Source organism: Candidatus Photobacterium acropomis (assembly GCF_030685555.1).
In the GTDB taxonomy this organism is placed as follows: Bacteria; Pseudomonadota; Gammaproteobacteria; order Enterobacterales; family Vibrionaceae; genus Photobacterium; species Photobacterium lucens.
The window spans coordinates 115,344-346,029 of record NZ_CP131609.1; the positions used below are offsets into that span (position 1 = coordinate 115,344).

Below are 230,686 nucleotides of genomic sequence, written 5' to 3' on the forward strand. Positions count from 1 at the left end.
ACAAATAGCTCTCATAAAGAATTTATCCTAGTTGTCGATATATCATTATTGGCTAATAAACCAAATGAGATAACTCACTAATGCAGAGTAACCAACGACTAAAATAATATCGGTAATATATCGATTTACTTTCTTCATATCTCGCTCCATCTCATCATTACCATTACCTTAAAGTTAACATAAAGGTAACATTCGACCATTCAAATCCTAAATGATGAGATGAAGATAACAAAAACAAAGAAACATTTGTTAAGAGAATAACAAAAGAATGAGTAATAACAACGAAAGCATAAAAGCATCACGTGTAGCTGCTGTTTCAACAAAAGTACTCACTGACAGTAAAAATAAAATCAAAGCGATTGCTGAGAAGTTTTCTCTTTACGGAAAAATCACACCTAAAAGTGAAGCGACATTAGAAACGCGATTACAAGCAAGGCTCACTCAAAAACAATTACTCGAACAAGAAAATTTAGAGCAGATAATTAAACTTAGTTACGATCTTTGTCATGACGAACCGACCCGAGATCCAGATCCAGATTGGTTGATCCGCTTTTTTGATATGGCAAAACAGATCCATAATCCATCAATGCAAAAACTGTGGGCTAGGATTCTAAAGCAAGAACTCATTCAGCCAGGTGCCGTATCATTAAGAACATTACAAATTTTACTAACAATGACACATAGAGAAGCAGTGATTTTTCAAAGAACACTCGCTCTCACGTGCTGTATTGGAAATGATAAAAATAAAAAGCTCTTAACTGGTATAAAGCAAAGGAAAGGAAGCTTCAGCTTACAAAGACCCCATCAAAGTCACATTGATTATAGCCAGTATCAGCTACCTTACTCATCAATACTTATCCTAACTGAGCTAGGACTTATCTTAAGCACCGAGTTAGAAACAAATGCTATAAACCCCACAGAAAATCTTAAATTCAGCTACCACCAGTTAGTTTATGATTTATATCCAATCAGAAAAGGCTGCTCTTTAACTTATTATCGCCTGTCTCCAATTGGACAAGAGTTAGCTATTCTCATTGGTTCACATATTAATGACACTTATCAAGAAGAGCTGCATGAGATATTACTTAAGTATTTCACCATTAGCTCAAAAGAAAAATAATAAGGTAAAACGAAAACAATCCGTTGGAGTTGGTTACCATTTTAAAGTTAATGAACAAAGCTATCTATTGTATTGTAAAAAAGCCTCACTATTTCTAGTGAGGCTTCTTAAAAGTAACGAAAGTCTCTGCTCAACGAATATGTTTATTCTATATACCAAAGCCCCCCAGCATTTCTGCTGAGGTCTTAAATAAGTGGCGGAGCGACTGGGGTCACATTCGACCGGGACTCGAACCCACGCCCCCGGCGTGACAGGCCACTAAGCTATCCAATAAAAAGGCTAACCAACTGAACTACCCGCTCATTCGAATAGGTTTAACTTATTTAAAACGTAAAAAAGCCCCGCTATTTCTAGCGAGGCTTCTTAATAAGTGGCGGAGCGGACGGGACTCGAACCCGCGACCCCCGGCGTGACAGGCCGGTATTCTAACCAACTGAACTACCGCTCCACACGGCGATAAAACGTTCGTTTTATCCGACACCTGTCGTTCAGAACAAGTATCTTAAATTTGAGCCTGGCGATGTCCTACTCTCACATGGGGAGGCCCCACACTACCATCGGCGCTATTACGTTTCACTACTGAGTTCGGCATGGGATCAGGTGGGTCCATAATGCTATGGTCGCCAAGCAAATTCGTTACAATCTTGAAAAGCTGATTCTCAAACACACGTTCAAGTGTTCTTGGAGTCCGTATAAAACCCCTTGGGTGTTGTATGGTTAAGCCTCACGGGCAATTAGTATCGGTTAGCTCAATGCCTCACAGCACTTACACACCCGACCTATCAACGTTGTAGTCTTCAACAACCCTTTAGAGACCTTAAAGGTCTAGGGATGACTCATCTTGAGGCTCGCTTCCCGCTTAGATGCTTTCAGCGGTTATCGATTCCGAACTTAGCTACCGGGCAATGCGTCTGGCGACACAACCCGAACACCAGCGGTTCGTCCACTCCGGTCCTCTCGTACTAGGAGCAGCCCCTCTCAATCATCCAACGCCCACGGCAGATAGGGACCGAACTGTCTCACGACGTTCTAAACCCAGCTCGCGTACCACTTTAAATGGCGAACAGCCATACCCTTGGGACCGACTTCAGCCCCAGGATGTGATGAGCCGACATCGAGGTGCCAAACACCGCCGTCGATATGAACTCTTGGGCGGTATCAGCCTGTTATCCCCGGAGTACCTTTTATCCGTTGAGCGATGGCCCTTCCATTCAGAACCACCGGATCACTATGACCTGCTTTCGCACCTGCTCGACTTGTCAGTCTCGCAGTCAAGCGGGCTTATGCCATTGCACTAACCTCACGATGTCCGACCGTGATTAGCCCACCTTCGTGCTCCTCCGTTACTCTTTGGGAGGAGACCGCCCCAGTCAAACTACCCACCAGGCACTGTCCGTAACCCCGATAAGGGGCCAACGTTAGAACATCAAGCATACAAGGGTGGTATTTCAAGGACGACTCCATAACCGCTAGCGCGATTATTTCACAGTCTCCCACCTATCCTACACATGTAGGGTCAATGTTCAGTGCCAAGCTATAGTAAAGGTTCACGGGGTCTTTCCGTCTAGCCGCGGGGACGCAGCATCTTCACTGCGATTTCAATTTCACTGAGTCTCGGGTGGAGACAGCGTGGCCATCATTACGCCATTCGTGCAGGTCGGAACTTACCCGACAAGGAATTTCGCTACCTTAGGACCGTTATAGTTACGGCCGCCGTTTACCGGGGCTTCGATCAAGAGCTTCGACCGAAGTCTAACCCCATCAATTAACCTTCCGGCACCGGGCAGGCGTCACACCGTATACGTCATCTTTCGATTTTGCACAGTGCTGTGTTTTTAATAAACAGTTGCAGCCACCTGGTATCTGCGACTCCCGGCAGCTTAGAGAGCAAGTCTCATCACCGCTAGGAGCGTACCTTCTCCCGAAGTTACGGTACCATTTTGCCTAGTTCCTTCACCCGAGTTCTCTCAAGCGCCTTGGTATTCTCTACCTGATCACCTGTGTCGGTTTGGGGTACGATTCCTTATAATCTGAAGCTTAGAAGCTTTTCCCGGAAGCATGGCATCAATGACTTCATCACCGTAGTGACTCGACATCGTATCTCAGCCTTAAGATGGTCCGGATTTGCCTAAACCATCAGCCTACGTACTTGGACCTGGACAACCGTCGCCAGGCTCACCTAGCCTTCTCCGTCCCTCCATCGCAATTATAAGAAGTACGGGAATATTAACCCGTTTCCCATCGACTACGCCTTTCGGCCTCGCCTTAGGGTCGACTTACCCTGCCCCGATTAACGTTGGACAGGAACCCTTGATCTTCCGGCGAGGGAGTTTTTCACTCCCTTTATCGTTACTCATGTCAGCATTCGCACTTCTGATACCTCCAGCGAGCTTTACAACTCACCTTCAACGGCTTACAGAACGCTCCCCTACCCAATATGCGAAGTACATTGCCGCAGCTTCGGTGTATAGCTTAGCCCCGTTAAATCTTCCGCGCAGGCCGACTCGACCAGTGAGCTATTACGCTTTCTTTAAATGATGGCTGCTTCTAAGCCAACATCCTGGCTGTCTGAGCCTTCCCACATCGTTTCCCACTTAGCTATAACTTTGGGACCTTAGCTGGCGGTCTGGGTTGTTTCCCTCTTCACGACGGACGTTAGCACCCGCCGTGTGTCTCCCGGATAGTACTTACTGGTATTCGGAGTTTGCAAAGGGTTGGTAAGTCGGGATGACCCCCTAGCCTTAACAGTGCTCTACCCCCAGTAGTATTCGTCCGAGGCGCTACCTAAATAGCTTTCGGGGAGAACCAGCTATCTCCGAGTTTGATTGGCCTTTCACCCCTAGCCACAAGTCATCCGCTAATTTTTCAACATTAGTCGGTTCGGTCCTCCAGTAAGTGTTACCTCACCTTCAACCTGCCCATGGCTAGATCACTCGGTTTCGGGTCTAATCCTAGCAACTATGACGCCCAGTTAAGACTCGGTTTCCCTACGGCTCCCCTAAACGGTTAACCTTGCTACTAAAATTAAGTCGCTGACCCATTATACAAAGGTACGCAGTCACCCAACAAGTGGGCTCCTACTGCTTGTACGTACACGGTTTCAGGTTCTATTTCACTCCCCTCACAGGGGTTCTTTTCGCCTTTCCCTCACGGTACTGGTTCACTATCGGTCAGTCAGGAGTATTTAGCCTTGGAGGATGGTCCCCCATATTCAGACAAGATAACACGTGTCCCGTCCTACTCGTTTTCACTGATAAGATGTTGTCGGTTACGGGGCTATCACCCTGTATCGCGGAACTTTCCAGAACCTTCACCTAACATCAAACTAGCTTAGGGCTAATCCGGTTTCGCTCGCCGCTACTGCCGGAATCTCGGTTGATTTCTCTTCCTCGGGGTACTTAGATGTTTCAGTTCCCCGGTTCGCCTCGTGCTGCTATGTATTCACAACACGATACTTACTTATGTAAGTGGGTTTCCCCATTCGGAAATCCCAGAGTCACCGGTTTTACTACCTCATCTGGGCTTATCGCAAGTTAATACGTCCTTCATCGCCTCTGACTGCCAAGGCATCCACCGTGTACGCTTAGTCACTTAACCATACAACCCCAAGAGGTTTCGTATGTTCAAACAACCAAGGTTTGTGTCCTTGATAAGAGGACATTGGTTTTTCGCCGGACTCGATACAAGACACTTGAATGTGTATTGTTTTGAGAACTCGTTTTCATCTTTCGATGAAAACTATAAATCAATCTATCGATTGAATTTACTAGTCAGCTTTCCAGATTGTTAAAGAGCATTGTGTTTATCGTTAGATAACCACTTTTTAAAAACACTCAAGAGAATGCGTTTAAAGAGTGGTGGAGCTATGCGGGATCGAACCGCAGACCTCCTGCGTGCAAGGCAGGCGCTCTCCCAGCTGAGCTATAACCCCAACGATATAAAAGACTTATAAACCGCCACTTTCATTTGAGAGAAAGTGGTGGGTCTGAGTGGACTTGAACCACCGACCTCACCCTTATCAGGGGTGCGCTCTAACCACCTGAGCTACAGACCCAAGTCTTTTTGCGTTCTTTACTATTAACCAAGCAATCTGTGTGGACACTGCATTCAACAGTAAGTCTTTAGGTAAGGAGGTGATCCAGCCCCAGGTTCCCCTAGGGCTACCTTGTTACGACTTCACCCCAGTCATGAACCACACCGTGGTAAACGCCCTCCCGAAGGTTAAGCTATCTACTTCTGGTGCAGCCCACTCCCATGGTGTGACGGGCGGTGTGTACAAGGCCCGGGAACGTATTCACCGTGACATTCTGATTCACGATTACTAGCGATTCCGACTTCATGGAGTCGAGTTGCAGACTCCAATCCGGACTACGACGTACTTTATGGGATTCGCTCACTCTCGCGAGTTGGCAACCCTCTGTATACGCCATTGTAGCACGTGTGTAGCCCTACTCGTAAGGGCCATGATGACTTGACGTCGTCCCCACCTTCCTCCGGTTTATCACCGGCAGTCTCCTGGAGTTCCCACCCGAAGTGCTGGCAAACAAGGATAAGGGTTGCGCTCGTTGCGGGACTTAACCCAACATTTCACAACACGAGCTGACGACAGCCATGCAGCACCTGTCTCAGAGTTCCCGAAGGCACCAAAGCATCTCTGCTAAGTTCTCTGGATGTCAAGAGTAGGTAAGGTTCTTCGCGTTGCATCGAATTAAACCACATGCTCCACCGCTTGTGCGGGCCCCCGTCAATTCATTTGAGTTTTAATCTTGCGACCGTACTCCCCAGGCGGTCTACTTAACGCGTTAGCTCCGAAAGCCACGGCTCAAGGCCACAACCTCCAAGTAGACATCGTTTACGGCGTGGACTACCAGGGTATCTAATCCTGTTTGCTCCCCACGCTTTCGCATCTGAGCGTCAGTCTTTGTCCAGGGGCCGCCTTCGCCACCGGTATTCCTTCAGATCTCTACGCATTTCACCGCTACACCTGAAATTCTACCCCCTCTACAAGACTCTAGTCTGCCAGTTCAAAATGCTGTTCCGAGGTTGAGCCCCGGGCTTTCACATCTTGCTTAACAGACCGCCTGCATGCGCTTTACGCCCAGTAATTCCGATTAACGCTCGCACCCTCCGTATTACCGCGGCTGCTGGCACGGAGTTAGCCGGTGCTTCTTCTGTAGGTAACGTCAAACAATGCCGCTATTAACGACACTGCCTTCCTCCCTACTGAAAGTACTTTACAACCCGAAGGCCTTCTTCATACACGCGGCATGGCTGCATCAGGGTTTCCCCATTGTGCAATATTCCCCACTGCTGCCTCCCGTAGGAGTCTGGACCGTGTCTCAGTTCCAGTGTGGCTGATCATCCTCTCAGACCAGCTAGGGATCGTTGCCTTGGTGAGCCATTACCTCACCAACAAGCTAATCCCACCTGGGCTAATCCTGACGCGAGAGGCCCGAAGGTCCCCCTCTTTGCTCCGAAGAGATTATGCGGTATTAGCTATCGTTTCCAATAGTTATCCCCCACATCAGGGCATATTCCCAGGCATTACTCACCCGTCCGCCGCTCGCCGCCCTTAACGTTCCCCGAAGGTTCAGTTAAGTCGCTGCCGCTCGACTTGCATGTGTTAGGCCTGCCGCCAGCGTTCAATCTGAGCCATGATCAAACTCTTCAATTAAAGTTTTGGTGGTCTTGTAAAAAGGCGACCGGCTCAATGAATACTGTTAATTCATCATAAATGATGAATGAATTGACTGTGCTGATACCGAAGTATCAAATTGGTCACTAGTATTATTGATAAATCTTTTGACTAATCATTCAACGAGTGCCCACACAGATTGCATGGTCAAATTGTTAAAGAACGTTGACTTTCAATGCCTTAGCACTTTGTGCTTCAGTAAGTCAGGTGGCGTATAATACGCTTTTCTGATATCCAGTCAAGACAAAATTCTCATCTTTTTAATTGGTTGGTTAAAAAGTGAAAACCTTCTTTGACCTCGCTCACATTCCAATCAGTGAGAGCGAATAAAAGCCCGTTCTGATGAACGGGCTCTCAAAATTTGAGCCTGGCGATGTCCTACTCACATGGGGAGGCCCCACACTACCATCGGCGCTATTACGTTTCACTACTGAGTTCGGCATGGGATCAGGTGGGTCCATAACGCTATGGTCGCCAAGCAAATTCGTTACAATCTTAGAAAGCTGATTCTCAAACACACGTTCAAGTGTTCTTGGAGTCCGTATAAAACCCCTTGGGTGTTGTATGGTTAAGCCTCACGGGCAATTAGTATCGGTTAGCTCAATGCCTCACAGCACTTACACACCCGACCTATCAACGTTGTAGTCTTCAACAACCCTTTAGAGACCTTAAAGGTCTAGGGATGACTCATCTTGAGGCTCGCTTCCCGCTTAGATGCTTTCAGCGGTTATCGATTCCGAACTTAGCTACCGGGCAATGCGTCTGGCGACACAACCCAAACACCAGCGGTTCGTCCACTCCGGTCCTCTCGTACTAGGAGCAGCCCCTCTCAATCATCCAACGCCCACGGCAGATAGGGACCGAACTGTCTCACGACGTTCTAAACCCAGCTCGCGTACCACTTTAAATGGCGAACAGCCATACCCTTGGGACCGACTTCAGCCCCAGGATGTGATGAGCCGACATCGAGGTGCCAAACACCGCCGTCGATATGAACTCTTGGGCGGTATCAGCCTGTTATCCCCGGAGTACCTTTTATCCGTTGAGCGATGGCCCTTCCATTCAGAACCACCGGATCACTATGACCTGCTTTTCGCACCTGCTCGACTTGTCAGTCTCGCAGTCAAGCGGGCTTATGCCATTGCACTAACCTCACGATGTCCGACCGTGATTAGCCCACCTTCGTGCTCCTCCGTTACTCTTTGGGAGGAGACCGCCCCAGTCAAACTACCCACCAGGCACTGTCCGTAACCCCGATAAGGGGTCGACGTTAGAACATCAAGCATACAAGGGTGGTATTTCAAGGACGACTCCATAACCGCTAGCGCGATTATTTCACAGTCTCCCACCTATCCTACACATGTAGGGTCAATGTTCAGTGCCAAGCTATAGTAAAGGTTCACGGGGTCTTTCCGTCTAGCCGCGGGGACGCAGCATCTTCACTGCGATTTCAATTTCACTGAGTCTCGGGTGGAGACAGCGTGGCCATCATTACGCCATTCGTGCAGGTCGGAACTTACCCGACAAGGAATTTCGCTACCTTAGGACCGTTATAGTTACGGCCGCCGTTTACCGGGGCTTCGATCAAGAGCTTCGACCGAAGTCTAACCCCATCAATTAACCTTCCGGCACCGGGCAGGCGTCACACCGTATACGTCATCTTTCGATTTTGCACAGTGCTGTGTTTTTAATAAACAGTTGCAGCCACCTGGTATCTGCGACTCCCGGCAGCTTAGAGAGCAAGTCTCATCACCGCTAGGAGCGTACCTTCTCCCGAAGTTACGGTACCATTTTGCCTAGTTCCTTCACCCGAGTTCTCTCAAGCGCCTTGGTATTCTCTACCTGATCACCTGTGTCGGTTTGGGGTACGATTCCTTATAATCTGAAGCTTAGAAGCTTTTCCCGGAAGCATGGCATCAATGACTTCACTGCCGTAGCAGCTCGACATCGTATCTCAGCCTTAAGATGGTCCGGATTTGCCTAAACCATCAGCCTACATACTTGGACCTGGACAACCGTCGCCAGGCTCACCTAGCCTTCTCCGTCCCTCCATCGCAATTATAAGAAGTACGGGAATATTAACCCGTTTCCCATCGACTACGCCTTTCGGCCTCGCCTTAGGGGTCGACTTACCCTGCCCCGATTAACGTTGGACAGGAACCCTTGATCTTCCGGCGAGGGAGTTTTTCACTCCCTTTATCGTTACTCATGTCAGCATTCGCACTTCTGATACCTCCAGCGAGCTTTACAACTCACCTTCAACGGCTTACAGAACGCTCCCCTACCCAATATGCGAAGTACATTGCCGCAGCTTCGGTGTATAGCTTAGCCCCGTTAAATCTTCCGCGCAGGCCGACTCGACCAGTGAGCTATTACGCTTTCTTTAAATGATGGCTGCTTCTAAGCCAACATCCTGGCTGTCTGAGCCTTCCCACATCGTTTCCCACTTAGCTATAACTTTGGGACCTTAGCTGGCGGTCTGGGTTGTTTCTCTTCACGACGGACGTTAGCACCCGCCGTGTGTCTCCCGGATAGTACTTACTGGTATTCGGAGTTTGCAAAGGGTTGGTAAGTCGGGATGACCCCCTAGCCTTAACAGTGCTCTACCCCCAGTAGTATTCGTCCGAGGCGCTACCTAAATAGCTTTCGGGGAGAACCAGCTATCTCCGAGTTTGATTGGCCTTTCACCCCTAGCCACAAGTCATCCGCTAATTTTTCAACATTAGTCGGTTCGGTCCTCCAGTAAGTGTTACCTCACCTTCAACCTGCCCATGGCTAGATCACTCGGTTTCGGGTCTAATCCTAGCAACTATGACGCCCAGTTAAGACTCGGTTTCCTACGGCTCCCCTAAACGGTTAACCTTGCTACTAAAATTAAGTCGCTGACCCATTATACAAAGGTACGCAGTCACCCAACAAGTGGGCTCCTACTGCTTGTACGTACACGGTTTCAGGTTCTATTTCACTCCCCTCACAGGGGTTCTTTTCGCCTTTCCCTCACGGTACTGGTTCACTATCGGTCAGTCAGGAGTATTTAGCCTTGGAGGATGGTCCCCCCATATTCAGACAAGATAACACGTGTCCCGTCCTACTCGTTTTCACTGATAAGATGTTGTCGGTTACGGGGCTATCACCCTGTATCGCGGAACTTTCCAGAACCTTCACCTAACATCAAACTAGCTTAAGGGCTAATCCGGTTTCGCTCGCCGCTACTGCCGGAATCTCGGTTGATTTCTCTTCCTCGGGGTACTTAGATGTTTCAGTTCCCCGGTTCGCCTCGTGCTGCTATGTATTCACAACACGATACTTACTTATGTAAGTGGGTTTCCCCATTCGGAAATCCCAGAGTCACCGGTTTTTACTACCTCATCTGGGCTTATCGCAAGTTAATACGTCCTTCATCGCCTCTGACTGCCAAGGCATCCACCGTGTACGCTTAGTCACTTAACCATACAACCCCAAGAGGTTTCGTATGTTCAAACAACCAAGGTTTGTGTCCTTGATAAGAGGACATTGGTTTTTCGCCGGACTCGATACAAGACACTTGAATGTGTATTGTTTTGAGAACTCGTTTTCATCTTTCGATGAAAACTATAAATCAATCTATTCGATTGAATTTACTAGTCAGCTTTCCAGATTGTTAAAGAGCATTGTGTTTATCGTTAGATAACCACTTTTTAAAGACACTCAAGAGAATGCATTTAAAGAGTGGTGGAGCTATGCGGGATCGAACCGCAGACCTCCTGCGTGCAAGGCAGGCGCTCTCCCAGCTGAGCTATAACCCCAACGATATAAAAGACTAAAAACCGCCACTTTCATCTAAGAGAAAGTGGTGGGTCTGAGTGGACTTGAACCACCGACCTCACCCTTATCAGGGGTGCGCTCTAACCACCTGAGCTACAGACCCAAGTCTTTTTGCGTTCTTTACTATTAACCAAGCAATCTGTGTGGACACTGCATTCAACAGTTAAGTCTTTAGGTAAGGAGGTGATCCAGCCCCAGGTTCCCCTAGGGCTACCTTGTTACGACTTCACCCCAGTCATGAACCACACCGTGGTAAACGCCCTCCCGAAGGTTAAGCTATCTACTTCTGGTGCAGCCCACTCCCATGGTGTGACGGGCGGTGTGTACAAGGCCCGGGAACGTATTCACCGTGACATTCTGATTCACGATTACTAGCGATTCCGACTTCATGGAGTCGAGTTGCAGACTCCAATCCGGACTACGACGTACTTTATGGGATTCGCTCACTCTCGCGAGTTGGCAACCCTCTGTATACGCCATTGTAGCACGTGTGTAGCCCTACTCGTAAGGGCCATGATGACTTGACGTCGTCCCCACCTTCCTCCGGTTTATCACCGGCAGTCTCCTGGAGTTCCCACCCGAAGTGCTGGCAAACAAGGATAAGGGTTGCGCTCGTTGCGGGACTTAACCCAACATTTCACAACACGAGCTGACGACAGCCATGCAGCACCTGTCTCAGAGTTCCCGAAGGCACCAAAGCATCTCTGCTAAGTTCTCTGGATGTCAAGAGTAGGTAAGGTTCTTCGCGTTGCATCGAATTAAACCACATGCTCCACCGCTTGTGCGGGCCCCCGTCAATTCATTTGAGTTTTAATCTTGCGACCGTACTCCCCAGGCGGTCTACTTAACGCGTTAGCTCCGAAAGCCACGGCTCAAGGCCACAACCTCCAAGTAGACATCGTTTACGGCGTGGACTACCAGGGTATCTAATCCTGTTTGCTCCCCACGCTTTCGCATCTGAGCGTCAGTCTTTGTCCAGGGGCCGCCTTCGCCACCGGTATTCCTTCAGATCTCTACGCATTTCACCGCTACACCTGAAATTCTACCACCCTCTACAAGACTCTAGTCTGCCAGTTCAAAATGCTGTTCCGAGGTTGAGCCCCGGGCTTTCACATCTTGCTTAACAGACCGCCTGCATGCGCTTTACGCCCAGTAATTCCGATTAACGCTCGCACCCTCCGTATTACCGCGGCTGCTGGCACGGAGTTAGCCGGTGCTTCTTCTGTAGGTAACGTCAAACAATGCCGCTATTAACGACACTGCCTTCCTCCCTACTGAAAGTACTTTACAACCCGAAGGCCTTCTTCATACACGCGGCATGGCTGCATCAGGGTTTCCCCATTGTGCAATATTCCCCACTGCTGCCTCCCGTAGGAGTCTGGACCGTGTCTCAGTTCCAGTGTGGCTGATCATCCTCTCAGACCAGCTAGGGATCGTTGCCTTGGTGAGCCATTACCTCACCAACAAGCTAATCCCACCTGGGCTAATCCTGACGCGAGAGGCCCGAAGGTCCCCCTCTTTGCTCCGAAGAGATTATGCGGTATTAGCTATCGTTTCCAATAGTTATCCCCCACATCAGGGCATATTCCCAGGCATTACTCACCCGTCCGCCGCTCGCCGCCCTTAACGTTCCCCGAAGGTTCAGTTAAGTCGCTGCCGCTCGACTTGCATGTGTTAGGCCTGCCGCCAGCGTTCAATCTGAGCCATGATCAAACTCTTCAATTAAAGTTTTGGTGGCCGCTCTTGTAAAAAGGCGACCGGCTCAATGAATACTGTTAATTCATCATAAATGATGAATGAATTGACTGTGCTGATACCGAAGTATCAAATTGGTCACTAGTATCATTGATAAATCTTTTGACTAATCATTCAACGAGTGCCCACACAGATTGCATGGTCAAATTGTTAAAGAACGTTGACTTTCAATGCCTTAGTGCTTTGCGCTTCAGCAAGTCAGGTGGCGTATAATACGCTTATCTGATATTCAGTCAAGACAAAATTCTCATCTTTTTAATCAGTTGGTTAAAAAGTGAAAACCTTCTTTGACCTCGCTCACATTCCAATCAGTGAGAGCGAATAAAAGCCCGTTCATCAGAACGGGCTTTCTAATTTTAAGCCTGGCGATGTCCTACTCTCACATGGGGAGGCCCCACACTACCATCGGCGCTATTACGTTTCACTACTGAGTTCGGCATGGGATCAGGTGGGTCCATAATGCTATGGTCGCCAAGCAAATTCGGTACAATCTTGAAAAGCTGATTCTCAAACACACGTTCAAGTGTTCTTGGAGTCCGTATAAAACCCCTTGGGTGTTGTATGGTTAAGCCTCACGGGCAATTAGTATCGGTTAGCTCAATGCCTCACAGCACTTACACACCCGACCTATCAACGTTGTAGTCTTCAACAACCCTTTAGAGACCTTAAAGGTCTAGGGATGACTCATCTTGAGGCTCGCTTCCCGCTTAGATGCTTTCAGCGGTTATCGATTCCGAACTTAGCTACCGGGCAATGCGTCTGGCGACACAACCCGAACACCAGCGGTTCGTCCACTCCGGTCCTCTCGTACTAGGAGCAGCCCCTCTCAATCATCCAACGCCCACGGCAGATAGGGACCGAACTGTCTCACGACGTTCTAAACCCAGCTCGCGTACCACTTTAAATGGCGAACAGCCATACCCTTGGGACCGACTTCAGCCCCAGGATGTGATGAGCCGACATCGAGGTGCCAAACACCGCCGTCGATATGAACTCTTGGGCGGTATCAGCCTGTTATCCCCGGAGTACCTTTTATCCGTTGAGCGATGGCCCTTCCATTCAGAACCACCGGATCACTATGACCTGCTTTTCGCACCTGCTCGAATTGTCATTCTCGCAGTCAAGCGGGCTTATGCCATTGCACTAACCTCACGATGTCCGACCGTGATTAGCCCACCTTCGTGCTCCTCCGTTACTCTTTGGGAGGAGACCGCCCCAGTCAAACTACCCACCAGGCACTGTCCGTAACCCCGATAAGGGGTCGACGTTAGAACATCAAGCATACAAGGGTGGTATTTCAAGGACGACTCCATAACCGCTAGCGCGATTATTTCACAGTCTCCCACCTATCCTACACATGTAGGGTCAATGTTCAGTGCCAAGCTATAGTAAAGGTTCACGGGGTCTTTCCGTCTAGCCGCGGGGACGCAGCATCTTCACTGCGATTTCAATTTCACTGAGTCTCGGGTGGAGACAGCGTGGCCATCATTACGCCATTCGTGCAGGTCGGAACTTACCCGACAAGGAATTTCGCTACCTTAGGACCGTTATAGTTACGGCCGCCGTTTACCGGGGCTTCGATCAAGAGCTTCGACCGAAGTCTAACCCCATCAATTAACCTTCCGGCACCGGGCAGGCGTCACACCGTATACGTCATCTTTCGATTTTGCACAGTGCTGTGTTTTTAATAAACAGTTGCAGCCACCTGGTATCTGCGACTCCCGGCAGCTTAGAGAGCAAGTCTCATCACCGCTAGGAGCGTACCTTCTCCCGAAGTTACGGTACCATTTTGCCTAGTTCCTTCACCCGAGTTCTCTCAAGCGCCTTGGTATTCTCTACCTGATCACCTGTGTCGGTTTGGGGTACGATTCCTTATAATCTGAAGCTTAGAAGCTTTTCCCGGAAGCATGGCATCAATGACTTCATCACCGTAGTGACTCGACATCGTATCTCAGCCTTAAGATGGTCCGGATTTGCCTAAACCATCAGCCTACATACTTAGACCTGGACAACCGTCGCCAGGCTCACCTAGCCTTCTCCGTCCCTCCATCGCAATTATAAGAAGTACGGGAATATTAACCCGTTTCCCATCGACTACGCCTTTCGGCCTCGCCTTAGGGGTCGACTTACCCTGCCCCGATTAACGTTGGACAGGAACCCTTGATCTTCCGGCGAGGGAGTTTTTCACTCCCTTTATCGTTACTCATGTCAGCATTCGCACTTCTGATACCTCCAGCGAGCTTTACAACTCACCTTCAACGGCTTACAGAACGCTCCCCTACCCAATATGCGAAGTACATTGCCGCAGCTTCGGTGTATAGCTTAGCCCCGTTAAATCTTCCGCGCAGGCCGACTCGACCAGTGAGCTATTACGCTTTCTTTAAATGATGGCTGCTTCTAAGCCAACATCCTGGCTGTCTGAGCCTTCCCACATCGTTTCCCACTTAGCTATAACTTTGGGACCTTAGCTGGCGGTCTGGGTTGTTTCTCTTCACGACGGACGTTAGCACCCGCCGTGTGTCTCCCGGATAGTACTTACTGGTATTCGGAGTTTGCAAGGGTTGGTAAGTCGGGATGACCCCCTAGCCTTAACAGTGCTCTACCCCCAGTAGTATTCGTCCGAGGCGCTACCTAAATAGCTTTCGGGGAGAACCAGCTATCTCCGAGTTTGATTGGCCTTTCACCCCTAGCCACAAGTCATCCGCTAATTTTTCAACATTAGTCGGTTCGGTCCTCCAGTAAGTGTTACCTCACCTTCAACCTGCCCATGGCTAGATCACTCGGTTTCGGGTCTAATCCTAGCAACTATGACGCCCAGTTAAGACTCGGTTTCCCTACGGCTCCCCTAAACGGTTAACCTTGCTACTAAAATTAAGTCGCTGACCCATTATACAAAGGTACGCAGTCACCCAACAAGTGGGCTCCTACTGCTTGTACGTACACGGTTTCAGGTTCTATTTCACTCCCCTCACAGGGGTTCTTTTCGCCTTTCCCTCACGGTACTGGTTCACTATCGGTCAGTCAGGAGTATTTAGCCTTGGAGGATGGTCCCCCATATTCAGACAAGATAACACGTGTCCCGTCCTACTCGTTTTCACTGATAAGATGTTGTCGGTTACGGGGCTATCACCCTGTATCGCGGAACTTTCCAGAACCTTCACCTAACATCAAACTAGCTTAGGGCTAATCCGGTTTCGCTCGCCGCTACTGCCGGAATCTCGGTTGATTTCTCTTCCTCGGGGTACTTAGATGTTTCAGTTCCCCGGTTCGCCTCGTGCTGCTATGTATTCACAACACGATACTTACTTATGTAAGTGGGTTTCATTCGGAAATCCCAGAGTCACCGGTTTTTACTACCTCATCTGGGCTTATCGCAAGTTAATACGTCCTTCATCGCCTCTGACTGCCAAGGCATCCACCGTGTACGCTTAGTCACTTAACCATACAACCCCAAGAGGTTTCAGCATGTTCAAACAACCAAGGTTTGTGTCCTTGATAAGAGGACATTGGTTTTTCGCCGGACTCGATACAAGACACTTGAATGTGTATTGTTTTGAGAACTTGTTTTCATCTTTCGATGAAAACTATAAATCAATCTATTCGATTGAATTTACTAGTCAGCTTTCCAGATTGTTAAAGAGCATTGTGTTTATCGTTAGATAACCACTTTTTAAAGACACTCAAGAGAATGCATTTAAAGAGTGGTGGAGCTATGCGGGATCGAACCGCAGACCTCCTGCGTGCAAGGCAGGCGCTCTCCCAGCTGAGCTATAACCCCAACGATATAAAAGACTAAAAACCGCCACTTTCATCTAAGAGAAAGTGGTGGGTCTGAGTGGACTTGAACCACCGACCTCACCCTTATCAGGGGTGCGCTCTAACCACCTGAGCTACAGACCCAAGTCTTTTTGCGTTCTTTACTATTAACCAAGCAATCTGTGTGGACACTGCATTCAACAGTTAAGTCTTTAGGTAAGGAGGTGATCCAGCCCCAGGTTCCCCTAGGGCTACCTTGTTACGACTTCACCCCAGTCATGAACCACACCGTGGTAAACGCCCTCCCGAAGGTTAAGCTATCTACTTCTGGTGCAGCCCACTCCCATGGTGTGACGGGCGGTGTGTACAAGGCCCGGGAACGTATTCACCGTGACATTCTGATTCACGATTACTAGCGATTCCGACTTCATGGAGTCGAGTTGCAGACTCCAATCCGGACTACGACGTACTTTATGGGATTCGCTCACTCTCGCGAGTTGGCAACCCTCTGTATACGCCATTGTAGCACGTGTGTAGCCCTACTCGTAAGGGCCATGATGACTTGACGTCGTCCCCACCTTCCTCCGGTTTATCACCGGCAGTCTCCTGGAGTTCCCACCCGAAGTGCTGGCAAACAAGGATAAGGGTTGCGCTCGTTGCGGGACTTAACCCAACATTTCACAACACGAGCTGACGACAGCCATGCAGCACCTGTCTCAGAGTTCCCGAAGGCACCAAAGCATCTCTGCTAAGTTCTCTGGATGTCAAGAGTAGGTAAGGTTCTTCGCGTTGCATCGAATTAAACCACATGCTCCACCGCTTGTGCGGGCCCCCGTCAATTCATTTGAGTTTTAATCTTGCGACCGTACTCCCCAGGCGGTCTACTTAACGCGTTAGCTCCGAAAGCCACGGCTCAAGGCCACAACCTCCAAGTAGACATCGTTTACGGCGTGGACTACCAGGGTATCTAATCCTGTTTGCTCCCCACGCTTTCGCATCTGAGCGTCAGTCTTTGTCCAGGGGCCGCCTTCGCCACCGGTATTCCTTCAGATCTCTACGCATTTCACCGCTACACCTGAAATTCTACCCCCCTCTACAAGACTCTAGTCTGCCAGTTCAAAATGCTGTTCCGAGGTTGAGCCCCGGGCTTTCACATCTTGCTTAACAGACCGCCTGCATGCGCTTTACGCCCAGTAATTCCGATTAACGCTCGCACCCTCCGTATTACCGCGGCTGCTGGCACGGAGTTAGCCGGTGCTTCTTCTGTAGGTAACGTCAAACAATGCCGCTATTAACGACACTGCCTTCCTCCCTACTGAAAGTACTTTACAACCCGAAGGCCTTCTTCATACACGCGGCATGGCTGCATCAGGGTTTCCCCCATTGTGCAATATTCCCCACTGCTGCCTCCCGTAGGAGTCTGGACCGTGTCTCAGTTCCAGTGTGGCTGATCATCCTCTCAGACCAGCTAGGGATCGTTGCCTTGGTGAGCCATTACCTCACCAACAAGCTAATCCCACCTGGGCTAATCCTGACGCGAGAGGCCCGAAGGTCCCCTCTTTGCTCCGAAGAGATTATGCGGTATTAGCTATCGTTTCCAATAGTTATCCCCCACATCAGGGCATATTCCCAGGCATTACTCACCCGTCCGCCGCTCGCCGCCCTTAACGTTCCCCGAAGGTTCAGTTAAGTCGCTGCCGCTCGACTTGCATGTGTTAGGCCTGCCGCCAGCGTTCAATCTGAGCCATGATCAAACTCTTCAATTAAAGTTTTGTTGGCCGCTCTTGTAAAAAGGCGACCGGCTCAATGAATACTGTTAATTCATCATAAAATGATGAATGAATTGACTGTGCTGATACTTACGTATCAATTGGTCACTAGTATTATTGATAAATCTTTTTGACTAATCATTCAACGAGTGCCCACACAGATTGCATGGTCAAATTGTTAAAGAACGTTGACTTTCAATGCCTTAGCACTTTGTGCTTCAGTAAGTCAGGTGGCGTATAATACGCTTTTCTGATATTCAGTCAAGACAAAATTCTCATCTTTTTAATTGGTTGGTTAAAAAGTGAAAACCTTCTTTTGACCTCGCTCACATTCCAATCAGTGAGAGCGAATAAAAGCCCGTTCTGATGAACGGGCTCTCAAAATTTGAGCCTGGCGATGTCCTACTCTCACATGGGGAGGCCCCACACTACCATCGGCGCTATTACGTTTCACTACTGAGTTCGGCATGGGATCAGGTGGGTCCATAACGCTATGGTCGCCAAGCAAATTCGTTACAATCTTAGAAAGCTGATTCTCAAACACACGTTCAAGTGTTCTTGGAGTCCGTATTAAAACCCCTTGGGTGTTGTATGGTTAAGCCTCACGGGCAATTAGTATCGGTTAGCTCAATGCCTCACAGCACTTACACACCCGACCTATCAACGTTGTAGTCTTCAACAACCCTTTAGAGACCTTAAAGGTCTAGGGATGACTCATCTTGAGGCTCGCTTCCCGCTTAGATGCTTTCAGCGGTTATCGATTCCGAACTTAGCTACCGGGCAATGCGTCTGGCGACACAACCCGAACACCAGCGGTTCGTCCACTCCGGTCCTCTCGTACTAGGAGCAGCCCCTCTCAATCATCCAACGCCCACGGCAGATAGGGACCGAACTGTCTCACGACGTTCTAAACCCAGCTCGCGTACCACTTTAAATGGCGAACAGCCATACCCTTGGGACCGACTTCAGCCCCAGGATGTGATGAGCCGACATCGAGGTGCCAAACACCGCCGTCGATATGAACTCTTGGGCGGTATCAGCCTGTTATCCCCGGAGTACCTTTTATCCGTTGAGCGATGGCCCTTCCATTCAGAACCACCGGATCACTATGACCTGCTTTCGCACCTGCTCGACTTGTCAGTCTCGCAGTCAAGCGGGCTTATGCCATTGCACTAACCTCACGATGTCCGACCGTGATTAGCCCACCTTCGTGCTCCTCCGTTACTCTTTGGGAGGAGACCGCCCCAGTCAAACTACCCACCAGGCACTGTCCGTAACCCCGATAAGGGGTCGACGTTAGAACATCAAGCATACAAGGGTGGTATTTCAAGGACGACTCCATAACCGCTAGCGCGATTATTTCACAGTCTCCCACCTATCCTACACATGTAGGGTCAATGTTCAGTGCCAAGCTATAGTAAAGGTTCACGGGGTCTTTCCGTCTAGCCGCGGGGACGCAGCATCTTCACTGCGATTTCAATTTCACTGAGTCTCGGGTGGAGACAGCGTGGCCATCATTACGCCATTCGTGCAGGTCGGAACTTACCCGACAAGGAATTTCGCTACCTTAGGACCGTTATAGTTACGGCCGCCGTTTACCGGGGCTTCGATCAAGAGCTTCGCGTTACCGCTAACCCCATCAATTAACCTTCCGGCACCGGGCAGGCGTCACACCGTATACGTCATCTTTCGATTTTGCACAGTGCTGTGTTTTTAATAAACAGTTGCAGCCACCTGGTATCTGCGACTCCCGGCAGCTTAGAGAGCAAGTCTCATCACCGCTAGGAGCGTACCTTCTCCCGAAGTTACGGTACCATTTTGCCTAGTTCCTTCACCCGAGTTCTCTCAAGCGCCTTGGTATTCTCTACCTGATCACCTGTGTCGGTTTGGGGTACGATTCCTTATAATCTGAAGCTTAGAAGCTTTTCCCGGAAGCATGGCATCAATGACTTCACTGCCGTAGCAGCTCGACATCGTATCTCAGCCTTAAGATGGTCCGGATTTGCCTAAACCATCAGCCTACATACTTGGACCTGGACAACCGTCGCCAGGCTCACCTAGCCTTCTCCGTCCCTCCATCGCAATTATAAGAAGTACGGGAATATTAACCCGTTTCCCATCGACTACGCCTTTCGGCCTCGCCTTAGGGGTCGACTTACCCTGCCCCGATTAACGTTGGACAGGAACCCTTGATCTTCCGGCGAGGGAGTTTTTCACTCCCTTTATCGTTACTCATGTCAGCATTCGCACTTCTGATACCTCCAGCGAGCTTTACAACTCACCTTCAACGGCTTACAGAACGCTCCCCTACCCAATGAAGTAAACTTCATTGCCGCAGCTTCGGTGTATAGCTTAGCCCCGTTAAATCTTCCGCGCAGGCCGACTCGACCAGTGAGCTATTACGCTTTCTTTAAATGATGGCTGCTTCTAAGCCAACATCCTGGCTGTCTGAGCCTTCCCACATCGTTTCCCACTTAGCTATAACTTTGGGACCTTAGCTGGCGGTCTGGGTTGTTTCCCTCTTCACGACGGACGTTAGCACCCGCCGTGTGTCTCCCGGATAGTACTTACTGGTATTCGGAGTTTGCAAAGGGTTGGTAAGTCGGGATGACCCCCTAGCCTTAACAGTGCTCTACCCCCAGTAGTATTCGTCCGAGGCGCTACCTAAATAGCTTTCGGGGAGAACCAGCTATCTCCGAGTTTGATTGGCCTTTCACCCCTAGCCACAAGTCATCCGCTAATTTTTCAACATTAGTCGGTTCGGTCCTCCAGTAAGTGTTACCTCACCTTCAACCTGCCCATGGCTAGATCACTCGGTTTCGGGTCTAATCCTAGCAACTATGACGCCCAGTTAAGACTCGGTTTCCCTACGGCTCCCCTAAACGGTTAACCTTGCTACTAAAATTAAGTCGCTGACCCATTATACAAAAGGTACGCAGTCACCCAACAAGTGGGCTCCTACTGCTTGTACGTACACGGTTTCAGGTTCTATTTCACTCCCCTCACAGGGGTTCTTTTCGCCTTTCCCTCACGGTACTGGTTCACTATCGGTCAGTCAGGAGTATTTAGCCTTGGAGGATGGTCCCCCCATATTCAGACAAGATAACACGTGTCCCGTCCTACTCGTTTTCACTGATAAGATGTTGTCGGTTACGGGGCTATCACCCTGTATCGCGGAACTTTCCAGAACCTTCACCTAACATCAAACTAGCTTAAGGGCTAATCCGGTTTCGCTCGCCGCTACTGCCGGAATCTCGGTTGATTTCTCTTCCTCGGGGTACTTAGATGTTTCAGTTCCCCCGGTTCGCCTCGTGCTGCTATGTATTCACAACACGATACTTACTTATGTAAGTGGGTTTCCCCATTCGGAAATCCCAGAGTCACCGGTTTTTACTACCTCATCTGGGCTTATCGCAAGTTAATACGTCCTTCATCGCCTCTGACTGCCAAGGCATCCACCGTGTACGCTTAGTCACTTAACCATACAACCCCAAGAGGTTTCAGTATGTTCAAACAACCAAGGTTTGTGTCCTTGATAAGAGGACATTGGTTTTTCGCCGGACTCGATACAAGACACTTGAATGTGTATTGTTTTGAGAACTCGTTTTCATCTTTCGATGAAAACTATAAATCAATCTATTCGATTGAATTTACTAGTCAGCTTTCCAGATTGTTAAAGAGCATAACGCAAAAGCGTTAATCAATAACGGATGTTATTAATTAGCACTTTCGCTATTTTCTAAAACCATTTCACCAAGCAATCTGTGTGGACACTGCATTCAACAGTAAGTCTTTAGGTAAGGAGGTGATCCAGCCCCAGGTTCCCCTAGGGCTACCTTGTTACGACTTCACCCCAGTCATGAACCACACCGTGGTAAACGCCCTCCCGAAGGTTAAGCTATCTACTTCTGGTGCAGCCCACTCCCATGGTGTGACGGGCGGTGTGTACAAGGCCCGGGAACGTATTCACCGTGACATTCTGATTCACGATTACTAGCGATTCCGACTTCATGGAGTCGAGTTGCAGACTCCAATCCGGACTACGACGTACTTTATGGGATTCGCTCACTCTCGCGAGTTGGCAGCCCTCTGTATACGCCATTGTAGCACGTGTGTAGCCCTACTCGTAAGGGCCATGATGACTTGACGTCGTCCCCACCTTCCTCCGGTTTATCACCGGCAGTCTCCCTGGAGTTCCCACCCGAAGTGCTGGCAAACAAGGATAAGGGTTGCGCTCGTTGCGGGACTTAACCCAACATTTCACAACACGAGCTGACGACAGCCATGCAGCACCTGTCTCAGAGTTCCCGAAGGCACCAAAGCATCTCTGCTAAGTTCTCTGGATGTCAAGAGTAGGTAAGGTTCTTCGCGTTGCATCGAATTAAACCACATGCTCCACCGCTTGTGCGGGCCCCCGTCAATTCATTTGAGTTTTAATCTTGCGACCGTACTCCCCAGGCGGTCTACTTAACGCGTTAGCTCCGAAAGCCACGGCTCAAGGCCACAACCTCCAAGTAGACATCGTTTACGGCGTGGACTACCAGGGTATCTAATCCTGTTTGCTCCCCACGCTTTCGCATCTGAGCGTCAGTCTTTGTCCAGGGGGCCGCCTTCGCCACCGGTATTCCTTCAGATCTCTACGCATTTCACCGCTACACCTGAAATTCTACCCCCCTCTACAAGACTCTAGTCTGCCAGTTCAAAATGCTGTTCCGAGGTTGAGCCCCGGGCTTTCACATCTTGCTTAACAGACCGCCTGCATGCGCTTTACGCCCAGTAATTCCGATTAACGCTCGCACCCTCCGTATTACCGCGGCTGCTGGCACGGAGTTAGCCGGTGCTTCTTCTGTAGGTAACGTCAAACAATGCCGCTATTAACGACACTGCCTTCCTCCCTACTGAAAGTACTTTACAACCCGAAGGCCTTCTTCATACACGCGGCATGGCTGCATCAGGGTTTCCCCCATTGTGCAATATTCCCCACTGCTGCCTCCCGTAGGAGTCTGGACCGTGTCTCAGTTCCAGTGTGGCTGATCATCCTCTCAGACCAGCTAGGGATCGTTGCCTTGGTGAGCCATTACCTCACCAACAAGCTAATCCCACCTGGGCTAATCCTGACGCGAGAGGCCCGAAGGTCCCCCTCTTTGCTCCGAAGAGATTATGCGGTATTAGCTATCGTTTCCAATAGTTATCCCCCACATCAGGGCATATTCCCAGGCATTACTCACCCGTCCGCCGCTCGCCGCCCTTAACGTTCCCCGAAGGTTCAGTTAAGTCGCTGCCGCTCGACTTGCATGTGTTAGGCCTGCCGCCAGCGTTCAATCTGAGCCATGATCAAACTCTTCAATTAAAGTTTTGTTGGTCTTGTAAAAAGTCGACCGGCTCAATGAATACTGTTAATTCATCATAAATGATGAATGAATTGACTGTGCTGATACTTACGTATCAATTGGTCACTAGTATCATTGATAAATCTTTTTGACTAATCATTCAACGAGTGCCCACACAGATTGCATGGTCAAATTGTTAAAGAACATTTGGCACAACACATCGTGTTGGCTGAGGCTGCGTATAATACACCGCGCTCATTTCAAGTCAACAATAATTTTAAATTTATTTTTTAAAACTCTTATTGGACTTAGCTTAAAGCAACTTTTCTTATCTTTTTAAGATTAAGATGAATTTTTAGCTTTAAGACTGCAATTTATCAAACTCAAAAAACATCGTTCAGATATTTTCAAAGCCACTTTTCATTATAAACTGCTTAACTACAAGTTATACACAGGTTGTAAATAACTTACTAACCATCCGTATTCCCTGTCGATGGAGGCGCATTATAGGGAGGTCGTGAGATATAGCAATAGTATTTTAAGAAAAAAGTGTTGAATGCAAAAATTTCCAACGATAAGCCTTAAAACCATCACTTTTTGCACAGTTTAACGAGTTTCTTATATCAAAAAGAAAAGGCATATGAGTAAACTCATATGCCTTTTCGTAATTTTTTAAGTTTAGTCTTTAATTGAAACAATGAATGACGAATTCAATAATTCTTCTCTGTGGTAATTCAGAGGTTGTCCATCAAGATCAGTAACAATAGCCCCTGCACTTTCTGCAACACACTGACCAGCGGCGGTGTCCCACATCATTGTTGGTCCTAAACGTGGATAACGTTGGGCTCTACCTTCTGCGACTAAACAGAACTTTAAGGATGAACCGACTTCCGTCATTTTATGCTCCCCCATTTGTTCTAGATATTGCGCAAGCTCTGGTGATGGATGAGAGCGGCTGCCAACAATTGTTGGTACTGTGGCTACTCTGACTTTAATAGGCTCACGCCCCGCTTTGGTTTCTAGCCACGCTTTTTCGCTATTCCCCAACCATGCTTTTTCTAATGCTGGCGCATAAACTACCCCTAATACAGGTTTCCCTTCTTTTATAAGTGCGATATTAACGGTGAATTCGCCGTTTTTACGGATGAACTCTTTGGTTCCATCGAGAGGATCAACTAACCAAAAGCTGTCCCAGTGTTGCCTTTCTTGCCAGTCAGTATGGGCTGATTCTTCTGAAAGAATGGGAATATCGGGAGTTAACTGCTTTAACTTGGCTACAATAATTTCGTTTGCGGCAAGATCGGCATCGGTCACTGGACTACTATCTGATTTTTGTTCGATCTGAACCTGACCATGGTAACGATCCATAATGGCAGCACCGGCTTCTAATGCGATGCTATATATTTCGTCGAGTAACATTGCCAATCCCTTTCTCCTTATAGTGTTTTAGCTGATGATCTGTTGTGACTTAAGGTGTTCGATACACTGTGCCACCAGCTCTTCTATTGCGTGACTTCCTGCCGCTAAATGGATCTCAGGCGATAACGGCGACTGGTATTCAGAATCGATACCCGTGAATTGCTTGATTTCACCTGCTCGCGCTTTTTTATACAAGCCTTTTGGATCACGTTTTTCACACTCGACTAAAGGTGTATCAACAAAAACCTCAATAAACTCGCCATCAGGAAGAAGATCACGTACCAGCTGTCTTTCTTCTCGGTGAGGAGAAATAAACGCGCTCAGTACGATTAAACCCGCATCAGCCATTAGCGCTGCAACCTCACCGATGCGGCGAATATTCTCACGACGATCTTCACTAGAGAAACCTAAATCTCGGCATAAACCATGACGAACATTATCACCATCTAATAAATAAGTATGATGACCAAGCTCGGCCAGTTTATTTTCCAGTGCACCAGCGACAGTGGATTTACCCGCACCGCTTAACCCTGTAAACCACAACACACAAGGTTTCTGCTGCTTTTGCTCGGCACGTAATGCTTTTGTTACGGTATGACGATGCCAAACAATGTTTTCGTTATCATCATGGACTTGTGGTGTGATTGTCATAACACACTCCGTTGTTTAGTGATTAGAAAGGAAATAGCAGTGGGATCAAACTGAGAACAACCACTGAATAGACTATCGATATTGGCAATCCAATCCGTAGATAATCTTTTAATTTATAGTTACCAACACTGTAGACCAGTAAGTTGGTTTGATAACCGTAAGGTGAAATAAAGCTCGCACTCGCGCCAAATAACACCGCCATAATAAAAGGCATAGGATCTACGTTATAAGCCAGCGCTAAGCTGTAACCGATGGGGAATGATAAAGCGGCGGCTGCATTGTTAGTCACTAGCTCAGTCAATACTAATGTCATGAGGTACACAGCTATCAATGCGCCATATATTCCCCAACCATTGAAAGCCGTGATTAACGCTTCCCCCATACGTTCAGATAACCCAGTACTTATCATCAATTGAGCAAGGGTGAGCGCAGAGCCGACAATCACCACAATATCTACCGGAAATCGGCGGCGTAACTCAGTAAAAGAAATGATCCCAACAGCGACCATCACGAGTAAGTAGGCCGCTAGCCCCTTAATAATGGGCAACATATCCAATAAAGCGAGTCCAATAACAGTAAGAAATCCCATTAATACTGCTGCACTTTTACTGTTATCTAATCGGGCACTGGAATCTAAACCGTTAACTAATACGAACTCGCGATCTAACGTGGTTTTCTTCTGTTGAAAGGTTTTTCCCGGCACGATGACTAAGGTATCACCAGCATGAAGCTCAATGTTACCCAATCCACCAGCTAGGCGTTCGTGACCACGGCGAATAGCGACGACGACAGCATCAAAGTTTTCTCTAAAGCGTGTGCTCTTTAAGGTTTTGCCTCTGATCCCTGCTGAATGGCTCACGATCACTTCCATCATGGATTGACCATTAAGATGATGCTGTCCAAAAAGGTTTAGCCCTTGGATTTCTTGTAAGGTAGTGACGCTTTCTACATCACCACAAAATAATAAGGTATCCCCTGCTTTAAGTTTGGTATCGGGGCAAACAGGTGCGATAGTTTCGCCATCTCGGATCAATTCAGCTAAGAATAAACGGCGTAATGCACGCAGACCATTTTCAGCTACCGTTTTTCCGACCAAGGGGGAATCTGCTTTTACCCTTGCTTCGAGAAAATAAGGCAGTTGATCGTCAGCATGATCATCATAACTTGGTAATAAGTGACTAAGCGGAATAAGAATAGCTAGGCCGATAACCAACACAGCAAGACCAATAACACTTGGCGCAAAGAAACTTAAACTCGGCAGTCCCGCATCTTCAACAAAGCTATTAATGATTAAGTTAGTGGATGTACCTATTAGCGTTAAGGTGCCACCTAAAATCGCCGTATAGGATAAAGGTAACAATAATTTAGAAGGGGCATGGCGCTGATTACGTTTAATGGCACCAATCAGTGATACCACGACTGCCGTATTATTGGTAAATGATGATAATAACGCGGTTGATAAACCGAGCTTCGTTACCACTGAGCTTTGACCACCCTGTGAGATTTGACGCCCAACCCAACTTATCAAACGCGTTTTTTCTAATGCGATGGAAACAAGGATCAACAATACCAAAGTCAATAATGACGAATTAGTAAAGTTACCCGCCAGCGTAGGTAAATCGATCATGCCTGACTGAAAACCAATAAACGCAGCCCCAGCAAAGAGATAGGCAGGTTTTATCTTGGTTGCCAGTAAACAAAGAATGATCACCACCAACATAGCGAGAACGATCGCTTGCTCCCATCCCATGATGATTACCCTAGCAACTTGCTAAGATCTTTCGCATCCCAATGTGGGAAGTGCTTACGGATCAGGGCATTTAATTCAACTTCAAAGGCTGAGTATTGCGCGGTATTTTGTTTCGCATCTAACGCTTCACGTACCATACCCGCACCAACCGTTACGTTGGTTAAACGATCAATCACAATGAAGCCACCGGTGTCTTTACACGCTTGGTAACTATCAACCGCAATCGCTTCATTTAAGCTCACTTCACACAGACCAATACCATTTAAAGGCAATACCTCCGTTTCGAAGGTTTCCAGGTTGTTGATATCCACTTGGTGGCGAATTGCATCAACCGTACCGACGGTCTTCTTACCTGCTACTTTAATATCGTATTGGCGTCCTGTTTCTAATGGTGATTCACCCATCCAAACAATATCAGCTAATACATTATTACTTAGCGGCACCGTTTCCTCGCCTGCCACTAACGTATCGCCACGGCTAATATCAATTTCATCAGCCAAGGTCACAGTCACAGCTAAACCTGGGTGTGCCACTTCAAGATCACCATCAAAGGTAACGATACGCTCAACAGTGGATGTTTTACCTGATGGTAATGCACGTACTGTTTGACCAACACGTAATTCACCGGATGCCAATGTGCCGGCAAAGCCACGGAAATCAAGATTAGGACGGTTAACGTATTGCACAGGGAAACGCAGTGCATCAGAGGTTTGATCTTGGGCTAGGTCAACTTTCTCTAGTAACGTCAATAATGAGTCACCTTGATACCAAGGCGTTTTATCGCTCAAACCAACAACGTTGTCACCTTCTAGTGCTGACAATGGCACTAGACTGATATTGATATCGCTATTGAGTTTTTTCGAGAATGCTAAATATTCTTCACGGATAGATTCAAAACGTGCTTGATCGAAACCCACCAAGTCCATTTTATTAATCGCAACGATAAAGTGACGAATACCCAATAGGCTCGCAATGTAAGAGTGACGACGAGTTTGATCCAATACGCCTTTACGCGCATCAATCAAAATAACCGCGACATCACAAGTTGAAGCCCCTGTTGCCATATTACGGGTGTACTGCTCATGCCCCGGGGTATCAGCAATGATGAATTTACGCGCTTTGGTTGAGAAATAACGGTAAGCCACATCAATGGTGATCCCTTGCTCACGCTCAGCTTGTAAGCCATCAACCAGCAGTGCCAAGTCAGGCTTATCGCCTGTCGTACCGACTTTCTGGCTATCAGTATGAATGGCAGCTAACTGATCTTCATAAATTTGGTGAGAATCATGCAGTAGTCGACCGATAAGCGTACTTTTACCGTCATCCACTGAGCCACAGGTTAAAAATCGCAGCAGAGATTTATTATGGTGTTGGTCAAGGTAAGCTTCGATACCGAGCTCAGCGACCTGTTGTTCAATCACACTATTCATTATTCTCTCCTTAGAAGTAACCTTGGCGTTTTTTCAATTCCATAGAGCCGGACTGATCATGGTCAATCGCTCGGCCTTGTCGCTCACTCGATGTTGCCACCAGCATCTCTTCAATAATGCCAGGTAGCGTATCTGCGGTTGATTCAATGGCTCCCGTTAGTGGGTAACAGCCCAAGGTTCTAAAGCGCACACTCTTTTGTTCAATTTTTTCCCCAGGCTGTAACTCCATGCGATCATCATCGACCATGATCAACATGCCATCTCGCTCCACTACAGGGCGTACTTCCGATAGGTATAACGGTACGATTTCAATGCCTTCAAGGTAGATGTATTGCCAAATATCAAGCTCTGTCCAATTTGATAGCGGGAAGACACGAATGCTTTCGCCTTTATTAATCTGACCGTTGTAGGTTTTCCAGAGCTCAGGACGTTGGTTTTTCGGATCCCATGTGTGGTTCTTATCACGGAAAGAATACACACGCTCTTTTGCTCGAGATTTTTCTTCGTCACGACGAGCGCCACCAAAAGCGGCATCAAAACCGTACTTATCAAGCGCCTGCTTCAAGCCTTGAGTTTTCATGATATCGGTATGTTTTGATGAGCCGTGAACAAACGGACTACACCCCATCGCCAACCCTTCTGGGTTTTTATGTACCAATAGATCAAAACCGTATTTTTCTGCGGTGCGATCGCGAAATTCGATCATCTCGCGGAATTTCCAATCGGTATCTACATGCAACAATGGGAACGGAATTTTCCCCGGGTAGAATGCTTTACGAGCAAGGTGCAACATCACTGATGAATCTTTACCGATAGAGTACATCATCACTGGATTATCAAACTCAGCCGCTACTTCACGGATAATGTGGATACTTTCCGCTTCTAACTGCTTGAGGTGGGTTAAACGTTTCGGGTCCATCTCTCTCTCCATACTATGCCAGTTTAACTACCGCATCTTGCTGCTGTAGCGACTGTTCCTGTTTTGTGAACCAATCTAATTTCGTCGATAGGTTTACCACCTCTCCTACAACAATCAGCGAGGGAGAAGCAGCGTGTTGAGCTAATTGAGCCAGTTCGCTTAACTGACCTTTTAATACTTTTTGGGTTTTCTGCGTGCCACGTTCAATGATGGCTATCGGGGTATCAGCACCACGACCGTGCTCTAATAATTGCTGTTGAATGTGACTCGATTTCATCAAGCCCATATAAATCACTAAGGTCTGCTTACCTCGCGCCAGCGTTGACCAATCCAAGGTGTCACCATCGGGCTTCAAATGCCCAGTCACAAACATGGCAGTTTGGGCATAATCACGGTGAGTGAGAGGAATACCAGCATAAGCGGTAGCACCCGCAGCGGCTGTAATACCCGGTACAACTTGAAATGGAATATCAGCATCAAATAGCACTTCTAATTCTTCACCACCGCGACCAAATACAAACGGATCGCCACCTTTTAGACGTACAACACGCTTACCTTGTTTGGCGTAATGAACAATTAAACGATTGGTTTCTTCTTGCGGCACGCTGTGAAAACCGGCTTTTTTGCCAACACAGACTAACTCTGCATCACGGCGAACAAGATCCATGACTTCATCAGAGACTAAATAGTCATAAAGTACGACGTCAGCCTGTTGCATTAACTGCAATGCACGAAGAGTTAGTAAGCCTGCATCACCCGGACCTGCGCCAATTAATGCCACTTGACCTTGAGGGGGTGCTTGATGGGTTAATGCCACCAGCTCTTGCTCGGCTTCTTGCTCTCGACCTGCAGCAACTAAATCACCAAATCGTCCGTTAAAGGCTTGCTCCCAGAAATAACGACGAGCAGAAAAAGACGAAACAGTTTGTGATAAACGCTGACGGAAATTACCTGCGATAGTCGCCATACGTCCTAAATGTTGTGGTAGCAGCGCTTCTAGCTTTTCACGTAATAAGCGAGCCAGTACAGGGGCTTGGCCTGACGAAGAAATCGCGATAATGATTGGGGAACGATCAACAATAGAGGGAACGATGAAGCTGCAACGTTGGGTATCATCCACCACATTCACCAACACTTGACGTTGATTGGCTGATTGATATACCAGAGCATTAACAGATTTGCGATCCGTTGCCGCGATAGCTAAGAAAATGCCATCAAGATCGTCAGGTGAAAAAAACTCACCTACATGTTGAATTTGTCCTTGGGCTAATGCCGCAGTGAAATCCGCATTTAACGTTGGGGCAATGACACGCACATCAGCCCCTGCTTTTAATAGCATACGGGTTTTACGCCACGCGCTGTCATCACCACCGACAACCAAACACGGTCGACGCTTTAAATCTGCAAAAATTGGCAAGTAATCCATCATTAGCCCCTCTTTTTATCCCTAGATGCACTATAGAGGGGGCTAGATATTACTTGAAATTCTAAAATTTCATTTTTTATTCCAAAATGTTTAGCAAAACGCTGCCTTTTCGCCAAAATGAAACTAAGCAGAGGCTTTCGCTATATAAAGACGAATATATAGTGATAAATCTCACTTTTATTGCCAGCACTAGGGAAGCAAGCAAATCGTTTCCCTAAACGTTATGCCTTTTCTGTCTAGGTTATGACGAATAACTCACCTTTAAATGCGTTAAATCGAACCGCAATATTCGATCTCAGTAACACTCCATCAAAAAAAACGAGATCGATAGCACAATAGTGCGACACAGCTAACAGCGTTTATCAGCATATTTGATACCTTACGCCTGCTTTTTTGCCTACCCCGTTTGGAGATATTCATGACATTATCAGCTAAGCCTTTATCAATTGCGATCCTTGGCGGTTTACTTACGCTTGCAGGCCCTGCTACTGCAGACACCATCAAGCTACGTATCCTAGAAACAACCGATATCCATACCAATGTGATGGATTACGATTACTACAAAGATAAACCAACGGACAAAACAGGCTTAGTGCGAACAGCAACCTTAGTTGAGAAAGTACGCGGTGAAGTAACAAACAGCGTATTAGTTGATAATGGTGACTTGCTACAAGGTAGCCCTATGGGTGACTACATGGCAGCCAAAGGGATCAAACACGGTGAAGTACACCCTGTTTACAAGGTAATGAACCAACTTAATTACGATGTGGGTAACATTGGTAACCACGAGTTTAACTATGGTTTGGACTTCCTTGATACCAGCATTGAAGGTGCTGACTTCCCTTACATTAATGCTAACGTTTACGATCTAAAAACAGGCAAAAACCTATTTAAACCTTACCTTATTAAGGAATACACCTTCAAAGACATCGATGGTAACGATCAACAAGTGAAGATCGGTTACATCGGTTTTGTACCGCCACAAATCATGGTGTGGGATAAGAAGAACTTAGAAGGTAAGGTAGAAGCAAAAGACATTAAGCAAACTGCTGAGAAATTCATTCCACAGATGAAGGCAGAAGGCGCTGACATCATCGTGGCAATTCCACACTCAGGTGTTGCGGCAGACCCATACAAAGTGGGCGCAGAAAACTCGGTTTACTACTTAACACAAGTTAAGGGCATTGATGCGATTGCCTTTGGTCACTCACACGCAGTATTCCCGAGCAAAGATTTTGCAAACCTACCGGGCGCAGATGTCGAGAAAGGCACGATCAACGGTATTCCTGCTGTGATGCCGGGTCGCTGGGGCGATCACGTGGGTATCATGGACTTGGTGCTAGATAAAGACGGTAACAGCTGGAAAGTAACTTCAGCACAAACTGAAGCTCGCCCTATTTTCGACAAAGCGACGCAAAAGCCTATCGTTGATGCCGATCCTAAATTAGTCGCAGCCGTAAAAGTGGATCATAACGCGACTCGTGATTTTGTTAATCAGCCAATCGGTAAAGCAAGCGATGTAATGTACAGCTACCTTGCACTGGTACAAGATGATCCAACGGTACAAATCGTTAACCTTGCGCAGAAAGATTATGTTGAGCGCTTCATTCAAGGCGATCCTGATCTAGACGGTATCCCTGTTCTGTCTGCTGCCGCTCCATTTAAAGCTGGCGGTCGTGGTAACGATGCAACTAACTTTACTGAAGTAGAAGCAGGTCAACTGACTTTCCGTAACGCTGCTGACTTATACTTGTACCCAAATACCCTGGTTGCAATGAAAGTGACAGGTAAAGAAGTGAAAGAATGGCTGGAGTGTTCAGCAGGACAATTTAACCAAATCGATGTTAACAGTGATAAACCACAAGGTTTGATCAACTGGGATGGTTTCCGTACTTACAACTTCGATGTGATTGATGGCGTGACTTACAACATCGATATTTCACAACCAGCAAAATACGACGGTGAGTGTAAAGTCATTAACCCAACAGCAAACCGTATTAAAGATCTAACTTTCAACGGTAAGCCTGTTGCTGACAATCAAAAATTCATTATCGCAACCAACAACTACCGAGCTTACAGCGGTAAGTTTGCAGGTACAGGTGAGAAGTTTGTCGCGTTCGCATCACCAGATGAAAACCGCACTGTACTTTCAGACTACATCAGCCGTGTAAGTAAAGAGAAAGGCCAAGTAGTACCGAGTGCAGATAACAACTGGCACTTCACACCACTGAAAAGTGATAAGAAATTAGATATTCGCTTTGAAACTGCCAATAGTGAAAAAGCAGCCAAGTTCATTAAAGACAAAGGTCAGTACCCAATGACCCAAGTTGAAACAACACCAACTGGCTTTGCTATTTACCAATTGGATTTACAACACGCGAAATAATCGTCGTGATAAAGTAAGCTATCAATACCGCAGCATTGTCTGCGGTATTTTTTTACTGTTAAAGAGTGAGCTATCATGAAGCATTCCGCACAACTTTCTCAACTTGCCGAATTTCTTCAACAATTTGGTGCAGAGCAAACCACCATTGACGAAGCATTAGCACACGCTCAAATATTAGAGCTACCTACTCGTCATATCTTGCTCAATCAAGGTCAACAAGCTGAGCAGTTTTACTTTTTACTCGATGGACTGTGCCATGCCTGTTATCTCACCGAAAGCGGTAAACAATTTAGTAAAGAGTTTTATTGGGATCAAGATGCGTTAATTGGCTTTGAAGGGCTGATCACCCAATCCCCATCACCTTTTCTATTAGAAACCTTATCAGCAAGTCAGCTTATCGCACTACCGATTACATTAATTGAAACATGGCGTGCCCAAGGCTTAGCACTGTATATCAACTTATTGGAACGTCAGTTGGTGTTTAAAGAAAACAAAGAGCGCTTTATGTTGATGTACAGCCCTGAAGAACGATACCAATTGTTTACACAAAGCTTTGCGGAACTTAATTTTAAACTGACGGATTATCAGATTGCGTCATACCTAGGGATCACGCCTATTAGTTTAAGCCGCATTAAAAAAAGGCAAGCACAGCCACAATAATACAACGAAATTAACAATGGTTAATGAGGCATTGAACAACTCAGGTTACTATGAAGTTCACTTTTTTTATCATCGATAAGAGAACACCTGATGCTAACTTGGCAATGCCTTTCTTTTACACAACTCACGCCCCACCAGCTTTATGATGCACTAAAGCTACGATCTGATATTTTTGTCGTCGAGCAAACCTGTGTTTACCCTGATCTGGATGATAACGATCGTGCAGATGATGTTTACCATCTACTCGGTTATCAAGACGGCAAACTGATCGCCTACTTACGCTTATTACGCCCGGGGCTTACTTACGATAACGTCAGCATTGGTCGTGTCGTTACGGCACAAGAAGCACGTGGTAATGGCATCGGTCATGAACTCATAAAACAAGGACTCGCCAACGCTGCCCGTCTTTGGCCTAATGCAACGATTGAGATCGGAGCGCAAGAGCATCTCATTCATTTTTATCGTCAACATGGGTTCGAGCAAACCTCTGAGATGTATCTTGAAGATGGCATTCCACATGTCGATATGATTCTAACGCTAGGTCAGCCAAGATGAAATTAAGTGCCGTTTCACTGGGAATTATATTACTCGTATTCGGCAACTTATCTGCCTCGCTTTCTGATGTGGCAGTCAAGCTACTCAATGGCGAAGTTCACCCTTTTCAATACATGTTTCTTCGCCAAATATTGAGCTTAGTGATCATTCTGCCGCTATGGTTATCGCAAGCTAAGCCTAAACGAACTGTAGGGAGTTGGAAGATCAATACAATCCGAGCTTACTTAGTGTTAGCAGGAAGCTCAATGTTATTGGTTGCGCTGACTTACCTACCTTTAGCAACAGCGAATGCATTGTTTTATGCCGCGCCTCTGCTGATGATCCCATTATCTATGCTGTTATTAGGTGAGCATCCTAGCAAAAACAAAGTAATAGCCACTGCGATTGGCTTTATTGGTATTCTGATTGTATTACGTCCAACCCAATTTCACTGGGCAGCCATTGCAGCATTAGGTACAGCAACCACATTGGCACTTTACAATGTCTTGGTACGTAAACTGCCAGAATCTCAAAGTGTTGCGACCACGCTATTTTGGACTTGTGTATTATCGCTTCCGGTCGCTACACCGTTAGCATGGTATTTCTGGCAACCAATATCGATGGAAAACCTTGGCTTAATTGCAGCCAGCGCCCTATTTACGTTGGGCTATCAAGGCTGTGTGGTCATGGCTTATCGCCAAAGTGAAACCCATCAAATCGGGCTTGCGGAATATTCAGGACTGATATTTGTCGCCATCTTTGGCTGGGTTTGGTTTAACGAAAGTTTAGATGCACTCACCCTATTCGGTATTTTATTGATCATTCTGCCAATGATGCCGAAACCCAAACGTAAACAATTAGCGCCAATGAACTCTTAAGCTCCTATATCAATATAGAAAATAGAGCGTAAAAATAGAAAAAGCCCACTTCAGTTAACCGAAGTGGGCTTTTTTAATCTTGTCTTTAGGTATGGCTTATTGACGGTAATAACCACCATTACTACGACGGTAATAAGTCGCTGAAATTCCATTACCATCAATCTTCAAACCATCAATTTGACCATTACTGTTCACACGGTATGTCAGCATTTGACCTGCCTGTACGTTACTGATCGGCTTACCCGCACCTTCTACTTTCGCAATAGCGAACAAATCAGATAACGGCAATGAGCGATCTCTAAATACACTGGCTAATGTTTTACCCGCTGGTACTTTATAACTTACCCACTGACCTGCAGAAGCGGCTGCTTTAGGTTGGCTCGCTGTGGATGGGTTTGATTTCAATGAACTAGATGATGTCGGCTTTGCTGGTGTCGTTGCCACTGGCTTTTGCGTAGCCACATCAATCACATATGCTTTACCACCATTAAGAGGGTAAATTCTTTGCAGCTTAGGTTTTTTCTCAGGGGCTGGACCATTATCTTCCAAGCCACCCACCGCTTTCATACGCTTATCTTCTGTGACATCAGCCGTATCTAATACCACATCGGTAGGTTGGCTCACCACAGTATTAGCTACACCATTTGATGTCGTACCACCAGTCACATTCGTTGTTGTTTGAGTATCAGTGACGCCACCAAGATCAAGCTGAATATCACGACGAACTGAGGTTGCAGGACTATCATCCTGCTCTAGTTGTGCCGATGATGGCAACATCAATACCGCAACAAAAATCGGTACTAGGATCATCAGAGCCCAGCGATGGAAACGTGGAAAACGATGCCAAGTATGGCTCACACCTTCTTTAAGCTGGCGACATTTTCCGGTGATCCCTGAGATATTAAAATTCACACTGCGTCGTTGTGACGCTTGTTTTGTTTTCGAACGGCGTTTGGCCTGTCCCATATACAGCACTCCAGAGCTTCATATGTCACGCAATTTGCGAATAATGGTTACAAACGTTTACCCATGAGGGGCGAAACTGTTATCCTGCTTGCTTTAATTCATTCTACATTAAGAGATGACGATAATGTCTGACGTTAAACTAGATACAGTTGAGTCTAAAGCAAGCTACGGTATTGGTCTTCAAATGGGCCAACAACTAGCTCAAAGCGGTCTTGAAGGCCTAAACGTAGCAGCAATTGCTAAGGGTATCGCAGCTTCTCTTGCTGGCGAAATGCCAGAAATCGAAGTTGATGAAATCAACAATGCACTACGTGAACTTCACACAAAAGCAGACGAAGCACGTCAAGCTCAAGCTAAACTAGCAGCTGCTGAAGGCGAAGCATTCCTAGCAGAAAATGCACAGCGTGCAGAAGTTACTGTAACTGATTCTGGTCTTCAATACGAAGTTCTAGTTGAAGGTAACGGCGAAATCCCAACTTCTGACAAACAAGTACGCGTGCACTACCACGGTATGCTAACAGACGGTACTGTTTTTGACAGCTCTGTTTCTCGTGGTCAACCTGCAGAATTCCCAGTAACTGGCGTTATCGCTGGTTGGGTTGAAGCTCTACAAATGATGCCTGTAGGCTCTAAGTGGAAACTATACATCCCACAAAACCTAGCATACGGTGAGCGTGGCGCAGGTGCTGCAATTCCTCCATTCGCTGCACTAGTATTCGAAGTTGAGCTACTAGATATCCTATAAGATATTGCTTCTTCTTAAAAAACGACGCTTCGGCGTCGTTTTTTTATATCTATCGAACAGTGTTTATTAAGTGAAAACACAGTTTTCAGGCTAGATTCAGTCGCCATCATCGTTTTAAATAGGCAATCATTACTAAAATTATAACTACACTAGGATAGTGATAGCTCAATGAAGGAGTACCCCATGGAAAAACGTCGTATCTTAACAACTGTCATCGCTAGCGCTTTATTATCAACTAGCGCGATGAGCCACGCATTCAGCCTTACCGATCTATCGAATGCGCTAGGGGGAGAGAAATCCGATCAAGTCGCTACCCAAATTGCTGAAAACCCATTAACTCAAGCATTAGTAACGGGTCTTGGTGTTAAACCAGAGCAAGCTGCGGGCGGTGCAGGCGCACTATTAAGCATGGCAGCCAGTGAGCTAACTGGCCCACAAAGCCAAGAGCTAACCAAATTAATTCCTGGTGCAGAAAAGCTAACTGAATCATTACCGCTAGGTTTAGGTCAGTTACTTGGTACTAAAGAGAACATCGATAAAGTGTTCTCACTACTGGGTATGAATCCTGGCATGGTTAATCAATTCGCACCTATCGTGACTCAATTCTTAAGCGAGCGTGGTGCAAGCCATGAACTTGTTGGCGCATTGAATAATATTTGGGGTCCAGTAACATCATCAGCCCCTGTGACTGCGAAATAACAACTGGCTTTATTTAAAAAAGCAAAAGGGCGAGATATTCTCGCCCTTTTATTTTATCGCAATGAATAGGAGGGATCAGATACCAGAACCATCAGATTCAGTATCGTTGTCTTCATGCAAACCACATTCGCGCTTAAGACCAAAGAAACGTGTCTCTTCTTCTTTCATCCCCGGCTGCCATTTCTCGGTGGTATGCACATCACCAACCGATAAGTATCCCTGCGCTTTTAATGGGTGGTAAGGCAAAGCGTACTGTTTAAGGTACTGATCGATTTGCTCATTACTCCAATCAATTAATGGCAGGAACTTAAAACGACCATTTTGGATAGCAAGTACAGGCAGTGTGGCACGAGAGCTTGATTGTTCACGGCGCAGCCCTGAGAACCACGTTTTTACTTGAAGCTCATCTAACGCACGGTGCATCGGCTCAACTTTATTAAGTCGGTTATATTGCTTAATGCCATCCACACCTTGCAGCCATAATTGACCGTAACGTGCTTCCTGCCATGCCGCACTTTGTTTGGCGCTGTAAACATGCAGGTTGAGATCTAACTGCTTGGTTAAGCTATCAATGAACTGATAGGTTTCTGGGAATAAATAACCTGTATCGGTTAATACCACCGGAATATCTTGTTTTATATTGGTCACCAAATGCAGCATAACAGCCGATTGGATACCAAAGCTTGATGCTAACGCAAACTCACCTTCAAGGTTTTCTAGTGCCCAGCTCACTCGCTGCTCTGCCGTCATCTCCTCCAGCGCGGCATTAATTTCAGCCAGCTGAATAATTTGACTCACTTTAGGCAGCTCAAGTAACTCAGCCAGTTGAAATTTAGCCATAGAAATCCCTCTTCGATACTTTTACTTCTTCAATGATGCCAGCACGAATAGTGAAATCACCAAAATCTTCGCCTTCTTGACGCTCTGTCGACCAACGACTGACTAACCCGTCAATTTCATCCATGATTTGTGCTACGGTAATATTTTCACGGTACATCTTAGGTACACGAGTACCATTACGGTTACCGCCTAAGTGCAGGTTATAACGCCCTGGCGCTTTACCAACGAGACCAATTTCCGCCAACATCGCTCGACCACAACCATTCGGACAGCCAGTCACACGCAAAATGATGTTTTCATCTTTCTCTAAACCGTGTTTTTCCAAAATGCCTTCAACATCGGTTACAAACTCAGGTAAGAAACGCTCTGCTTCTGCCATTGCTAACGGACAAGTTGGAAGTGATACACACGCCATGGAGTTTTTACGCTGCTCACTGACACCGTCATCAATCAAACCATGATCACGTGCGATCTTTTCGATCTTCTTTTTGTCTTTCGCTAACACACCCGCAACAATTAAGTTTTGGTTAGCCGTCATACGAAAATCGCCTTTATGCACTTTAGCAATTTCAGCAACACCGGTTTTTAAAGGCTTATTTGGGTAATCAAGTAAACGACCGTTTTCAATAAATAGTGCTAGGTGATGCTTACCGTCGATACCTTCAACCCAACCAATGCGATCACCACGATCCGTGAACTCATATGGGCGACTGTCTTCAAACTTCACACCCGCACGTTTTTCAACTTCCGCTTTAAATACATCACTGCCAACACGATCTAAGGTGTACTTGGTTTTTGCATTCTTACGGTTTGAACGGTTACCCCAATCACGCTGAGTAGTGACAACAGCCGCTGCTACATCTAATGTTTTCTCTAATGGAATAAAACCAAAGTCATCGGCACGACGAGGATAGGTTGAGTGATCACCGTGAGTCATCGCCAAACCACCACCAACTAACACGTTAAAACCCACTAACTTGCCGTTATCGGCAATCGCCACAAAGTTAAGATCGTTAGCATGGACATCAACATCATTCTGCGGCGGGATCACTACCGTGGTTTTAAACTTACGCGGCAGGTAAGTGCTGCCTAAAATAGGCTCTTCATCGGTTGTTTCTAGCTTTTCACCATCTAACCAGATTTCTGCATAAGCTCGTGTTTTTGGCAGTAGATGTTCACTGATCTTTTTCGCCCACTCGTAAGCTTCTTGGTGCAGTTCAGATTCTACAGGGTTAGTCGTACATAGCACGTTGCGGTTAACATCACCCGCTGTAGCAATGGAATCAATCCCAATACTGTTTAGCGTTTGGTGCATCAATTTAATATTCGGCTTTAACACCCCATGAAACTGAAAAGTTTGACGAGTAGTTAAACGGATACTGCCGTAAGAAGTGTGCTCATCAGCAAACTTATCAATCGCTAACCACTGCTTAGGCGTGATAATACCGCCCGGCATACGTGCACGTAACATCACATTATGCAGTGGCTCTAATTTTTGTTTAGCACGCTCGGCACGGATATCACGGTCATCTTGCTGGTACATACCGTGGAAACGGATCAACTGGAAGTTATCAGCCGTAAAACCACCGGTCATACGATCGCCCAGATCCTGCTCAATAGTCCCGCGAAGAAAATTACTCTCGCGCTTTAGACGTTCGTTATCTGATAATTTTTGATCAGTCATTAGTACACATCCCTTTGATAGCGCTTATCCTTACGCAGATCATTTAGATACTGCTCAGCCTGCTCGCGCGTTTTATTGCCTTGTTGCTCAATCACTGTGATCAGCGCTTGATGAACATCTTTTGCCATTTGGTTAGCATCACCACACACATAGACATGTGCGCCATCTTGTAGCCACTGCCACACTTGTGCAGCTTGCTCTAAAATGCGGTGTTGAACATAGACTTTCTCAGCTTGATCACGGCTAAATGCCACATCAATTTGCGTCACCACGCCATCTTTTAAGTATTTCTGCCATTCAACTTGATATAAGAAATCTTCAGTGAAAGTGCGGTCGCCAAAGAATAACCAGTTCTTACCCTGTGCTTCACGATTATCACGCTCTTGAACAAAAGCACGGAATGGCGCAATACCGGTACCCGGACCAATCATGATCACTGGGGTATTATCATCAACCGGCAGCTTGAAGTTATTGTTGGTTTCAACAAAGACTTTTACTTCACCGCCTTCTTCTAAACGCTGGGCTAAGAAGCTTGATGCACCGCCTTGGCGTTGTTCTTCACCTTGCGCATATTCAACTACACCAACTGTTAGGTGTACTTCTTCACCCACTTCTTCTTGGCTTGAAGCGATAGAATATAAACGTGGAGTTAGACGACGGAGTAAGCCTGTTAGTTGCTCTACGGTTAAAGCTGTTTTCTTCTCACCTAAAACATCAATGATTTGTGTTTTCGCAGAGTACTCGCGCAGTTTTTCACGATCAGCCACCAACTTTTCTAGCTTTTTACTGCCTGAAAGCTCGGCGTATTTAGTCACAAACTGTGGGTTAGAAGCGGTAATTTCGTATTTGCTGATAAGTGCTTCACGCAGGCTGATAGATGCGCCATCAACCTCTAGCGTACTATCAGTATCTAAACCGAGCTTTGCGATAATTGCATCAACCAGTTGTGGATCATTGTCATACCACACGCCTAATGCATCACCCGGCTGATAAGTAAGACCTGATTCTTCTAAATCAATTTCAATGTGACGAACATCTTTACCTGAGTTACGTCCAGTGATCTTTTGGCTTACCGATAAGCTGGCAGTAAATGGATTTTGTTTATTATAAGAAGAGACTGCCGCTGGCTTTTGCCCCACAGGCAACTGAACCACTTCAGCTTCACCAGTTGATAAGGTTTCTTTGGTTTTTGCTAACGCTTTTTGACGCCACTCAGCAGCAGACGCTTCATAATCAACGTCACAATCGAGACGCTCAAGCATTGGCTGCGCGCCAAGTTTGCCAAGGTAGCTATCAAAGTCTTTTGCTGTTTGACAGAAGAACTCGTAGCTTGAGTCACCTAAACCAATGACCGCGTATTTCAGCTCTGGTAATTTAGGTGCTTTTTTCGATTGTAAAAACTCATGTAATTCAATCGCATCATCAGGTGCTTCACCTTCACCGTGGGTAGAGGCCACGATGATGACATGCGTTTCTTTCGCTAAGTTTTTACCTTTATAATCGCCCGCAGAGAAAAGTTGCACTGCGATATCAGCCGCTTCTGCTTCTTCTTTTAATGCTTCAGCTACGCCCTTAGCATTACCTGTTTGCGAGGCATAAATGATGGTGAGTTTACCGGCTGGTTTTGCTGCAGCCAGTACATTATTTTGTGCTGCAGGATCTGCAGCCGTTTGCGGTTGGGTTTGGCTTAATCCCCAAAAGTAGCCACTGATCCACGCAAGCTGTTGTGGCGACGATGCTGCCGCAGCTTGTTTCAGTTGATCCATTTGTTGATCATTGAGTGGACTGGCTAAAGCCGATAATTCCTTCACTAACATGACACGACGATCCCTATTCATTGCGTACTGTTAGATTAGCCATTTCATTAAATAACAAGAAAGAATAGATAAGAATGTTTTATAACCTTTTTAAAGGTTAATAAAAAAACAAAAGCGAGATAACAGCTATTATCTCGCTTTTATTGGGTAGGTATTTTTACTTATTTTAATACTCGTCAGCGATCCTAACTTGATGAAATCCAACCTCGAATGCTTGTTGTGTTGCACTATCAATATCACTGTAACAGCGTTCACTTCCTGCTCCGTCTGTTAATGGCACTAATCCCCCACGACGATGACGAAATTCAACAATGTAACCATCACCAATGGAGGGCTCTACCACGGCTTCAACTAACTCTTGGGTAGCATAAAGGTGCTTTAGCTCAGTTAGCGTCATAACCTTACTCCCTATCCTGCTGCCACTTATCTTGGCTCAGTCTAAAAGATCGATTGCTCACATTTAAAAATGGTACAAAATCCTAAAAACAGCCAATAAAAAAACCACGACAGTGTCGTGGTTTTTATTCATTCGTTAGCTTAAGAAAACTTAGAAGTCGACTTCAACACCTGCGAACCAGCCATCTAAATCAACGTCGCCAGTATTTTTCGCTTTATCAAAATCGTAATCCATCATGCGGTAACCACCACGGATGTTTAGATCTGCAGCCACTAAACCAATGGTGTATTTTACACCCGCTTGGCCGTCAAATAGGCGTGTGCCGTCAAAGTTACCTGCGTTTGCTTGAGCAAATACCGTTAGTGGCGTTGCTGGAATACCGATCTCTGCATTACCGTACAATGTTGGCTGCCAATCACTGAAACGATCATCATTGTTTAGCTTCACGCTACCAAATTTAGAAACTGTTACACCAAGATCTAACGCAACAAGATCGTTATCCAAAATTTCGTAGTACGCCGTTAAATCACTTTGTTCAAATGCAACATTACCCGTGTCGATATTGTTGTAACGAACCATAAAGTTAGGTACTAGTGGGATAAAATGTTCAATTGATGCGTAGTAAGAACCAGATGTGTCATCACTTTTGTTGCCATCAACTTTAGCGTTGGCAAACCATGCATCAGCACCCACTTTAACGCCTAGAAGGGTATCTGCTTGTGCTGGTACAGCTGACGCTAATGCTACTGCTGCTGCAACTGAAAGCATTACTTTTTTCATGCCGAGTCTCCGCTCTTCATCATTAATAATTTTTAAAACGGCGAAACTATACCAGAAACAGTAAAAAAACACTGCTCTTATCTATTTTGATCATCTTTTTGAGCTGAAGATATCAAAAACAACTATTTATTATTTTATCGGTAGTGTTTTCATCAAAATATCATATCGATAATAACATTAGTGCAATCAGTAACGACGACTACGAGACAAACGTTCTTTGTAATTTTGTACTTCTTTATTATCTCGTACTAACCAAATCACCACCGCAATCAGCAAAATCCAAGGTAATAATTTAATCACTAATCCCAACATGCCGACCACTGCCATAATGGCAAATCCGGCAGCCACTGCGATCATCATGCCTATAATGCTGACACCAGTAAAAACCAACACGAATGCGAAAGTTAGTAAAAATAGAAACTCAAACATCACTTACCCCTTATCCTTAATTTCACCCTCATTACTTTTACATGACTCATTTAGAGCGACAAAAACAAGTAACAGAGAACACGATTAACCTTTGTTACCAATGTATATTGCACAAACCACGCCAACCAAGAGCTAGAATTAATCCCTTTATTTTCATTAAGATATAAAAAAGGCTAACCCAAATGGATCAGCCTTCTACTTATAACTTAGTAAAACTCACTCATTAATAGTGATTTTCACCAACGAGTTACACATCTAAATGCGCTGGGATTTTATCAAGAGCTTGTTGTACCACTTCAATACCCGCTCCCGGTTTGTGTGCATTCTCACTGATGTGGCGACGCCATTGACGTGCACCCGGCATGTTTTGGAATAAACCCAGCATATGGCGCGTGATATGACCTAGATACGAGCCGTTCGCCAATTGCTTTTCAATGTATGGGTACATCGCTTCAACCACTTCACGACGTTTCATCACAGGGCGATCGCTACCGAATAAACGTTGATCTACTTCAGCCATTAAGTATGGGCTTTGGTACGCTTCACGACCTACCATCACACCATCCATATGTTTTAGATGCTCTTCCATTTCTTCAAAGGTTTTAATGCCACCATTGATAGCCATGGTTAAATGAGCAAAATCTTGCTTTAGTTGGTAAACACGAGGGTAATCCAGTGGCGGAATTTCACGGTTTTCTTTAGGGCTTAAACCACTTAACCATGCTTTACGCGCGTGGATAGTAAAGTTATCACAGCCACCTTTTTCTGACACAACATGGATAAAGTCTTTCAAGAACTCGTAAGAATCTTGATCATCAATACCAATACGGGTTTTCACAGTAACAGGAATATCAACCACATCACGCATTGCTGTGACACACTGCGCCACTAGTTCAGCTTCACCCATTAAACATGCACCAAACATACCGTTTTGAACACGATCTGACGGACAACCTACATTTAGGTTAATTTCATCATAGCCACGCTCTTGCGCTAGTTTTGCACAACGCGCCAAATCAATTGGGTTTGAACCACCTAGTTGCAGCGCGACTGGGTGCTCTTCCTCGTTATAAGCAAGAAAATCACCTTTACCATGAATAATTGCACCTGTTGTTACCATTTCGGTGTACAACAATGCTTCTTTACTCATAATACGGTGGAAGTAACGACAGTGGCGGTCGGTCCAATCCAGCATCGGTGCGACAGAAAAACGCTGCATTGGAAAATCGCCTGTAACACTTTGAGTTGACAAGTTATTTTTCATTGTCTCGTCTACAACATTTGTCATTTTTATACCCTGTTTGGATTGGTTTACGTATTAAGTTCAGAACCTTACCCCCTATTTACGTATCTACTTCACGATAAGATCGCTCAATAATATAGGACACAATGTAAGGCGTATTCTGAAGAAAGCGGATTCTACCCTAAAACGCCGTAGAGCCAAAGGGGAACCCATATACGAAACACTATCGAATAACGCCCCTAAAACGAAAAGGGCCTTGAACGTAGTCCAAAGCCCTTCACTTACAGTTTCTATTTAAAAGCATGTTGCTGTTATTTTGTCATATTCTCGCTTTTATACATGTCAGCAAATACTGGCTTATATAACGCAACGAACTTGTTCATAAAACATGTCATGTTAGATCTCCAATAAATAATGTATGCATTCACGAATATTGTTAGCTCATCTTATGACGTCGCTACCGTAAACGGGGATTTTAAAAGCTAGCTTCGCACAGCATCAGGTTATTTTTATTATTTTCTAATTGATGCTACGTCATTATTACAATGAGGATAACAGTATTTATTAAAAGAAAAATTTATTACATTTAGAGGATAAATTACTTATCCGCTGCTGATAGTAGCTTCTCAGCAAACGTCATTTTTGTATTCGCTGTTGTGATCACAATACCTGAGTGTGATTTATCTGCTGTACCATTTACAGCATAGTGGCATGCTGATGTCGCTGTATTTTGTGGTGCATCAAATTGTACGTTACCTGTAAATGCGCCATCTTTTGCAGAAGCTGTAAAAGAAGTAGCAATAATAGCGGCTGTCAGTGTTGCTTTGATCATGGTGTTCATCGGTAAACCTTCTAATTTATAATTATGAATAAACGCATCTCACGTTTCGATGGCGCTATATTAACAATTACCCAAAAACACACAATACAACCAAAACACAAAAGATTATTACCACGGAGTAATAGTTGATTTTTATCACTCAATGACTCACAGACAAAAAATGACGAACAGAAGTAAAACAAGTCTAAAAGGAATATTTCGAGTCATCGCAATCACTAATGTAATAACCTCCCCTTTAGTTATTCTTATTTCTCCCGTTCCGTGATCATCAACACGAAATCTTACTGCTTATTACAGCTTCATCACTAAGTTACGGTAAGTTTCAGGGTGGCTGTGATAAAATAAGAACGTTATTGTTGTTTTTTTGAGGTTCTATGGCGGATCAAGCCCAACTATTAGCCAAAGCACAACAGCTCTGTGAAGAACGAGGTGTTAGGCTGACGCCACAACGTTTAAAAGTGTTAGCGTTGATCATTGAGCACCACAGTTCTGTTAGTGCTTATGAATTACTCGATCTCCTTAAGATCTCTGAGCCACAGGCAAAACCACCAACAATTTATCGTGCTTTAGATTTTCTCTTAGCACAGGGCTTTATTCACAAAGTCGAGTCTACCAACAGCTATATTGCATGTTGTGTTCTCGGCCATGCCGATCACTGCTCACAACTGTTAATTTGTGATGAATGTGGTTGTGTAGAAGAATGTCATGACGATGAACTCGCAAAACTACTTCGTCAAAAATCAGAAAAATTTGGCTTTAAGATCAATCATCACGTTGTTGAGAGCCATGGTGTTTGTGAGAAGTGCCAAACCAAGTAAACCAGTCATTTAACCTTAACTAACAGTCTAAAGATTATTATGCGCGCAGAGTTTATTAACCCTTTTCTTGCTTCACTGATCAATGTGCTCAATACCATGGCATCAATGCCGATGACACCGCAAAAGCCAAGATTAAAGAAAGATGAAATTGCCCGTGGTGATGTCTCCGGATTAATTGGCATGATTGGTCCAAAAACCAAAGGCTCTATGTCGATCACCTTTGAACAGGAATTAGCCCTTGAGATCATGCAACGCATGCTTGGCGAGCGCCCTGCTGGTATCAATGAAGATGTCACCGATATGGTGGGTGAAATTACTAATATGGTGACAGGTGGCGCTAAACGTACACTCGCTGAAAGTGGCTATGATTTTGATATGGCAACGCCAGCGGTTGTATCTGGCAAAGGGCATACCATTACTCATAAGTGCGACAACGCAATTATTTTAATGCCGTTTGATTCTAAATATGGCAAAGCTTATATCGAAATTTGCTTCGACTGATTTTTCGCTCTCACTGCATTACTCTGCTGCACAATCCACTAACGACTGGTTGATTGTGCTTATCCTGCCTATGTCTTTATTTATTAAGCACTTTATTAATACCCTAATTCTTAAATAAAAGACTACTCATCACCTTTAATTCGGTCTAGACTAGATATCGTCATACGCACCTTGTCACCTATTGATAAGCGATGACTGCATATTATTTGTCTAAAAGGGAAAGACGTACATGAGTAAACTGACTGGAACCGTAAAATGGTTCAACGATGACAAAGGCTTTGGTTTCATTTCTGGCGCGGATGGTAAAGATGTGTTTGTACACTTCAGCGCGATCCAAGCTCAGGGACGCCGAACCTTACGCGAAGGCCAAAGTGTTGAGTTTATCGTGACTGATGGTCAGAAAGGTCCACAAGCTAGCGAAGTTGTTGCACTGTAATAGCCATTGCTAAGATGATAAAAAAACGCCGCTAATTAGCGGCGTTTTTATTTATCAGTTCATTAATTTAGGCTTATGAGCGCCATTGTTTGAATGCATTGATCAAACCATTTGTTGAGCTGTCGTGGCTTGCAATAGTTTCAGCGTTGTTTAGCTCAGGTAAGATTTGGTTTGCTAACTGCTTACCAAGTTCTACGCCCCACTGATCAAAGCTGAAGATGTTCCAAATTACACCTTGAGTGAAGATCTTGTGCTCGTATAGTGCAATCAACGCACCTAGTGTGTAAGGCGTGATTTCTTTCACCAAGATTGAGTTTGTTGGACGGTTACCTTCAAACACTTTAAATTCAACCAGATCTTTCACATCTTCTAGTGACTTACCTGCAGCAATAAACTCAGCTTCAACTTGCTCACGGCTCTTACCAAATGCTAATGCTTCTGTTTGTGCGAAGAAGTTAGCCATTAGTTTTGGATGGTGATCGCCCAGTGGGTTGTGGCTAATTGCAGGTGCAATGAAATCACATGGGATCAGTTTTGTACCTTGGTGAATTAGCTGGTAGAACGCGTGCTGACCGTTTGTACCAGGCTCACCCCAGATGATTGGGCCTGTTTGGTAATCTACAGGGTTACCACCACGGTCAACATATTTACCGTTTGATTCCATGTTACCTTGCTGGAAGTATGCAGCAAAACGGTGCATGTATTGGTCGTACGGTAGGATCGCTTCTGTTTCCGCACCGTGGAAGTTGTTGTACCAAATACCGATAAGCGCAAGGATCACAGGTAGTTTTTGCTCTAGTGGTGCTTCTGCGAAATGCTTATCCATCGCATGACCACCGTCTAGTAGCGCAACGAAGTTATCAAAACCTACAGCTAGACAAATTGATAGGCCGATTGCTGACCATAGAGAGTAACGACCACCAACCCAGTCCCAGAACTCGAACATGTTGTCAGTATCGATACCAAATTCAGCGACTGCTTCACCATTAGTTGAAAGCGCAGCAAAGTGCTTAGCAACGTGGGCTTTATCTTCAGCTTTTGCTAGGAACCAATCACGTGCAGATAGTGCATTAGTCATGGTCTCTTGCGTTGTGAAGGTTTTAGATGCGATTAGGAATAGCGTTGTTTCTGGATTAAGATCTTTTAGCGTTTCAGCAATGTGTGTGCCATCAACGTTAGATACAAAGTGCATGTTTAGGCGAGTTTTGTAAGCACCTAGTGCTTCAGACACCATGTAAGGGCCAAGATCTGAACCACCGATACCGATGTTAACGATATCTGTAATTTCTTTACCTGTGTAACCTTTCCACTCACCGCTAATGATGCGCTCTGAGAAAGACTTCATCTTCTCAAGTACCGCATTCACAGCTGGCATTACATCTTCACCATCAACCATGATTGGCGTGTTGCTGCGGTTACGCAATGCTACGTGAAGTACTGCGCGATCTTCTGTGCGGTTAATTTTCGCGCCACTGAACATATCAGCAATCGCAGCATCTAGCTCAGTCTCTTTAGCAAGCGCAAATAGCTTAGTTAGGGTTTCTTCAGTGATCAGGTTTTTCGAGTAATCGACTAGGATATCTGAGCCAAATTGCGCAGAAAACTTAGAGAAGCGCGCATTATCATTGGCGAATAAGTCGCTAAGTTGGAAATCTTGAGCTTGTTCAAAGTGTGCGGTTAGATCTTGCCACGCTTGGGTTTGCGTTGGGTTGATGTTCTTCAACATAAAAATATCCTAATTTTGTTATGTTCATCTTCCGCTCTCATAGTGTTCCTGCGAAAGATCCCCGATTTATGCTCGTTAGCCTATGATAAAGGCTTCTTTATAATTTTTTGATCACTCGTGATAATGCGACGAAAGGCATTGTTCGTCATTGCGTTCAATCACGAAAACTTGAATGCATCATACCTGTATTTCGCATCAATGTAATAATGCGAATAACTAATTAAACTAAAAGGTTAAACCTATAGGTAAATAGCCATGTGGTATCAAAAAACAATTAATCTTACTCCTCAAAAGCGTGGTTTTCACCTGATCACTAACGAAATAGAGCAACATTTAACTGAGATCCGACCTTTAACGGTAGGATTGGTGCATTGTTTCATTCAACACACCTCAGCTAGCCTGAGCATAAACGAAAATGCTGATCCGACGGTTCGTTACGATATGGAGCAACACTTTAACCGTTTTGTGCCAGAGCGCGCTCCCTATTACCAACATACTTATGAAGGTGATGATGACATGCCAGCGCATATCAAAAGCTCATTGCTTGGTAACAGTATTTCTATTCCTATTTCACAAGGACGCTTAGCTCTAGGAACATGGCAAGGTATTTACTTAGGTGAGCACCGTGATCATGGTGGTGCTCGCCGTGTCGTGATCACTATTCAAGGTGAATAAAAACACAAAAGCGCAGCTTATCTTCATCAATAAGCTGCGCTTTCTATTCATTAAAACGGTTGGTTAACCATTACTCTGAAGATACTTTCTTCATTACCCCACGCCATTTCAGTACGTACAACGACCCCTTCAACTTGGAATCGCACCGCACCACCTGCACTCCATTTCATGCTCGAGTGCAGCTCAGATAAGTTATAACTGTCAGCCACTCGCCCTACATCAGCAAATGCGACCCACTGCCACCAAGGCACGTCGTACCAATTAAACACAGGCCAATCACCTAGAGGTTGCCATTCAGGCATCACTCGATATTCTGCGCTGTAGCTAATGGCAGAGCGTCCAACAAAGCGTCCAGTTTGATAGCTACGCAAGCGATATAAACCGCCTAGCTTTACCCCTGCATATTCAGGTGGGCGGTGATAACCATGCTCAGCATCAGTGTTATTCCAACTAGGTGTATCTGCGGTATAAACGTTAAATGCAAATACTTGCTGATCAAATAGGTTGTCCCATTTACCTAAATCCCAATACCAGCTTTGGTTAAGCTCCCACTTCCACCAGCTTGTTTGATCGGAAGTATCAGGGGCATAAGTCAGCTTAATCTGAGTTTTACTCCCTTGTGTCGGATTAGCACTGCGATCTTGGTTATTCCACTCAAAACGGGTTTCTAAGCCCCAGACACTATCGTTAGCGGCAAAATCAGAAGGAGGAAGTTGAGTGTTATTTGCAAACTTACGTGCTTGATAAAAAGGACGAAAATCTATCGATGAAACGCCACTTTCCCAAGGTGTGTGACCAGTGAGTTTACGTGATGGGTACAGTGCTGCTTTGATTGGATCATGCCTAGCTTGTCCGATAGGCAATATATAACGGGCACTTAATTGATGCAGTGCTTCTTGCGCATCGGCAATGATCATTTCGTCTGCACGGGAGTTATTCTGTGCTGCTTTACCAACGTAGTAATTAAAATCTTTATAATCACCACTGTAGAACTCTGCGCCAAATAACCAACGGTTATCCGGTGATAGAGCATAATTGTAAGCACCTAAATAGGTCATCCAAGTGCCTTTATCTGTCACCAGTCCAGCCCCTAATAATGATGCTTGAGGTTGCCCTGCTTTTTTTACAACGCCAGCAACACCAGCAGAAAGCCCCATACTATCGGTGGAAAACATAAACGGCACTGCTGCAATGTCAGAATCCGATGTTTCTGACTTAGGCGATGCATGAATATCTACTTGTTCATTTTCAGCATGAATGTCCGCTGAAACCAACAAAGCCGCGGCAATTGCCACGGCTTTTATTTTTCTTTCTTCCATTAAAACAAATCGTCCAACGCTGAGTTGTTATGTGTATGCCATCGCAACTCGTGGGGTTAATTTTGTAATAAGCTCATAAGCAATGGTGCCAATGTGCTCTGCAACGATTTCAGCAGGTAACCCTTCACCCCATAAAATGGCAGTATCACCGACTTTATCTTGCGCATCAGGGCCTAAATCTACCGTTAGCATATCCATAGAAACACGACCTGCCATTGGTACAATACGCCCATTAACCAAAACGGGTGTGCCATTGGGTGCTGAACGTGGGTAACCATCACCGTAACCAATCGCAATCACACCCATTTTGGTGTCTCGCTCACTGGTCCAGATACCACCGTAACCGACTTTTTCCCCTTTCTTCACATCGCGAACCGCAATAATACTTGAGGTCAATGTCATTACTGGCTTTAAATCATAAGCCGATGCATAACGCTCAGGCTCATTAAAAGGTGACACACCGTACATGATGATCCCTGGGCGGATCCATTCAAGTTGGCTATCAGGCCATGCCAGAATACCCGCAGATGCCGCTAGCGATCGTTCACCTTGGTAATCTTTAGTTAAGTTTAAGAAGGTGTCTAACTGCTGCAATGTAATGTCTGAGCTTAAATCATCAGCATTGCCAAAGTGGCTAATAAAACGTAGCGGTTTTGCAACATTTTCACAGGCATTTAAGCGTGCCATAAAATCAGTTAGATCTTCAGGACGCACACCTAAACGGTGCATACCAGTATCAATTTTTACCCATACTTTCACTTGGCTATCGAGCTCGGCTTGCTCTAATGCTTCCAATTGCTCAATGGAGTGCACCACAGTATGAATATTATTGGTCACTAAGACTGGCAAATCACTTGGTGCGTAGAAACCTTCTAATAACAAGATAGGTTTTACCACACCACCTGCACGTAACATTAAGGCTTCCTCAATACGTGCAACACCATAGGCATCAACATTAGTCAGGCTTTGGGCTACTCGCAGTAGTCCATGTCCATAAGCGTTTGCTTTAACGACCGCTAAAATTTTACTGTTCGGTGCTTGTTGACGGATCTGGCTCAGGTTATGAGCCAAAGCGTCGGTATCTATATGCGCGGTTGCAGCTTTCATCCAAAATCCTAAATAATATTCTAACGCTTACTCTTCGTCGTAAGCTGGGCCAGCATAGTTATCAAAGCGAGAGAACTGGCCCTGGAAGGTCAAACGCACAGTACCGATAGGACCATTACGTTGCTTACCTAAAATAATTTCAGCGATCCCTTTTAGGGCACTGTCTTCGTGATAAACCTCATCACGATAAATAAACATGATTAAGTCGGCATCCTGCTCGATCGCACCGGATTCACGTAAGTCTGAGTTAACAGGGCGTTTATCGGCACGTTGCTCCAACGATCGGTTAAGCTGCGATAGCGCAACAACCGGGACGTTTAATTCTTTCGCAAGAGCTTTTAATGAGCGAGAGATCTCGGCAATCTCTAAAGTACGGTTATCTTGCAGACCCGGCACACGCATAAGCTGAAGGTAATCGATCATGATAAGGCTTAAACCACCATTATCACGGGCAATACGACGTGCACGAGAGCGAACTTCCGTCGGTGTCAGACCAGAACTATCATCAATGTACATATTCTTCTTCTCCATCAGAATACCCATTGTTGATGAAATACGTGCCCAGTCTTCATCATCTAATTGACCGGTACGAATTTTAGTTTGGTCGACGCGTGATAGTGACGCTAACATACGCATCATGATCTGCTCTGCGGGCATCTCTAATGAGAAGATAAGCACTGGCTTTTCTTGCTCCATCGCAGCGTTTTCACACAAGTTCATCGCAAAAGTGGTTTTACCCATTGATGGACGCGCTGCCACAATGATCAAATCTGAACCTTGCAAGCCTGCGGTTTTCTTATTCAGATCAGTAAAGCCTGTAGATACACCGGTGACACCATCTTGTGGGGATTGGTATAAGATCTCGATACGCTCTAACGTCTTTTCCAAGATCGTATCAACGTTTTGCGGACCTTCTTTATCGTTAGTACGTTGTTCCGCAATCGCAAAAACTTTACTCTCCGCCATATCCAGCAAATCTTCACTGGTGCGGCCTTGAGGATCATAACCAGCATCTGCAATTTCGTTCGCTACACCAATCATGTCACGAATAAGTGCACGCTCACGCACAATATCAGCATAGGCTAAGATATTTGCCGCAGACGGAGTATTTTTCGCAAGCTCTGCTAAATAAGCAAAGCCACCGACATCATCAAGCGTACTAGATTGCTCTAGGTGCTCAGATAAGGTAATTAAATCTAACGGTTGGCCGGCTTCTAATAGTGCAGCCGTAGCCTGAAAGATAATCCGGTGTGGACGACTGTAGAAATCATTAGCCACCACTTTTTCAGCGACCATGTCCCACTTTTCGTTATCCAACATCAAACCACCAAGAACAGATTGCTCAGCCTCTAGTGAATGAGGCGGCATCTTAATGGCGTCCATTTGGTTATCTTTAGGTTTTTTCGGTTTACTATTATCTGCCATAGAAATTGCGCATTAGCCAAGAACAAGAATGAAGCGTATTAGTATACCTCATCCATTCGGATCTGAGCAGTCATAAACGTATGACTCTTATCAAACCTCTCTGCTATTAATTATGCGCCTTTTTGAATTAACTGGTAGTTGAACACAACGATTCCTAACCAAAAGCTGACAAATTTGAGTTAGAATGCGGACGCACAATGCTTATCATCAATCATGCTTATTCGACGACCTGCCGTGGGAGGAACTTTGGCAAGATACCTACTGACTTTATTGCTGCTTGCCAATACGGCAGCTTATGCTGCTGACGATCAAGACACTGAAGATACCTCGCCCACGCATTTTAAAAGTGAAGTTGGCTTAGGCTTTACCTCACTAGCAGGCAACTCCGATTCACAAACCTTAAATGCTAATTACAATCTGGAATACATCAACGGACGTTACAAAACCGATGCCGATACCAGTCTGTTAATGGCGAAGAAAAACGGTGAAGAAGATAAGCGTAAAATCTCGACTAATCTAAAATCCCAAATGATGATCCGAGATGGTTACTACCTATATGCCAATGGTAGTTATATTGATGACCGTTATGGTCCTTACTATGTGGATTCTTTAGTCTCTGCCGGTATCGGTTACCGCTTATTTAGCTACGAGACTTTCCAAACCTTGATCGATATCGGTCCGGGCTTTCGTCACCAAGATCCGAATCTGGATGAAATTGATGGTGATATTGTCAAACCAGAAGTGGTGAATGAAGGGGTATTACAAAGCTCTGTCACCATGTCATGGAAGCCACTGAAAACCTTAACACTGGACAATAAAATCAATGTGGTCGCAGGTAAAAGTAACACCACAATCCAAAACGATTTGTCTGTCACCAATTCCATTACCGATAATCTAGGCTTAAGTGTTGGCTTTAACTATACCTATTACACTTGGGTACCAGCCAACATGAAGAATTTCGATTCCAGTACAATTGTCAGCTTGATCTATAGCATGTAATCAGTACGAGACAGCTGAAGGTTTGCCGAAATGCAGATACAAAAAAACCAGCCCGAAGGCTGGTTTTTTTCTATTAAAGCTAAAAGCTATTACTCTGCAGCAACAACGTTTAGTTTAACAGTTGCGAATACATCAGAGTTTAGCTGAACGCTAACTTCGAATTCGCCAGTAGTACGTAGTGCACCTTCAGGTAGACGTACTTCGCTCTTAACTAGTGAAACGCCAGCTGCAGTTACAGCGTCAGCGATGTCACGAGTACCGATAGAACCGAATAGTTTACCTTCGTCACCAGCTTTAGAAGCGATAACTACTGCTTCTAGAGCGTTTAATGCTTCAGCGCGAGCTTGAGCAGCAGCTTGTTGCTCAGCAACTTTAGCTTCTAGCTCTGCACGACGTGCTTCGAACATTTCAACGTTAGCTTTAGTTGCCATTACTGCCTTAGCTTGTGGGATAAGGAAGTTACGAGCGTAGCCAGCTTTAACGTTAACTTGGTCGCCAAGGCCACCTAGGTTAGCGATTTTATCAAGTAGAATAACTTGCATTATCTTGTCCTCTATAAAAGTCTAAAAACTACTACCGATTACTGATGCTTGTCAGTGTATGGTAGAAGTGCTAGGTAACGAGAACGCTTGATAGCGCGAGCTAGCTGACGTTGGTATTTAGCGCGAGTACCAGTGATACGGCTAGGTACGATTTTACCAGCTTCAGTGATGTAGTTTTTTAGAGTTGCTACGTCTTTGTAGTCAATCTCTTGTACGCCTTCTGCAGTGAAACGGCAGAATTTACGACGACGGAAGAAACGAGCCATGGGCTATCTCCTGATCTAAATTATGTCAATGTGATCGGCATGCAATACTAATTTACCAATGCCATTTCGGCCGGTTTGATAAGAGATAAAACCTCCTACCTTAACATTGCTTCCGATAGCTAAATCTTGAGTGAGTACTTGTTGACCGTTGCCGCTGACTACCACGTTAATATAACAATATACTTGACGTGGTAAGCCGGCTTCCTGTTGTATCGAGCGATGCTCAAGCACAAAGTGACAATGAGAAATGCCCGCAGGAGATTGGCTTCGTTTGGGTTCTTTAGCAATAGTGCCAACTAACTCCAGACGATTGGTCATTGATACAAATTACTCAGCAGCTGCTTCGCCTTCAGATTGTGCTTCTGCACGATCTTCACGCTTAGTGAAACGCTCTTCTTTAGCCTTCATCATTGGAGATGGCTCAGTGATAGCGCCTTTAGTACGCATGATCATGTTACGGATCACTGCGTCGTTGAAGCGGAAGTTTGACTCAAGCTCGTCAACTACAGACTGCTCAGCTTCAACGTTCATTAGAACGTAGTGTGCTTTGTGCAGTTTGTTGATTGGGTAAGCCATTTGACGACGACCCCAATCTTCTAGACGGTGAATTTGACCACCAGAATCTTTGATAGCAGCAGTGTAACGCTCGATCATGCCAGCAACTTGCTCGCTTTGATCAGGGTGCACCATGAATACGATTTCGTAATGACGCATTGGTTGCTCCTTACGGATTATTCAGCTTCCCTTAACGGCTCGGTTATCCTGGGGAAGCAAGGAACTAAAAAAAGAACCGAGAATTTGGACAACGGATAGTACAGAGAATGATCAACCGAAGCAAGACAATTCTACTCAACCTACCGAGGTTTTTACGCTCAGCTGGCAAGTTATCTTGACTGTTTGTACAGACCAACAAAAACACCCTTATCCAATCTCTTGAACAAGGGTGTTTATCACGCTATCTCACTCTATGTGAGCAACGATACTGTTAGCTACGCTGACGTACAGCTTCAAATAAGCAAATACCAGATGCCACAGAAACATTAAGGCTTGATACCGAACCCGCCATAGGGATTTTGATCAAGTCGTCACAGGTTTCACGGGTTAAACGGCGCATGCCTTCACCTTCCGCGCCCATTACGATAGCAAGAGGGCCTGTTAGTTTGCTGTGGTAAATATCATGTGTCGCTTCACCTGCTGTACCCACAATCCATACGCCTTTCTCTTGTAGTGCACGCATGGTACGCGCCAAATTCGTCACACGTACTAGCGGAACAATTTCAGCTGCGCCACATGCTACTTTACTTGCAGTCGCGTTAAGCTGCGCTGAGCGATCTTTTGGTACCACAACAGCAATTGCACCTGCAGCATCTGCATTACGTAAACACGCACCTAGGTTATGCGGATCGGTTACGCCATCTAGGATCAATAGCAGCGGGTTTTCTTTACCAGCAAGCAAGTCATCAAGATCGTTCTCGTTGTATTGTTTACCAGGACGAACACGGGCAACGATACCTTGGTGAGAAGCACCTTTCACTTTGTCATCAAGGGCTTTACGACCAGCTTCTTGAATCGTAATACCCAGCATTTGTAGCTCGTTGATCACTGGCATTAGGCGCTCATCTTGACGGCCTTTTAGCGCAAACACTTCAATAAAGCGCGCTGGATCAGAAGCTAATACGGCTTTAACGGCATGGATGCCGAAAATCATTTCATTACTCATGAGTTACTATTCTTCTTTGCTGCTCGTTCTGCTTTACCTGCACGCGATTTTTTCTTCTTACGTGCTTTCGTCGGTCTTCTTTTACGCTCTGTGGTCGGCTTTTCATCCGACTTACCGCGCTTTTTCTTCTTCGGCTTTTTCTTCTCGTCAGCCAAAGGAATAGCGCCTTCTTTTAACTTTTTGCGTACCGATGAACGTTCGCGTTTTGCTTCAATGCGCTCTTCAGGTTTCGCTTCACCGCCTTCAACTTTATACACTTTCATGCTTTGACGACGAAGACCGTCAGCTTTACGTAAACGCTGCTTTTTCTCACGACCTTTCGCCGTTTTACCTGCACCACGTTGTTTACGCTCTGAGCCAATAATATCAAAGTCAATTTGGCGATCATTTAAGTTAATTGATGCGACTTTCACTTTGACGGTATCGCCTAAGCGATAAACAACACCTGAGCTATCACCCACCAGACGCTGACCAATTGGATCATACTGGTAGTAATCGTTCGCAAGGTTTGAAATGTGTACCAAGCCATCAATGTTCAGCTCGTTTAAGCGCACAAAGAAACCAAAGCCCGTCACATTGGCAATCACGCCTTCAAATGCATCACCTAAGTGATCTTGCATGTATTCACATTTTAGCCAATCTGACACATCACGGGTTGCATCATCAGCACGACGCTCGGTCATCGAACATTGCTCACCTAATGCATCTATTTCATCAAATGAGTAATGGAAACCACCGGTTGCAGTACTGCGACCAGTATTACCTGCTTGCTTAGCAATTAAGTATTTAATCGCACGGTGCAAGGTTAAATCTGGGTAACGACGAATTGGCGAGGTAAAGTGCGCGTATTCAGTCAATGCCAAACCAAAGTGACCAATATTGTCACCTTGATAAACTGCCTGCTTCATTGAGCGTAACAGCATGGTTTGAATTAATTCACGATCAGTACGCTCTTGGATTGCATGCGCAAGCTCTGCGTAATCTTTAGGTGTTGGCTCTAAACCACCACCAAGTTGTAAGCTTAGCTCACCTAAGAAATCACGAAAGCCCTGTAGGCGCTCTTCTCCCGGTGTATCGTGAACACGGTACAATGCAGGTTCTTTGGCCTTTTCAACAAAACGTGCTGAAGCAATGTTTGCCAAAATCATACATTCTTCGATGATCTTGTGAGCATCGTTACGCACTGCCGGCACGATACGATCGATCTTACGATCCGCATTGAAGATGAACTGGGTTTCTACCGTTTCAAATTCAATCGCACCACGCTCTTCACGTGCTGATTTCAGCACTTTATACATGCTGTACAGCTCTTCAAGGTGCGGCACTAATGGCTCATAACGAGCACGTAGCTCTTCATCACCGTCCAACATTTTACTTACTTTGGTGTAAGTTAAACGGGCATGTGAATTCATTACCGCTTCGTAGTGCTTGTAGCCTGTTAGCTCACCGGTTTCTGAAATGTTCATTTCACACACCATACACAAGCGATCCACTTGTGGGTTTAATGAACATAAACCGTTAGATAGCACTTCAGGCAACATTGGGATCACTTGTGATGGGAAGTAAACCGAGTTACCACGCTTCACCGCTTCGTTATCCAATGCTGATTTTGGACGAACATAGTAGCTCACATCAGCAATCGCAACCCATAAACGCCAGCCACCATCGGTGTTGCGCTCACAGTAAACCGCATCATCAAAGTCACGTGCATCTTCACCATCAATGGTTACTAATGGTAATTGACGTAAATCCACACGACCTTGTTTCGCTTCCTCTGGCACTTCTTCAGTCAGATTTTTAATTTCTTTTTCAACTTCTGACGGCCATTCATGAGGAATATCATGAGTACGTAATGCGATATCAATCTCCATACCCGGTGCCATGTTTTCACCCAGTACTTCAACGATGCTACCTACTGCATTATGTTGACGTGTTGCACGCTGATTGATCTCAACTACCACAACATTACCCATACGTGCGCCTAAACGGCCATCTTTCGGGATAATGATATCTTGCGCAATACGAGAATCATCAGGCACAACATAGCCCATGCCGTCTTCTAAGAAGTAACGGCCAACAATTTGTGCTTTGGTTTCTTGCAGCACACGCACTACACGTGCTTCTTTACGACCGCGCTTATCTTCGCCTGCCGCTTGCGCCAAAATGTAATCGCCATGCAATACACTGCGCATTTGGTGATTAGGTAATAACAAATCGTCATCTTTACCTAATGAACCTTCTGGACGTAAAAAGCCAAAACCTTCACGGTGGCCAATCACGTAACCTTTGATCAAATCAAGACGCTCCGGCAATGCATAACATTGACGACGCGTATAAATTAATTGGCCATCACGCTCCATCGCACGTAAGCGACGACGTAAGCCTTCATAGTGGTCATCACCTTCTAGCTTAAGCTCAGCAAACAACTGGTCACGACTCACCGGGGTACTAAAACCACGAATCACTTCTAGTAAATGTTCACGGCTTGGGATCGGGTTTTCATAATTAGATGCTTCGCGATCGCGAAAAGGGTCGACCGGTAAATCGGTAGTACCTTTAGACATATATTTTTCCTGTAGGCCAAGCTATACCTGAAGTATATCTGGCTCTTAGGTGATCAGACGGGAACAGCCTTAATAACATTGCTGTTCCACTAAATTTTGGGAGGAATAAACAAACTGAATATATACCAAATGATCAACTATCACTGGTTAGAGCTATTTAACAAATCCAGCAAGGGGGCGTTATCTTCCACCAAACTTAACAAAGTATGGCGATCTAACTCGGCTAAAAATGCTTCTCGTGCATTTGCCAATATGCCCTTTAATCGACACGCAGGTGTTATATGACAAAAGTCAGCGCTGCAATTAACAATTTGTAATGGCTCGATAGCACGCACAACATCACCAATAATGATCGCTCTTGCAGGCATACCTAAACGAATACCGCCATTCTTTCCGCGTACCGTTTCAACATAGCCAAGTTGACCTAATTTATTGATAATTTTAACCATATGGTTACGTGACACATTATACGTTTCAGTCACTTTTGTAATACTTGCTAATTCGCCTTCAGGCAAAGATGCAAGATATATCAAGGCGCGTAGGCCATAATCGGTAAAACTGGTTAACTGCACAATCGTCCCTCCTGCTGTTATTTTAATCTTCTTATTGACTAAAAGATACAGATCAGATACAACTTATAACATATATTATAAATACACCTTTAAAGGAAGCGCTCATGCTTAGTCAAAAAACGATCGATATAGTGAAAGCAACAGCCCCTGTCATTACAGAAGCAGGCCCTGTTGTTACACAGCATTTTTATCAACGTATGTTTAGCCACAATCCCGAGCTAAAAGACATTTTTAACATGAGCAACCAACATACTAGCGATGGCAATATTGCCTCTCGTCAGCAAGAAGCGCTGTTTAATGCGGTATGTGCCTACGCTAATAACATCGACAACCTCGCTGTACTACTACCTGCCGTTGAAAAAATTGCTCATAAGCACACCAGTTTTTTGATCACTGCAGAGCAATACGACATTGTTGGGACTCACCTATTGGCGACCATTGATGAACTGTTATCACCAGGACAAGAAGTGCTTGATGCATGGGGTGAAGCTTATGGGGTGCTAGCAAATATCTTTATTAATCGTGAAGAAGAGATCTATCAAGAAAATAACAATAAAGAAGGTGGCTGGCGTGGTACTCGTGAGTTTATCGTGACCAACAAACAGCAAGACAGCGAACACATTACCAGCTTTACCTTTAAGCCAGCTGATGGCGGTAAAGTGGCGAACTACAAACCGGGGCAATACTTAGGGATTTATCTCAATGCCGATGAGCTAGAAAACCAAGAAATTCGCCAATACAGCTTATCTTCAGCACCACAAGACGATCAGTACCGTATTTCAGTGAAGCGTGAAGCTCAAGGTAAGGTCTCTAACTACCTACATGATCACATCAATATTGGCGATAAAATCATGCTCGCAGCACCTGCTGGCGATTTCTTCTTAGACGTCACACCAGAAACACCTGTGACCTTAATTTCAGCAGGTGTCGGCTTAACACCAACCCTTTCAATGCTTGAATCATTAACCGAACATCAAGCGCCTGTTAACTGGCTACATGCTACTGAAAATGGCGTGCAGCATGCTTACAAAAAACAGGTTAAAGCCCTAGCAGAAAACCATGCTCACATCCAATATCTGACTTGGTATAATGCACCACTTGATACTGATCTTCCTGCTGAAGATTATGATTACCACGGACTCATGGATCTTAGCAAAGTGGCAGCACAACTTGCTGATGATAAGATGCAATTCTACTTCTGTGGTCCTGTTGGCTTCATGCAAAGCATCGCCAAGCAACTACTAGCATTAGGCGTTAGTGAAGATCGTATTCACTACGAATGCTTTGGTCCTCATAAGATTTTGTAATTTATATTAAGAGCTTCTTAAGTCAAACAAAAAAGCACAGCTTATGCTGTGCTTTTTACTACCTTGAACAATTGAAACCATACTTACCATAGCGTCGAGCGCTGCTTTGCTCGGGCAATAATATTCTCTGGCATTCTTTGCTCTAATCGATGGCGTAAATTTTTAAGCTGACGATACAAAGATTGGTTATCCGTTGTAGTTTGATACAACCAGCGATAGGCATCTTCATAGTCCAATGGGCTACCATGATCTGAGACCAATAGCTCAGCTAATTGCAATCGAGCCTTAATATTACCCAGAGCTGCCGCCTCTCGAAGATAAGGGATAGCACGCTCTCTATCTTGCTGCAGTAAAATACCACGAGAGTAATAACGTCCTAACTGCTCCAAGGCAACTGGCGATCCTTGCTGCGCGGCTTCACGCATGTAATACAAGCCTTGTTCAATGTCTTTCGGGACACAAACGCCCCACGCTAACATATCACCATATAAAAACTGATAAGACGGTGATTCAACTCGCTCGGCGCGGGCTTTAATATCTTGTACTAATTGGCAATCATCTGCTTTTACCTTTTGCAGATGTTGATTGGTTGCAAATAACTTGATGAGTTCGTCATCGGTATAAACAGGTACAGCATCACCCACATCATTTAATGCATAAGCTGAAGGCAGCAATAAATGGCTGACCAAAAGCAATATTGGAAGCTTCGTCATTATCATGATCTCAGGTTAAGGAATAATTCTTTATCGACGTATCACCAAAAGACTTTAGCTAACTTCGTTCTCGCCGTGATGATCTTGCTCCCATAATTCCAGCATTATGCTTCATCTGTGCAACAGGCATAAAAAAACCAGCTCGAAAGCTGGTTTTTATCAAATTCACATCAGTGATTATTCACCGTATGGGTGAACCTTGATGATTGTCTCGTTACGGTCAGGACCTGTAGAGATAATATCAATTGGCACACCAGTTAGCTCTTCGATACGAGCGATGTAATCTAGTGCTGCTTGTGGAAGCTCTTCTAGTGATTTAACACCGAAAGTCTTCTCACTCCAGCCTGGCATTGTTTCATAAACAAGCTCTAGACCTTCGTACTCGTCAGCAGCCATTGGAGATACTTCTAGGATCTCGCCAGTCTTAGTCTTGTACGCAGTACAGATTTTTAGCTCTTCTAGACCATCTAGTACGTCTAGCTTAGTTAGACAGAAACCAGAGATAGAGTTGATTTGTACCGCACGACGCATAGCAACAGCATCGAACCAACCTGTACGACGTAGACGACCCGTTGTTGCACCAAACTCGTGGCCAACAGTACCTAGGTGCTTACCTACTGGATCTTGCTTGTCTAGACCATCGTATAGCTCAGTCGGGAAAGGACCTGCACCAACACGAGTACAGTAAGCTTTCGCAATACCTAGAATGTAACCTAGGTGACGAGGACCGAAACCAGAACCAGCAGCAACACCACCAGCAGTTGTGTTAGAAGAAGTTACGTACGGGTAAGTACCGTGGTCGATATCAAGCAGTGTACCTTGTGCACCTTCGAACATGATCTTGTCGCCACGTAGACGTGCGTCATCAAGTTCTTTAGTTACGTCGATAACCATTGAAGTTAGGATATCAGCTTGTGCCATCACACCTTCAAGTACAGCTTCGTAGCTTACAGGCTCAGCATTGTAGTAGTGCTCAAGTTGGAAGTTGTGGTAAGCCATCACTTCTTTAAGCTTCTCTGCAAACGCTTCTTTATTGAAAAGATCGCCAACGCGAAGACCGCGACGTGCAACTTTATCTTCGTATGCAGGACCGATACCACGACCAGTTGTACCGATAGCTTTTTTACCACGAGCTGCTTCACGTGCTTGGTCAAGAGCAATGTGGTAAGGAAGAATAAGTGGACAAGCTTCTGACAGGAATAGACGCTCACGAACAGGGATACCACGCTCTTCTAGTGGACCCATTTCTTTCATAAGTGCATCAGGAGAAAGCACAACACCGTTACCGATGATGCATTTAACATTGTCTCGTAGGATACCTGATGGGATCAGGTGAAGAACAGTTTTCTCACCGTCAATAACTAGGGTGTGACCAGCATTGTGACCGCCTTGGTAGCGAACCACATATTTTGCATCTTCGGTCAGTAGGTCAACGATTTTACCTTTACCTTCGTCACCCCATTGGGTGCCAAGAACGACTACATTATTTGCCATCTTTCTTCATCTATCAGTAGTTAAAAAGGGATTCTAGCACCTTAACATTCACCTTGCAGTCATTTTTTAGCCATATGGAACATTTCTGCAAGCTAACTGTCACGATTGTGTGCTTATGTATTTTACATCTGTCTATACATCATATACGCAATAACAGTTCCTGCAACGACTAAACAGCCGCCAATACGTCGCAAAGTATTATCATTTTGTTGGCTTAACTGGCTAACCATTTCTCGCCAGCCGCGAGGTGCCAATAATGGACCAAGCCCTTCAACCACCAACACAAGTCCTAATGCCATCCAAATTGTGTTCGACATGCTCTTTTTATCCCATAAAAAAAGACAAGGCCGAAACCTTGTCTTTACAATCACTTATATCAGTTCTGATACGTTAGTTTGCTTTAAGCTCTGAATGATTCATGTACTTAAAGAATTCATTGTTAGGATCAACAACTAATACATCGTTCTTCGAGTTGAAACTCTTCTCGTAAGCTTTTAGTGAACGCCAGAAGCTGTAGAACTCTGGGTTTTGACTATAAGCTTTAGAGTAAATCTCAGCCGCTTTCGCATCCGCGTCACCACGGATAACCTGTGCTTTACGCTTCGCTTCAGAAAGAATTGTTGCCACTTCTAACTCTGAACGTGCACGTAATTCTTCAGCACGTTGACGACCTTGAGAGCGGTAACTACGCGCAACCGATTCACGCTCTGCGCGCATACGGCGGTAGATAGACTCACTGATCTCATCCGGTAAGTTGATTTTCTTAATACGGAAATCAACCACTTCAATACCTAAATCTTTCGCGCTATCGCGGGTTTCATTAAGTACGTCTTCCATGATTTGATCACGTTGACCTTCAACTTCTTTAACTGGTACTACGCCTTCAATCACATCTAATGCAGCTTGAGCTGCTTTCGTTTGTGCAACATCAGACTTATCTTTCGCAGCATTCGCACCGCTATCTTTACCAGAAACGATCTGCTTAATTTCTTTCGCACCGATTTCAGCACGTAGGCTATCAACAACTTTACGCTTTAACAGTGTTTCAGCAGTCGATGTATTACCACCACCTGTTGCTAGATAGTATTTGCCAAAATCTTTGATACGCCATTTAACATAGGTATCAATGATTACGTCTTTTTTCTCAGCTGTTAAGAAACGGTCAGCTTGATCATCCATGGTTTGGATACGTGCATCAAGATCGTGTACACGGTCAAACACAGGCACCTTAAAGTGCAAACCAGGTTCGTAAATACGAGCTACTTCAGTATTGTTATCTTTTAAGATACGACCGAAACGCACCACGATACCACGCTCGCCTTCCTTCACCACAAACATTGACATCAATAATAGAGCAATAAAAATCACTACTACTGGGATCATTAACTTACGCATAATTAATATCTCCCTTGACGGCCAGTTTCAGCTCGTGGAGCTGGTGCGACTGGAGTTGGAGTTTCCACTTTTTCTAACTCAATACCATCTAATCGGTCTGAACTACCTTGCTGCTTCACCGCTTGGTTAGACTGACTCATCAGTTTATCCAATGGGATATACATCATGTTGTTGCTATCGCCAGATTTAGTATCGATCAATACTTTGCTTGTATTGCTGTAAACGCGTTCCATCGTATCTAGGTATAAACGCTCACGTGTTACGTCTTTAGCTGCTAGGTATTGAGGTAGCAACTTATCAAACTGTGCTACGTCACCCAGTGCGCCATTAACTACACGCTCAGAATAACCTTCTGCTTCATTCTTCAGACGCTCAGCACGACCCGTTGCTTTTGGCAAAATGTCGTTACTGTAGGCTTCTGCTTCACGAACGAAACGCTCTTCATCTTCTCGTGCTGCAATCGCATCATCGAATGCATCTTTCACCGCTTCTGGCGGACGAGCAGACTGGAAGTTCACATCAACAACACGGATACCCATGTCGTATTTTGCAATGATTTTATCAATCGCTGCTTGAGTATTCGCACGGATTGTTTGACGACCCGTCGTCAATGCCTGATCCATGGTTGAATCACCAATAACAGCACGTAATGCTGAATCTGTTGCTTGGCGCAAACTGTCATCGGCATTTGTCACGCTAAACAGGTATTTTTCTGCATTATCAACGCGGTACTGAACATCCATTTCAACTTTCAATACGTTTTCGTCTTTCGTTAACATCAAACCTGATGCACGAAGAGAACGAATTGCCTGAACGTTGACAGGAATAACTTCGTCGATAAAGGTTGGTTTCCAGTTCAGACCCGGTTGAACTTCTTTCTCTACTTTACCAAAACGTAGCACAACACCTTGTTCCGCTTCGCCGATAGTATAGAAACCAGAAAACCCCCAAACTGCCGCTGCTAACACAGCTACAGCTCCCAAGCCAACAGCACTACCACTGCCACTCGGTCCTTTTTTATTTCCAAACACACCACCGACTTTACGACTTAGTTTTGAAAAAACTTCATCGAGATCAGGTGGTCCTTGTTCACGTCCACCGCGATTGTTATTACCCCAAGGGTCTTTATCATCACGGCCGCCGTTGTTTCCAGGCTCATTCCACGCCATTATAGAACTCCATCAATATGATATGACGACAGTTTTTATTACTCTAGCAATCCATTAAGCAACGATAAAGTCATCTAACGAAGTACTTTCTCTTTTTTGTAACCGAGACCATTCCGCCAAAGGTAAACGAATATCAATCATCAGATAGCCATCTGATTCATATTCTTCTCGCAAAATACATCCAAGCTGATAAAACTTACTGCGAATACGACCAATCATCTCAGGTGGAATACGCAAAGTATGCGCTACCATCGTGCCTGATAGACGCTCGGTTAATGCTTGGAACAACAAGTCGATGCCTTGTCCTTCCATGGCTGAAACCCAAACTCGACGAGGAACACCTTCATCATCTCGTTCAATACGCGGTTCAGCGTGCTCTAAGTTATCAATCTTATTCATGACAACCAGCGCTGGTACTTCACCTGCGTCGATTTCTTCTAATACCGTTTCTACCGCTTCAATGTTTTCACGAAAGCGATCATCACTCGCATCAACCACATGAAGCAATAAATCTGCTTCTTGCGTTTCTTTTAGGGTAGCTTTAAATGCTGCCACTAGATCATGAGGAAGATGTCGAATAAAGCCCACAGTATCTGCCAAAATAGCAGTACCCACATCTGCGACTTCAATTTTACGTAGTGTTGGATCTAGGGTTGCAAACAGTTGATCGGCGGCGTAAACCCCCGCATCGGTGATCCGATTGAAGAGTGTTGATTTACCTGCGTTGGTATATCCCACTAATGAGATCGTTGGAATTTCTGCACGATTACGTGCTCGTCTTCCCTGATCACGCTGTTTAGCTACTTTCTCTAAACGACGTAGAATTGTTTTAATTCGTTCTCGCAATAAACGTCTATCTGTTTCCAGCTGCGTTTCACCAGGTCCACGCAGACCAATACCACCCTTTTGTCTCTCAAGGTGAGTCCAACCACGAATCAATCGGGTTGAGATATGACGTAACTGTGCTAACTCAACTTGCAACTTACCCTCATGGGTGCGTGCACGTTGGGCAAAAATATCTAAGATCAAACCTGTTCTATCAAGTACACGACATTGGCAGATTTGCTCCAAGTTACGCTCTTGAGCGGGAGACAAGGAGTGATTAAAGATAACGATGTCAGCTTCCGCTGTTCTTACCGCGTCGGCAATTTCCTGCGCTTTACCTTCACCCACATAATACTTAGGGTGCGGAGTCTTACGGCTACCTGTTACAACATGTAGTGTATTGACTCCAGCCGAGGAGACCAGCATTTCAAATTCGCTGAGATCTTCCCATTCCCCTTCTTGCGTGAAGTTAATATGGACAAGAATCGCCTGTTCACCAGCTTCATAACGGTCAAACAAGCAATTAACTCCTTATGGAAGAATATTATTCTTCAGTTTTTTCTGGTCGCTCAGCACCTGCTGGACGATCACCTGCATGGTGGTGATTCACTGGACGAGCAGGAACCACTGTTGAAATCGCATGCTTGTATACCATTTGGTTTACGGTGTTTTTAAGTAGGATCACAAACTGATCAAAAGACTCAATTTGGCCTTGTAGTTTGATACCGTTTACCAAGTAAATAGAGACCGGAATTCGTTCACGACGCAGCGCATTTAAAAACGGGTCTTGCAGAGATTGCCCCTTAGCCATTATTTCTTTTCCTTATTTGTTTGTAGTTGTATTAGCAACGAACAAAAACTAAAAATACGCAAAGCAGTTCAGAGTATACACGTTAATTAAACATCACATCTAACTGAGTTTGTGACTGTTTGTAACGCGGAATCCACATCACTACTATCCAACCAGGTCAAATCTTTCCAACCGCGAAGCCAGGTGATTTGACGCTTTGCCAATTGACGGGTAGCACAGATACCACGGAACACCGCTTCATCTAAGTCATAATTCCCGTCCAAATATTCCCACATCTGGCGATAACCAACACAGCGGATAGAAGGAAGTTCTAGGTGAAGATCACCACGCTCGTGCAACGCACGCACTTCCTGCTCAAAACCTGCCTCGATCATCTTATTAAACCTAAGTTCAATGCGCTGATGCAGTACAGCCCTGTCCATGGGAGCTATTGCAAATTGGTGAACCTTGTAAGGTAAGGATTCACCTTGAGTTTTTGTTAACTCAGTTAAAGTTTTACCCGAAATACGGAAAACTTCCAATGCACGAGACAATCGCTGAGGATCATTTGGATGAATTCTTGCGCCAGCAACAGGATCAATCCTTACTAATTCATCATGTAATGCTTGCCATCCAAACTCAGCCGCATCTCGTTCAATGCCTGCGCGAACCTCAAGATCTGCAGCAGGTAAAGGCGATAAACCTTCCAATAAAGCCTTGTAGTACAACATAGTACCACCAACTAATAAAGGAATTCGCCCTGCTGCAACTATATCAGCCATTTCTTTCAGTGCATCAGCACGGAAGTCTGCAGCCGAATAACTTTGCGCTGGATCACGAATATCGATCAAACGGTGTGGTGCTAATGCAAGTTCATGCGCATCAGGCTTTGCTGTACCGATATCCATCCCTTTGTAAATAAGGGCAGAATCAACACTTATCAACTCAACTGGCAGCGCTTCTCGTAAACGGATCGCAAGATCCGTTTTACCTGATGCTGTTGGTCCCATTAAAAAAATGGCTTGAGGTTGTGGCTTAGTCATAGTATTTAAATGCTTCTATTGCTACTTGCATATCTACCGGTCGAAGTAACTGGCTTTGATGTTCTGCCAATTGCTCCCCCCATAGTTGCTCTAATTCAGAGACTAGCTGGATCGCTTGCGACAAACTGTAATTTGCCACTGTGCTAATACATTGTTCAGCTAACCAATTTAATAACTTGCCCCACCCTTGGGCTTCTTGATCTTCACTGACCGCCAGCAGATAGGTTAACAAATTTGGGATCAACTGTTGAAGGTTTTGCTGCCTTAAAGGCATACAAACAGACATAATTATAATGCCATTTTTTCCTTTTGCTTTCAGTTGAATACCAAGTTGCTTAAGTAACGTAGCATGTTGCTCGGCACACGCAATTAAATCACGCTCTACCGGAACGGATAATGGGATCAGCAAAGGCTGTGGTTTTAACCCTTCCGTCTGCGCTAAACGAAACTGTCCGATGTAACGCAAATGTTCAGCTTTATCTAACGAAAGTAAAACGACTTGCGGATCTTGATGCATCAATAAATAACGCTCATTGACCAAACACAATGCTTTACCTAACCCTGTTGCTTTACCACCAATGGCATTTTGCTTCACCGATGCCACTGGCTGCGGGGCTGTGGCTTGCCACTCACGACGGGGCTCTGCAACATGAGATTCCGAAGGTCGAGTTTCAGGTATAGTCTGTTGTGTTTCCGCTGGCGCTTCAGTTTCTAATAACTGTTGATAAGCTTTAATCTCCGCAGGCGTCGGCCCTTCAGGTTGCACAGGGCGTGATGAAGATGCTGATTTAGCTTGGCTTGTAGCTGCATAGCTTCGACTTTCATAACTACTGCTACGAGATTCACCTGTATCACGATCATAACGACGAGACTCTCGTTGCGATGATTGGTAAGGCGTTGAATGAAAAGTGCTATCGGATTGAGAGCGCGCAACAATACTTGGAGACGATTCCCTACCAGTATCATATTCATCAACATAAGCAGCTTGTGATGATACTTCGCTTTGCCACTGTGCTGCTGGCAACTTATTAGGATAATCCGGCGTTGCGTCAATAGCTTGTGCTACACGCTGCGTGACTTGAGATAACGGCTCAATCACCACACCATCTTCATCCACTTCAATACTCTGTGCACTGGCACGAGTCGGCGATTGATAATAATGCTGCTCTTCTTCTAACGCGCCTTGTTGAAGCGCACTTTGCAAAGCTTGGTAGATAAAATCATGCACTAAGCGCGCTTGATGAAAACGCACTTCATGTTTAGCAGGATGCACATTGACATCCACTTGATGTGGATCGACATCAATATAAAGCACGTATGCGGCATATTGATCAGCTCGTAAGCTCGATTCATACGCCTGACGGATCGCATGATTGATCAGCTTATCTTTCATCATCCGCCCATTGACATAACAATACTGAATATCATTCTGTGCACGTGCACCTTGTGAGCTACACACCCAACCAGAGAGTTTTAAATCACCATGCGCTAATTCCACCACCAAAGCATGCTGTAAAAAGCCAGAGCCACAAGCTGTGGCTAAACGACGCTCTTTTTGAATATCCGTTTGTGCCGCGCGATATTGACGAATGATCTTGCCGTTATGACGCAATGTGATAGCAACATCAAAACGGCTTAATGCGATACGTTTGATTAATTCATCAATATGATTAAATTCGGTTTTTTCTGTTCTTAAAAACTTACGGCGAGCTGGCGTATTGAAGAAAAGATCGAGAACTTCTAGGGTTGTCCCTACCGGATGAGCGGCAGGTTTTAGCTGCACTTCCATATCTCGCCCTTCAGCATAAGCTGACCACGCTTCTTCTTGCGCTTCAGTGCGCGAAGTTAAGGTTAAACGAGAAACAGAGCTGATACTGGCAAGCGCTTCACCCCGAAAGCCTAAGCTTACGATCGCTTCTAGATCATCAAGGGTAGTAATTTTGGAGGTGGCATGACGGCTAAGGGCAAGACTGAGTTCGTCTTTAGGGATCCCTTTTCCATTATCACGAATACGAATAAGCCGGCTGCCTCCCTTTTCGATATCAATATCGATCCGAGTTGCACCGGCATCTAAACTGTTTTCAACAAGCTCTTTGACTACAGAAGCAGGGCGTTCAACAACTTCACCCGCTGCAATCTGGTTAGCCAGCCGAGCGGGTAAAATCTGAATCGGCATAATTAACTTCTTGGAATGATTAGCGTCTGTCCTACAGCTAGTTTATCAGAACGTAGCTTATTCGTTGCACGAATAGTTGCAACTGATACACCATATTTATCCGCAATCTTACTCAAAAACTCACCACGCTGAACCTTATGGTGCACGTATTTAGGTGCAGGTACTGCAATTTTCAGTTTCTGTCCAAGCATGACATTATCTGATTTAAGGTTATTGAGCTGACGGATGCTACTCATGGTAACACCATATTTCTGTGCAATCTTACCTAAATACTCACCACGCGCCACTTTATGCACAACAACTTTTGTCGAAGCCGATGACTTCACACTTGATGTCGATTTTGCAGCGGTCGACGGGGTAGCGGCCTTAACAGGCGCCGAAGTCGACGCCGTTTTAATGTTACTTGGAATAATCAACACTTGACCAATATTCACTGAATTTGATTTCAGGTTATTCGCCGCCTTGATTGATGCCATCGATACCCCGTATTTCTGCGCAATCCCACTCAGAGATTGACCTGAGGTCACCTTGTGTTTACTGCCTTTGCCTTTCAGGCGTGACGCAAACAATGTTCCTTCCGGTGGATTCGCTTCAAAATACTGTAGTACACCTTTGTACACGGCATTCGCTAATTGGTTTTGGTGAGACGCAGTATTTAGTAAGCGCTCTTCCGTTGGGTTCGTAATAAAGCCCGTTTCAACCAATAGCGATGGAATATCCGGAGACTTTAAGACAGCCAAACTTGCGTACTGCGGTGATGTTTTATGTAGACGTGCTACTTTTCGTAATTCACGAAGCACGCGACTAGCCACATCGTAACCTTCTTTTTGCGAGTAACTAAACTGCAAATCGAGTACTGCACGACCAAGGTACTTATCTTTGGTGTTGTTAGACAATACATCACCACCGCCAAGTAGCTCTGATTGTTTCTCGCTTTGCTCTAACCAACGACCAATTTCAGTGTTCGCACGACGGGTATTTAACACCCATACCGATGCGCCACGAGGTTGCGGTTTCGTAAAGCCATCAGCGTGAATAGAAACTAAAAGTAGGGCTTTATTCTTACGCGCAATTTCAGAACGCTTACCTAGCGGAACAAAGTAATCACCGCGACGCGTTAGTACCGCACGCATACCTGTTGTAGCATTGATTTTAGCTGCTAACTTTTTCGCGACCGCTAATGTCACGTTCTTTTCGTATTTACGTGTTGGACCAATCGAACCAGGATCGTCACCACCGTGGCCCGCATCGACAGCAACCACGATATCAGCAGTACCTGACGGCAACTTGGCTAAGTTATTGGCGGTCGCTTGCTCTTCTGCTTTCTCTTCTTTAGCGCCGACAGTTTTCGCACTACCATTTGGAATGTCTAAAACCAGACGGTATCCGTAGTTGCCTGTTGGCGACAAAGAAAAGATTTTCGGCGTTACACCACGCTTAATTTCAAAAACCAGTCGTGTAGCCCCTTTTTCAGGCGCAGTACTTTTACGAACTTTGGTTAAAATATCGCTTTTATTAACGGTAATAGGCAGTTTAGTTTTAATTGAGGTGTCTTTTAAATCCACCACTAAACGAGAAGGCCCCGCTAACGAGAAATGAGAATAATCCGCCTTACTTTGCAGATCTAACACAACACGTGTTTCATCTGGTGCAGGCCAAATTCTCACTCCCTTTAGTTCATTTGCAAAAACGGAGGTTGAACTAACTACCCCTGCTCCTACGACAAGGAGCTTTAAATACGTCCGTAACGCCATCCTAATTAACTCAACTTCAAATGATTGATCAATGTTGCGCCATATTCCGTCTTAGCGCGGATCAATACTTTCCTCTGCTCACCGTGATAACACATTTCTAATTCAAGATCAGGTTGAGGTAATAAACCTTCCCCTTTTTCAGGCCATTCCACTAAGCAAATAGCATCATGGGTGAAATAATCACGAATTCCCATAAATTCTAATTCTTCAGGATCTGCAAGACGATACAAATCAAAATGATACACTTGCCAAGGAGCAAGATCATAAGGTTCAACTAGAGTATAGGTTGGACTCTTAACATTACCTTGATGACCTAATGCACGAATAAAGCCACGACTAAATGTGGTTTTACCTGCGCCCAGATCGCCATGAAGATAAATCGTTGTTTGTTGCGTACAGGCTTTAGCCAGCTTAAGGCCAAAATCTACAGTTGCCTGCTCATCAGCAAGAAAAGTTTCAAATGTTTGCATGGTTTTTATCTTGGATTGATTAGTTGACGAATAAACGGAAATAAATCGGATGCCAGCATACCACGCTCTCCGCTTTGCGCACACAAATCTGCAGCTTGAGCATGGATCCATACACCAGCATAAGCCGCTTCAACCAAACTTAGACCTTGACCAAGCAAGGCTCCTATAATACCCGATAACACGTCACCCATCCCGCCAGTCGCCATTCCTGGATTTCCGCTCGTGCATACCCACAATGTTTCACCATCATAGATCAGTGTGCCAGCCCCTTTTAGAACCACCACACCACCGTAGTTTTGTTGCAACTGCTTGATCGCAGAAAAACGATCCGCTTCGATATCCGCAACAGACACATTCAATAACCGCGCCGCTTCGCCAGGATGAGGCGTAATAATGCGATTCACTCTAAAATCAGGCGCACTCGCCAGTAAGTTAATCCCATCCGCATCAACCACACAGGGCTTATCGGTATGATGACAACTTGCAAACAAGGCTTTGCTCCATGGCGACGTGCCAAGTCCAGGCCCCAACACTAAAACATCAGCCCAAGCTAATCTGTCATAGACTTCATTTGACTCTTCTTGCCAGCCTACCGCCATTATCTCAGGTCTGGCAGTGACAATTGACAATACATTGTCAGGTTCTGTAACGACAGAAGTAAGCCCAGCACCAGTACGGGCACAAGCCTCCGCACATAGCCTTATCGCCCCCGCCATACCATGAACTCCCCCCACACATAACACGCGCCCATAAGAGCCTTTATGTCCAACACGAGAGCGAATGGGTAATAACGGAAGTACCATAGCAGCGGTAACATGCAATGCTGATGGAGACGTTATTTGAGATAAATCTTCACCGACATCGAGAGATGAAAAATAACGCTCACCACAATATTGTGCGGCTTGCCCTGTTACCAATCCCTGTTTAAAGCCGATAAACGACAATGTTTGTGAAGCCTTAATGACCTCTCCTAACACCGCCCCAGTATCAGAACACAAACCTGAAGGTACATCGACGGCAATAATAGGTGTTTTTTGCTGGTTAATCCAAATGATACGCTCAGCAATATCTAAACGAGGCGCGCCATGAATACCAATGCCAAGTAAGGCATCGATGATTAAATCATACTGATCAAAGGGAGCCTCTTTAATAGTATTGCCGCAAGTCGCAAGCCAGCGCTGTCGAGCCTTTGTCGCATCAGACGATAAACGCTCGACCGTTTCCATCTCCCAAACAGTAACGTTTAGTCCTGCTTGCTGTGCTAATCGCGCAACGACATAGCCATCACCGCCATTATTTCCTTTACCACAGCACACCAATAGTGCTGAACACTGAGGATATAACGAACTAATAAGCTCAAAAACAGCTTGTCCTGCTGATTCCATTAATTGGTACAGAGTGATCGCATGTTGTGCAGCAAGTTTTTTTTCACCTTGCTTAACTTGATCGGAAAGAAACAGTGCTTGAGGAATAGCATGGATGATCTTCATGAATAATGACCTTTTCAACCTAGCAACAACTATACTTAACCCAAAATAAGAATAGTTAATTTTATTTGTCTAATTCCTTCACTTCTGAGGTAACTCTCCCATTCACCTGTCGTAGATCCCCCTATGATCCCAACAGGAATATGCTAGAATGCGCCCCCTTTCATTTAGCGCAATACAGAGCTCGGTTATGACTATCGATTATCAACAGCTTGCTGATCAAATCAAAACTTGGGGACAAGAGCTTGGCTTTCAGCAAGTCGGCATCAGCGATATTGATTTGTCACAACACGAAGCAGAGCTACAGCGCTGGATCGATGCTGGTTATCACGGTGAAATGGATTGGATGGCACGCCATGGCATGATGCGTGCGCGCCCTGCAGAACTGTTACCGGGAACCATTCGCGTGATCAGTGTGAGAATGAATTACCTTCCACCGGATGCTGGGTTTGCTCAAACCTTAAAGCAACCGCACAAAGCCTATATTAGTCGCTATTCATTAGGTCGTGATTACCACAAATTGATCCGCAGCCGCCTAAAACAACTAGGCCAACGTATCGAACAAGTGGTTGGTCAATTTGGCTGCCGACCTTTTGTTGATTCTGCGCCAATCTTAGAACGTCCTTTAGCGCAAAAAGCGGGACTAGGATGGACAGGGAAACACTCACTGATCTTGAACGAGCAAGCAGGTTCATGGTTCTTCTTAGGTGAGTTATTGGTAGATATTCCGCTACCTATTGATATTCCAGCCAAAGAGCAATGCGGTAAATGCGTGGCTTGTATCACCAGCTGCCCAACCGGAGCTATTGTCGAAGAAGGGATCATCGATTCACGTCGTTGTATCTCATACCTCACCATTGAGTTTGATGGCGTGATCCCAGAGCAATATCGCACAGCAATGGGCAATCGTATTTACGGTTGTGATGACTGCCAACTTGTATGCCCTGTAAATCGTCATGGCCAGCTAACCAATGAAGATGACTACCATTGTCGAGATAGCTTATATCAACAAGATCTGCTTACCTTATATGCGTGGGATGAACAAACCTTCTTAAAAAATACCGAAGGCTCAGCAATACGCCGTATTGGTCACCTTCAATGGTTAAGAAATATCACCATTGCACTTGGTAACGCCCCTTATCAATCAGAGATCATTGAAGCACTTTCAATAAGGCAAGGTTTAAGTGATTTACTCGATATCCATATCAAGTGGGCATTAGAGCAACAAGAGCTCAAAAAAGCGCAAAGTGAACTAGAAATATTACCGACTAAAACCAAACGCTTAGTACGGATCATCGAGAAAGGATTACCACGAGATGCATAAGTCATACGGGGGATATGTGGAAAACTTTTAAAGGGAGGTAAATACTATGGGGATAGATAAAGATTAAACACAGGGAGTGGATAACATAATTAAGATAGTTATCCCAAAGATGCATACCAAAGACCAACTGTTGAAAAGTCGGTATAAATACGCCAATTATTCATTTAAAACATACAGTTAAAACGTTAACAACTCACTGTGAATAATGTTAATTAAACACTATTCAAATAACATTTCAAAGTTACTCACATATCCTCAGCACATCTAATCAACCAACTTACCCACAGAAACAATAGTGTGGATAACTCTGTTAATTCTATTGTGATATAACGGTGAAATACTACGCTAAACTGAGATTAATGACCCAACTCAAAGCCATTTAAGCTAAAAGCTGTACAGCAATGCGGTATCAACATTACTGATTTATAACCATAACTAAGGAAAAGAGCGTACGCCTTTACAGCGTGATAAAACAACATGACATACGTTGTATTTTGCTGAGACAGCAAAACAACCTTATAAAAGGTTGCAATACAAAATAAAAGATGTTGTCGAAGCCGATCGCTTCTAAGTGGGCTTCGTAGTCGAAACTAGAAACACTTGAAGCAGTACACTGATGATATCGGTAATCGAATACCCCAGGAATACTACATTAGGACTATTACTTCACAGCAATAGTTCATCGAACAAGTCGATGATGAACTCAACCTGTTGGTTAAGTATAAAATTGGAGCGACACACGAGGTTCGAACTCGTGACCTCAACCTTGGCAAGGTTGCGCTCTACCAGCTGAGCTAGTGTCGCATAGCTAGGTCTTTCACCTAACGTTCACCGTTTTCACCGTGAACTATCAAATTGGAGCGACACACGAGGTTCGAACTCGTGACCTCAACCTTGGCAAGGTTGCGCTCTACCAGCTGAGCTAGTGTCGCATAAGCTAGGTCTTTCACCTAACGTTCACCGCTTTCACCGTGAACTATCAAATTGGAGCGACACACGAGGTTCGAACTCGTGACCTCAACCTTGGCAAGGTTGCGCTCTACCAGCTGAGCTAGTGTCGCATAACTAGGTCTTTCACCTAACGTTCACCGTTTTCACCGTGAACTATCAAATTGGAGCGACACACGAGGTTCGAACTCGTGACCTCAACCTTGGCAAGGTTGCGCTCTACCAGCTGAGCTAGTGTCGCATAACTAGGTCTTTCACCTAACGTTCACCGTTTTCACCGTGAACTATCAAATTGGAGCGACACACGAGGTTCGAACTCGTGACCTCAACCTTGGCAAGGTTGCGCTCTACCAGCTGAGCTAGTGTCGCATAGCTAGGTCTTTCACCTAACGTTCACCGTTTTCACCGTGAACTATCAAATTGGAGCGACACACGAGGTTCGAACTCGTGACCTCAACCTTGGCAAGGTTGCGCTCTACCAGCTGAGCTAGTGTCGCAAGTGGTTGCGGGGGCCGGATTTGAACCAACGACCTTCGGGTTATGAGCCCGACGAGCTACCAAGCTGCTCCACCCCGCGTCCGATTTTGCACCTGTTTTAAGTTGGGTGACAACTATTTTATTCACCGCCGTAGCCATGAATTTCAATTTGGAGCGACACACGAGGTTCGAACTCGTGACCTCAACCTTGGCAAGGTTGCGCTCTACCAGCTGAGCTAGTGTCGCAGTGGTTGCGGGGGCCGGATTTGAACCAACGACCTTCGGGTTATGAGCCCGACGAGCTACCAAGCTGCTCCACCCCGCGTCCGATTTTGCACCTGTTTTAAGTTGGGTGACAACTATTTTTATTCACCGCCGTAGCCATGAATTTCAATTTGGAGCGACACACGAGGTTCGAACTCGTGACCTCAACCTTGGCAAGGTTGCGCTCTACCAGCTGAGCTAGTGTCGCAGTGGTTGCGGGGGCCGGATTTGAACCAACGACCTTCGGGTTATGAGCCCGACGAGCTACCAAGCTGCTCCACCCCGCGTCCGATTTTGCACCTATTTTAAGTTGGGTGACAACTATTTTCATTCACCGCCGTAGCCATGAATTTCAATTTGGAGCGACACACGAGGTTCGAACTCGTGACCTCAACCTTGGCAAGGTTGCGCTCTACCAGCTGAGCTAGTGTCGCAAGTGGTTGCGGGGGCCGGATTTGAACCAACGACCTTCGGGTTATGAGCCCGACGAGCTACCAAGCTGCTCCACCCCGCGTCCGATTTTGCACCTATTTTAAGTTGGGTGACAACTATTTTTATTCACCGCCGTAGCCATGAATATCAATTTGGAGCGACACACGAGGTTCGAACTCGTGACCTCAACCTTGGCAAGGTTGCGCTCTACCAGCTGAGCTAGTGTCGCATTGGTTGCGGGGGCCGGATTTGAACCAACGACCTTCGGGTTATGAGCCCGACGAGCTACCAAGCTGCTCCACCCCGCGTCCGATTTTGCACCTGTTTTAAGTTGGGTGACAACTATTTTTATTCACCGCCATAGCCATGAATATCAATTTGGAGCGACACACGAGGTTCGAACTCGTGACCTCAACCTTGGCAAGGTTGCGCTCTACCAGCTGAGCTAGTGTCGCATTGGTTGCGGGGGCCGGATTTGAACCAACGACCTTCGGGTTATGAGCCCGACGAGCTACCAAGCTGCTCCACCCCGCGTCCGATTTTTATCGAAAGGAAACAAACACGTTATCTCCTTTCGAGGCTGCGCATTATACGACTAAAATTTACTGATGCAAGGGTTCTGAAGAAAAAAAAGAATTTTCTTTTTTAAGTGCTGATTTAAGCATCAAATTGTAAAAATATTCTCTCGATAGTAGCGTAATTCATCAATTGAGTCGCGAATATCATCTAGTGCTAAGTGGCTGCCCTTTTTACTAAAACCATCTAATAGCTCAGGTTTCCAGCGACGGGTTAATTCTTTTAGCGTACTCACATCTAAATAGCGGTAATGAAAGTATTGCTCAAGCTCTGGCATATGCTTATACAAGAAGCGACGATCTTGACCAATACTGTTACCACAAATAGGTGAAGCGCCTTTAGGCACCCATTGTTCTAAAAATGCAATCGTCTGTGCTACCGCTTGTTGCTCGGTTACGGTACTTTTACGAATGCGATCAACTAAACCACTATTCGTGTGTGTATTCGTACACCAGTCATCCATTTTTGCGAGCTCTTGTTCCGATTGATGAATCGCAAGTACTGGCCCTTCAGCTAAAATATTGAGTTGAGGATCAGTAACAATCGTCGCTATTTCAATGATTTTATGGGTTTCTGGATCTAAACCTGTCATCTCCAGATCGATCCAAATAAGATTCTTATCGCTGATTGTCATTCGATATTGCCTATTTTGTGACTAAACCATGTATGATAATACCGAAAGCTAACCAAACTGAACGATATTCTTGTGGCAAAAAAGAAAAAGCTAACTAAAGGTCAGAGCCGACGCGTTCGCTCAAACCAAAATAAACGCCTTAATCGCGATAAAGATGAAGTCCAATGGGATGAAGCCCTATTGGAAAGTGCGCGAGAAGGGCTTGTGATCACGCGCTTCGGCCAACATGCTGATGTAGAAGATCCTGAAACAGGCATTATTCACCGATGCAACCTTCGTCGTAGCATCCAAAGCCTCGTGTCTGGCGATCGCGTAGTATGGCGTCCTGGTGTAGAAACTTTGCAAGGTATTGCCGGAGTGGTTGAAGCCGTACATGAGCGTCAATCCATGCTAACTCGTCCTGATTACTATGACGGTGTAAAGGCCGTAGCAGCCAATGTCGATCGCATTGTGATTGTGTCAGCGATTTTACCTGAGTTATCGCTAAATATTATCGACCGTTACATTATTGCCGCAGAAACTATCGGTATTAAACCGCTTATTGTGGTTAATAAAGTCGATCTACTGAATCCTGAAGAGCGTAAAGCAGTCGAAGAAACCCTATCTCTTTACGAGAAAATTGGCTACCACGTTCGTTTAGTCAGCACCAATACAGGTGAAGGACTTGATGGCTTAAAACAAGATTTGAAAGATCATACGAGCATTTTCGCCGGTCAATCTGGCGTGGGTAAATCAAGTATGGTGAATGCGCTAATGCCAGAAGTCGACGCAGATGTCGGTGACATTTCTGAAAACTCGGGTTTAGGTCAACACACCACCACTGCAGCGCGCCTGTATCACTTTGCTGAAGGTGGCGATCTGATCGACTCACCTGGAGTACGTGAGTTTGGTTTATGGCACTTAGAGCCAGAGCAAGTAACCGAAGCCTTTATTGAGTTTGAAGATTATCTTGGTGGTTGTAAGTTCCGCGACTGTAAACACAAAGACGATCCTGGCTGTATTCTTCGTGAAGCCGTCGAGAAAGGCGAGATCAGTGAAGAGCGCTTTAACAGCTATCATAAGATCATTGATAGCATGTCGGAAAACATCGCTAACCGTCAGTTCTCTCGCAATAAACCCGATTAAATACTTACCCTAAGTGCGTATCTCTGCGCACTTAGGGGATCTCCTTATCCTTTGAATCTCCTCTCAAAACCTTCTCCACTGACGCAGATAAACTGACTTTCCCTAAAGAGTTAGGTATCATTGCCTGTTCGGGTTATTCTCACGAACATCAAAAGAATAACTAGACTATTGATTAAGTGATATTTTTCGGAAGATTAATTGTGCTAGATAAGATTAAGATTGGTCTGCAATATTGCACGCCAAAGCATGCGCTAACGCGTTTAGTGGGAAAACTGGCTTCATTAGAAGGCGGTAAAGTAACCACTGCGATCATTCGCTGGTTCATCAAACAATACAATGTTGATATGGCGGAAGCACGCAATCCCGATCCAGCCGCTTACCCAACCTTTAATGCTTTCTTTGTTCGTGAATTAAAAGATGGCGCTCGTCCTATTAATGGCGATGCTCGCATTATTAGCCACCCAGCTGATGCTTGTGTAAGCCAACTGGGGCCAATTAAAGAAGGTCGCCTCTTTCAAGCAAAAGGTCACTACTTCGATGCTTGTGAACTATTAGGTGGCGATAAAACCCTAGCAGACGAATTCATCGGTGGTGACTTCGCAACACTTTACCTATCACCAAGTGATTACCACCGCGTGCACATGCCATGCGACGGTACTCTGCGCCAGATGATTTATGTACCAGGTGATTTATTCTCGGTTAACCCGCTAACAGCGGAAAATGTACCAAACCTATTTGCACGTAATGAGCGTGTCGTCTGTATTTTTGATACTGAGTTTGGTCCATTGGCACAAATTCTTGTTGGTGCAACTATCGTTGGTAGTATCGAAACCACATGGGCTGGTACGGTAACACCACCAACAGGTCCAGAAGTACGTCGTTGGGACTACCCAGAAACAGGTACTGAAGCCATTGTGCTGAAAAAAGGCGAAGAAATGGGTCGCTTTAAGCTTGGTTCAACAGTGATCAACCTGTTCCCGAAAGACACTATCCGTTTTGTAGAAGAGATGAAACCACTACAAACGACACATATGGGTCAACCTTACGCTGAGCAGATCACTTCAGAGCAGTGATTTAACAAACAATAGAAAAAGGGCTGAACACAGCCCTTTTTTATTACCTTAAATACACGATACGTATCTCAATCGCAGATAGCTCCATTTTCTTACCGCTATTGCACTGAAGATTCAGCACTACTTCCTAGATTCTAAAATTTTGAACCCGCAAAAAAGATAATCTGATTTTCCTTTCTATCGCATTCGACTTACCATCATACCTAAATAGAATAAACATCGTTATTTCAGATAATAATCTGTCCATCTAAACGAGCAGCGCTTTCTCTCAATGACGCAATACGACAAAGGTACTCCCATGATAAAAAAAACATCTGCCCTTCTTTTGGCCCTGCTTGCAGGAACATCTCTATCTGCACAAGCGGCTGATTGGGGCTACGGTGACAGTAACGTACATTGGTCTGACAGTTATCCTCTCTGTGGTTTAGGTAAAAACCAAAGCCCAATAAACATTACTTCAGCACTCCAAGCTAACCTTGCGCCGCTGCGTATTGAGTACAACGGTAAAATCACCAGTATCACCAATAACGGTCATACTGTGGAAGCAAAGGTCAGCGGTGATAATAAGCTAATTGTCGATGGGGATACCTATACCTTAAAGCAGTTTCACTTCCATACACCGTCTGAAAACTATATCGATGGTAAACAATATCCATTAGAAGCACATTTTGTGAATATGGATGATAACGGCAATATTGCGGTTATTGCTGTGATGTTTGAAAACGGCCTACGTGAGAACAATGCTCTTAGCTCTTTACTCAAAAACATCCCAACTAAAGGTAATACCATCGACTTCAGCGATGATCTGAGCCCGAATAACCTTCTTCCTCGTGAACGTGAGTATTATCAATTCAATGGTTCACTAACGACACCACCATGTACTGAAGGTGTTCGCTGGTTTGTATTAGAAACACCCCAATACAGCTCAAAAGATCAAACCGAGAAACTAAATCAAATCATGGGTAACAACAACCGACCAGTACAGCCGATTAATGCTCGAATTATTGTTGAATAGACTGCCCAACAAACAATAGTGATAACCATTTGCATTTAAGTGCTAAATTATCTATATTTATGAGCTAAAGATAAGACGCCTTGAAATCCTACTTGCTGACTATCTCAATGAATATAAGCGGTTTTAGGTAAATCTGCGGTCGCCCTGATACCGTTCCCTCTGACTGTTCAACTAGACTCAGATGTATCAGCTTGATTTACCTTATATGAAAAAGCACGGTTAATACCGTGCTTTTTTGTGTCTTCAGAAACGTAGTGTTTCAAGCTGGCTGTAAGTTATGCGCGATCAATCGGAAAGGCAGTGACTTTCTCAATATGATCAAGACCCATTGCTAGCATGATCAAGCGATCAATCCCTAACGCCACTCCGGCACAATCAGGGAAACCAGCACGCAGTGCATTAACAAGATTCATATCAATAGGTTGCGACTGTAACCCCATCTCAATCCGTTTTTGGTTATCTTGTTCAAAGCGCTGTAATTGCTCATCGCCATTGGCAAGTTCATGAAAGCCGTTCGCCAATTCAATGCCTTTGAAATACACTTCAAAACGCTCAGCGACACGGTGATCGGTTGGATTGATTTGTGCTAATGCCGCTTGTGAGGCAGGAAAGTCATACACAAATGCTGGTACTTGCTGACCAATTTTACCTTCAACACCGATACTGAATAACAGCTGTAATAAGGTATCGCGATCTTCTTCTGGCTCAGCAATATCTGACAATCCAAGGGTTGCCGCAGCAACTTTAAGTTCTGCCATTGAGCCTGTTAAAGGACACACCCCAAGTTGATCAATAAAGGCTTGTTGATACGTCATTTTCTCTGCTGCACCACAACCTAATACCAATTGCAGCAAATCGTCCATCTCATCCATTAATAAGTGATGATCAAAGTTCGGGCGATACCACTCTAACATGGTGAATTCTGGATTATGGTAACGGCCTGATTCTTCATTTCGAAATGACTTACAGATCTGGTAAATCGCGCCACTGCCAGCAGAAAGCAGTCGTTTCATGTGAAATTCAGGGCTGGTCATTAAATATAACGTTTGCCCATCAGCATAACCCGGCCCTACAAACTCGGTTTGAAAAGTATGCAAGTGAATATCAGTCACGGTCGCTTGGCTCATGGCTGGCGTATCGACTTCCATCACCTCACGTTCAGCAAAAAACTGACGAATAACTGCTAATAAATGAGCGCGTTGTTTTAATTGCGCAATCGAGGCCGTAGGTTGCCAAGTAGACATAACGTTTCTTCTTTCATGAAATAGTGACAATGGCATTATTTTATCAGAGCTCAGGAATAGACGTCGCTTATTCCTTTGGTTTTCTCTTTTTTACGGGAGATATGAATACATTATGAATAAAAAATCGCGATACCATCAGTAAAAATATGCCTTTAGCTCCCACCTTACCGCTTTTTCTCTGCTATCAAACAATCAACCCATTAATACCAGTTTATCCTTATCTATCACTTTGTTAATCCCCCCTCTACACCTTTTAAGTTTTATTGAAACCGGATTTAATTAACATTTAAGAAACATAAAAACCAATAAATACAAAGAGATAAACAATTTAAAAACATGATCAATTGTGACAAATCTCACATCATTTGTAATCTTCTTACATTTTTTGACTGTTTCGGTAAAAACTTGCGTCTAAATCAATTTATCTAATAACAAGGTTTCATAGAATGCGCTCAGGATTTCAAGGAAAGATGCGTTGACCGCATCTTTTTAGTTTTTTTACCGTCTTACCTTCGGAGGATAGCTGTGAAGACTATTACCACAGATATCGCTGTAATCGGCGCAGGTGGTGCAGGCCTACGTTCTGCCATCGCTGCTGCAGAAGCTAACCCAGAACTAGAAATTGCACTGATCTCAAAAGTGTACCCAATGCGTTCGCACACCGTTGCGGCGGAAGGTGGCTCTGCTGCCGTGATCAAGGACGAAGATAGCCTAGATAACCACTTCAACGATACCGTTGGCGGTGGTGACTGGTTATGTGAACAGGACGTTGTGGAATATTTCGTTGAGAACGCAACGCGCGAAATGATCCAAATGGAACAATGGGGCTGCCCATGGAGCCGTAAAGAAAACGGTGAAGTAAACGTTCGTCGTTTCGGTGGTATGAAAGTTGAGCGTACATGGTTTGCCGCTGATAAAACAGGCTTCCACATGCTACACACCCTATTCCAAACATCTATTAAGTACTCTCAAATCAAACGTTTTGACGAATACTTCGTGGTTGATCTTCTGGTTGAAGAAGGTGAAGTACAAGGCCTTATCGCGATCCACATGTCTGAAGGCGAACTGATCTGCATTAAAGCAAAATCAGTGATCCTAGCTACCGGTGGCGCTGGTCGTGTTTACCACTGTAACACTAACGGCGGTATCGTAACCGGTGATGGTATGGCAATGGCTTACCGTCATGGCGTACCTCTACGTGACATGGAATTTGTTCAGTACCACCCAACAGGTCTTCCAGGTACAGGTATCCTGATGACAGAAGGTTGTCGTGGTGAAGGCGGTATTATCGTAAACAAAAACGGTTACCGTTACCTACAAGACTACGGTATGGGCCCTGAAACACCAGTCGGCCAGCCAAAAAACAAATATATGGAATTAGGTCCTCGTGACAAAGTGTCACAGGCTTTCTGGCATGAACAACAAAAAGGTAACACCATCAAGCACCCTCTAGGTGATGTGGTACACCTTGATCTTCGCCACCTAGGTGAAGAGTACTTGCATGAGCGTCTACCGTTTATCTGTGAGCTGGCAAAAGCTTACGTCAACGTCGATCCTGCAAAAGAGCCAATTCCAATTCGCCCAACCGTACACTACACCATGGGTGGTATTGAAACTGACGCCCACTGTGAAACACGCATTAAAGGTCTATTTGCAGTAGGTGAATGTGCCTCTGTGGGTCTTCACGGTGCTAACCGTCTAGGTTCTAACTCACTGGCTGAGTTCGTGGTATTTGGTCGTGTTGCGGGTGAAAACGCCGTGAAACATGCCGCTGAATTTAAAGGCTGGGACGACGCTTCTATCAATGCACAAATCGATGCTGTTCAAGCGCGTATCGATGGCCTAATGGCACAAGAAGGCGACGAGAACTGGGCTGATATCCGCACTGAAATGGGTCACACCATGGAAGCAGGTTGTGGTATCTACCGCCAAGAAGATTTGATGCAAGCAACGATTGAGAAACTTGCTGAGCTAAAAGAGCGCTACAAGCACATCTCTATCAAAGATAAAGGCAAAGTATTCAACACTGATCTGCTATACGCAATCGAAGTGGGTTACGGCCTAGAAGTGGCTGAAGCAATGGCGCACTCTGCGATCAATCGTAAAGAGTCTCGTGGTGCACACCAACGCCTTGATGACGGTTGTACCGAGCGTGATGATGTGAACTTCCTAAAACACACCTTAGCGTTCTACAACAATGGCGATGCGCCAATCATTGATTACAGCAACGTCACTATCACTAAGTCGCAACCAAAAGCACGTCTATACGGTGCTGCAGCAGAAGAAGCGGCAGCAAAAGATGCGACCGAAGCACCAGCAGTAACTGAGCAACAAGAGGAACAGGCATAATGTCAGCAAATCGCATTCAACTGGTTGAAATTCTGCGTTATGACCCAGCAAAAGACGCAGAACCGTACCTTGAGAAATTCGAAGTACCTTTCAATGAAACCATGTCTGTTCTTGATGCACTTGGTTACATTAAAGATCACCTAGATAAAGATCTGTCTTACCGTTGGTCTTGTCGTATGGCTATCTGTGGCTCTTGCGGCATGATGGTAAACGGCGTACCAAAGCTTGCTTGTAAGAGCTTCTTACGTGACTACCCTAACGGCGTGAAAATCGAGCCATTAGCGAACTTCGCAATTGAGAAAGACTTAATTGTTGATATGACACCATTTATTGAGCGTCTTGAAGCAATCAAGCCATACATCATTGGCAACGATCGTACACCGGAAGACGGCACGAACCTACAAACGCCTGAGCAATTAGCGAAATACAAGCAATTTGCTGGCTGTATCAACTGTGGTCTATGCTACGCCGCTTGTCCTCAGTTTGGTTTAAACCCAGAGTTTATTGGCCCTGCTGCGCTAACCCTTGCTCACCGCTACAACCTTGATAGCCGTGACAATGGTAAAGATGAGCGTATGGAGCTGATCAACGGTGAAAACGGTGCTTGGGGTTGTACATTCGTTGGTTACTGCTCTGAAGTATGTCCGAAGAATGTTGATCCAGCCGCAGCTGTAAACCAAGGCAAAGTGGAATCTTCTAAAGATTTCGTTATTGCGATGATCAAACCGATGGAGGCATAAGGATGAGCAACCGTAAACCTTACGTTCGTGAGATGAAGCGTACATGGTGGAAAGATAGCTCTTTCTATCGCTTCTACATGATCCGTGAAGCAACTGTACTACCTTTGATCTTCTTTACTATCTGCTTAACTTTCGGTTTAGGTAGCCTAGTAAAAGGTCCTGAAGCATGGCAAACATGGCTAAATTTCATGGCAAATCCTGTAGTGATTATCCTGAATATTCTTGCTCTAGCAGGTAGCCTATTCCACGCATTTACCTACTTCAACATGATGCCGCAGGTTGTGCCTATTCGCATCAAAGGCAAGAAGCTTGATAAGAAGATCATCGTTCTTGCTCAGTGGGCGGTAGTTGCTGTTATTACCCTGTTTGTTCTAGCTATTGTTTAAGGAGTCCGGCGTGGTTAATTTACATCCTAAACGTTCTGACGAGCCAGTTTGGTGGAGTCTGTTTGGTGCAGGCGGTACTTGGTTTGCAATGATCACCCCTGTGACGATTTTAGTCTTAGGTATCTTAGTACCACTAGGTGTGATCAGCCCTGAAGCAATGACATACGATCGTGCTGCGGATTTCGCAACAAGCTTTATCGGTGCGCTATTTGTTATTGCAACCCTATCGCTACCAATGTGGCATGCCATGCACCGTGTTCACCACGGTATGCATGATTTAAAAATTCATGCCGGCGTTGTTGGTAAAGTCGTGTGTTACGCATTAGCGTTTTTAATCACTGCGTTATCGATCATCTTCGTCTTCATGATTTAATCAAAAGAAGATCTTAAAAAGCACCGCTAGTCGGTGCTTTTTTATTATCAGAACAACGTACCCTTCGCTTTCAAACACGAGCTAACAGACACAAAAAAAGGCCGCTTAGCGACCTTCTTTCTTCGTTAACTTAATAACGATATAAACCCATTAATTACTTAACGCGGCTTACGTATTCACCTGAACGAGTGTCAACTTTGATCACTTCGCCAATAGCGATGAATAGAGGTACACGAACAACAGCACCAGTGCTTAGTGTTGCTGGTTTACCGCCAGTACCTTGAGTATCACCTTTAAGACCAGGATCTGTCTCAGTTACTTCTAGCTCAACAAAGTTTGGTGGAGTAACAGCGATTGGGTTACCGTTCCAAAGTGTTAGCGTACAAGTGTTGTTCTCAACTAACCACTTAGCATTCTCACCAACAGCTTTAACGTCAGCAGCGATTTGCTCAAACGTTTCGTTGTTCATGAAGTGGTAGAATTCACCGTCGTTGTATAGGTAATCAAGATCAGTATCGATTACGTCCGCAGCTTCAACTGATTCACCTGATTTGAAAGTCTTCTCAAGAACTTTACCAGAAATTAGTTTACGGATTCGTACGCGGTTGAACGCTTGGCCTTTACCAGGCTTAACAAATTCGTTTTCGATAATGACACATGGTTCATTATCTAGCATAATTTTCATTCCGCCGCGGAATTCATTGGTGCTGAAAGACGCCATTCTAATCCTCTTAACATCTTCGAGTTGTATTTAATGTCGCATATCATACCCCTAAACGCGCCATCTGTTGAGCAAAACTGGCTGAATGATCTATCGAATGCGATATCTGATCCATTTACTTTACTAAAATTGCTCAAAATTGATCCCACACCATGGGAAAATGGCCTCGCTGCAAGGAAGCTATTTGCGCTCCGTGTTCCATTGAGCTTTGTTGATAAAATGGAAATCGGCAACCCTTATGATCCACTTTTACGCCAAATTTTACCGTTAGCGCAAGAATTCGAAGTACACCAAGGCTACTCTGTCGATCCGCTTGAAGAGCAGCAAAATGAAATCCCTGGTTTACTGCATAAATATCACAACCGCGTTTTACTGATAGTCAAAGGTGGCTGTGCCGTTAACTGCCGTTATTGTTTTCGTCGCCACTTCCCTTATAACGACAACAAAGGCAATAAACGTCAGTGGCAACAAAGCCTTGAGTACATAGCAAAGCACCCAGAAATTAATGAAGTGATTTTATCTGGCGGCGACCCGTTAATGGCTAAAGATCACGAACTCCAATGGCTGATTGAACATATTGCAGCAATCCCTCATATCAAGCGTCTGCGTATCCACAGCAGACTGCCTGTCGTGATCCCTAACCGTATTACCGATGCTTTATGCCAAATACTGGCTGAGACGCGTCTACAAACGATTTTGGTGACTCATATTAATCATGCTAACGAAATCGATGATGCGCTAACCACAGCAATGCAGAAGCTAAAACAAGCCAATGTCACCTTACTGAACCAAGGTGTACTGCTAAAAGGCGTTAATGACTCAGTAGCTGCGCTCACCGATCTCAGTGAAGCCTTATTTGATGCAGGTATTCAGCCTTATTACCTTCATGTATTAGACCGTGTACAAGGGGCGGCACACTTTATGGTCGATGACGAAACCGCACGCCAATTAATGGCAGGCTTAATCACTCAAGTATCCGGTTATTTAGTCCCTAAACTCACCCGAGAAATTGGTGGACGAGCAAGTAAAACCCCCCTCGATTTACTGCTCGAATAGAAGATAAAAACAGTTATCCAATAAAAAAGACGATTGAATCGTCTTTTTTTATACCCACACCTCGCATTGCTCACCTTTTTAATAAAAGTACACCTAAAAGATGAACACGCAAACTCAGATACTAAAAGAAACACCACGAACCTTTTGTAAGGTATTGTATTAAAAGAAAATAAATACAGCGTACAGCTTTTAAAGGAAAATACCCACAAAGCAAATGCATAACCATATTACTTTTAAATGCATTAAAAAGAAAATCATGATCTTTTTAGTTGATTGATAAATAAAATCACTCTATCTCATTAAAAAAAATCATCTTCACACCTATCGATTTTTTAGCGTTTTAAGCGCATAGTCGCCGCTCATACAGCAACCTTATATTTTAAGTTCGCCAAACTTTAGGTTGTTGACTATCCTTTTTTATTTGTCGCGAGTAACGCAATGAAAATTGGCATTTTGTCGCAAAACGCTAACCTATACTCTACCCGTCGCCTTGTTGAAGCTTGTGAGCAACGAGGACATGAAGCCGTTATCATTAATGCGCTACGCTGTTATATGAATATCAACTCTGTTCAGCCTTCTATCCATTTTGAAGGTAATGATTTAGCAGGGTTTGATGCCATCATTCCTCGTATCGGATCTGACATCACTTTTTATGGTTGTTCAGTACTACGTCAGTTTGAAATGATGGGCGTTTTCCCTGTAAACCAATCCATTGCGATTTCGCGATCTCGTGACAAACTTCGCTCACTACAACTATTAAGTCGTAAGGGTGTTGGCATGCCAATTACAGGCTTTGCAAGTAAACCTGATGATGTGCCCGATCTGATCAAAATGGTTGGTGGTGCGCCACTGGTGATTAAGCTGCTTGAAGGTACGCAAGGCATTGGCGTGGTATTGGCTGAGACACAAAAAGCCGCTGAAAGCGTCATTGAAGCTTTTATGGGATTAAAAGCGAATATCATGGTGCAGGAATACATCAAAGAAGCTGGCGGCGCTGATATTCGCTGCTTCGTTATCGGTGATAAAGTCATTGCATCCATGAAGCGCCAAGCCGCTGAAGGGGAGTTTCGATCTAACCTTCATCGTGGTGGTAGTGCCTCACTGATCCGCATTACGCCCGAAGAGCGTAAAACCGCCATTGCGGCAGCAAAAGCAATGGGATTAAGCGTAGCTGGTGTTGATTTATTGCGTTCTAATCGTGGTCCACTGATCATGGAGGTGAACTCATCACCAGGTCTAGAAGGGATTGAAGCAGCGACAGGTAAAGACATTGCAGGCATGATCATCGAATACATTGAGAAAAATGCCAATAAAAACAAAAGATTCCAACTAAATCAGTAACATAATAAAGCAGCTTCTTATTAATAACATAAAGAGGCTGCTTTAATATCAGCAAAGTTCAGCTTTTCACATCAAATACAGCAAAAAGATGCACAAATCACACCGCTAAATAAACACTCCCTTTACCACCCCTAAATCATTGATTATAAACAATTTAAATTTGTGCAGCTTTTTACGCTTTTTTCCAAGTAAACTAACGCATTAATCTCATGACTACTCTAAAGATATATTTTTCTATTAACACTAATGTTAGTAAGTAACAGCTTATTGAGTGCATAACCGTCATAACTGAATAATTCGACGCTTTTGCAGTCATTTTTAAAAGCATGACACCTAATAAGTGTGATCATCAAAACACCCCACCACTCATGTACAGATAAATGCTATCGACCAACCTCAAATTACGTTAACGTAGTTCATCACAACATAATGATCAGATGAAAAATCAAAGGATTAAAGCATGACAGATTTTACCTATGGCGTTGTAATGGTAGAAGATGACCAACCATTTGATATGGGGCAGGTAAATACTCAAGACGTTCCAGAAGAGGCTGTTGCGACATATACACAAATTATCGAGCAATTACTTAAACAAGACAGCCAAGGTAAACAATATGCGGGTTTTGGCTTTGAAGGTGCTGAAAAGCTAGCGTTCAGCGCTTTACCGGTTGAAGAGCACGATAAAATTGCCACAGGATTAGTTTATAACCCAGATAACAACGGCGAAAACTTGGTATTAGTCGGACGTGTCTTCTTTAGCATTAAAGAGCGCTCTGTCTCTTTTAACATGGAAGCCAATGCTGATGATGTCTTAGTACAAGGTGATGAAGACTTACGTGGTTTTGTGCAGTCTTTTATTGTCTGCTTTATGGCTGCTTGGGTGGAATTAAATAAAGCGCATCTGGCGTAATAGTACAAACAATAGTACCTCTGATATAAAACATCAGGGGTATTGCTTTTATCTTTCTATAAAACACCTCTCTCCCTTACCTCCTATTATCAACAAATCTGAAAACACACCACCTTACCCCTTCAAAAAGGTACAGCAATATATAGAGAAAACAGCTCTTTTATGTACACAGTTAACAAAAAACTTAACACAAAGCCACAGATAAAAATAACCCATTGATTTTTAATCAGTATTTATTTTGTACAGCTTTTCACGCTTTTTACCCGATGAACTCAGTACAAGACATACCTATCAAGAACCTGATCTCACAAAAAAGCCATCACAACGAATACTTAACCTTATGAAGTTACTGGCAAAAAGAACCAAGCGAGAAAGCCTGTAATCAACCTAATAAAATAACAATTGATAACCGCAATACAAACGATCATATAAATCACAATTAAATATCTAAAAGCTGATTATATTATTGATTTGCATATTTACTACAAAATACAAAATAGTAATCTTTAAGTTATTTATCAATATAGAGATAATAAAATAGCAAATATAAAGCTGGACATTAAATAGCTTAATTTATATCTAAAATACAAAATTAACCAATAAAGCAGTACATCAAAAATTAACCTCGTTTTTATCAATACTTGCTCGAATTCAGATTCTGTTTATATCGCCATTTCAACTTACAATCGAGTACAGCTTTTGGTGAAGTAATCAGCTAATAGGTGTACAGTTTCTAAATTTTTAATTGGAACGCACATACAACATATAACTCATTGTTTTTGCTGAATTTAATTCATGTACAGCTTTCTGAGGAATATTCCAAGTGAACCATGTACAAACATAACAACAATATCGTGGTTTAGATCCCGTCTTTTTTCAGGTATAAAAAAGCCGAGCATTACGCTCGGCTTTAAGAATAACTTAGAGAAGATCTCTAACGTTATGAATGGCTTACATCATACCGCCCATGCCACCCATACCGCCCATGCCACCCATATCTGGCATTGAAGGCGTATCTGAAGGCTTGTCAGTAACCATTGCTTCTGTTGTGATCATAAGACCAGCTACCGATGCTGCGAACTGAAGTGCTGAACGAGTTACTTTTGTTGGGTCTAGGATACCCATCTCGATCATATCGCCGTACTCGCCAGTTGCCGCATTGTAACCGTAGTTCGCATCGCCAGCTTTAACGTTGTTAGCAACAACAGATTCTTCGTCACCAGCATTCTTAGTGATTTGACGAATAGGTGCTTCCATCGCACGAAGTGCTACGCGAATACCTACGTTTTGCTCTTCGTTATCACCAGTAAGGCCAGCCACTTTAGATGCCGCACGGATAAGTGCAACACCACCACCTGCTACAACACCTTCTTCAACCGCAGCGCGAGTTGCATGTAATGCATCTTCTACGCGGTCTTTCTTCTCTTTCATTTCAACTTCAGTTGCTGCACCAACTTTGATAACAGCTACGCCGCCAGCAAGTTTAGCTACACGCTCTTGAAGTTTTTCTTTGTCGTAGTCAGAAGTCGCATCTTCGATTTGTTGACGAATTTGCGCTACGCGACCTTGAATCATCGCTTCTTCACCAGAACCGTCGATGATTGTTGTTGTTTCTTTAGTGATAGTTACACGCTTAGCTTGACCAAGATCTTCTAGCTGAACTTTCTCTAGCTCTAGACCGATTTCTTCAGAAATCACAGTACCAGCAGTTAGAACTGCGATATCTTGTAGCATTGCTTTACGACGATCACCGAAACCAGGTGCTTTAACAGCAGCCACTTTCACGATGCCGCGCATGTTGTTCACAACCAGTGTTGCTAGCGCTTCGCCTTCAACATCTTCTGCAATGATCAGTAGAGGACGAGATGCTTTAGCAACGCCTTCTAGTGCAGGAAGTAGTTCACGGATATTAGATACTTTCTTATCAACCAATAGGATAAATGGACTTTCTAGATCCACAGAGCCCGCTTCTTGGTTGTTGATGAAGTATGGAGATAGGTAACCACGGTCGAACTGCATACCTTCAACAACGTCTAGTTCGTCTTGAAGTGCTTGACCTTCTTCAACAGTGATAACACCGTCGCGGCCTACTTTTTCCATCGCTTCAGCGATTAGATTACCAACAGTCGCATCAGAGTTCGCAGAAATCGTACCTACTTGTGCGATTGCTTTGGTGTCTGCACATGGTACAGATAGCGCTTTTAGCTCTTCAACAGCAGCAACAACAGCTTTGTCGATACCACGTTTCAGATCCATAGGGTTCATGCCCGCAGCTACCGCTTTCAGACCTTCTTTAATGATCGCTTGTGCAAGTACTGTTGCAGTTGTTGTACCGTCACCAGCAGCATCGTTTGCTTGTGATGCCACTTCTTTTACCATTTGTGCGCCCATGTTCTGGAACTTGTCTTCCAGCTCAATTTCACGCGCTACAGATACACCGTCTTTAGTGATAGTTGGTGCACCAAATGATTTATCTAGTACAACGTTACGGCCTTTAGGACCTAATGTTACTTTTACTGCGTCAGCTAGAATGTTGACACCTTCTAGCATTTTAATTCGTGCGTCGTTACCAAATTTAACGTCTTTAGCAGCCATCTTGTGTTTCCTTTCTTAATTTTTAATTCGAGGTGATCGGATTATTCAACGATTGCCATGATGTCGTTTTCAGACATGATTAGAACTTCTTTGCCGTCGATCTTTTCAGTCTTAGTGCCGTAGCCTTCAGCGAAGATAACAGTGTCGCCAACTTTAACGTCAAGTGGCTGAACAGAACCATTTTCTAAAATACGACCTTTGCCTACTGCAAGTACTTTGCCGCGAGTCGATTTTTCAGCAGCTGAGCCAGTTAGTACAATACCGCCCGCAGACTTTGATTCAACTTCTTGGCGCTCAACGATAACGCGGTCGTGTAAAGGACGAATATTCATCGGTCGTCTCTCCTGATAATTGGTAATTTCCATACGTAAAGTACAGCCAAACTTTTGTTTGGTGACTTTTCTATTACCTAAACATGTTGGGTCAAAGAAGTCAGAACCCAAGGCTTTACGTGATTTTTTTTCATTATTTATTTGAGAACTTTTGCCCGATCACATTCTTTGCATTAGGGTATGCAAGCATCCTTACAATGAGACCGCCATGGAAAACAACACCAAGCCCGATAAACACGGCTTATTATCCGATCCGATCCCAGATGCTTTGCGCCGTTTAGCCGTGCCAATGCTGTTCGGTATGATCGCTATTTTGATGTTTAATCTGGTTGATACCTTTTTTATTTCCTTACTCGGTACCAATGCGTTAGCCGCGGTAAGTTTTACTTTTCCTGTCACGTTTGGTCTTAACTGCATCACCATGGGCATGAGTGTGGGGATCTCCACCAGCATTGGTCGTTTATTAGGTAGTGGTGATACCCAAAGTGCAGCAAGGCTCACCACCCATGGATTATTGCTCGCTGTTATTCTAATGGTGCTTGGCTCAAGTCTCGGCTTTGTTACCATCGACCCATTATTTACTTTAATGGGGGCTAGCCCTGATTTATTGCCGATCATCCATGAGTACATGACGGTATGGTACATCGCTATTCCACTGCTGGTGATCCCAATGACAGGTAACAGCGCAATACGCGCCACAGGGGATGCGAAAAGCCCAGCCAAGATCATGATCATGGCGGGCCTTATCAATGGCATTCTCGATCCTTTGTTGATCTTTGGTTATGGTCCCTTTCCAGAGCTAGGCGTAAAAGGGGCGGCAATTTCCAGTGGTATTAGCTGGGCTGTCGCATTAACAGCGTCACTGTATTTGCTTCATCGCCGTGAAAAACTGCTAACTGTGCCTGTCTTTCGCAAATTAAAAGCCGATTGGCAGCAAATATTACAAATTGGCGCACCCGCTGGGCTTTCTAATGCGCTAAACCCACTATCTAGCGCACTGTTGATGACATTACTGGCCACACAAGGCACCGCCTCTGTGGCGGCATTTGGCGCAGCAATGCGTATTGAATCGATTTTGGTGATCGGCATGATGGCGTTAGGCTCGGCATTAATGCCGTTTATGGCGCAAAACCTTGGTGCCAACCAACCCGAACGGGCTTTTAAAGCCTTGTTTACTGCAATGCGCTTTGCGATTTTGTTCCAATTACTGATCTTTATTGCCATGGTGCCATTGAGCATGCCATTGGCAGCACTATTTTCTCAAGACGCCACCGTACGAGCACAGCTATGGCATTATTTATTGGTTGTGCCAGCCAGTTATGGCTTACAAGCAGTGTGTATGTTGTTGATCAGCGCACTGAATGCCTTACATAAAACCGTTAATGCATTAATTTGGAATCTACTGCGTTTGTTTGGTTTTATGCTACCTAGTGCGTGGCTAGGAAGCCTTTATTACGGTACTGAAGGGCTATTTATAGGGATTGCGATTGCTAACGTCATTGGTGGTATTGGTGCTTATTTATATGCACGTAGATTACGAAAATCAACGATATTAGCGACATTTACCTCTTCATAAAATATGAATAGTGTGAATATAAAAAAGGCAGCGAACGCTGCCTTTTTTATTAATAACTTTTTATATGCCAACTGGATAAACACTTACTTTAAACGTGGGTTTTGCTGGTTATCATTTTGATCATCTTTACGTTCAAACTCACCATCAAACACATCACCATTGTCATTATGATGATTAAATGGCCCTTGCGAATGACCACCAAAATCAGAATGGAAACCACCACCAAATTGATTAAAGTTACTCTGTACTTTCACTCGCTGCATTAATTGTTGTGCTAACTTAGCGCGAATGTGAGGCAGTAGAATACACATGCCTAAGGTGTCCGTCATAAATCCAGGTGTTAATAGTAGAACACCGGCAACCGCCAATAGCACACCTTCAACAATTTCTTGTGCTGGCATTTCGCCTTGCTGCATCTTGCTTTGCACCGACATCAATGTCGCCAAACCTTGACTGCGCACTAACGATGCACCAACCACAGCGGTGATAAAGACCAACATCATGGTCGGCCAAAAGCCTAAAAAGCCGCCCACTTGAATAAATAAGCCAATCTCAATCATTGGCACAGCGATAAATAGCAGCATTAATATCGGGAACACGACGAACCTCTTCTTTTCTATGTCTTCTTGTGAGCCCAGTCCGACTGAGCAACAGGCTACAGTATTGCATGTTTGTGATTTAAATACCGAGCCAAGAACGATAAAAAATCGTTAACAAATGATTCCGTATTTAAATTTGAATATTGTCGAAAAAATCAGATACTCCATCTGAGCGGTTGTTCATATTTTGTTATTTATATTCATTTTTCATCAGATTTACCCTCTGTTTATTAACAACTTTTGTGAGTTTGATCGCGTTTCCGTGCAAATATTTACAGGTCGTTTTAAAAAGTGATCTGGATTATGTTTTTAGGCAATCAGGGGAGTATTATCAGCATCAATTAAGGTGTCAGGTACGATCATCTTGCTTCAACTTAGCGAAACGGATTCTTTGCTTAAATAGTTGGCTTATTTATTGATTTTATTAAAAGATTCCCAAAGGGCTATATTATGTCTCAGATGATTGATCTTGAAAAAAATAATGAAGCAGCACTCAATGTTGCAACTCGAATCGAAGAAGATCTTCTAGGTGAACGTCACGTTCCTGCTGACGCTTACTGGGGTATCCACACTCTACGTGCAATCGAAAACTTTAATATTTCTAGCACGACTATTTCTGACGTACCTGAATTTGTTCGCGGCATGGTTTTCACTAAGAAAGCAGCAGCAATGGCTAACAAAGAATTAGGCGCAATCCCTTCTGAAGTGGGTAACTACATCGTTCAAGCTTGTGATCTTATCCTTGAAACAGGCAAGTGTATGGATCAGTTCCCATCTGATGTATACCAAGGTGGTGCGGGTACTTCTGTTAACATGAACACCAACGAAGTGATTGCAAACCTTGCTCTTGAGCTGATGGGCAAAGAGAAAGGCGAATATGACATCGTTAACCCGAACGATCACGTCAACAAATCACAATCAACTAACTGTGCTTACCCAACAGGTTTCCGTGTTGCTGTCTACAACAGCATCATCAACATGCTTGAAGCATTAGACTACCTAAAAACCTCATTCGATGTGAAAGCAACTGAGTTTGCTAGCATCCTAAAAATGGGTCGTACTCAGCTGCAAGACGCAGTACCTATGACAGTAGGTCAAGAGTTCCACGCTTACAGCGTATTGCTAAAAGAAGAGATCAAAAACCTTCAGTACACGGCGCAATTACTACTTGAAGTGAACCTAGGTGCAACGGCTATCGGTACAGGCCTAAATGCTGCAACAGGTTACCAACACCTTGCAGTTCAACGCCTTGCAGAAATTACTGGTCTACCTGTAACTCCTGCTGAAGATCTGATTGAAGCAACCTCTGACTGTGGTGCTTACGTCATGGTTCACGGTGCGCTAAAACGTACTGCAGTGAAACTATCTAAGATTTGTAACGATCTACGTCTACTGTCTTCTGGTCCTCGTGCTGGTTTGAACGAAATCAACCTACCAGAAATGCAAGCAGGCTCGTCTATCATGCCAGCTAAAGTAAACCCAGTTATTCCTGAAGTGGTTAACCAAGTTTGCTTTAAAGTGATCGGTAACGACACAACTGTTACTTTTGCAGCAGAAGCAGGTCAGCTTCAGCTAAACGTGATGGAGCCAGTGATTGGTCAAGCACTGTTTGAATCAATCAGCCTACTTAAGAATGCATGTATCAACCTACGTGATAAGTGCATCGAAGGTATCACGGTGAATAAAGACGTATGTGAAAGCTACGTGTTTAACTCTATCGGTATTGTAACTTACCTAAACCCATTCATTGGTCACCACGAAGGCGATATCGTTGGTAAGATCTGTGCAGAAACAGGTAAGAGCGTACGTGAAGTGGTTCTAGAGCGCGGTCTACTGACTGAAGAGCAATTAGATGATATCTTCTCTATCGAAAACTTAATGCACCCTCAATACAAAGCACAACGCTACAGCTAAGCGTTTCGCTCTCTGAGAAATAAGCGGATTTTCACTCGAGGATCCGCTTTTTTTTGTGAATTTTTTTGTTTTTACCTCATCTTTTTTATTTTTAACTTATATTTTTAACTTTCATACAGGAAAAAAATCTATGACGGGAATCGAACTCTTTGTCGTGCTTGCCTTTATCTTTTTAGGGGCAAGGATCGGCGGCATCGGTATTGGCTTTGCCGGTGGTGCAGGTGTTATTGTGTTGTCATTGGTACTGGGTGTACCCACTAGCCAATCATTCATCCCTGTTGATGTGATCTTAATTATCATGTCAGTGATCACCGCCATTGCTGCCATGCAAGTTGCTGGCGGTATGGACTGGTTAGTTCAACTGGCAGAAGATTTCCTGCGTAAAAATCCTAAACGTATTACCTTCTATGCGCCAATCGTGACTTACTTAATGACCGTGATGGCAGGTACAGGACACACAGCATTCTCAACTCTACCTGTGATTGCTGAAGTGGCAAAAGGTCAAGGCATTCGTCCTTCACGTCCTCTTTCTATTGCTGTTATCGCTTCACAAATTGCGATCACGGCTTCCCCAATTTCTGCTGCCGTCGTGTTTTTCTCAGGTATTCTTGAGCCTATCGGTGTGAGCTACATTACTCTGCTCGCTATTTGTATTCCAACCACCTTTATCGCTTGTATGGTGGGTGCATTCGTTGCGAACTTCATGGGTTGCGAACTAAAAGACGATCCTATTTACCAAGAGCGTCTAGCAAAAGGCTTAGTCAGCCAAGAAAACACTACTCGCCGTGAAATCAAACCAGAAGCAAAACGCGCTACTTACATCTTCCTAGCTGCGATTATTTTCGTGGTGTGTTATGCCGCTGCGATTTCTCACTCAATCGGCTTGATTGATAACCCTACACTAGGTCGTAACGAAGCAATCATGTCGGTGATGCTAACAGCAGCTGCTGCAACCGTTTGGTTATGTAAGATTGATGCATCAAAAATTGCATCAGCACCAACATTCCGCTCTGGTATGACAGCATGTATCTGTGTACTGGGTGTAGCATGGCTTGGCTCAACATTTGTTAACGCACACGTTGATGGCATTAAGGAGTTCGCAGGCTCTCTACTTAGCGATTACCCATGGATGCTAGCGCTGATCTTATTCTTTGCTTCAATGCTACTTTACTCACAAGGCGCAACCACTACGGCACTGATGCCAGCGGCATTAGCCATTGGTGTTGCACCGCTAACAATGATTGCTTCATTTGCAGCAGTTAGTGCGCTGTTCGTATTGCCAACCTACCCAACGCTACTTGCAGCCGTTGAGATGGATGATACTGGCTCAACGCGTATCGGTAACCTTGTGTTTAACCACCCATTCTTTATTCCAGGCGTGGTCACTATTTTCACTTCTGTTGCACTAGGTTTTATCTTCGGTGGCTTCTTACTGTAAATACAACCTGTGATACCAGACTTAAAAAGATTGCTCTCGGGCAATCTTTTTTTTGTCCTAACTTTGACATACCCTACGCCAATAATAAGAATTTCTTGCTAAGCTAATAACAAATCACAGACACAAGAGTTATCACTATGATGTTATTAACGAATTACCCGATAATCATGGCTATAACGATAATTTGCATTCTATTATCTTGCGTCACTCTCTGGTTTATTTGCCGACACCCAATCCCTTATAAAGGGCTCTACAGTATTGGGCTTGGGATCATCATCGGTCTTTGCTCTATTTTCCTTTTTACGACGATTAAACATTTAGAGCGCCAAGCAAGTCTAACTCCAACGCCAACCTTTATTGCCGTTCACTCTATTGATGATTTGGAATTAGCCTTAGCAGAAGCTGCGAGTCAGCATCAGCCGGTACTGTTGGATGTCACTGCCGATTGGTGTACCCCTTGTATCGCTTATAAAAAAGAAATTTTTCCTGCACCTGAAGTGGCTAAACAGCTCAATCAGTACACCTTGTTAGAAGCGAATGTCACAGCCAATACCCCACAAGATCTGGCATTAATGCAACAGCTCAATGTCATTGGTTTTCCAACCTTATTGTTTTGGGATAGCAAGGGAGAAACAGCTCCCCAAGCACAAGTTACTGGCTTTATGGATGCCAATGACTTTAGTGAACACCTACGCCAACAAGCGCTACACATCCAATAATCATTGCACCCAATATCTTTATAAAAATAGGCGCATTTAACAAAAAACTGTGCTGAGTTACACGCAAGACGAGCGAGAGAGGATCAATATCTGATCTTTATGGTATGAAAATTGCGCAGTCATATTTGCCATGCTAGCGTTAGCATATTAATAACAAAAATAAAGTACTGCTATGGAAGCTCAGCACACAATCGTTATCGCCGATGATCACCCTCTGTTTCGAAATGCCCTGTTCCAATCTGTCCACATGGCGATTAGCGGTGCAAACCTTCTTGAAGCAGATTCGCTCGATTCATTACTCTCTCTCCTCGAAAAAGAGCCCGACGTTGATTTACTGTTACTCGATCTAAAGATGCCCGGTGCCAATGGCATGTCGGGGCTGATTCAATTACGCCAACAATACCCAGAGCTTCCTACGGTAGTGATCTCTGCCAGTGAAGAGGAAAAAGTGATCCGCCAAGTGCACAGTCATGGTGCGTTTGGGTTTATTCCAAAATCAAGCGACATGCGTGCGCTGATCTCTGCATTAAATCAAGTACTCGATGGCGAACCCTTCTTTCCTGATAACATCAGTGAGAACAATCAGGCTTACCGTGATTTAGCCGATAAAATTGCCACGCTTACCCCACAGCAATACAAAGTGTTAGGCATGTTGTCTGACGGCCAACTCAATAAGCAGATCGCTTATGATTTGAATGTCTCTGAAGCGACAATTAAAGCCCATATGACAGCAATATTTCGCAAGCTAGACGTAAAAAATCGCACCCAAGCCGTTATTTTGCTCCAGCAACTCGACCTCGATGAATGAAACGTTAGACTTTAGGCTAACAATGATCGGTATTTAACCCTCAAAAGCGATTTATCCCTCACAAAAACGCCCGAATATGGGCGTTTTTGCTTTTTTAGCCTCGACTAAAGTTGCACTGATAGAACGAAATTTCATTGCTATTGTTTCTTTCGTAACAATTTATTAACAACAAATTTCGTATTAATAATGCGTGAAGGAGATAACAATGGCGTTCGCATCCAAGGAGCAAGCTCAAGCCTATTGGAAACAAAATCTCAGCATCATGGGATCACTTTTAGCAATCTGGTTTGCTGTTTCATACGGCGCAGGGATCTTATTTGTTGATGCTCTCAATACCATTCAAATTGGTGGCTTCAAATTAGGTTTCTGGTTTTCACAACAAGGGGCTATTTATACATTCGTTGCCCTGATCTTCGTTTATGTGGTTCGCATGAACGCACTCGACCGTAAATTCAACGTTCAGGAAGATTAAGGAAACGTTATATGGATATTCAAACTTGGACCTTTATCTTGGTCGGCATTACCTTCGCTCTGTATATCGGCATTGCGATTTGGGCTCGCGCTGGATCAACCAGTGAATTCTATGTGGCAGGCGGTGGTGTTCACCCTGTCGCTAACGGCATGGCAACCGCAGCAGACTGGATGTCAGCGGCATCCTTTATTTCAATGGCAGGGATCATCTCGTTCATTGGTTATGACGGTGGTGTTTACCTGATGGGTTGGACCGGTGGTTACGTCCTCCTTGCCCTTTGCCTTGCCCCTTATTTACGCAAATTTGGCAAATTCACGGTGCCAGATTTCATCGGTGATCGTTACTACTCCAAAACTGCCCGCATGGTGGCTGTGTTCTGTGCCATTTTTGTTTCATTCACTTATGTAGCAGGCCAGATGCGTGGGGTTGGTGTGGTATTCGCGCGTTTCCTTGAGGTGGATATCAACATGGGGATCATTATCGGGATGGGGATCGTATTCTTCTATGCCGTGATGGGGGGCATGAAAGGGATCACCTACACCCAAGTTGCTCAATACTGTGTACTTATCTTTGCCTTCATGGTGCCAGCGATCTTCACCTCTCTGATGATGACAGGCTCGCCTATTCCACAGTTTGGCTTAGGCTCAACCGTTAATGGCTCTGAAACTTATCTGCTTGAAAAACTCGATGGCTTAACCACTGAACTTGGCTTTACAGCCTACACCGATGGATCTAAGAGCATGGTTGATGTGTTCTTTATCTGTGCCGCTCTGATGGTCGGTACCGCAGGTCTGCCACACGTGATCATCCGTTTCTTTACCGTACCAAAAGTAAAAGATGCTCGTGTATCAGCAGGTTGGGCATTAGTCTTTATCGCTATCCTTTACACAACAGCCCCTGCAGTTGCAGCCTTTGCTCGTGTCAATATGATCGATACGATTAACGGCCCTGAAATGAAAGGTGTTCCTGCCGAGCAAGCCCCGAGCTGGGTGAAAAACTGGGAAAAAACGGGTCTTGTTGCTTGGGAAGATAAGAACAATGACGGCAAGATGTTCTACTCAGGCGATGATCGCAACGAGATGACCATCAACCGTGACATCATTGTATTAGCAAGCCCAGAGCTGGCGAAATTACCAAACTGGGTAGTCGCCCTATTAGCAGCAGGTGGTCTTGCAGCCGCACTATCAACTGCAGCAGGCTTACTACTGGTGATCTCGACGTCCATTTCACACGATTTATTGAAGAAAGGCTTTAAGCCGAACATGAGTGAGAAGCAAGAGCTACTCGCCGCCCGAATAGGTGCTGCGATTGCGATTGTCGGTGCAGGTTACTTAGGTATTAACCCACCAGGCTTTGTGGCGCAGGTAGTAGCCTTCTCGTTCGGCTTAGCCGCCGCATCTTTCTTCCCAGCAATTATCCTTGGCATTTTCTATAAGAAGATGAATAAAGAAGGTGCAATTGCAGGCATGATTTCAGGTATTACTTTCACTGCCGCTTACATTATTTACTTCAAGTTTATTAACCCGGCAGCAAGTACACCTGACAACTGGTTCTTTGGTATTAGCCCTGAAGGCATCGGTACATTAGGTATGTGTCTAAACTTTGTTGTCGCTATTGTGGTCAACAAGTTTACCGCTGAAGTGCCTAACGATGTGCAAGAGATGGTGGAATCTATCCGCTTCCCTCAAGGTGCAGGTGCTGCCCAAGATCACTAAGCAACCCATCACTTCTCCTTAGCTATACTTCCCTAGCTTTTGCGGAGTCCTTTGGACTCCGCCTTTTTCTTTCTTCTCTTTTCTAAGCAAGCTAGGTTAGGCTTCCACTTTTAAACATTGGTTTAAGACTGAACGCAACTTCAACGGTTTGACCGGTTTACTAATAAAACCAAAACCGTGGCCTCGAATCGCTGCTTGGTTTTCTGTCATTCTATCAGCACTGATCACCACCCCTTTAAAACTATCGCCAAGTCTTAAACGACACTGTAATAACACCTCAAGCCCTGTTTGCTGATGCGCTAAGTGATAATCGCTGAACACCACATCAGGTTGCCATTGGTTATCTAACGCCTTCATTGCCTCAACCAAATTTTCAGCCAATTTCACCTCACAGCCCCAACGTGCTAATAAGGTTTCCATGCCTAATAAAATATCGGTTTCATTATCGACACACAGCACTTTTAATCCCGCTAATGGGGCTTTTGTCTCACTAGCTGATGGTTTTGTTACCGCTAACATGGCAGGGTGGCCAAGTGGCACTGATAACGAAAACACCGTGCCGCGTCCTTGCCATGAGCGTAAATCCAATGGGTGATCGAGTACCCGTGAAATACCACGCGCAATGGCTAAGCCTAATCCTAAGCCGTGCTCTGCCCCAGTTTGCTCCACACGGGTAAACTCATCGAAAATATTGGCTTGTTTTTCAGGCGGGATCCCCGGCCCGTTATCCCATACTTCAATGTGTAGACGTGCTCCTTTACGTCTTACCCCCAATAACACTTTGCCATGAGGGTTATAACGAAAGGCATTGGTGAGGAAATTCTGTAACGCACGACGTAACAACTTGGCATCAGAGATGATCACCGCCTTACTACTCACCACATCAAACTCAATTCCTTGCTCTTTAGCCAAGGCACTGAACTCGGCCGATAAAGTATTGAGCACATCACTGACTTTAAACGGCACAATATGGGTTTGCAGTTTTCCTGCTTCTAAGCGTGATACATCCAATAAGTCGCCGATCAAATCTTCTGCCGCCCCTAGCGCACTTTCAATATGAGCAGCCAGCCTTGCACTTTCTTTGCCTTCAGCGACTTCGGTTAATGATGATGAGAACAAACGCGCAGCATTAAGAGGCTGCATTAAGTCGTGGCTTACGGCGGCTAAAAAGCGACTTTTCGATTTCGCCTGTTGCTCTGCTTGTTGGGTTGCCACCACCAAACGTCGGTTTAGTTGTTCTAACTGCTGGGTACGATCTTTCACCCGCGCTTCAAGGTTTTCATTGGCTTCTTTCAGTGCCACTTCCGCTTGCCTAAACGCAGTAATATCACTAAAGCTCATGACGAAACCGCCACCTGGCATCGGATTACCTTGCACTTCGATCACTTGCCCATCAGGGCGAATACGTGATGACGTATGCGCGGTTCCTCGTTGTAAATGCTCAACCCGTTTAGCAACATGGGCTTCGGGATCGCCAGGGCCACACAAGCCTTGTTCAGCATTATGGCGAATAACATCTGTGATCGGACGCCCCACTTGAATCAAACCTGGAGGGAAGGTAAACAGTTCTAAGTAGCGTTGATTCCACGCAACCAAACGTAATTGCTTATCCACTACCGCAATGCCTTGGCTAATGTGTTCAATCGCCCCTTGTAATAGTCCACGGCTAAAATCAAATAGCTCAGAGGCCTCATCAACAATCGTTGCCACTTCTTCTAATTGCATGTTTCTTCCTTGCAAGGCAGAAGTGAGTACTAACCTTGCTGAAGAGGCACCAAAAACCCCCGCTAACACTCGCTCGGTATGACGGATCATGGCTGCCGATGCTTGTTGTTGAGGAGACAACCCTTCACCTTGCTGCTCGGCAAATTGAGCGAAAGCATGACGCACGCGCTTTCGACCCACAAAGCGGGACGCGAGCATTTCCAGCTCTGCGACGGTTACACGGGTTTGATACAAACTACCATCTTCAGCCTCAACCAGTGATGCACCAACAAACGAGGCCGCTTGTAGCCGCTCTGTCAGAGATGATCTTGTCACTAAAGACACACCGATAAACAACCCCAGATTCACACACAAACTGAGTAACATACCCCAATCAACCGCTGATAAGTGGCGTAAAATAGGTAACTGAGGCGAACTTAATAACCACAATAGAACGTTACTCTGAGCATCTCCCGCTAACATGCCTGTTTGGCTCATCATAGTGATGAGCCAAATTGTCATCCCGCCCATCAGCCCTGCATACACACCTTTCTTATTACCAAAACGCCAATAAATTCCCCCGAGTAAAGCAGGAGAAAACTGAGCAATGGCGGCAAAAGAAAGTAAACCAATTGCAGATAACGAATGTACGTTATCTAGCACATGATAAAAGCCCCAAGCAGCCAGTAGTAATAGCGCAATCAACACACGGCGAACGTTGAGTAGCAGCCCTGAAAAAGCGGCGAAATTTCGCTGTCCAATCCGTACTCGACGCAACATCAGCGGCATGACTAAATCATTAGAAATCATGATCGCCAGTGCAATGGTCGACACAATCACCATCCCCGTTGCTGCGGATGCGCCACCAATAAATGCCAGCAGTGCGATAGCGTTGGCACCTTGCTGTAACGGCAAATTGATCACGTAGGTATCAGCAGACACCGTCGGCAGTAATTGTTGCCCTACGAGCGCAAGCGGGATCACAAATAGCCCCATCAAAAAAAGGTAAGTCGGGAAAATCCAACGGGCTTTATGTAAGTCACTTTGGCAATGATTCTCTACCACTATGGTATGAAACTGACGAGGCAAACAGATAATCGCCGCCATGGTAAGCAGCATATGGATCAATAAACTGCCAACATTCAACGATGAGTAAGTAAGTGATTGCCAACCTACATCATCAAGTTTGGTAGAGGTTTGAAATAAACTTAATGCAAAAATACCCACTGCGAGAAAAGCAACTAGCTTGACGATAGATTCAAACGCAATCGCCATCATCATGCCACGATGATGCTCGGTAGAATCAATATGTCGGGTACCAAATAAAATCGTAAACAAGGCCAGAGCACCTGAGACAATCCAAGTGGTATCGAGCCCTTCTTGGCTGAACGTCTGACTAAAATCTGGTGCTATTTGATCAAGCCCTAACGTGATACCACGCAGCTGCAAAGCGATATAAGGCAAAATCCCCACCACTGCAATCACGGTTACTAGCATGGCTAAGCCTTGAGATTTGCCATAACGCGCAGCGATAAAATCGGCAATCGAGGTAATGTGCTCACGCTTCGCAATCAGGATCAATCGAGCCAGCACTTTCCAGCCCAAGGTAAACACAATAATCGGTGCTAGGTAGATAGGTAAGAAAGACCATAAATCACGACTGGCTTGCCCAACCGTGCCGAAGAAGGTCCAAGAAGTACAATAAACTGCAATAGATAGGCTGTATATCCACGGTCGCCATCCAGCTAACCATTGGCTTTTTTTATCGCCATACCATGCAATGGCAAATAATACCCCGAGGTATAACAACGATACCGCTATAACCACCCATCCCTGCATCATGATCCGCTATCCTTTACTGCGTCAATAAGTCACTGTAACCAAGTTGTTACAACAGACTCAATCGTGCCAGATCACAGATCTCTCAGTAAGATGCTGAGCATCACTTTTTTATCCTCAAACAATAAAAAAACGCAGCCAATATGACTGCGCTTTAAACATATATACCCAAGCGACTTCAAGATGCCTGATTCAGAGCGAGATCACTGAGTTGAATTCACTTGGGTATAAAAGTAAGTAATTACTATGCTTTACTTGCTTGGTATTCAGTAGCGACTTGCTGAGTCGGTGTCATACGAATAAAGAAAACAGGCAATGCCATTGCCGCCATGACCCAAAACACATTGGCACCCCAACTTCCGTACATCCAACCACTAGCAGAAGTTAAAATCGCCATCACCGCCCCTAGTGGGATCGCATTATAAAGCGACTGCAATGCCACAGAATGGCTGTTCGGTTGCTGCTGGATATAACGGATAGTTGCTAAGTGCGCTGCTGCAAAAGTGACGCCGTGTAAGGCTTGCACTGGGAACATCAGCCATTGATCGGTAAGAGTTGCCATTAAGCCCCAGCGCACCATTACCCCAAAGGCAGCTAAGCGGAACATATTATTCACTGACCAACCAGCAAATAAGCGCTTACTAACAAGAAAGACCATCACTTCTGCGGCAACACTGAAACTCCATAAATAGCCGATCATCGATTCATCAAAACCAATCTTCTGCCAGTAAATCGAGCTAAAACCATAATATGCGGCATGACTACCTTGTAATAAGGCAGCGATCACCATCAACTTAATCACCGCACTATTGCGCAAAATCCCCCATAACGCTGGACGTACTTGCGCTTGTGTTTCTTTATCAACTGGCATGATAGCGGGATTACGCGCCGCCATGATTTGCGAGAAAGCTAAACCTGATAACGCCACCCAAGGAATAATGTCTGCGCCATAATGATTTGCGAGCACCCCAACCACCGTAGAGCCAGCGATAAAAGCGAGCGATCCCCATAAGCGTGTACGCCCATAGTCCAAATGCCCACCTTTCGCATAATGGTTAACGATCGCATCAGAGAGCGGCACAATAGGCCCCGCCGATAAATTAAAGAGGATGGTGACAGCCGCTAACGCCCAAAGGTTGCCGCCACAAACGATATAAATAATACAAGCCACGAGACCCAGCAGAGTAAAGCCTCGAAGTGCCGGAATAAGATGTTCAACTTTGTGAATACGTGGCGTTAGTACTAAGTTCGCAATACAACGAACCGCAAAACCTAAACCAAGCAAAAGACCAATATCAGAGTCGTTCACTCCAATATGTTTGAACCAAATCGCCCAAAATGGCAGATACACGCCATATGAGAAGAAAAATCCCCACAAATATTGTGAGCTCCAACTATAAGGTGAACGGTTAAACATAGACATCTCGCACAAAGGTTGAATAAAAAAGCAACATATTATGGCGTATATCTCGTCTTAAACTAATGGGATAACGCAATTTAAACCCGACATCCACATAGTGTTACTCAAATTTTGCGAGCAATCTCTCACTTATATTTATCTCTACAGGGTTTGCGGTAAGAACGGACAACACTGCACAAACTGTCATGAAAAAAGCATGTAAATCCCATTTCCACCCTTTGATCCAGCTCTCTCATCCTAAAGTCTAATTGTAGACAAGGTCTAAATGGCACACCGTATACACAGCACAAAACAACTATAACAAGTCAGTTTGCTTACCCTTACTTATAACAATCGGCTAAGTATGCAGGGAGCATCAGAAGTATAAGAACTCAAGGAGAATAAGATGAGTGAGGTTCATGTTTATCCGGTCAATGAGGCCATTGCAAAAACAGCTCATGTGAATGAAGAGCAATACCGCGAGATGTACCAACAATCGGTGATAAACCCTGAAGGTTTTTGGCGTGAACACGGTCAAATTGTTGATTGGATGAAGCCATTCACCAAAGTAAAAAATACCTCATTCGATACAGGTCACGTCAGCATCAAATGGTTTGAAGACGGTGAGCTAAACGTATCTGCTAACTGTATTGATCGCCACTTAGCGACCAAAGGTGATCAACCAGCTATCATCTGGGAAGGTGATGATCCAAATGATGATGCAACCCTCACCTACAATGAATTACACAAAGAAGTTTGTCAGTTTGCTAATGCCCTAAAGAGCCAAGGTGTTCGTAAGGGTGATGTTGTTTGTCTTTACATGCCAATGATCGCAGAAGCGGCAATCGCAATGCTGGCATGTACCCGTATCGGTGCAGTTCACACCATCGTATTTGGTGGTTTCTCTCCTGAGGCACTTGCGGGTCGTATTATCGATTCAAACGCTAAAGTCGTCGTTACCGCAGATGAAGGCGTACGTGGTGGTCGTGCGGTTCCACTCAAGAAAAATGTTGATGATGCATTAGCTAGTCCTGATGTAACAACCGTAGAGAAAGTGGTTGTCTTTAAACGCACTGGCGGTGAGATTGCATGGCAAGACGAGCGTGATGTGTGGTGGCACGAAGCAACAGCGGTTGCCTCAACCCATTGTGCGCCAGAGCCAATGAACGCAGAAGATCCACTCTTTATTCTTTACACCTCAGGTTCAACAGGTAAACCAAAAGGCGTTCTACACACCACTGGTGGTTACCTTGTTTACGCCACCATGACGTTCAAATATGTTTTCGATTACCAAGAAGGTGATGTGTACTGGTGTACAGCCGATGTTGGTTGGATCACAGGTCACAGCTACTTGGTATACGGACCACTAGCAAACGGCGCAACCACAGTGCTATTTGAAGGTGTACCGACTTACCCATCAACCAGCCGCATGAGCGAAGTGGTTGATAAGCACCAAGTGAGCATTCTATACACCGCTCCTACCGCTATTCGTGCCTTAATGGCGAAAGGTGATGAAGCGATTCAAGGTACTAACCGCTCATCACTGCGCATTATGGGCTCTGTGGGCGAGCCAATTAACCCTGAAGCATGGGAATGGTACCACCGCACTATCGGTGATAACCGCTGCCCTATCGTAGATACCTGGTGGCAAACAGAAACGGGCGGGATCTTAATTACCCCACTACCGGGTGCTACCGCACTAAAACCAGGCTCAGCGACACGTCCATTCTTCGGTGTTCAGCCAGCATTGGTCGATAACGTAGGTAACATCCTTGACGGTGCGACAGACGGTAACTTGGTGATGACCGATTCGTGGCCGGGTCAAATGCGTAGCCTATGGGGCGATCATGAGCGTTTCGAACAAACCTACTTCTCAACCTTTAAAGGTATGTACTTCACTGGTGACGGTGCTCGTCGTGATGAAGACGGTTACTACTGGATCACAGGGCGTGTGGATGACGTACTGAATATTTCAGGTCACCGTATGGGAACAGCAGAAATCGAATCAGCATTAGTCGCTTTCGATAAAATCGCAGAAGCTGCCATTGTTGGTGTCCCACACGAAATTAAAGGCCAAGCGATCTACGCTTACATCACACTAAATGATGGCGAGATCCCAAGCGCAGAGCTTCATAAGGAAGTCAAAGATTGGGTACGTAAAGAAATCGGCCCAATTGCTACACCGGATTTCCTACACTGGACAGATGCGCTACCAAAAACCCGTTCAGGTAAGATCATGCGTCGTATTCTGCGTAAGATCGCCACAGGCGATACCGCAACATTGGGTGATACTTCAACCCTTGCCGATCCAAGTGTGGTTGAGCGCTTGATTGAAGAGAAACAAAAAGTGATGTAATCACGTTTTTCAACTTCTAACAAAAAGACCGCCAAGTGCGGTCTTTTTTTATTTTTTTCGCTAGTTTTCTCGATTTAATTCAGCAAACCACCAGCTTCACTCACCTAAAATGCGCCACCAAGATCACAATGTAGAATAAATCGACAGCAATATTGTTGGTTTATTCATCAGATTTTCGTTACTACTGTCACTGTATTTCCGTCTTGTGAGAATAAGATGAATATATGAAGAATTATCACTAAATTCTTACACTTAGTTGCGGGAACTTGTCGTAAGATAAAACGTCTAATTTTGACTAATCACTCAACTACAGCTTACACGTGTTCGCACAAAAAAGTGGTGATTAGACCAGTATTTTGCTGCGATTTGCGGTGAATTCTCTATAATTGCTCAACAACGAACGTTTAGCAGTAAAAAAACGGACACACGGAAACAAAATTGCATAAGTCTGCAAGTTGTTAGAGTTTAACCTCATAAACAAGTGAAAATACGTCAAGATGTCGACCGTTAAACGAATTTTAGTAATTAATGGGCCTAACCTAAACCTATTAGGTCTTCGAGAGCCGGGTCATTACGGCCATCAATCGCTCAATCAACTTATTGATGGGCTCACTGCTAAAGCTACCCAATTAGGAGTGGCGTTAGAACACGTTCAATCTAATGCGGAACATGTATTGATTGATGCAATTCATCAGGCCTACGGCAAGATCGATTTTATCATCATCAATCCTGCAGCCTTCACGCACACCAGCGTTGCGATCCGTGATGCGCTACTCGGTGTCGCTATTCCGTTTATTGAAGTGCACTTATCTAACGTCCACGCCCGTGAACCCTTCCGTCATCACTCTTACCTTTCTGATAAAGCAGTAGGTGTGATTTGCGGCCTCGGCCCTGACGGTTATGAATTCGCCCTGAATGCAGCAGTACGTCGCCTGCATGCAGACAGCTAACTGAACAATATAAAAAGAGAAATATAAATGGATATTCGTAAGATCAAGAAGCTAATCGAGCTTGTAGAAGAATCAGGTATTGCTGAACTAGAAATTTCTGAAGGTGAAGAGTCTGTACGCATCAGCCGTAGCGTTGCACCAACAGCAGTAATGCCACAACAATACGCAGCAGCGCCAATTGCACCAGCACAGCCTGCAGTAGCACAACCAGTAGAAGCACCAGCAGCACCTGTTGCGACAGCTCCAGCAGCAGAAACTGCGGCACCAGTAGCTGGCCACTCTGTACTTTCTCCAATGGTTGGTACTTTCTACCGCTCTCCAAGCCCTGAAGCGAAATCATTTGTAGAAGTGGGTCAATCTGTCAACATCGGTGACACGCTATGTATCGTTGAAGCGATGAAGATGATGAACCAAATCCAAGCAGACAAAGCCGGTAAAGTTGTCGCTATTCTTGCAGAAGACGGCGATGCGATTGAATTCGATCAGCCTCTTATCATCATCGAGTAATCGAGGCTCTGGCTATGTTAGATAAATTAGTAATTGCGAACCGAGGTGAAATTGCACTTCGTATCCTACGCGCTTGTAAAGAGCTAGGTATCAAAACTGTAGCGGTTCACTCCACTGCAGACCGCGATCTTAAGCACGTTCTACTTGCTGACGAGTCAGTGTGTATTGGTCCTGCTCGCGGTATCGACAGCTACCTAAATATTCCACGCATCATTAGTGCTGCTGAAATCACAGGTGCTGTAGCTATCCACCCTGGTTACGGTTTCCTTTCAGAAAATGCTGACTTTGCTGAGCAAGTTGAGCGTTCTGGTTTTATTTTCGTGGGTCCTAAAGCTGAAACTATCCGCCTAATGGGTGACAAGGTTTCTGCTATCACGGCAATGAAAAAAGCAGGCGTACCTTGTGTACCTGGCTCTGACGGTCCTCTTGATGACGACGAAGCGAAAAACAAATCTTTCGCTAAGCGTATTGGCTACCCTGTGATCATCAAAGCCTCTGGTGGCGGCGGCGGTCGTGGTATGCGTGTAGTTCGTGGCGAAAACGAACTAACAGAAGCAATCGCAATGACCCGTGCGGAAGCAAAATCTTGTTTCAATAACGACATGGTTTACATGGAGAAATACCTTGAAAACCCACGTCATATTGAAGTACAGGTTTTAGCTGACGGTCAAGGCGGTGCGATCCACTTAGGTGAGCGTGACTGTTCTATGCAGCGTCGTCACCAGAAAGTGGTAGAAGAAGCGCCAGCGCCGGGTATTACTGAAGAAATGCGTAAGTACATCGGTGAGCGTTGTACTCGTGCATGTATCGAAATCGGTTACCGTGGTGCGGGTACGTTTGAATTCCTATACGAAAACGGTGAGTTCTACTTCATTGAAATGAACACCCGTATTCAGGTTGAACACCCAGTAACAGAAATGGTCACTGGCGTTGATTTGATCAAAGAGCAGTTACGTATTGCAGCAGGTCAACCACTGTCTTTCAGCCAAAGTGATATTCAAATTCGTGGCCATGCTATCGAATGTCGTATCAACGCAGAAGATCCAGAGCGTTTCCTACCTTGCCCAGGTACTATCGAGCGTTTCCACGCGCCAGGTGGTATGGGTATTCGTTGGGAATCTCACATCTACACAGGTTACACAGTACCGCCTTACTACGATTCAATGATCGGTAAGTTGATTGCGTACGGTGAAAACCGCGATGTTGCGATTTCTCGCATGCGTAACGCACTAAGCGAAATGATCATTGACGGTATTAAGACTAACGTACCGCTACAACAAGCGATCATGGCAGACGAGAACTTCCAAAAAGGTGGTGCAAACATTCACTACCTAGAGAAGAAACTTGGTCTTCAGTAAGCCCTGCTTACAGCGCTAAAAGGCTACCTTCGGGTAGCCTTTTTGTTTACTACCGCCTTTCAATCCCTGCTGATTGATCTGTTCACATGGCATAACACAGTATCTTTTGCCACAATAGCCCACCTTTTTTGACCAACTCTACTGTTCACTACACTGTATTGAGTAGTAACACTCTTGATAACACTGGAGATACAGCATGAAAACGCTCTCAGCACGTTATCGCCAAGCCCATAAAGAGGCTTATTGGGCGATAGCCCTAGCGTTAGCTTATTTTCTATGGTGGTACGTATCCGCCTACGGCTTAGCACCTGCTATCGGTGATCTAAGTATGCCAACCTTGTATTTTGGCTTCCCACTCTGGTTCTTGCTGTCATGTATTGTCGGCCCAATCCTGTTTACTGTACTTTGCGGTGTGATGGTGAAAGTCGTCTACCGTGATCTTCCTTTAGATATTAACCACGACGAACCTGATGAATAGCCAACTGATCATCCCGATAGTGCTTTATCTTGCGGCTGTATTCGCAATGGCACTCTATACCCGACGTTTTCAAGGTAAAGGCAACTTCCTGACCGAATATTTGGTCGGTGGTCGCAGCATGGGGGGCTTCGTGCTTGCCATGACCCTTGCCGCAACTTACGCCAGTGCCAGTACCTTCATCGGTGGTCCCGGTGCGGCTTACAAAATGGGATTAGGCTGGGTATTACTTGCCATGATCCAATTGCCTGCTGCATGGCTCACCTTAGGTGTGCTGGGTAAAAAGTTTGCCATTGAAGCCCGCCGTCACAATGCACTAACACTTAATGACATCTTATATGCCCGCTATAAAAACCGTGGTGTTGTCATTTTTGCTTCATTGTCACTGCTACTCGCCTTCTTCGGTACTATGGTGGTGCAGTTTGTTGGCGGGGCGCGATTACTGCAAACCGTGACAGGTTTATCCTATATGCATGGCTTGATGATCTTTGCAATCACTGTCGGCCTCTATACCACCATCGGTGGCTTTAGAGCGGTGGTCATGACAGATACCCTACAAGGCTTAATGATGATCATCGGTACTATCGCCCTACTGGTCGGGATCGTCCATGCTGGCGGCAGTGTAGGTGCTTTGGTGACCAAATTACACGATATTGATCCAGCATTGATCACTCCGTACGGTCCAAATCACTTTCTTAGCCAACCTTTCATGTTGAGCTTTTGGATTTTAGTCTGCTTTGGTGTAATAGGTCTGCCTCATGCCGCAGTACGTTGTATGTCTTACAAAGACAGTAACTCACTGCACAAAGGCATGGTGCTAAGTACCATCATGGTGGCACTACTGATGTTTGGTATGCACTTAGCGGGGGCATTAGGTCGCGCTATCGTGCCAGATATCGCCAGCCCCGATCAGATCATGCCAACCTTAATGGTCACCGTACTACCGCCAGTGGTTGCTGGGGTGTTCTTAGCCGGTCCAATGGCAGCGATCATGTCGACCATCGATTCACAGTTGATCCAAGCCTCAGCAACGCTCTTAAAAGATTTATATATCAACTATATCAATCCAAGTATTGCGACTAACGAACACGCTGAAAAACGCCTGCCTAAATTATCACTATGGGTAACCGGTATTTTCTCTGGCTTAGTATTTATTGCTGCGATGAATCCACCCGACATGATCATTTGGCTTAACCTGTTAGCCTTTGGTAGCTTACAAGCGGTATTCCTCTGGCCACTGGTCCTCGGCTTATACTGGAAAAAAGCTTCTGCAACTGGTGCATTTGCTTCCATGGTAGTGGGATTAAGTAGTTACATCATACTGTCGCTGAGCAAGCCGGATATGAATGGTGTACATGCAATTGTGCCTACGCTGATATTAGGATTACTGGCTTTCATCATTGGTAGCTACGCAAAACCTACCAAAGTAGAAACACCGCAATTGAGCGACTAAAAGCGCCTATTTAGCGCGAAAAACTCGACTACATTAAAGATAGTGCCATTCGGTACTATCTTTTTTTTATCCCTAGAATGACATCTGGCAATGGGGATTGGTGAAATTTCATGCTAGACTGCGCCCCCTATGTTCAAGTAGTCACAAAATAAGCGAATAAACCATGCCTTGGATTCAAATTAAACTGAACGCAACTGCAGAGAGCGCAGAAGCAATTGGCGACATGCTAATGGAAGAGACTGGTGCTCTGTCTGTCACTTTCCTTGACGCACAAGACACGCCAGTGTTCGAGCCTATGCCAGGTGAAACCCGCCTTTGGGGTGATACCGATGTAATTGGTTTGTATGATGCTGAAGCCGACATGGATTTCGTGCTGAACATGCTAAAAAACAGCCCACTAATTGCTGATGATTTCGCTTACAAAATCGAGCAGTTAGAAGATAAAGACTGGGAACGTGAGTGGATGGATAACTTCCACCCAATGCGTTTCGGTCGTCGCCTATGGATCTGCCCAAGCTGGCGTGAAGCACCGGAGCCAGATGCGGTAAACGTACTACTAGACCCAGGTCTAGCATTTGGTACCGGTACTCACCCAACAACATCACTGTGTCTTGAGTGGTTAGACGGTCAAAATCTAACGGGTAAAACCGTTATCGATTTTGGTTGTGGTTCAGGCATCCTCGCTATTGCAGCACTAAAACTAGGCGCAGCAAAAGTGATCGGTATCGATATCGACCCACAAGCTATCTTAGCCTCTCGTGATAATGCTGAGCGTAACGGCGTATCTGACAAGCTAGAGCTATACCTACCGAAAGATCAGCCTGAAGGCATCCAAGCCGATATCGTGGTGGCAAACATTCTTGCAGGCCCACTACGTGAGCTATCACCTGTGATCAAGAGCCTGATCAAAGATGGCGGCGAGCTAGCGATTTCTGGCGTACTAGAAAGCCAAGCAGAAGATGTATCGACTTACTACAGCGATGAACTAGCGTTAGATCCAGTTCAAGCGCGTGAAGAGTGGTGTCGTATCTCAGGCCGTAAGGCATAATCAGCCCATTTTCAGAGCGCGTCCGCTGATTTTTATTTATAAAATAAAACGGTCAATTGATTGAAAATCATACGATTTTAAAAAACAAAATCATCATGCTCAATTATTGGCCTTTTCAGCAGAGCAAAAAATGCGTAAAATGCGCGCCCTTACTGGCACAGTCAGGTAGAGACATTTTGCAAATCGGTCCTTATCAACTTAAAAACCAGCTGATAGTCGCGCCTATGGCGGGTGTGACCGATCGGCCATTTCGTGAGTTATGCCTTCGCTACGGTGCTGGCATGGCTGTTAGCGAGATGATGTCGTCGAACCCAGATCTATGGAAGACGTCTAAATCGCTCAATCGTATGGTTCATGAAGGTGAATCAGGCATTCGTTCGGTTCAGATCGCAGGTGCTGATCCAAAGTTGATGGCTGAAGCTGCACAATTCAGTGTTGAAAACGGTGCGCAAATCATCGATATCAACATGGGTTGCCCAGCAAAGAAAGTAAACAAAAGATTAGCAGGCTCTGCGCTACTGCAATATCCCGACCTTGTTGAAGACATTCTTCGCACCGTTGTTGATGCAGTGGATGTTCCGGTAACGCTGAAAACGCGTACCGGCTGGGACCTGGAAAATAGAAACTGTGTCGACATAGCCAAACTCGCGGAACAGTGTGGCATTCAAGCTCTCGCCCTTCATGGTCGAACCAAAGCTTGTATGTACAAAGGTGAAGCGGAATATGACTACATCAGAGCGGTGAAACAAGCCATCTCGATCCCGGTTATCGCTAACGGTGATATCGATAGCCCAGAAAAAGCGCGCTTTGTACTCGATTACACGGGTGCCGATGCTCTGATGATTGGCCGACCTGCACAAGGGAAGCCGTGGATTTTTCGCGAAATCCACCATTACTTAACAACTGGTGAACACCTCGCTGCACCATCAATTGATGAGGTTAGCGAAATAATGCTAGGGCATGTTCAAGAACTCCACCAGTTCTACGGTGAATACTTAGGACTGCGCATTGCACGTAAACACGTGTCTTGGTACTTGAAAGAGCATGCACCTGCAGGTGATTTCCGCCAGACCTTCAACGCAATCGAGGATGCTCAACAGCAACTTGATGCGCTGCAAGGCTACTTCGAAAACGTTGCATAAATACTAGAAGAGCTTACAGAATTATGTTCGAACAAAATCTGACTTCCGAAGCGTTAACAGTAACAACTGTAACTTCACAAGACCAAATCACACAGAAACCTCTACGTGATTCAGTGAAGGCATCCCTTAAAAACTACCTTGCTCAATTAAATGGTCAGGAAGTCGACGATCTGTACGAGCTTGTGCTTGCAGAAGTTGAACAACCACTACTAGATACAATCATGCAGTACACTCGCGGTAACCAAACTCGCGCAGCAACCATGATGGGTATCAACCGTGGTACGCTACGTAAGAAGCTAAAGAAATATGGCATGAACTAAGACTTAGCCGTCTTTGTTTGTGATAAAAAAGCCATCCCTGTTTATCCAGGCATGGCTTTTTTATTATCTTAACGTTAGGTGTTTTAATGAAGTTTAAAACGCTGAATCGTTACCATCAGATCTTCTGAGATTTGATTTAGTTCCTCGCTTGATGATGATAACTGGCTCGACTCTGAAGAGAGCGAGATTGAGCTGTCATTTAAACTCGACACATTTTGATTAATGCAATTTACAGTTAATGACTGTTGCTCTGTCGCCGCAGAGATCTGCTCGTTCATTCCCTGAATGGCATGAACTTCTTCCACAATCAAATTCAGCGCTTCACCAGCTGATGCCGAAATGGTAGAAGCATTTTTCGCTTTTTCAGCCCCTTTATTCATTACACAAACCGCCTTTTCAGCCCCTTCTTGCAACTTTTCAATAATGGTTTGAATTTCTACTGTAGACTCCTGTGTGCGCTGGGACAGCGTTCTTACCTCATCTGCAACCACAGCAAAGCCTCGACCTGCTTCACCCGCCCTCGCCGCTTCTATTGCAGCATTAAGTGCCAATAGATTGGTTTGCTCTGCAATGCCTCTGATCACTTCCAAGACCGTATCAACATTACGACTATCTGTGGCTAGTTGGGTAATCACTTCGCTGGCTTCGCCAATATCTAACGCCAACAATTGTGACTCTTCAATATTACGTTGAATGATCGCTTTACTCGCTTCGGTTTGTTTTGCCGCTTCAACACTAAAATCACTGGCATCTACCGTTCTTCCTGCAATTTCTTCAACCGCAGTGAGCATTTCACTCATTGAGCCCACCAGCTGATCGGTATCTTCTTTTTGCTGATTGAGATTAGCATCAACGGATAACACAGATTGGGAGAGGCAACGGGAAGATTGGGTAAGCTGAGAGCCAGCATCACTGATGCTATGCATGATGGTCTGAATGGAGCTAACAAAACGGTTAAAGTGTTTAGCTAATGCAATTAACTCGGGACTGCCTTCTTCTTTTAAGCGTTGGGTTAAATCGCCTTCACCGACAGAGAGATCACGCATCGCCGCCACGGTTTTGTTTATTGGCTGGGTAATACTGCGAATAAAGAACACCATAAACAATGACAGTACCACCAAGATCACAGCAACATTGATAAACGATAACCACTGGGTTTCTTGGATATCTTTATTTAATGCTTTGATGTTGATCCCTGCACCAATCATCCAGCCCCAAGGGTGAAAGTAATCAGCATAACTGGTTTTTAAAATCAGCTGATTAGGATCAGATGAAGACTTCCACATGTAATCAACAAAGCCGCCCCCTTGCTTACCAACACTGTAAAGCTCTTCCACAAAGCGTCGTCCATTGCCATCTTCTAATGAAAGAATGTCTGTTCCCATCATCTCATCAAAGCGTGTAGCGATTTGATAGCCTTCTCGGTTCCCACCGAAAATATAATTACCACCGTCAAAGCGCATAGCATTGATTGCAGCTAACGCCTGCTTTTGTGCTTCTTCTTCGCTTAACGTGCCATTGGCACTCAGGGTATGATAATGCTTCACCACGCCAACCGCCCCTTCAACGATCTGCTTAATACCACGCTCATAATTGGCACGCATGTGTTGATTGGTCGAAGAAATATTTAAAACAGAAATGGTAATGAGGCCAATAGCAAAAAGCAGCCAAATGATCCAAGCTTTAGCACTAATAGAAGCATGAGTGAGTGATAGATTCATAGAACCTCCCTAATTCTACTTATGACGTTTAGTCGTGAATACTTTCTCTATAACGCACAAGATCAATTAGGTTCTAAACAGCATAAATCAACACGTTAGGTGTGATTAACTAGATATCAACCTTGCTAAATAGCTTTACTATAATGCTTTCTCATTAGATAAATTGTTAAATTTCAATATATGCGTAAAGTATCATACTTATAGGTAACTGATATAACACTCAATCACTTAAACTAACCACGTAGTAGACACAAAAAAGCTCCGCCGTAGCGAAGCTTGCTTATCGTTATCAACCACAAATAGATAGTTATTTTGTCACGTCATGCAATGCACTAATCAGTGCTTGTAAACCCGTTTCAACTTTACTGCGAGGACATCCGACATTCAGTCGTACATAGCCTTGTCCTTCTTTGCCATAAGTATCACCACGCATGATCGCTACTTTGTAATGACGAATTAAACGTTGCTGTAACGCATCCATATCGATATTCAGTGGTGTTAGGTCGATCCACGCTAAATACGTCCCTTCTGGCACTTGATAATTAAGCTCTGGAAACGCCTGATTAAGCTGCTCAGCCACATAATGAAGGTTTGCTTGCAGGTAGTCTTTTAAACGCTCTAGCCATGCTTCACCATGGTTATAAGCGGCAATATGCCCAATCACACCAAGGATCGAGGGTGATGATAAACCATGAGCTGCTTTTAATTGTGTCAGGTAACGATCACGCACCTCGGCATTGGCGATAAACCCATACGCCCCAGTTAGGGCTGGAATATTAAATGATTTAGAGCCAGACGAAACGAGTGCCCAGTTATCATCAACAGCCACTTCAGACCACGGAATATAATCGTTAAATGCCATGTCCATGTGAATATCATCTGAGATCACTTTCACGTGGTGTTGCTGACAGATCTGCGCCATACGCTTGAGCTCATCACGAGTCCATACTCGCCCTGTTGGGTTTTGGGGGCTACACAACAACAAAACCTTACATTCAGCTTTAGCTGCTTGTGCTTTAAACTGTACCCAGTCAATCTCATAACTGCCACCTGCCGTTTTTAATAACGGGCTAGTTAGCATTAAACGATCATTGGCCGCTAACATATTGCCAAATGCATCATAAGCAGGAGTGTGAATAAGCACACCTTCACCTTGTTTGGTCCACTGCATCACTAATTGCGCAATGATGTAAATCACTGATGGCCCATAGACAATATGATCAAGATTGATTTGGCTATGATAACGACGAGCAAACCAGCCTGTGATCGCTGATTTAAAATCATCATGGTTCCAACGGCTATAGCCAAATACCCCATGTGCTAAACGCTCAGATAAGGCTTGCTCAATACAAGGGGCAATGGCGAAATCCATGTCTGAAATGGTAAAGGGTAATAAGTCAGCTTCACCAAAGCGATCTTCGACATAATCCCACTGCGTGCAGTAAGTACCATAACGGTTAACTGGGGTCGAAAAATCAAACATAACAACCTCTCGAAACTAATTAAAACAGAGATACAAAAGCAGAAAAGCGGAGCACTAGGCTCCGCCATAACCTTATGCCGTTGCTGGCATTAAACTCTGCATTTCATTTTTCACCATGTGAACCTGAGGCCCAATAACGACTTGCAGGTTATGCTCATCGAGCTTGACGACACCTAAAGCTCCGTTCGCTTTTAACACCGCATCGTTCACCAAACTCATATCATTAACCGATAAACGTAAGCGTGTAATACAGTTATCAAGCGAGGTGATATTCGCAGCACCACCGAGTGCATTAAGAATAATGTCACCTTTATAACCCGTCGTTTTCTCACCACCTTCAGCAAACGCTAATTCTTCTTTCACATCCGCCACTTCTCGACCCGGTGTTTTTAGATTAAAGCGAGTGATCGCAAAGCGGAACACGCTGTAGTACATCACAAACCATACCGCAGCAACGACAGGTACTAAATACCACTTAGTTGCAGTGCCTTGCAGTACACCGAAGATCAAGAAATCAATAATGTTGCCGTCTGTATTACCAATGGTCACACCCAGTAAGTGCATCGCCATAAAACCAATACCGGTTAGGATCGCATGGATAAAGTACAGCGCAGGCGCAACGAATAAGAACAAGAACTCTAGCGGCTCAGTGATACCACCGACGATACATGCCACAACACCTGATAATAATAACGCTTTTACTTTGCTACGATTTTCAACACGTGCACAGTGGTACATTGCCAATGCTGCACCCGGTAAGCCACCAAGAAATGCTGGCATTTTACCTTGTGATAAGAATGATGTTGCTGAGTTAGAGAAACCATTAGTTGTAGAGCAAGAAAGCTCAGCGTAGAAAATATTCAGTGCACCACTTACCGTGTTACCACACACATCCATCGTACCGCCCGCTTCAGTAAAGCGAACTAATGCCACTAGAATGTGATGCAGACCAAATGGCAGTAACAGACGCTCACCAGTACCGAATAAGAATGGACCAAATGGGCCTGAGTGAGAGATCAAGCTACCGATCCCATTAATTCCCATCGCAAAGTACGGCCAAATCAGTGGTACTAATAGACCCACGACACCTAACGTTAGGGTTGAAATAATAGGCACAAAACGAGCACCACCGAAGAAAGCTAATGCATCTGGCATTTTGTAGGTGTAGAAGCGAGCATGTAATTTCGCCACGATAATACCGACGATCACCGCCCCTAAAATACCAGTATCAATCGACTCAATACCAAGGATCGATTTTACACCGTAGGCTTTTTCTTCTGTCGCATTGCCCAATACCCCAGCAACCGTTAGGTAGAAGTTAATTGATAAGTTTAAGGCTGCATAACCAACGAAACCGGCAAAAGCCGCCACGCCTTTCTCTTCACGGGCTAAGCCCAATGGGATCGCCACAGCAAACATGATCGGTAAGTAAATGAACGCCACTAAACCGATTTTGGTCATCCACATAAACAGCAATTGCAACACGGTATTATCAAGGAACGGCATGCTTTCTTTCACCGCCGCACTTGATAACGAGCTACCAATACCGAGTAAAATACCGGAGAACGCCAGTAGTGCTACAGGCAACATGAAGGTTTTGCCTAGACTTTGGAAAAATTCCCACAGCGTTGTTTTATTTGCAGATTTAGACATTATCGTCACCTAATCACAGATTTATCTTCGTCAAAAACAAAGTGGTAAAACGTTTTATCACTTTGCTGAAAAAAAACGTCGACGAAGATGAGCTCTAAACTTCTGCCAACGCTTTTGCTGAATCACGAAATAAATGATAAAACGTTTTACCAAGTTTTATCTGTATACAGATCACGGAACATATTTCGAATGAAAAGCCATTTTCAAAAATGTGATCCTGTTAATATCTAAACCACAGAGATAACGTTTTATATTAATAAATAAAAACAGGGTAATTAACTAACGAATGGCGAAGTTAACCAAAGTAAAAATCACCGATGTCGCTGAATATGCGGGGGTTTCTGTTTCAACCGTCTCTCTGGTGCTCAGCAATAAAGGGCGAATATCAGAATCGACTATCAATAAAGTCAATCAAGCGGTTGAAGCACTGGGTTATGTGCGAAATAACGCTGCAGCCAACTTACGATCCCATCACTCTAATTTGATCGGTTTGATCTTAGCGGATATTACGGATCCGTTTTATAACGAAGTCACCGCTGGATTAAGTGCTGAACTGGAAAAGCACGATCATATGTTGTTTCTTGCTCAATCCAATCATCAAGCCGATAAGTTGATCCAATGTGTGCAATCGATGATCCAACAAGGTGTTGCGGGTATCGCATTTAGTCCTGTGCGAGAAGCCACCAGCCAAGTGCTTGAAATGACAAAGCAAGCCGGCATTCCTGCGGTATGTTTAGCTCGGGCAGCGGTTAATAATGAGGTCGATTACATTGGCCCTGATAATAGCCAAGCAGCGGTCATGGCAACCCAACATTTGATCGAGCAAGGTCATCGTCATATTGCCTATGTGGGAGGATTTTGTGATTCATTAACCCGTGCCGAGCGCATTGGCGGCTATTGCACCACATTAATGCAGTACGGATTACCATTTAAAAATGAATGGGTTGTCGAGACAGGCAATAACCAAAGCCAAGCGGCAGATAGTGTTCAACAACTGCTGACTCAGCACCCTAAAATTACAGCGCTGTTATGCCACCGCCCTGCGATTGCACTCGGTGCCATGTACGGTATTCAACGAGTTGGTAAAAGCGTCGGAAAAGATAACTATATCGGTCAACAAGTAGGAGTAATTGGCTTCGATGACACGCCAGAGGCGATGTTAACTCAACCAGCATTGACCATGATCAGCTCCCCAACAAGGCAAATTGGCGAGAAAGCGGCACAGCGATTACTGGCAAAAATGACCAATCATAACGATAATGTTCAGCGTTTGATCTTAATGCCACAGCTGATCGAGCGTGGCTCGGCCTAATGACATGAACATACTCAAAAACAAAAAAAGCTCCGCCGTAGCGAAGCTTTTTGTTTCTTACTTGCGATTATAGGTAATCACAAAGATAAGCTGTTGTTTCTAAAACTTTCACGTTAAATGAACTGTCACCAGGGACTTCAAAGTCATCACCTGCATTGTAAGTTTCCCAGTCAACATGACCTGGAAGCTTAACAATCAGCGCACCTTTAACCACAGTCATACGCTCCGGGGCTGCTGTACCAAAAGTGTATTCACCCGGTACCATGACACCCACACTTGCATGATCGCCAGCAGACTCAAAACCCACAGATTTTACTTGGCCATCAAAATATTCATTCACTTTTAACATCGACTTTCCTTATCTCTAATTCGTGTTATTGATTGGAAATTATCACAAAATTTCGCAATGCCCTAATGAAAAATAATGCCCTGAGCCGAGATATTCATGACATGAATTTAACTTGGTTCATGATAAAAAAACGCTACACTAAGCATCAGAATTTTATTGAGGGATCTCAGATGTTAAATAAACGCGTTTTAACAATCCTGCTGATAGCTTCATTGCCATTAGTAGGTTGTACCAGCAGCGACAAGCAAAATATTAAAGATGGTTTCAGAGATATTGGCCATGCGACCCGTGATGCAACCCGTGCTACTGGTCACTTCTTCCGTGATACCACCAAAGATGCTATCCATAATGCAAAAGAAGCGACCAAATAATTAATGCTCTGATTTCTCGTGCCTTGAACAGCATGCTTTAGGTTCATCGATAGCAGGCTCATTGATCTCACGACTATCGTTCAGGGCACCTAAAATCGAACAGTGGCTCGCATTGTCATCCACATGACCACAACACGCATCATTGATCTTCTTTAATGCGGTACGGATGCGAGTTAACTCTTTTATCTTCATATCAACTTCATCAAGCTTGGCCTGGGTTATCGCTTTCACTTCAGCGCAACTATGTTGACTGGCTTCCAAGCGAATATCGAGCAATTCACGAATTTCATCCAAACTCAAACCAATTGATTTCGCACGCAAAATAAATTTCACTCGCGATAGATTATCCTCACTATATAAACGATAACCACTCTCGCTACGTCCAGCCGGTTGCAGCAAATTATTTTTCTCATAAAACCGTAATGTGTCACTGCTGACTTGGCACAACTTCGCTAATTGCCCAATTAAATACATCGCCATCTTGCTGCTATCTCCTGCCACCAACCACAAAAGCAAACGTTTGCGTAATATTCCTATTCATGTAAAATAACGGTCACATTACGCACATAATGACCATTATTGATAAATCGCTGTTGCCGTCACCACCTCTTCATAGATGTGATGAAACTCAGGATATTTCCCAAACCCAATTTGGTAAACCTCAGCTTGGCCTTGGGAAATATTCTATTCACCGTGTAATTAAAAGAGATAGTAGCAATGGAAAACGCTCGTCCTATTCGCCGTGCGCTGATCAGCGTATCAGACAAAACAGGTATTGTGGAATTCGCACAGGCTCTTGCCAACCGCGGCGTAGAAATCTTATCTACTGGCGGTACCGCTCGTTTACTTGCCGAGAAAAACATTCAAGTCACTGAAGTTTCTGATTACACCGGTTTCCCTGAAATGATGGATGGCCGTGTTAAAACCCTTCACCCGAAAGTACATGGTGGCGTATTAGGTCGTCGTGGCACCGATGACGAAGTGATGGAAACACACGGCATCAACCCTATCGATATGGTAGTCGTTAACCTTTACCCATTCGCTGAAACAGTGGCTAAAGCTGGCTGTACCTTAGAAGACGCCGTTGAGAACATCGATATTGGTGGTCCAACAATGGTTCGTTCTGCAGCGAAAAACCACAAAGATGTGACTATCGTGGTTAATGCGCACGATTACGATCGCGTACTGACTGAAATGAGCGCAAACGATGGTTCGCTAACACACGCAACCCGTTTTGATTTAGCTATTTCTGCGTTTGAACACACAGCCGCTTACGACGGTATGATTGCTAACTACTTCGGTACTATGGTGCCATCATACGGTGACAATAAAGAAGGTGACGAGGAATCTAAATTCCCACGCACTTTCAACCAACAGTTCGAGAAAAAACAAGACATGCGCTACGGTGAAAACAGTCACCAAGCAGCCGCATTCTATGTTGAAGCCAACCCACAAGAAGCATCTGTTGCAACAGCAACGCAACTTCAAGGTAAAGCACTATCATACAACAACATCGCAGATACCGATGCGGCACTTGAGTGTGTGAAAGAGTTCGACCAACCAGCATGTGTGATTGTAAAACACGCTAATCCATGTGGTGTTGCACTGGGAGCTAACTTGCTTGAAGCATACGATCGCGCATACAAAACAGACCCAACCTCTGCTTTTGGCGGCATCATCGCATTTAACGGTGAGCTTGATGCAGCAACGGCTCAAGCAATTGTTGATCGTCAATTCGTTGAAGTGATCATCGCACCAAAAGTATCAGCAGAAGCAGCAGCGGTTGTTGCAACCAAGAAAAACCTACGTCTACTTGAGTGTGGCGAATGGTCAACTAAGACTACAGGCTTTGACGTTAAACGAGTAAACGGTGGTTTACTGGTACAAGACCGTGATCAAGGCATGGTATCACTAAGCGATTTAACCGTCGTCACCAAGCGTCAACCAACAGAAGAAGAGCTACGTGATGCACTATTTTGCTGGAAAGTGGCGAAATACGTGAAATCAAATGCGATTGTTTACGCCAAAGGTAACATGACCATTGGTGTCGGCGCAGGCCAAATGAGCCGCGTGTATTCTGCGAAAATTGCGGGCATTAAAGCTGCTGACGAAAACCTAGAAGTCGCAGGCAGCGTGATGGCATCTGATGCCTTCTTCCCATTCCGTGATGGTATTGATGCCGCAGCAGAAGCAGGTATCACCTGTGTTATCCAACCGGGTGGCTCAATGCGTGATGACGAAGTGATTGCCGCAGCCGATGAACACTGCATGGCAATGGTGTTTACGGGCATGCGTCATTTCCGTCACTAATTCAGCAAGGCGTTAACGTCGGTTAGCGCCTTAGTCTTCTATTGAATCAATCAAAGTGTACTGTGATATCGTCTATGCTTAGGGCGTTAAAATTATCACTGTACGCAAAGGGAACATGATGAAAGTACTGATCATTGGTAATGGCGGTCGTGAGCACGCACTAGGCTGGAAAGTTGCGCAAAACCCGCAAGTAGAAACCGTATTTATTGCACCAGGTAATGCAGGTACTGCATTAGAGCCAAAGCTAGAAAATGTGGCAATTGGCGTTGAAGATATTGCAGCGTTAGTTGAGTTTGCGCAAAACAACCAGATTGCGCTGACGATTGTTGGCCCAGAAGCCCCACTGGTTATTGGTGTGGTTGATGCCTTCCGTGCAGCAAAGCTGCCTATTTTTGGCCCAACAGAAGCAGCCGCTCAACTTGAAGGATCTAAAGCATTTACGAAAGACTTTCTTGCACGCCACAACATTCCAACGGCGGAATACCAAAACTTTACTGAAATCGAACCTGCCCTTGCTTACTTAAAGCAAAAAGGCGCACCGATTGTAGTAAAAGCAGACGGCTTAGCGGCAGGTAAAGGCGTTATCGTTGCGATGACCGAGCAAGAAGCGGAAGATGCAGTACGAGACATGTTAGCTGGCAATGCCTTTGGCGAAGCAGGTCACCGTGTAGTTATCGAAGAATTCTTAGATGGTGAAGAAGCCAGTTTCATCGTAATGGTAGACGGTAAAAACGTTCTGCCTATGGCCACCAGCCAAGATCATAAACGTGTCGGTAATGGCGATACTGGCCCTAACACTGGCGGTATGGGTGCGTACTCTCCAGCCCCTGTCGTGACACAAGAAATCCACGCTCGTGTGATGAAAGAAGTGATCTACCCAACCGTTGAAGGTATGGCTGCAGAAGGCGCACCTTACACAGGTTTCCTTTATGCCGGCCTGATGATCATGAGCGATGGTACGCCAAAAGTGATCGAATATAACTGTCGCTTTGGCGATCCTGAGACCCAACCAATCATGCTACGTATGCAGTCTGATTTGGTTGAGCTATGTTTAGCGGCGATTGATGAAAAACTCGATACCGTTGAATCAAAGTGGGATCCACGTGCCTCTATCGGTGTTGTATTGGCTGCGGGCGGCTACCCTGCAAGCTACAACAAAGGTGATGTCATTTCAGGTTTGCCACAACAAGAAGTGGCAGGCGAGAAAGTCTTCCACGCTGGCACAACGAACAATGAAGGCGATATCGTCACTAACGGTGGTCGTGTGCTGTGTGCAACCGCAATGGGTGACTCGGTACTAGAGGCTCAACAACGCGCTTATGCACTGGCAAAACAAATATCATGGGATGGTATGTTCCATCGTGATGATATTGGCTACCGTGCTATTGCCCGTGAGCAACAATAAACTCGCTCTTTCCCCCAGAGTACAAAACGCGCTGTCTTAAGCGCGTTTTTCTTTTCTATCAGAGAATTAATCAGCTAGCTCAATCAGCTTGGGCGCATACAAACAGCTATGACTATCTATCAGTGGCAATACTTGCTGGACAGTTAATCGTCCTTTGTTTTCTTTACCAATAGCAGCCCAATACCCCCTTGGGGTAGAGAAAGACAATAAATTAGGATCTGAAATACGTAACGGCTGATGTGTTGCACAAGACATTAACTGCTGCTGTTGCCAATAGCCTTGTACAAAGCGTTGCTGCTTTCTGTCTAATCTTGCTATTCGCTGGCGTAATAAATCACTACGTTGCTTTAATAGCGCAATCTCACTCATGGTAACAGGCAAAATATGCTCGGCTTCTTTATAACGCTGAAAAACAGCTAAGCCTTGGCTATCAAAACGCAGTTGCAATGAAAATGGCACTAACTGACCATCCACTCGCTTTGTTCCCCGCTGTAACAGCGTTATCAGCTTACCTGACTGCCATTGATAGTCACTTTGATAATCACCTTGCTTGTCAGTGTAAACACGCTCACCAAGCCGTTCAGGCTGCGCCTGACGAGATGAATACCAATAGACAGCCGTACTGTCAGCATGATGCTCAGCCACATTGATGGTAGTGATAGGTAGCGCAGTAGTGTCAGCGAGGTTACCAGCGATACACCCAGAGAGGGCAAAAGGAAGAAGAGATATAAGAAGTGATGAAACTCGGGACATAAAAAAAACCGCCAGACGAGATACTCATTCTGGCGGAATCACAATTACTTCAATGCATCTTTAAGTGCTTTACCAGCAACGAACGCAGGAACGTTAGCTGCAGCAATTTGAATTTCAGCACCTGTTTGTGGGTTACGGCCAGTGCGTGCTGCACGGTGGTTTACTTTAAATGTACCAAAGCCAATTAGTTGAACCTGGTCACCTTCTTTTAGCGCATCAGTAATGCCGTCAAGAGTTGATTCCAAAGCTGCTTTAGCTTGTGCTTTAGATAGATCCGCTTTTTCTGCGATCAGGTCAATCAGTTGGGTCTTGTTCATTAGGTTTCCCTTCTAAGGTTTTTCGTAAGACGGGACAACTCTAATTCAAAAGAAGCCCGTGTGGCAAAGGTTTGTCTGCTTTAATCGACTCAGGTGCGGACTCTTTAACCACAATCTGAGCGCAAGTTCACAAAATGTTACTAAAAACCACATGAAAACAGTTGTATTTATTCTGCCCAGCCCCGATTAATATAGCGAATATTCGCTAATTTACTGATAGGTTGACATGGTACTCCTTACGATTTACATCACCGTTGCGATTGGTGTTTCGTTTATTTGTTCCGTATTAGAAGCGGTATTGCTTAGTATTTCACCAAGCTATATCGCCACATTACGTCAGCAAAACCACCCTGCTGCGGCAAAACTGACGGCATTAAAAGACAATATAGACAGGCCATTAGCCTCTATTCTGACACTAAACACCATCGCTCACACCATTGGTGCAGCAACAGCAGGTGCACAAGCCACTATCGTTTTCGGTAGTGAATGGCTAGGTGTATTCTCTGGTGTCTTAACCATTGGTATCTTATTACTGTCTGAAATTGTGCCAAAAACCATTGGTGCAACGTACTGGCGCCAGCTTGCACCACTAACGGCAAGCATGCTGCGTTGGATGGTACTACTGCTGATCCCACTGGTATGGGTTTCAGAGCAAATTACTCGTCGTCTATCTCGCGGTCATGAACAACCAAAACTGCGTGACGAAATCTCGGCAATGGCATTGCTTGCACACGAATCAGGTGAATTAGGCGAAGGTGAATCAAAAATCCTAACCAACCTGCTTCAATTCCGTGATGTCAGCGTGACAAAAATCATGACACCACGTCCGGTATTGTTCCGTGTCGATGCAGAGCAAACCATTAATGAGTTTCTCTCTAAGCATAAAGACAGCCCGTTCTCTCGCCCACTGGTTTACAGTGAGCAAAGCGACAATATCGTTGGTTTCGTACACCGCTTAGAGCTATTCGCTGAAAGCCAAGCAGGTAAAGGCGGTCAAGAACTGGGAGCGCTAATGCGTCCACTTCCAGTGATCATGAATACCGTCAGTGTACCAAAAGCCTTTGAACGTCTGATGCAAGAACGCTCCCAGCTGATCTTAATCGTTGATGAATACGGTACTGTTCAAGGTCTGGTAACCCTAGAAGACATCTTTGAAAGCCTCGTTGGCGAAGAGATTGTCGATGAAGCTGATAAGAACACCGATATGCAGCAACTGGCTTTCCAACGTTGGGAAAAGTGGAAGAAAAAGCACGGCGTTATTGAAAATAATGATGAAGATGACAAGTAATCATTAAGCATAAAAAAGGGACCTCCGGGTCCCTTTTTTGTTATCGCTAAAATGTGGTTAACACTCTTTGGCAAGCGTTCGACGTCCCGCTCTAGCACGATGCATCACCAATCCAGCCACCAGCGTCAACATTGTTGGTAAAATCCAGCCTGCGTAATAATGATATAACGGCAAATTCGTTTCTAATACTTGATCAATATGCGCAGGCATCGCTTCAAGAATATGTGCGGCATCAATACAGCCAAACACCAATGCTACCGCTAGCGTTGCCAAAACCATATTTTGTGATAACTGATGGCGCAGCGGTGCAATCATTAATAATGCAATCGCAATTGGATGTAATGCCACAACTACAGGCAAGGTCACTTTCAATAACTGTGATAAGCCTACATTGGCAATGATCCCAGATAACACCAAAATCACAATCACACTTTTACGGTAAGTCACAGGCTTAAAAGTACGACTATAGAACTCACTGCCCGCAGTTGTCACACCAATCGCCGTCGTTAAACACGCCAATACCAACACAATACCTAGCAATAGCGTACCAAACATACCAAAGTGAGCATTTGTAAACGCAGTTAAGATCTCACCACCATTCGTGAAGTTCAAACCAAGATCTTCACTTGTCACACCGATATAGGCCAAGGATAAATACACTAACGCCATCGCACTTGAATACATTAAAGCTGCAATAAAGGTGTATTTAGCTATCGCTTTAGGCTCTTTAACCCCCATTCCCTCAATGGCACGGAAGATCACCCAACCAAAACCAATCGAGCCTAACGCATCCATAGTCATATAACCTTGGGTTAAGCCTTCAGCCATCGCGCCTATCGCATAAGCACCAGTCGCATCTGTCACATAACCTGATGGGTATAACAGCGCAGTGATAGCCATCACACCTAGGATCGTTAGCAACACAGGTGTTAACCACTTACCTAATGTATCCACCAACTTACCCGGGTAAAGTGAGAATAAAATAGCAATAACACAGAAAGCGGCAGAGAAAGGAATAAGTCCAGCATCCCCCATAAACGGAGCTAAGCTAAACTGATATGCCACGGTAATGGTTCGCGGAATAATAAACGCAGGACCAATCACAATGAACAACATGACCCAAAAGCTAGTTGCTAATGGTTTAGGTAGTGCTGCTGTTAAATTATCAGAACCACGTACCCAAGCGACAATCACCAGTGCAATGGCAGGTAAACCCACACCTGTAAGCAAAAAGCCCAGCATGCCACTTAGGAAATTATCACCTGCTTGGTAGCCCAAAAAGGGAGGGAAAATTAGGTTACCTGCGCCCAAATACATGGCGAAGGTCATAAAGCCTAAAGCGGCTATATTGCGTGCACTTAACATAGTATTCCTTTGATTGTGACTTTCAGCTTGGAGGAAGCGAGACGGGAAATATTTCAAAGGCCTATCAGCTTCTTCGCAAGCTGACAGTAATGTTTAAATGTAGGCTGCCAGCTCTAAATACGTGTTAGAGAGAGCATGAGGAGTTGACGTGTATTGTCCGCACACATTGCATATTGTGCAGTGATATTACAGCCACAGAAACAGGTAACAAATGTCATTGCTGATTGTGTATGCATTGTCCCTCCTCGTGAATAAACCATTATTGCCATAAACAATGTGTTTTGACGTGCTACTGTTATAAACGTCTATGGGATTGGATTACAATAGCCAAAATAAAATAAGTGGAATGGTGCAAACCTAAACCAACAAGCAGTCATATAAACTGCTTTTAAACATTAAATCCAGAACAATAAACTTTACAAAAACCAAACATAACAATACAAATGGTAAACATTTGTAGATTTAGTAATCTTTTATACGTTATTTTGCTTATATATCGAAATATATTTCGGTAATAAATCATTTTTCCCTAGATACAAAAAAAGAGCCCTTAGGCTCTTTTTTTATAAATAGAGAACGTCGCTTACAGCTCGATACCAATGTTACTCACTGGTTCATCACGTAGCTCTGCACGCAAATCTTTGATCAATTCAATATCGCGTGTTTCAGCTGCTTTTAATGCACGGAAGATAGCCCACTGGGTATCCCACTCTGCACATACCGCTTCATTTTCTTTTTGATTATCGTTAGTGATTTCAATACCCGTTTGCGCGTACTCAAGATTCGCTACAGTCTCAACCGACAGCGCACTTAATTTGATCACTGTTTCCATCATCAGATCACGATCCAACATCGCATGAAGAAGATCCGCCAACGCCACACATGCATCAATCGCAGGGCTTACCGCATAAATATCAAAATCATCTTCACTTGGAACCATGTCTTCTAGTTTCTCTAGTTGGTTCTCAAAGTTGATCTTGGCATTTTTAACCGTCAGGATTTCCCAAATACTGTCTAGGATCACTCGATATTTATGTGAATCCGCAAACTCCGTTTCTGCACAGAAAAACACGTAGTTTGGGTACATGCGTTCACATAAAGACACCATAAAAGTCAGGTGCTGCCATGGTTCTAATTTTTCTAAACGTAACTGGATCGGATTTTTTAGCATGGGATAATCTACAGTAGTGATTTGGGGTGAAGTTTACTTGATAAACGGATAAGGCAAAAGGAAAAGCATGATCAAAGTTTCAGTAATATCTAAGCAACAACAACGTTATACCGAATTATTGGCACAAGCCCAATTACCGGATCTTTGCTTAACCGAGGATCCTTCGCAAGCTAGCGTAATTCTAGCGGATCCTCCTTTGATCGCAAACCAACTCAATCAATTCACCCAATTAAAATGGTTACAATCGACATTTGCTGGGATTGATGCCTTGATCAAGCCAGATTTACGCCAAGATTATTTACTCACCAATATTAAAGGCTGTTTTGGTCACTTGATTGGGGAATATGTGATGGGTCAATGTCTTAACTACTATCGCCATTTTCCACAATACCAGCAGCAACAACAGCAAGCACTGTGGCAACCGATCCCATACCAATCATTAAGTGAAAAAACCATGGCAATAATAGGTACAGGCAGTATCGGTTGCACCTTAGCAACTATCGCTAGTGCCTTTAACTGCCGCATTATCGGGGTTAATCGAAGCGGTGAACGCCCTACTAATGCATTTGATGCCATTTACCCAATAACGCAACTACGTGACGCACTAACGAATGCCGATATAATTGTTTCAACCTTGCCTGCTACCGCGCAAACCTGCGATCTTTTCAGCAGCAATATCTGGTCAGGATGCCATCAAGCACTCTTTTTTAATGTCGGTCGCGGCAATACGGTAATTGAAAGTGATCTCATCAAAGCGCTTGATACTAATCACCTAGCTCATGCCTATTTAGATGTCTTTAAACAAGAACCACTCCCTGAAGATCATCTGTTTTGGCATCATCCAAAGATCAGCATCACGCCACATATTGCAGCAGAAAGCTTTCCAGAACAGGTCGTTGAGATATTTAAAACCAATTACCTACGCTTCCACCAGCAACAAAAGCTAGATTATCTTATTGATTTCAAAGATGGATATTAAAAATGCAACTATTTTTGAATGGTAATATTTAAATGACACAATTTGATAACTTATGCGATCTCATTAAACGCTGCGAGATCTGTAAAGATCACCTTGAGCCGCTCCCAGTGATTCAATTTAGCCCAAACGCCAAGCTATTGCTTATCGGGCAAGCACCAGGATTAAAAGTTCATCAAACAGGGATCCCATTTAATGATCCTAGCGGTGATCGTCTACGGCAATGGTTAGGGCTGGATAAAGACACCTTTTATAACCCAGAGCGCATTGCCATCATGCCGATGGGATTGTGTTATCCAGGAAAAGGCAAAACAGGGGATTTACCGCCTCGCCCAGAGTGCGCACCGCAGTGGCATCAGTCTGTACTCGATCTCATGCCGAATATAGGAATGACGTTACTGATCGGGCAATACGCACAAAACTACTATTTACCCAATAAGCCAAAAACGCTCACGGAAACCGTACAACACTGGCAGCAATGGGCACCACGTTATATTCCGTTGCCTCATCCATCACCTCGCAATGCAATTTGGCTTAAAAAGAATCCGTGGTTTGAGGCTGATGTCGTCCCTTATATTCGTCAATACGTCCACCAGCATTTAGCCGCCAACGATTAATCTTGAGATATAAAAAAACCCACGCAATCACGTGGGTTTCTTTTTCAATCACATCGCTGTGTTGATATGACTTATGGTACGGCTTAGATAGCTCATGTACTGCATCAACAAACACACCTGCATTCTCAGGCGGTACATCTAAGTGGATACCGTGACCTAGGTTAAAGACATGGCCGGTGCCTGCATCACCAAAGCTTTCAAGGATAGAAGCAACTTCTTGGCGAATACGCTCAGGTTGTGCGTAAAGGATAGAAGGATCCATGTTACCTTGTAAAGCCACTTTATCACCGATACGACGTTTCGCTTCTGCGATATCAATCGTCCAGTCTAGACCTACACCATCACAGCCTGTTGCTGCGATTTGCTCAAGCCACATGCCGCCATTTTTAGTAAATAGCGTCACAGGTACACGACGACCATCGTTTTCACGAATTAAGCCATCCACAATCTTATGCATGTAACGTAGCGAGAACTCGTTGTAATCACGTGGCGTTAATACTCCGCCCCATGTATCAAATACCATGACAGCTTGCGCACCTGCTTTGATCTGCGCATTTAAGTACTCAGTCACGCTATCAGCTAACTTATCTAGCAATAGGTGTAATGTTTGCGGCTCTGCGTACATCATCTTTTTGATCTTAGTGAACGCTTTAGAGCTACCACCTTCAACCATGTAAGTCGCCAGCGTCCATGGGCTACCAGAGAAACCAATCAGTGGTACTTCACCTTGTAGATCATGACGGATTTGACGTACAGCATTCATTACGTATTGCAGTTCACCTTCCGGATCCGGTAAACCGATCTTCTCAACGTCAGCTTTACACTTAATTGGACGTTGGAATTTAGGACCTTCACCCGCTTCAAAGTACAAGCCAAGACCCATTGCATCAGGAATCGTTAAGATATCTGAGAACAAGATAGCAGCATCAAGCGGAAAACGCTTAAGCGGCTGAAGTGTTACTTCACTTGCTAGCTCAGCATTCTTACATAGCGACATAAAGTCACCCGCAACACTACGTGTTTCACGGTATTCTGGTAGATAACGACCTGCTTGGCGCATCATCCACACCGGTGTGTAATCAACAGGCTGCTTTAACAACGCACGTAGGTAGCGGTCATTCTTTAATTCGCTCATTTGAGACTCCATGGGTAAATTCTGCGCTTATTGTATCATTCATTACTTAGAACAAAAGAGAGCATATCTTATTCTATTAATAGGGAATAACGATACGATAACACGTTAAGTCTGATTGTTATTAATTACAGGTTAGTCGTAGAAGCAGACAATGTATGCTCTATTAATCGACGTGCTATTGTCCCTTGTGGCGGAAGCGGAGGTAAATGCGCCGCATCTGCCCATATTGCATCGGTAAGCTCTTCATAATCAGGTTTGATCTCGCCACCCGCATAGTCAGCAATAAAGCCCATCATAAGGTTAGAAGGAAACGCCCACGGCTGGCTGCCAAAATACTGAATATTCTTAACCCTAATGCCAGTCTCTTCCTGCACTTCGCGAGCAACACACTGCTCTAGGGTTTCACCGGTTTCAACAAAGCCTGCAATCACCGTGTACATACCGGTTTTATGGCGTGGATGCTGCGCTAATAAAATCTGCTTATTTTTACGTACTGCGACAATGATACAAGGCGATACACGAGGATAGTCAATTGCGCCACAGCCTTGGCATTGCATGGCTAATTGATCTGAGTGTAACTCTGCCTTACTGCCACAACGCCCACAAAAGCCTTGTTGGCTTAACATGTAAGATAACTGCAGCGCACGACCTGCCAGATTAAAAAGCATCGGATCAACATTGAGTAATTCCCGTAAACTATAAAAGTTATCAGCTGGAACATCCGCTTTCGCCTCTAACCAATAAACAGGATACTCATTAAAAGCCCCAATAACGCGACACGATAACGCATGTTCATCACACCAAGCAGGATCTCGCAATGGTAGCACCTTATTTTCGAGCCAGATCTTTCCATTCTGAATAATGCAGCAATATGCCAAATTCTCATTTTTTAACATTTTTATTACTTTCTTCCTTGCAGGAGCTATTAATTACTGGCAATCTAAAGTTGAAACGAAGTAGTTATCCGAATAACGAGATCTCTTTATAAAGAGAAGGATCAAAGTCTATCGCTTTCACGATACAGACAAGATCATGAGGACGTGCTCATGCTTAGTAAATTCGAACAAGTCAAAAAAGAATGGGGCGGTCATAATGACGTCATTGATCAATGGCTGATGATGCGTCAACAACTGCTTATCGATTACTGTAAACTTGCAGGTCTTTCCCCAACTGAAGCGGCAAAAAACCGCCAACTTCCAACCGCATCTCAACTGACGTTATTTAATGAAGCCCTTGTTGATTACATATCAGCAGGTCACTTCAAAATTTACGATAGCGTAATGGAACGCTGGCATCAAACAGGTTATTCACCTACCGAAGAAATTTCTGCACTCTACGCCAAAATTACCCTAACCACCGATCCACTGCTCAATTTCCATGACCGATACCATTCAATAAAGGATGATGATCTGCTCTCTCATTTTGATGATGATTTATCAAAAGTCGGTGAGCTTATGGAACTTCGCTTTGGGTTAGAAGATAAACTCATTGAGCTCATCAGCGATAGTCTATCCTGCCCGCCTGGCGCATAGAAACCACCAACCTTAATATTGTGGCAGCGTCGCCATGCTGCCACTTCATTATAAACTCTTCTCTTGTTCTTCTTATCTTAAGCATCCACCAGCTATTTATTTGATAATTGCTTTATTACAGGCAATAAAAAAGGCACCCCGAAGGATGCCTTTTAAATCAATTACGCTGAGAATTAATTCTCGTCGTTAAGACCTGCGTTTAGTAGCGCTGCAAGATCTTGAGAAGCTTGCTCTGCATCCACTTGTGGTGCTACAGGCTCAAGCTCAACGTCACGCTGCTGTTGACGACGTTGGTGGTAAGAGAAACCAGTACCCGCAGGGATCAGACGACCCACGATTACGTTTTCTTTCAGACCACGTAGATCATCACGCTTACCAGAAACCGCAGCTTCTGTTAGTACGCGCGTTGTTTCCTGGAACGATGCAGCTGAGATGAATGACTCAGTCGCAAGCGATGCTTTAGTGATACCTAGTAAGTCACGAGAGTAACTTGCTGGTGTCTTACCTTCAGCTTCAAGCTGACGGTTAGCAATCGTTACGCGAGAGAATTCAACTTGCTCGCCTTCTAGGAACTCAGAATCACCTGCTGCTGTGATAGTTACCTTACGTAGCATCTGACGAACGATAGTTTCAATGTGCTTATCGTTAATCTTAACGCCTTGTAGACGGTAAACTTCCTGAACCTCGTTCACGATGTATTCTGCTACTGCGTGTACGCCACGTAGACGTAGAATATCGTGCGGAGTTTCTGGACCATCTGCAATTACATCGCCCTTCTCAACTTTTTCGCCTTCGAAAACGTTAAGCTGACGGTGCTTCAGGATCATCTCTTCGTACGGTTGACCTTCAGCTGGAGTGATGATCAAACGACGCTTACCTTTAGTCTCTTTACCGAAAGATACAGTACCTGTAATTTCAGCAAGGATCGCAGGCTCTTTAGGCTTACGAGCTTCGAACAAGTCAGCAACGCGTGGTAGACCACCCGTGATATCCTTGTTACCGCCAGATTTTTGCGGGATACGTGCAAGCGTATCACCGATACCAACCATAGCGCCGTCGTCAAGCTGAACAATCGCCTTACCTGGTAGGAAGTATTGAGCTGGCATTTCAGTACCAGGGATCATTACATCGTTACCATCTTCATCAACAAGTTTGATAGCTGGACGCATATCTTTACCTGCTGCTGGACGTGCTGCTGCATCAGTTACTTCGCTTGAAGATAGACCAGTTAGATCATCTGTTTGACGAGAAACTGTTACGCCGTCGATCATGTCAACGAACTGGATGCGACCTGCCACTTCAGTGATGATTGGCATGGTGTGCGCTTCCCAGTTTGCTACTGTTTCACCAGCAACAACTTCTGCACCGTCACCCTTGTTCAGGATCGTACCGTAAGTTAGTTTGTAGTTCTCTTTAGTACGGCCGAACTCATCAATGATGGTTAATTCAGCAGCACGAGATGTTACGACAAGCTTACCTGCATTGTTGGTTACAAACTTAGCATTGTGCAGCTTCATAGAACCTGTAGTTTTCACTACAACGCTATTGTCTGCTGCCGCTGCTGATGCCGCACCACCGATGTGGAACGTACGCATTGTAAGCTGTGTACCTGGTTCACCGATTGACTGAGCAGCAACAACACCCACTGCTTCACCAGCGTTAACCAAGTGACCGCGAGCAAGGTCACGACCGTAACAGAACTTACAACAACCGAAGTCATTCTCACACGTTACAACAGAACGTACTTTAACTTGGTCTACAGAGTTCGCTTCTAGGATCTCACACCACTTCTCATCAAGAAGCGTGTTACGAGGTGCTAGAACTTCTTCAGTACCAGGTTTTAGAACGTCTTCAGCAACAACACGACCAAGTACGCGGTCACCTAGTTGCTCTTTAACATCACCACCCTCGATTAGAGGCATCATAGTGATACCAGCGTGAGTGCCACAGTCATCAGTTGTAACAACAACGTCTTGAGCAACGTCTACTAGACGACGAGTCAGGTAACCTGAGTTCGCTGTCTTAAGTGCGGTATCCGCAAGACCCTTACGAGCACCGTGAGTAGAGATAAAGTACTGTAGTACGTTTAGACCTTCACGGAAGTTCGCTGTGATCGGTGTTTCGATGATTGAGCCATCCGGCTTAGCCATCAGACCACGCATACCAGCAAGCTGACGAATCTGAGCTGCAGAACCACGAGCACCAGAGTCGGCCATCATGTATACGCTGTTGAACGATTTTTGCTGCTCTTCTTCACCGTCACGGTTAATAACAGTATCGAAAGACAGGTTATCCATCATCGCTTTAGCAACTTGTTCGTTCGCTGTCGCCCAGATATCGATAACTTTGTTGTAACGTTCACCAGCAGTTACAAGACCTGACTGGAACTGCTCTTGAATTTCAGCAACTTCTGCTTCAGCTTCTGCGATCTTAGTGTACTTAGCTGCAGGTACAACCATATCGTCGATACCAACAGATACACCAGAAAGTGCAGCGTAAGCAAAACCTGTGTACATGATTTGGTCAGCGAAGATAACAGTATCTTTCATGCCCAATTCACGGTAACAAGTGTTAAGAAGCTTAGAAATTTGCTTCTTACCTAGTGCTTCAGTGTTCACAAGGCTGTATGGCAGACCTTTCGGTACGATAGGCCATAACATTGCACGACCAACAGTAGTATCAACTAGTTCAGTTTTCTCAACTAGGTTACCCTGCTCGTCTTTCACGTATTCTGTGATACGTACTTTAACGCGAGCGTGAAGCTCTGCCATCTTAGTACGGTATGCTTTCTCAGCTTCAGCTGGTCCAGCAAGGTACATGCCTTCACCTTTCGCGTTGATTTTCTCACGCGTCATGTAGTAAAGACCCAATACAACGTCCTGAGAAGGTACGATGATCGGATCACCTGATGCAGGTGAAAGGATGTTGTTTGTTGACATCATAAGCGCACGTGCTTCTAGCTGTGCTTCAAGAGTCAACGGCAAGTGAACCGCCATCTGGTCACCATCGAAGTCGGCGTTGTATGCCGCACACACAAGTGGGTGAAGCTGAATCGCTTTACCTTCGATTAGGATTGGTTCAAACGCCTGAATACCTAGACGGTGCAGTGTTGGTGCACGGTTAAGCATTACTGGGTGTTCGCGAATAACTTCGTCTAGGATATCCCAAACGACTGCTTCTTCACGCTCAACCATCTTCTTAGCAGCTTTGATTGTCGTCGCAAGACCACGAGTCTCTAGCTTACCGTAGATGAATGGCTTAAATAGCTCTAGTGCCATCTTCTTAGGAAGACCACACTGATGCAGGCGTAGGTATGGACCTACTGTGATAACAGAACGACCAGAGTAGTCTACACGCTTACCAAGAAGGTTCTGACGGAAACGACCTTGTTTACCCTTGATCATATCAGCAAGAGATTTCAGAGGACGCTTGTTAGAGCCAGTGATAGCGCGGCCACGACGACCGTTATCTAGCAATGCATCAACAGATTCCTGAAGCATACGCTTTTCGTTACGTACGATAATATCAGGAGCAGCCAGGTCTAAAAGACGCTTCAGACGGTTGTTACGGTTGATTACACGACGGTAAAGATCGTTTAGATCTGAAGTCGCGAAACGGCCGCCGTCTAGTGGTACCAACGGACGTAGATCCGGCGGTAGAACTGGCAGTACAGACAGGATCATCCACTCAGGGTTGTTACCTGACTGTAGGAAAGCTTCAACTAGCTTAAGACGCTTAGTTAGCTTCTTACGCTTAGTTTCAGAGTTAGTTTCTTCTAACTCTTCACGCATGTTTTCGATTTCAGCGCTTAGGTCCATGTTACCTAAAAGTGCTTTAACCGCTTCTGCGCCCATCTTAGCGTCGAACTCATCGCCCCACTCTTCAAGTGCATCCAAGTACTGCTCTTCAGAAAGCAGCTGGCTACGCTCAAGGTTGGTCATACCTGGTTCGATTACTACATATGATTCAAAGTAAAGTACACGCTCGATATCACGTAGCGGCATGTCCATTAACAGACCGATACGAGATGGCAGTGACTTTAAGAACCAGATGTGAGCAACAGGTGAAGCAAGCTCAATGTGACCCATACGCTCACGACGTACTTTGGTCTGAGTAACTTCAACACCACATTTTTCACAGATAACACCACGGTGCTTCAGGCGCTTGTACTTGCCACAAAGACACTCGTAGTCTTTTACCGGGCCAAAGATACGTGCACAGAAAAGACCGTCACGCTCAGGCTTGAAGGTACGATAGTTGATTGTTTCTGGCTTCTTAACTTCACCAAAAGACCATGAACGGATCATGTCAGGTGAAGCTAGACCGATTTTGATTGCATCAAATTCTTCGGTCTTATGTTGTGCTTTCAGAAACTTAAGTAAGTCTTTCACATTCGGCTCCTGTGAGGAGTTGACCCATAAAGGCGCCAGTCTACTGGCGCCTTCATATTTATACCGGAGTAACTAATAAGTATAGGTGACTAACCTAGGCTTACTCGTCTTCCAGCTCGATGTTAATACCCAACGAGCGGATTTCTTTCAACAATACGTTGAATGATTCCGGCATACCTGGTTCCATACGATGATCACCGTCAACGATGTTCTTATACATCTTCGTACGGCCGTTAACGTCATCCGACTTAACGGTTAGCATTTCTTGAAGGGTGTATGCTGCGCCGTATGCTTCAAGCGCCCACACTTCCATCTCACCGAAACGCTGACCACCGAACTGAGCTTTACCACCCAGCGGCTGCTGAGTAACAAGGCTGTAAGAACCGGTAGAACGGGCGTGCATCTTGTCATCAACCAAGTGGTTCAGCTTAAGCATGTACATGTAACCAACAGTTACAGGACGCTCAAATGCATCACCAGTACGGCCATCAAACAACTTCAACTGACCAGATGTTGGTAGATCACCCAGTTTTAGCAACTCTTTGATTGATGCTTCTGGTGCACCATCAAATACAGGTGTTGCAATAGGTAGACCTTTACGAAGGTTTTGTACAAGTGTACGTACTTCGTCATCTGTTAGTGCAGCAACGTCTACTTTCTGACGAGTATCGCCTAGATCGTAAACTTTCTGTAGGAAGTTACGGAACTTGTGTAACTCCTGCTGCTCTTTCAGCATGTCGTTAAGTTTGTCACCGATACCTTTCGCCGCAAGACCTAAGTGAGTCTCAAGGATCTGACCGATGTTCATACGAGAAGGTACACCCAGTGGGTTCAGAACGATATCAACCGTTTGACCTTTCTCATCGTAAGGCATGTCTTCAACAGGGTTGATCTTAGAGATTACACCCTTGTTACCGTGACGACCCGCCATCTTATCACCCGGTTGGATGCGACGCTTAACAGCTAGGTATACTTTAACAATCTTAAGTACACCAGGCGCTAGGTCATCACCTTGAGTGATCTTACGACGCTTAGATTCAAACTTCTTATCGAACTCAGCTTTCAGTTCATCATACTGCTCTGCAAGCTGTTCCAATTGGTTTTGTAGTGCTTCGTCGTCAAGCGTAACAGCGAATAGTGTATCGCGGTTCATTGAAGCAATCTTGTCTTCGCTGTAACCCGCAGATAGCAGAAGCGTACGAACACGAGCAAGAAGACCACCCTCAAGGATCTGGAATTCTTCTGTGATATCTTTCTTCGCTTCTTTCAGCTGCATCTCTTCAATTTCAAGAGCACGCTTGTCTTTCTCAACGCCATCACGAGTGAATACTTGTACGTCAATGATCGTACCAGTCACACTACCAGGAACACGTAGAGATGAATCTTTAACATCAGATGCTTTCTCACCGAAGATCGCACGTAGTAGCTTCTCTTCAGGTGTTAGTTGTGTTTCACCCTTAGGTGTCACTTTACCAACTAGGATGTCGCCACCCTTCACTTCAGCACCGATGTAAACGATACCTGACTCGTCCAACTTAGAAAGTGCTGCTTCACCCACGTTAGGGATATCGGCAGTAATTTCTTCAGAACCCAGCTTCGTGTCACGTGCCACACAAGAAAGCTCTTGAATGTGGATAGTAGTGAAACGATCTTCCTGAACTACACGCTCAGAAACTAAGATGGAGTCCTCGAAGTTGTAACCGTTCCAAGGCATGAACGCGATACGCATGTTTTGACCAAGCGCAAGCTCACCAAGGTCTGTTGAAGGACCATCAGCAAGTACATCACCACGTGATACTGGCTCGCCAGGTAGCACGGTTGGACGCTGGTTAATACATGTGTTCTGGTTAGAACGTGTGTACTTAGTTAGGTTGTAGATGTCGATACCTGCTTCACCAGGGATCAACTCGTCGTCGTTAACTTTGATAACGATACGAGAAGCATCTACAGACTGAACTGTACCACCACGTTTAGCTACAGCTGTAACACCAGAATCGACACCGATTTGACGCTCAATACCAGTACCTACTAGCGGCTTATCAGCACGGATAGTTGGAACTGCCTGACGTTGCATGTTCGCACCCATTAGGGCACGGTTAGCATCATCGTGTTCTAGGAACGGGATCAGAGATGCCGCCACCGATACAACCTGGTTAGTTGCAACGTCCATGTACTGAACATGGTCACGTGGGTGCAGACCTGAATCACCTTTCTGACGAGCAGTGATCAATTCGTCAGCAAATGAACCGTCTTCGTTAAGCGCGGCGTTCGCCTGAGCAATAACGTATAGACCTTCTTCAATTGCAGATAGGTATTCGATTTCTTCTGAAACTTTTCCGTCTACCACTTTACGGTAAGGTGTTTCCAAGAAACCGTAAGGGTTACAACGCGCAAATACAGATAGCGAGTTGATCAGACCGATGTTTGGACCTTCAGGCGTTTCGATAGGACATAGGCGACCGTAGTGAGTCGCGTGTACGTCACGTACTTCGAAGCCAGCACGCTCACGAGTCAGACCACCTGGACCAAGCGCCGAGATACGACGTTTGTGAGTAACTTCTGACAGTGGGTTGTTCTGGTCCATAAACTGAGACAGCTGAGAAGAGCCAAAGAACTCTTTTACTGCCGCAGAAATAGGCTTAGCGTTAATTAAGTCTTGAGGCATGATTGCATCAAGATCGCCTAGGCTTAGACGCTCTTTTACAGCACGCTCAACACGTACTAGACCTACGCGGAATTGGTTTTCAGCCATTTCGCCAACAGAACGAATACGACGGTTACCTAGGTGGTCGATATCATCAACTTCACCTTTACCGTTACGAATATCGATCAGTTTACGCATAACATCAATGATGTCAGCGTGGTCTAGTGTACCTGGGCCAGTTGTCTCATCACGAAGAAGAGAGCTGTTGAACTTCATACGACCAACAGCAGACAGATCGTAACGATCTTCAGAGAAGAACAAGCTTTCGAAAAGTTGCTCTGCTGCTTCACGTGTTGGTGGCTCGCCAGGGCGCATCATGCGGTAGATTTCTACCAATGCACTTAAACGGTCAGTTGTGTTGTCGATACGTAGTGTATCTGACATGTAAGGACCGTGGTCTAGATCGTTCGTAAATAGAACGTCGATAGACTTGTGACCCGCCTGAGATAGAAGTGCTAATGCTTCCAGGCTTAATTCCTGGTTAGCCGCGACAATCAGTTCACCAGTATTTTCATCGATGTAATCACGTGATGCGATCTTGCCAACGATGTATTCAACAGGTACTTCGATGTGATCAACGCCGTCTTTGCCTAATTGGCGAATGTGACGAGCAGTGATGCGACGACCTTTCTCTACGTATACAGTGCCGTTTGCTTCGATATCAAAGCTTGCAGTTTCACCACGTAGACGATCCGGTACCAACTCCATAACAAGCGACTTGCCCTGAACTTCGAAATGAATTTTTTCGAAGAACATGTCAAGGATCTGATCTGTTGTGTAGTTAAGTGCACGAAGGATGATAGACGCAGGTAATTTACGACGACGGTCGATACGTACGAATACACTATCCTTAGGATCGAACTCGAAATCCAACCATGAACCACGGTAAGGGATTACACGAGCGTTATATAACACTTTACCTGAGGAGTGGGTCTTACCCTTATCGCTGTCGAAGAAGACACCCGGGCTACGGTGTAGCTGGGATACGATAACCCTCTCGGTACCGTTAATAACGAATGTACCGTTATCTGTCATGAGCGGAATTTCGCCCATGTAAACTTCTTGTTCTTTAATGTCTTTTACAGTGCCAGCCGGCGCGTCTTTATCGTACATGACAAGACGTAGCTTCACACGTAGTGGAGCAGAATAAGTTACGCCACGAATCTGACATTCTTTAACATCGAAGACCGGCTCACCGAGACGATAGCTAACGTATTGCAGCTCGGAATTGCCGTTATAGCTCTGGATTGGAAAAACAGAGCGAAAGGCAGCTTCTAGACCGTAATGCCCTTCTGGATCCTGCTCGATAAATTTTTGGAAAGAATCAAGCTGGATCGACAGCAAGTATGGAGCTTCCAAAACTTGCGGACGCTTACCAAAATCCTTACGGATACGCTTTTTCTCGGTATAAGAGTAAACCATAGGTTCCTCAGATCGCTGATAAGTGATCCAAACTACCCCAAAACAAACGGGGGTAGAGACTAAACTTTGTTTATGTGTAGGAATGACTCGGTGACATCAGAGTCATTTTTTGCTAGACAGTGGATACAAAACAAGGTGAAAAATACCACTACCCTACAGCGCAAAAAGGCCGGTGGCAATTTGCCACCAGCCAATAGCCTAAAAGGCTAGGAAATCAAATAATGATTATTTGATTTCAACAGAAGCACCAGCTTCTTCTAGTTGAGCTTTAAGAGCTTCAGCTTCAGCTTTCTCAACGCCTTCTTTTAGAGGTGCTGGAGCGCCGTCTACTACAGCTTTAGCTTCTTTAAGACCTAGGCCAGTTGCGCCACGTACTGCTTTGATTACAGCAACTTTGTTAGCGCCAGCAGCAGTTAGGATTACGTCGAATTCAGTTTGCTCTTCAGCTGCTTCTGCAGCTGCGCCGCCTGCTACAACTGCAGCTGCAGCAGTAACACCGAACTTCTCTTCCATAGCTTCGATTAGTTCAACAACTTGCATTACAGACATTTCTGCAACTGCGTCTAGGATTTGCTCGTTAGTGATAGACATAACAATTCTCTTTAAAAGTCAACAATAAGTTTAAATAGTAATCAGATAAAACTCTGCAATTAAGCAGCAGCTTCTTCTTTCTGATCACGTACTGCAGCGATAGTACGTACAAGTTTACCAGCAGACGCTTCTTTCATGCACATCATTAGGCGTGCGATAGCTTCGTCGTAAGTTGGTAGAGTTGCTAGTACTTCAACGTTTGCAACAGCGCCTTCAAATGCAGCAGCTTTGATCTCGAAATCTTTGTTCTCTTTAGCGAAGTCTTTGAAAAGACGCGCTGCAGCACCTGGGTGCTCGTTAGAGAAACCGATTAGTGAAGGACCAACGAAAACGTCTTTAAGACATTCGAAATCAGTACCTTCAACTGCACGGCGTGCTAGTGTGTTACGAACAACTTTCACGTATACGCCAGCTTCACGAGCTTGCTTACGTAAAGTAGTCATCGCACCCACAGTAACACCGCGAGAGTCAGCAACAACAGCAGAAAGTGCACCGTTGGCAGCTTCGTTGACTTCAGCAACAATTGCTTTTTTGTCTTGAAGATTTAATGCCATTGGATTTGCTCCTGGATTGTTTTACACCACTCACTGCCAAAATAGCAGGAGAGTCTTACGGCGCAGATCCAAGAAAGACATACATCAATCATGTTCTGGCACCGTCTACGTAGGTGAATTATTAAGTTCCGAAGAACACCTACGGTCTTTGACGGAGGCTAACTGCAAGCAATTAGCCCCAGCCACGAATTCGGAAGCGACAAATTATACACTAACTTATCGCTTCTGCAAATTATTACGCTACGTTAGTTTTCAGAGAGTTCTGATCTAACGCTACGCCTGCACCCATAGTAGTAGAGATGCTTACTTTCTTAATGAAAGTACCTTTAGCTGAAGAAGGCTTAGCTTTCTTCAGTGCAACTAGAAGAGCTTCTAAGTTCTCTTGTAGTTGAGCGGCTTCAAAGTCCACTTTACCGATAGTAGTGTGGATGATGCCGTTTTTGTCGTTACGGTAACGAACCTGACCAGCTTTAGCATTCTTAACTGCTTCAGCAACGTTAGGAGTTACAGTACCAACTTTAGGGTTTGGCATAAGACCGCGAGGACCTAGGATAGTACCTAGTTGACCAACAACGCGCATTGCATCTGGAGATGCGATAACTACGTCAAAGTTCATTTCGCCTTTCTTAACTTGCTCAGCAAGATCTTCCATACCCACTAGATCAGCACCAGCTTCTTTAGCAGCTTCTGCGTTAGCACCTTGAGTGAACACAGCAACACGGATATCACGACCAGTACCGTTTGGTAGTACAGTTGCACCACGTACGTTTTGGTCAGATTTACGTGCATCAATGCCTAGGTTAACAGCAACGTCAACGCTTTCATTGAATTTAGCAGTAGCTAGTTCTTTAAGAAGAGCAACAGCTTCGTTGATTTCGTACTCACGAGTAGCATCAACTTTTTCACGGATAACGCGCATGCGCTTAGTCAGTTTAGCCATCTTATTAACCCTCTACCACTAGGCCCATTGAGCGAGCAGTACCAGCAATTGAACGCTTCATAGCTTCAATATCAGCACCAGTCATGTCTGCAGCTTTAGTCTCAGCGATCTCTTGGATCTGAGCGTCAGTTACAGTACCTACTTTCTCAGTGTTTGGACGACCTGAACCAGACTTAAGGCCAGCTGCTTTAAGCAGAAGAACTGCTGCAGGTGGAGTCTTAGTTACGAACGTGAAAGAACGGTCGCTGTATACTGTGATAACAACTGGAGTTGGAAGACCTTTCTCTAGAGAGTCAGTCTTAGCGTTGAACGCTTTACAGAATTCCATGATGTTAACACCGTGTTGACCAAGTGCTGGACCAACTGGTGGACTAGGGTTTGCCATACCAGCTGCAACTTGCAGCTTGATGTAAGCTTCTACTTTTTTAGCCATTGCTATTTACCTAAATTTGGGTTCAAACGTCTATTTTTAAACAAACAGACTCCCCGTCTAACGAAAGGGCGCGAAATTATAGCTTAATTCCACGCCCCTGACAATACAACTTGAACAGAATTTGATCAGTTCTTTTCGACTTGACCGAACTCTAGTTCTACTGGTGTTGCACGACCAAAGATCGATACAGAAACCTTAACACGGCTCTTATCGTAATCAACTGATTCAATTGTACCATTGAAGTCAGCAAATGGACCATCAGTCACACGTACCACTTCACCTGGTTCAAATACTGTCTTATGAACAGGAGACTCACTAGCTTGCTGTAGACGGTTTAGGATCGCGTCCGCTTCTTTATCAGAAATCGGAGCTGGACGATCAGATGTACCGCCAATGAAGCCCATAACACGTGGAATACTGCGTACTAGGTGCCATGTTTCGTCGTTCATTACCATGTTTACTAGCACGTAACCAGGGAAGAACTTACGCTCGCTCTTGCGGCGTTGGCCTGCACGTACTTCAACTACTTCTTCAGTAGGTACAAGAACTTCATCAAAGTGCTCTTCCATACCGTGCATTTTGATATGCTCGCGCAGTGACTGTGCAACTCGGCCTTCAAAACCAGAAAAAGCCTGTACTACATACCATCGTTTTTTTGGAGCTTCGCTCATGAATTCTTACCTCACACGCCGGTAACTAGGCGCACTAAACGGACCATAATGCCGTCGATACCCCAAAGGGCTAACGCCATCACTACAGTGACTGCTAGAACGATAAAGGTTGTCTGCGTAGCTTCCTGACGAGTAGGCCATACCACCTTGCGGACTTCCATGCGCGACTCACTTGCAAAACGAATCGCGGCTTTACCTTTTGCTGTAAATGCAGCGGTGATCCCAGCAACGGCTACAAGAGCAATTACTGCAGATGTGCGCAACACAACAGAAACATCACTGTACAGGTAATTACCAACCACAGCAGCAGCTAGCAAAGCAAAAACTACGACCCATTTCAGGCCATCCATTTTGCTTTCGCTTTCTTGGTTTTCGGCATTCGCATTCATACAACCAACCTGTAACTAGTCTTAATTTAGACGAAAATAACCCCGCTATTGCGAGGTCTTAGATGAAGAAAAAGGAGTAACCCTCTAATAACATTAGTAAAAAACTTCATCTTACGAAATTTCATTTCTAACACTTGGACAAAAAACACACGTTTTTATATTAAAGTGTAGAAAAAGGGCATCAAATGATGCCCTTTTTTGTGTACTGTCGTCAAATTAAATTCGACGGCTTTGCAACAACTTAAGCAATGATAGTTGCAACAACACCAGCACCAACTGTACGGCCACCTTCACGGATAGCAAAACGTAGACCTTCGTCCATCGCGATAGGAGCGATTAGAGTAACAGTCATAGAGATGTTATCACCAGGCATTACCATTTCTACGCCTTCTGGTAGCTCGATAGTACCAGTTACGTCAGTTGTACGGAAGTAGAACTGTGGACGGTAACCTTTGAAGAATGGAGTGTGACGACCACCTTCATCTTTAGACAGAACGTAGATTTCTGAAGTGAAAGTTGTGTGTGGAGTGATTGAACCAGGCTTAGCTAGTACTTGACCACGCTCAACTTCGTCACGCTTAGTACCACGTAGTAGAACACCAACGTTCTCACCAGCACGGCCTTCGTCAAGAAGCTTACGGAACATCTCAACACCAGTACAAGTAGTCTTAGTAGTTGGCTTGATACCAACGATTTCTACTTCGTCACCTACAGTGATGATACCTTGCTCAACACGACCAGTTACTACTGTACCACGGCCTTGGATTGAGAATACGTCTTCGATTGGAAGGATGAACGGACGATCGATCGCACGCTCTGGCTCTGGGATGTAAGAATCTAGAGCTTCAGCTAGTTCGATGATCTTAGCTTCCCACTGCTCTTCGCCGTTTAGTGCGCCAAGTGCAGAACCCATGATTACTGGGCAGTCGTCGCCTGGGAATTCGTACTCAGATAGAAGTTCACGAACTTCCATTTCTACTAGTTCTAGTAGTTCTTCGTCATCAACCATGTCACACTTGTTCATGAACACGATGATGTAAGGGATACCAACCTGGCGACCAAGTAGGATGTGCTCACGAGTTTGTGGCATTGGACCGTCAGTTGCAGCAACAACTAGGATACCACCGTCCATTTGAGCAGCACCAGTGATCATGTTTTTAACGTAATCGGCGTGTCCAGGACAGTCAACGTGTGCGTAGTGACGAGTTGGAGTATCGTACTCTACGTGAGAAGTAGAGATTGTGATACCGCGCTCACGCTCTTCTGGAGCGTTATCGATAGATGCGAAGTCACGAGCAGCACCACCGTACACTTTAGCAAGTGTAGTACAGATAGCAGCAGTTAGAGTAGTTTTACCGTGGTCAACGTGGCCGATAGTACCAACGTTTACGTGCGGTTTTACGCGTTCAAATTTTTCTTTAGACATGGATAGTCCCTCTGGGCACGGTATTAAGTGGCATTACGACCACACAACCAAACATGGGTTTGTTGAGTATATAACAAATGGATGAAATAGGACTTGAGAGTGGTGCTGATAGGCAGATTTGAACTGCCGACCTCACCCTTACCAAGGGTGCGCTCTACCGACTGAGCTATATCAGCACACAAGAAATGTGGAGCGGGCAGCGGGAATCGAACCCGCATCATCAGCTTGGAAGGCTGAGGTAATAGCCATTATACGATGCCCGCAATCTTGTTTCTCGTAGAGCTATTCAAACATTTGAAAATGGTGGTGGGGGAAGGATTCGAACCTTCGAAGGCAGTGCCGGCAGATTTACAATCTGCTCCCTTTGGCCACTCGGGAACCCCACCGAAATTCTTAAAACTGGTGCCGACTACCGGAGTCGAACTGGTGACCTACTGATTACAAGTCAGTTGCTCTACCTACTGAGCTAAGTCGGCGTTAGTGGTGCGCATTCTAGATAATGATTATTTTTGTTGCAATACCCTAATTCGTTTTTTTTACTGTTTTTTTTCTAATTGTCGTAAAATTGGACATTATCGTTGCTTCGCATACAAGGCTAAGCCTTCTAAGACTAATTCCGAACGATGATGGAAAGCTGCACACCAGTCTTTAGGTAAGTGGCGTACTCCTCCTCCACATAAGATCACCTCAGGTGATTGTCCGAGTTCTTTTTCTGCTTGCTTTAAGCCAAATTCAATTAAACCGACTAATGCTGCACGACAACCATTTTTCAAACCATCTGCTGTATTATCAGCTAATGCTAGTGACTCACTGTGGTCATGATCTGAAAACACTTTAGTAGTATTATCTAATACCGATTTCATCATTAACTGGTAACCCGGTACTATCCAACCACCAAGGTGTTGCCCTGCCTCGCTCATCACATCAAACGTTAATGCTGTACCAATATCAACAATCACTGTTGACTGGTTAAAATGTTGATGAATGGCAACAAGCGTTAACCAACGATCTATCCCGAGGTATTGATACTCTTTATATGCATTAGTAACACCAAAATCTTCTCGTGCTGTTTTTACCTGGATCACTGGAATATTTGCCAATTGTGCTATTCGCTGAATGGTGTTATCAACTTCCACCGGTCCAACACTTGCAAACACAATTCGCTCAATATCCCCTTCAAGTAGCGGTTGAAGCACAAGCTCAAGCTTTTGGCTTGGATACTTGCCAATTTGTTCGATTTGTTCATCTTTTGTTAATAAGGCAACTTTCACATAAGTGTTGCCCGCTTCAATTAATAATTGCATTAACAACCTCTAAGGCTGATTTCACCACCGATATAAGGTGTCACACCCTCATCAGTTTCCAGTAACAATGCCCCTTGCGTATCAATTCCACGAGCAATCCCTGCTACGGTACGCTCGCCAATTAATAACTTCACAGGACGATTTAAAAAGTTATCTATTTTGTTCCAACGTTCAACAAAACCAGTTAAGCCCTGTTGCTCATAATCAATCAACGTCTGTGTTAAATGAGCGATAAGTTGTGCGGCTAACTGATTGCGAGATGGTAATGCTTGGCAAGCCTGTTGCAGATTTGTCCAAGCTTGGGTTATTTCAGTCTGCTCTTTAATTGGCATGCTTACATTCAACCCCATACCAATCACTAAATGGGCGGCATCACCTGCCTGACCTGTCATTTCAACTAAAATACCTGCGAGCTTTTGATCTTTATAATAAATATCATTAGGCCATTTTACTCGGACATCTGGCGCACCGAGTTGCTGTAATGTTTCAGCGATTGCAACACCAACAACAAGACTTAGCCCCATAGCAGCAGCCATGCCAGCGTCTAAACGCCAATAAATGGAAAGATATAAGTTACTACCAAATGGCGATAGCCACTGACGCCCCCGACGACCACGTCCTGCTTGTTGGTACTCTGCAAGACACACACTACCAGTCGGTAATTGTCCCACCCTATCTAATAAATATTGATTGGTAGAGTCGATAACAGGGAGCAGATCTAAATGAGCGCAATCGCTTTGTGTAAGAATCGTTTCTTTGTTGAGTAACTCAATCGGAGATGCAAGACAATAACCTTTGCCCTGTACTCGAAAAATATCAAGTCCCCAATCTTGAATCACTTTGATCTGCTTAGCTATCGCCGCTCGAGAGATCCCTAGATCGTTCCCTAGCTTTTCACCTGAATGAAACTCACCATCAGAGAGTAATTGGATCAATGCCAAGCGTGTTGAGTGATCGATCATTGAAGCATCTCTTGTAAGTTTGTTTCCGCATCATGCGCCATGAAACGCACTTCATGTTCCAGTGCAACATCAAACTTTGCAGCGACAGTATCAACGACGTATTGCGCTAAATGCAGCACATCAAGAGCTGTTGCATTACCGGTATTAGTTAAAACAAGTGCCTGTTGAGGATGTACTTTCGCCCCCCCAATTTGGTATCCCTTCAAACCACACTGATCAATCAGCCAACCGGCCGCTAATTTACAATGTCCTGAATCAACGGGATAACTTGGCATATTGGGAAATTCAGACAGAAGGCGATCGCGAGATGCTAGCCCAATAATCGGGTTTTTGAAGAAGCTTCCTGCGTTGCCCATTACCTTAGGATCCGGTAATTTTTCACAACGAACAGAACACACTTCATCAAAAATTTCTTTTGCAGTAACGCTCTCTAAAGAAAACTTTGCTAATGGGCCATAACTAATTTGCGGCTGCCAATCCTTCGCTAAACGAAAACCTACAGCAGTAATAATATGGCTATCTTTAAGTTCATGCTTAAAGATAGAGTCACGGTAACCAAAATTGCATTCTTCAGCCATTAAACGCTGAGATTCACCCGTTAGGACATTTAACACATCCACGTAGTGACACACATCTTTTAGCTCTACCCCATAAGCACCAATATTCTGGATAGGAGATGAACCAACACAGCCAGGGATCAACGCTAAATTCTCAAGACCGTTAAAACCATTATCAACCGTCCAAGCCACAAACTGATGCCAATCTTCACCACCACCAACATGCAAATCAACATATTCAGCCGTTTCGACGACATCAATACCTTTGATACGGTTAAGAATAATCACGCCCTGATAGTCTTCACAAAAAAGTAAGTTACTTCCTTGACCAACAACTAACTTAGGGATTGCCTGATATATTTCGTCTTGCCAAATTGAAAGAAAATCTTCAACACTTGATGCTTCTACAATGTACTTAGCAGAAACATCAATCCCAAAGGTGTGATAAGGCGCTAACCCACTCTCATGTAAAACTTTCATGTTAATCCACAACCAAATCTTTATACTTCTAAATACATATTCAAACTATATTACCCGATCACACCCAACAACGCAGTGTTTTCCCATGAATGAACGCATTTATCGCCAACTAGACCCTATTCGTCTGCCTCTTGTTAATAAACTCTACAAAGACTTTTATCCCGCAGGTAAAGCTAAAAGAGATGAGTGTATTTGGGTGGCAGAGGACAATAACCGCATTATTGCAAGTGTCAGATTTAAACTCATTGATGATGTTCAATTGCTTACAGGGATGCTAGTTCTACCTGAGTATCGATTAAAAGGCATCGCTAATGAACTTATCCAAGCAACATATAGTCAAATACAGCAGAAAACTTGTTACTGCTTTGCATTTCAAGAATTAGAAAACCTATACCAAAAATCCGGATTCGATACCATTGAGATAGAAAAGCTGCCCAATAATATAAAGCAACGTTTTCTACGCTATGCAAATAGCGGAAAGAAGCTCATTCCTATGGTGTTTGTTCAAAGTTCCAGTTTGTAGTCTTTAGTAAAGTCATATCTCAGTTGGTAGATACATTGACTTCACCTTTTTTCTGGTATAATTCATCCCTAATTAAATTTATCTACTTAAAGATCGTGTAAACGAGGCGATAATGGATTCAGCTATTGCTAACAGGCAGCGCATTGAGCAACTGCCATGTATTGCGCACAAGCCCGAGAATTTAGAGACTCTTTTTGATGCTAATTCATTTAGAGAGCGTCTGTATCAAGAAATAAAATCAGCTCAAAAGCGTATTTATCTGGTCGCTCTTTATCTTCAAGATGACGAAGCAGGAAGAGGCGTGCTTACCGCTCTATACGAAGCGAAGCAACACAATCCAGAACTTGATATTAAAGTACTCGTTGACTGGCATCGTGCTCAACGAGGGTTGATCGGTGCTGAGCAATCAGATGGTAATGCTGCGCTATATCGTGAGTATGCAGAAAAATACACTCATAAAATTGAAGTCTTAGGCGTACCAGTAAGAAACCGTGAAGTTTTTGGCGTACTTCACCTAAAAGGTTTCGTGATCGACGATAAAGTGATTTATAGCGGTGCGAGTTTAAATGATGTGTACCTCGCTCAACACGATCGCTACCGTTACGACCGCTACCATGTAATTCGCAATGAAAAACTAGCCGATAGTATGGCGCAATTCATTACAGACACGCTTGTTTCAAGTGAAGCTGTAAATTGTTTAGCACAAGCTGATCGTCCCGATACAAAATCATTACGCACAGCCATTCGCGATCTACGTTCGGAACTACAACAAGCCACTTATCACTTTGAAACCGATGAAATTGCGAGTAATGAAGTAGGTTTAACGCCATTAATCGGTCTAGGTAAGCGAAAGAACAAACTAAACCAAGATATCTGCACTTTAATTGCGAGTGCACAATCAGAATTAACAATTTGTACGCCTTACTTCAATTTTCCAAGAAGCGTAAGCCGTGAAGTAAAACGAGCGCTGAAACGTGGTGTGAAAGTGACAATCGTTGTTGGTGATAAAACAGCAAATGACTTTTATATTCCACCATCAGAGCCGTTTAAAACCATTGCTGGGCTACCTTACCTTTATGAAGTTAACCTTCGTAACTTTGCCAAGCATAATGAAGCAGCTATCGCTCACCGCCAATTAGCTATCTACTTATGGAAACATGACAATAATAGCTTCCACCTAAAAGGCATATGGGTCGATCGTCAATACATGCTGGTAACGGGAAATAACCTAAATCCACGCGCTTGGAAATTAGATCTAGAAAATGCAATTCTTGTTCACGATAAGAACCAATTACTAGCAGAGCAAAAACAAAAAGAATTGGATTGTATTCTTGAACACACTCAGCTTATCGGTAGTTATAAACAAATCGAAAAAGTAGATAGCTATCCAGCCCAAGTAAAAAAACTGATCACACGTATTCGTCGTGTAAAAGCCGATCATATCCTCAACCAAATACTTTAAACCAACCCATCTATCATCACTGTAGTGATCTACTACAGTGATGCATCTATTCTCTTTATATTTAGATAATTCAACTGTAGGTCTGTAGGTCTGTAGGTCTGTAGGTCTGTAGGTCTGTAGGTCTGTAGGTCTGTAGGTCTGTAGGTCTGTAGGTCTGTAGGTCTGTAGGTCTGTAGGTCTGTAGGTCTGTAGGTCTGTAGGTCTGTAGGTCTGTAGGTCTAGTTTGCTACAGCAAACTATTTTAGAAAGAGAAAAACGAAAAAAGGCCCGTTCATCAGAACGGGCCTTTTAAATTTGAAGCCTGGCGATGTCCTACTCTCACATGGGGAGGCCCCACACTACCATCGGCGCTATTACGTTTCACTACTGAGTTCGGCATGGGATCAGGTGGGTCCATAATGCTATGGTCGCCAAGCAAATTCGGTACAATCTTGAAAAGCTGATTCTCAAACACACGTTCAAGTGTTCTTGGAGTCCGTATAAAACCCCTTGGGTGTTGTATGGTTAAGCCTCACGGGCAATTAGTATCGGTTAGCTCAATGCCTCACAGCACTTACACACCCGACCTATCAACGTTGTAGTCTTCAACAACCCTTTAGAGACCTTAAAGGTCTAGGGATGACTCATCTTGAGGCTCGCTTCCCGCTTAGATGCTTTCAGCGGTTATCGATTCCGAACTTAGCTACCGGGCAATGCGTCTGGCGACACAACCCGAACACCAGCGGTTCGTCCACTCCGGTCCTCTCGTACTAGGAGCAGCCCCTCTCAATCATCCAACGCCCACGGCAGATAGGGACCGAACTGTCTCACGACGTTCTAAACCCAGCTCGCGTACCACTTTAAATGGCGAACAGCCATACCCTTGGGACCGACTTCAGCCCCAGGATGTGATGAGCCGACATCGAGGTGCCAAACACCGCCGTCGATATGAACTCTTGGGCGGTATCAGCCTGTTATCCCCGGAGTACCTTTTATCCGTTGAGCGATGGCCCTTCCATTCAGAACCACCGGATCACTATGACCTGCTTTTCGCACCTGCTCGACTTGTCAGTCTCGCAGTCAAGCGGGCTTATGCCATTGCACTAACCTCACGATGTCCGACCGTGATTAGCCCACCTTCGTGCTCCTCCGTTACTCTTTGGGAGGAGACCGCCCCAGTCAAACTACCCACCAGGCACTGTCCGTAACCCCGATAAGGGGCCAACGTTAGAACATCAAGCATACAAGGGTGGTATTTCAAGGACGACTCCATAACCGCTAGCGCGATTATTTCACAGTCTCCCACCTATCCTACACATGTAGGGTCAATGTTCAGTGCCAAGCTATAGTAAAGGTTCACGGGGTCTTTCCGTCTAGCCGCGGGGACGCAGCATCTTCACTGCGATTTCAATTTCACTGAGTCTCGGGTGGAGACAGCGTGGCCATCATTACGCCATTCGTGCAGGTCGGAACTTACCCGACAAGGAATTTCGCTACCTTAGGACCGTTATAGTTACGGCCGCCGTTTACCGGGGCTTCGATCAAGAGCTTCGACCGAAGTCTAACCCCATCAATTAACCTTCCGGCACCGGGCAGGCGTCACACCGTATACGTCATCTTTCGATTTTGCACAGTGCTGTGTTTTTAATAAACAGTTGCAGCCACCTGGTATCTGCGACTCCCGGCAGCTTAGAGAGCAAGTCTCATCACCGCTAGGAGCGTACCTTCTCCCGAAGTTACGGTACCATTTTGCCTAGTTCCTTCACCCGAGTTCTCTCAAGCGCCTTGGTATTCTCTACCTGATCACCTGTGTCGGTTTGGGGTACGATTCCTTATAATCTGAAGCTTAGAAGCTTTTCCCGGAAGCATGGCATCAATGACTTCATCACCGTAGTGACTCGACATCGTATCTCAGCCTTAGGATGGTCCGGATTTGCCTAAACCATCAGCCTACATACTTGGACCTGGACAACCGTCGCCAGGCTCACCTAGCCTTCTCCGTCCCTCCATCGCAATTATAAGAAGTACGGGAATATTAACCCGTTTCCCATCGACTACGCCTTTCGGCCTCGCCTTAGGGGTCGACTTACCCTGCCCCGATTAACGTTGGACAGGAACCCTTGATCTTCCGGCGAGGGAGTTTTTCACTCCCTTTATCGTTACTCATGTCAGCATTCGCACTTCTGATACCTCCAGCGAGCTTTACAACTCACCTTCAACGGCTTACAGAACGCTCCCCTACCCAATATGCGAAGTACATTGCCGCAGCTTCGGTGTATAGCTTAGCCCCGTTAAATCTTCCGCGCAGGCCGACTCGACCAGTGAGCTATTACGCTTTCTTTAAATGATGGCTGCTTCTAAGCCAACATCCTGGCTGTCTGAGCCTTCCCACATCGTTTCCCACTTAGCTATAACTTTGGGACCTTAGCTGGCGGTCTGGGTTGTTTCCCTCTTCACGACGGACGTTAGCACCCGCCGTGTGTCTCCCGGATAGTACTTACTGGTATTCGGAGTTTGCAAAGGGTTGGTAAGTCGGGATGACCCCCTAGCCTTAACAGTGCTCTACCCCCAGTAGTATTCGTCCGAGGCGCTACCTAAATAGCTTTCGGGGAGAACCAGCTATCTCCGAGTTTGATTGGCCTTTCACCCCTAGCCACAAGTCATCCGCTAATTTTTCAACATTAGTCGGTTCGGTCCTCCAGTAAGTGTTACCTCACCTTCAACCTGCCCATGGCTAGATCACTCGGTTTCGGGTCTAATCCTAGCAACTATGACGCCCAGTTAAGACTCGGTTTCCCTACGGCTCCCCTAAACGGTTAACCTTGCTACTAAAATTAAGTCGCTGACCCATTATACAAAGGTACGCAGTCACCCAACAAGTGGGCTCCTACTGCTTGTACGTACACGGTTTCAGGTTCTATTTCACTCCCCTCACAGGGGTTCTTTTCGCCTTTCCCTCACGGTACTGGTTCACTATCGGTCAGTCAGGAGTATTTAGCCTTGGAGGATGGTCCCCCATATTCAGACAAGATAACACGTGTCCCGTCCTACTCGTTTTCACTGATAAGATGTTGTCGGTTACGGGGCTATCACCCTGTATCGCGGAACTTTCCAGAACCTTCACCTAACATCAAACTAGCTTAAGGGCTAATCCGGTTTCGCTCGCCGCTACTACCGGAATCTCGGTTGATTTCTCTTCCTCGGGGTACTTAGATGTTTCAGTTCCCCGGTTCGCCTCGTGCTGCTATGTATTCACAACACGATACTTACTTATGTAAGTGGGTTTCCCCATTCGGAAATCCCAGAGTCACCGGTTTTTACTACCTCATCTGGGCTTATCGCAAGTTAATACGTCCTTCATCGCCTCTGACTGCCAAGGCATCCACCGTGTACGCTTAGTCACTTAACCATACAACCCCAAGAGGTTTCGTATGTTCAAACAACCAAGGTTTGTGTCCTTGATAAGAGGACATTGGTTTTTCGCCGGACTCGATACAAGACACTTGAATGTGTATTGTTTTGAGAACTCGTTTTCATCTTTCGATGAAAACTATAAATCAATCTATTCGATTGAATTTACTAGTCAGCTTTCCAGATTGTTAAAGAGCATTGTGTTTCTTTCGAACCACTTTCTAACGATTTTCGGCGACAAGAATGCGGACTTAATAAAGAGATTCTTCATTAAATCTGCGAAATCCGTGCAGAAAACTTTTAGAGAGTGGTGGGCGATACCGGGCTCGAACCAGTGACCCCCTCCTTGTAAGGGAGGTGCTCTCCCAACTGAGCTAATCGCCCTCCGATGTTTTACATCTTCGAGGAGGAGATGGTGGGTCGTGCAGGATTCGAACCTGCGACCAATTGATTAAAAGTCAACTGCTCTACCAACTGAGCTAACGACCCATTGGCGTCCCGTAGGGGAGTCGAACCCCTGTTACCGCCGTGAAAGGGCGGTGTCCTAGGCCTCTAGACGAACGGGACAATGTTCATACTTACTGTTGTTGGGCAACAATAAGTGGCTCTCTACATTTTAACCAAGCAATCTGTGTGGACACTGCATTAAACAGTTAAGTCTTTAGGTAAGGAGGTGATCCAGCCCCAGGTTCCCCTAGGGCTACCTTGTTACGACTTCACCCCAGTCATGAACCACACCGTGGTAAACGCCCTCCCGAAGGTTAAGCTATCTACTTCTGGTGCAGCCCACTCCCATGGTGTGACGGGCGGTGTGTACAAGGCCCGGGAACGTATTCACCGTGACATTCTGATTCACGATTACTAGCGATTCCGACTTCATGGAGTCGAGTTGCAGACTCAATCCGGACTACGACGTACTTTATGGGATTCGCTCACTCTCGCGAGTTGGCAGCCCTCTGTATACGCCATTGTAGCACGTGTGTAGCCCTACTCGTAAGGGCCATGATGACTTGACGTCGTCCCCACCTTCCTCCGGTTTATCACCGGCAGTCTCCTGGAGTTCCCACCCGAAGTGCTGGCAAACAAGGATAAGGGTTGCGCTCGTTGCGGGACTTAACCCAACATTTCACAACACGAGCTGACGACAGCCATGCAGCACCTGTCTCAGAGTTCCCGAAGGCACCAAAGCATCTCTGCTAAGTTCTCTGGATGTCAAGAGTAGGTAAGGTTCTTCGCGTTGCATCGAATTAAACCACATGCTCCACCGCTTGTGCGGGCCCCCGTCAATTCATTTGAGTTTTAATCTTGCGACCGTACTCCCAGGCGGTCTACTTAACGCGTTAGCTCCGAAAGCCACGGCTCAAGGCCACAACCTCCAAGTAGACATCGTTTACGGCGTGGACTACCAGGGTATCTAATCCTGTTTGCTCCCCACGCTTTCGCATCTGAGCGTCAGTCTTTGTCCAGGGGCCGCCTTCGCCACCGGTATTCCTTCAGATCTCTACGCATTTCACCGCTACACCTGAAATTCTACCCCCTCTACAAGACTCTAGTCTGCCAGTTCAAAATGCTGTTCCGAGGTTGAGCCCCGGGCTTTCACATCTTGCTTAACAGACCGCCTGCATGCGCTTTACGCCCAGTAATTCCGATTAACGCTCGCACCCTCCGTATTACCGCGGCTGCTGGCACGGAGTTAGCCGGTGCTTCTTCTGTAGGTAACGTCAAACAATGCCGCTATTAACGACACTGCCTTCCTCCCTACTGAAAGTACTTTACAACCCGAAGGCCTTCTTCATACACGCGGCATGGCTGCATCAGGGTTTCCCCCATTGTGCAATATTCCCCACTGCTGCCTCCCGTAGGAGTCTGGACCGTGTCTCAGTTCCAGTGTGGCTGATCATCCTCTCAGACCAGCTAGGGATCGTTGCCTTGGTGAGCCATTACCTCACCAACAAGCTAATCCCACCTGGGCTAATCCTGACGCGAGAGGCCCGAAGGTCCCCCTCTTTGCTCCGAAGAGATTATGCGGTATTAGCTATCGTTTCCAATAGTTATCCCCCACATCAGGGCATATTCCCAGGCATTACTCACCCGTCCGCCGCTCGCCGCCCTTAACGTTCCCCGAAGGTTCAGTTAAGTCGCTGCCGCTCGACTTGCATGTGTTAGGCCTGCCGCCAGCGTTCAATCTGAGCCATGATCAAACTCTTCAATTAAAGTTTTGTTGGTCTTTCGACCGGCTCAATGAATACTGTTAATTCATCATAAATGATGAATGAATTGACTGTGCTGATACCGAAGTATCAAATTGGTCACTAGTATCATTGATAAATCTTTTGACTAATCATTCAACGAGTGCCCACACAGATTGCATGGTCAAATTGTTAAAGAACGTTGACTTTCAATGCCTTAGCAAATTCCGCTTCAGCAAGTCAGGTGGCGTATAATACGCTTTTCTGATATCCAGTCAAGACAAAATTCTCATCTTTTTAATTGGTTGGTTAAAAAGTGAAAACCTTCTTTTGACCTCGCTCACATTCCAATCAGTGAGAGCGAATAAAAGCCCGTTCTGATGAACGGGCTTTCTAATTTGAAGCCTGGCGATGTCCTACTCTCACATGGGGAGGCCCCACACTACCATCGGCGCTATTACGTTTCACTACTGAGTTCGGCATGGGATCAGGTGGATCCATAATGCTATGGTCGCCAAGCAAATTCGGTACAATCTTGAAAAGCTGATTCTCAAACACACGTTCAAGTGTTCTTGGAGTCCGTATAAAACCCCTTGGGTGTTGTATGGTTAAGCCTCACGGGCAATTAGTATCGGTTAGCTCAATGCCTCACAGCACTTACACACCCGACCTATCAACGTTGTAGTCTTCAACAACCCTTTAGAGACCTTAAAGGTCTAGGGATGACTCATCTTGAGGCTCGCTTCCCGCTTAGATGCTTTCAGCGGTTATCGATTCCGAACTTAGCTACCGGGCAATGCGTCTGGCGACACAACCCGAACACCAGCGGTTCGTCCACTCCGGTCCTCTCGTACTAGGAGCAGCCCCTCTCAATCATCCAACGCCCACGGCAGATAGGGACCGAACTGTCTCACGACGTTCTAAACCCAGCTCGCGTACCACTTTAAATGGCGAACAGCCATACCCTTGGGACCGACTTCAGCCCCAGGATGTGATGAGCCGACATCGAGGTGCCAAACACCGCCGTCGATATGAACTCTTGGGCGGTATCAGCCTGTTATCCCCGGAGTACCTTTTATCCGTTGAGCGATGGCCCTTCCATTCAGAACCACCGGATCACTATGACCTGCTTTCGCACCTGCTCGACTTGTCAGTCTCGCAGTCAAGCGGGCTTATGCCATTGCACTAACCTCACGATGTCCGACCGTGATTAGCCCACCTTCGTGCTCCTCCGTTACTCTTTGGGAGGAGACCGCCCCAGTCAAACTACCCACCAGGCACTGTCCGTAACCCCGATAAGGGGTCGACGTTAGAACATCAAGCATACAAGGGTGGTATTTCAAGGACGACTCCATAACCGCTAGCGCGATTATTTCACAGTCTCCCACCTATCCTACACATGTAGGGTCAATGTTCAGTGCCAAGCTATAGTAAAGGTTCACGGGGTCTTTCCGTCTAGCCGCGGGGACGCAGCATCTTCACTGCGATTTCAATTTCACTGAGTCTCGGGTGGAGACAGCGTGGCCATCATTACGCCATTCGTGCAGGTCGGAACTTACCCGACAAGGAATTTCGCTACCTTAGGACCGTTATAGTTACGGCCGCCGTTTACCGGGGCTTCGATCAAGAGCTTCGACCGAAGTCTAACCCCATCAATTAACCTTCCGGCACCGGGCAGGCGTCACACCGTATACGTCATCTTTCGATTTTGCACAGTGCTGTGTTTTTAATAAACAGTTGCAGCCACCTGGTATCTGCGACTCCCGGCAGCTTAGAGAGCAAGTCTCATCACCGCTAGGAGCGTACCTTCTCCCGAAGTTACGGTACCATTTTGCCTAGTTCCTTCACCCGAGTTCTCTCAAGCGCCTTGGTATTCTCTACCTGATCACCTGTGTCGGTTTGGGGTACGATTCCTTATAATCTGAAGCTTAGAAGCTTTTCCCGGAAGCATGGCATCAATGACTTCATCACCGTAGTGACTCGACATCGTATCTCAGCCTTAAGATGGTCCGGATTTGCCTAAACCATCAGCCTACGTACTTGGACCTGGACAACCGTCGCCAGGCTCACCTAGCCTTCTCCGTCCCTCCATCGCAATTATAAGAAGTACGGGAATATTAACCCGTTTCCCATCGACTACGCCTTTCGGCCTCGCCTTAGGGGTCGACTTACCCTGCCCCGATTAACGTTGGACAGGAACCCTTGATCTTCCGGCGAGGGAGTTTTTCACTCCCTTTATCGTTACTCATGTCAGCATTCGCACTTCTGATACCTCCAGCGAGCTTTACAACTCACCTTCAACGGCTTACAGAACGCTCCCCTCACCCAATGTGCAAAGTACATTGCCGCAGCTTCGGTGTATAGCTTAGCCCCGTTAAATCTTCCGCGCAGGCCGACTCGACCAGTGAGCTATTACGCTTTCTTTTAAATGATGGCTGCTTCTAAGCCAACATCCTGGCTGTCTGAGCCTTCCCACATCGTTTCCCACTTAGCTATAACTTTGGGACCTTAGCTGGCGGTCTGGGTTGTTTCCCTCTTCACGACGGACGTTAGCACCCGCCGTGTGTCTCCCGGATAGTACTTACTGGTATTCGGAGTTTGCAAAGGGTTGGTAAGTCGGGATGACCCCTAGCCTTAACAGTGCTCTACCCCCAGTAGTATTCGTCCGAGGCGCTACCTAAATAGCTTTCGGGGAGAACCAGCTATCTCCGAGTTTGATTGGCCTTTCACCCCTAGCCACAAGTCATCCGCTAATTTTTCAACATTAGTCGGTTCGGTCCTCCAGTAAGTGTTACCTCACCTTCAACCTGCCCATGGCTAGATCACTCGGTTTCGGGTCTAATCCTAGCAACTATGACGCCCAGTTAAGACTCGGTTTCCCTACGGCTCCCCTAAACGGTTAACCTTGCTACTAAAATTAAGTCGCTGACCCATTATACAAAGGTACGCAGTCACCCAACAAGTGGGCTCCTACTGCTTGTACGTACACGGTTTCAGGTTCTATTTCACTCCCCTCACAGGGGTTCTTTTCGCCTTTCCCTCACGGTACTGGTTCACTATCGGTCAGTCAGGAGTATTTAGCCTTAGAGGATGGTCCCCCCATATTCAGACAAGATAACACGTGTCCCGTCCTACTCGTTTTCACTGATAAGATGTTGTCGGTTACGGGGCTATCACCCTGTATCGCGGAACTTTCCAGAACCTTCACCTAACATCAAACTAGCTTAAGGGCTAATCCGGTTTCGCTCGCCGCTACTACCGGAATCTCGGTTGATTTCTCTTCCTCGGGGTACTTAGATGTTTCAGTTCCCCGGTTCGCCTCGTGCTGCTATGTATTCACAACACGATACTTACTTATGTAAGTGGGTTTCCCCATTCGGAAATCCCAGAGTCACCGGTTTTTACTACCTCATCTGGGCTTATCGCAAGTTAATACGTCCTTCATCGCCTCTGACTGCCAAGGCATCCACCGTGTACGCTTAGTCACTTAACCATACAACCCCAAGAGGTTTCGTATGTTCAAACAACCAAGGTTTGTGTCCTTGATAAGAGGACATTGGTTTTCGCCGGACTCGATACAAGACACTTGAATGTGTATTGTTTTGAGAACTCGTTTTCATCTTTCGATGAAAACTATAAATCAATCTATTGATTGAATTTACTAGTCAGCTTTCCAGATTGTTAAAGAGCATTGTGTTTCTTTCGAACCACTTTCTAACGATTTTCGGCGACAAGAATGCGGACTTAATAAAGAGATTCTTCATTAAATCTGCGAAATCCGTGCAGAAAACTTTTAGAGAGTGGTGGGCGATACCGGGCTCGAACCAGTGACCCCCTCCTTGTAAGGGAGGTGCTCTCCCAACTGAGCTAATCGCCCTCCGATGTTTTACATCTTCGAGGAGGAGATGGTGGGTCGTGCAGGATTCGAACCTGCGACCAATTGATTAAAAGTCAACTGCTCTACCAACTGAGCTAACGACCCATTGGCGTCCCGTAGGGGAGTCGAACCCCTGTTACCGCCGTGAAAGGGCGGTGTCCTAGCCTCTAGACGAACGGGACAATGTTCATACTTACTGTTGTTGGGCAACAATAAGTGGCTCTCTTACATTTTAACCAAGCAATCTGTGTGGACACTGCATTAAACAGTTAAGTCTTTAGGTAAGGAGGTGATCCAGCCCCAGGTTCCCCTAGGGCTACCTTGTTACGACTTCACCCCAGTCATGAACCACACCGTGGTAAACGCCCTCCGAAGGTTAAGCTATCTACTTCTGGTGCAGCCCACTCCCATGGTGTGACGGGCGGTGTGTACAAGGCCCGGGAACGTATTCACCGTGACATTCTGATTCACGATTACTAGCGATTCCGACTTCATGGAGTCGAGTTGCAGACTCCAATCCGGACTACGACGTACTTTATGGGATTCGCTCACTCTCGCGAGTTGGCAGCCCTCTGTATACGCCATTGTAGCACGTGTGTAGCCCTACTCGTAAGGGCCATGATGACTTGACGTCGTCCCCACCTTCCTCCGGTTTATCACCGGCAGTCTCCCTGGAGTTCCCACCCGAAGTGCTGGCAAACAAGGATAAGGGTTGCGCTCGTTGCGGGACTTAACCCAACATTTCACAACACGAGCTGACGACAGCCATGCAGCACCTGTCTCAGAGTTCCCGAAGGCACCAAAGCATCTCTGCTAAGTTCTCTGGATGTCAAGAGTAGGTAAGGTTCTTCGCGTTGCATCGAATTAAACCACATGCTCCACCGCTTGTGCGGGCCCCCGTCAATTCATTTGAGTTTTAATCTTGCGACCGTACTCCCCAGGCGGTCTACTTAACGCGTTAGCTCCGAAAGCCACGGCTCAAGGCCACAACCTCCAAGTAGACATCGTTTACGGCGTGGACTACCAGGGTATCTAATCCTGTTTGCTCCCCACGCTTTCGCATCTGAGCGTCAGTCTTTGTCCAGGGGCCGCCTTCGCCACCGGTATTCCTTCAGATCTCTACGCATTTCACCGCTACACCTGAAATTCTACCCCCCTCTACAAGACTCTAGTCTGCCAGTTCAAAATGCTGTTCCGAGGTTGAGCCCCGGGCTTTCACATCTTGCTTAACAGACCGCCTGCATGCGCTTTACGCCCAGTAATTCCGATTAACGCTCGCACCCTCCGTATTACCGCGGCTGCTGGCACGGAGTTAGCCGGTGCTTCTTCTGTAGGTAACGTCAAACAATGCCGTTATTAACGACACTGCCTTCCTCCCTACTGAAAGTACTTTACAACCCGAAGGCCTTCTTCATACACGCGGCATGGCTGCATCAGGGTTTCCCCCATTGTGCAATATTCCCCACTGCTGCCTCCCGTAGGAGTCTGGACCGTGTCTCAGTTCCAGTGTGGCTGATCATCCTCTCAGACCAGCTAGGGATCGTTGCCTTGGTGAGCCATTACCTCACCAACAAGCTAATCCCACCTGGGCTAATCCTGACGCGAGAGGCCCGAAGGTCCCCCTCTTTGCTCCGAAGAGATTATGCGGTATTAGCTATCGTTTCCAATAGTTATCCCCCACATCAGGGCATATTCCCAGGCATTACTCACCCGTCCGCCGCTCGCCGCCCTTAACGTTCCCCGAAGGTTCAGTTAAGTCGCTGCCGCTCGACTTGCATGTGTTAGGCCTGCCGCCAGCGTTCAATCTGAGCCATGATCAAACTCTTCAATTAAAGTTTTGTTGGTCTTTCGACCGGCTCAATGAATACTGTTAATTCATCATAAATGATGAATGAATTGACTGTGCTGATACCGAAGTATCAAATTGGTCACTAGTATCATTGATAAATCTTTTGACTAATCATTCAACGAGTGCCCACACAGATTGCATGGTCAAATTGTTAAAGAACGTTGACTTTCAATGCCTTAGCAAATTCCGCTTCAGCAAGTCAGGTGGCGTATAATACGCTTTTCTGATATCCAGTCAAGACAAAATTCTCATCTTTTTAATTGGTTGGTTAAAAAGTGAAAACCTTCTTTGACCTCGCTCACATTCCAATCAGTGAGAGCGAAATAAAAGCCCGTTCTGATGAACGGGCTTTCTAATTGAAGCCTGGCGATGTCCTACTCTCACATGGGGAGGCCCCACACTACCATCGGCGCTATTACGTTTCACTACTGAGTTCGGCATGGGATCAGGTGGGTCCATAATGCTATGGTCGCCAAGCAAATTCGTTACAATCTTGAAAAGCTGATTCTCAAACACACGTTCAAGTGTTCTTGGAGTCCGTATAAAACCCCTTGGGTGTTGTATGGTTAAGCCTCACGGGCAATTAGTATCGGTTAGCTCAATGCCTCACAGCACTTACACACCCGACCTATCAACGTTGTAGTCTTCAACAACCCTTTAGAGACCTTAAAGGTCTAGGGATGACTCATCTTGAGGCTCGCTTCCCGCTTAGATGCTTTCAGCGGTTATCGATTCCGAACTTAGCTACCGGGCAATGCGTCTGGCGACACAACCCGAACACCAGCGGTTCGTCCACCCGGTCCTCTCGTACTAGGAGCAGCCCCTCTCAATCATCCAACGCCCACGGCAGATAGGGACCGAACTGTCTCACGACGTTCTAAACCCAGCTCGCGTACCACTTTAAATGGCGAACAGCCATACCCTTGGGACCGACTTCAGCCCCAGGATGTGATGAGCCGACATCGAGGTGCCAAACACCGCCGTCGATATGAACTCTTGGGCGGTATCAGCCTGTTATCCCCGGAGTACCTTTTATCCGTTGAGCGATGGCCCTTCCATTCAGAACCACCGGATCACTATGACCTGCTTTTCGCACCTGCTCGACTTGTCAGTCTCGCAGTCAAGCGGGCTTATGCCATTGCACTAACCTCACGATGTCCGACCGTGATTAGCCCACCTTCGTGCTCCTCCGTTACTCTTTGGGAGGAGACCGCCCCAGTCAAACTACCCACCAGGCACTGTCCGTAACCCCGATAAGGGGTCGACGTTAGAACATCAAGCATACAAGGGTGGTATTTCAAGGACGACTCCATAACCGCTAGCGCGATTATTTCACAGTCTCCCACCTATCCTACACATGTAGGGTCAATGTTCAGTGCCAAGCTATAGTAAAGGTTCACGGGGTCTTTCCGTCTAGCCGCGGGGACGCAGCATCTTCACTGCGATTTCAATTTCACTGAGTCTCGGGTGGAGCAGCGTGGCCATCATTACGCCATTCGTGCAGGTCGGAACTTACCCGACAAGGAATTTCGCTACCTTAGGACCGTTATAGTTACGGCCGCCGTTTACCGGGGCTTCGATCAAGAGCTTCGACCGAAGTCTAACCCCATCAATTAACCTTCCGGCACCGGGCAGGCGTCACACCGTATACGTCATCTTTCGATTTTGCACAGTGCTGTGTTTTTAATAAACAGTTGCAGCCACCTGGTATCTGCGACTCCCGACAGCTTAGAGAGCAAGTCTCATCACCGCTAGGAGCGTACCTTCTCCCGAAGTTACGGTACCATTTTGCCTAGTTCCTTCACCCGAGTTCTCTCAAGCGCCTTGGTATTCTCTACCTGATCACCTGTGTCGGTTTGGGGTACGATTCCTTATAATCTGAAGCTTAGAAGCTTTTCCCGGAAGCATGGCATCAATGACTTCATCACCGTAGTGACTCGACATCGTATCTCAGCCTTAAGATGGTCCGGATTTGCCTAAACCATCAGCCTACATACTTGGACCTGGACAACCGTCGCCAGGCTCACCTAGCCTTCTCCGTCCCTCCATCGCAATTATAAGAAGTACGGGAACCCGTTTCCCATCGACTACGCCTTTCGGCCTCGCCTTAGGGGTCGACTTACTGCCCCGATTAACGTTGGACAGGAACCCTTGATCTTCCGGCGAGGGAGTTTTTCACTCCCTTTATCGTTACTCATGTCAGCATTCGCACTTCTGATACCTCCAGCAAGCTTTACAACTCACCTTCAACGGCTTACAGAACGCTCCCCTACCCAATACGCTAAATCGCATTGCCGCAGCTTCGGTGTATAGCTTAGCTTATCTTCCGCGCAGGCCGACTCGACCAGTGAGCTATTACGCTTTCTTTAAATGATGGCTGCTTCTAAGCCAACATCCTGGCTGTCTGAGCCTTCCCACATCGTTTCCCACTTAGCTATAACTTTGGGACCTTAGCTGGCGGTCTGGGTTGTTTCCTCTTCACGACGGACGTTAGCACCCGCCGTGTGTCTCCCGGATAGTACTTACTGGTATTCGGAGTTTGCAAAGGGTTGGTAAGTCGGGATGACCCCCTAGCCTTAACAGTGCTCTACCCCCAGTAGTATTCGTCCGAGGCGCTACCTAAATAGCTTTCGGGGAGAACCAGCTATCTCCGAGTTTGATTGGCCTTTCACCCCTAGCCACAAGTCATCCGCTAATTTTTCAACATTAGTCGGTTCGGTCCTCCAGTAAGTGTTACCTCACCTTCAACCTGCCCATGGCTAGATCACTCGGTTTCGGGTCTAATCCTAGCAACTATGACGCCCAGTTAAGACTCGGTTTCCTACGGCTCCCCTAAACGGTTAACCTTGCTACTAAAATTAAGTCGCTGACCCATTATACAAAGGTACGCAGTCACCCAACAAGTGGGCTCCTACTGCTTGTACGTACACGGTTTCAGGTTCTATTTCACTCCCCTCACAGGGGTTCTTTTCGCCTTTCCCTCACGGTACTGGTTCACTATCGGTCAGTCAGGAGTATTTAGCCTTGGAGGATGGTCCCCCATATTCAGACAAGATAACACGTGTCCCGTCCTACTCGTTTTCACTGATAAGATGTTGTCGGTTACGGGGCTATCACCCTGTATCGCGGAACTTTCCAGAACCTTCACCTAACATCAAACTAGCTAGGGCTAATCCGGTTTCGCTCGCCGCTACTACCGGAATCTCGGTTGATTTCTCTTCCTCGGGGTACTTAGATGTTTCAGTTCCCCGGTTCGCCTCGTGCTGCTATGTATTCATCAACACGATACTTACTTATGTAAGTGGGTTTCCCCATTCGGAAATCCCAGAGTCACCGGTTTTTACTACCTCATCTGGGCTTATCGCAAGTTAATACGTCCTTCATCGCCTCTGACTGCCAAGGCATCCACCGTGTACGCTTAGTCACTTAACCATACAACCCCAAGAGGTTTCGTATGTTCAAACAACCAAGGTTTGTGTCCTTGATAAGAGGACATTGGTTTTTCGCCGGACTCGATACAAGACACTTGAATGTGTATTGTTTTGAGAACTCGTTTTCATCTTTCGATGAAAACTATAAATCAATCTATTGATTGAATTTACTAGTCAGCTTTCCAGATTGTTAAAGAGCATTGTGTTTCTTTCGAACCACTTTCTAACGATTTTCGGCGACAAGAATGCGGACTTAATAAAGAGATTCTTCATTAAATCTGCGAAATCCGTGCAGAAAACTTTTAGAGAGTGGTGGGCGATACCGGGCTCGAACCAGTGACCCCCTCCTTGTAAGGGAGGTGCTCTCCCAACTGAGCTAATCGCCCTCCGATGTTTTACATCTTCGAGGAGAAGATGGTGGGTCGTGCAGGATTCGAACCTGCGACCAATTGATTAAAAGTCAACTGCTCTACCAACTGAGCTAACGACCCATTGGCGTCCCGTAGGGGAGTCGAACCCCTGTTACCGCCGTGAAAGGGCGGTGTCCTAGGCCTCTAGACGAACGGGACAATGTTCATACTTACTGTTGTTGGGCAACAATAAGTGGCTCTCTTACATTTTAACCAAGCAATCTGTGTGGACACTGCATTCAACAGTTAAGTCTTTAGGTAAGGAGGTGATCCAGCCCCAGGTTCCCCTAGGGCTACCTTGTTACGACTTCACCCCAGTCATGAACCACACCGTGGTAAACGCCCTCCCGAAGGTTAAGCTATCTACTTCTGGTGCAGCCCACTCCCATGGTGTGACGGGCGGTGTGTACAAGGCCCGGGAACGTATTCACCGTGACATTCTGATTCACGATTACTAGCGATTCCGACTTCATGGAGTCGAGTTGCAGACTCCAATCCGGACTACGACGTACTTTATGGGATTCGCTCACTCTCGCAAGTTGGCAGCCCTCTGTATACGCCATTGTAGCACGTGTGTAGCCCTACTCGTAAGGGCCATGATGACTTGACGTCGTCCCCACCTTCCTCCGGTTTATCACCGGCAGTCTCCCTGGAGTTCCCACCCGAAGTGCTGGCAAACAAGGATAAGGGTTGCGCTCGTTGCGGGACTTAACCCAACATTTCACAACACGAGCTGACGACAGCCATGCAGCACCTGTCTCAGAGTTCCCGAAGGCACCAATCCATCTCTGGAAAGTTCTCTGGATGTCAAGAGTAGGTAAGGTTCTTCGCGTTGCATCGAATTAAACCACATGCTCCACCGCTTGTGCGGGCCCCCGTCAATTCATTTGAGTTTTAATCTTGCGACCGTACTCCCCAGGCGGTCTACTTAACGCGTTAGCTCCGAAAGCCACGGCTCAAGGCCACAACCTCCAAGTAGACATCGTTTACGGCGTGGACTACCAGGGTATCTAATCCTGTTTGCTCCCCACGCTTTCGCATCTGAGCGTCAGTCTTTGTCCAGGGGGCCGCCTTCGCCACCGGTATTCCTTCAGATCTCTACGCATTTCACCGCTACACCTGAAATTCTACCCCCCTCTACAAGACTCTAGTCTGCCAGTTCAAAATGCTGTTCCGAGGTTGAGCCCCGGGCTTTCACATCTTGCTTAACAGACCGCCTGCATGCGCTTTACGCCCAGTAATTCCGATTAACGCTCGCACCCTCCGTATTACCGCGGCTGCTGGCACGGAGTTAGCCGGTGCTTCTTCTGTAGGTAACGTCAAACAATGCCGCTATTAACGACACTGCCTTCCTCCCTACTGAAAGTACTTTACAACCCGAAGGCCTTCTTCATACACGCGGCATGGCTGCATCAGGGTTTCCCCCATTGTGCAATATTCCCCACTGCTGCCTCCCGTAGGAGTCTGGACCGTGTCTCAGTTCCAGTGTGGCTGATCATCCTCTCAGACCAGCTAGGGATCGTTGCCTTGGTGAGCCATTACCTCACCAACAAGCTAATCCCACCTGGGCTAATCCTGACGCGAGAGGCCCGAAGGTCCCCCTCTTTGCTCCGAAGAGATTATGCGGTATTAGCTATCGTTTCCAATAGTTATCCCCCACATCAGGGCATATTCCCAGGCATTACTCACCCGTCCGCCGCTCGCCGCCCTTAACGTTCCCCGAAGGTTCAGTTAAGTCGCTGCCGCTCGACTTGCATGTGTTAGGCCTGCCGCCAGCGTTCAATCTGAGCCATGATCAAACTCTTCAATTAAAGTTTTGTTGGTCTTTCGACCGGCTCAATGAATACTGTTAATTCATCATAAATGATGAATGAATTGACTGTGCTGATACCGAAGTATCAATTGGTCACTAGTATCATTGATAAATCTTTTGACTAATCATTCAACGAGTGCCCACACAGATTGCATGGTCAAATTGTTAAAGAACGTTGACTTTCAATGCCTTAGCAAATTCCGCTTCAGCAAGTCAGGTGGCGTATATTACGCTTTTCTGATATTCAGTCAAGACAAAATTCTCATCTTTTTAATTGGTTGGTTAAAAAGTGAAAACCTTCTTTGACCTCGCTCACATTCCAATCAGTGAGAGCGAAATAAAAGCCCGTTCTGATGAACGGGCTTTCTAATTTGAAGCCTGGCGATGTCCTACTCTCACATGGGGAGGCCCCACACTACCATCGGCGCTATTACGTTTCACTACTGAGTTCGGCATGGGATCAGGTGGGTCCATAATGCTATGGTCGCCAAGCAAATTCGGTACAATCTTGAAAAGCTGATTCTCAAACACACGTTCAAGTGTTCTTGGAGTCCGTATAAAACCCCTTGGGTGTTGTATGGTTAAGCCTCACGGGCAATTAGTATCGGTTAGCTCAATGCCTCACAGCACTTACACACCCGACCTATCAACGTTGTAGTCTTCAACAACCCTTTAGAGACCTTAAAGGTCTAGGGATGACTCATCTTGAGGCTCGCTTCCCGCTTAGATGCTTTCAGCGGTTATCGATTCCGAACTTAGCTACCGGGCAATGCGTCTGGCGACACAACCCGAACACCAGCGGTTCGTCCACTCCGGTCCTCTCGTACTAGGAGCAGCCCCTCTCAATCATCCAACGCCCACGGCAGATAGGGACCGAACTGTCTCACGACGTTCTAAACCCAGCTCGCGTACCACTTTAAATGGCGAACAGCCATACCCTTGGGACCGACTTCAGCCCCAGGATGTGATGAGCCGACATCGAGGTGCCAAACACCGCCGTCGATATGAACTCTTGGGCGGTATCAGCCTGTTATCCCCGGAGTACCTTTTATCCGTTGAGCGATGGCCCTTCCATTCAGAACCACCGGATCACTATGACCTGCTTTCGCACCTGCTCGACCAGTCTCGCAGTCAAGCGGGCTTATGCCATTGCACTAACCTCACGATGTCCGACCGTGATTAGCCCACCTTCGTGCTCCTCCGTTACTCTTTGGGAGGAGACCGCCCCAGTCAAACTACCCACCAGGCACTGTCCGTAACCCCGATAAGGGGTCGACGTTAGAACATCAAGCATACAAGGGTGGTATTTCAAGGACGACTCCATAACCGCTAGCGCGATTATTTCACAGTCTCCCACCTATCCTACACATGTAGGGTCAATGTTCAGTGCCAAGCTATAGTAAAGGTTCACGGGGTCTTTCCGTCTAGCCGCGGGGACGCAGCATCTTCACTGCGATTTCAATTTCACTGAGTCTCGGGTGGAGACAGCGTGGCCATCATTACGCCATTCGTGCAGGTCGGAACTTACCCGACAAGGAATTTCGCTACCTTAGGACCGTTATAGTTACGGCCGCCGTTTACCGGGGCTTCGATCAAGAGCTTCGCGTTACCGGCTAACCCCATCAATTAACCTTCCGGCACCGGGCAGGCGTCACACCGTATACGTCATCTTTCGATTTTGCACAGTGCTGTGTTTTTAATAAACAGTTGCAGCCACCTGGTATCTGCGACTCCCGGCAGCTTAGAGAGCAAGTCTCATCACCGCTAGGAGCGTACCTTCTCCCGAAGTTACGGTACCATTTTGCCTAGTTCCTTCACCCGAGTTCTCTCAAGCGCCTTGGTATTCTCTACCTGATCACCTGTGTCGGTTTGGGGTACGATTCCTTATAATCTGAAGCTTAGAAGCTTTTCCCGGAAGCATGGCATCAATGACTTCATCACCGTAGTGACTCGACATCGTATCTCAGCCTTAAGATGGTCCGGATTTGCCTAAACCATCAGCCTACATACTTGGACCTGGACAACCGTCGCCAGGCTCACCTAGCCTTCTCCGTCCCTCCATCGCAATTATAAGAAGTACGGGAATATTAACCCGTTTCCCATCGACTACGCCTTTCGGCCTCGCCTTAGGGGTCGACTTACCCTGCCCCGATTAACGTTGGACAGGAACCCTTGATCTTCCGGCGAGGGAGTTTTTCACTCCCTTTATCGTTACTCATGTCAGCATTCGCACTTCTGATACCTCCAGCGAGCTTTACAACTCACCTTCAACGGCTTACAGAACGCTCCCCTACCCAATGGAAGTAAACTTCATTGCCGCAGCTTCGGTGTATAGCTTAGCCCCGTTAAATCTTCCGCGCAGGCCGACTCGACCAGTGAGCTATTACGCTTTCTTTAAATGATGGCTGCTTCTAAGCCAACATCCTGGCTGTCTGAGCCTTCCCACATCGTTTCCCACTTAGCTATAACTTTGGGACCTTAGCTGGCGGTCTGGGTTGTTTCCCTCTTCACGACGGACGTTAGCACCCGCCGTGTGTCTCCCGGATAGTACTTACTGGTATTCGGAGTTTGCAAAGGGTTGGTAAGTCGGGATGACCCCCTAGCCTTAACAGTGCTCTACCCCCAGTAGTATTCGTCCGAGGCGCTACCTAAATAGCTTTCGGGGAGAACCAGCTATCTCCGAGTTTGATTGGCCTTTCACCCCTAGCCACAAGTCATCCGCTAATTTTTCAACATTAGTCGGTTCGGTCCTCCAGTAAGTGTTACCTCACCTTCAACCTGCCCATGGCTAGATCACTCGGTTTCGGGTCTAATCCTAGCAACTCATTCGCCCAGTTAAGACTCGGTTTCCCTACGGCTCCCCTAAACGGTTAACCTTGCTACTAAAATTAAGTCGCTGACCCATTATACAAAAGGTACGCAGTCACCCAACAAGTGGGCTCCTACTGCTTGTACGTACACGGTTTCCAGGTTCTATTTCACTCCCCTCACAGGGGTTCTTTTCGCCTTTCCCTCACGGTACTGGTTCACTATCGGTCAGTCAGGAGTATTTAGCCTTGGAGGATGGTCCCCCCATATTCAGACAAGATAACACGTGTCCCGTCCTACTCGTTTTCACTGATAAGATGTTGTCGGTTACGGGGCTATCACCCTGTATCGCAGAACTTTCCAGAACTTTCACCTAACATCAAACTAGCTTAAGGGCTAATCCGGTTTCGCTCGCCGCTACTACCGGAATCTCGGTTGATTTCTCTTCCTCGGGGTACTTAGATGTTTCAGTTCCCCCGGTTCGCCTCGTGTTGCTATGTATTCACAACACGATACTTACTTATGTAAGTGGGTTTCCCCATTCGGAAATCCCAGAGTCACCGGTTTTTACTACCTCATCTGGGCTTATCGCAAGTTAATACGTCCTTCATCGCCTCTGACTGCCAAGGCATCCACCGTGTACGCTTAGTCACTTAACCATACAACCCCAAGAGGTTTCACTCTTAGTCTTCACTTAAAAAGTGAAATAAGTTGGTCAAACAACCAAGGTTTATGTCTCTCCTCTTCGATCAAAAAGAGCGAGACGTTGGTTTTTCGCCGGACTCGATACAAGACACTTGAATGTGTATTGTTTTGAGAACTCGTTTTCATCTTTCGATGAAAACTATAAATCAATCTATTGATTGAATTTACTAGTCAGCTTTCCAGATTGTTAAAGAGCATTGTGTTTATCATTAGATAACCACTTTTTAAAAACACTCAAGTGAATGCGTTTAAAGAGTGGCGTCCCGTAGGGGAGTCGAACCCCTGTTACCGCCGTGAAAGGGCGGTGTCCTAGGCCTCTAGACGAACGGGACATTGGTGGAGCTATGCGGGATCGAACCGCAGACCTCCTGCGTGCAAGGCAGGCGCTCTCCCAGCTGAGCTATAACCCCAATGTTTTACTTCAATAAGAAGTGGTGGGCGATACCGGGCTCGAACCAGTGACCCCCTCCTTGTAAGGGAGGTGCTCTCCCAACTGAGCTAATCGCCCTCCGATGTTTTACATCTTCGAGGAGAAGATGGTGGGTCGTGCAGGATTCGAACCTGCGACCAATTGATTAAAAGTCAACTGCTCTACCAACTGAGCTAACGACCCATTGGCGTCCCGTAGGGGAGTCGAACCCCTGTTACCGCCGTGAAAGGGCGGTGTCCTAGGCCTCTAGACGAACGGGACAATGTTCATACTTACTGTTGTTGGGCAACAATAAGTGGCTCTCTTACATTTTAACCAAGCAATCTGTGTGGACACTGCATTCAACAGTAAGTCTTTAGGTAAGGAGGTGATCCAGCCCCAGGTTCCCCTAGGGCTACCTTGTTACGACTTCACCCCAGTCATGAACCACACCGTGGTAAACGCCCTCCCGAAGGTTAAGCTATCTACTTCTGGTGCAGCCCACTCCCATGGTGTGACGGGCGGTGTGTACAAGGCCCGGGAACGTATTCACCGTGACATTCTGATTCACGATTACTAGCGATTCCGACTTCATGGAGTCGAGTTGCAGACTCCAATCCGGACTACGACGTACTTTATGGGATTCGCTCACTCGCAAGTTGGCAGCCCTCTGTATACGCCATTGTAGCACGTGTGTAGCCCTACTCGTAAGGGCCATGATGACTTGACGTCGTCCCCACCTTCCTCCGGTTTATCACCGGCAGTCTCCCTGGAGTTCCCCCGAAGTGCTGGCAAACAAGGATAAGGGTTGCGCTCGTTGCGGGACTTAACCCAACATTTCACAACACGAGCTGACGACAGCCATGCAGCACCTGTCTCAGAGTTCCCGAAGGCACCAATCCATCTCTGGAAAGTTCTCTGGATGTCAAGAGTAGGTAAGGTTCTTCGCGTTGCATCGAATTAAACCACATGCTCCACCGCTTGTGCGGGCCCCCGTCAATTCATTTGAGTTTTAATCTTGCGACCGTACTCCCCAGGCGGTCTACTTAACGCGTTAGCTCCGAAAGCCACGGCTCAAGGCCACAACCTCCAAGTAGACATCGTTTACGGCGTGGACTACCAGGGTATCTAATCCTGTTTGCTCCCCACGCTTTCGCATCTGAGCGTCAGTCTTTGTCCAGGGGGCCGCCTTCGCCACCGGTATTCCTTCAGATCTCTACGCATTTCACCGCTACACCTGAAATTCTACCCCCCCTCTACAAGACTCTAGTCTGCCAGTTCAAAATGCTGTTCCGAGGTTGAGCCCCGGGCTTTCACATCTTGCTTAACAGACCGCCTGCATGCGCTTTACGCCCAGTAATTCCGATTAACGCTCGCACCCTCCGTATTACCGCGGCTGCTGGCACGGAGTTAGCCGGTGCTTCTTCTGTAGGTAACGTCAAACAATGCCGCTATTAACGACACTGCCTTCCTCCCTACTGAAAGTACTTTACAACCCGAAGGCCTTCTTCATACACGCGGCATGGCTGCATCAGGGTTTCCCCCATTGTGCAATATTCCCCACTGCTGCCTCCCGTAGGAGTCTGGACCGTGTCTCAGTTCCAGTGTGGCTGATCATCCTCTCAGACCAGCTAGGGATCGTTGCCTTGGTGAGCCATTACCTCACCAACAAGCTAATCCCACCTGGGCTAATCCTGACGCGAGAGGCCCGAAGGTCCCCCTCTTTGCTCCGAAGAGATTATGCGGTATTAGCTATCGTTTCCAATAGTTATCCCCCACATCAGGGCATATTCCCAGGCATTACTCACCCGTCCGCCGCTCGCCGCCCTTAACGTTCCCCGAAGGTTCAGTTAAGTCGCTGCCGCTCGACTTGCATGTGTTAGGCCTGCCGCCAGCGTTCAATCTGAGCCATGATCAAACTCTTCAATTAAAGTTTTTGTGGTCTTTCGACCGGCTCAATGAATACTGTTAATTCATCATAAATGATGAATGAATTGACTGTGCTGATACCGAAGTATCAAATTGGTCACTAGTATCATTGATAAATCTTTTTGACTAATCATTCAACGAGTGCCCACACAGATTGCATGGTCAAATTGTTAAAGAACGATGACTACTCAACACTTCGTGTTGGTTAGGGCTGCGTATTCTACTCAACCTTTAACTATAGTCAAGAATAATTTTTAACTTTAAAACTTATTCTTGACTACCTTTGGCTATCCCAAAGATTTAATCACGAGGCGAAATTGCCATCTTGAAAACTTTGAACTCGATCAGTTGTTTGTTCGTGTCCCGTTTCGATGGAGCGGCATTATAGAGACTTCGATCACTCTGACAAGTGTTTTTTTAAAAAAAGAATGTATTTGATTGTTATTTCATCTAATGTGATTGATATGCTTGTAATTACAACATTTGCTCCACTGGTTGTTCACCCGCTAGTAATTACAACTCAATGAAAGTAATATCATTGTGAGTTCGATGTTAAAAGAAACAATAACGCATTCTCCTTCCATTTGACGATGTAGCTTAATTAAATATGAAATCAAATAACCAAACCATAATAACCGCTGTAGCAATTGCTATTATCGGTGCCTTAATCTTTAGCTTTATTCATATCCCATCCTCTATTAGCTTTGCTTTAGGTGCTGTACTGACTGGATTAGCACTTAACTTTATGCAAAACGCTAAAACACCTTCAATAACAGAAACAGAAACTTCTCAAAGCAGCAAAACACTTTATGTCGGCAACCTTCCTTATCGTGCTAATGAGACAGACGTTAAAAACTTATTTGCTGAACACGGTGATGTTTTCGCTGTACGCCTAATGAAAGATAAGCGTACAGGTAAACGTAGAGGGTTTGGCTTTGTGGTAATGAATAGCGCAGATGCTGACGGCGCAATCGAGCAATTAAACAATAAAGAGTATGGCCAACGTACACTGAAAGTACGTGAAGCTAATGAACCTAAAAATACGGATACTGTAGAGACTGAATAGTACCAAGGTGCATTGCTTTTAAACTCTTATTTAGCGCCGTTACACTTTGTGTAGCGGCGCTGCTGTATGTAGCGTTCTCAATCTGTGTATTTCTGCACTTCACATCTTCATCCGTAAGCTCTAGTAATGAAGCTACACGGTTGGCAATAGCCTTGCCTGAGTCAACAATATAGACATCATTATTTAAAACAGCTTGTATCTCATCTTTGATAAGTGGGAAATGAGTACAGCCTAGAATGATACTGTCTACTTGCTGCTGCCATGGCGCTAATATGTCACTTAACTCGTCCAGTGAGATTGCTTCACCACGTAGTTTTTGCTCAGCCATTTCCACCAAACGTGTAGAGCCAATCATTTTCACTTCACAATCGCTAGCAAATTGGGAGATTAACTGCTGTGTATAGCTGCGTTTAACAGTAGCTGGTGTCGCCAACAAACCAATCACTTTAGTTTGGCTTAACTTGGCGGCTGGTTTTATGGCAGGAACCACACCAACAACAGGGATGGCAAGATGTTGGCGTAAGGTTGGAAGAACAATGGTACTTGCTGTATTACAGGCAATCACCACTAAATCTGCCTGATACTGCTCTACTAACGTTGAGACAATATAGTTGGTTCGCTCAATTAAAACATCATCAGGTAACTCGCCATACGGAAATGCGGCATTATCAAATGCGTAGATATATTGTACTTGCGGTAAAAGATCGTAGATTTCTTTATAAACAGATAAACCACCTACACCAGAATCAAAAATAACAATCTTTTTCACACGTACCATACCTAATGAACATTACTCCCTATCATGATACTGCTAACTCTAGTCAGAGCAAACTGTCCTGTCACTTAACTGATAGCGCTGATAATAAAATCGTTCGGTTTTATCTATTCCCTGCCATTCAACCTCAAGTGGTGCTTGAAAATAAGGAGCATTCATCACTAAGGAATGAAACTCGCCATTCTCGCCACACGGATCAATATCAGCAGGCAATTCTTCAAGTAACTCTTGATCAAACCATCGACCACAATACTGAGCCCCACACTGGCTAGTATCAACTGTCACAAGTTTGGTTTTAATACCAATTGTGATCATCTCTGTTGCTAACTTATGGCTAGATTCTCCCATTAGCGGGAATACACATTGCCACCCTTCTGGCTCTATATATTGTTTTCGATAATCCGCAATACCGTTACAGAACATATCCCCAAAGGCGACAGCCTGAATATTTAATCCACTGGCTTTTAATCCATTGATCACTGTTTGTTGATATACCTCATTGGAAGGAAACACTTGTGGTAGCTCAATTAGGATCAAAGGTAAGCCAATAAGCCTGGCTTGCTCTTTTAACACGTCAATCGGAGTGGCCTGAAAAGGCACTTCCTCACCGACGTACGTTGTATAAAGCCCGACGACGTTATAGTGAGGATCATTGAGTAAGCGCCATAAGGTTAATGCAGCATCTTTACCTGACGACCAACTGATAATTACATTTATTTTTTTCATCATAGTAAAAAGACCGCTATTGAAGCGGCCTTTGTCTTAAATATTCACAGATTAAAATTGGTAATTGATGCTCGTATAGTAAGTACGTCCCGGCATTTCATAACCACCCGCCGTCTCATACTGCTCATTCAGTAAGTTCGCAACACGACCTTTGAGTGCTAACTTCGGCTGTAACCAGTAAGTCAGCGCAAGATCCCATGTGTCGTAAGCAGGCAATTCACCTGTTGGACCATATTGATCAGGTCGTTTACCGTGGTATTGGTAAGTCAGCGCACTATCAAGATCGCCAAAGCTTGCTGTTCCAACCCACTTAAATGAGAACTTCTCACGGCGATCTAAACGTTCACCTTTACTATTACGCGGATCTTTAAAGTCAAAGTTTAGCTGATGCGATAAAAAGCCGGTATCAAAGTCGGCTTCCACCTCAATACCTTTGATCTTGCTCTTTCCTGGTTCGTTATAGTACTTCCAAGACGTGTTATTAAAGCCAATCAGGTTATCAATTTCCATATGGTAACCCGTTACGGCTAAATCAATCAGACTGTAATTCGCTTCAACGGCAATTTCAGCATTCTTTGATTTTTCAGGGATTAACGTGTCAGTACCATAAGAAGGCGAATATAGCTGGTATAAGTTAGGTGCTTTAAATGCAGTGCCATATGAGGTACGTAATTGTACTTCATCCGTGATGTACCAACCACCAGCCACATTATAAGTAAACTGTGAACCGTATTGCTGGTTATCATCTAAACGCAAGCTTGATTCTAGTGAAAAGTCGTTAACGTTCACTAAACCAATACCGTAGACACCTGTATTATTACGGCTAAATGCATCCGTCGATAACTTGTCTTTCCAAGACTCTTTGCGCCAATCAACCCCACCCACTAACTGTAGATTATCGTTAACGGTAAAATGGTTATTCCACTGTAGATTACGCTGCGTGAATTTCTCATCTTGACTTGCTACAACCGGTGTCGTTGTCGCTGCTTTGTTGTAATCGTAATTCGTTTGATGCTGGTAATCGGCAATAATCTTTGATTGGTATCGACCTAAATCAAGATCCAATCCTGCGCTGTAATCAAATAGCTCAGGTTCAGATTGCATGTATTGGTGTACTGGCTCACCAGTGTAGAAATCAACGTATGAGCTATCGTATTGATATTGGTTTTTATACCAACGTGTTGCGACAAAACCTTTCAAGGTGTCGCTAAAGCGCTGATGATAAGCAATCATCGCATTACGGCTACCAAAACCATGCTTATCGCCATCATTGATACCTGGTTGTGGTTTAACGTTATAGCCTTCATCATCTTCATAGCCGGCTGCTACTTGCAGTAAGCCATTATCACCGACTTTATATGCCCCTGATGCACTTGCTTCTTGGTAATTATGACTACCAATGCCCACATTCAGTTTGGCTTTTGAAGGGGTATCTACGTCAGCCAGCGTAATAATATTGATCACACCACCAATAGCTTCTGAGCCATAAAGTGCGGCACGTGCACCACGGGTAAATTCAATACGCTCGACTTGTGTCAGTGGAATTTGGTTAAAATCCACCGCTCCTTTTGCCGCGCGTGCCATACGAATACCATCGACCAGTACCAATACTTGATCAGAATTAGTACCACGTACCATGATGCTGGCCAGTTGTCCTCGACCACCATTTTGAGTCACTTGCACACCCGGTAATAAGCTGATCACTTCGGTCAGTGTTTTCGCTTGTACTTTATCAATGTCTTGACGGGTAACGACATTAAAAGGGGCTAGAACGGAAGTAATAGGCTGCTCAAAACGGTTAGCCGTAACGACCATGACATCATCAGCTTGGGTTTTATCGTCTGCTGCAATGGAAGAAAAGGATGGGAAATACACCGACGTCACCGCCAGTGCCAAAAGTGTTTTTTTCATTTTAGAATCCTAAGTCGCGTTTATAACAAAGCAAAAGTGCTTTACCGCTGGTTGGTATTCGGACTTAAGAGCATGACCGATAAGGTCGCCTAGGCATCAACTTCCCATCTCAACTACACTTGGATCAACATCCTATATTGATCATGCAGTTAAAACAGTGTTTGGAGGACATCCATGTGCGTTCGTTCTCTATTACCGCTGCGCGTCAGTTACGGATTTTCACCGTATTCCCGTACCATCCTGGTTAACCAGCGCAGCGTAAATGCTAGAGATGTAAGCGTTTTATGTCTAGCTTTCTTTGCTATTAGTTATAAATAAATTACGCGATAAAGACTTTTTCTTGGCGTAACACTGGACATCACGGGGCAATACAATAAAATCTGCGCTCTTATTTTGAGCAGTCGAGGCATACACTATGACATCTACCATCCTTAACACCGCTGATTACCAGCAACAGTTGGATGAAAAGGCAGAGCGTATTCAAAACATTTTCGCTGATTTTGATACTCCTGAACTCGAGGTGTTTGCCTCCCCTGCAGAGCATTACCGTATGCGTGCAGAATTCCGTGTTTGGCATGAAGGTGAAGATCTTTTCTACATCATGTTCAACCAAGAAACACGTGAAAAATACCGTGTTGATCAATTCCCTGCAGCAAGCCGTTTGATCAATGACTTAATGCCAATGTTGGTAGATGCGATCAAACCTATCAAAGCACTACGTCACAAGCTTTTCCAAGTTGATTTCCTATCTACCCTCAGCGGTGAGATCTTAGTATCTATGCTTTACCACCGTCAGCTAGATGATGAATGGACAGCAGAAGCGAAGCAATTAAAGCAACGCTTAAACGATGAAGGCTTTAAGCTAAACATCATTGGTCGTGCACGTAAGATGAAAATCGTACTTGATCAAGACTACGTGATTGAACAGTTAAAAGTTAACGATCGCACATTAACTTACAAGCAAGTAGAGAACAGCTTTACCCAACCTAACGGTGAAGTAGCGCAGAAGATGCTTGAATGGGCAGTAGACTGTACTCAAGACAGTGAAGGCGATCTATTAGAGCTTTACTGTGGTAACGGTAACTTCTCTCTCGCTCTTGCACAAAACTTCGAACGCGTTCTAGCTACCGAACTTGCAAAGCCATCGGTTGATTCTGCGCAATACAACATTGCTGTGAACAATATTGATAACGTGCAAATCATTCGTATGTCAGCGGAAGATTTTACTGATGCAATGGAAGGCAAGCGTGAATTTCGCCGTTTGAAAGATCAAAATGTGGATCTTCAGAGCTACAATTGCAACACGATCTTTGTTGATCCACCGCGATCTGGCATGGATGAAGGCACATGCCGTATGGTGCAAGGTTATGATCGCATCATGTACATCTCGTGTAACCCTGAAACACTAAAAGAAAACTTAGATATTCTTGGTGAAACACACCGTATTACACGTTTTGCCCTGTTTGATCAGTTCCCATATACCCACCATATGGAAGCGGGTGTATTGCTAGAGCGTAAATAAGTCGCTTATTGCAGAGAATAAAAAAAGGCGCTGAATGCGCCTTTTTTCTTACATACTTTTTATCGTACTGAAGATTATTTTGCTTCTACTTCTGGCTTCGCTTTTTTATCCATGATGCCCATTTTGTAGCTAACCCAAAATAGTAATGCTAACGCAATCATCAATGGTAGGAAGTTAGAGCCCATCTCCGGCATTGCTGCACGTAAGAAAGCAGAGTAACCAAATGCACCCACAAAGAAACACGCAGTCGCAATCGCAGGCGTGCCTTCCGTCATCGGCTTACGTAAATATTCTTGGTATAAACAGTAAACGGCTAACACAAAAGCAAGCACTGGGAAGATAGAAAACGCCACGCTGCTTGATGTTAGTACTGACCATGTTGCGTAACCGCACACACCAGCAAGTAATGATAGAACTAAAGTTTTACGCTCTGATTTAACTTGTTGCTTGTCCATATCCTTCACCACAAAATCGAAATAAGGTTATAGTTTTTGCCTGAGCTCACGACGCTCACGCTCTTTTCGGTACCAATAAGCACCCTTTGCAATCATTCTTAATTGCATGATCAATCTTTCAGCATGCTCAGCACGAGCATGACTATCGAGATCTAACGCTTCTGCCCCTGAGCTAAAGACGAGTGTTACTGATGCCTCTGCTTGGGTATACGCTTCTTCATGCGTTACCCCAGTTTTGGCCTCAAGATACTCGGTTAGTTCAGCGACAAAATGTTGTATTTCACGAGCCACTGCGGCGCGAAATGCTGTCGATGTCCCGGAACGTTCACGTAATAGTAGACGAAAGACGTTAGGGCTACTTTCGATAAACTCCATAAACGTCTCAACAGAGGTACGGATCACACTACCTTCTGTTGCAATACGCTGGCGAGCTTGTCGCATTAACTGGCGAAGGATCAAACCACCTTCATCCACCATTGTTAAGCCTAACTCATCCATGTCTTTAAAATGACGATAAAACGACGTAGGGGCAATCCCAGCTTCACGAGCCACTTCTCGTAAACTTAAATTAGAAAAACTTCTATCGGCACTAAGCTGACTAAACGCAGCATCAATCAGTGAACGACGAGTTTTTTCTTTCTGTTGAGCCCTGATCCCCATGGACATCTGATTCTCTGTTATTTTCTTACCATCATACGCTGCATAAAGATAAACAGCGTTAGAAAAGCCATATAGTACTGACTCATAGCCCATCACGCAAAGCTAGATTAACATCATTTAATCATCGACTTCACAATCTATCACGATAAAACTGGGTACCAACACGGGCATTGATAACGTTCAACAAGCAATAGAGCGTGATCCCTCACTAGCTCTGACTATCTATTGATTCTCCTATTGATTACAAATCGTTACACTTACGATGCAAAAATGTTACCAACCAAATAGGAATAATACGATGACGGATACGCAGTACAGTAATAACGGTCATTTCGATGTGATTATTATTGGTAGTGGCCCAGGTGGTGAAGGGGCGGCAATGGGATTGACCAAGGCAGGTTTCAACGTCGCTATCATTGAACGCGAAGACAGTGTCGGTGGCGGCTGTACCCACTGGGGCACCATCCCATCAAAAGCACTGCGTCATGCGGTCAGTCGTATTATTGAATTTAACCAAAACCCACTGTACTGCAAAAATAACTCCACACTGCATAGTACTTTTAGCCAAATTCTAGGCCATGCTGAAGTGGTAGTGAATAAGCAAACACGTATGCGTCAGGGATTTTATGATCGCAACCAGTGTCAGATCATTCATGGCGAAGCCCGCTTTATTGCTAGCCATGAAGTCGCTGTAACTACGACTGACGGCAGTCTAGAGCATTACAGTGCTGATAAATTCATTATCGCCACAGGATCTCGTCCATACCATCCTGAAGGCGTTGATTTCGATCATTCACGTATCTACGATAGCGACTCCATCTTACGTTTAGAGCACGATCCTCGTCATATTATTATCTATGGTGCAGGGGTGATTGGCTGTGAATATGCCTCTATCTTCCGAGGATTGGGAGTCAAAGTTGATTTAATTAACACCCGTCAACGCCTGCTTGAGTTTCTTGATAATGAAATCTCCGACTCGCTGTCTTATCACTTATGGAACAATGGCGCGATGATCCGCAATGATGAGATTTTCGAGCATATTGAAGGCACAGATGACGGTGTGATCTTACATTTTCAATCCGGTAAGAAGATGCGTGCCGATTGCTTGCTCTACGCGAACGGTCGAACAGGTAATACCGATAAACTCGGCTTAGAGCACGTTGGTCTAATTCCTGACTCTCGTGGACAGCTCAAAGTTAATCGCAGTTATCAAACCGATGTCGATCATATTTATGCGGTAGGTGATGTGATTGGTTACCCAAGCCTTGCTAGTGCAGCTTATGATCAAGGTCGATTTGTTGCTCAAGCGATCAGTACAGGACAAGCACAAGGTCAGTTGATTGATCATATCCCAACAGGTATTTACACCATTCCTGAAATCAGCTCTGTGGGTAAAACCGAGCAGCAATTAACCGCAGAGAAAGTGCCGTATGAAGTGGGGCGTTCCCAATTTAAGCATCTTGCCCGTGCGCAAATTGCTGGCACGGAAGTGGGAAGCTTAAAGATTTTATTTCACCGAGAAACCAAAGAGATCTTAGGTATTCACTGTTTTGGTGAACGTGCCGCAGAAATTATTCATATCGGACAAGCGATCATGGAGCAAAAAGGCGAAGGCAATACCATTGATTACTTCGTCAATACCACCTTTAACTATCCAACCATGGCGGAAGCCTACCGTGTCGCAGCCCTTAACGGCTTAAACCGTTTATTTTAATCACGGCGAGTTGAATAGCAGATAATAAAAAACGGAGCGATGTCGCTCCGTTTTTGGTTTTCTTTAATCGGCATTCATCATGCGATCATCCGGCTCTAAGATCTCAGCCCACGGCAAACCTTCATCACCTAAGGTAATAAAGTTTGGATTCTCTAACGTATTACGCTCATTGTAAGACAACGGGGTTAAATGAGTATTGAGAATACGACCACCCGCTTCTTCCACAATGCATTGCGTTGCTGCGGTATCCCACTCACCTGTCGGGCCTAAACGTAGATAACAATCCACTGCCCCTTCTGCCACTAAGCAAGATTTTAAAGCCGCAGAGCCTAATGGCACCAGCTCATAGTTATAGCTTGGATCTAAGCGCGAGGTAATTGAGCTAATATCTTGTCGACGGCTGATTGCCACCACGATAGATTTGGTATTTTCTTCATGATGGTGGGTCGCCAGTTTTACCGTCTCACCTTCTGCGGTGATCTTATACGCCCCTTTATCGGCATAAGCGTAGTACGACACACCAGAAACTGGTGCATACACCACCCCCATCACTGGGCGATTGTCTTCTACCAAGGCAATGATTGTCGCAAAGTCACCACTACCCGCAATGAACTCTTGGGTACCATCAAGCGGATCAACTAACCAATAACGTTTCCATTGGCTACGCTCCGCTAAAGGCACCCCAGCATCTTCTTCCGATAACACAGGAATATCTGGCGTTAACTCTGTTAAGCGCTTCATCACTAATTTATGCGCAGCAATATCAGCACTGGTGACTGGCGTATTATCGTCTTTGATCTGTTTCTCAAACTGACCACGCTGGTAGATATCTAAAATAATCTGTCCTGATGCACGAGCTATATCAATCACATCAGGCAGTAAATGAGAATACGCCATACCTTACTCCTCTCGAGCTAATTGCTTTAACGCTAAAAACAATGCGGTAATGCTACGAGCTTCGGCAAAATCAACATGGGTTAATAACTCTTCTGCTTGGGCTAATGGCCAACGAACAATGTCTAGCGGCTCTGGCTCGTCCCCTTCCAGTTTTTCTGGATACAGATCTTGCGCTAAAAATAATGTCATGCGGCTAGAGAAATACGATGGTGCTAAGACCACTTCTTTTAATGGCTGAAGCTTGTTCGCACCAAAACCGATCTCTTCTTTCAATTCGCGATTTGCAGCTTCAATCGGTGTTTCACCTTGATCAATGAGTCCTTTAGGAAAACCAAGCTCATAACGCTCAGTACCTGCTGAGTACTCACGGATCAACAATAAGTCACCTTGCGCTGTGACGGGAACAATAAGCACCGCATGACGACCACTTGGCTTCATTCTTTCGTAAGTTCGCTCAACCCCATTTGAAAACCGTAAATCCAACGATTCGATTTTAAACAGTCGAGATTGCGCTACAACCTCAGCAGATAAGATCTGAGGTTTCTCTTTACTTGTCGCCATCTTAAAGCCCTATTTCAGTTATCGCGAATAAGAATATTGTTTTATCTCTACGCTTCATTAAAAGCTAAACGTCGCCATAAATAAAGAGGCAGCCTAAATAGACTGCCTCTTACTATGAACTTTGTGATTAATAACCACTACAGAATGCACATAAATGCGATGTTATGATCACAGACGACCAGAGTAATTGATCTTGTATTGCCCTTTAGAGTCAGGCTCACCTAACCATTTTAATTGCTGAGATAATTGCTCAGGGAACGTCGCTCCCGGCTTAAACCAGCCTGATAAGGTATAGCTGTTATTCTTAGCAAGGTGAGCTTGCCAATCACTGCTAACATCTGCAGATGACTGCGCTGCTTTTGCTGCAATTACACCTTCCCGACAGCTTAGATCTGCAAATACAGGTCCAGGATTGATATTGCCCATCGGGGACGACGCACTACCTTCTGCCCATGCCAAGGTTGCATTTAACGTTTTACAATACGGCGCAGCATAAACATAGTCACGAACCGTTAACTCTAAGTTACCCGTAAGTGTTACAGGTACAGCGGCGTTAGCATACTTCATTGCATTTGCTACTGGTACGGATACCAATAGCTTTTTCGCAAAAGGCCCAGCCATACTGTAACCCACAGTACCACTGCCCTGTAATTGCATATCACTGCCTTGACCAAAACGCACATTAAAAGCCGCTTTGCCCGTAAACAGGCTACCTACAGACATATCCCATGACACTTGACCTAAGTTTTGATTTTGCCAAACCAAATGACTAGCCGAGCCTTGCCACACCGTCCCTTTAATACCTGTTAGTGATAATCCTGCCACTTTTGGTGCTTGTTGCCACGCCCAGTTTGCAGGTACGTGTGCAATCGCACTGGCAATAAATACCAAACCAAATGTTGTGCCAATAGCGAGTTTAAATTTCACTCTTAACCTCGTCCTAACTGTAAGCGATTCACTTCAACCATGCCGTTTTGATCGGTTTTTGAAATATCAATAAATTGGGTTTCAATGCCAAAGTTATCTTGCAGGTAAGACAACCAATTCAATAGTGCATTAAAAGGGACAGGTTTTACCCACACTTGAATTGCATCATTACGCGGTTGCATACGGATCACTTCAATTTTAAAGCGCTCAGTGGTTTCATTCACCACCTGGTTAAGCCCTTTATCGCTGACATTAACCGTACCGCCAGCACGCTTATAAGCATTAATTTTATTGGCTTTATCTTCTACCCACGACAAAAGCTGACGCTCACTTTGGATACGACTTTGCGCCATCTCAGTACGTTGATTTAATGGCTGCCAGAAACCCCAATACAAGATTGCGAGCAATAATGCTCCACCAGCACCAAGCATCAGGTATTGCTCACGCTGACTCAGGGCTTTCCACCATGACTTGATCTCTGCCATTATGCTTTTCTCCTTAGCACGACGGCACCGCTCACTAAGCCACCTTCTTTACTTAGCTGACCTTGCTCGACGTTAAACTCTTTCGTTAACACGCTGCGTAATTTCTCAAAATCTTGGAAGTCAGGTGCAGTTGCCTGTAAGCGCAATTCTCCACGATTTTGATCATATTTAAGGTTTACAACCTTCACGCTTGGTACTTGTGAGAACGCAGGCTTAAGCTCACCTAACCACATTAAAATGCCACTGTCTGAACCTTTACCACCTAAACTTTTCAGTGCTGCATTCATCTGGTTTTTCAGGTAGCTCTGCGATGGAATACGCTTAAACTGCGGCAACACTTGGCGGAAGATACGTTCACTCTCAGTGCGGTACGCTTTCGCTTGTTGCTCTAATTGCTGCAACTCCATTACATGTTGGCCTACCATTGCAGCTAAGACTAAGCTCGCTGCAATCGCCACTTTACGCCACGGTCTTAAATGTTTACGCCAAGCCGCTTGTGGTTTGTAAGGCCCTGAAAGTAAGTTAACTTTACTCTCTGCCGCACCTTGCGCTAATAATTGCATCACAAGCTCAGGAGTTTGCGCTTGCCAACGCCCACTGATCCCCTCTGGTGCTGGTGTATAGTGGTACACAACCACTTGGCTTGGTGGCGCAGTTAACTCTGAAGAGGCAGATTCAATCGCTTCGGACTCAGTTTCTTCGGATTCTTCATCGTCTTCTTCTGCAGTTGCCAATACTGTTGGCGCTTTTTGTGCGCTGATCCACGCATCTAACCAGCTTGTCTCTGCACAAATACCCATAACTTCCGATTGACGGATCAACCATTGCCCTTCGATTTCAGCAGCACTATAGCCATCATCGAATAACGGTAAACATAAACAATCAGGCAATAATTTTTTCAGCTCAAAGCCACGCTCTTTAAACGCAGCCAGCCATTGCTCCATCTTTTCATGTTCAATAATGGCAACCGTTGCTACGTCTTCTTCACGGCGTAACAGCTGCACATGCAAGTTGTCCACATCCTGCGCCAATTCTTCTTCTAAGAGATAAGGTAAAACGGCGGTCAATTGGCGGCTACTGCCTGCAGGAATAGTGACTTGGGTTAATAGCATTTCACTGGTTGGGACTAAACCATAAACTGGACGAGAACCCGCATATTCCACTAACTGATCTAATTGAGTGATATCAGCCAATTGGCCAGATGCTATCACCTCATTCTGTTGTGGCGACCAGACCAGCCATTGTGCCGGCATCTCAGGCCGACTACTGAGCCTTATCGTCAGAAATTCGCTCACGGATTCCTCCATAATGGCGACGCACTACCGTCACCTTGTTATTATCATCTCGTTTAAATAGCGTCACCGCACGAAGTCGGGCACGATCTATTTGTATCTCAGCATCTAATGAAAAATAGTTACTGCTTACTGTTAAATATTGTTCTTTTTTCTTTTGATCGGCCGATTCTTTTGAATCGACTTGCGGTAGCACCTTCATAAAGTCTTCGACGCTATCCCAGCCTTTACTGCGCGCATCACGATCTTTAATAATTTTCTGCGCCTGATCTAATGACAGCTCTGGCGAAAATAAGGCTGAGAGCAATACCGCTTGCTTCTCTGTAATAGTATTAACGTTAAGCTTAAATTCCTTGGTTGGCAGAGCACAGACTAAGCCTTTTATTTGATTATAAATATCAGCACTAACGCCATTAATCGCACGTAACTCACTGCGATCAGCTAGCCAACCGTTAGGCGGTAAGTAAGCCGGTTGAAAACCTTCATAGGTGCTATCTTCACCACCATAACTTGATTGCACCGTTGAGTTTTCGTCAATAAACTCCCAACTTGAATCTGCAATTTCTTCCGCCTGATAATCATCAACACCACTGTCGATCATCACGTTTTGAAAGTACGTCACCAAAAACGGTTTCTGACTACCATCAGCGACCGGCTTTACCGCACCTAATGCATTGATGTTAAAACACGCTTGCTTGTCCGTCATGCTACCTGTGACAACAGCGCCATCTAACGGATAGGTTTTATCTTCAATCGCCCATGGCTGGGTTAAATCAATGATCTTGCTGTCTTTGAAAGTCAGCGCTAACCCTTTAGCAGCAAGTGCCTCTACCCCTAAGCTATACCAGTAGGCTTGCTGATGTTGAATCTGGTTTTCAACACGATGAAAGTTATGCTGCAGGCGACCTGTCATTTGCACCGCAATCAAGCTCATCATTGCTACTAGCAACAGCACCACAATCAGTGCAACACCACGTTGTTTCTTCATCATTGCTCTTGCTCCGACTCTTTCGGTAATGCCGAGCTTGGAACAAGGTAAATTCGCTCAATGTCACCCAAATCTTTTAACGTCATGATGACTTTAATGCCTTCAGGCAAGGTACTTTCTTTATTCCACTTCTCATGCCATTTCTTATCGTAATAAAACTCAAATTTAAGTTCAGTTACGCCAGTTAACAGCACTCTCACTAATGGTTTTTCACCAACCACTGTATCGGGGTAGCGGAACCATACTCGCTCTAACTTATCGTCTTCGATACGATAGCCAACACGGGTAATGTCGCCACGTGGAAACATCGCCTGTGGGTTCTGCCAACCAGAACGAATAAACATGATCCCTTCACTGCTGGAATCAAGTAAGTATTCACTAGCTTGAAGTAGCTTATTACTTGGCGGCTCACCATCTAAACGACTTTTTCGAGCAACGATTTGACGAAAATCGTTATCCATCATAATGGTAGCGCGTTGAATATCTTTCAGTCGTTGATTGTGATCTTGTGATTGGGCATCACTGCGCATCACGTTATTCATCACTTGATACGCAGAGAGACTCAACATGGCAAACACCGCAATCGCCACCAGCACTTCAAGTAAGGTAAACCCTTGTTGAGAACGATGATTAATTTGCGACATAGGTTTTTACCGTTATGACTGAATGTTCACGTTGTGGATCACTCGCCACTGAGATCTCGATTTGTTTCAATAATGCTTGCTGAGTTTTCACGCTTTTTACAGTCCAATACCACTCACGCCCTGCCATCATCGACTTACCAGTCTTACTTGAACTTGGGTACTGACCACTCAAATGTAATTGCGCTAATTCGTTATCCGCTACCATTGCGGCAAAGGTTTTCTCTTCTAAATAACCTAAGGTGTTAATGTGCTGACTGACTGCTTTCATAATACTGAGGGCTGCAACCGCAAAAATGGCTAATGCCACTAACACTTCTAATAAGGTAAAACCTTGCTTACTTTTCACGTTGTGTTGCCTGCTCTAATGTTTCACCTGGCTTCAGTAACACCAAGTTACCCACCTCATCAGCACTGACTCGCCAAAACTGATTTTCACCGTCAACCTCAAAACTTAAGGTGAAGGGGGTGTATTCACCACTCGCCATCACCACGATTTGCGGTTTTATCTTTTTCTTTTCTTCGTCTGACTTTGTAAATAAGTCCTCATTTTTAAATAAGGAATCTGATTTAAAAAGGCGGTCTTTGTCTTTCCATGCACCACCGATTTCAACGTTAGCGGTAATGGCTTTATCTAATTTCACATCGGTATAGAACTTTGCTCCTTCCAGTGGTTGCCAGCCATCTTGGGTTAATTGAACAAAGTTATATTGGTGTGGCTCAACACGAATGCCGTAGTCCACACCATTAAGCATTGCATCCTCGCCCAACAATTGTGCGAGATGATGAAAGCGTACTGCTTGCTCTTTCACTTCATCACGTTTGTTATCTGGCAATGTCGAGATCACCGCAACCGCACTGGTTGCGAGCAACACCAACACCAACATGATCTCAATGAGAGTAAAACCTGCACTACGCTTCATCATTTCTACTTGCTACTTATTCTTGTAATCCAACATGTTCCAGTTACCGATGTCTGTATTCACACCGTCACCACCTTCTTGACCATCAGCACCAAGGCTGAAAATATCAATTGGGCCGTGTTCACCTGGCATTACGTATTGGTACTCATAACCCCATGGATCTTTAGGTAGACGCTTAATGTAGCCACCGTCACGGTAGTTACGAGGCTCAGGAGAAGACGATGGCTTAGTTACCAATGCTTCTAAACCTTGATCTGTGGTTGGGTAGACGCTGTTATCTAACTTGTACATTTCTAAAGACTGTTCCAGCGCACTGATATCCGTAACCACTTTTTGTTGGTCAGCTTTTTCTTTGTTACCTAACAGATTGGGTACCACTAAACTTGCTAATACGCCCAAGATAACAATTACCACCATTACTTCTAATAGGGTAAAACCACGTTGCTTTTGTTGCATTAAAACCTCCTAGGTAAAACTACATCCCAACCATGTTGTTCAGTTCAATAATTGGCATCAGGGTTGCGATAACAATAAACATTACCACCCCAGCCATTGCGACAATCAATAATGGCTCAAATACACCAAGCGCCATATTAACGAGCGATTCAAAATCGCGATCTTGGTTATCTGCCGCGCGGGTTAGCATTTGCTCTAACTCACCACTTCGCTCACCGCTGGCGATCATGTGTAGCATCATCGGGGGGAACAATTTGGTTTGCTCTAGCGATACGCGAAGGCTTCCTCCTTCACGTACGTTATCTGCTGCCGCTAAAATCTTTTTATTTACATATGTGTTCGTCATGACATCGGATGCCACTTTCATTCCATCCAATAATGGAATGGCACTCGAGGTACAAATCGAAAGGGTTCGTGCAAAACGTGAGGTATTTAAACCACGCGCCACTTTACCAATCACAGGCAAACGTAAAATGCCGCGATCCCACTTCATTCGGTAATTAGGTTTCTTCAAAGCAGTTTTGATCAACGTTATAATGGCAACGATCACCAACACCACAATCAATCCCCACTCTTGAACAAAGTTACTCGCTGCTAACAACACCTCAGTAATGGTCGGTAGCTGTTGTCCCATTTGTACAAACTGATCAACGATTTTAGGTACTACGGTTGCCAGCAAAAACGCCACCACAGAAACCGCAACTAATGTCAGCATGATTGGGTAAATCATCGCTTGTTGTAGCTTGCTGCGCATTTGCTGACGGTTTTCCGTGTAATCGGCTAAACGGTTTAAAATTGTGTCTAAGTGACCCGATTTTTCACCTGCCGCCACCATGGCACGAAACAGCTGATCGAAGATATGAGGAAACTCTGCCATGCTATCAGCAAGGGTGTAACCTTCAACAACCCGTGAACGTACAGCCAATAAGATATTCTTCAAGCGAGGCTTTTCATTTTGCTCTGCCACCGCTTTTAAACACTCTTCTAATGGCATCGACGCTTGTACCAATGTGGCTAACTGTCGAGTGATCAGCGCCAATTCATTGGTACTAATGCCACGTTTTAAGGTGAATTTCTTACTCGCCGTATTTTTGTTGCGGCTCTGACCTGAGGTTTGATTGACCTCAATCGGTACCATGCCTTTTTCACGTAATTGCTGACGCACTTGACGCGCGGTATCGCCCTCAATAACGCCTTTTTTCTGTCGGCCTTTGGCATCTAACGCTTTATATTCAAATGCCGCCATTAGCCCTCCTTAGTTACACGCATCACTTCTTCAAGTGTGGTGATCCCTTGGCGCACTTTACTCAAGCCATCATCACGAATACTTGGCGTATTTTGACGAACATACTTTTCAATTGCTTGCTCGCCTGCCTCACCATGGATCAACTCTTGAACTTGCTCATCCACCAGCAACAGCTCATGAATACCAGTACGACCACGGTAACCTTTGTGGTTACAGTGCTCACAACCCCCCGGCTTATACAGCGTTAATTGATCGGCTTCCGTGAGATTAAACAGTTTCTTCTGCTGGGTATCGGCTTCATAAGGCTGACGACAATCAGAACATAAGGTACGAACAAGACGCTGCGCTAATACCCCAAGCAATGATGATGACACCAAGAAGGGTTCAATTCCCATATCACGTAAACGGGTGATGGCACCTACCGCAGTATTGGTGTGAAGGGTTGATAACACCATGTGACCGGTTAATGACGCTTGAACGGCAATCGCAGCGGTTTCCAAATCACGGATCTCACCAATCATCACCACATCGGGATCTTGACGAAGGATGGCACGCAGGCCACGAGCAAACGTCATATCCACTTTGCTGTTCACTTGGGTCTGTCCAATACCATCGATATCAAATTCAATTGGATCTTCAACCGTTAAGATATTGCGCTCTGCACTGTTAAGCTCTTGCAAGCCTGCATATAGCGTGGTGGATTTACCAGAACCTGTCGGGCCTGTGACCAAGATAATACCGTGTGGACGTTCGATGATTTTTCTAAACGACGCATGGTTATTGGGTGTCATACCCAGGCTATGCAGATCAAGACGAGTGGCGTTTTTATCAAGCAGACGTAATACCACACGTTCGCCGTGAGAAGATGGCATGGTCGATACACGCACATCCACGGCACGACCACCGATACGCAATGAAATACGACCATCCTGTGGAATACGTTTCTCTGCAATATCAAGCTTTGCCATTACCTTAATACGCGATACTAACAACGGCGCTAGTTTACGGCTCGGTTGTAGTACTTCACGTAACATGCCGTCGATACGAAAACGGATCGACAGCACTTTTTCAAAGGTCTCGATATGGATATCAGATGCACCTTCTTTAATTGCTTCAGCCAACATGGCATTGATCAATTTAATGATGGGCGCATCGTCTTCCGATTCCAATAAATCTTCTGTTTCAGGCAACTCTTCAGCAAGAGAGAAGAAGTCATCACTGTCAGAGCCTAAATCTTGCATTAACTGTCGCGCTTCCGATGAATCACGTTGGTAGGCTTCTGTTAACTTCTGCTCAAACTCACTTTCACTTAATTCAATGGGCGTAAAACAGCAACCAAGCACACGACGGACTTCAGCAAGTACCGCAGCAGAAAGTTGTCCACTGAAATAGAGTTGCCAACCTTGCTCGGCAGCTTCCACCACCACATGGTGGCGTTTAGCAAAAGAGAAAGGTAATCGGAACGTTACCGTTGATTCTGTTTCTAAAAACCCATCAGCCATTAGTGTTTCTCCAACTGAGAAACAAAGGCACGCACTTCTGCTGGCAGATCCATATCATCACCGTACTTAGGCAATACAGGCATATCAGCATCCATTAAACGCATGCCTTTATCTGCTTGGTATAATTGCTGAGCACGAATGTAGTTGTACTTACGCTGAGTTAAACCATCAGCACTCATACCGTCACGTAAAATCGTTGGACGAATAAATACCATTAGATTGGTTTTTTCTGTTTGATCGTTAGTTGAACGGAACAGTGCACCTAATACGGGAATATCACCTAAAATTGGCACTTTCTGCTCTGACTCAAGAGTCTTCTCTTGCATCAAGCCACCGAGTGCAATCATATTGCCGTCTTTTACCAATACTGATGTGCTTAATTCACGCTTATCAAAACGAATATCAACCGCACCGTTAGCATCAGCAACTTGTGACACGACTTGTTCAATCTTCATTTGAACCGAGTCACCCTCGTTAATTTGCGGCGTCACTTTCAGCTGAATACCGACATCTTTACGCTCAACCGTGGTAAACGGATTATCGTTGTTTGAACCTGTTTGTGAGCCTGTCGTAACCGGTACTTCCTGACCCACCGAAAGGTTAGCTTCTTGGTTATCAAGCACAGTGATATTCGGTGTTGAAAGTACATTTACGTTTCGGTTTGCTTGCACCGCTGTTACTAATGCAGTCCAATCACCTAATGCGATAGCCGCAGCAGCACCTTTCACGCCACCAAGGAAGGCTGCCATTGGTGCTAAATCACCACTTTCTGTAGTCACGATAGGCGGTAATTGCTCACCAGTATTTGGATCGGTACGCTCTTGGGTGGTGACTTTATCTTTCGCTTGCTCTTGCGCAGATAACAAACCACCAATTGGTGCACCACTGTTACCAAACTGGATAACACCGCCATCTTGTGAGCCCCACTGCACACCAAAATCCACACCCGCACCTTCTTGTACTTCTACAATCATGGCTTCGATATGAACCTGTGCTCGGCGAATATCTAGTTGAGAGATAATCGACTCTAGACGTTTCATTACATCACTTGGTGCAGAAATGATCAGTGCATTTGTCTCAGGATGCGCGGAAATCATCACTTCATCTTTGCTCGAACCACTCTTAGCTGCTTGAGGTGTATTACTCTTATTTGCCGCTTGGATATTTTCTGATACCCCTTTAAGGACATCGACCATGTCTTCTGCTTTTGCGTATTTCAGATAGATAACACGGCTATTACCGCTGGCTGCCATTTCTCTATCTAACTTATGAATAAGTGCTTTAAGACGCTCACGCACTTTAGGATCACCTGAAATCAGCACTGAGTTAGTACGCTCATCAGCCACCACTTTCGGGATCAAAAACTCTGGTGTTGATTTGGCGTCAGCACTTTTATTTAGCGCTTCAACAATACGTACCATTTCAGCCGCAGATGCGTTGTTAAGAGAAACAACCGTAATGTCTTTGTTACCAGCACGGTCAACACGTTCAATGATATCGGCAAGACGATTAACTACCGCAGCACGGCCTGTGATCATGATGATATTGGCAGGATCGTAGTGCACAACGTTACCCGCACCTGCATTATCATTTAGCTGGCGAAGTAATGGGGAAAGTTCACGAACAGAAACATTCTTGACGGCAATAACACGAGTTACTACGGCATCGCCTGGAACATTACTGTCGTTAGCACCAACCACAGGGATCGCTGAGGTTTTCGCATCTTTATCACGAATAACTTTCAACACGCCATCTTCCATCTCGACCACAGCAAAACCATACACTTCTAGTACGTTAAGGAAGAAGCGGTAGTATTGCTCATCATTTAATAGGTCGTAACTACGTACGTTTACCTGACCACGAACCGCAGGATCGATGATGATGGTCTTATGAAGCGAACGTCCAACAATATTGATGAACTCTTGAATGTCTGTCCCTTTAAAATTGGCACTTAGCTCATCAGCCATTGCCGAGCTACAAAGTAAGCTACTTGCAGCTAACCACAGGGCGCTTTTCCCCATTAATTTTTTCACAAAAAACTCCTGCGTTTATCGCATATTTATTTCAAGCTAGGCACTGTCTTTTATTGCAGCTCTATATGGATATCATGTACTTGACCATCACGTTCAACCGTCAAAGTAAAATCTGTTGCTGATGATAGTTCAGCCCATAGTTTTGCCATTACGCTTGGATCAGTCAGGCTATTACCATTAATACCAACAGCTAAATCATTCGGCTTTAGACCCACTGCATCAAATAAAACTCTATCTTTACCTGGATTCACTCGGTAACCCTCAACGTCATCCCCTTTTTTCACTTGAGAAAGACGAATATAGCTAAAGAGTGTTTGTGGTTGGGCTAAGATCTTTTTCTTAATTTCAGCAAGCTTTTCAGCATCACCCGTCGTCGCCGTTGATTCTGCACGAACAGATGTTTTCGCTGTATGACTTGCGCTCTCTGTTGGTTTTGAGAATTTTAAACCTTCTAACATGACAGTTTCATCACGACCGCTGTTACTAATGATAACTCGATCGTTATAAACTGCTTTTAATGTGACACGCGTACCATCAATCACTTCATTCACAGCATACGTATTTTGTTTGCCATTATTGGTGATCACTGCAAACGCAGCCTTTGGATTCGTACTAGCAAGGACACCTACCAATTTCAGGCTCAATCGTGTCTGTGGCGCATCTTTCTTGACAGTGGTTTCTACCGGCTTTGGCTGTTCACTATATTTGCCGAATAGATTCATCGACAATAAATTGCCAACATTTACCCCTGACTCAGTCGCGCTAACATTCACTGACTTAGCTTGCCATGGGGCAACCGTGGCTGGCGGTGCGAGTAACATCCACATAATACGACCAGAAATCCACGCTAAAATCACCACTAGAAGCCACGTTAGTAGTCGAGTAAGTGCGCGCTGAGAAATCGGACGCTTTGCGGTCATCGAAGGCAACCATGTAGGTACTTGCATAGTGGAAATCCATTTAACGAATATCGGGTATCGTATAAATCCCCCCAATATAAACAGGGGTTATAGTTAGTCAGTTTTATATGATCTCTTTTTAACATCTTGAATGCTATTCATTCTTTGTAAAAAAAAGAAAATCCCTTAAAAGACTAACGATTATTTGTAATAAATTCCTGATGGATGATTGAAAACCCCGATTAATATCACCATTTATTAGAAATAAGTGATAGCTGACGCTATTAAGACAATGTGATATTTTATCGCCCCTTTAAATAAAGGAACCGTTATGGGTCAAGCAACATCAGAACCTAAACAGGTTCGCCTTGATAAATGGCTATGGGCTGCCCGATTTTATAAAACTCGCTCCGTCGCTCGTGCAATGATTGACGGTGGTAAAGTGCAATATAACGGCCAACGCTCTAAGCCAAGTAAAATGGTTGAAGTCGGCGCAGAAATAAAACTGCGCCAAGGTAACGATGAGAAAACCGTTATCATAGAAAAGATCTCTGATACCCGCCGTGGTGCACCGGAAGCACAATTGCTGTATCAAGAAACAGCACAAAGTATTGAATTACGGGAACGCCATGCTCAAATGCGCAAACTCAATGCTTTTGATAATCCGAGTCCGATCAAACGACCAGATAAAAAACAACGTCGTGACATCATGAGATTCAAAAACATCAACACATCAGAATAAAAGGTTGCCAGCCTTTATCAATTCTCGTTGGTAGTAGCAAAGTGCTTTATATCAAGTAAGCCAAATGCTGGACACCATGAGTATTTATCCTGTTCATTTAAATACTGGTTATAACGCATTTAGATGCAATACCGAACATGATGCAAGGTTGGCACCACAGCTGGAGATAAAGAGAAAATGACTAAAGATTATTTAAACCGTTACCTATTTGATGGCGTGTCAGTACGTGGTGAATTAGTACAGCTTGGTGATACTTACCAACAAATCATCTCAAGCACTGAATACCCTGCACCAGTAAAAACACTGCTGGGTGAACTACTTGTTGCAACTAGCCTACTTACAGCAACACTGAAGTTCGAAGGCTCTATTACCGTGCAAGTGCAAGGTGATGGGCCAGTTAGCCTTGCGGTTATCAATGGCGATCAAAACCAGAAGCTACGTGGTGTTGCACGTTGGGAAGGCGATATTAAAGAAGGTGGCTCTATCCATGATCTAATGGGTAAAGGCTACATGGTGATCACTATCATCCCTACTCAAGGCGAGCGTTACCAAGGCGTTGTTGGTCTTGAAGGCGACACACTTGCAGAATGTTTAGAAGCATACTTTAAAAACTCTGAGCAGCTAAGAACACGTATCTGGCTACGTACAGGTGAATTTGAAGGTCAACCAAAAGCGGCAGGTATGTTGCTTCAAGTGATGCCTGACGGTCAAGGTAGCGAAAGCGACTTCGAGCACCTAGAAACCATCACAGAAACAGTGAAAAACGAAGAACTATTTGGTCTAGCTGCACAAGATGTATTGTACCGCTTATACCACCAAGAAGAGGTAAAGGTGTTCGAACCTCAAGAAGTCTCTTTTGAGTGTGGTTGCTCTCGTGAGCGTAGTGGTTCGGCAGTGATCAGCCTACACCCAGATGAGATTGAAAAAATCTTAGCTGAAGACGGTAAAGTATCACTTCATTGTGATTACTGTGGTACTGATTATGACTTTGACAGCATTGATATCGCAGCACTTCGTGAGAACGCAACGAAGGCAGACGACAGCCAAGTACATTAATTCTAGCTTCATATTAAGCATGAAACATAATTACAAAACCGGCATAACAGCCGGTTTTTTTATACCTAAAAATCAATTTCATTCCCATCCACTGAAAGTTAACCACTAAAAACCGCTGCTTTTTTCACCAAAAATAATAATTCTACCCTCTAGCTTTATCGTTTAACCGCCCTGTAAACTAACTAAAAAACACCAAAATCACATTTTCAATAACCTTAATTTAAATATGGTTATTTTATGATGAATGTCCCTGATTTAGCCCTTTATGGTTGCTAGCATGGTTAATAGTTAAACAACATCTTACCCAAGGAGCGCCAATGAACACGATGTGTGTCGATAATAAGGTTGCAACAAACATGGATCTATCCCAGTACGGTATACTCAATGTTACAGATGTAATTCGTAATCCTTCTTACGAAATGTTGTTTGAAGAAGAAACGAAAGCAGAACTAAAAGGGTTTGAGAAAGGCATTGTCACCGAATTAGGTGCCGTTGCTGTCGATACAGGGATCTTCACTGGTCGTTCACCACAAGATAAATTTATTGTGAAAGATGGCACCACGAAAGATACCCTATGGTGGTCAGATCAAGGCAAAAATGACAATAAAGCCTTAAGCCAAAGCGCTTGGAATGATCTAAAAGCCCTCGTTACGACACAACTGTCTAATAAGCGTCTTTTTGTGGTAGATGGATATTGTGGCGCTAACCCAGATACACGTTTATGTATTCGTGTGATCACTGAAGTAGCTTGGCAAGCACACTTCGTCAAAAATATGTTTATTCGTCCAACTGAAGCAGAGCTCGCCTCCTTTGAGCCTGACTTCGTGATAATGAACGGCTCCAAATGTACTAACCCTAAGTGGCAAGAGCACGGCATGAACTCCGAAAACTTCACCGTGTTTAACCTTTCAGAAAAAATGCAGCTGATCGGCGGTACTTGGTACGGTGGTGAGATGAAAAAAGGTATGTTCGCGATGATGAACTACTTCTTACCGCTAAAAGACATCGCCTCTATGCACTGCTCCGCCAACATGGGTGAAACAGGTGATGTTGCAATATTCTTTGGTCTATCAGGCACTGGGAAAACCACCCTATCAACAGATCCTAAACGCGCCTTGATCGGTGATGATGAGCATGGCTGGGACGATAACGGTGTATTCAACTTCGAAGGTGGTTGTTATGCCAAAACCATCAACCTCTCAAAAGAAGCTGAGCCTGATATCTACAATGCCATTCGCCGTGATGCGTTATTAGAAAACGTGACGGTACGCGGTGATGGCTCTATCGATTTTAATGATAATTCGAAGACAGAAAACACCCGAGTGTCTTACCCGATCTATCATATCGATAATATCGTTAAGCCGGTTTCAAAAGGTGGTCACGCGAATAAAGTGATCTTTTTATCGGCAGACGCTTTTGGCGTGCTACCGCCAGTATCGAAACTTACCCCAGAACAAACCAAATATCACTTCCTATCCGGCTTTACCGCAAAATTGGCGGGCACTGAGCGTGGTATTAACGAGCCAACCCCAACCTTCTCTGCCTGTTTTGGTAATGCATTCCTGACCTTGCATCCAACTCAGTACGCAGAAGTTTTGGTCAAACGTATGGAAGCTGCAAGCGCTGAAGCCTACTTGGTTAATACCGGCTGGAATGGCACCGGTAAACGTATTTCAATTCAAGATACCCGTGGCATTATCGATGCGATTTTAGATGGCTCGATTGATACTGCGCCAACCAAACAAATTCCAATTTTCAACCTCACCGTACCAACAGCGCTACCTGGGGTCGATCCTGAAATTTTAGATCCTCGCGATACCTATACCGACCCACTGCAATGGGAAAGTAAAGCAACAGATCTAGCCAGTCGCTTTATCGCAAACTTTGAAAAGTACACCGATACCGCAGAAGGCGAATCTTTAGTAAAAGCAGGACCGCAATTAGATTAAAATCCAATATCAAGCCCCTACTTGTTAGGGGCTTTTTTCTGCTTACTTAGCACTGCACCATGATGTTGTACGAAAACCAAACTGACACCACTTGCCAACCTGTACTATTTGCGCCAACCTCATAATAGATAATAATTATCTTAATATCGTTTATGGGTTTTCAAGGATGAATTATGCGTTGGATAGCCAAAGTCATTGTCACAGTATTACTTTTGTCAGGTCTATCTTTAGCAGCCCTCATTACGCTCTTACAAACCCGCCATGCCACGCCTATTATCAACCATGCATTGGCCTTGTTCTCGGATTACCAATTAACGGATACCGACATTCAATACGACATTCAGCGTCCATTGGAAGTCATATTGCACAATCCAACACTGACAGAAAATCAAACTCAATTACTGTCAGCTAAACTCATCACATTGTCGCTATCATCTCGCTCTTTTGCTTTAAAACAAACCATCTTTGCGAATGTGGTTATCAATGGCATTGAAATGGATACACAACAGCTCAGTGCTTTTAAACATTTATCCGATATATCCATTGATCGCCTAGCGATAAATGATCTCAACCTCAACACCGCCAACATGACAATCAAGCATGCTCAGCTACAGCTTGATAACTGGCAATATCGCAGCACTAATTTACCTTGGTGGAAACAGTTTGATGGCGTCTTTCAATTAAGTGCACCTGAAATGACATGGCACCATCTCAGCCTTAATAACGTACTTTTAAATGGTAAAAAGGATCAGCAACTGTGGCACTTATCGGGTTATTCTGGTCAGTGGCAGCGCGCAAACTTCAATGGACAAGCCCAGTATGATGAGCGCTCACAGCAACTCACACTTGATCAAATCACTATTACCCAATTACACCTGCAACAATCACAACCACTGCCAGCGTGGGAGCAATGGATCATTGATGCTACCCCTATTGAGCATATCGTGATCAAGCGTGCCGACATGCTTGATACCAGCATTGAGCAAAGGACATGGGCTGCTGATAACATTAATTTATCGTTAGAAAATTGGTCGTGGCCGCAGAGCTACTGGGAACAAGATGATGCTCACCTATCGGTAAGTGCGACGAATGCTAAATGGCAAGATATTGTTTTTGAGCAACCAATCATCGATTTACACTTCACCCCTGAGCTAATGACTAGCCAAGGCATCTCTGCCCAATTGCTTGGGGGTTATATGCGTGTCGATGGTGCATTATCACCTGATGCTATCAAGCTAAAAGCGCTCACCTTGTCTGGTTTAAAGGGGCTACTTCCACCGCATTGGCAAGAGAAAGCACTTGCGTTGGTATCAACTCTTTCTACGTTCACCATTGATGATGTCGATATTAATAATCTACAACTCACCTCCACTGATACCACACTGCCTTTCCAGCTAGCGGGAATTAATATCGAAGGGAAAAATACGGTTTTAAAACACAACCAGAAATGGGGACTATGGCAAGGTGATATTCAAGCTAGTCTCGGGTTTGCCAGTATCAATCAGATCATTTTCACCGATCCCATTGCTGAGATGAGTAGTCACAATGGTGATTGGAAAGTCAGTAAGCTTGTTTTGCCATTCACTGATGGCATGCTAACCGCTGATGGAGAAATTCAATTAGCGGAAAAAGGGAAGCCTTGGCAATTATCAGTAACCAATGACAGCGTACCAGCTAATGTGATTTATCGTTGGCTACGACTTCCCTTGCCATTAAATGGTGCGATAGATGGCACCATGAAAGCACACGGCCTGGCTGATAATCAGCGTAGCTTTAACTACAGTCTTTCAGGACAAGCTGATCTAACATTTAGAGATATTCAGCTAGATAACATTGCGCCAACCCAGCTGTTTTCAGAATGGAGTAAAAAAAGCGATTTACTCGACTTAGTATTGCCAAAAGACAGCAGTGATCTTGCTAATAATCATCAAACATTAACTCTGTTACCGCTACATATCACGGCAGACCGAGGAAAAATTACAGTGCCCACTTGGCTTGCCAGTAATGAGCACTTTAGCTTGTCACTCTCAAGCCAATGGGATTTAGCAACGCCAAAACAGCAACAGATGGAATGGGTATTAAAAGAAGACTGCCAACAACTAGAGCGTCGTTGGCAAGCAGGTCAAAGAGAAGTGAATTCGTTTTCAACGTGTAATGGCAATATTAGGTAAGTACCGGTAAAACAAGAAGCAACATTATTGCCACTATAAACATTTACATCGACACTGATGCGCCCTTTTCGACCTTTAGCTAAACGATCGATATCACCACGTAAATTCTCCACTGTACTGACGGCTTTTGGTCGTTCAGTCACAGGAGAGGAATAACGAATATGGCTATCGACTAAGATGATATTGCCTTCCAAGCCACGCTCTTTAAGCAATAACCAAATAAAGCCCCAACCAGCCAATGTTGCCATCGTGAAAATACTCCCGGCGAACATAAACTCATTGGGGTTTAAATTGGCGTTAAATAGCGCACTCACTTCAAACCGATAACCCGTGTATTGGTTGATTTTAATTCCCATCTTATCGCTGATCGGGATCTGCTGTTGCCACAAAGTCTGTAGCTCATGACACCAATCAGGATGGCGAACCACTTCATTAAGCGGCTCTAAATGTTTAAGCATTTGCTGATGGCGAACAGGACCGCGTTCATCACTTAGCTCACCCTCACTGGCAAAACCATTTTTTAAATAAAACGGAATAGCATCTTCGCGCGCATTACACACCATACGCTTCGCACCATCTTGCCGAGCAAGCGATTCCAGCGCCATTAAAATCAAACCGCCAAGGCCATGATGGCGCACCTCAGGATCAACCGCCATAAAACGCACTTGCCCTTCATTGTCAGGCGTTAAATATAAACGCCCAATCGCCACCACCTGATCACGGTTATTGATGATCATACGATGCTCACTCAAATCATCATACGCATCACGCTCAGAGCCTTTTGGCATCTGCCAAGGCTCTCGTAGCATTCGCCAACGAAAATGGTAATAGTTCGCCAGTTGCTCATCTGTTTGAGGCGTCACGAGTCGAAACATGAATTCCCTCTCTTTCCATTCTCGGTTTGGAGTATTTGCTTATGTTAAACTTGTAGCCAGAACGTCACAGGACCATCGTTATTCAATGCTACTTGCATGTCAGCAGCAAAAATACCTGTTTCAGTTTGAATTTCTTTAGCCTTACATTGTTCGACAAAGTATTCGTAAAGACGTTCAGCTTCAGTGGGTGCAGCACCGCTTGAAAAACCAGGACGCATGCCTTTTTTGGTGTCTGCCGCTAAGGTAAATTGTGAAACCACCAACACGCTGCCACCCGCTTGCTGCACGTTTAAATTCATCTTGCCATCGTCATCGCTAAAGACGCGATAACCTAAAACTTTATCACGCAACTTTTGCGCTTTTGCTTCATCGTCACCTTTTTCGACACCAAGCAGTACCAATAAGCCCTTACCTATTGCTCCGGTAATGTGACCATCAACAGTCACGCTCGCTTCACTTACACGTTGGATCAGTGCAATCATTTACGCTTCCTCTTTCTTGCTCGGCTCAACGCTCTGCGGTTTATCTTCGTGGTGCAATGGTAACTGACTCGATTGCTCCCAGAAACCACGTTCACCTAAACTTGCCGTAATTTCTGCTCCCAGTAACACAATGCACCAACATAAATAGATCCAAACAAATAAGATAGGAATGGCTGCCAGTGCGCCATAAATCATTTGATAAGAATGGAAATGCGCCAAATAAATCGCAAAACCTTTTTTACTCAATTCAAATAAAATACTGGCACTTAACCCGCCGATCAGGGCATGACGAAACGTCACTTTGCAATTAGGAACTAACAAATACAGCAATAAAAATGCCAAGCTCGACATCATGGAAGGAAACCAGCGCAATGACTGTTGTAATACGCCATGTAACGCCTGATGTTCCAGTAATGCCAGTGAGCCAAGGTATGAGCTAACCGCGATACTAGAACCTAACAGAATCGGTCCGAGGGTCAAAATCATCCAATAGATAGAAAATGAAATGATCCAGCGACGTTTCTTTTTTATTCGCCAGATATAATTAAGGGAAGTATCTATCGATGAAATCAACATCATTGCGACCACAAACAAAGCCGCAACACCTACAGCAGTCATCTTACCCGCATTGGAAACAAACTCACTGAGGTAGGTTTTCACTACCGCACCCGCCGCAGGCACAAAATTCTCAATCACAAAATTTTGCAGTTGCTCGCCAAGCCCAGCAAAAACAGGTATCGCAGATAGCGCAGATATCACCACCGTGATCAATGGCACTAACGACAATAATGTCACATAAGCCATAGAGCCTGCAGTCACGGTTAAGCGATCATGATTCACTCGCTGGATTAAATACGTAAAATAATCCACCATCAGACGGATTCTTGGACCAAATTGCAACTTCGCCATTTGTTTGTTGTCTGCCTTATAACTTTGTTCTATTAATCATATACATTTAAAGAAAAGACATTAAATTCCGTCTACTCTCAATTCATTCTTTGCGTCTTATCAATCCAACTTTTGCACTACGCCCATTGTGTCGATTGATAGTTAACAAACGCTGCATGTCTTACTAGGAGCATAACATGCCTTATTTACTCGCTATTTTACTTAGTGTCAGCCTGCTTTCCGGTTGTCAGTCTGCTTACTACTCCGCCATGGAGCAAGTAGGCGTCCATAAACGTGACATCATGGTTGATCGCGTTGAAGACGCAAATGCCGCACAACAAAATGCGCAGAAGCAATTTACCAGCGCATTAGAAGGGCTAAAAGCATTAAATAACTTTCACGGTGGTGAATTAGAAGCCGCTTATAACGACGTTAACGATCAATACAAAGACAGCGAAGCTGCCGTCAATAAAGTAAAAGATCGTATTGCTGCGATTGAAGATGTGGCAGATGCACTGTTTGATGAATGGAACGATGAACTTGCGCTTTATAAGAGTGCAACGCTGAAACGTGATAGTGCAAACAAGCTACGCGCAACTAAAGCACAATATCAAAAGATGCTAGCAGCAATGAAACGTGCAGAGCAAAAGATGGAGCCTGTATTAGATACGCTTCGTGACAACACGTTATACCTAAAGCATAACTTAAATGCAGCAGCGATTGGCTCGCTACAGGGTGAATTCAACTCACTACAACGTGAAATTCAACAAGCAATCCGTGATATGAATAGCGCGATTGCAGAATCTAACCGCTTCATTGGTCACCTTAAAAAGTAACACAAACAATAGTGAGTCAACTTAGGTTGGCTCACTGCCTACTCCTTTCTTTTCTCAAGCGACACACTCTTTCTTACTCCTACTTTCTGCTTTCACTTTACTACCTGTCTTTTTCAAATCCCAGATACAACAATCCCCCGATTGTTACCAACCGAGGGATTGTTTATGAATTAATGATCAGCGATCAGTAATTACTTAGTACGGCTTGCACGCTTACGATCGTTTTCAGTAAGAAGCTTCTTACGAATACGGATGCTTTCAGGCGTCACTTCTACTAGCTCATCGTTGTCGATGAATTCTAGTGCTTGCTCAAGTGTGTACTTGATAGCAGGAGAAAGAGTTTGCGCTTCGTCAGTACCAGAAGCACGAACGTTTGTTAGCTGCTTACCTTTCAGACAGTTAACTGTTAGGTCGTTAGAACGGTTATGAATACCGATGATCTGACCTTCGTAAACTTCATCTGCGTGCTCAGCGAATAGACGACCACGCTCTTGTAGGTTAAACAGTGCGTAAGTCAGTGCTTTACCTGTTGCGTTAGAAATCAATACGCCATTGTTACGTTGACCAATAGAACCACCTTTGTGTGGACCGTAGTGATCAAACGTATGGTAAAGAAGACCTGAACCTGAAGTTAATGTCATGAACTCAGTTTGGAAACCGATCAGACCACGAGAAGGCATCATGAAGTCCATGCGAACACGACCTTTACCATCTGGTGCCATATCAGTTAGCTCACCTTTACGAAGACCGATGTTCTCCATGATACCGCCTTGGTGTTCTTCAACCACGTCGATAGTCACAGTTTCAAACGGTTCCATTAGCTGGCCGTCTTCTTCTTTGATGATAACTTCTGGACGTGATACTGCTAGCTCGTAGCCTTCACGACGCATGTTTTCGATCAGGATAGATAGGTGAAGTTCACCACGACCTGATACGCGGAATTTATCTGGGTCTTCAGTTTCTTCAACACGTAGTGCAACGTTGTGTACTAATTCTTTTTGAAGACGCTCAAGGATGTTACGTGAAGTAACGAACTTACCTTCTTTACCAGCAAACGGAGAGTTGTTTACTTGGAAAGTCATGGTTACTGTTGGCTCATCAACAGAAAGTGGAGTTAGTGCTTCAACACAGTTCTGATCACAGATTGTGTCAGAAATCTTAAGCTCGCCAAGACCTGTGATTGCAATGATGTCGCCCGCTTTCGCTTCTTCAACTTCATGACGCTCAAGACCTAGGTAACCTAATACAGTACCTACTTTACCGTTACGCTTAGAACCGTCAGCACCTACGATAGTTACTTGTTGGTTTGCTTTCACAGAACCACGAGTAATACGTGCAACACCGATAACACCAACGTAAGAGCTGTAATCTAACTGAGAGATTTGCATCTGTAGTGGGCCATCAACGTCAACGTCAGGCGCTGCTACGTTGTCAACGATAGACTGGAACAATGGTTCCATGTTCTCGCCAGTTTCGCCTTCTTCTAGTGTTGCCCAGCCGTTAAGTGCTGATGCGTAAACCACTTGGAAGTCTAACTGTTCGTCAGTTGCACCTAGGTTGTCGAATAGGTCGAATACTTGATCCATAACCCACTCAGGACGTGCACCTGGACGGTCAATCTTGTTGATTACAACGATTGGCTTAAGACCGTATGCGAACGCTTTTTGCGTTACGAAACGTGTTTGAGGCATTGGGCCGTCAACAGCGTCAACGATAAGCAATACAGAGTCAACCATAGACATGATACGCTCAACTTCACCACCGAAGTCTGCGTGTCCTGGGGTATCTACGATGTTGATGCGGTAGTCATTCCAGTTAATTGCTGTGTTCTTAGCAAGGATGGTAATGCCACGCTCTTTCTCGATATCGTTAGAATCCATCACACGTTCTTCGGCTTCGCCGCGACCCTCTAACGTGCCAGACTGCTGTAGAAGTTTATCAACCAGGGTAGTTTTACCGTGGTCAACGTGAGCAATAATTGCGATATTTCTTAATTTATCGATCGGTTGATTAGACATTAGTTTCACATTCACTCAGAACATGCAGCATCTCGACTAGAAGCTACTTGATTAAAAAAACGGCTCATAATCTAACAGATTTTACGCCAAAACCCACGAAATATGTGATTTATATCACCAGCTTTTTTTCGACCATGCGCTAGAGCCGCATTTTTACTCGCTTTTTTGCTAAATTTTATTTTTTCCAAACCTTGTATTCAGCCCCTAAATACCCCTAAAAACTGACTTTTCTTCATAATTCACGCAAAATCTTCCCCAGACAGAACATAAGTCTCATTTAACAATAAAAAAACACTTTTTTAGGAACATTATGAATTGACAATAATTTTTAACATCGCGATAGTAAGCATGTTCTATTATTGTTAATAACAGCCAAAACGCACCAAAACAGTGCATTGATGTTTCATAATAGTGCAAGAATGGATTTATTAAGTCTTAGAAATGCGCAAGAAACCGCATTTTTAAGGCTTTTAAAAGTTGGCATGGTTTTAGCTAAAGAGTATTCAGCTCTGCTCATTCTCATTGATGAGCAATACATAGATTTGCGGCCATGCCCTTATATAACACCGGAGGTTACTCAAGATGTCAGTAGAAAACGTACTAGCGCTGATCCAGGAAAACGAAGTTAAATTTGTAGACCTACGTTTTACCGATACGAAAGGTAAAGAACAGCATATCTCGATCCCAGCTCATCAAATTGATGCTGATTTCTTCGAAGAAGGTAAAATGTTCGATGGCTCTTCAGTTGCAGGTTGGAAGGGTATCAACGAATCAGACATGGTAATGATGCCTGACGCATCAAGTGCTGTGCTAGACCCATTTACTGAAGACGCTACACTAAATATCCGTTGTGATATTCTAGAGCCAGCTACAATGCAAGGTTACGACCGTGACCCTCGCTCAATTGCTAAGCGTGCTGAAGAGTTCATGCGCTCTACAGGTATCGCAGATACTGTACTTATCGGTCCAGAGCCAGAATTCTTCCTATTTGACGATGTGAAGTTCAATACTGACATGTCAGGCTCTTTCTTCAAGATTGATGACGTAGAAGCGGCATGGAACACAGGTTCTGATTTCGAAGGTGGTAACAAAGGTCACCGTCCTGGCGTTAAAGGTGGTTACTTCCCAGTAGCACCAGTTGATTCATCACAAGATATCCGTTCTGCTATGTGTCTAATCATGGAAGAAATGGGTCTAGTTGTTGAAGCACACCACCACGAAGTAGCAACAGCAGGTCAGAACGAAATCGCTACACGTTTCAACACGCTAACAACAAAAGCGGATGAAATTCAGATCTATAAGTATGTTGTTCACAACGTTGCACACGCATTCGGTAAAACAGCGACTTTCATGCCTAAGCCACTAGTAGGTGATAACGGTTCTGGTATGCACGTTCACCAATCGCTAGCAAAAGACGGTGTTAACCTATTTGCTGGTGATAAGTACGGCGGCCTTTCTGAAACTGCACTTTACTACATCGGCGGTATCATCAAGCACGCACGCGCAATCAACGCATTCGCAAACCCATCAACTAACTCTTACAAGCGTCTAGTTCCTGGTTTCGAAGCTCCTGTTATGCTGGCTTACTCAGCACGTAACCGTTCTGCGTCTATCCGTATTCCAGTAGTACCAAGCCCGAAAGCACGTCGTATCGAAGTACGTTTCGGTGATCCAGCAGCGAACCCATACCTAGCTTTCGCAGCAATGCTAATGGCTGGTCTTGACGGTATCCAAAACAAGATCCACCCAGGCGAAGCTATGGATAAAGACTTGTACGACCTACCAGCAGAAGAAGCAGCTGAAATCCCAACAGTGGCAGAATCGCTACAAGGCGCACTACAAGCACTAGACGAAGATCGTGAGTTCCTAACTTCTGGTGGCGTATTCTCTGATGACTTCATCGATTCTTACATCGATCTGAAATCTCAAGATGTACAGAAGATCAACATGGCAACACACCCACTAGAGTTTGAACTTTACTACTCTGTTTAAGTAATCACTTCATTACTAAACATGAAATACTTAGGCCTGCTTCACAAGCAGGCCTTTTTGATCTTGTTGTCACTCACAAAGCAACGACAATGAAGTATCTTATTCACGACCACTGTGGATCGTGCAAACAAACTTGGAGTTAACGGATGAAACTCTCTCGTTTTTTTAAGCCACTCGGTCCTGTGCTTATTACCCTAATATGGACAGCCGCGAGTTCAGCCCAAGCCTCTACCATCTACTCATGGACAGATGAAAATGGCGTGGTGCATTTTACCGATCAACCTCAAACGCCCGATGCCACTGCTTACCCTTTAAGCGTGACCGAAGTCAGTGGCAATATTGAACAAACCGCAGATACCATTGCCGCTCAAACCACTGATGTTGCCGTGGTAGAAGAGCCAGCAAAAACCATTACGACCGTCAGTTTAGTCTCGCCAATGCATGAACAAACCATTCGTAATAACGAAGGTATCATCAATATTCATGCCGTCACCAACAGTAAACTCAATAACCAAACCCAAGCGCAATTAGTGCTAGATGGCATGGTGAAAGGCGATCCTCAAACTGAACTCACTTGGACATTAGATAACGTTGATCGTGGTAGCCACCAGCTACAAATTCAACTAGTTAAAGGCGGCAAGGTTATTGCATCATCAGACAGTATTACTGTTTATCTGCATCGAGCTACAGTGAAGGCAAACAAGCCAAAGCCAGTACAGCCTCGCTAACCCACAGTTTCACCAATTAACAGTGCCCGATCAGCAATAAACAGGTTACACTCAAATGCACCAAACTGGTGCATTTGACCGAAACAGCCATCATCATGGTTGTAGTAATCAACAAGGATGCTGATTGTGACTGCTGCATTTACCCCTGTAATTATTGATAACCTTGTTACTGCTGTGCTTCTGCTAGATGAAGCTCTCACGATAAGATTCGTAAACCCTGCAGCAGAGCAACTCTTATCTTCAAGTAAGCGTCGCCTACTCGGCACAGTTTTGCCTGATCTATTACAACACTCATCACTTGATCTCGATTTACTGTCCGGCACACTGCAAAGTGGTCAAGGTCTCGCTGATAGTGATGTCACTTTTGTCATTGACGGGCAACGTTACTTGCTCGGCTTAAATGCCAGCCCTATTTCATGGCAAAAAGAGCTGTTCGTGATGCTGGAACTAAAGCCCATCGATCAACAGCGCCGTATCAGTCAAGAGCAGACCCAATTAGCTCAACAACAAGCCGCTAAAGAATTAGTCCGTGGCCTTGCCCATGAAATTAAAAATCCACTAGGCGGACTACGTGGCGCAGCACAATTACTGGAAAAAGTCTTACCCGATCCAAGCTATACCGAATACACCCAGATGATCATTGAGCAAGCTGATCGTCTGCGTAATCTGGTCGATAGGTTACTAGGCCCTCAGCGACCTGGAATAAGAAAAGTCGATAACATCCATCTTGTGTTGGAAAAAGTCCGACAGTTAGTCTGCCTTGAAAACGATAGCAATATCATCATTGAGCGAGACTACGATCCGAGCTTGCCCGATATTGAGATGGATGCCGAGCAACTAGAACAAGCCCTGCTAAATATTGTCAGTAACGCTGCCCATGCACTGAAAAAACAAGGCGGTGGCGTTATTAAGCTCAAAACACGCACCGCGCACCAAGCCTTAATCCAAGGCAAATACACCCGTACCGCAGCCAAAATAGAAATTATCGATAATGGCCCCGGTATCCCAGCAGAAATCCAAGATACCTTGTTTTATCCCATGGTAACGGGTAATGCCGATGGCACTGGACTTGGGCTTTCCATTTCACAAAATTTAATCGATCAACATAATGGCAAAATCGAAGTGATCAGCTGGCCAGGACACACCAACTTCACTATCCATTTACCAATACAATAATAATTACAGGAGGATAAGGATGAGCAAAGGACTAATTTGGGTTGTTGACGACGACAGCTCTATTCGCTGGGTAATGGAAAAAACCCTGACGGCAGCTGGCATGAAATGTGAAACGTTCGCCAATGCTGATAGTGTACTTGAAGCGCTAGAGCGTAGCGTGCCTGATGTACTGGTATCAGACATCAAAATGCCGGGCACGGATGGATTAACCTTGTTGAAATTACTGCAGCAAGATTACCCACTATTACCTGTGATTATCATGACAGCACATTCCGATCTAGATGCTGCAGTAAATGCTTATCAACGTGGCGCATTTGAATATTTGCCTAAACCGTTTGATATTGATGAAGCAGTAAGTCTCGTGGAGCGTGCTGTTAGTCATAGCCAAGAGCAAAAACGCCAGCAGCAACCAGAATCAGAAACCAAAGCGGTACCTGAAATCATTGGTGAAGCCCCCGCGATGCAGGAAGTCTTTCGCGCGATTGGTCGTCTGTCCCGCTCATCCATTTCCGTGCTCATCAACGGTGAATCAGGCACAGGTAAAGAGTTAGTTGCCCATGCCCTGCATCGCCACAGCCCTCGCAGCAGCAATGCTTTTATTGCCTTAAATATGGCAGCGATACCAAAAGACTTAATTGAATCAGAGCTATTTGGTCATGAAAAAGGGGCATTTACCGGTGCGAATAGTGTTCGCCAAGGACGCTTTGAACAAGCCAATGGCGGCACCCTGTTTTTAGATGAAATCGGGGACATGCCATTAGATATTCAAACCCGTTTACTGCGAGTGTTAGCTGACGGGCAGTTCTATCGTGTCGGTGGGCATTCTCCAGTCAATGTCGATGTGCGTATCATTGCCGCAACCCACCAAAACTTAGAGCGATTAGTGGCTGAAGGTGATTTTCGTGAAGATCTATTCCATCGTCTGAATGTCATTCGTGTTCATTTACCCTCACTCAAAGATCGTCGCCAAGATATTCCACAACTGGCGCGTCATTTTCTCCAACGTGCTTCTAACGAACTAGGGGTTGAAGCCAAAACCTTGCACCCAGACACCACCAAGCAACTAGCAGCACTTAACTGGCCGGGTAACGTTCGTCAGTTGGAAAATATCTGTCGCTGGTTAACCGTCATGGCAAGCAGTAATGAAGTGCTACCTAATGATTTGCCGCCTGAATTACTCGAAACACCGGTAAGCCACACTTCATCGGAACAAGACACACAGCATTGGCACCATGGTTTAGAGGTTTGGGCTAAACAAGCCCTACAACAAGGCAATGAAAACTTGCTCGGTGAAGCACTGCCACAATTTGAGAAGATCTTACTCGAAACAGCGTTGCACCATAGTCATGGTCACAAACAAGAAGCCGCACGATTATTGGGCTGGGGAAGAAATACACTGACTCGAAAACTAAAAGAGCTTGGTATTAACGATTAGTCGTTATAGCTTAGATGATAGTTGCAGGTGAAGACGATCACATTTAGCTGCAACTATCATGTTCAGGCTATACACTTTGCTTATACTTAACCCTCAGTTTTCACCGGAATAACCATAATGATAAACAAGCATCTTCCTTTGACGGACATTCACCGTCACCTTGATGGCAATATTCGCCCTCAAACCATCCTCGAATTAGGCCAGCAATTTAATATCACGCTACCAGGTCATGATCTGGAAAGCTTACGTCCACACGTTCAAATTGTCGAAGCAGAGCCAAGTTTAGTCGCTTTCCTATCAAAACTTGATTGGGGTGTTGCGGTACTGGGTGATCTAGATGCTTGTCGCCGTGTGGCTTACGAAAACGTTGAAGACGCCCTACGAGCACAAATTGATTACGCAGAGCTACGCTTCTCACCTTACTACATGGCAATGAAACATAACCTGCCAGTAGCGGGTGTGGTTGAAGCGGTAATTGACGGCGTTAATGCAGGCTGTCGTGACTTTGGTATCAAGGCTAACCTGATCGGTATTATGAGCCGTACCTTTGGCGTTGATGCTTGTCAGCAAGAGCTAGACGCACTGTTAGCTCATAAAGATAAACTGGTTGCGATTGATCTAGCTGGTGATGAATTAGGTCAACCGGGCACGCAATTTAATACTCACTTTAAACAAGTACGTGATGCTGGCTTACGTGTAACGGTTCACGCAGGTGAAGCAGCGGGCCCTGAAAGCATGTGGCAAGCAATCAACGAGTTGGGTGCAGTACGTATTGGTCATGGCGTAAAAGCGATTCAAGATCCAAAGTTAATGGATTACTTGGCTGAGCATAAAATTGGTATTGAGTCGTGTATCACCTCAAACATTCAAACCAGCACCGTCAGCAACATTAAAGATCACCCAATCAAGCCTTTCCTTGAACACGGTATCTTAGCAAGCTTAAATACTGACGATCCTGCAGTTGAAGGCATTGAGTTACCTTATGAATATGAAGTAGCAGCGCCTGCTGTTGGTTTAAGCCAAGCACAAATTGAACAAGCACAGCGTAATGGTTTAGAAATCGCTTTCTTAACCGAGAGTGAGAAACAAGCCCTTCGTGATATGGCAGCAAAACGTAGCTAATTGCCCATCGCATTAGCAACCCCAAAATAACCAAAAGCCCCATTCGAGCAGTGCTGGAATGGGGCTTTTTCAGCTAATCTAATAAGATTAAATCACGCGTGAGAACTGTTGCTGACGAGCACGATCGCGTAAGTATTTATCGAAACACATACAGATATTACGGATCAATAAACGACCTTTCAGTTCAACAAAAATATGTTGTTCATCAACTGATACCAACTCATCGTTGATAAAGGTTTTTAATAACGCTAAATCTTCAGCAAAATACTGATCGAAATCGATACTAAATTCCGCTTCAATCGCTTTTTTATCTAGCTGGAAGTTACAAATAAGTGCTTTAATCACTTCACGGCGTAGTAAGTCATCTGCATCTAACGAGACTCCTTTCCACAGTGCGTTTTGTTTTTCTTCAATGTCTCGGTAGTAATGCTTTAGCTCTTTTTGGTTTTGCGCGTAGCAATCACCAATCATAGAAATGGCTGACACACCCATCCCTAATAAATCACACTCACCTTGAGTGGTGTAACCTTGGAAATTACGGTGCAAAATACCTTCGCGCTGGGCAATCGCCAACTCATCATCAGGTTTTGCAAAGTGATCCATACCAATGAACTGATACCCAGCCCCAGTTAGGGTCGCAATGGTGTCTTGCAGAATACCGAGTTTTTCTTTGGCACTAGGTAATAACTCTTCACTGATCTTACGTTGTGCTGCAAACAGTTTTGGCATGTGGGCATAGTTAAATACCGACAAACGGCCAGGATTCATAGTCAGTACTTGCTCTAGGGTTTGAGCAAACACCTCGCGATTTTGCAGTGGTAAGCCGTAAATCAAATCAAGATTAGTTGAACGGAAGCCCAGTTCACGCGCACGTTCAACCATCGCAAAGATAAACTGCTCGTCTTGCTCACGGTTTACTAGCTTTTGCACGTCTTTATTAAAATCTTGCACCCCGATACTTAGGCGGTTAAAGCCTTCACGGCGTAAGTGATCAAGAATCTCGAGTTCAATTTCACGTGGGTCAACTTCAATACTGATCTCTGCATCATCATCAAAATTAAACGATGCACGTAGGCTGTTCATTAAACGGCTAATTTGCTCAGCTGTTAAGAAAGTCGGTGTACCGCCGCCCCAGTGCAATTGGCTTACTTGGCGATCACCTAGTAGCGTTGCACGTTGCTTGATCTCTTGCTCTAGCGCATCAAGGTATTGGTCGGCTTTGTGTTGGTGGCGAGTAATAATTTTATTACAGCCACAGTAGTAACAAAGCTTATGACAAAACGGGATGTGAATATAAAGCGATAGCTTACGATCTGGATATTGCTTACATGCCATCTCAAATTCAGCAGAGGTAAAGGCTTCATTAAACTCTAACGCAGTTGGGTAAGAGGTATAACGCGGGCCTGAGTAATTATATTTTTCAATCAGGGCCTGATCCCAAATAATCTGCTCATTTGACATGACATATTTCCAATATTGTAGGGAGAATTAAGAGTTAACTGTGCCTATCGTATTACCACATTCAGCACTGACAGTTTATAAGACAATACAACCATCGCCTAATCAGATTCAGCGATGGTTGTAATCGTTCAGATCAAATCATGAAGACTTTGTTGACAGGATAGCGTCGAGCTCTACTGCAATGGTCTCTTGTAGTCGAGTCTCAGCTTTCATTCGCTCGAGATCAAAACGCATCCGTGTACGTTTCTCTGTTTGTTGACGGGCTTCACCACGAGGCATGTCTTTCACTACCTCGTATAGCTCATAAATTGCAGGATAAGTCGCAGCAAAATCTACGCTCTTATCAGCCTGCAAGGCTTCCATCAACTTATACAAACGAATCGCCGCTTCAGACAAATCACACTGTCCTTGTTTGGTGGCTGCGGCAATAACAAATACGCTCTCTAAAATCGTATTATTACGCGTTTCAATAGCCTCTTTTTGTTGCTGTTCAGCACGGGCTAAAAAAACTTTATGGCGTTGATTTTGTTGGTATAGCTTAACTAATAAAAAGCCAGCATACATACCAAGCGCGGTCACAATTGTGCCACCAATAACAAGCAGAAGCGTCAAATCCTGCAACGGTTACTCCTTACCGAACTTATCTAAATCCATGTTTTCAAATTGATCGAGTAAATCATCGTCCGACTTCGCCGCTGGGCGGTAATCGTCTTCTTCGAACAATTCAACTTCATCTTCTTCCATTAAACCAAGCTGCTTCATTAGCTGCTCGATGCGATCAAGTTTTTGATCGACTTGTTTTTGCAAGCCTGCACCTAACTTCTCGCCTGCATCTAGGCGATCAAGTAGTACCATTAGCTGTGCATCGTTTTCTAACATCGCTAATTCTTGCTCAGCAGAGAGACGACGTTGCTGTTTGGTCATTGGCTTTTTCGGCTCAACAATCAAAGGTACTGGTTTTTTACTACCTAAACGTGGGTCTTTCTTCTGTGCAGCATTACGCTGTTTTGTTTCTTCAACGGCAGAATGGCGGCTACCAGTTTTTAAGCCTTTACGCTTACGTGCTTTTTGGCGTTGACGAGATTCAATCTCGATTTGGCTTGGGGTTTTATCACGGTATACCGCTGGGCCTTCAGAGCCAACCTTACGGCCTCTTTTCTTACGGGTCATTACTGGGTTTTCCTCAGCAAAATCACATCATTACCAACAAACTCAACTTCTAAGCCATCACGTTTGGCTAAAAAGCGAAACGTATCACGGCTAAAAAAGCTGACGTGGGTTGGATCGTTCTTATAATGCCAGTGTTTAAAACCGTCGGCATCGGTTGCTAGCTTTGTCATCAAACCAAGCCAACCGCCCGGTTTGATCATACTCAGCAGCAGCCCCCATTCCTTCGCAGGCTGATAAAAATGTTCAATGGCCTCTGTACAAGTGACAAAGTCATATTGACGCGTTAATACACTCGGATCCGGTGCAAAATACGGGTCATAGATCGCCATATTATATCCCATTTCTTCCAACATAATCGAAAGCGTGGGACCAGGACCACTACCAAAATCTAGCCCCTCTGAGGCACTAGCAGGTAAGCGTTCCACAAGCGGTGTTGCGACACGGCTTAAAAATTGACGATACCCCATATCTTCAGGGTTATTTTGATGCTGATCGTAAACCGCTTTTTCTTGCTCTGGCGTAAGTTGTGCATTCGGATCGGCAAAAATCAACGCACATTGCTGACAGCGAAAGTAACTACGGTTTTTATCTTCTGCAAATAACACATGCTGTTCACTATGACACAGTGGACAAGGTTGCATGATCACTCTCCGGTGTTGCCGATTATTAGCAAAATCGGAACTGGTGTAAAATCGAACGGGCTATTCTATACCCAATTGCGATGAAGATGTAGTTTTGCTGACTAATTGTGCAATTTAATCTGTAAATACGGGTAGAGAAAAGATCAGCAAGTTAATTGCTGTTAGTAGAAGTTTTCAAAGCTCAGAAAAGAAAAAAGCGACAGGTTTTCACCTATCGCTCTATGTAAGCCGCTGGCTCCATATTCTTTCTAGTCAATCCTAACTAGCGTGTAACATCCCGGTTAAGCAAAGTTCCATTTGTTATTGATGCTTTCCTTGCGAACTTTGTTGTTCGTCATCATCCTGATGAATTTTACTCTTCCCTGTCCTATCCGTAGCGTTTCAACTCATCCTGAGTTGGCGATCCCTTTCGCTCATTATCTTCCTGATAATAATGCCACCATCCATGTGTGTACGTTATCCATTTCGTACATTGTATTGCTCAGACATCTTGTCTTTGCAAACCTTATCCTTAAGTGTCGTCCTGACAATCCAATTCGCGTCTTGCGTCAACCCTAGTCATCCTAACTAGACTTCCTGTGAATCCTTCGAGCATCCTGCTCATGCCATCCTAGCGCTTCCATCCAATGCCGCTCTCCCTGTCGACATGAGATAATTTACCTTAATCTATTCTTGAAACAATGTGCCGATATCACACTTTAAATAGTGAAAAACACCAATCTAACGCAACCCATTGTTATTAATAACGATTACATTTTTAAGCACAAAAAATAGAGCAAAATAAACCTACACGAATGGCAGATCTCTCACAAGCTGTTAAGCAAATAAGACAGAGACAAAAAATGGCTCTGAACAAACGTTGAGAAAAACGATTAAAACAGCAACATAGCGACAATAAAAAAGCAGCCATCTGGCTGCTTTTCTTAAATCGTATTAAAGATGATTAATGTAATCCACCGACATATTGCGACAATGCATTAATCTCTTCATCACTGAGCTTCGCAGCAACTGAACGCATCATCGCATTCATGTCGTTGGCACGATCACCAGAGCGGAATTTCTCAAGCTGAAGTTTCACATATTCTGCATTCTGACCCGAAATCTTAGGGAAGCCAGATAAGCTAGTGCCATTACCACGAGGGCCATGACAAGCAATACAGGCAGCAACACCACGCTCGGCATCACCAAAACGGTATAGCTGTTGTGCTACTTCAATCGACTCTTCAGAAGAGGTGTTATCTGAAATTGGCAAAGAAGAGAAATAAGCAGCAAGATCAGCCATATCTTGATCAGTCAGTGCTGCGACCATACCGCCCATCACAGGATCGTTACGACCTTGTTTACCGCCAGTCGACATTGCCAACTTAAACTCTTTCAATTGTTTTTCAATGTATGCAGGATGTTGTCCAGCCAGTTTCGGGTATTGCTGCATCGCTGCGGCGTTACCATCAGTGCCGTGACAAGCTGCACACGTTGCGGCTTTCGCTTTACCTGCTTCGATATTGCCTTCTTCGGCCATCGCCGAATAACTAGCAAGAAGGGTTAATATTAATATTAATTTCTTCATGACATTCCATTTATAATTATAGGGCTTCCACTACCACAAGTAATGCTTAGTTACATGGTATACAATACGACCACAAACCAAGCTCGGTTTAACATATTTTACACAATTTCACATAAAAGTAATCAGTCGACTACATGAAGACTTGACGGAGTTAACAGTGAATCAACCTCTCAACTACAGAAATACAAGTTTTATCACAAGTGCACCGGATATTCGTCACTTGCCACAAGATGCAGGCGTTGAGATCGCATTTGCTGGTCGCTCCAATGCGGGTAAATCAAGTGCGCTAAACCGTATTACGGATCAAAAGAACCTTGCACGTACTTCTAAAACCCCAGGCCGTACTCAGCTGATCAACATGTTTGAAGTTGTTTCTGGCTGTAACTTGATCGACTTACCGGGCTATGGCTTTGCTCAAGTACCACTTGAAATGAAGTTAAAATGGCAAAAATCGCTAGGTGAATACCTGCAACGCCGTGAGTGTCTGCAAGGCCTAGTGGTACTAATGGATATCCGTCACCCAATGAAAGATCTCGACCAACAGATGATCAGTTGGGCAATTGAAAGCCGTTTACCAGTATTAGTACTACTTACTAAAGCAGACAAACTGAAAAGTGGTGCGCGTAAAGCACAAGTGCTAAAGATCCGCCAAATGACACTAGAATTCGGTGGTGATGTGCAAGTTGAAGCTTTCTCTTCACTAAAAGGTATCGGTGTGGATCAAGTTCGTCGCAAACTTGATGAATGGTATGCGCCAGAATTAGAGCGTCAACGTGTACTTGCCGCTGGCGATGATGAATTCCCAGAGCATGACGCAGAATAAGATTTAAATGCCTAGCTCTAAGGAAGGAGCTAGAAAAATTCCCCACCATCATGGTGGGGCAATGGGAGAGAAATAGGAGGTCGTTTTAGTTTTGTGCAACGACCATGAATGATTTCCCTTCACGACGCAATCCCTTCCCTTTAACTGACTCCAGTTGCACTAATTTTTGAGACTCTCCACCCGTTATATTACCCAGCCTCAATATAAATGTTTTCTATCCTTGCTTTCATTAGCACATTATTTTCTTAACAAAATAACAACGTAAAATGTTAATAAGCTGATTTTTATTTTGGAAGTTTATTACAAACCTGCCATCCAAAAAAATAAGCAAAAAAAAACCACTCCCAAAAGTTCAGGAATGGTTATTTCATGGATTTGTTGCTGAGTTGATAATCACACCAGCTCTTAACAGCAAATATGAACAAGAAGCTGTATTTAGTATAACGCCTGTTTTTATTTTTTAAAGTATTTACTCTAAAAAACTAACGAAATCATCATCAGTAAAAATATAAAATGGGTAATTAACAGGCTAAATAGCTCGTAAAAAACCTATTTAGTCTATTTATTGATGATAAATAGTACAAAAACGGGCAGGTGTAATAAAGAAGGAAAACAATAAAAGAGAGAGATGAAGCGAGGTGGAAAAGTTGACTAGCGCCCAATAAAAAACGCCCCGGTCCAAAGTGAGACCAGGGCGGCTGAATCAGCCAAATCCAATAACGTGAAACAAAAGGTCTGAAAGATAGAACATCTTACCTCTGTACCCTACGTCTGTAACTGTATATCAAATGTGCAGTTTTTGGAACCCCTTGATGTAGTTTTTTTTCACTTTGTTGTAAGTAAATTTTACATTTGCGTTTTTATTGGGCGCTTATTTTTAACAAAAAAAATAGCCAGCGAATGGCTGACTATTTAATGATAAGTTTGATGATTACAACTTGTTCTTAGTGCGCTTGATCCCAGTTATCACCGAAACCTGCATCAGCGATCAATGGCACGTCTAATGTAGCTGCTTGCTCCATCAATGCTTTCACTTCAGCAGTGACCGATTCCAGTGCTGATTCTTTGACTTCAAACACCAATTCATCGTGTACTTGCATTAATAAACGTACTTCATCTTGAGGCTGTTGCTGTACCCAATTATCAACTGCAATCATCGCAAGTTTAATAATGTCGGCAGCCGTACCTTGCATTGGGGCGTTAATCGCTGCACGCTCTGCTGCTTTACGACGTAGGCCATTACGAGACTTAATATCAGGCAAGTACAAACGACGACCAAATAACGTCTCAACATAACCTTTTTCTGACGCCGTATTACGAGTGCTTTCCATGTACTCCAGCACACCTGGGTAGCGCTCAAAGTACACGTTCATGTAATCTTGCGCTTCGTTACGTCCCATATCTAGCTGCTTCGCCAAACCGAATGCACTCATGCCATAAATCAAACCAAAGTTGATCGCTTTCGCACGACGACGTTGCTCACTGCTTACCTGCTCAATATCTAAGCCAAGGATTTCAGCAGCCGTTGCAGCGTGGATATCTTTACCATGACGGAAAGCATCCAGCAGTGCTTTATCACCTGATAAATGTGCCATGATACGTAATTCAATTTGTGAATAGTCGACCGCTAAGATCTTGTAGCCACTTTGTGCTACGAATGCTTGGCGAATACGACGGCCTTCTTCATTACGTACTGGAATATTCTGCAGGTTTGGATCGCTTGATGATAGACGACCTGTTGCTGTAACAGCTTGATGGTAAGAAGTGTGAACTCGACCCGTTGCAGGGTTAACCATCTTAGGTAGTTTATCGGTGTAAGTAGATTTCAGTTTTGCAAGTCCGCGATATTCTAAAATCAACTTAGGCAATGGGTAATCAAGCGCCAACTCTTGTAGCACTTCTTCATTGGTTGAAGGTGTACCCGATGGGGTTTTCTTCAGAACCGGTAAGCCCATCTTCTCGAACAGGATCGCTTGCAGCTGTTTTGGCGAGCTTAAATTAAATTCTTGCTCAGCGAGCTCAAACGCTTTTTTCTCAAGCTCATCAAGACGTGCTGCAATTTCTGTCGATTGAGCACCAAGTAACATGCTATCGACATACACACCCGTGCGCTCCATGCGTGAAAGCACAGGCACTAATGGCATTTCAATAGTTTCAAAAACATGCTTAAGCTTGTCGTCAGCTTCCACTTTTGGATATAACGCATTGTGTAAACGCAGAGTAATATCAGCATCTTCTGCCGCATAAGGACCTGCTTGCGCTAAATCGATCTGATTGAACGTAAGCTGTTTTTTACCTTTACCGGCGATCTCTTCAAAGCTGATGTTCTTATGCTCTAAATAACGCAGTGCTAGGCTATCCATATCATGGCGGCCAACAACACTGTTAAAGACATAAGATTCCAGCATGGTATCAAACACAATACCCTGCATTTCAATGCCGTAACGCGCCACAATGCTGGCATCAAACTTTAAGTTCTGACCAATTTTGGCTTGGTTTGGATCTTCAAGCAGCGGTTTTAATTGAGCGAGTACCCAATCACGATCAAGCTGTGCTGGCGCATCAAGGTAATCATGAGCCACTGGCACATAGGCCGCTTTACCTTCTTCAATGGCAAAAGAGACACCGACCACATTGGCGGTCATGTAATCCAAACCATCGGTTTCAGTATCAAAGGCAAAGGCTTTCGCTGCTTTTAGTTGTTCAAGCCATACGTTGAAAGCCGCTTCATCCAGAATGATTTCATAACCACTGCGATCAATGGTTGGGGCAACCGCTTTTTTCTCAGCAGGTGCATTACCAGATTGTTCATCCGCAACAATACGGCCATCGCTACCTTCTAACATTTCGGTTAGCCAACGACGGAACTGCAACTTACCAAACAACTCAGTTAAGGCGTCAGTATCTGGCACACCTTTACGTAGTTCATCAGGTTTAACATCAAGCTCAACATCTAATTTGATCGTCGCAAGCTTGTATGACATGTAAGCGGCTTCTTTATTATCAAGCAGCTTTTTTGCCATGGTTTTAGAACCACGGAAACCCAACGGCGCAATGTCATCTAAGTTGTCATACAGCGCATCTAAACCACCGATGCCAGTTAATAATGCTTTTGCGGTTTTCTCACCCACGCCCGGGACACCTGGAATGTTATCCACTTTATCGCCCATCAGAGCCAGGTAGTCGATGATCAACTCAGGACCGATCCCAAACTTATCCACAACCCCTGCAGGATCCATCACTACATCTGTCATGGTGTTGATCAAGGTAATATTTTGATCCACCAGCTGCGCCATATCTTTATCGCCTGTACTGATGAGTACTGGCATGCCTTGCTGTGAGGCTTGAGTCGCCAGCGTACCAATCACGTCATCGGCTTCAACACCTGAAATCGAGATCAACGGTAAGCCCATGGCTTTGATCACAGCATGTAGAGGCTCGATCTGACCACGAAGATCATCCGGCATTGGAGGACGATTAGCTTTATATTCAGGGAACATATCATCACGGAAAGTTTTACCTTTCGCATCGAAGATCACCGCAATATGCTCTGTTGAGAACTGGCGTAACATGCTACGCAGCATATTCACGACACCATAAACAGCGCCAGTAGGCTCGCCGTCTGAGTTGGTAAAATTAGGTGCAGCATGGTAAGCACGATAAAGGTATGAGGATCCATCAATCAGGATCAATGGATTTTCTGGAATAGTTGCCATAGGGTTATTCTTATATCCAAGCGATAAGTCGTTCAAGTTAGCTCTATTATCGACCATATTAGGCGCTGAGCGACAGAAAAAATGCAATAACTCATAGAATGCCATGCCCTGAGGCAAGTGTTAACCAATGATTTCTACAACACTTCCGTTTTCTGTGGATAACTTTGTTAGTATTTAATTTATGCCAGTTGATCGTTTTTTGCGTAATTTTAAAAAGTTAGAATGATTTTATTTGTTATCATACACTTATGCGTTAGCGGCAAATTAGATCCTCGATCCCGATTTGATCAATCATTGTGGAAAACCTTCTTTGGATAAACTTTTATCCCCTAATAATCCAATAAAAATCAGACGATTTGCTTAGTAACAACGCCAAAACGAAAGGAATTGCGGTAATTTTAAGCGAGTAAAGGCTTTTACAGCGTGAGTTAGCTGAAAATCTATCGTGGTATGACGTTGATAAATGTTATGACGATCCTATCAATGTCAGTCATGCATCAAAGCCGAAAAAACGATCAAACAAGTGGAAAAGACGAGAAAAGAAAAAGCGACGCTACGTAATGTGGCGTCGCTCAGCAGAAGTGGTGTTCGGTTATCAGCCCTACACTAATAACACGCTACCTTAGCTGTAGTACACTGGAAGCAATGTGAGCAATGTCGTGCCATCAAAACGATATGATTATGTTCCATCCCTATCGCCTGACTGCACGTTAATAATAACCATTCTCAATTAACTTGCAAGTACTTTATTGAGAATAATTGTCATTTAGGCGTTATTTTTTAACCAATACTTTGCGAAAGTGTAATCGATAATCCAGCACTCCCTCTTTTTTTTCTATATCTTCAATAAGATAGCCATTTCGCATTAATAATCTCACCATTGCAGGAAAGCGGTTTCTCGATTTGACCGTGAGTTGTTGATAGCCCTGCTCAATAACCCAGGCTTCTTGCGCTTCTAACAATGCTTGTGCCACCCCGTGACCACGCCCAGCAGGCAATACACCACCAAGCCAGCTATAAAATACTTGCTTATCTAGCGCATAACCTATTTTCACTCCAACTAACTGTTGTTGGTTTTCAGCAACTAAGATCAAAGCTGGTTTGGTTGCTAAACGCGTCGTTAACTCCGCCAAAGAAATAGGAGCGGCAAATTCCACAATACGATGGAGCACCGCAAGGGCTTCTTCGACGCTTGCTTCTCTTATCTGCAAATCCATGTTGTTGTTCTCCATCATTGAAGTGAAAAAAGCCGATCATGGGATCGGCTTGGTAATCTTTATTTCATCCCAACCATTATTGATTGGTTTTCGCTGCCACGAAAGGCTGTGGCGATATTGCGGTTAGTTTACCAATTAAGTAATTGAGCAAGACACCGTACATCGGCACAAACAAACCTAAGCTGATGATCAGTTTAAAGCTGTAATCCACCAGCGCAATTTCCGTCCAGTTTTCTGCCATAAATGGATCTGGGCTGTGGTAAAACGCAATACCGAAAAAAGCGATGGTATCAATGGCATTACCAAAAATAGTGGAAGCCGTTGGTGCTACCCACCATTGCTTTAACTGACGTAGACGGTTAAACACCGACACATCTAAGATTTGCCCTAACAAGTAAGCCATAAAGCTTGCGATCGCAATACGAGCAACAAACAAATTAAACTCACCTAAGTGACCTAACCCTTGATATTCACCTTGGAAAAACACGACCGAAAGGACATATGACACCACTAAAGCGGGCATCATGACGCGAAAAATGATCTTACGTGCCATGCCTGCTCCAAAAATCCGGACAGTTAAATCAGTAGCAAGAAAGATAAAAGGAAAAGTAAATGCGCCCCATGTAGTGTGATAACCAAATACGGTGAACGGGAGTTGCACTAAGTAGTTACTTGATGCGATCACCAACAGGTGAAATAGCACTAAGTAGCCTAAAGCTTTACGTTGTTGTTGCGGAGTAAAAGAAGGTGTTGCGTTAGATTGAGATAAAGCAGTCGTCATGTGAGACCTTTTTGTCAATGGGGGGAGGGAACCCAAACATACTTTGTTGCCAGCATTTTAT

166 protein-coding genes, 42 tRNA genes, 24 rRNA genes, 1 pseudogene and 1 riboswitch are annotated in these 230,686 nt (G+C 45.0%); of the genes and pseudogenes, 65 read left to right on the forward strand and 168 right to left on the reverse strand.

Translation table 11 applies throughout. The features are described 5' to 3' along the window. The first annotated feature begins 268 nt into the window (after positions 1–268). Positions 269–1,120: a TIGR03899 family protein gene (locus tag Q7657_RS07055; RefSeq protein WP_107167074.1), complete on the forward strand. Its 852-nt coding sequence runs from the start codon at positions 269–271 to the stop codon at positions 1,118–1,120. Between the two features lie 371 nt (positions 1,121–1,491). On the opposite strand, the gene Q7657_RS07060 is transcribed toward Q7657_RS07055, so the two are convergent. The 25 genes from Q7657_RS07060 to cysG form a co-directional block, all read right to left on the reverse strand. Beyond that, positions 1,492–1,568, reverse strand: a tRNA-Asp gene (locus Q7657_RS07060). Positions 1,569–1,632: 64 nt separating this feature from the next. Beyond that, positions 1,633–1,748: ribosomal RNA gene (rrf, locus tag Q7657_RS07065) — 5S ribosomal RNA — on the reverse strand. Positions 1,749–1,833: 85 nt separating this feature from the next. Further along, positions 1,834–4,717, reverse strand: a 23S ribosomal RNA gene (locus tag Q7657_RS07070). A gap of 258 nt (positions 4,718–4,975) precedes the next feature. Continuing rightward, positions 4,976–5,051, reverse strand: a tRNA-Ala gene (locus Q7657_RS07075). A 46-nt stretch (positions 5,052–5,097) separates the two neighbouring features. After that, positions 5,098–5,174, reverse strand: a tRNA-Ile gene (locus Q7657_RS07080). A 72-nt stretch (positions 5,175–5,246) separates the two neighbouring features. After that, a 16S ribosomal RNA gene (locus Q7657_RS07085) occupies positions 5,247–6,794 on the reverse strand. 386 nt (positions 6,795–7,180) lie between these two features. Then, a 5S ribosomal RNA gene (rrf, locus tag Q7657_RS07090) occupies positions 7,181–7,294 on the reverse strand. A gap of 85 nt (positions 7,295–7,379) precedes the next feature. Continuing rightward, positions 7,380–10,265: ribosomal RNA gene (locus Q7657_RS07095) — 23S ribosomal RNA — on the reverse strand. 259 nt (positions 10,266–10,524) lie between these two features. Beyond that, a tRNA-Ala gene (locus Q7657_RS07100) sits at positions 10,525–10,600 on the reverse strand. 45 nt (positions 10,601–10,645) lie between these two features. Beyond that, positions 10,646–10,722, reverse strand: a tRNA-Ile gene (locus Q7657_RS07105). A 73-nt stretch (positions 10,723–10,795) separates the two neighbouring features. Then, positions 10,796–12,344 (reverse strand): 16S ribosomal RNA (locus Q7657_RS07110). Positions 12,345–12,734: 390 nt separating this feature from the next. Beyond that, positions 12,735–12,850: ribosomal RNA gene (gene rrf, locus Q7657_RS07115) — 5S ribosomal RNA — on the reverse strand. 85 nt (positions 12,851–12,935) lie between these two features. Next, a 23S ribosomal RNA gene (locus tag Q7657_RS07120) occupies positions 12,936–15,816 on the reverse strand. Positions 15,817–16,076: 260 nt separating this feature from the next. After that, a tRNA-Ala gene (locus tag Q7657_RS07125) sits at positions 16,077–16,152 on the reverse strand. Between the two features lie 45 nt (positions 16,153–16,197). Further along, positions 16,198–16,274: transfer RNA gene (locus Q7657_RS07130), tRNA-Ile, on the reverse strand. A gap of 73 nt (positions 16,275–16,347) precedes the next feature. Further along, positions 16,348–17,896, reverse strand: a 16S ribosomal RNA gene (locus Q7657_RS07135). A gap of 392 nt (positions 17,897–18,288) precedes the next feature. Further along, a 5S ribosomal RNA gene (gene rrf / locus Q7657_RS07140) occupies positions 18,289–18,404 on the reverse strand. Positions 18,405–18,490: 86 nt separating this feature from the next. Continuing rightward, positions 18,491–21,381: ribosomal RNA gene (locus tag Q7657_RS07145) — 23S ribosomal RNA — on the reverse strand. 316 nt (positions 21,382–21,697) lie between these two features. Then, a 16S ribosomal RNA gene (locus Q7657_RS07150) occupies positions 21,698–23,249 on the reverse strand. The 16S, 23S and 5S rRNA genes sit together here with 7 tRNA genes alongside, the layout of an rRNA operon. Before the next feature lie 658 nt (positions 23,250–23,907). Continuing rightward, entirely contained in the window at positions 23,908–24,648 is a 741-nt protein-coding gene (gene cysQ, locus Q7657_RS07155) for a 3'(2'),5'-bisphosphate nucleotidase CysQ (RefSeq protein ID WP_181319908.1), read from the reverse strand. A 27-nt stretch (positions 24,649–24,675) separates the two neighbouring features. Then, complete coding sequence (cysC, locus tag Q7657_RS07160) at positions 24,676–25,299, reverse strand: adenylyl-sulfate kinase (protein WP_053986405.1); 624 nt, start codon at positions 25,297–25,299, stop codon at positions 24,676–24,678. 22 nt (positions 25,300–25,321) lie between these two features. Then, the gene (locus Q7657_RS07165) at positions 25,322–27,049 is read right to left on the reverse strand and encodes an SLC13 family permease (RefSeq protein WP_107167387.1); all 1,728 of its coding nucleotides are present in this window, start codon (positions 27,047–27,049) and stop codon (positions 25,322–25,324) included. Between the two features lie 5 nt (positions 27,050–27,054). Then, complete coding sequence (cysN, locus tag Q7657_RS07170; RefSeq protein ID WP_107167388.1) at positions 27,055–28,479, reverse strand: sulfate adenylyltransferase subunit CysN; 1,425 nt, start codon at positions 28,477–28,479, stop codon at positions 27,055–27,057. 10 nt (positions 28,480–28,489) lie between these two features. Continuing rightward, on the reverse strand, positions 28,490–29,398 hold the full coding sequence (cysD, locus tag Q7657_RS07175) for a sulfate adenylyltransferase subunit CysD (protein ID WP_053986408.1): 909 nt from the start codon (positions 29,396–29,398) through the stop codon (positions 28,490–28,492). A 13-nt stretch (positions 29,399–29,411) separates the two neighbouring features. Continuing rightward, positions 29,412–30,824, reverse strand: a complete 1,413-nt coding sequence (gene cysG / locus Q7657_RS07180) for a siroheme synthase CysG (protein ID WP_107167410.1) — start codon at positions 30,822–30,824, stop codon at positions 29,412–29,414. Positions 30,825–31,242: 418 nt separating this feature from the next. Between cysG and Q7657_RS07185 the strand changes: the two genes are divergently transcribed. The 4 genes from Q7657_RS07185 to Q7657_RS07200 all read left to right on the forward strand — a co-directional run bounded on the left by Q7657_RS07185 (position 31,243) and on the right by Q7657_RS07200 (position 35,282). Beyond that, complete coding sequence (locus Q7657_RS07185) at positions 31,243–33,210, forward strand: bifunctional 2',3'-cyclic-nucleotide 2'-phosphodiesterase/3'-nucleotidase (RefSeq protein WP_107167389.1); 1,968 nt, start codon at positions 31,243–31,245, stop codon at positions 33,208–33,210. Between the two features lie 75 nt (positions 33,211–33,285). Continuing rightward, entirely contained in the window at positions 33,286–33,870 is a 585-nt protein-coding gene (locus Q7657_RS07190) for a Crp/Fnr family transcriptional regulator (RefSeq protein WP_107167390.1), read from the forward strand. 90 nt (positions 33,871–33,960) lie between these two features. After that, complete coding sequence (locus tag Q7657_RS07195; RefSeq protein WP_107167391.1) at positions 33,961–34,425, forward strand: GNAT family N-acetyltransferase; 465 nt, start codon at positions 33,961–33,963, stop codon at positions 34,423–34,425. Further along, positions 34,422–35,282 carry a DMT family transporter gene (locus tag Q7657_RS07200; protein ID WP_107167392.1) on the forward strand — a complete coding sequence of 287 codons (861 nt, stop codon included), beginning with the start codon at positions 34,422–34,424 and terminating at the stop codon, positions 35,280–35,282. The genes Q7657_RS07195 and Q7657_RS07200 overlap by 4 nt, the downstream gene beginning before the upstream one ends. A gap of 96 nt (positions 35,283–35,378) precedes the next feature. On the opposite strand, the gene Q7657_RS07205 is transcribed toward Q7657_RS07200, so the two are convergent. Then, positions 35,379–36,248 carry a LysM-like peptidoglycan-binding domain-containing protein gene (locus tag Q7657_RS07205; RefSeq protein WP_107167393.1) on the reverse strand — a complete coding sequence of 290 codons (870 nt, stop codon included), beginning with the start codon at positions 36,246–36,248 and terminating at the stop codon, positions 35,379–35,381. A gap of 124 nt (positions 36,249–36,372) precedes the next feature. Between Q7657_RS07205 and bamJ the strand changes: the two genes are divergently transcribed. Further along, positions 36,373–36,993 (forward strand): BamJ family beta-barrel-assembly machinery protein, encoded by a 621-nt coding sequence (bamJ, locus tag Q7657_RS07210; RefSeq protein ID WP_053986414.1) that lies wholly within the window; start codon positions 36,373–36,375, stop codon positions 36,991–36,993. Between the two features lie 183 nt (positions 36,994–37,176). Then, positions 37,177–37,692, forward strand: coding sequence for a DUF2780 domain-containing protein (locus tag Q7657_RS07215; protein ID WP_107167394.1), 516 nt, complete (start codon positions 37,177–37,179; stop codon positions 37,690–37,692). 75 nt (positions 37,693–37,767) lie between these two features. Here the strand turns inward: Q7657_RS07215 and Q7657_RS07220 are convergent, their stop codons facing one another. The 8 genes from Q7657_RS07220 to Q7657_RS07255 all read right to left on the reverse strand — a co-directional run bounded on the left by Q7657_RS07220 (position 37,768) and on the right by Q7657_RS07255 (position 45,723). Next, positions 37,768–38,532 carry a phosphoadenylyl-sulfate reductase gene (locus Q7657_RS07220; RefSeq protein WP_107167395.1) on the reverse strand — a complete coding sequence of 255 codons (765 nt, stop codon included), beginning with the start codon at positions 38,530–38,532 and terminating at the stop codon, positions 37,768–37,770. After that, positions 38,525–40,216 carry an assimilatory sulfite reductase (NADPH) hemoprotein subunit gene (gene cysI, locus Q7657_RS07225; RefSeq protein WP_053986417.1) on the reverse strand — a complete coding sequence of 564 codons (1,692 nt, stop codon included), beginning with the start codon at positions 40,214–40,216 and terminating at the stop codon, positions 38,525–38,527. Before cysI ends, Q7657_RS07220 begins: the two co-directional genes overlap by 8 nt. Further along, positions 40,216–42,033: an assimilatory sulfite reductase (NADPH) flavoprotein subunit gene (locus tag Q7657_RS07230; RefSeq protein ID WP_107167396.1), complete on the reverse strand. Its 1,818-nt coding sequence runs from the start codon at positions 42,031–42,033 to the stop codon at positions 40,216–40,218. The genes cysI and Q7657_RS07230 overlap by 1 nt, the downstream gene beginning before the upstream one ends. Before the next feature lie 166 nt (positions 42,034–42,199). Beyond that, the gene (locus Q7657_RS07235) at positions 42,200–42,430 is read right to left on the reverse strand and encodes a hypothetical protein (RefSeq protein WP_008986115.1); all 231 of its coding nucleotides are present in this window, start codon (positions 42,428–42,430) and stop codon (positions 42,200–42,202) included. A 150-nt stretch (positions 42,431–42,580) separates the two neighbouring features. Further along, positions 42,581–43,210, reverse strand: a complete 630-nt coding sequence (locus Q7657_RS07240) for a TIGR04219 family outer membrane beta-barrel protein (RefSeq protein ID WP_023932176.1) — start codon at positions 43,208–43,210, stop codon at positions 42,581–42,583. Between the two features lie 186 nt (positions 43,211–43,396). Beyond that, complete coding sequence (gene pspG, locus Q7657_RS07245) at positions 43,397–43,639, reverse strand: envelope stress response protein PspG (protein WP_053986419.1); 243 nt, start codon at positions 43,637–43,639, stop codon at positions 43,397–43,399. Positions 43,640–43,886: 247 nt separating this feature from the next. Continuing rightward, entirely contained in the window at positions 43,887–44,903 is a 1,017-nt protein-coding gene (dusA, locus tag Q7657_RS07250) for a tRNA dihydrouridine(20/20a) synthase DusA (RefSeq protein WP_053986440.1), read from the reverse strand. Between the two features lie 577 nt (positions 44,904–45,480). After that, positions 45,481–45,723: a hypothetical protein gene (locus Q7657_RS07255; protein ID WP_008986111.1), complete on the reverse strand. Its 243-nt coding sequence runs from the start codon at positions 45,721–45,723 to the stop codon at positions 45,481–45,483. 374 nt (positions 45,724–46,097) lie between these two features. Here Q7657_RS07255 and zur point away from each other — a divergent pair, with 374 nt between their 5' ends. The 3 genes from zur to Q7657_RS07270 all read left to right on the forward strand — a co-directional run bounded on the left by zur (position 46,098) and on the right by Q7657_RS07270 (position 47,478). After that, complete coding sequence (zur, locus tag Q7657_RS07260) at positions 46,098–46,541, forward strand: zinc uptake transcriptional repressor Zur (RefSeq protein WP_008986110.1); 444 nt, start codon at positions 46,098–46,100, stop codon at positions 46,539–46,541. A gap of 39 nt (positions 46,542–46,580) precedes the next feature. After that, the gene (locus Q7657_RS07265) at positions 46,581–47,042 is read left to right on the forward strand and encodes a chemotaxis protein CheX (RefSeq protein ID WP_053986422.1); all 462 of its coding nucleotides are present in this window, start codon (positions 46,581–46,583) and stop codon (positions 47,040–47,042) included. A 229-nt stretch (positions 47,043–47,271) separates the two neighbouring features. Further along, positions 47,272–47,478 carry a cold-shock protein gene (locus Q7657_RS07270; protein WP_008986108.1) on the forward strand — a complete coding sequence of 69 codons (207 nt, stop codon included), beginning with the start codon at positions 47,272–47,274 and terminating at the stop codon, positions 47,476–47,478. Between the two features lie 73 nt (positions 47,479–47,551). Here the strand turns inward: Q7657_RS07270 and pgi are convergent, their stop codons facing one another. Beyond that, positions 47,552–49,204, reverse strand: a complete 1,653-nt coding sequence (pgi, locus tag Q7657_RS07275) for a glucose-6-phosphate isomerase (RefSeq protein ID WP_107167398.1) — start codon at positions 49,202–49,204, stop codon at positions 47,552–47,554. A 255-nt stretch (positions 49,205–49,459) separates the two neighbouring features. Here pgi and Q7657_RS07280 point away from each other — a divergent pair, with 255 nt between their 5' ends. Then, positions 49,460–49,879 carry a secondary thiamine-phosphate synthase enzyme YjbQ gene (locus Q7657_RS07280; RefSeq protein WP_107167399.1) on the forward strand — a complete coding sequence of 140 codons (420 nt, stop codon included), beginning with the start codon at positions 49,460–49,462 and terminating at the stop codon, positions 49,877–49,879. A gap of 50 nt (positions 49,880–49,929) precedes the next feature. Here Q7657_RS07280 and Q7657_RS07285 read toward each other — a convergent pair whose 3' ends face one another. Genes Q7657_RS07285 through Q7657_RS07295 form a run of 3 tightly spaced genes read right to left on the reverse strand, consistent with a single transcriptional unit; the run spans position 49,930 to position 53,730 of the window. Next, the gene (locus tag Q7657_RS07285; RefSeq protein ID WP_107167400.1) at positions 49,930–51,198 is read right to left on the reverse strand and encodes a BamA/TamA family outer membrane protein; all 1,269 of its coding nucleotides are present in this window, start codon (positions 51,196–51,198) and stop codon (positions 49,930–49,932) included. Between the two features lie 27 nt (positions 51,199–51,225). After that, positions 51,226–52,305, reverse strand: a complete 1,080-nt coding sequence (alr, locus tag Q7657_RS07290) for an alanine racemase (RefSeq protein ID WP_107167401.1) — start codon at positions 52,303–52,305, stop codon at positions 51,226–51,228. Positions 52,306–52,332: 27 nt separating this feature from the next. Further along, positions 52,333–53,730 (reverse strand): replicative DNA helicase, encoded by a 1,398-nt coding sequence (locus Q7657_RS07295; RefSeq protein ID WP_008986103.1) that lies wholly within the window; start codon positions 53,728–53,730, stop codon positions 52,333–52,335. A 246-nt stretch (positions 53,731–53,976) separates the two neighbouring features. Between Q7657_RS07295 and Q7657_RS07300 the strand changes: the two genes are divergently transcribed. Further along, on the forward strand, positions 53,977–54,729 hold the full coding sequence (locus Q7657_RS07300) for a DUF481 domain-containing protein (protein ID WP_008986102.1): 753 nt from the start codon (positions 53,977–53,979) through the stop codon (positions 54,727–54,729). Between the two features lie 89 nt (positions 54,730–54,818). Here the strand turns inward: Q7657_RS07300 and rplI are convergent, their stop codons facing one another. The 7 genes from rplI to nsrR all read right to left on the reverse strand — a co-directional run bounded on the left by rplI (position 54,819) and on the right by nsrR (position 60,393). Next, positions 54,819–55,271, reverse strand: coding sequence for a 50S ribosomal protein L9 (gene rplI, locus Q7657_RS07305; RefSeq protein WP_008986101.1), 453 nt, complete (start codon positions 55,269–55,271; stop codon positions 54,819–54,821). A gap of 38 nt (positions 55,272–55,309) precedes the next feature. Beyond that, entirely contained in the window at positions 55,310–55,537 is a 228-nt protein-coding gene (gene rpsR, locus Q7657_RS07310) for a 30S ribosomal protein S18 (protein ID WP_002539422.1), read from the reverse strand. Between the two features lie 15 nt (positions 55,538–55,552). Continuing rightward, complete coding sequence (priB, locus tag Q7657_RS07315; RefSeq protein WP_053986426.1) at positions 55,553–55,855, reverse strand: primosomal replication protein N; 303 nt, start codon at positions 55,853–55,855, stop codon at positions 55,553–55,555. A gap of 9 nt (positions 55,856–55,864) precedes the next feature. Next, positions 55,865–56,251 carry a 30S ribosomal protein S6 gene (gene rpsF / locus Q7657_RS07320; RefSeq protein WP_053986427.1) on the reverse strand — a complete coding sequence of 129 codons (387 nt, stop codon included), beginning with the start codon at positions 56,249–56,251 and terminating at the stop codon, positions 55,865–55,867. 271 nt (positions 56,252–56,522) lie between these two features. Beyond that, the gene (gene rlmB / locus Q7657_RS07325; RefSeq protein ID WP_008986098.1) at positions 56,523–57,257 is read right to left on the reverse strand and encodes a 23S rRNA (guanosine(2251)-2'-O)-methyltransferase RlmB; all 735 of its coding nucleotides are present in this window, start codon (positions 57,255–57,257) and stop codon (positions 56,523–56,525) included. Continuing rightward, on the reverse strand, positions 57,254–59,821 hold the full coding sequence (gene rnr, locus Q7657_RS07330) for a ribonuclease R (RefSeq protein ID WP_107167402.1): 2,568 nt from the start codon (positions 59,819–59,821) through the stop codon (positions 57,254–57,256). Before rnr ends, rlmB begins: the two co-directional genes overlap by 4 nt. 140 nt (positions 59,822–59,961) lie before the next feature. Further along, positions 59,962–60,393, reverse strand: coding sequence for a nitric oxide-sensing transcriptional repressor NsrR (nsrR, locus tag Q7657_RS07335; RefSeq protein ID WP_053986430.1), 432 nt, complete (start codon positions 60,391–60,393; stop codon positions 59,962–59,964). 104 nt (positions 60,394–60,497) lie between these two features. Here nsrR and hmpA point away from each other — a divergent pair, with 104 nt between their 5' ends. Next, positions 60,498–61,700, forward strand: a complete 1,203-nt coding sequence (gene hmpA / locus Q7657_RS07340) for an NO-inducible flavohemoprotein (protein ID WP_107167403.1) — start codon at positions 60,498–60,500, stop codon at positions 61,698–61,700. Positions 61,701–61,783: 83 nt separating this feature from the next. On the opposite strand, the gene motX is transcribed toward hmpA, so the two are convergent. The 12 genes from motX to Q7657_RS07400 all read right to left on the reverse strand — a co-directional run bounded on the left by motX (position 61,784) and on the right by Q7657_RS07400 (position 75,019). Continuing rightward, a complete protein-coding gene (motX, locus tag Q7657_RS07345; protein WP_392397302.1) occupies positions 61,784–62,422 on the reverse strand; it encodes a flagellar protein MotX in 639 nt (212 codons plus the stop codon). A 168-nt stretch (positions 62,423–62,590) separates the two neighbouring features. Further along, positions 62,591–63,907 carry an adenylosuccinate synthase gene (locus tag Q7657_RS07350; RefSeq protein WP_008986093.1) on the reverse strand — a complete coding sequence of 439 codons (1,317 nt, stop codon included), beginning with the start codon at positions 63,905–63,907 and terminating at the stop codon, positions 62,591–62,593. Between the two features lie 122 nt (positions 63,908–64,029). Beyond that, complete coding sequence (locus Q7657_RS07355; protein ID WP_008986092.1) at positions 64,030–64,224, reverse strand: DUF2065 domain-containing protein; 195 nt, start codon at positions 64,222–64,224, stop codon at positions 64,030–64,032. Positions 64,225–64,297: 73 nt separating this feature from the next. Then, on the reverse strand, positions 64,298–65,302 hold the full coding sequence (gene hflC / locus Q7657_RS07360; RefSeq protein ID WP_008986091.1) for a protease modulator HflC: 1,005 nt from the start codon (positions 65,300–65,302) through the stop codon (positions 64,298–64,300). A 2-nt stretch (positions 65,303–65,304) separates the two neighbouring features. Then, entirely contained in the window at positions 65,305–66,471 is a 1,167-nt protein-coding gene (hflK, locus tag Q7657_RS07365) for an FtsH protease activity modulator HflK (protein ID WP_107167404.1), read from the reverse strand. A gap of 54 nt (positions 66,472–66,525) precedes the next feature. Then, the gene (gene hflX, locus Q7657_RS07370; protein ID WP_008986089.1) at positions 66,526–67,815 is read right to left on the reverse strand and encodes a ribosome rescue GTPase HflX; all 1,290 of its coding nucleotides are present in this window, start codon (positions 67,813–67,815) and stop codon (positions 66,526–66,528) included. Between the two features lie 25 nt (positions 67,816–67,840). Further along, positions 67,841–68,107 carry an RNA chaperone Hfq gene (gene hfq / locus Q7657_RS07375; RefSeq protein WP_008986088.1) on the reverse strand — a complete coding sequence of 89 codons (267 nt, stop codon included), beginning with the start codon at positions 68,105–68,107 and terminating at the stop codon, positions 67,841–67,843. 86 nt (positions 68,108–68,193) lie between these two features. Next, positions 68,194–69,129, reverse strand: coding sequence for a tRNA (adenosine(37)-N6)-dimethylallyltransferase MiaA (miaA, locus tag Q7657_RS07380; RefSeq protein ID WP_107167405.1), 936 nt, complete (start codon positions 69,127–69,129; stop codon positions 68,194–68,196). Next, positions 69,122–71,305, reverse strand: a complete 2,184-nt coding sequence (mutL, locus tag Q7657_RS07385) for a DNA mismatch repair endonuclease MutL (protein ID WP_107167406.1) — start codon at positions 71,303–71,305, stop codon at positions 69,122–69,124. Before mutL ends, miaA begins: the two co-directional genes overlap by 8 nt. Positions 71,306–71,307: 2 nt before the next feature. After that, on the reverse strand, positions 71,308–73,059 hold the full coding sequence (locus Q7657_RS07390; protein WP_107167407.1) for an N-acetylmuramoyl-L-alanine amidase: 1,752 nt from the start codon (positions 73,057–73,059) through the stop codon (positions 71,308–71,310). A gap of 5 nt (positions 73,060–73,064) precedes the next feature. Then, positions 73,065–73,529 carry a tRNA (adenosine(37)-N6)-threonylcarbamoyltransferase complex ATPase subunit type 1 TsaE gene (gene tsaE, locus Q7657_RS07395; RefSeq protein ID WP_008986084.1) on the reverse strand — a complete coding sequence of 155 codons (465 nt, stop codon included), beginning with the start codon at positions 73,527–73,529 and terminating at the stop codon, positions 73,065–73,067. Between the two features lie 5 nt (positions 73,530–73,534). After that, positions 73,535–75,019 carry an NAD(P)H-hydrate dehydratase gene (locus tag Q7657_RS07400; protein WP_107167408.1) on the reverse strand — a complete coding sequence of 495 codons (1,485 nt, stop codon included), beginning with the start codon at positions 75,017–75,019 and terminating at the stop codon, positions 73,535–73,537. A 187-nt stretch (positions 75,020–75,206) separates the two neighbouring features. On the opposite strand from Q7657_RS07400, the gene queG reads away from it, so the two are divergent. Beyond that, a complete protein-coding gene (gene queG, locus Q7657_RS07405; protein WP_107167409.1) occupies positions 75,207–76,340 on the forward strand; it encodes a tRNA epoxyqueuosine(34) reductase QueG in 1,134 nt (377 codons plus the stop codon). A 728-nt stretch (positions 76,341–77,068) separates the two neighbouring features. Here the strand turns inward: queG and Q7657_RS07410 are convergent. The 18 genes from Q7657_RS07410 to orn form a co-directional block, all read right to left on the reverse strand. Then, positions 77,069–77,144, reverse strand: a tRNA-Gly gene (locus Q7657_RS07410). A 52-nt stretch (positions 77,145–77,196) separates the two neighbouring features. Then, positions 77,197–77,272: transfer RNA gene (locus Q7657_RS07415), tRNA-Gly, on the reverse strand. Between the two features lie 53 nt (positions 77,273–77,325). Continuing rightward, a tRNA-Gly gene (locus Q7657_RS07420) sits at positions 77,326–77,401 on the reverse strand. A 52-nt stretch (positions 77,402–77,453) separates the two neighbouring features. Beyond that, positions 77,454–77,529: transfer RNA gene (locus Q7657_RS07425), tRNA-Gly, on the reverse strand. A 52-nt stretch (positions 77,530–77,581) separates the two neighbouring features. Next, positions 77,582–77,657 (reverse strand) — tRNA-Gly (locus Q7657_RS07430). Positions 77,658–77,709: 52 nt separating this feature from the next. After that, positions 77,710–77,785 (reverse strand) — tRNA-Gly (locus Q7657_RS07435). A 3-nt stretch (positions 77,786–77,788) separates the two neighbouring features. Beyond that, positions 77,789–77,865 (reverse strand) — tRNA-Met (locus Q7657_RS07440). Positions 77,866–77,935: 70 nt separating this feature from the next. Next, positions 77,936–78,011, reverse strand: a tRNA-Gly gene (locus tag Q7657_RS07445). 2 nt (positions 78,012–78,013) lie between these two features. Then, positions 78,014–78,090, reverse strand: a tRNA-Met gene (locus tag Q7657_RS07450). A gap of 71 nt (positions 78,091–78,161) precedes the next feature. After that, positions 78,162–78,237: transfer RNA gene (locus Q7657_RS07455), tRNA-Gly, on the reverse strand. Positions 78,238–78,239: 2 nt separating this feature from the next. Beyond that, a tRNA-Met gene (locus Q7657_RS07460) sits at positions 78,240–78,316 on the reverse strand. 71 nt (positions 78,317–78,387) lie between these two features. Further along, positions 78,388–78,463, reverse strand: a tRNA-Gly gene (locus Q7657_RS07465). Between the two features lie 3 nt (positions 78,464–78,466). After that, positions 78,467–78,543 (reverse strand) — tRNA-Met (locus tag Q7657_RS07470). 71 nt (positions 78,544–78,614) lie between these two features. Then, a tRNA-Gly gene (locus tag Q7657_RS07475) sits at positions 78,615–78,690 on the reverse strand. Between the two features lie 2 nt (positions 78,691–78,692). Further along, a tRNA-Met gene (locus tag Q7657_RS07480) sits at positions 78,693–78,769 on the reverse strand. A 71-nt stretch (positions 78,770–78,840) separates the two neighbouring features. Beyond that, positions 78,841–78,916: transfer RNA gene (locus Q7657_RS07485), tRNA-Gly, on the reverse strand. Between the two features lie 2 nt (positions 78,917–78,918). Beyond that, positions 78,919–78,995 (reverse strand) — tRNA-Met (locus Q7657_RS07490). A gap of 130 nt (positions 78,996–79,125) precedes the next feature. Further along, positions 79,126–79,671, reverse strand: a complete 546-nt coding sequence (gene orn / locus Q7657_RS07495) for an oligoribonuclease (RefSeq protein ID WP_053987653.1) — start codon at positions 79,669–79,671, stop codon at positions 79,126–79,128. Between the two features lie 72 nt (positions 79,672–79,743). Between orn and rsgA the strand changes: the two genes are divergently transcribed. The 3 genes from rsgA (at position 79,744) to Q7657_RS07510 (ending at position 82,884) form a co-directional block, all read left to right on the forward strand. Next, positions 79,744–80,796: a small ribosomal subunit biogenesis GTPase RsgA gene (gene rsgA / locus Q7657_RS07500; RefSeq protein WP_107167317.1), complete on the forward strand. Its 1,053-nt coding sequence runs from the start codon at positions 79,744–79,746 to the stop codon at positions 80,794–80,796. A gap of 200 nt (positions 80,797–80,996) precedes the next feature. Then, positions 80,997–81,869, forward strand: a complete 873-nt coding sequence (asd, locus tag Q7657_RS07505) for an archaetidylserine decarboxylase (RefSeq protein WP_107167318.1) — start codon at positions 80,997–80,999, stop codon at positions 81,867–81,869. A 298-nt stretch (positions 81,870–82,167) separates the two neighbouring features. Further along, complete coding sequence (locus tag Q7657_RS07510; RefSeq protein ID WP_107167319.1) at positions 82,168–82,884, forward strand: carbonic anhydrase; 717 nt, start codon at positions 82,168–82,170, stop codon at positions 82,882–82,884. Between the two features lie 275 nt (positions 82,885–83,159). On the opposite strand, the gene epmA is transcribed toward Q7657_RS07510, so the two are convergent. Further along, positions 83,160–84,128, reverse strand: a complete 969-nt coding sequence (gene epmA / locus Q7657_RS07515) for an elongation factor P--(R)-beta-lysine ligase (protein ID WP_107167320.1) — start codon at positions 84,126–84,128, stop codon at positions 83,160–83,162. A gap of 525 nt (positions 84,129–84,653) precedes the next feature. Here epmA and frdA point away from each other — a divergent pair. Genes frdA through frdD form a run of 4 tightly spaced genes read left to right on the forward strand, consistent with a single transcriptional unit; the run spans position 84,654 to position 87,976 of the window. Next, positions 84,654–86,477: a fumarate reductase (quinol) flavoprotein subunit gene (frdA, locus tag Q7657_RS07520; protein WP_107167321.1), complete on the forward strand. Its 1,824-nt coding sequence runs from the start codon at positions 84,654–84,656 to the stop codon at positions 86,475–86,477. Next, entirely contained in the window at positions 86,477–87,217 is a 741-nt protein-coding gene (locus tag Q7657_RS07525) for a succinate dehydrogenase/fumarate reductase iron-sulfur subunit (protein WP_107167322.1), read from the forward strand. The genes frdA and Q7657_RS07525 overlap by 1 nt, the downstream gene beginning before the upstream one ends. 2 nt (positions 87,218–87,219) lie before the next feature. Further along, positions 87,220–87,603, forward strand: coding sequence for a fumarate reductase subunit FrdC (gene frdC, locus Q7657_RS07530; RefSeq protein ID WP_053987646.1), 384 nt, complete (start codon positions 87,220–87,222; stop codon positions 87,601–87,603). Between the two features lie 10 nt (positions 87,604–87,613). Next, complete coding sequence (gene frdD, locus Q7657_RS07535) at positions 87,614–87,976, forward strand: fumarate reductase subunit FrdD (protein ID WP_053987645.1); 363 nt, start codon at positions 87,614–87,616, stop codon at positions 87,974–87,976. Positions 87,977–88,130: 154 nt separating this feature from the next. On the opposite strand, the gene efp is transcribed toward frdD, so the two are convergent. After that, a complete protein-coding gene (efp, locus tag Q7657_RS07540) occupies positions 88,131–88,697 on the reverse strand; it encodes an elongation factor P (protein ID WP_008986072.1) in 567 nt (188 codons plus the stop codon). A gap of 33 nt (positions 88,698–88,730) precedes the next feature. Between efp and epmB the strand changes: the two genes are divergently transcribed. The 3 genes from epmB (at position 88,731) to Q7657_RS07555 (ending at position 92,004) form a co-directional block, all read left to right on the forward strand. Then, positions 88,731–89,753 (forward strand): EF-P beta-lysylation protein EpmB, encoded by a 1,023-nt coding sequence (gene epmB / locus Q7657_RS07545; protein ID WP_107167323.1) that lies wholly within the window; start codon positions 88,731–88,733, stop codon positions 89,751–89,753. A 438-nt stretch (positions 89,754–90,191) separates the two neighbouring features. Then, complete coding sequence (gene rimK / locus Q7657_RS07550) at positions 90,192–91,094, forward strand: 30S ribosomal protein S6--L-glutamate ligase (protein ID WP_053987643.1); 903 nt, start codon at positions 90,192–90,194, stop codon at positions 91,092–91,094. Between the two features lie 460 nt (positions 91,095–91,554). Then, positions 91,555–92,004 carry a hypothetical protein gene (locus Q7657_RS07555; RefSeq protein WP_053987642.1) on the forward strand — a complete coding sequence of 150 codons (450 nt, stop codon included), beginning with the start codon at positions 91,555–91,557 and terminating at the stop codon, positions 92,002–92,004. Between the two features lie 951 nt (positions 92,005–92,955). Here the strand turns inward: Q7657_RS07555 and groL are convergent. Together groL and Q7657_RS07565 are read right to left on the reverse strand one after the other, a co-directional pair. Continuing rightward, positions 92,956–94,599, reverse strand: a complete 1,644-nt coding sequence (gene groL / locus Q7657_RS07560; protein ID WP_107167324.1) for a chaperonin GroEL — start codon at positions 94,597–94,599, stop codon at positions 92,956–92,958. Between the two features lie 41 nt (positions 94,600–94,640). Next, positions 94,641–94,931, reverse strand: a complete 291-nt coding sequence (locus tag Q7657_RS07565; protein WP_005372610.1) for a co-chaperone GroES — start codon at positions 94,929–94,931, stop codon at positions 94,641–94,643. A 208-nt stretch (positions 94,932–95,139) separates the two neighbouring features. Here Q7657_RS07565 and Q7657_RS07570 point away from each other — a divergent pair, with 208 nt between their 5' ends. Beyond that, positions 95,140–96,507, forward strand: a complete 1,368-nt coding sequence (locus Q7657_RS07570; protein WP_107167325.1) for an MATE family efflux transporter — start codon at positions 95,140–95,142, stop codon at positions 96,505–96,507. 83 nt (positions 96,508–96,590) lie between these two features. Here the strand turns inward: Q7657_RS07570 and Q7657_RS07575 are convergent, their stop codons facing one another. Continuing rightward, positions 96,591–97,106, reverse strand: coding sequence for an FxsA family protein (locus Q7657_RS07575; RefSeq protein ID WP_053987639.1), 516 nt, complete (start codon positions 97,104–97,106; stop codon positions 96,591–96,593). A gap of 450 nt (positions 97,107–97,556) precedes the next feature. Between Q7657_RS07575 and aspA the strand changes: the two genes are divergently transcribed. From aspA to Q7657_RS07605, 6 genes are all read left to right on the forward strand, one after another. Beyond that, entirely contained in the window at positions 97,557–99,020 is a 1,464-nt protein-coding gene (aspA, locus tag Q7657_RS07580; RefSeq protein ID WP_053987638.1) for an aspartate ammonia-lyase, read from the forward strand. 130 nt (positions 99,021–99,150) lie between these two features. Further along, positions 99,151–100,458, forward strand: coding sequence for an anaerobic C4-dicarboxylate transporter (locus Q7657_RS07585; protein WP_107167326.1), 1,308 nt, complete (start codon positions 99,151–99,153; stop codon positions 100,456–100,458). Positions 100,459–100,625: 167 nt separating this feature from the next. After that, positions 100,626–101,177 carry a thioredoxin fold domain-containing protein gene (locus tag Q7657_RS07590; protein WP_237760304.1) on the forward strand — a complete coding sequence of 184 codons (552 nt, stop codon included), beginning with the start codon at positions 100,626–100,628 and terminating at the stop codon, positions 101,175–101,177. Between the two features lie 172 nt (positions 101,178–101,349). Further along, positions 101,350–101,985: a response regulator transcription factor gene (locus Q7657_RS07595; protein WP_008986062.1), complete on the forward strand. Its 636-nt coding sequence runs from the start codon at positions 101,350–101,352 to the stop codon at positions 101,983–101,985. 205 nt (positions 101,986–102,190) lie between these two features. After that, a complete protein-coding gene (locus tag Q7657_RS07600; RefSeq protein WP_008986061.1) occupies positions 102,191–102,457 on the forward strand; it encodes a DUF4212 domain-containing protein in 267 nt (88 codons plus the stop codon). A gap of 11 nt (positions 102,458–102,468) precedes the next feature. Beyond that, positions 102,469–104,172 (forward strand): sodium:solute symporter family protein, encoded by a 1,704-nt coding sequence (locus Q7657_RS07605; protein ID WP_053987635.1) that lies wholly within the window; start codon positions 102,469–102,471, stop codon positions 104,170–104,172. A 96-nt stretch (positions 104,173–104,268) separates the two neighbouring features. On the opposite strand, the gene Q7657_RS07610 is transcribed toward Q7657_RS07605, so the two are convergent. Next, positions 104,269–107,715, reverse strand: a complete 3,447-nt coding sequence (locus Q7657_RS07610; protein ID WP_498827399.1) for a hybrid sensor histidine kinase/response regulator — start codon at positions 107,713–107,715, stop codon at positions 104,269–104,271. 244 nt (positions 107,716–107,959) lie between these two features. After that, the gene (locus tag Q7657_RS07615; RefSeq protein ID WP_107167328.1) at positions 107,960–109,132 is read right to left on the reverse strand and encodes a 3-phenylpropionate MFS transporter; all 1,173 of its coding nucleotides are present in this window, start codon (positions 109,130–109,132) and stop codon (positions 107,960–107,962) included. Between the two features lie 388 nt (positions 109,133–109,520). Here Q7657_RS07615 and acs point away from each other — a divergent pair, with 388 nt between their 5' ends. From acs to fis, 9 genes are all read left to right on the forward strand, one after another. Continuing rightward, the gene (gene acs, locus Q7657_RS07620; protein WP_107167329.1) at positions 109,521–111,470 is read left to right on the forward strand and encodes an acetate--CoA ligase; all 1,950 of its coding nucleotides are present in this window, start codon (positions 109,521–109,523) and stop codon (positions 111,468–111,470) included. Between the two features lie 497 nt (positions 111,471–111,967). Beyond that, on the forward strand, positions 111,968–112,420 hold the full coding sequence (gene aroQ / locus Q7657_RS07625; protein WP_053987631.1) for a type II 3-dehydroquinate dehydratase: 453 nt from the start codon (positions 111,968–111,970) through the stop codon (positions 112,418–112,420). Between the two features lie 27 nt (positions 112,421–112,447). Continuing rightward, complete coding sequence (gene accB, locus Q7657_RS07630) at positions 112,448–112,927, forward strand: acetyl-CoA carboxylase biotin carboxyl carrier protein (RefSeq protein ID WP_107167330.1); 480 nt, start codon at positions 112,448–112,450, stop codon at positions 112,925–112,927. A 14-nt stretch (positions 112,928–112,941) separates the two neighbouring features. Continuing rightward, positions 112,942–114,285, forward strand: a complete 1,344-nt coding sequence (gene accC, locus Q7657_RS07635; RefSeq protein WP_107167331.1) for an acetyl-CoA carboxylase biotin carboxylase subunit — start codon at positions 112,942–112,944, stop codon at positions 114,283–114,285. 196 nt (positions 114,286–114,481) lie between these two features. After that, positions 114,482–114,763, forward strand: a complete 282-nt coding sequence (locus Q7657_RS07640; protein ID WP_023932135.1) for a YhdT family protein — start codon at positions 114,482–114,484, stop codon at positions 114,761–114,763. Beyond that, positions 114,756–116,213: a sodium/pantothenate symporter gene (gene panF, locus Q7657_RS07645; RefSeq protein WP_107167332.1), complete on the forward strand. Its 1,458-nt coding sequence runs from the start codon at positions 114,756–114,758 to the stop codon at positions 116,211–116,213. Before Q7657_RS07640 ends, panF begins: the two co-directional genes overlap by 8 nt. A gap of 163 nt (positions 116,214–116,376) precedes the next feature. Then, complete coding sequence (gene prmA, locus Q7657_RS07650) at positions 116,377–117,261, forward strand: 50S ribosomal protein L11 methyltransferase (protein WP_107167333.1); 885 nt, start codon at positions 116,377–116,379, stop codon at positions 117,259–117,261. Between the two features lie 176 nt (positions 117,262–117,437). Next, positions 117,438–118,403 carry a tRNA dihydrouridine synthase DusB gene (gene dusB / locus Q7657_RS07655; protein WP_008986050.1) on the forward strand — a complete coding sequence of 322 codons (966 nt, stop codon included), beginning with the start codon at positions 117,438–117,440 and terminating at the stop codon, positions 118,401–118,403. Between the two features lie 23 nt (positions 118,404–118,426). Then, positions 118,427–118,723 (forward strand): DNA-binding transcriptional regulator Fis, encoded by a 297-nt coding sequence (gene fis / locus Q7657_RS07660; protein WP_005372656.1) that lies wholly within the window; start codon positions 118,427–118,429, stop codon positions 118,721–118,723. An 83-nt stretch (positions 118,724–118,806) separates the two neighbouring features. On the opposite strand, the gene Q7657_RS07665 is transcribed toward fis, so the two are convergent. The 3 genes from Q7657_RS07665 to malX all read right to left on the reverse strand — a co-directional run bounded on the left by Q7657_RS07665 (position 118,807) and on the right by malX (position 123,580). Beyond that, positions 118,807–120,444: a methyl-accepting chemotaxis protein gene (locus tag Q7657_RS07665; protein WP_107167334.1), complete on the reverse strand. Its 1,638-nt coding sequence runs from the start codon at positions 120,442–120,444 to the stop codon at positions 118,807–118,809. A gap of 307 nt (positions 120,445–120,751) precedes the next feature. Then, positions 120,752–121,927, reverse strand: a complete 1,176-nt coding sequence (locus Q7657_RS07670) for a MalY/PatB family protein (protein WP_107167335.1) — start codon at positions 121,925–121,927, stop codon at positions 120,752–120,754. A 72-nt stretch (positions 121,928–121,999) separates the two neighbouring features. Then, entirely contained in the window at positions 122,000–123,580 is a 1,581-nt protein-coding gene (malX, locus tag Q7657_RS07675) for a maltose/glucose-specific PTS transporter subunit IIBC (protein WP_053987623.1), read from the reverse strand. 286 nt (positions 123,581–123,866) lie between these two features. Here malX and malI point away from each other — a divergent pair, with 286 nt between their 5' ends. Then, entirely contained in the window at positions 123,867–124,892 is a 1,026-nt protein-coding gene (gene malI / locus Q7657_RS07680) for a Mal regulon transcriptional regulator MalI (RefSeq protein WP_107167336.1), read from the forward strand. Positions 124,893–124,959: 67 nt separating this feature from the next. Here the strand turns inward: malI and ppnP are convergent, their stop codons facing one another. Then, positions 124,960–125,241 carry a pyrimidine/purine nucleoside phosphorylase gene (gene ppnP / locus Q7657_RS07685; RefSeq protein ID WP_053987621.1) on the reverse strand — a complete coding sequence of 94 codons (282 nt, stop codon included), beginning with the start codon at positions 125,239–125,241 and terminating at the stop codon, positions 124,960–124,962. 170 nt (positions 125,242–125,411) lie between these two features. On the opposite strand from ppnP, the gene Q7657_RS07690 reads away from it, so the two are divergent. After that, a complete protein-coding gene (locus tag Q7657_RS07690; protein WP_053987620.1) occupies positions 125,412–125,612 on the forward strand; it encodes a hypothetical protein in 201 nt (66 codons plus the stop codon). Here Q7657_RS07690 and zntR read toward each other — a convergent pair whose 3' ends face one another. Continuing rightward, on the reverse strand, positions 125,613–126,086 hold the full coding sequence (gene zntR / locus Q7657_RS07695; RefSeq protein ID WP_107167346.1) for a Zn(2+)-responsive transcriptional regulator: 474 nt from the start codon (positions 126,084–126,086) through the stop codon (positions 125,613–125,615). 243 nt (positions 126,087–126,329) lie between these two features. Here zntR and purH point away from each other — a divergent pair, with 243 nt between their 5' ends. Together purH and purD are read left to right on the forward strand one after the other, a co-directional pair. Further along, on the forward strand, positions 126,330–127,922 hold the full coding sequence (gene purH, locus Q7657_RS07700; RefSeq protein ID WP_107167337.1) for a bifunctional phosphoribosylaminoimidazolecarboxamide formyltransferase/IMP cyclohydrolase: 1,593 nt from the start codon (positions 126,330–126,332) through the stop codon (positions 127,920–127,922). A 118-nt stretch (positions 127,923–128,040) separates the two neighbouring features. Further along, on the forward strand, positions 128,041–129,327 hold the full coding sequence (gene purD, locus Q7657_RS07705) for a phosphoribosylamine--glycine ligase (protein ID WP_107167338.1): 1,287 nt from the start codon (positions 128,041–128,043) through the stop codon (positions 129,325–129,327). A gap of 66 nt (positions 129,328–129,393) precedes the next feature. Here the strand turns inward: purD and Q7657_RS07710 are convergent, their stop codons facing one another. After that, positions 129,394–130,080, reverse strand: coding sequence for a DUF1481 domain-containing protein (locus Q7657_RS07710; RefSeq protein ID WP_258178299.1), 687 nt, complete (start codon positions 130,078–130,080; stop codon positions 129,394–129,396). A gap of 44 nt (positions 130,081–130,124) precedes the next feature. Continuing rightward, positions 130,125–130,397, reverse strand: coding sequence for a nucleoid-associated protein HU-alpha (gene hupA / locus Q7657_RS07715; RefSeq protein ID WP_008986039.1), 273 nt, complete (start codon positions 130,395–130,397; stop codon positions 130,125–130,127). A 226-nt stretch (positions 130,398–130,623) separates the two neighbouring features. On the opposite strand from hupA, the gene Q7657_RS07720 reads away from it, so the two are divergent. After that, positions 130,624–131,685 (forward strand): CNNM domain-containing protein, encoded by a 1,062-nt coding sequence (locus tag Q7657_RS07720; RefSeq protein WP_053987616.1) that lies wholly within the window; start codon positions 130,624–130,626, stop codon positions 131,683–131,685. 57 nt (positions 131,686–131,742) lie between these two features. Here Q7657_RS07720 and brnQ read toward each other — a convergent pair whose 3' ends face one another. The 3 genes from brnQ to Q7657_RS07735 form a co-directional block, all read right to left on the reverse strand. Next, positions 131,743–133,050, reverse strand: a complete 1,308-nt coding sequence (gene brnQ / locus Q7657_RS07725) for a branched-chain amino acid transport system II carrier protein (RefSeq protein ID WP_107167339.1) — start codon at positions 133,048–133,050, stop codon at positions 131,743–131,745. A gap of 113 nt (positions 133,051–133,163) precedes the next feature. Further along, positions 133,164–133,286, reverse strand: coding sequence for a hypothetical protein (locus Q7657_RS07730; protein WP_258178300.1), 123 nt, complete (start codon positions 133,284–133,286; stop codon positions 133,164–133,166). A gap of 347 nt (positions 133,287–133,633) precedes the next feature. After that, positions 133,634–134,221, reverse strand: a complete 588-nt coding sequence (locus Q7657_RS07735; protein ID WP_053987614.1) for a YjaG family protein — start codon at positions 134,219–134,221, stop codon at positions 133,634–133,636. Between the two features lie 67 nt (positions 134,222–134,288). Between Q7657_RS07735 and Q7657_RS07740 the strand changes: the two genes are divergently transcribed. Continuing rightward, the gene (locus tag Q7657_RS07740) at positions 134,289–135,200 is read left to right on the forward strand and encodes a D-2-hydroxyacid dehydrogenase (RefSeq protein ID WP_107167340.1); all 912 of its coding nucleotides are present in this window, start codon (positions 134,289–134,291) and stop codon (positions 135,198–135,200) included. A gap of 32 nt (positions 135,201–135,232) precedes the next feature. Further along, the gene (locus Q7657_RS07745) at positions 135,233–135,814 is read left to right on the forward strand and encodes a uracil-DNA glycosylase family protein (protein ID WP_107167341.1); all 582 of its coding nucleotides are present in this window, start codon (positions 135,233–135,235) and stop codon (positions 135,812–135,814) included. A 70-nt stretch (positions 135,815–135,884) separates the two neighbouring features. On the opposite strand, the pseudogene hemE reads toward Q7657_RS07745, so the two are convergent. Together hemE and nudC are read right to left on the reverse strand one after the other, a co-directional pair. Further along, positions 135,885–136,949: pseudogene (hemE, locus tag Q7657_RS07750) on the reverse strand (uroporphyrinogen decarboxylase); the annotation flags it as partial. Positions 136,950–137,074: 125 nt separating this feature from the next. Continuing rightward, a complete protein-coding gene (gene nudC / locus Q7657_RS07755; protein WP_107167343.1) occupies positions 137,075–137,845 on the reverse strand; it encodes an NAD(+) diphosphatase in 771 nt (256 codons plus the stop codon). A gap of 150 nt (positions 137,846–137,995) precedes the next feature. On the opposite strand from nudC, the gene rsd reads away from it, so the two are divergent. Further along, positions 137,996–138,481 (forward strand): sigma D regulator, encoded by a 486-nt coding sequence (gene rsd / locus Q7657_RS07760; RefSeq protein WP_107167344.1) that lies wholly within the window; start codon positions 137,996–137,998, stop codon positions 138,479–138,481. Positions 138,482–138,654: 173 nt separating this feature from the next. Here rsd and rpoC read toward each other — a convergent pair whose 3' ends face one another. The 16 genes from rpoC to murB form a co-directional block, all read right to left on the reverse strand. After that, complete coding sequence (gene rpoC, locus Q7657_RS07765) at positions 138,655–142,872, reverse strand: DNA-directed RNA polymerase subunit beta' (RefSeq protein WP_053987607.1); 4,218 nt, start codon at positions 142,870–142,872, stop codon at positions 138,655–138,657. A 100-nt stretch (positions 142,873–142,972) separates the two neighbouring features. Further along, positions 142,973–146,998, reverse strand: coding sequence for a DNA-directed RNA polymerase subunit beta (gene rpoB / locus Q7657_RS07770; RefSeq protein WP_107167345.1), 4,026 nt, complete (start codon positions 146,996–146,998; stop codon positions 142,973–142,975). 225 nt (positions 146,999–147,223) lie between these two features. After that, complete coding sequence (gene rplL, locus Q7657_RS07775; RefSeq protein WP_044179125.1) at positions 147,224–147,589, reverse strand: 50S ribosomal protein L7/L12; 366 nt, start codon at positions 147,587–147,589, stop codon at positions 147,224–147,226. Positions 147,590–147,648: 59 nt separating this feature from the next. Further along, the gene (gene rplJ / locus Q7657_RS07780; RefSeq protein ID WP_053987605.1) at positions 147,649–148,143 is read right to left on the reverse strand and encodes a 50S ribosomal protein L10; all 495 of its coding nucleotides are present in this window, start codon (positions 148,141–148,143) and stop codon (positions 147,649–147,651) included. A 235-nt stretch (positions 148,144–148,378) separates the two neighbouring features. Continuing rightward, positions 148,379–149,083, reverse strand: coding sequence for a 50S ribosomal protein L1 (rplA, locus tag Q7657_RS07785; protein ID WP_008986026.1), 705 nt, complete (start codon positions 149,081–149,083; stop codon positions 148,379–148,381). Positions 149,084–149,087: 4 nt separating this feature from the next. Beyond that, positions 149,088–149,516, reverse strand: coding sequence for a 50S ribosomal protein L11 (gene rplK, locus Q7657_RS07790; RefSeq protein WP_008986025.1), 429 nt, complete (start codon positions 149,514–149,516; stop codon positions 149,088–149,090). Positions 149,517–149,641: 125 nt separating this feature from the next. Further along, on the reverse strand, positions 149,642–150,187 hold the full coding sequence (nusG, locus tag Q7657_RS07795) for a transcription termination/antitermination protein NusG (RefSeq protein WP_008986024.1): 546 nt from the start codon (positions 150,185–150,187) through the stop codon (positions 149,642–149,644). A gap of 11 nt (positions 150,188–150,198) precedes the next feature. Further along, positions 150,199–150,576, reverse strand: a complete 378-nt coding sequence (gene secE, locus Q7657_RS07800; RefSeq protein ID WP_005372715.1) for a preprotein translocase subunit SecE — start codon at positions 150,574–150,576, stop codon at positions 150,199–150,201. A 241-nt stretch (positions 150,577–150,817) separates the two neighbouring features. Next, a complete protein-coding gene (tuf, locus tag Q7657_RS07805) occupies positions 150,818–152,002 on the reverse strand; it encodes an elongation factor Tu (protein WP_161117955.1) in 1,185 nt (394 codons plus the stop codon). 100 nt (positions 152,003–152,102) lie between these two features. Then, positions 152,103–152,178: transfer RNA gene (locus Q7657_RS07810), tRNA-Thr, on the reverse strand. 12 nt (positions 152,179–152,190) lie between these two features. After that, positions 152,191–152,265: transfer RNA gene (locus Q7657_RS07815), tRNA-Gly, on the reverse strand. Between the two features lie 38 nt (positions 152,266–152,303). Further along, positions 152,304–152,388: transfer RNA gene (locus Q7657_RS07820), tRNA-Tyr, on the reverse strand. Positions 152,389–152,402: 14 nt separating this feature from the next. Continuing rightward, positions 152,403–152,478, reverse strand: a tRNA-Thr gene (locus tag Q7657_RS07825). A gap of 96 nt (positions 152,479–152,574) precedes the next feature. Beyond that, positions 152,575–153,306 carry a type III pantothenate kinase gene (locus Q7657_RS07830; protein WP_107167510.1) on the reverse strand — a complete coding sequence of 244 codons (732 nt, stop codon included), beginning with the start codon at positions 153,304–153,306 and terminating at the stop codon, positions 152,575–152,577. Continuing rightward, entirely contained in the window at positions 153,306–154,268 is a 963-nt protein-coding gene (birA, locus tag Q7657_RS07835; RefSeq protein ID WP_107167509.1) for a bifunctional biotin--[acetyl-CoA-carboxylase] ligase/biotin operon repressor BirA, read from the reverse strand. Before birA ends, Q7657_RS07830 begins: the two co-directional genes overlap by 1 nt. After that, entirely contained in the window at positions 154,265–155,305 is a 1,041-nt protein-coding gene (murB, locus tag Q7657_RS07840) for a UDP-N-acetylmuramate dehydrogenase (RefSeq protein ID WP_107167508.1), read from the reverse strand. Before murB ends, birA begins: the two co-directional genes overlap by 4 nt. A gap of 85 nt (positions 155,306–155,390) precedes the next feature. On the opposite strand from murB, the gene Q7657_RS07845 reads away from it, so the two are divergent. Both Q7657_RS07845 and pssA read left to right on the forward strand, forming a co-directional pair. Continuing rightward, positions 155,391–155,828 (forward strand): GNAT family N-acetyltransferase, encoded by a 438-nt coding sequence (locus Q7657_RS07845; protein ID WP_053987269.1) that lies wholly within the window; start codon positions 155,391–155,393, stop codon positions 155,826–155,828. 112 nt (positions 155,829–155,940) lie between these two features. Then, complete coding sequence (gene pssA / locus Q7657_RS07850) at positions 155,941–157,290, forward strand: CDP-diacylglycerol--serine O-phosphatidyltransferase (protein ID WP_107167507.1); 1,350 nt, start codon at positions 155,941–155,943, stop codon at positions 157,288–157,290. Between the two features lie 299 nt (positions 157,291–157,589). Here pssA and rrf (Q7657_RS07855) read toward each other — a convergent pair. The 26 genes from rrf (Q7657_RS07855) to Q7657_RS07980 form a co-directional block, all read right to left on the reverse strand. Continuing rightward, positions 157,590–157,705: ribosomal RNA gene (gene rrf / locus Q7657_RS07855) — 5S ribosomal RNA — on the reverse strand. An 85-nt stretch (positions 157,706–157,790) separates the two neighbouring features. After that, positions 157,791–160,678: ribosomal RNA gene (locus Q7657_RS07860) — 23S ribosomal RNA — on the reverse strand. Between the two features lie 310 nt (positions 160,679–160,988). Further along, positions 160,989–161,064 (reverse strand) — tRNA-Val (locus Q7657_RS07865). 29 nt (positions 161,065–161,093) lie between these two features. Continuing rightward, positions 161,094–161,169, reverse strand: a tRNA-Lys gene (locus tag Q7657_RS07870). Positions 161,170–161,171: 2 nt separating this feature from the next. Continuing rightward, positions 161,172–161,247 (reverse strand) — tRNA-Glu (locus tag Q7657_RS07875). Between the two features lie 99 nt (positions 161,248–161,346). Continuing rightward, a 16S ribosomal RNA gene (locus tag Q7657_RS07880) occupies positions 161,347–162,893 on the reverse strand. Between the two features lie 379 nt (positions 162,894–163,272). Next, positions 163,273–163,388: ribosomal RNA gene (gene rrf / locus Q7657_RS07885) — 5S ribosomal RNA — on the reverse strand. 85 nt (positions 163,389–163,473) lie between these two features. Continuing rightward, positions 163,474–166,362, reverse strand: a 23S ribosomal RNA gene (locus tag Q7657_RS07890). Positions 166,363–166,670: 308 nt separating this feature from the next. Next, positions 166,671–166,746 (reverse strand) — tRNA-Val (locus Q7657_RS07895). A gap of 29 nt (positions 166,747–166,775) precedes the next feature. After that, positions 166,776–166,851, reverse strand: a tRNA-Lys gene (locus tag Q7657_RS07900). Positions 166,852–166,853: 2 nt separating this feature from the next. After that, positions 166,854–166,928, reverse strand: a tRNA-Glu gene (locus tag Q7657_RS07905). 100 nt (positions 166,929–167,028) lie between these two features. Beyond that, positions 167,029–168,578: ribosomal RNA gene (locus Q7657_RS07910) — 16S ribosomal RNA — on the reverse strand. A gap of 378 nt (positions 168,579–168,956) precedes the next feature. Continuing rightward, positions 168,957–169,072 (reverse strand): 5S ribosomal RNA (rrf, locus tag Q7657_RS07915). Between the two features lie 85 nt (positions 169,073–169,157). Continuing rightward, positions 169,158–172,027: ribosomal RNA gene (locus Q7657_RS07920) — 23S ribosomal RNA — on the reverse strand. A 309-nt stretch (positions 172,028–172,336) separates the two neighbouring features. Then, a tRNA-Val gene (locus Q7657_RS07925) sits at positions 172,337–172,412 on the reverse strand. A gap of 29 nt (positions 172,413–172,441) precedes the next feature. Then, a tRNA-Lys gene (locus Q7657_RS07930) sits at positions 172,442–172,517 on the reverse strand. A gap of 2 nt (positions 172,518–172,519) precedes the next feature. Further along, positions 172,520–172,595 (reverse strand) — tRNA-Glu (locus Q7657_RS07935). 100 nt (positions 172,596–172,695) lie between these two features. Then, a 16S ribosomal RNA gene (locus tag Q7657_RS07940) occupies positions 172,696–174,247 on the reverse strand. Positions 174,248–174,625: 378 nt separating this feature from the next. Then, positions 174,626–174,741, reverse strand: a 5S ribosomal RNA gene (gene rrf, locus Q7657_RS07945). Positions 174,742–174,826: 85 nt separating this feature from the next. Continuing rightward, a 23S ribosomal RNA gene (locus tag Q7657_RS07950) occupies positions 174,827–177,716 on the reverse strand. Positions 177,717–178,018: 302 nt separating this feature from the next. Next, positions 178,019–178,094 (reverse strand) — tRNA-Glu (locus tag Q7657_RS07955). 2 nt (positions 178,095–178,096) lie between these two features. Then, positions 178,097–178,172 (reverse strand) — tRNA-Ala (locus tag Q7657_RS07960). A 22-nt stretch (positions 178,173–178,194) separates the two neighbouring features. Further along, positions 178,195–178,270 (reverse strand) — tRNA-Val (locus Q7657_RS07965). A gap of 29 nt (positions 178,271–178,299) precedes the next feature. Then, positions 178,300–178,375: transfer RNA gene (locus Q7657_RS07970), tRNA-Lys, on the reverse strand. Positions 178,376–178,377: 2 nt separating this feature from the next. Beyond that, positions 178,378–178,453 (reverse strand) — tRNA-Glu (locus Q7657_RS07975). A 99-nt stretch (positions 178,454–178,552) separates the two neighbouring features. Further along, a 16S ribosomal RNA gene (locus tag Q7657_RS07980) occupies positions 178,553–180,101 on the reverse strand. 606 nt (positions 180,102–180,707) lie between these two features. Between Q7657_RS07980 and Q7657_RS07985 the strand changes: the two genes are divergently transcribed. After that, positions 180,708–181,166, forward strand: coding sequence for an RNA recognition motif domain-containing protein (locus Q7657_RS07985; RefSeq protein ID WP_107167139.1), 459 nt, complete (start codon positions 180,708–180,710; stop codon positions 181,164–181,166). On the opposite strand, the gene murI is transcribed toward Q7657_RS07985, so the two are convergent. Genes murI through btuB form a run of 3 tightly spaced genes read right to left on the reverse strand, consistent with a single transcriptional unit; the run spans position 181,135 to position 184,578 of the window. Next, on the reverse strand, positions 181,135–181,944 hold the full coding sequence (murI, locus tag Q7657_RS07990) for a glutamate racemase (RefSeq protein ID WP_107167138.1): 810 nt from the start codon (positions 181,942–181,944) through the stop codon (positions 181,135–181,137). The two genes, Q7657_RS07985 and murI, sit on opposite strands and share 32 nt — an antisense overlap. A 39-nt stretch (positions 181,945–181,983) precedes the next feature. Continuing rightward, complete coding sequence (locus tag Q7657_RS07995; RefSeq protein WP_107167141.1) at positions 181,984–182,667, reverse strand: Dph6-related ATP pyrophosphatase; 684 nt, start codon at positions 182,665–182,667, stop codon at positions 181,984–181,986. A gap of 51 nt (positions 182,668–182,718) precedes the next feature. Beyond that, positions 182,719–184,578 carry a TonB-dependent vitamin B12 receptor gene (btuB, locus tag Q7657_RS08000; protein ID WP_107167137.1) on the reverse strand — a complete coding sequence of 620 codons (1,860 nt, stop codon included), beginning with the start codon at positions 184,576–184,578 and terminating at the stop codon, positions 182,719–182,721. Positions 184,579–184,610: 32 nt separating this feature from the next. Continuing rightward, positions 184,611–184,845: riboswitch (cobalamin riboswitch) on the reverse strand. A 148-nt stretch (positions 184,846–184,993) separates the two neighbouring features. Here btuB and trmA point away from each other — a divergent pair. Next, a complete protein-coding gene (gene trmA, locus Q7657_RS08005) occupies positions 184,994–186,100 on the forward strand; it encodes a tRNA (uridine(54)-C5)-methyltransferase TrmA (protein ID WP_045064506.1) in 1,107 nt (368 codons plus the stop codon). A 74-nt stretch (positions 186,101–186,174) separates the two neighbouring features. Here the strand turns inward: trmA and Q7657_RS08010 are convergent, their stop codons facing one another. After that, positions 186,175–186,555: a YijD family membrane protein gene (locus Q7657_RS08010; RefSeq protein ID WP_107167136.1), complete on the reverse strand. Its 381-nt coding sequence runs from the start codon at positions 186,553–186,555 to the stop codon at positions 186,175–186,177. Between the two features lie 27 nt (positions 186,556–186,582). Then, a complete protein-coding gene (gene fabR / locus Q7657_RS08015) occupies positions 186,583–187,215 on the reverse strand; it encodes an HTH-type transcriptional repressor FabR (protein WP_008985935.1) in 633 nt (210 codons plus the stop codon). A gap of 298 nt (positions 187,216–187,513) precedes the next feature. Between fabR and sthA the strand changes: the two genes are divergently transcribed. Beyond that, complete coding sequence (gene sthA, locus Q7657_RS08020) at positions 187,514–188,929, forward strand: Si-specific NAD(P)(+) transhydrogenase (RefSeq protein WP_107167135.1); 1,416 nt, start codon at positions 187,514–187,516, stop codon at positions 188,927–188,929. Positions 188,930–188,992: 63 nt separating this feature from the next. Here sthA and cysQ (Q7657_RS08025) read toward each other — a convergent pair whose 3' ends face one another. The 14 genes from cysQ (Q7657_RS08025) to gspC all read right to left on the reverse strand — a co-directional run bounded on the left by cysQ (Q7657_RS08025) (position 188,993) and on the right by gspC (position 201,827). Next, on the reverse strand, positions 188,993–189,826 hold the full coding sequence (gene cysQ / locus Q7657_RS08025) for a 3'(2'),5'-bisphosphate nucleotidase CysQ (RefSeq protein WP_053986607.1): 834 nt from the start codon (positions 189,824–189,826) through the stop codon (positions 188,993–188,995). A 3-nt stretch (positions 189,827–189,829) separates the two neighbouring features. Further along, positions 189,830–190,387: an ADP compounds hydrolase NudE gene (nudE, locus tag Q7657_RS08030; RefSeq protein WP_107167134.1), complete on the reverse strand. Its 558-nt coding sequence runs from the start codon at positions 190,385–190,387 to the stop codon at positions 189,830–189,832. 168 nt (positions 190,388–190,555) lie between these two features. Beyond that, positions 190,556–191,314, reverse strand: coding sequence for a type II secretion system protein N (locus Q7657_RS08035; protein ID WP_107167133.1), 759 nt, complete (start codon positions 191,312–191,314; stop codon positions 190,556–190,558). 2 nt (positions 191,315–191,316) lie between these two features. Further along, positions 191,317–191,799 (reverse strand): type II secretion system protein M, encoded by a 483-nt coding sequence (locus Q7657_RS08040; protein ID WP_053986610.1) that lies wholly within the window; start codon positions 191,797–191,799, stop codon positions 191,317–191,319. After that, positions 191,799–193,094, reverse strand: a complete 1,296-nt coding sequence (gene gspL / locus Q7657_RS08045) for a type II secretion system protein GspL (RefSeq protein WP_258178291.1) — start codon at positions 193,092–193,094, stop codon at positions 191,799–191,801. The genes Q7657_RS08040 and gspL overlap by 1 nt, the downstream gene beginning before the upstream one ends. Then, positions 193,063–194,082 carry a type II secretion system minor pseudopilin GspK gene (gspK, locus tag Q7657_RS08050; protein ID WP_107167131.1) on the reverse strand — a complete coding sequence of 340 codons (1,020 nt, stop codon included), beginning with the start codon at positions 194,080–194,082 and terminating at the stop codon, positions 193,063–193,065. The genes gspL and gspK overlap by 32 nt, the downstream gene beginning before the upstream one ends. Continuing rightward, positions 194,079–194,723, reverse strand: a complete 645-nt coding sequence (gene gspJ, locus Q7657_RS08055) for a type II secretion system minor pseudopilin GspJ (RefSeq protein WP_107167130.1) — start codon at positions 194,721–194,723, stop codon at positions 194,079–194,081. Before gspJ ends, gspK begins: the two co-directional genes overlap by 4 nt. Next, positions 194,710–195,069, reverse strand: coding sequence for a type II secretion system minor pseudopilin GspI (gene gspI / locus Q7657_RS08060; RefSeq protein WP_053986614.1), 360 nt, complete (start codon positions 195,067–195,069; stop codon positions 194,710–194,712). Before gspI ends, gspJ begins: the two co-directional genes overlap by 14 nt. Beyond that, entirely contained in the window at positions 195,059–195,646 is a 588-nt protein-coding gene (gene gspH / locus Q7657_RS08065; RefSeq protein WP_107167129.1) for a type II secretion system minor pseudopilin GspH, read from the reverse strand. The genes gspI and gspH overlap by 11 nt, the downstream gene beginning before the upstream one ends. A gap of 9 nt (positions 195,647–195,655) precedes the next feature. Then, a complete protein-coding gene (gene gspG / locus Q7657_RS08070; RefSeq protein ID WP_053986616.1) occupies positions 195,656–196,099 on the reverse strand; it encodes a type II secretion system major pseudopilin GspG in 444 nt (147 codons plus the stop codon). 19 nt (positions 196,100–196,118) lie between these two features. Further along, entirely contained in the window at positions 196,119–197,345 is a 1,227-nt protein-coding gene (gene gspF / locus Q7657_RS08075; RefSeq protein WP_107167128.1) for a type II secretion system inner membrane protein GspF, read from the reverse strand. After that, positions 197,345–198,847, reverse strand: coding sequence for a type II secretion system ATPase GspE (gene gspE / locus Q7657_RS08080; protein WP_107167127.1), 1,503 nt, complete (start codon positions 198,845–198,847; stop codon positions 197,345–197,347). Before gspE ends, gspF begins: the two co-directional genes overlap by 1 nt. Then, a complete protein-coding gene (gene gspD, locus Q7657_RS08085; RefSeq protein ID WP_107167126.1) occupies positions 198,847–200,880 on the reverse strand; it encodes a type II secretion system secretin GspD in 2,034 nt (677 codons plus the stop codon). Before gspD ends, gspE begins: the two co-directional genes overlap by 1 nt. A gap of 50 nt (positions 200,881–200,930) precedes the next feature. Further along, complete coding sequence (gene gspC, locus Q7657_RS08090; protein WP_107167125.1) at positions 200,931–201,827, reverse strand: type II secretion system protein GspC; 897 nt, start codon at positions 201,825–201,827, stop codon at positions 200,931–200,933. 283 nt (positions 201,828–202,110) lie between these two features. Between gspC and hslR the strand changes: the two genes are divergently transcribed. The 4 genes from hslR (at position 202,111) to Q7657_RS08110 (ending at position 207,697) form a co-directional block, all read left to right on the forward strand. Continuing rightward, a complete protein-coding gene (gene hslR, locus Q7657_RS08095) occupies positions 202,111–202,521 on the forward strand; it encodes a ribosome-associated heat shock protein Hsp15 (protein ID WP_053986620.1) in 411 nt (136 codons plus the stop codon). Between the two features lie 177 nt (positions 202,522–202,698). After that, positions 202,699–203,577, forward strand: a complete 879-nt coding sequence (gene hslO / locus Q7657_RS08100) for an Hsp33 family molecular chaperone HslO (protein ID WP_107167124.1) — start codon at positions 202,699–202,701, stop codon at positions 203,575–203,577. Positions 203,578–203,894: 317 nt separating this feature from the next. Continuing rightward, positions 203,895–205,526 carry a phosphoenolpyruvate carboxykinase (ATP) gene (pckA, locus tag Q7657_RS08105; RefSeq protein ID WP_107167123.1) on the forward strand — a complete coding sequence of 544 codons (1,632 nt, stop codon included), beginning with the start codon at positions 203,895–203,897 and terminating at the stop codon, positions 205,524–205,526. 173 nt (positions 205,527–205,699) lie between these two features. Then, complete coding sequence (locus Q7657_RS08110; protein WP_107167122.1) at positions 205,700–207,697, forward strand: AsmA family protein; 1,998 nt, start codon at positions 205,700–205,702, stop codon at positions 207,695–207,697. Here the strand turns inward: Q7657_RS08110 and Q7657_RS08115 are convergent. Genes Q7657_RS08115 through Q7657_RS08125 form a run of 3 tightly spaced genes read right to left on the reverse strand, consistent with a single transcriptional unit; the run spans position 207,649 to position 209,963 of the window. Then, the gene (locus Q7657_RS08115; RefSeq protein ID WP_107167121.1) at positions 207,649–208,572 is read right to left on the reverse strand and encodes a bifunctional GNAT family N-acetyltransferase/hotdog fold thioesterase; all 924 of its coding nucleotides are present in this window, start codon (positions 208,570–208,572) and stop codon (positions 207,649–207,651) included. The two genes, Q7657_RS08110 and Q7657_RS08115, sit on opposite strands and share 49 nt — an antisense overlap. A 44-nt stretch (positions 208,573–208,616) precedes the next feature. Further along, positions 208,617–209,054 (reverse strand): D-aminoacyl-tRNA deacylase, encoded by a 438-nt coding sequence (gene dtd / locus Q7657_RS08120; protein WP_053986624.1) that lies wholly within the window; start codon positions 209,052–209,054, stop codon positions 208,617–208,619. Beyond that, the gene (locus tag Q7657_RS08125; RefSeq protein WP_053986625.1) at positions 209,055–209,963 is read right to left on the reverse strand and encodes a virulence factor BrkB family protein; all 909 of its coding nucleotides are present in this window, start codon (positions 209,961–209,963) and stop codon (positions 209,055–209,057) included. A gap of 176 nt (positions 209,964–210,139) precedes the next feature. Between Q7657_RS08125 and Q7657_RS08130 the strand changes: the two genes are divergently transcribed. After that, the gene (locus Q7657_RS08130; protein WP_107167120.1) at positions 210,140–210,778 is read left to right on the forward strand and encodes a DUF2959 domain-containing protein; all 639 of its coding nucleotides are present in this window, start codon (positions 210,140–210,142) and stop codon (positions 210,776–210,778) included. A gap of 191 nt (positions 210,779–210,969) precedes the next feature. On the opposite strand, the gene typA is transcribed toward Q7657_RS08130, so the two are convergent. Beyond that, positions 210,970–212,796: a translational GTPase TypA gene (typA, locus tag Q7657_RS08135; protein WP_008985959.1), complete on the reverse strand. Its 1,827-nt coding sequence runs from the start codon at positions 212,794–212,796 to the stop codon at positions 210,970–210,972. Between the two features lie 419 nt (positions 212,797–213,215). Between typA and Q7657_RS08140 the strand changes: the two genes are divergently transcribed. The 6 genes from Q7657_RS08140 to add all read left to right on the forward strand — a co-directional run bounded on the left by Q7657_RS08140 (position 213,216) and on the right by add (position 219,249). After that, positions 213,216–213,425: a hypothetical protein gene (locus Q7657_RS08140; protein ID WP_498827381.1), complete on the forward strand. Its 210-nt coding sequence runs from the start codon at positions 213,216–213,218 to the stop codon at positions 213,423–213,425. Then, on the forward strand, positions 213,379–214,788 hold the full coding sequence (gene glnA, locus Q7657_RS08145; RefSeq protein ID WP_107167119.1) for a glutamate--ammonia ligase: 1,410 nt from the start codon (positions 213,379–213,381) through the stop codon (positions 214,786–214,788). Before Q7657_RS08140 ends, glnA begins: the two co-directional genes overlap by 47 nt. A 146-nt stretch (positions 214,789–214,934) precedes the next feature. Then, the gene (locus Q7657_RS08150; protein WP_107167118.1) at positions 214,935–215,516 is read left to right on the forward strand and encodes a DUF4124 domain-containing protein; all 582 of its coding nucleotides are present in this window, start codon (positions 214,935–214,937) and stop codon (positions 215,514–215,516) included. 117 nt (positions 215,517–215,633) lie between these two features. After that, positions 215,634–216,692: a nitrogen regulation protein NR(II) gene (gene glnL, locus Q7657_RS08155; RefSeq protein WP_146146418.1), complete on the forward strand. Its 1,059-nt coding sequence runs from the start codon at positions 215,634–215,636 to the stop codon at positions 216,690–216,692. A gap of 19 nt (positions 216,693–216,711) precedes the next feature. After that, a complete protein-coding gene (glnG, locus tag Q7657_RS08160; RefSeq protein ID WP_107167116.1) occupies positions 216,712–218,127 on the forward strand; it encodes a nitrogen regulation protein NR(I) in 1,416 nt (471 codons plus the stop codon). Between the two features lie 117 nt (positions 218,128–218,244). After that, complete coding sequence (add, locus tag Q7657_RS08165) at positions 218,245–219,249, forward strand: adenosine deaminase (RefSeq protein WP_107167115.1); 1,005 nt, start codon at positions 218,245–218,247, stop codon at positions 219,247–219,249. Between the two features lie 87 nt (positions 219,250–219,336). Here the strand turns inward: add and hemN are convergent, their stop codons facing one another. The 5 genes from hemN to Q7657_RS08190 all read right to left on the reverse strand — a co-directional run bounded on the left by hemN (position 219,337) and on the right by Q7657_RS08190 (position 224,088). Next, positions 219,337–220,710 carry an oxygen-independent coproporphyrinogen III oxidase gene (hemN, locus tag Q7657_RS08170; protein ID WP_107167114.1) on the reverse strand — a complete coding sequence of 458 codons (1,374 nt, stop codon included), beginning with the start codon at positions 220,708–220,710 and terminating at the stop codon, positions 219,337–219,339. Positions 220,711–220,848: 138 nt separating this feature from the next. Beyond that, a complete protein-coding gene (locus Q7657_RS08175) occupies positions 220,849–221,331 on the reverse strand; it encodes a DUF2489 domain-containing protein (protein WP_107167113.1) in 483 nt (160 codons plus the stop codon). Between the two features lie 3 nt (positions 221,332–221,334). After that, entirely contained in the window at positions 221,335–221,880 is a 546-nt protein-coding gene (gene yihI / locus Q7657_RS08180) for a Der GTPase-activating protein YihI (RefSeq protein ID WP_107167112.1), read from the reverse strand. Next, positions 221,880–222,521, reverse strand: coding sequence for a class I SAM-dependent methyltransferase (locus Q7657_RS08185; protein WP_053986633.1), 642 nt, complete (start codon positions 222,519–222,521; stop codon positions 221,880–221,882). The genes yihI and Q7657_RS08185 overlap by 1 nt, the downstream gene beginning before the upstream one ends. A gap of 943 nt (positions 222,522–223,464) precedes the next feature. Beyond that, positions 223,465–224,088, reverse strand: a complete 624-nt coding sequence (locus Q7657_RS08190) for a c-type cytochrome (protein ID WP_053986634.1) — start codon at positions 224,086–224,088, stop codon at positions 223,465–223,467. Between the two features lie 157 nt (positions 224,089–224,245). Here Q7657_RS08190 and yihA point away from each other — a divergent pair, with 157 nt between their 5' ends. Continuing rightward, entirely contained in the window at positions 224,246–224,911 is a 666-nt protein-coding gene (gene yihA / locus Q7657_RS08195) for a ribosome biogenesis GTP-binding protein YihA/YsxC (protein ID WP_053986635.1), read from the forward strand. A 703-nt stretch (positions 224,912–225,614) separates the two neighbouring features. Here yihA and spfP read toward each other — a convergent pair. The 4 genes from spfP to Q7657_RS08215 all read right to left on the reverse strand — a co-directional run bounded on the left by spfP (position 225,615) and on the right by Q7657_RS08215 (position 230,625). Further along, positions 225,615–225,662 carry a small protein SpfP gene (gene spfP / locus Q7657_RS08200; protein ID WP_438616993.1) on the reverse strand — a complete coding sequence of 16 codons (48 nt, stop codon included), beginning with the start codon at positions 225,660–225,662 and terminating at the stop codon, positions 225,615–225,617. 193 nt (positions 225,663–225,855) lie between these two features. Further along, positions 225,856–228,627: a DNA polymerase I gene (gene polA, locus Q7657_RS08205; RefSeq protein WP_107167111.1), complete on the reverse strand. Its 2,772-nt coding sequence runs from the start codon at positions 228,625–228,627 to the stop codon at positions 225,856–225,858. A 773-nt stretch (positions 228,628–229,400) separates the two neighbouring features. Next, the gene (locus Q7657_RS08210; RefSeq protein WP_107167110.1) at positions 229,401–229,844 is read right to left on the reverse strand and encodes a GNAT family N-acetyltransferase; all 444 of its coding nucleotides are present in this window, start codon (positions 229,842–229,844) and stop codon (positions 229,401–229,403) included. Between the two features lie 76 nt (positions 229,845–229,920). Continuing rightward, on the reverse strand, positions 229,921–230,625 hold the full coding sequence (locus tag Q7657_RS08215; RefSeq protein WP_107167109.1) for a 7-cyano-7-deazaguanine/7-aminomethyl-7-deazaguanine transporter: 705 nt from the start codon (positions 230,623–230,625) through the stop codon (positions 229,921–229,923). Positions 230,626–230,686 lie beyond the last annotated feature (61 nt).

Excerpts from the sequence above, each read along its gene's own strand:
- Q7657_RS07165 (WP_107167387.1), bottom strand. The coding sequence starts at position 27,049 with ATGGGATGGGAGCAAGCGATCGTTCTCGCTATGTTGGTGGTGATCATT.
- hslO (WP_107167124.1), top strand. The coding sequence starts at position 202,699 with ATGACTAAAGATTATTTAAACCGTTACCTATTTGATGGCGTGTCAGTA.
- rplJ (WP_053987605.1), bottom strand. The coding sequence starts at position 148,143 with ATGGCATTAAATCTTCAAGACAAAAAAGCAATTGTTGCTGAAGTCAAC.
- efp (WP_008986072.1), bottom strand. The coding sequence starts at position 88,697 with ATGGCGTCTTTCAGCACCAATGAATTCCGCGGCGGAATGAAAATTATG.
- aspA (WP_053987638.1), top strand. The coding sequence starts at position 97,557 with ATGTCTCAGATGATTGATCTTGAAAAAAATAATGAAGCAGCACTCAAT.
- queG (WP_107167409.1), top strand. The coding sequence starts at position 75,207 with ATGACTATCGATTATCAACAGCTTGCTGATCAAATCAAAACTTGGGGA.
- dusA (WP_053986440.1), bottom strand. The coding sequence starts at position 44,903 with ATGAAAAATAACTTGTCAACTCAAAGTGTTACAGGCGATTTTCCAATG.
- hupA (WP_008986039.1), bottom strand. The coding sequence starts at position 130,397 with ATGAACAAGACCCAACTGATTGACCTGATCGCAGAAAAAGCGGATCTA.
- rpsF (WP_053986427.1), bottom strand. The coding sequence starts at position 56,251 with ATGCGTCATTACGAAATCGTATTCATGGTGCACCCTGATCAAAGCGAG.
- Q7657_RS07200 (WP_107167392.1), top strand. The coding sequence starts at position 34,422 with ATGAAATTAAGTGCCGTTTCACTGGGAATTATATTACTCGTATTCGGC.
- accC (WP_107167331.1), top strand. The coding sequence starts at position 112,942 with ATGTTAGATAAATTAGTAATTGCGAACCGAGGTGAAATTGCACTTCGT.
- Q7657_RS07605 (WP_053987635.1), top strand. The coding sequence starts at position 102,469 with ATGGATATTCAAACTTGGACCTTTATCTTGGTCGGCATTACCTTCGCT.
- hflK (WP_107167404.1), bottom strand. The coding sequence starts at position 66,471 with ATGGCGTGGAATGAGCCTGGAAACAACGGCGGCCGTGATGATAAAGAC.
- Q7657_RS08010 (WP_107167136.1), bottom strand. The coding sequence starts at position 186,555 with ATGGACAAGCAACAAGTTAAATCAGAGCGTAAAACTTTAGTTCTATCA.
- Q7657_RS07590 (WP_237760304.1), top strand. The coding sequence starts at position 100,626 with ATGGCTATAACGATAATTTGCATTCTATTATCTTGCGTCACTCTCTGG.
- gspK (WP_107167131.1), bottom strand. The coding sequence starts at position 194,082 with ATGATGAAGAAACAACGTGGTGTTGCACTGATTGTGGTGCTGTTGCTA.
- nudE (WP_107167134.1), bottom strand. The coding sequence starts at position 190,387 with ATGGCGACAAGTAAAGAGAAACCTCAGATCTTATCTGCTGAGGTTGTA.
- rplA (WP_008986026.1), bottom strand. The coding sequence starts at position 149,083 with ATGGCTAAACTGACTAAGCGCATGCGCGTTATCCGTGAAAAAGTTGAT.
- birA (WP_107167509.1), bottom strand. The coding sequence starts at position 154,268 with ATGATCGATCACTCAACACGCTTGGCATTGATCCAATTACTCTCTGAT.
- Q7657_RS07205 (WP_107167393.1), bottom strand. The coding sequence starts at position 36,248 with ATGGGACAGGCCAAACGCCGTTCGAAAACAAAACAAGCGTCACAACGA.
- nudC (WP_107167343.1), bottom strand. The coding sequence starts at position 137,845 with ATGTTAAAAAATGAGAATTTGGCATATTGCTGCATTATTCAGAATGGA.
- typA (WP_008985959.1), bottom strand. The coding sequence starts at position 212,796 with ATGTCTAATCAACCGATCGATAAATTAAGAAATATCGCAATTATTGCT.
- rlmB (WP_008986098.1), bottom strand. The coding sequence starts at position 57,257 with ATGAGTAATGAAATGATTTTCGGCATCCATGCCGTTAAAGCCGTATTA.
- hslR (WP_053986620.1), top strand. The coding sequence starts at position 202,111 with ATGGGTCAAGCAACATCAGAACCTAAACAGGTTCGCCTTGATAAATGG.
- Q7657_RS07285 (WP_107167400.1), bottom strand. The coding sequence starts at position 51,198 with ATGGAAGAAAGAAAAATAAAAGCCGTGGCAATTGCCGCGGCTTTGTTG.
- Q7657_RS07190 (WP_107167390.1), top strand. The coding sequence starts at position 33,286 with ATGAAGCATTCCGCACAACTTTCTCAACTTGCCGAATTTCTTCAACAA.
- Q7657_RS07400 (WP_107167408.1), bottom strand. The coding sequence starts at position 75,019 with ATGAAGATCATCCATGCTATTCCTCAAGCACTGTTTCTTTCCGATCAA.
- Q7657_RS07665 (WP_107167334.1), bottom strand. The coding sequence starts at position 120,444 with ATGAATCTATCACTCACTCATGCTTCTATTAGTGCTAAAGCTTGGATC.
- Q7657_RS07525 (WP_107167322.1), top strand. The coding sequence starts at position 86,477 with ATGTCAGCAAATCGCATTCAACTGGTTGAAATTCTGCGTTATGACCCA.
- cysQ (WP_053986607.1), bottom strand. The coding sequence starts at position 189,826 with ATGGCGTATTCTCATTTACTGCCTGATGTGATTGATATAGCTCGTGCA.
- Q7657_RS07055 (WP_107167074.1), top strand. The coding sequence starts at position 269 with ATGAGTAATAACAACGAAAGCATAAAAGCATCACGTGTAGCTGCTGTT.
- rsd (WP_107167344.1), top strand. The coding sequence starts at position 137,996 with ATGCTTAGTAAATTCGAACAAGTCAAAAAAGAATGGGGCGGTCATAAT.
- secE (WP_005372715.1), bottom strand. The coding sequence starts at position 150,576 with ATGAATGCGAATGCCGAAAACCAAGAAAGCGAAAGCAAAATGGATGGC.
- Q7657_RS07265 (WP_053986422.1), top strand. The coding sequence starts at position 46,581 with ATGCGCGCAGAGTTTATTAACCCTTTTCTTGCTTCACTGATCAATGTG.
- Q7657_RS07600 (WP_008986061.1), top strand. The coding sequence starts at position 102,191 with ATGGCGTTCGCATCCAAGGAGCAAGCTCAAGCCTATTGGAAACAAAAT.
- Q7657_RS07185 (WP_107167389.1), top strand. The coding sequence starts at position 31,243 with ATGACATTATCAGCTAAGCCTTTATCAATTGCGATCCTTGGCGGTTTA.
- Q7657_RS07690 (WP_053987620.1), top strand. The coding sequence starts at position 125,412 with ATGTTAAATAAACGCGTTTTAACAATCCTGCTGATAGCTTCATTGCCA.
- Q7657_RS08215 (WP_107167109.1), bottom strand. The coding sequence starts at position 230,625 with ATGACGACTGCTTTATCTCAATCTAACGCAACACCTTCTTTTACTCCG.
- cysD (WP_053986408.1), bottom strand. The coding sequence starts at position 29,398 with ATGGACCCGAAACGTTTAACCCACCTCAAGCAGTTAGAAGCGGAAAGT.
- accB (WP_107167330.1), top strand. The coding sequence starts at position 112,448 with ATGGATATTCGTAAGATCAAGAAGCTAATCGAGCTTGTAGAAGAATCA.
- prmA (WP_107167333.1), top strand. The coding sequence starts at position 116,377 with ATGCCTTGGATTCAAATTAAACTGAACGCAACTGCAGAGAGCGCAGAA.
- Q7657_RS08125 (WP_053986625.1), bottom strand. The coding sequence starts at position 209,963 with ATGGCGAAGTTGCAATTTGGTCCAAGAATCCGTCTGATGGTGGATTAT.
- yihI (WP_107167112.1), bottom strand. The coding sequence starts at position 221,880 with ATGACCCGTAAGAAAAGAGGCCGTAAGGTTGGCTCTGAAGGCCCAGCG.
- gspF (WP_107167128.1), bottom strand. The coding sequence starts at position 197,345 with ATGGCGGCATTTGAATATAAAGCGTTAGATGCCAAAGGCCGACAGAAA.
- Q7657_RS07615 (WP_107167328.1), bottom strand. The coding sequence starts at position 109,132 with ATGTTTAACCGTTCACCTTATAGTTGGAGCTCACAATATTTGTGGGGA.
- glnG (WP_107167116.1), top strand. The coding sequence starts at position 216,712 with ATGAGCAAAGGACTAATTTGGGTTGTTGACGACGACAGCTCTATTCGC.
- hmpA (WP_107167403.1), top strand. The coding sequence starts at position 60,498 with ATGCTTAGTCAAAAAACGATCGATATAGTGAAAGCAACAGCCCCTGTC.
- Q7657_RS07845 (WP_053987269.1), top strand. The coding sequence starts at position 155,391 with ATGAATGAACGCATTTATCGCCAACTAGACCCTATTCGTCTGCCTCTT.
- Q7657_RS07215 (WP_107167394.1), top strand. The coding sequence starts at position 37,177 with ATGGAAAAACGTCGTATCTTAACAACTGTCATCGCTAGCGCTTTATTA.
- sthA (WP_107167135.1), top strand. The coding sequence starts at position 187,514 with ATGACGGATACGCAGTACAGTAATAACGGTCATTTCGATGTGATTATT.
- murI (WP_107167138.1), bottom strand. The coding sequence starts at position 181,944 with ATGGTACGTGTGAAAAAGATTGTTATTTTTGATTCTGGTGTAGGTGGT.
- epmA (WP_107167320.1), bottom strand. The coding sequence starts at position 84,128 with ATGTCTACTTGGCAACCTACGGCCTCGATTGCGCAATTAAAACAACGC.
- nusG (WP_008986024.1), bottom strand. The coding sequence starts at position 150,187 with ATGAGCGAAGCTCCAAAAAAACGATGGTATGTAGTACAGGCTTTTTCT.
- Q7657_RS07390 (WP_107167407.1), bottom strand. The coding sequence starts at position 73,059 with ATGGCGTTACGGACGTATTTAAAGCTCCTTGTCGTAGGAGCAGGGGTA.
- gspC (WP_107167125.1), bottom strand. The coding sequence starts at position 201,827 with ATGCAAGTACCTACATGGTTGCCTTCGATGACCGCAAAGCGTCCGATT.
- polA (WP_107167111.1), bottom strand. The coding sequence starts at position 228,627 with ATGGCAACTATTCCAGAAAATCCATTGATCCTGATTGATGGATCCTCA.
- frdC (WP_053987646.1), top strand. The coding sequence starts at position 87,220 with ATGAGCAACCGTAAACCTTACGTTCGTGAGATGAAGCGTACATGGTGG.
- epmB (WP_107167323.1), top strand. The coding sequence starts at position 88,731 with ATGTCGCATATCATACCCCTAAACGCGCCATCTGTTGAGCAAAACTGG.
- pgi (WP_107167398.1), bottom strand. The coding sequence starts at position 49,204 with ATGTTGAAGAACATCAACCCAACGCAAACCCAAGCGTGGCAAGATCTA.
- cysI (WP_053986417.1), bottom strand. The coding sequence starts at position 40,216 with ATGACTGATCAAAAATTATCAGATAACGAACGTCTAAAGCGCGAGAGT.
- hflC (WP_008986091.1), bottom strand. The coding sequence starts at position 65,302 with ATGCGTAAGTTAATGATCCCAGTAGTAGTGATTTTTATTGCTCTATTA.
- Q7657_RS07670 (WP_107167335.1), bottom strand. The coding sequence starts at position 121,927 with ATGTTTGATTTTTCGACCCCAGTTAACCGTTATGGTACTTACTGCACG.
- Q7657_RS07730 (WP_258178300.1), bottom strand. The coding sequence starts at position 133,286 with ATGCATACACAATCAGCAATGACATTTGTTACCTGTTTCTGTGGCTGT.
- malI (WP_107167336.1), top strand. The coding sequence starts at position 123,867 with ATGGCGAAGTTAACCAAAGTAAAAATCACCGATGTCGCTGAATATGCG.
- Q7657_RS07240 (WP_023932176.1), bottom strand. The coding sequence starts at position 43,210 with ATGAAAAAAGTAATGCTTTCAGTTGCAGCAGCAGTAGCATTAGCGTCA.
- Q7657_RS07995 (WP_107167141.1), bottom strand. The coding sequence starts at position 182,667 with ATGAAAAAAATAAATGTAATTATCAGTTGGTCGTCAGGTAAAGATGCT.
- Q7657_RS08040 (WP_053986610.1), bottom strand. The coding sequence starts at position 191,799 with ATGGCAGAGATCAAGTCATGGTGGAAAGCCCTGAGTCAGCGTGAGCAA.
- Q7657_RS07295 (WP_008986103.1), bottom strand. The coding sequence starts at position 53,730 with ATGGCAGATAATAGTAAACCGAAAAAACCTAAAGATAACCAAATGGAC.
- Q7657_RS08150 (WP_107167118.1), top strand. The coding sequence starts at position 214,935 with ATGAAACTCTCTCGTTTTTTTAAGCCACTCGGTCCTGTGCTTATTACC.
- groL (WP_107167324.1), bottom strand. The coding sequence starts at position 94,599 with ATGGCTGCTAAAGACGTTAAATTTGGTAACGACGCACGAATTAAAATG.
- Q7657_RS08115 (WP_107167121.1), bottom strand. The coding sequence starts at position 208,572 with ATGTTTCGACTCGTGACGCCTCAAACAGATGAGCAACTGGCGAACTAT.
- rimK (WP_053987643.1), top strand. The coding sequence starts at position 90,192 with ATGAAAATTGGCATTTTGTCGCAAAACGCTAACCTATACTCTACCCGT.
- brnQ (WP_107167339.1), bottom strand. The coding sequence starts at position 133,050 with ATGTTAAGTGCACGCAATATAGCCGCTTTAGGCTTTATGACCTTCGCC.
- rplI (WP_008986101.1), bottom strand. The coding sequence starts at position 55,271 with ATGCAAGTTATTCTACTTGATAAAATCGCTAACCTAGGTGGCCTTGGC.
- zur (WP_008986110.1), top strand. The coding sequence starts at position 46,098 with ATGGCGGATCAAGCCCAACTATTAGCCAAAGCACAACAGCTCTGTGAA.
- Q7657_RS07565 (WP_005372610.1), bottom strand. The coding sequence starts at position 94,931 with ATGAATATTCGTCCTTTACACGACCGCGTTATCGTTGAGCGCCAAGAA.
- Q7657_RS07230 (WP_107167396.1), bottom strand. The coding sequence starts at position 42,033 with ATGTTAGTGAAGGAATTATCGGCTTTAGCCAGTCCACTCAATGATCAA.
- orn (WP_053987653.1), bottom strand. The coding sequence starts at position 79,671 with ATGACAATCAGCGATAAGAATCTTATTTGGATCGATCTGGAGATGACA.
- Q7657_RS07270 (WP_008986108.1), top strand. The coding sequence starts at position 47,272 with ATGAGTAAACTGACTGGAACCGTAAAATGGTTCAACGATGACAAAGGC.
- fabR (WP_008985935.1), bottom strand. The coding sequence starts at position 187,215 with ATGGGGATCAGGGCTCAACAGAAAGAAAAAACTCGTCGTTCACTGATT.
- Q7657_RS08185 (WP_053986633.1), bottom strand. The coding sequence starts at position 222,521 with ATGCAACCTTGTCCACTGTGTCATAGTGAACAGCATGTGTTATTTGCA.
- Q7657_RS07350 (WP_008986093.1), bottom strand. The coding sequence starts at position 63,907 with ATGGCAAATAATGTAGTCGTTCTTGGCACCCAATGGGGTGACGAAGGT.
- glnA (WP_107167119.1), top strand. The coding sequence starts at position 213,379 with ATGTCAGTAGAAAACGTACTAGCGCTGATCCAGGAAAACGAAGTTAAA.
- aroQ (WP_053987631.1), top strand. The coding sequence starts at position 111,968 with ATGTCGACCGTTAAACGAATTTTAGTAATTAATGGGCCTAACCTAAAC.
- ppnP (WP_053987621.1), bottom strand. The coding sequence starts at position 125,241 with ATGTTAAAAGTGAATGAATATTTTGATGGCCAAGTAAAATCTGTGGGT.
- Q7657_RS07595 (WP_008986062.1), top strand. The coding sequence starts at position 101,350 with ATGGAAGCTCAGCACACAATCGTTATCGCCGATGATCACCCTCTGTTT.
- pspG (WP_053986419.1), bottom strand. The coding sequence starts at position 43,639 with ATGTTTGAGTTTCTATTTTTACTAACTTTCGCATTCGTGTTGGTTTTT.
- Q7657_RS08130 (WP_107167120.1), top strand. The coding sequence starts at position 210,140 with ATGCCTTATTTACTCGCTATTTTACTTAGTGTCAGCCTGCTTTCCGGT.
- alr (WP_107167401.1), bottom strand. The coding sequence starts at position 52,305 with ATGAAAGCTGCAACCGCGCATATAGATACCGACGCTTTGGCTCATAAC.
- cysN (WP_107167388.1), bottom strand. The coding sequence starts at position 28,479 with ATGAATAGTGTGATTGAACAACAGGTCGCTGAGCTCGGTATCGAAGCT.
- Q7657_RS08110 (WP_107167122.1), top strand. The coding sequence starts at position 205,700 with ATGCGTTGGATAGCCAAAGTCATTGTCACAGTATTACTTTTGTCAGGT.
- Q7657_RS07735 (WP_053987614.1), bottom strand. The coding sequence starts at position 134,221 with ATGCTAAAAAATCCGATCCAGTTACGTTTAGAAAAATTAGAACCATGG.
- cysG (WP_107167410.1), bottom strand. The coding sequence starts at position 30,824 with ATGGATTACTTGCCAATTTTTGCAGATTTAAAGCGTCGACCGTGTTTG.
- hfq (WP_008986088.1), bottom strand. The coding sequence starts at position 68,107 with ATGGCTAAGGGGCAATCTCTGCAAGACCCGTTTTTAAATGCGCTGCGT.
- Q7657_RS07740 (WP_107167340.1), top strand. The coding sequence starts at position 134,289 with ATGATCAAAGTTTCAGTAATATCTAAGCAACAACAACGTTATACCGAA.
- cysQ (WP_181319908.1), bottom strand. The coding sequence starts at position 24,648 with ATGTTACTCGACGAAATATATAGCATCGCATTAGAAGCCGGTGCTGCC.
- Q7657_RS07555 (WP_053987642.1), top strand. The coding sequence starts at position 91,555 with ATGACAGATTTTACCTATGGCGTTGTAATGGTAGAAGATGACCAACCA.
- Q7657_RS08140 (WP_498827381.1), top strand. The coding sequence starts at position 213,216 with ATGGATTTATTAAGTCTTAGAAATGCGCAAGAAACCGCATTTTTAAGG.
- rplK (WP_008986025.1), bottom strand. The coding sequence starts at position 149,516 with ATGGCTAAAAAAGTAGAAGCTTACATCAAGCTGCAAGTTGCAGCTGGT.
- Q7657_RS07570 (WP_107167325.1), top strand. The coding sequence starts at position 95,140 with ATGGAAAACAACACCAAGCCCGATAAACACGGCTTATTATCCGATCCG.
- Q7657_RS07355 (WP_008986092.1), bottom strand. The coding sequence starts at position 64,224 with ATGTCGAACACAATTTGGATGGCATTAGGACTTGTGTTGGTGGTTGAA.
- gspH (WP_107167129.1), bottom strand. The coding sequence starts at position 195,646 with ATGATGAAGCGTAGTGCAGGTTTTACTCTCATTGAGATCATGTTGGTG.
- Q7657_RS07985 (WP_107167139.1), top strand. The coding sequence starts at position 180,708 with ATGAAATCAAATAACCAAACCATAATAACCGCTGTAGCAATTGCTATT.
- malX (WP_053987623.1), bottom strand. The coding sequence starts at position 123,580 with ATGTCTAAATCTGCAAATAAAACAACGCTGTGGGAATTTTTCCAAAGT.
- Q7657_RS07710 (WP_258178299.1), bottom strand. The coding sequence starts at position 130,080 with ATGTCCCGAGTTTCATCACTTCTTATATCTCTTCTTCCTTTTGCCCTC.
- pssA (WP_107167507.1), top strand. The coding sequence starts at position 155,941 with ATGGATTCAGCTATTGCTAACAGGCAGCGCATTGAGCAACTGCCATGT.
- tsaE (WP_008986084.1), bottom strand. The coding sequence starts at position 73,529 with ATGCAAACATTTGAAACTTTTCTTGCTGATGAGCAGGCAACTGTAGAT.
- purD (WP_107167338.1), top strand. The coding sequence starts at position 128,041 with ATGAAAGTACTGATCATTGGTAATGGCGGTCGTGAGCACGCACTAGGC.
- hemN (WP_107167114.1), bottom strand. The coding sequence starts at position 220,710 with ATGTCAAATGAGCAGATTATTTGGGATCAGGCCCTGATTGAAAAATAT.
- Q7657_RS07830 (WP_107167510.1), bottom strand. The coding sequence starts at position 153,306 with ATGCAATTATTAATTGAAGCGGGCAACACTTATGTGAAAGTTGCCTTA.
- Q7657_RS07610 (WP_498827399.1), bottom strand. The coding sequence starts at position 107,715 with ATGCAGGGATGGGTGGTTATAGCGGTATCGTTGTTATACCTCGGGGTA.
- Q7657_RS07745 (WP_107167341.1), top strand. The coding sequence starts at position 135,233 with ATGACACAATTTGATAACTTATGCGATCTCATTAAACGCTGCGAGATC.
- rpsR (WP_002539422.1), bottom strand. The coding sequence starts at position 55,537 with ATGGCTCGTTTCTTCCGTCGTCGTAAATTCTGCCGTTTCACTGCAGAA.
- zntR (WP_107167346.1), bottom strand. The coding sequence starts at position 126,086 with ATGTATTTAATTGGGCAATTAGCGAAGTTGTGCCAAGTCAGCAGTGAC.
- Q7657_RS07510 (WP_107167319.1), top strand. The coding sequence starts at position 82,168 with ATGATAAAAAAAACATCTGCCCTTCTTTTGGCCCTGCTTGCAGGAACA.
- Q7657_RS08210 (WP_107167110.1), bottom strand. The coding sequence starts at position 229,844 with ATGGATTTGCAGATAAGAGAAGCAAGCGTCGAAGAAGCCCTTGCGGTG.
- cysC (WP_053986405.1), bottom strand. The coding sequence starts at position 25,299 with ATGACAATCACACCACAAGTCCATGATGATAACGAAAACATTGTTTGG.
- Q7657_RS07280 (WP_107167399.1), top strand. The coding sequence starts at position 49,460 with ATGTGGTATCAAAAAACAATTAATCTTACTCCTCAAAAGCGTGGTTTT.
- trmA (WP_045064506.1), top strand. The coding sequence starts at position 184,994 with ATGACATCTACCATCCTTAACACCGCTGATTACCAGCAACAGTTGGAT.
- Q7657_RS08190 (WP_053986634.1), bottom strand. The coding sequence starts at position 224,088 with ATGAAGAAATTAATATTAATATTAACCCTTCTTGCTAGTTATTCGGCG.
- miaA (WP_107167405.1), bottom strand. The coding sequence starts at position 69,129 with ATGACTAAGCCACAACCTCAAGCCATTTTTTTAATGGGACCAACAGCA.
- gspG (WP_053986616.1), bottom strand. The coding sequence starts at position 196,099 with ATGCAACAAAAGCAACGTGGTTTTACCCTATTAGAAGTAATGGTGGTA.
- priB (WP_053986426.1), bottom strand. The coding sequence starts at position 55,855 with ATGACCAATCGTCTGGAGTTAGTTGGCACTATTGCTAAAGAACCCAAA.
- Q7657_RS07220 (WP_107167395.1), bottom strand. The coding sequence starts at position 38,532 with ATGGCTAAATTTCAACTGGCTGAGTTACTTGAGCTGCCTAAAGTGAGT.
- purH (WP_107167337.1), top strand. The coding sequence starts at position 126,330 with ATGGAAAACGCTCGTCCTATTCGCCGTGCGCTGATCAGCGTATCAGAC.
- gspJ (WP_107167130.1), bottom strand. The coding sequence starts at position 194,723 with ATGTCGCAAATTAATCATCGTTCTCAACAAGGGTTTACCTTACTTGAA.
- mutL (WP_107167406.1), bottom strand. The coding sequence starts at position 71,305 with ATGCCGATTCAGATTTTACCCGCTCGGCTGGCTAACCAGATTGCAGCG.
- Q7657_RS07585 (WP_107167326.1), top strand. The coding sequence starts at position 99,151 with ATGACGGGAATCGAACTCTTTGTCGTGCTTGCCTTTATCTTTTTAGGG.
- glnL (WP_146146418.1), top strand. The coding sequence starts at position 215,634 with ATGCTGATTGTGACTGCTGCATTTACCCCTGTAATTATTGATAACCTT.
- Q7657_RS07235 (WP_008986115.1), bottom strand. The coding sequence starts at position 42,430 with ATGACGCTAACTGAGCTAAAGCACCTTTATGCTACCCAAGAGTTAGTT.
- add (WP_107167115.1), top strand. The coding sequence starts at position 218,245 with ATGATAAACAAGCATCTTCCTTTGACGGACATTCACCGTCACCTTGAT.
- murB (WP_107167508.1), bottom strand. The coding sequence starts at position 155,305 with ATGAAAGTTTTACATGAGAGTGGGTTAGCGCCTTATCACACCTTTGGG.
- pckA (WP_107167123.1), top strand. The coding sequence starts at position 203,895 with ATGAACACGATGTGTGTCGATAATAAGGTTGCAACAAACATGGATCTA.
- bamJ (WP_053986414.1), top strand. The coding sequence starts at position 36,373 with ATGTCTGACGTTAAACTAGATACAGTTGAGTCTAAAGCAAGCTACGGT.
- gspE (WP_107167127.1), bottom strand. The coding sequence starts at position 198,847 with ATGGCTGATGGGTTTTTAGAAACAGAATCAACGGTAACGTTCCGATTA.
- rpoB (WP_107167345.1), bottom strand. The coding sequence starts at position 146,998 with ATGGTTTACTCTTATACCGAGAAAAAGCGTATCCGTAAGGATTTTGGT.
- fis (WP_005372656.1), top strand. The coding sequence starts at position 118,427 with ATGTTCGAACAAAATCTGACTTCCGAAGCGTTAACAGTAACAACTGTA.
- acs (WP_107167329.1), top strand. The coding sequence starts at position 109,521 with ATGAGTGAGGTTCATGTTTATCCGGTCAATGAGGCCATTGCAAAAACA.
- rplL (WP_044179125.1), bottom strand. The coding sequence starts at position 147,589 with ATGTCTATCACTAACGAGCAAATCCTAGACGCAGTTGCAGAAATGTCT.
- Q7657_RS07255 (WP_008986111.1), bottom strand. The coding sequence starts at position 45,723 with ATGAACACCATGATCAAAGCAACACTGACAGCCGCTATTATTGCTACT.
- Q7657_RS07195 (WP_107167391.1), top strand. The coding sequence starts at position 33,961 with ATGCTAACTTGGCAATGCCTTTCTTTTACACAACTCACGCCCCACCAG.
- btuB (WP_107167137.1), bottom strand. The coding sequence starts at position 184,578 with ATGAAAAAAACACTTTTGGCACTGGCGGTGACGTCGGTGTATTTCCCA.
- Q7657_RS07720 (WP_053987616.1), top strand. The coding sequence starts at position 130,624 with ATGGTACTCCTTACGATTTACATCACCGTTGCGATTGGTGTTTCGTTT.
- tuf (WP_161117955.1), bottom strand. The coding sequence starts at position 152,002 with ATGTCTAAAGAAAAATTTGAACGCGTAAAACCGCACGTAAACGTTGGT.
- rnr (WP_107167402.1), bottom strand. The coding sequence starts at position 59,821 with ATGTCTAAAGGTACTACCGATTTACCGGTCGACCCTTTTCGCGATCGC.
- panF (WP_107167332.1), top strand. The coding sequence starts at position 114,756 with ATGAATAGCCAACTGATCATCCCGATAGTGCTTTATCTTGCGGCTGTA.
- Q7657_RS07640 (WP_023932135.1), top strand. The coding sequence starts at position 114,482 with ATGAAAACGCTCTCAGCACGTTATCGCCAAGCCCATAAAGAGGCTTAT.
- dtd (WP_053986624.1), bottom strand. The coding sequence starts at position 209,054 with ATGATTGCACTGATCCAACGTGTAAGTGAAGCGAGCGTGACTGTTGAT.